The 230,686-nt window shown below is 62.4% G+C and carries 199 protein-coding genes, 7 tRNA genes, 3 rRNA genes, 1 other RNA gene and 5 pseudogenes (1 of these 215 cut by a window edge); 93 read left to right on the top strand and 122 right to left on the bottom strand.

The genetic code is table 11. From position 1 onward, the window contains the following. Positions 1-314: the 3' portion of a type 1 glutamine amidotransferase domain-containing protein gene (locus CLAM6_RS01330; RefSeq protein WP_043333235.1), read on the top strand. The gene continues 274 nt to the left of window position 1, outside the view; only the last 314 of its 588 coding nucleotides appear in the window; its start codon lies beyond the left edge, outside the window; the stop codon is at positions 312-314. Between the two features lie 390 nt (positions 315-704). Continuing rightward, a complete protein-coding gene (locus tag CLAM6_RS01325) occupies positions 705-1,118 on the top strand; it encodes a hypothetical protein (RefSeq protein ID WP_043333237.1) in 414 nt (137 codons plus the stop codon). A 133-nt stretch (positions 1,119-1,251) separates the two neighbouring features. Here the strand turns inward: CLAM6_RS01325 and CLAM6_RS01320 are convergent, their stop codons facing one another. Both CLAM6_RS01320 and CLAM6_RS01315 read right to left on the bottom strand, forming a co-directional pair. Further along, positions 1,252-2,718, bottom strand: coding sequence for an aminoacyl-histidine dipeptidase (locus CLAM6_RS01320; RefSeq protein WP_043333239.1), 1,467 nt, complete (start codon positions 2,716-2,718; stop codon positions 1,252-1,254). Between the two features lie 356 nt (positions 2,719-3,074). Further along, entirely contained in the window at positions 3,075-5,405 is a 2,331-nt protein-coding gene (locus tag CLAM6_RS01315) for a tRNA(Met) cytidine acetyltransferase TmcA (protein ID WP_242007727.1), read from the bottom strand. A 288-nt stretch (positions 5,406-5,693) separates the two neighbouring features. Between CLAM6_RS01315 and CLAM6_RS01310 the strand changes: the two genes are divergently transcribed. The 4 genes from CLAM6_RS01310 (at position 5,694) to CLAM6_RS01295 (ending at position 9,292) form a co-directional block, all read left to right on the top strand. Further along, entirely contained in the window at positions 5,694-6,254 is a 561-nt protein-coding gene (locus tag CLAM6_RS01310; RefSeq protein ID WP_052384496.1) for an iron transporter, read from the top strand. A gap of 176 nt (positions 6,255-6,430) precedes the next feature. Beyond that, entirely contained in the window at positions 6,431-6,835 is a 405-nt protein-coding gene (locus CLAM6_RS01305; RefSeq protein ID WP_225347486.1) for a cupredoxin domain-containing protein, read from the top strand. Between the two features lie 76 nt (positions 6,836-6,911). After that, the gene (locus CLAM6_RS01300; protein ID WP_043333240.1) at positions 6,912-7,772 is read left to right on the top strand and encodes an FTR1 family iron permease; all 861 of its coding nucleotides are present in this window, start codon (positions 6,912-6,914) and stop codon (positions 7,770-7,772) included. 41 nt (positions 7,773-7,813) lie between these two features. Next, complete coding sequence (locus CLAM6_RS01295) at positions 7,814-9,292, top strand: 4Fe-4S binding protein (RefSeq protein ID WP_084589353.1); 1,479 nt, start codon at positions 7,814-7,816, stop codon at positions 9,290-9,292. A 134-nt stretch (positions 9,293-9,426) separates the two neighbouring features. On the opposite strand, the gene CLAM6_RS01290 is transcribed toward CLAM6_RS01295, so the two are convergent. Next, positions 9,427-11,049 carry a DHA2 family efflux MFS transporter permease subunit gene (locus CLAM6_RS01290; RefSeq protein ID WP_084589354.1) on the bottom strand — a complete coding sequence of 541 codons (1,623 nt, stop codon included), beginning with the start codon at positions 11,047-11,049 and terminating at the stop codon, positions 9,427-9,429. 2 nt (positions 11,050-11,051) lie between these two features. Further along, complete coding sequence (locus CLAM6_RS01285; protein WP_064503265.1) at positions 11,052-12,179, bottom strand: HlyD family secretion protein; 1,128 nt, start codon at positions 12,177-12,179, stop codon at positions 11,052-11,054. A 244-nt stretch (positions 12,180-12,423) separates the two neighbouring features. Here CLAM6_RS01285 and CLAM6_RS01280 point away from each other — a divergent pair, with 244 nt between their 5' ends. Next, the gene (locus tag CLAM6_RS01280; protein WP_043333242.1) at positions 12,424-13,101 is read left to right on the top strand and encodes a TetR/AcrR family transcriptional regulator; all 678 of its coding nucleotides are present in this window, start codon (positions 12,424-12,426) and stop codon (positions 13,099-13,101) included. 158 nt (positions 13,102-13,259) lie between these two features. Here the strand turns inward: CLAM6_RS01280 and CLAM6_RS01275 are convergent, their stop codons facing one another. From CLAM6_RS01275 to CLAM6_RS01220, 12 genes are all read right to left on the bottom strand, one after another. Further along, positions 13,260-14,009, bottom strand: coding sequence for an ABC transporter permease (locus CLAM6_RS01275; RefSeq protein WP_052384497.1), 750 nt, complete (start codon positions 14,007-14,009; stop codon positions 13,260-13,262). Position 14,010: 1 nt separating this feature from the next. Further along, complete coding sequence (locus CLAM6_RS01270) at positions 14,011-14,730, bottom strand: ABC transporter permease (RefSeq protein ID WP_043333243.1); 720 nt, start codon at positions 14,728-14,730, stop codon at positions 14,011-14,013. 96 nt (positions 14,731-14,826) lie between these two features. Beyond that, positions 14,827-15,720 (bottom strand): transporter substrate-binding domain-containing protein, encoded by an 894-nt coding sequence (locus CLAM6_RS01265; RefSeq protein ID WP_225347485.1) that lies wholly within the window; start codon positions 15,718-15,720, stop codon positions 14,827-14,829. Positions 15,721-15,799: 79 nt separating this feature from the next. Then, positions 15,800-16,657, bottom strand: a complete 858-nt coding sequence (locus CLAM6_RS01260) for an amino acid ABC transporter ATP-binding protein (RefSeq protein WP_084589355.1) — start codon at positions 16,655-16,657, stop codon at positions 15,800-15,802. Positions 16,658-17,089: 432 nt separating this feature from the next. Then, complete coding sequence (locus tag CLAM6_RS01255) at positions 17,090-18,064, bottom strand: ABC transporter substrate-binding protein (RefSeq protein WP_084589356.1); 975 nt, start codon at positions 18,062-18,064, stop codon at positions 17,090-17,092. A 197-nt stretch (positions 18,065-18,261) separates the two neighbouring features. Next, positions 18,262-18,906: an HD domain-containing protein gene (locus CLAM6_RS01250; protein ID WP_052384498.1), complete on the bottom strand. Its 645-nt coding sequence runs from the start codon at positions 18,904-18,906 to the stop codon at positions 18,262-18,264. Continuing rightward, positions 18,903-20,057 (bottom strand): 2-trimethylaminoethylphosphonate dioxygenase, encoded by a 1,155-nt coding sequence (tmpA, locus tag CLAM6_RS01245; protein WP_404813656.1) that lies wholly within the window; start codon positions 20,055-20,057, stop codon positions 18,903-18,905. Before tmpA ends, CLAM6_RS01250 begins: the two co-directional genes overlap by 4 nt. Positions 20,058-20,289: 232 nt before the next feature. Continuing rightward, complete coding sequence (locus CLAM6_RS01240; RefSeq protein WP_043333244.1) at positions 20,290-20,913, bottom strand: hypothetical protein; 624 nt, start codon at positions 20,911-20,913, stop codon at positions 20,290-20,292. Positions 20,914-21,037: 124 nt separating this feature from the next. Then, positions 21,038-22,387 carry a TRAP transporter large permease gene (locus CLAM6_RS01235; RefSeq protein ID WP_043333245.1) on the bottom strand — a complete coding sequence of 450 codons (1,350 nt, stop codon included), beginning with the start codon at positions 22,385-22,387 and terminating at the stop codon, positions 21,038-21,040. After that, positions 22,377-23,108, bottom strand: coding sequence for a TRAP transporter small permease subunit (locus CLAM6_RS01230; protein ID WP_084589357.1), 732 nt, complete (start codon positions 23,106-23,108; stop codon positions 22,377-22,379). Before CLAM6_RS01230 ends, CLAM6_RS01235 begins: the two co-directional genes overlap by 11 nt. Continuing rightward, on the bottom strand, positions 23,105-24,241 hold the full coding sequence (locus CLAM6_RS01225) for a TRAP transporter substrate-binding protein (protein ID WP_084589358.1): 1,137 nt from the start codon (positions 24,239-24,241) through the stop codon (positions 23,105-23,107). Before CLAM6_RS01225 ends, CLAM6_RS01230 begins: the two co-directional genes overlap by 4 nt. Before the next feature lie 452 nt (positions 24,242-24,693). Continuing rightward, a complete protein-coding gene (locus tag CLAM6_RS01220; protein ID WP_225347484.1) occupies positions 24,694-26,244 on the bottom strand; it encodes a sigma-54 interaction domain-containing protein in 1,551 nt (516 codons plus the stop codon). Between the two features lie 249 nt (positions 26,245-26,493). On the opposite strand from CLAM6_RS01220, the gene CLAM6_RS01215 reads away from it, so the two are divergent. Continuing rightward, positions 26,494-27,690: a hypothetical protein gene (locus tag CLAM6_RS01215; protein WP_153635079.1), complete on the top strand. Its 1,197-nt coding sequence runs from the start codon at positions 26,494-26,496 to the stop codon at positions 27,688-27,690. A gap of 62 nt (positions 27,691-27,752) precedes the next feature. Here CLAM6_RS01215 and polA read toward each other — a convergent pair whose 3' ends face one another. Then, a complete protein-coding gene (polA, locus tag CLAM6_RS01210) occupies positions 27,753-30,641 on the bottom strand; it encodes a DNA polymerase I (protein WP_043333247.1) in 2,889 nt (962 codons plus the stop codon). A gap of 357 nt (positions 30,642-30,998) precedes the next feature. Here polA and CLAM6_RS01205 point away from each other — a divergent pair, with 357 nt between their 5' ends. The 3 genes from CLAM6_RS01205 (at position 30,999) to speA (ending at position 34,561) form a co-directional block, all read left to right on the top strand. Then, complete coding sequence (locus tag CLAM6_RS01205; RefSeq protein ID WP_082388170.1) at positions 30,999-31,328, top strand: DUF2782 domain-containing protein; 330 nt, start codon at positions 30,999-31,001, stop codon at positions 31,326-31,328. Positions 31,329-31,523: 195 nt separating this feature from the next. Further along, positions 31,524-32,486, top strand: coding sequence for a homoserine kinase (locus tag CLAM6_RS01200; RefSeq protein ID WP_043333248.1), 963 nt, complete (start codon positions 31,524-31,526; stop codon positions 32,484-32,486). Positions 32,487-32,662: 176 nt separating this feature from the next. After that, a complete protein-coding gene (speA, locus tag CLAM6_RS01195; protein ID WP_043333249.1) occupies positions 32,663-34,561 on the top strand; it encodes a biosynthetic arginine decarboxylase in 1,899 nt (632 codons plus the stop codon). Between the two features lie 241 nt (positions 34,562-34,802). Here speA and CLAM6_RS01190 read toward each other — a convergent pair whose 3' ends face one another. Both CLAM6_RS01190 and thpD read right to left on the bottom strand, forming a co-directional pair. Beyond that, on the bottom strand, positions 34,803-35,537 hold the full coding sequence (locus tag CLAM6_RS01190) for a fumarylacetoacetate hydrolase family protein (protein ID WP_043333250.1): 735 nt from the start codon (positions 35,535-35,537) through the stop codon (positions 34,803-34,805). 208 nt (positions 35,538-35,745) lie between these two features. Beyond that, the gene (gene thpD, locus CLAM6_RS01185; protein ID WP_318527669.1) at positions 35,746-36,852 is read right to left on the bottom strand and encodes an ectoine hydroxylase; all 1,107 of its coding nucleotides are present in this window, start codon (positions 36,850-36,852) and stop codon (positions 35,746-35,748) included. Between the two features lie 589 nt (positions 36,853-37,441). On the opposite strand from thpD, the gene CLAM6_RS01180 reads away from it, so the two are divergent. The 4 genes from CLAM6_RS01180 (at position 37,442) to CLAM6_RS01165 (ending at position 41,189) form a co-directional block, all read left to right on the top strand. Continuing rightward, the gene (locus CLAM6_RS01180) at positions 37,442-38,362 is read left to right on the top strand and encodes a CsgG/HfaB family protein (RefSeq protein ID WP_225347483.1); all 921 of its coding nucleotides are present in this window, start codon (positions 37,442-37,444) and stop codon (positions 38,360-38,362) included. A 25-nt stretch (positions 38,363-38,387) separates the two neighbouring features. Continuing rightward, positions 38,388-39,257: a hypothetical protein gene (locus CLAM6_RS01175; protein WP_043333251.1), complete on the top strand. Its 870-nt coding sequence runs from the start codon at positions 38,388-38,390 to the stop codon at positions 39,255-39,257. A gap of 116 nt (positions 39,258-39,373) precedes the next feature. Next, on the top strand, positions 39,374-39,757 hold the full coding sequence (locus tag CLAM6_RS01170; protein ID WP_043333252.1) for a hypothetical protein: 384 nt from the start codon (positions 39,374-39,376) through the stop codon (positions 39,755-39,757). A 154-nt stretch (positions 39,758-39,911) separates the two neighbouring features. Further along, positions 39,912-41,189: a sigma-54 interaction domain-containing protein gene (locus tag CLAM6_RS01165; protein ID WP_084589359.1), complete on the top strand. Its 1,278-nt coding sequence runs from the start codon at positions 39,912-39,914 to the stop codon at positions 41,187-41,189. 131 nt (positions 41,190-41,320) lie between these two features. Here CLAM6_RS01165 and CLAM6_RS01160 read toward each other — a convergent pair. The 9 genes from CLAM6_RS01160 to CLAM6_RS01120 all read right to left on the bottom strand — a co-directional run bounded on the left by CLAM6_RS01160 (position 41,321) and on the right by CLAM6_RS01120 (position 46,789). Further along, positions 41,321-41,395 (bottom strand) — tRNA-Gln (locus CLAM6_RS01160). A gap of 3 nt (positions 41,396-41,398) precedes the next feature. Continuing rightward, a tRNA-Phe gene (locus CLAM6_RS01155) sits at positions 41,399-41,474 on the bottom strand. A gap of 77 nt (positions 41,475-41,551) precedes the next feature. Then, a tRNA-Thr gene (locus CLAM6_RS01150) sits at positions 41,552-41,627 on the bottom strand. 49 nt (positions 41,628-41,676) lie between these two features. Beyond that, a tRNA-Gln gene (locus CLAM6_RS01145) sits at positions 41,677-41,751 on the bottom strand. Between the two features lie 5 nt (positions 41,752-41,756). After that, positions 41,757-41,832 (bottom strand) — tRNA-Phe (locus CLAM6_RS01140). Between the two features lie 104 nt (positions 41,833-41,936). Continuing rightward, a complete protein-coding gene (locus tag CLAM6_RS01135; protein ID WP_052384882.1) occupies positions 41,937-42,248 on the bottom strand; it encodes an oxidative damage protection protein in 312 nt (103 codons plus the stop codon). Between the two features lie 138 nt (positions 42,249-42,386). Beyond that, positions 42,387-43,559, bottom strand: a complete 1,173-nt coding sequence (gene mutY, locus CLAM6_RS01130; protein ID WP_084589635.1) for an A/G-specific adenine glycosylase — start codon at positions 43,557-43,559, stop codon at positions 42,387-42,389. A 110-nt stretch (positions 43,560-43,669) separates the two neighbouring features. Continuing rightward, complete coding sequence (locus CLAM6_RS01125; protein WP_043336713.1) at positions 43,670-46,063, bottom strand: AsmA family protein; 2,394 nt, start codon at positions 46,061-46,063, stop codon at positions 43,670-43,672. Positions 46,064-46,303: 240 nt separating this feature from the next. Then, positions 46,304-46,789 carry an acetyl-CoA sensor PanZ family protein gene (locus CLAM6_RS01120; protein ID WP_225347481.1) on the bottom strand — a complete coding sequence of 162 codons (486 nt, stop codon included), beginning with the start codon at positions 46,787-46,789 and terminating at the stop codon, positions 46,304-46,306. A gap of 260 nt (positions 46,790-47,049) precedes the next feature. Here CLAM6_RS01120 and hisB point away from each other — a divergent pair, with 260 nt between their 5' ends. The 4 genes from hisB to hisF all read left to right on the top strand — a co-directional run bounded on the left by hisB (position 47,050) and on the right by hisF (position 50,002). Beyond that, positions 47,050-47,643, top strand: coding sequence for an imidazoleglycerol-phosphate dehydratase HisB (gene hisB, locus CLAM6_RS01115; protein ID WP_043336716.1), 594 nt, complete (start codon positions 47,050-47,052; stop codon positions 47,641-47,643). Positions 47,644-47,713: 70 nt separating this feature from the next. Then, a complete protein-coding gene (gene hisH / locus CLAM6_RS01110) occupies positions 47,714-48,355 on the top strand; it encodes an imidazole glycerol phosphate synthase subunit HisH (protein WP_043336718.1) in 642 nt (213 codons plus the stop codon). Between the two features lie 115 nt (positions 48,356-48,470). Beyond that, on the top strand, positions 48,471-49,217 hold the full coding sequence (gene hisA, locus CLAM6_RS01105; protein ID WP_043336722.1) for a 1-(5-phosphoribosyl)-5-[(5-phosphoribosylamino)methylideneamino]imidazole-4-carboxamide isomerase: 747 nt from the start codon (positions 48,471-48,473) through the stop codon (positions 49,215-49,217). 11 nt (positions 49,218-49,228) lie between these two features. Then, positions 49,229-50,002, top strand: a complete 774-nt coding sequence (gene hisF / locus CLAM6_RS01100; protein WP_043336726.1) for an imidazole glycerol phosphate synthase subunit HisF — start codon at positions 49,229-49,231, stop codon at positions 50,000-50,002. 108 nt (positions 50,003-50,110) lie between these two features. Here hisF and CLAM6_RS01095 read toward each other — a convergent pair whose 3' ends face one another. The 3 genes from CLAM6_RS01095 to CLAM6_RS01085 form a co-directional block, all read right to left on the bottom strand. Further along, on the bottom strand, positions 50,111-50,959 hold the full coding sequence (locus tag CLAM6_RS01095; RefSeq protein WP_167333715.1) for a CHAD domain-containing protein: 849 nt from the start codon (positions 50,957-50,959) through the stop codon (positions 50,111-50,113). Positions 50,960-51,021: 62 nt separating this feature from the next. Continuing rightward, entirely contained in the window at positions 51,022-51,633 is a 612-nt protein-coding gene (locus tag CLAM6_RS01090; protein ID WP_043336733.1) for a YjaG family protein, read from the bottom strand. Positions 51,634-51,814: 181 nt separating this feature from the next. Further along, positions 51,815-52,108 (bottom strand): MGMT family protein, encoded by a 294-nt coding sequence (locus tag CLAM6_RS01085; protein ID WP_043336737.1) that lies wholly within the window; start codon positions 52,106-52,108, stop codon positions 51,815-51,817. 133 nt (positions 52,109-52,241) lie between these two features. On the opposite strand from CLAM6_RS01085, the gene CLAM6_RS01080 reads away from it, so the two are divergent. Further along, positions 52,242-52,991: a type 1 glutamine amidotransferase gene (locus tag CLAM6_RS01080; RefSeq protein WP_084589638.1), complete on the top strand. Its 750-nt coding sequence runs from the start codon at positions 52,242-52,244 to the stop codon at positions 52,989-52,991. Between the two features lie 26 nt (positions 52,992-53,017). Here CLAM6_RS01080 and mnmH read toward each other — a convergent pair whose 3' ends face one another. Both mnmH and CLAM6_RS01070 read right to left on the bottom strand, forming a co-directional pair. Further along, on the bottom strand, positions 53,018-54,124 hold the full coding sequence (mnmH, locus tag CLAM6_RS01075) for a tRNA 2-selenouridine(34) synthase MnmH (protein WP_043336739.1): 1,107 nt from the start codon (positions 54,122-54,124) through the stop codon (positions 53,018-53,020). A 118-nt stretch (positions 54,125-54,242) separates the two neighbouring features. Beyond that, entirely contained in the window at positions 54,243-56,114 is a 1,872-nt protein-coding gene (locus CLAM6_RS01070) for a SulP family inorganic anion transporter (RefSeq protein WP_153635077.1), read from the bottom strand. Between the two features lie 377 nt (positions 56,115-56,491). Between CLAM6_RS01070 and CLAM6_RS01065 the strand changes: the two genes are divergently transcribed. Further along, positions 56,492-57,136, top strand: coding sequence for a DUF1415 domain-containing protein (locus CLAM6_RS01065; protein ID WP_084589637.1), 645 nt, complete (start codon positions 56,492-56,494; stop codon positions 57,134-57,136). A gap of 147 nt (positions 57,137-57,283) precedes the next feature. Here CLAM6_RS01065 and radA read toward each other — a convergent pair whose 3' ends face one another. From radA to CLAM6_RS01050, 3 genes are all read right to left on the bottom strand, one after another. Next, on the bottom strand, positions 57,284-58,696 hold the full coding sequence (radA, locus tag CLAM6_RS01060) for a DNA repair protein RadA (RefSeq protein WP_043336740.1): 1,413 nt from the start codon (positions 58,694-58,696) through the stop codon (positions 57,284-57,286). Between the two features lie 141 nt (positions 58,697-58,837). After that, positions 58,838-59,305, bottom strand: a complete 468-nt coding sequence (locus tag CLAM6_RS01055) for a copper resistance protein NlpE N-terminal domain-containing protein (protein WP_043336742.1) — start codon at positions 59,303-59,305, stop codon at positions 58,838-58,840. Between the two features lie 179 nt (positions 59,306-59,484). Beyond that, positions 59,485-60,624 (bottom strand): alkene reductase, encoded by a 1,140-nt coding sequence (locus tag CLAM6_RS01050; RefSeq protein WP_043336747.1) that lies wholly within the window; start codon positions 60,622-60,624, stop codon positions 59,485-59,487. Positions 60,625-60,987: 363 nt separating this feature from the next. Here CLAM6_RS01050 and hisC point away from each other — a divergent pair, with 363 nt between their 5' ends. Then, on the top strand, positions 60,988-62,043 hold the full coding sequence (hisC, locus tag CLAM6_RS01045; RefSeq protein WP_043336763.1) for a histidinol-phosphate transaminase: 1,056 nt from the start codon (positions 60,988-60,990) through the stop codon (positions 62,041-62,043). A 167-nt stretch (positions 62,044-62,210) separates the two neighbouring features. After that, positions 62,211-62,654, top strand: coding sequence for an SMU1112c/YaeR family gloxylase I-like metalloprotein (gloA2, locus tag CLAM6_RS01040; protein ID WP_225347480.1), 444 nt, complete (start codon positions 62,211-62,213; stop codon positions 62,652-62,654). 229 nt (positions 62,655-62,883) lie between these two features. Here gloA2 and rrf read toward each other — a convergent pair. From rrf to tyrS, 4 genes are all read right to left on the bottom strand, one after another. Next, a 5S ribosomal RNA gene (gene rrf / locus CLAM6_RS01035) occupies positions 62,884-62,999 on the bottom strand. Between the two features lie 136 nt (positions 63,000-63,135). Then, positions 63,136-66,021, bottom strand: a 23S ribosomal RNA gene (locus tag CLAM6_RS01030). Between the two features lie 242 nt (positions 66,022-66,263). Continuing rightward, positions 66,264-67,804, bottom strand: a 16S ribosomal RNA gene (locus CLAM6_RS01025). The 16S, 23S and 5S rRNA genes sit together here, the layout of an rRNA operon. Before the next feature lie 578 nt (positions 67,805-68,382). Then, a complete protein-coding gene (gene tyrS / locus CLAM6_RS01020) occupies positions 68,383-69,591 on the bottom strand; it encodes a tyrosine--tRNA ligase (RefSeq protein WP_043333452.1) in 1,209 nt (402 codons plus the stop codon). A 155-nt stretch (positions 69,592-69,746) separates the two neighbouring features. Between tyrS and CLAM6_RS01015 the strand changes: the two genes are divergently transcribed. Then, positions 69,747-70,895, top strand: a complete 1,149-nt coding sequence (locus CLAM6_RS01015) for an anhydro-N-acetylmuramic acid kinase (protein ID WP_043333449.1) — start codon at positions 69,747-69,749, stop codon at positions 70,893-70,895. Positions 70,896-71,001: 106 nt separating this feature from the next. On the opposite strand, the gene CLAM6_RS01010 is transcribed toward CLAM6_RS01015, so the two are convergent. Then, the gene (locus CLAM6_RS01010) at positions 71,002-72,156 is read right to left on the bottom strand and encodes a PilT/PilU family type 4a pilus ATPase (RefSeq protein WP_043333447.1); all 1,155 of its coding nucleotides are present in this window, start codon (positions 72,154-72,156) and stop codon (positions 71,002-71,004) included. A gap of 139 nt (positions 72,157-72,295) precedes the next feature. Continuing rightward, positions 72,296-73,327, bottom strand: coding sequence for a type IV pilus twitching motility protein PilT (locus tag CLAM6_RS01005; RefSeq protein ID WP_153635076.1), 1,032 nt, complete (start codon positions 73,325-73,327; stop codon positions 72,296-72,298). 195 nt (positions 73,328-73,522) lie between these two features. Between CLAM6_RS01005 and CLAM6_RS01000 the strand changes: the two genes are divergently transcribed. The 6 genes from CLAM6_RS01000 to CLAM6_RS00975 all read left to right on the top strand — a co-directional run bounded on the left by CLAM6_RS01000 (position 73,523) and on the right by CLAM6_RS00975 (position 78,743). Next, positions 73,523-74,275, top strand: coding sequence for a YggS family pyridoxal phosphate-dependent enzyme (locus CLAM6_RS01000; protein WP_153635075.1), 753 nt, complete (start codon positions 73,523-73,525; stop codon positions 74,273-74,275). Between the two features lie 71 nt (positions 74,276-74,346). Beyond that, entirely contained in the window at positions 74,347-75,189 is an 843-nt protein-coding gene (proC, locus tag CLAM6_RS00995) for a pyrroline-5-carboxylate reductase (RefSeq protein ID WP_153635074.1), read from the top strand. A gap of 149 nt (positions 75,190-75,338) precedes the next feature. After that, entirely contained in the window at positions 75,339-75,920 is a 582-nt protein-coding gene (locus CLAM6_RS00990; protein ID WP_043333437.1) for a YggT family protein, read from the top strand. A 269-nt stretch (positions 75,921-76,189) separates the two neighbouring features. After that, the gene (gene metX / locus CLAM6_RS00985; RefSeq protein WP_153635073.1) at positions 76,190-77,383 is read left to right on the top strand and encodes a homoserine O-succinyltransferase MetX; all 1,194 of its coding nucleotides are present in this window, start codon (positions 76,190-76,192) and stop codon (positions 77,381-77,383) included. Further along, on the top strand, positions 77,376-77,990 hold the full coding sequence (gene metW / locus CLAM6_RS00980; protein WP_153635072.1) for a methionine biosynthesis protein MetW: 615 nt from the start codon (positions 77,376-77,378) through the stop codon (positions 77,988-77,990). The genes metX and metW overlap by 8 nt, the downstream gene beginning before the upstream one ends. 249 nt (positions 77,991-78,239) lie before the next feature. Further along, entirely contained in the window at positions 78,240-78,743 is a 504-nt protein-coding gene (locus CLAM6_RS00975; RefSeq protein ID WP_153635071.1) for an acyl-CoA thioesterase, read from the top strand. Positions 78,744-78,871: 128 nt separating this feature from the next. Here the strand turns inward: CLAM6_RS00975 and CLAM6_RS00970 are convergent, their stop codons facing one another. Beyond that, entirely contained in the window at positions 78,872-79,954 is a 1,083-nt protein-coding gene (locus CLAM6_RS00970) for a ChaN family lipoprotein (protein ID WP_153635070.1), read from the bottom strand. Positions 79,955-80,139: 185 nt separating this feature from the next. On the opposite strand from CLAM6_RS00970, the gene CLAM6_RS00965 reads away from it, so the two are divergent. Next, complete coding sequence (locus tag CLAM6_RS00965; protein WP_172978610.1) at positions 80,140-80,472, top strand: Rieske (2Fe-2S) protein; 333 nt, start codon at positions 80,140-80,142, stop codon at positions 80,470-80,472. Between the two features lie 58 nt (positions 80,473-80,530). Here the strand turns inward: CLAM6_RS00965 and sfsA are convergent, their stop codons facing one another. Next, positions 80,531-81,373, bottom strand: coding sequence for a DNA/RNA nuclease SfsA (gene sfsA, locus CLAM6_RS00960; protein WP_153636750.1), 843 nt, complete (start codon positions 81,371-81,373; stop codon positions 80,531-80,533). Continuing rightward, entirely contained in the window at positions 81,373-82,557 is a 1,185-nt protein-coding gene (locus tag CLAM6_RS00955) for an aminotransferase class I/II-fold pyridoxal phosphate-dependent enzyme (RefSeq protein WP_153635068.1), read from the bottom strand. Before CLAM6_RS00955 ends, sfsA begins: the two co-directional genes overlap by 1 nt. Positions 82,558-82,832: 275 nt before the next feature. Here CLAM6_RS00955 and dksA point away from each other — a divergent pair, with 275 nt between their 5' ends. The 10 genes from dksA to CLAM6_RS00900 all read left to right on the top strand — a co-directional run bounded on the left by dksA (position 82,833) and on the right by CLAM6_RS00900 (position 92,977). Further along, a complete protein-coding gene (gene dksA / locus CLAM6_RS00950) occupies positions 82,833-83,270 on the top strand; it encodes an RNA polymerase-binding protein DksA (protein WP_043333424.1) in 438 nt (145 codons plus the stop codon). A 134-nt stretch (positions 83,271-83,404) separates the two neighbouring features. Further along, entirely contained in the window at positions 83,405-84,340 is a 936-nt protein-coding gene (gene gluQRS / locus CLAM6_RS00945; RefSeq protein ID WP_153635067.1) for a tRNA glutamyl-Q(34) synthetase GluQRS, read from the top strand. Positions 84,341-84,492: 152 nt separating this feature from the next. Beyond that, positions 84,493-86,103 carry a sigma-54-dependent transcriptional regulator gene (locus CLAM6_RS00940; RefSeq protein ID WP_242007726.1) on the top strand — a complete coding sequence of 537 codons (1,611 nt, stop codon included), beginning with the start codon at positions 84,493-84,495 and terminating at the stop codon, positions 86,101-86,103. A 488-nt stretch (positions 86,104-86,591) separates the two neighbouring features. Then, positions 86,592-87,098 (top strand): hypothetical protein, encoded by a 507-nt coding sequence (locus CLAM6_RS00930; protein ID WP_152965404.1) that lies wholly within the window; start codon positions 86,592-86,594, stop codon positions 87,096-87,098. A gap of 129 nt (positions 87,099-87,227) precedes the next feature. Beyond that, complete coding sequence (gene pcnB / locus CLAM6_RS00925) at positions 87,228-88,628, top strand: polynucleotide adenylyltransferase PcnB (protein WP_043333418.1); 1,401 nt, start codon at positions 87,228-87,230, stop codon at positions 88,626-88,628. A 46-nt stretch (positions 88,629-88,674) separates the two neighbouring features. Further along, positions 88,675-89,172 (top strand): 2-amino-4-hydroxy-6-hydroxymethyldihydropteridine diphosphokinase, encoded by a 498-nt coding sequence (folK, locus tag CLAM6_RS00920; protein WP_054556450.1) that lies wholly within the window; start codon positions 88,675-88,677, stop codon positions 89,170-89,172. A 169-nt stretch (positions 89,173-89,341) separates the two neighbouring features. Continuing rightward, positions 89,342-90,133, top strand: a complete 792-nt coding sequence (gene panB / locus CLAM6_RS00915) for a 3-methyl-2-oxobutanoate hydroxymethyltransferase (RefSeq protein WP_153635066.1) — start codon at positions 89,342-89,344, stop codon at positions 90,131-90,133. After that, positions 90,133-90,987, top strand: a complete 855-nt coding sequence (panC, locus tag CLAM6_RS00910) for a pantoate--beta-alanine ligase (protein WP_153635065.1) — start codon at positions 90,133-90,135, stop codon at positions 90,985-90,987. The genes panB and panC overlap by 1 nt, the downstream gene beginning before the upstream one ends. Positions 90,988-91,109: 122 nt before the next feature. Then, positions 91,110-91,490: an aspartate 1-decarboxylase gene (gene panD, locus CLAM6_RS00905; protein WP_043333409.1), complete on the top strand. Its 381-nt coding sequence runs from the start codon at positions 91,110-91,112 to the stop codon at positions 91,488-91,490. 305 nt (positions 91,491-91,795) lie between these two features. Next, positions 91,796-92,977 carry an acetyl-CoA C-acetyltransferase gene (locus CLAM6_RS00900; protein WP_043333407.1) on the top strand — a complete coding sequence of 394 codons (1,182 nt, stop codon included), beginning with the start codon at positions 91,796-91,798 and terminating at the stop codon, positions 92,975-92,977. Positions 92,978-93,148: 171 nt separating this feature from the next. Here the strand turns inward: CLAM6_RS00900 and pnp are convergent, their stop codons facing one another. The 15 genes from pnp to rlmE all read right to left on the bottom strand — a co-directional run bounded on the left by pnp (position 93,149) and on the right by rlmE (position 109,357). Further along, positions 93,149-95,290, bottom strand: a complete 2,142-nt coding sequence (gene pnp / locus CLAM6_RS00895; RefSeq protein WP_153635064.1) for a polyribonucleotide nucleotidyltransferase — start codon at positions 95,288-95,290, stop codon at positions 93,149-93,151. Between the two features lie 248 nt (positions 95,291-95,538). Next, positions 95,539-95,808, bottom strand: a complete 270-nt coding sequence (gene rpsO, locus CLAM6_RS00890) for a 30S ribosomal protein S15 (protein WP_024952154.1) — start codon at positions 95,806-95,808, stop codon at positions 95,539-95,541. Between the two features lie 98 nt (positions 95,809-95,906). Beyond that, entirely contained in the window at positions 95,907-96,836 is a 930-nt protein-coding gene (truB, locus tag CLAM6_RS00885; protein ID WP_054556446.1) for a tRNA pseudouridine(55) synthase TruB, read from the bottom strand. Continuing rightward, complete coding sequence (gene rbfA, locus CLAM6_RS00880) at positions 96,836-97,261, bottom strand: 30S ribosome-binding factor RbfA (RefSeq protein ID WP_043333400.1); 426 nt, start codon at positions 97,259-97,261, stop codon at positions 96,836-96,838. Before rbfA ends, truB begins: the two co-directional genes overlap by 1 nt. Positions 97,262-97,288: 27 nt before the next feature. Continuing rightward, entirely contained in the window at positions 97,289-99,733 is a 2,445-nt protein-coding gene (infB, locus tag CLAM6_RS00875) for a translation initiation factor IF-2 (RefSeq protein WP_043333398.1), read from the bottom strand. Positions 99,734-99,761: 28 nt separating this feature from the next. After that, positions 99,762-101,255 (bottom strand): transcription termination factor NusA, encoded by a 1,494-nt coding sequence (gene nusA, locus CLAM6_RS00870; RefSeq protein WP_054556444.1) that lies wholly within the window; start codon positions 101,253-101,255, stop codon positions 99,762-99,764. Between the two features lie 76 nt (positions 101,256-101,331). Then, positions 101,332-101,790, bottom strand: a complete 459-nt coding sequence (rimP, locus tag CLAM6_RS00865) for a ribosome maturation factor RimP (protein WP_043333393.1) — start codon at positions 101,788-101,790, stop codon at positions 101,332-101,334. A 123-nt stretch (positions 101,791-101,913) separates the two neighbouring features. Next, a tRNA-Met gene (locus CLAM6_RS00860) sits at positions 101,914-101,990 on the bottom strand. A gap of 103 nt (positions 101,991-102,093) precedes the next feature. Beyond that, positions 102,094-102,180: transfer RNA gene (locus CLAM6_RS00855), tRNA-Leu, on the bottom strand. A gap of 62 nt (positions 102,181-102,242) precedes the next feature. Then, positions 102,243-102,629, bottom strand: a complete 387-nt coding sequence (gene secG / locus CLAM6_RS00850; protein ID WP_043333391.1) for a preprotein translocase subunit SecG — start codon at positions 102,627-102,629, stop codon at positions 102,243-102,245. A 5-nt stretch (positions 102,630-102,634) separates the two neighbouring features. Beyond that, positions 102,635-103,381, bottom strand: coding sequence for a triose-phosphate isomerase (tpiA, locus tag CLAM6_RS00845; protein WP_107335694.1), 747 nt, complete (start codon positions 103,379-103,381; stop codon positions 102,635-102,637). A 214-nt stretch (positions 103,382-103,595) separates the two neighbouring features. Then, entirely contained in the window at positions 103,596-104,945 is a 1,350-nt protein-coding gene (gene glmM, locus CLAM6_RS00840; protein ID WP_043333386.1) for a phosphoglucosamine mutase, read from the bottom strand. After that, the gene (gene folP / locus CLAM6_RS00835) at positions 104,942-105,835 is read right to left on the bottom strand and encodes a dihydropteroate synthase (RefSeq protein WP_441303502.1); all 894 of its coding nucleotides are present in this window, start codon (positions 105,833-105,835) and stop codon (positions 104,942-104,944) included. Before folP ends, glmM begins: the two co-directional genes overlap by 4 nt. A gap of 416 nt (positions 105,836-106,251) precedes the next feature. Further along, on the bottom strand, positions 106,252-108,252 hold the full coding sequence (gene ftsH / locus CLAM6_RS00830; RefSeq protein ID WP_054556443.1) for an ATP-dependent zinc metalloprotease FtsH: 2,001 nt from the start codon (positions 108,250-108,252) through the stop codon (positions 106,252-106,254). 481 nt (positions 108,253-108,733) lie between these two features. Further along, complete coding sequence (gene rlmE, locus CLAM6_RS00825) at positions 108,734-109,357, bottom strand: 23S rRNA (uridine(2552)-2'-O)-methyltransferase RlmE (protein WP_225347478.1); 624 nt, start codon at positions 109,355-109,357, stop codon at positions 108,734-108,736. 279 nt (positions 109,358-109,636) lie between these two features. On the opposite strand from rlmE, the gene yhbY reads away from it, so the two are divergent. Further along, positions 109,637-109,951, top strand: a complete 315-nt coding sequence (gene yhbY, locus CLAM6_RS00820) for a ribosome assembly RNA-binding protein YhbY (RefSeq protein WP_043333380.1) — start codon at positions 109,637-109,639, stop codon at positions 109,949-109,951. 106 nt (positions 109,952-110,057) lie between these two features. On the opposite strand, the gene CLAM6_RS00815 is transcribed toward yhbY, so the two are convergent. The 5 genes from CLAM6_RS00815 to dapB form a co-directional block, all read right to left on the bottom strand. Further along, positions 110,058-110,510 (bottom strand): hypothetical protein, encoded by a 453-nt coding sequence (locus CLAM6_RS00815; protein WP_043333377.1) that lies wholly within the window; start codon positions 110,508-110,510, stop codon positions 110,058-110,060. A 126-nt stretch (positions 110,511-110,636) separates the two neighbouring features. Then, on the bottom strand, positions 110,637-111,113 hold the full coding sequence (greA, locus tag CLAM6_RS00810) for a transcription elongation factor GreA (protein WP_043333374.1): 477 nt from the start codon (positions 111,111-111,113) through the stop codon (positions 110,637-110,639). After that, positions 111,110-114,340 (bottom strand): carbamoyl-phosphate synthase large subunit, encoded by a 3,231-nt coding sequence (carB, locus tag CLAM6_RS00805; protein ID WP_107335696.1) that lies wholly within the window; start codon positions 114,338-114,340, stop codon positions 111,110-111,112. Before carB ends, greA begins: the two co-directional genes overlap by 4 nt. A gap of 67 nt (positions 114,341-114,407) precedes the next feature. Next, positions 114,408-115,553 (bottom strand): glutamine-hydrolyzing carbamoyl-phosphate synthase small subunit, encoded by a 1,146-nt coding sequence (carA, locus tag CLAM6_RS00800; protein ID WP_192839084.1) that lies wholly within the window; start codon positions 115,551-115,553, stop codon positions 114,408-114,410. A gap of 601 nt (positions 115,554-116,154) precedes the next feature. Next, on the bottom strand, positions 116,155-116,961 hold the full coding sequence (gene dapB, locus CLAM6_RS00795) for a 4-hydroxy-tetrahydrodipicolinate reductase (protein ID WP_153635062.1): 807 nt from the start codon (positions 116,959-116,961) through the stop codon (positions 116,155-116,157). A gap of 211 nt (positions 116,962-117,172) precedes the next feature. Here dapB and CLAM6_RS00790 point away from each other — a divergent pair, with 211 nt between their 5' ends. Further along, positions 117,173-118,201, top strand: coding sequence for an esterase-like activity of phytase family protein (locus CLAM6_RS00790; protein WP_153635061.1), 1,029 nt, complete (start codon positions 117,173-117,175; stop codon positions 118,199-118,201). Between the two features lie 175 nt (positions 118,202-118,376). On the opposite strand, the gene dnaJ is transcribed toward CLAM6_RS00790, so the two are convergent. From dnaJ to grpE, 3 genes are all read right to left on the bottom strand, one after another. Beyond that, positions 118,377-119,528, bottom strand: a complete 1,152-nt coding sequence (dnaJ, locus tag CLAM6_RS00785; RefSeq protein WP_043333362.1) for a molecular chaperone DnaJ — start codon at positions 119,526-119,528, stop codon at positions 118,377-118,379. Positions 119,529-119,697: 169 nt separating this feature from the next. Continuing rightward, positions 119,698-121,620 carry a molecular chaperone DnaK gene (gene dnaK / locus CLAM6_RS00780; protein WP_043333360.1) on the bottom strand — a complete coding sequence of 641 codons (1,923 nt, stop codon included), beginning with the start codon at positions 121,618-121,620 and terminating at the stop codon, positions 119,698-119,700. 202 nt (positions 121,621-121,822) lie between these two features. After that, the gene (grpE, locus tag CLAM6_RS00775; protein WP_043333357.1) at positions 121,823-122,446 is read right to left on the bottom strand and encodes a nucleotide exchange factor GrpE; all 624 of its coding nucleotides are present in this window, start codon (positions 122,444-122,446) and stop codon (positions 121,823-121,825) included. A 377-nt stretch (positions 122,447-122,823) separates the two neighbouring features. On the opposite strand from grpE, the gene recN reads away from it, so the two are divergent. Further along, positions 122,824-124,494 (top strand): DNA repair protein RecN, encoded by a 1,671-nt coding sequence (gene recN, locus CLAM6_RS00770; RefSeq protein ID WP_153635060.1) that lies wholly within the window; start codon positions 122,824-122,826, stop codon positions 124,492-124,494. A gap of 206 nt (positions 124,495-124,700) precedes the next feature. Here recN and fur read toward each other — a convergent pair whose 3' ends face one another. Next, positions 124,701-125,123 carry a ferric iron uptake transcriptional regulator gene (gene fur / locus CLAM6_RS00765; RefSeq protein ID WP_043333352.1) on the bottom strand — a complete coding sequence of 141 codons (423 nt, stop codon included), beginning with the start codon at positions 125,121-125,123 and terminating at the stop codon, positions 124,701-124,703. Between the two features lie 78 nt (positions 125,124-125,201). Here fur and CLAM6_RS00760 point away from each other — a divergent pair, with 78 nt between their 5' ends. After that, entirely contained in the window at positions 125,202-125,630 is a 429-nt protein-coding gene (locus CLAM6_RS00760) for an outer membrane protein assembly factor BamE (protein ID WP_052384519.1), read from the top strand. A 92-nt stretch (positions 125,631-125,722) separates the two neighbouring features. On the opposite strand, the gene CLAM6_RS00755 is transcribed toward CLAM6_RS00760, so the two are convergent. Continuing rightward, positions 125,723-126,034, bottom strand: a complete 312-nt coding sequence (locus tag CLAM6_RS00755) for an RnfH family protein (protein WP_043333350.1) — start codon at positions 126,032-126,034, stop codon at positions 125,723-125,725. A gap of 87 nt (positions 126,035-126,121) precedes the next feature. Continuing rightward, a complete protein-coding gene (locus CLAM6_RS00750; protein WP_043333347.1) occupies positions 126,122-126,559 on the bottom strand; it encodes a type II toxin-antitoxin system RatA family toxin in 438 nt (145 codons plus the stop codon). 162 nt (positions 126,560-126,721) lie between these two features. On the opposite strand from CLAM6_RS00750, the gene smpB reads away from it, so the two are divergent. After that, a complete protein-coding gene (gene smpB / locus CLAM6_RS00745; RefSeq protein ID WP_043333345.1) occupies positions 126,722-127,198 on the top strand; it encodes an SsrA-binding protein SmpB in 477 nt (158 codons plus the stop codon). Positions 127,199-127,333: 135 nt separating this feature from the next. Further along, positions 127,334-127,688, top strand: a transfer-messenger RNA (tmRNA) gene (ssrA, locus tag CLAM6_RS00740). Between the two features lie 179 nt (positions 127,689-127,867). Here ssrA and CLAM6_RS00735 read toward each other — a convergent pair. The 4 genes from CLAM6_RS00735 to CLAM6_RS00720 all read right to left on the bottom strand — a co-directional run bounded on the left by CLAM6_RS00735 (position 127,868) and on the right by CLAM6_RS00720 (position 132,186). Next, complete coding sequence (locus CLAM6_RS00735; protein WP_054556486.1) at positions 127,868-128,725, bottom strand: ABC transporter ATP-binding protein; 858 nt, start codon at positions 128,723-128,725, stop codon at positions 127,868-127,870. 153 nt (positions 128,726-128,878) lie between these two features. Further along, a complete protein-coding gene (locus tag CLAM6_RS00730) occupies positions 128,879-129,937 on the bottom strand; it encodes a FecCD family ABC transporter permease (RefSeq protein WP_153635059.1) in 1,059 nt (352 codons plus the stop codon). Between the two features lie 138 nt (positions 129,938-130,075). Then, positions 130,076-131,044, bottom strand: coding sequence for a FecCD family ABC transporter permease (locus tag CLAM6_RS00725; protein WP_043333495.1), 969 nt, complete (start codon positions 131,042-131,044; stop codon positions 130,076-130,078). A gap of 176 nt (positions 131,045-131,220) precedes the next feature. Further along, on the bottom strand, positions 131,221-132,186 hold the full coding sequence (locus tag CLAM6_RS00720; protein WP_242007725.1) for an ABC transporter substrate-binding protein: 966 nt from the start codon (positions 132,184-132,186) through the stop codon (positions 131,221-131,223). 595 nt (positions 132,187-132,781) lie between these two features. On the opposite strand from CLAM6_RS00720, the gene CLAM6_RS00715 reads away from it, so the two are divergent. Beyond that, on the top strand, positions 132,782-135,166 hold the full coding sequence (locus CLAM6_RS00715; RefSeq protein WP_172978609.1) for a mechanosensitive ion channel domain-containing protein: 2,385 nt from the start codon (positions 132,782-132,784) through the stop codon (positions 135,164-135,166). A gap of 139 nt (positions 135,167-135,305) precedes the next feature. On the opposite strand, the gene CLAM6_RS00710 is transcribed toward CLAM6_RS00715, so the two are convergent. The 5 genes from CLAM6_RS00710 to hemC all read right to left on the bottom strand — a co-directional run bounded on the left by CLAM6_RS00710 (position 135,306) and on the right by hemC (position 141,026). Next, positions 135,306-135,890, bottom strand: coding sequence for a DUF2780 domain-containing protein (locus tag CLAM6_RS00710; protein WP_159055812.1), 585 nt, complete (start codon positions 135,888-135,890; stop codon positions 135,306-135,308). 531 nt (positions 135,891-136,421) lie between these two features. Beyond that, the gene (locus tag CLAM6_RS00705) at positions 136,422-137,645 is read right to left on the bottom strand and encodes a heme biosynthesis HemY N-terminal domain-containing protein (RefSeq protein WP_043333341.1); all 1,224 of its coding nucleotides are present in this window, start codon (positions 137,643-137,645) and stop codon (positions 136,422-136,424) included. Next, entirely contained in the window at positions 137,642-139,183 is a 1,542-nt protein-coding gene (locus CLAM6_RS00700) for a uroporphyrinogen-III C-methyltransferase (protein WP_242007724.1), read from the bottom strand. The genes CLAM6_RS00705 and CLAM6_RS00700 overlap by 4 nt, the downstream gene beginning before the upstream one ends. Beyond that, on the bottom strand, positions 139,184-140,068 hold the full coding sequence (locus CLAM6_RS00695) for a uroporphyrinogen-III synthase (protein ID WP_153635057.1): 885 nt from the start codon (positions 140,066-140,068) through the stop codon (positions 139,184-139,186). A gap of 10 nt (positions 140,069-140,078) precedes the next feature. Continuing rightward, a complete protein-coding gene (hemC, locus tag CLAM6_RS00690) occupies positions 140,079-141,026 on the bottom strand; it encodes a hydroxymethylbilane synthase (RefSeq protein ID WP_242007723.1) in 948 nt (315 codons plus the stop codon). Positions 141,027-141,301: 275 nt separating this feature from the next. Here hemC and argH point away from each other — a divergent pair, with 275 nt between their 5' ends. The 8 genes and pseudogenes from argH (at position 141,302) to CLAM6_RS00650 (ending at position 148,518) form a co-directional block, all read left to right on the top strand. Beyond that, a complete protein-coding gene (argH, locus tag CLAM6_RS00685; RefSeq protein WP_043333338.1) occupies positions 141,302-142,696 on the top strand; it encodes an argininosuccinate lyase in 1,395 nt (464 codons plus the stop codon). Positions 142,697-142,788: 92 nt separating this feature from the next. Then, positions 142,789-142,923 (top strand): annotated as a pseudogene (gene lptM / locus CLAM6_RS18175) (LPS translocon maturation chaperone LptM); the annotation flags it as partial. Positions 142,924-143,058: 135 nt separating this feature from the next. After that, positions 143,059-144,330: a diaminopimelate decarboxylase gene (gene lysA / locus CLAM6_RS00675; RefSeq protein ID WP_153635055.1), complete on the top strand. Its 1,272-nt coding sequence runs from the start codon at positions 143,059-143,061 to the stop codon at positions 144,328-144,330. Further along, on the top strand, positions 144,330-145,160 hold the full coding sequence (gene dapF / locus CLAM6_RS00670; protein ID WP_054556434.1) for a diaminopimelate epimerase: 831 nt from the start codon (positions 144,330-144,332) through the stop codon (positions 145,158-145,160). The genes lysA and dapF overlap by 1 nt, the downstream gene beginning before the upstream one ends. A gap of 80 nt (positions 145,161-145,240) precedes the next feature. Beyond that, positions 145,241-146,032: a DUF484 family protein gene (locus CLAM6_RS00665; RefSeq protein WP_107335709.1), complete on the top strand. Its 792-nt coding sequence runs from the start codon at positions 145,241-145,243 to the stop codon at positions 146,030-146,032. Beyond that, positions 146,029-147,123 carry a tyrosine recombinase XerC gene (locus tag CLAM6_RS00660; RefSeq protein WP_153635054.1) on the top strand — a complete coding sequence of 365 codons (1,095 nt, stop codon included), beginning with the start codon at positions 146,029-146,031 and terminating at the stop codon, positions 147,121-147,123. The genes CLAM6_RS00665 and CLAM6_RS00660 overlap by 4 nt, the downstream gene beginning before the upstream one ends. Beyond that, positions 147,120-147,839, top strand: a complete 720-nt coding sequence (locus CLAM6_RS00655; protein ID WP_172978608.1) for an HAD family hydrolase — start codon at positions 147,120-147,122, stop codon at positions 147,837-147,839. The genes CLAM6_RS00660 and CLAM6_RS00655 overlap by 4 nt, the downstream gene beginning before the upstream one ends. 268 nt (positions 147,840-148,107) lie before the next feature. Then, entirely contained in the window at positions 148,108-148,518 is a 411-nt protein-coding gene (locus tag CLAM6_RS00650; protein WP_153635053.1) for a hypothetical protein, read from the top strand. 143 nt (positions 148,519-148,661) lie between these two features. Here the strand turns inward: CLAM6_RS00650 and yihA are convergent, their stop codons facing one another. Further along, positions 148,662-149,351: a ribosome biogenesis GTP-binding protein YihA/YsxC gene (gene yihA, locus CLAM6_RS00645; RefSeq protein ID WP_054556430.1), complete on the bottom strand. Its 690-nt coding sequence runs from the start codon at positions 149,349-149,351 to the stop codon at positions 148,662-148,664. Positions 149,352-149,760: 409 nt separating this feature from the next. Between yihA and CLAM6_RS00640 the strand changes: the two genes are divergently transcribed. The 6 genes from CLAM6_RS00640 to CLAM6_RS00615 all read left to right on the top strand — a co-directional run bounded on the left by CLAM6_RS00640 (position 149,761) and on the right by CLAM6_RS00615 (position 156,111). After that, entirely contained in the window at positions 149,761-150,408 is a 648-nt protein-coding gene (locus tag CLAM6_RS00640; RefSeq protein ID WP_347237567.1) for a c-type cytochrome, read from the top strand. A 277-nt stretch (positions 150,409-150,685) separates the two neighbouring features. Continuing rightward, positions 150,686-151,330, top strand: coding sequence for a thiol:disulfide interchange protein DsbA/DsbL (locus CLAM6_RS00635; protein ID WP_153635052.1), 645 nt, complete (start codon positions 150,686-150,688; stop codon positions 151,328-151,330). Then, on the top strand, positions 151,330-152,160 hold the full coding sequence (locus CLAM6_RS00630; RefSeq protein WP_084589364.1) for an endonuclease/exonuclease/phosphatase family protein: 831 nt from the start codon (positions 151,330-151,332) through the stop codon (positions 152,158-152,160). Before CLAM6_RS00635 ends, CLAM6_RS00630 begins: the two co-directional genes overlap by 1 nt. 668 nt (positions 152,161-152,828) lie before the next feature. Next, entirely contained in the window at positions 152,829-153,398 is a 570-nt protein-coding gene (locus CLAM6_RS00625; protein ID WP_043333327.1) for a TRAP transporter small permease subunit, read from the top strand. Further along, complete coding sequence (locus CLAM6_RS00620; RefSeq protein ID WP_043333325.1) at positions 153,398-154,804, top strand: TRAP transporter large permease; 1,407 nt, start codon at positions 153,398-153,400, stop codon at positions 154,802-154,804. Before CLAM6_RS00625 ends, CLAM6_RS00620 begins: the two co-directional genes overlap by 1 nt. Before the next feature lie 260 nt (positions 154,805-155,064). After that, positions 155,065-156,111 carry a TRAP transporter substrate-binding protein gene (locus tag CLAM6_RS00615; RefSeq protein ID WP_225348088.1) on the top strand — a complete coding sequence of 349 codons (1,047 nt, stop codon included), beginning with the start codon at positions 155,065-155,067 and terminating at the stop codon, positions 156,109-156,111. Positions 156,112-156,210: 99 nt separating this feature from the next. Here CLAM6_RS00615 and dtd read toward each other — a convergent pair whose 3' ends face one another. The 3 genes from dtd to CLAM6_RS00600 form a co-directional block, all read right to left on the bottom strand. Beyond that, positions 156,211-156,660, bottom strand: a complete 450-nt coding sequence (gene dtd, locus CLAM6_RS00610) for a D-aminoacyl-tRNA deacylase (RefSeq protein WP_153635051.1) — start codon at positions 156,658-156,660, stop codon at positions 156,211-156,213. Positions 156,661-156,801: 141 nt separating this feature from the next. Then, on the bottom strand, positions 156,802-158,076 hold the full coding sequence (locus CLAM6_RS00605) for a TRAP transporter large permease (protein ID WP_054556427.1): 1,275 nt from the start codon (positions 158,074-158,076) through the stop codon (positions 156,802-156,804). Positions 158,077-158,154: 78 nt separating this feature from the next. After that, positions 158,155-158,817: a TRAP transporter small permease gene (locus CLAM6_RS00600; protein WP_172978607.1), complete on the bottom strand. Its 663-nt coding sequence runs from the start codon at positions 158,815-158,817 to the stop codon at positions 158,155-158,157. Between the two features lie 455 nt (positions 158,818-159,272). On the opposite strand from CLAM6_RS00600, the gene CLAM6_RS00595 reads away from it, so the two are divergent. Then, on the top strand, positions 159,273-160,364 hold the full coding sequence (locus tag CLAM6_RS00595; protein WP_242007722.1) for a TRAP transporter substrate-binding protein: 1,092 nt from the start codon (positions 159,273-159,275) through the stop codon (positions 160,362-160,364). Positions 160,365-160,577: 213 nt separating this feature from the next. Here CLAM6_RS00595 and CLAM6_RS00590 read toward each other — a convergent pair whose 3' ends face one another. Together CLAM6_RS00590 and thiD are read right to left on the bottom strand one after the other, a co-directional pair. Next, positions 160,578-161,255, bottom strand: a complete 678-nt coding sequence (locus tag CLAM6_RS00590) for a chalcone isomerase family protein (protein ID WP_153635049.1) — start codon at positions 161,253-161,255, stop codon at positions 160,578-160,580. A 92-nt stretch (positions 161,256-161,347) separates the two neighbouring features. Further along, positions 161,348-162,148 carry a bifunctional hydroxymethylpyrimidine kinase/phosphomethylpyrimidine kinase gene (thiD, locus tag CLAM6_RS00585; protein ID WP_043333319.1) on the bottom strand — a complete coding sequence of 267 codons (801 nt, stop codon included), beginning with the start codon at positions 162,146-162,148 and terminating at the stop codon, positions 161,348-161,350. A gap of 110 nt (positions 162,149-162,258) precedes the next feature. Here thiD and CLAM6_RS00580 point away from each other — a divergent pair, with 110 nt between their 5' ends. Further along, on the top strand, positions 162,259-162,723 hold the full coding sequence (locus CLAM6_RS00580; protein WP_431195333.1) for a YqaA family protein: 465 nt from the start codon (positions 162,259-162,261) through the stop codon (positions 162,721-162,723). Positions 162,724-163,119: 396 nt separating this feature from the next. Then, on the top strand, positions 163,120-164,352 hold the full coding sequence (locus tag CLAM6_RS00575; protein ID WP_153635048.1) for a patatin-like phospholipase family protein: 1,233 nt from the start codon (positions 163,120-163,122) through the stop codon (positions 164,350-164,352). A gap of 121 nt (positions 164,353-164,473) precedes the next feature. Here the strand turns inward: CLAM6_RS00575 and CLAM6_RS00570 are convergent, their stop codons facing one another. Together CLAM6_RS00570 and CLAM6_RS00565 are read right to left on the bottom strand one after the other, a co-directional pair. Further along, positions 164,474-165,238: a pseudouridine synthase gene (locus CLAM6_RS00570; RefSeq protein WP_153635047.1), complete on the bottom strand. Its 765-nt coding sequence runs from the start codon at positions 165,236-165,238 to the stop codon at positions 164,474-164,476. Between the two features lie 3 nt (positions 165,239-165,241). Continuing rightward, positions 165,242-167,176 carry an ATP-binding cassette domain-containing protein gene (locus CLAM6_RS00565; RefSeq protein WP_107335718.1) on the bottom strand — a complete coding sequence of 645 codons (1,935 nt, stop codon included), beginning with the start codon at positions 167,174-167,176 and terminating at the stop codon, positions 165,242-165,244. A gap of 183 nt (positions 167,177-167,359) precedes the next feature. Here CLAM6_RS00565 and CLAM6_RS00560 point away from each other — a divergent pair, with 183 nt between their 5' ends. Further along, positions 167,360-167,965, top strand: coding sequence for a TIGR02444 family protein (locus CLAM6_RS00560; RefSeq protein WP_172978606.1), 606 nt, complete (start codon positions 167,360-167,362; stop codon positions 167,963-167,965). A 139-nt stretch (positions 167,966-168,104) separates the two neighbouring features. Then, on the top strand, positions 168,105-168,812 hold the full coding sequence (locus CLAM6_RS00555) for an FKBP-type peptidyl-prolyl cis-trans isomerase (RefSeq protein ID WP_043333314.1): 708 nt from the start codon (positions 168,105-168,107) through the stop codon (positions 168,810-168,812). A gap of 538 nt (positions 168,813-169,350) precedes the next feature. Here the strand turns inward: CLAM6_RS00555 and CLAM6_RS00550 are convergent. Continuing rightward, entirely contained in the window at positions 169,351-170,067 is a 717-nt protein-coding gene (locus tag CLAM6_RS00550; protein WP_153635045.1) for an SCO family protein, read from the bottom strand. A gap of 64 nt (positions 170,068-170,131) precedes the next feature. Next, complete coding sequence (locus tag CLAM6_RS00545) at positions 170,132-170,725, bottom strand: hypothetical protein (RefSeq protein WP_052384509.1); 594 nt, start codon at positions 170,723-170,725, stop codon at positions 170,132-170,134. A 267-nt stretch (positions 170,726-170,992) separates the two neighbouring features. On the opposite strand from CLAM6_RS00545, the gene CLAM6_RS00540 reads away from it, so the two are divergent. Continuing rightward, positions 170,993-171,922, top strand: coding sequence for an AEC family transporter (locus CLAM6_RS00540; protein ID WP_153635044.1), 930 nt, complete (start codon positions 170,993-170,995; stop codon positions 171,920-171,922). A 279-nt stretch (positions 171,923-172,201) separates the two neighbouring features. Here CLAM6_RS00540 and CLAM6_RS00535 read toward each other — a convergent pair whose 3' ends face one another. The 4 genes from CLAM6_RS00535 to thiS all read right to left on the bottom strand — a co-directional run bounded on the left by CLAM6_RS00535 (position 172,202) and on the right by thiS (position 175,322). Then, positions 172,202-173,119, bottom strand: a complete 918-nt coding sequence (locus tag CLAM6_RS00535) for a putative RNA methyltransferase (RefSeq protein ID WP_242007721.1) — start codon at positions 173,117-173,119, stop codon at positions 172,202-172,204. A 189-nt stretch (positions 173,120-173,308) separates the two neighbouring features. After that, positions 173,309-174,148: a tRNA (guanosine(46)-N7)-methyltransferase TrmB gene (gene trmB / locus CLAM6_RS00530; RefSeq protein WP_082388702.1), complete on the bottom strand. Its 840-nt coding sequence runs from the start codon at positions 174,146-174,148 to the stop codon at positions 173,309-173,311. A gap of 60 nt (positions 174,149-174,208) precedes the next feature. Continuing rightward, a complete protein-coding gene (locus tag CLAM6_RS00525) occupies positions 174,209-175,042 on the bottom strand; it encodes a thiazole synthase (protein WP_052384900.1) in 834 nt (277 codons plus the stop codon). Positions 175,043-175,121: 79 nt separating this feature from the next. After that, positions 175,122-175,322 carry a sulfur carrier protein ThiS gene (thiS, locus tag CLAM6_RS00520; RefSeq protein WP_043336981.1) on the bottom strand — a complete coding sequence of 67 codons (201 nt, stop codon included), beginning with the start codon at positions 175,320-175,322 and terminating at the stop codon, positions 175,122-175,124. A 99-nt stretch (positions 175,323-175,421) separates the two neighbouring features. On the opposite strand from thiS, the gene CLAM6_RS00515 reads away from it, so the two are divergent. Then, on the top strand, positions 175,422-175,841 hold the full coding sequence (locus CLAM6_RS00515; protein ID WP_153635043.1) for a DUF423 domain-containing protein: 420 nt from the start codon (positions 175,422-175,424) through the stop codon (positions 175,839-175,841). Positions 175,842-175,879: 38 nt separating this feature from the next. Here the strand turns inward: CLAM6_RS00515 and CLAM6_RS00510 are convergent, their stop codons facing one another. Both CLAM6_RS00510 and CLAM6_RS00505 read right to left on the bottom strand, forming a co-directional pair. Next, positions 175,880-176,296 (bottom strand): PaaI family thioesterase, encoded by a 417-nt coding sequence (locus CLAM6_RS00510; protein ID WP_043336979.1) that lies wholly within the window; start codon positions 176,294-176,296, stop codon positions 175,880-175,882. 197 nt (positions 176,297-176,493) lie between these two features. Beyond that, on the bottom strand, positions 176,494-178,674 hold the full coding sequence (locus CLAM6_RS00505; RefSeq protein ID WP_153635042.1) for a malate synthase G: 2,181 nt from the start codon (positions 178,672-178,674) through the stop codon (positions 176,494-176,496). A gap of 408 nt (positions 178,675-179,082) precedes the next feature. Here CLAM6_RS00505 and CLAM6_RS00500 point away from each other — a divergent pair, with 408 nt between their 5' ends. The 4 genes from CLAM6_RS00500 (at position 179,083) to CLAM6_RS00485 (ending at position 182,947) form a co-directional block, all read left to right on the top strand. Then, positions 179,083-180,075, top strand: a complete 993-nt coding sequence (locus CLAM6_RS00500) for an alpha/beta hydrolase (protein WP_131431112.1) — start codon at positions 179,083-179,085, stop codon at positions 180,073-180,075. Next, complete coding sequence (locus CLAM6_RS00495; protein ID WP_153635041.1) at positions 180,072-180,599, top strand: hypothetical protein; 528 nt, start codon at positions 180,072-180,074, stop codon at positions 180,597-180,599. Before CLAM6_RS00500 ends, CLAM6_RS00495 begins: the two co-directional genes overlap by 4 nt. 86 nt (positions 180,600-180,685) lie before the next feature. Beyond that, on the top strand, positions 180,686-181,837 hold the full coding sequence (locus CLAM6_RS00490) for a pyridoxal phosphate-dependent aminotransferase (RefSeq protein WP_153635040.1): 1,152 nt from the start codon (positions 180,686-180,688) through the stop codon (positions 181,835-181,837). 24 nt (positions 181,838-181,861) lie between these two features. Then, positions 181,862-182,947, top strand: a complete 1,086-nt coding sequence (locus tag CLAM6_RS00485; RefSeq protein ID WP_153635039.1) for an Lnb N-terminal periplasmic domain-containing protein — start codon at positions 181,862-181,864, stop codon at positions 182,945-182,947. A gap of 42 nt (positions 182,948-182,989) precedes the next feature. Here CLAM6_RS00485 and CLAM6_RS00480 read toward each other — a convergent pair. After that, a pseudogene (locus tag CLAM6_RS00480) lies at positions 182,990-183,691 on the bottom strand (ATP-binding protein); the annotation flags it as partial. A 141-nt stretch (positions 183,692-183,832) separates the two neighbouring features. Here CLAM6_RS00480 and CLAM6_RS00475 point away from each other — a divergent pair. From CLAM6_RS00475 to CLAM6_RS00450, 6 genes and pseudogenes are all read left to right on the top strand, one after another. Beyond that, positions 183,833-184,513 (top strand): TnsA endonuclease N-terminal domain-containing protein, encoded by a 681-nt coding sequence (locus CLAM6_RS00475; protein ID WP_153635037.1) that lies wholly within the window; start codon positions 183,833-183,835, stop codon positions 184,511-184,513. Further along, positions 184,506-186,434, top strand: a complete 1,929-nt coding sequence (locus CLAM6_RS00470) for a Mu transposase C-terminal domain-containing protein (protein WP_153635036.1) — start codon at positions 184,506-184,508, stop codon at positions 186,432-186,434. Before CLAM6_RS00475 ends, CLAM6_RS00470 begins: the two co-directional genes overlap by 8 nt. Further along, on the top strand, positions 186,431-187,315 hold the full coding sequence (locus CLAM6_RS00465) for a TniB family NTP-binding protein (protein WP_141440362.1): 885 nt from the start codon (positions 186,431-186,433) through the stop codon (positions 187,313-187,315). Before CLAM6_RS00470 ends, CLAM6_RS00465 begins: the two co-directional genes overlap by 4 nt. Continuing rightward, positions 187,315-188,181: a TniQ family protein gene (locus CLAM6_RS18170; RefSeq protein ID WP_153635035.1), complete on the top strand. Its 867-nt coding sequence runs from the start codon at positions 187,315-187,317 to the stop codon at positions 188,179-188,181. The genes CLAM6_RS00465 and CLAM6_RS18170 overlap by 1 nt, the downstream gene beginning before the upstream one ends. Then, positions 188,147-189,288 (top strand): annotated as a pseudogene (locus CLAM6_RS00455) (IS3 family transposase). The gene CLAM6_RS18170 and the pseudogene CLAM6_RS00455 overlap by 35 nt, the downstream one beginning before the upstream one ends. An 871-nt stretch (positions 189,289-190,159) precedes the next feature. Next, positions 190,160-191,065: a hypothetical protein gene (locus CLAM6_RS00450; protein WP_153635033.1), complete on the top strand. Its 906-nt coding sequence runs from the start codon at positions 190,160-190,162 to the stop codon at positions 191,063-191,065. 116 nt (positions 191,066-191,181) lie between these two features. On the opposite strand, the gene CLAM6_RS00445 is transcribed toward CLAM6_RS00450, so the two are convergent. After that, positions 191,182-191,712, bottom strand: coding sequence for a L,D-transpeptidase (locus CLAM6_RS00445; protein ID WP_242007720.1), 531 nt, complete (start codon positions 191,710-191,712; stop codon positions 191,182-191,184). A 21-nt stretch (positions 191,713-191,733) separates the two neighbouring features. Between CLAM6_RS00445 and CLAM6_RS00440 the strand changes: the two genes are divergently transcribed. Further along, positions 191,734-192,908 (top strand): IS3 family transposase gene (locus CLAM6_RS00440; protein WP_242007794.1). Its coding sequence is split into 2 segments (ribosomal slippage): positions 191,734-191,989 and positions 191,989-192,908, totalling 1,176 coding nucleotides; the frame shifts between segments, so codons are not numbered across the junction. 9 nt (positions 192,909-192,917) lie between these two features. On the opposite strand, the pseudogene CLAM6_RS00435 reads toward CLAM6_RS00440, so the two are convergent. The 4 genes and pseudogenes from CLAM6_RS00435 to CLAM6_RS00420 form a co-directional block, all read right to left on the bottom strand. After that, positions 192,918-193,484: pseudogene (locus tag CLAM6_RS00435) on the bottom strand (L,D-transpeptidase family protein); the annotation flags it as partial. A 53-nt stretch (positions 193,485-193,537) separates the two neighbouring features. Further along, entirely contained in the window at positions 193,538-195,070 is a 1,533-nt protein-coding gene (gene lnt, locus CLAM6_RS00430; RefSeq protein WP_153635032.1) for an apolipoprotein N-acyltransferase, read from the bottom strand. A gap of 4 nt (positions 195,071-195,074) precedes the next feature. Next, positions 195,075-195,578 carry a signal peptidase II gene (gene lspA, locus CLAM6_RS00425; RefSeq protein ID WP_127062891.1) on the bottom strand — a complete coding sequence of 168 codons (504 nt, stop codon included), beginning with the start codon at positions 195,576-195,578 and terminating at the stop codon, positions 195,075-195,077. After that, a complete protein-coding gene (locus tag CLAM6_RS00420; protein WP_153635031.1) occupies positions 195,575-197,761 on the bottom strand; it encodes a heavy metal translocating P-type ATPase in 2,187 nt (728 codons plus the stop codon). Before CLAM6_RS00420 ends, lspA begins: the two co-directional genes overlap by 4 nt. 86 nt (positions 197,762-197,847) lie before the next feature. On the opposite strand from CLAM6_RS00420, the gene CLAM6_RS00415 reads away from it, so the two are divergent. Next, positions 197,848-198,306 (top strand): MerR family transcriptional regulator, encoded by a 459-nt coding sequence (locus tag CLAM6_RS00415; protein WP_127062889.1) that lies wholly within the window; start codon positions 197,848-197,850, stop codon positions 198,304-198,306. A 28-nt stretch (positions 198,307-198,334) separates the two neighbouring features. Here the strand turns inward: CLAM6_RS00415 and CLAM6_RS00410 are convergent, their stop codons facing one another. The 3 genes from CLAM6_RS00410 to CLAM6_RS00400 form a co-directional block, all read right to left on the bottom strand. Continuing rightward, a complete protein-coding gene (locus tag CLAM6_RS00410; protein ID WP_242007719.1) occupies positions 198,335-198,610 on the bottom strand; it encodes a ZIP family metal transporter in 276 nt (91 codons plus the stop codon). Positions 198,611-198,742: 132 nt separating this feature from the next. After that, the gene (locus CLAM6_RS00405) at positions 198,743-199,504 is read right to left on the bottom strand and encodes a ZIP family metal transporter (RefSeq protein WP_232774881.1); all 762 of its coding nucleotides are present in this window, start codon (positions 199,502-199,504) and stop codon (positions 198,743-198,745) included. A 141-nt stretch (positions 199,505-199,645) separates the two neighbouring features. Then, positions 199,646-200,542, bottom strand: coding sequence for a cation transporter (locus CLAM6_RS00400; protein WP_085920394.1), 897 nt, complete (start codon positions 200,540-200,542; stop codon positions 199,646-199,648). Positions 200,543-200,640: 98 nt separating this feature from the next. Here CLAM6_RS00400 and cadR point away from each other — a divergent pair, with 98 nt between their 5' ends. Continuing rightward, the gene (gene cadR / locus CLAM6_RS00395; protein WP_085920374.1) at positions 200,641-201,048 is read left to right on the top strand and encodes a Cd(II)/Pb(II)-responsive transcriptional regulator; all 408 of its coding nucleotides are present in this window, start codon (positions 200,641-200,643) and stop codon (positions 201,046-201,048) included. A gap of 93 nt (positions 201,049-201,141) precedes the next feature. Here cadR and CLAM6_RS00390 read toward each other — a convergent pair whose 3' ends face one another. The 3 genes from CLAM6_RS00390 to CLAM6_RS00380 form a co-directional block, all read right to left on the bottom strand. Further along, complete coding sequence (locus tag CLAM6_RS00390; RefSeq protein WP_153635030.1) at positions 201,142-202,131, bottom strand: M23 family metallopeptidase; 990 nt, start codon at positions 202,129-202,131, stop codon at positions 201,142-201,144. Then, positions 202,131-202,808, bottom strand: a complete 678-nt coding sequence (locus CLAM6_RS00385) for a DsbA family protein (RefSeq protein ID WP_022521292.1) — start codon at positions 202,806-202,808, stop codon at positions 202,131-202,133. The genes CLAM6_RS00390 and CLAM6_RS00385 overlap by 1 nt, the downstream gene beginning before the upstream one ends. Before the next feature lie 113 nt (positions 202,809-202,921). Further along, positions 202,922-203,836, bottom strand: a complete 915-nt coding sequence (locus tag CLAM6_RS00380; RefSeq protein ID WP_083007650.1) for a cation diffusion facilitator family transporter — start codon at positions 203,834-203,836, stop codon at positions 202,922-202,924. 204 nt (positions 203,837-204,040) lie between these two features. Between CLAM6_RS00380 and CLAM6_RS00375 the strand changes: the two genes are divergently transcribed. From CLAM6_RS00375 to CLAM6_RS00365, 3 genes are all read left to right on the top strand, one after another. Next, entirely contained in the window at positions 204,041-204,718 is a 678-nt protein-coding gene (locus tag CLAM6_RS00375) for a bile acid:sodium symporter family protein (protein WP_242007718.1), read from the top strand. Positions 204,719-204,775: 57 nt separating this feature from the next. Beyond that, a protein-coding gene (locus CLAM6_RS00370) for an IS3 family transposase (RefSeq protein ID WP_242007794.1) occupies positions 204,776-205,950 on the top strand; the annotation gives its coding sequence in 2 pieces (ribosomal slippage) (positions 204,776-205,031 and positions 205,031-205,950; 1,176 coding nt in all). A gap of 69 nt (positions 205,951-206,019) precedes the next feature. After that, positions 206,020-206,220: a hypothetical protein gene (locus CLAM6_RS00365; RefSeq protein WP_242007717.1), complete on the top strand. Its 201-nt coding sequence runs from the start codon at positions 206,020-206,022 to the stop codon at positions 206,218-206,220. A 110-nt stretch (positions 206,221-206,330) separates the two neighbouring features. Here CLAM6_RS00365 and CLAM6_RS00360 read toward each other — a convergent pair whose 3' ends face one another. Together CLAM6_RS00360 and CLAM6_RS00355 are read right to left on the bottom strand one after the other, a co-directional pair. Further along, entirely contained in the window at positions 206,331-208,100 is a 1,770-nt protein-coding gene (locus CLAM6_RS00360) for a hypothetical protein (RefSeq protein ID WP_153635029.1), read from the bottom strand. An 80-nt stretch (positions 208,101-208,180) separates the two neighbouring features. Continuing rightward, positions 208,181-209,026 (bottom strand): annotated as a pseudogene (locus tag CLAM6_RS00355) (YifB family Mg chelatase-like AAA ATPase); the annotation flags it as partial. A gap of 1,168 nt (positions 209,027-210,194) precedes the next feature. Between CLAM6_RS00355 and CLAM6_RS00350 the strand changes: the two are divergent. After that, complete coding sequence (locus tag CLAM6_RS00350) at positions 210,195-210,473, top strand: CBU_0592 family membrane protein (RefSeq protein ID WP_197738695.1); 279 nt, start codon at positions 210,195-210,197, stop codon at positions 210,471-210,473. A 94-nt stretch (positions 210,474-210,567) separates the two neighbouring features. Here the strand turns inward: CLAM6_RS00350 and CLAM6_RS00345 are convergent, their stop codons facing one another. Beyond that, on the bottom strand, positions 210,568-210,942 hold the full coding sequence (locus CLAM6_RS00345) for an accessory factor UbiK family protein (RefSeq protein WP_153635027.1): 375 nt from the start codon (positions 210,940-210,942) through the stop codon (positions 210,568-210,570). Positions 210,943-211,379: 437 nt separating this feature from the next. On the opposite strand from CLAM6_RS00345, the gene CLAM6_RS00340 reads away from it, so the two are divergent. From CLAM6_RS00340 to glnK, 3 genes are all read left to right on the top strand, one after another. After that, the gene (locus CLAM6_RS00340; RefSeq protein ID WP_043331582.1) at positions 211,380-211,718 is read left to right on the top strand and encodes a P-II family nitrogen regulator; all 339 of its coding nucleotides are present in this window, start codon (positions 211,380-211,382) and stop codon (positions 211,716-211,718) included. A gap of 31 nt (positions 211,719-211,749) precedes the next feature. Beyond that, complete coding sequence (locus CLAM6_RS00335; RefSeq protein WP_043331583.1) at positions 211,750-212,997, top strand: ammonium transporter; 1,248 nt, start codon at positions 211,750-211,752, stop codon at positions 212,995-212,997. Between the two features lie 149 nt (positions 212,998-213,146). After that, positions 213,147-213,485 carry a P-II family nitrogen regulator gene (gene glnK, locus CLAM6_RS00330; RefSeq protein ID WP_024951507.1) on the top strand — a complete coding sequence of 113 codons (339 nt, stop codon included), beginning with the start codon at positions 213,147-213,149 and terminating at the stop codon, positions 213,483-213,485. Positions 213,486-213,614: 129 nt separating this feature from the next. Here glnK and CLAM6_RS00325 read toward each other — a convergent pair whose 3' ends face one another. Beyond that, complete coding sequence (locus CLAM6_RS00325; RefSeq protein ID WP_043331585.1) at positions 213,615-214,391, bottom strand: ferredoxin--NADP reductase; 777 nt, start codon at positions 214,389-214,391, stop codon at positions 213,615-213,617. Positions 214,392-214,677: 286 nt separating this feature from the next. On the opposite strand from CLAM6_RS00325, the gene CLAM6_RS00320 reads away from it, so the two are divergent. After that, a complete protein-coding gene (locus tag CLAM6_RS00320; protein ID WP_107335730.1) occupies positions 214,678-215,625 on the top strand; it encodes a LysR family transcriptional regulator in 948 nt (315 codons plus the stop codon). A gap of 146 nt (positions 215,626-215,771) precedes the next feature. On the opposite strand, the gene CLAM6_RS00315 is transcribed toward CLAM6_RS00320, so the two are convergent. Further along, positions 215,772-216,200: a host attachment protein gene (locus CLAM6_RS00315; protein ID WP_043331587.1), complete on the bottom strand. Its 429-nt coding sequence runs from the start codon at positions 216,198-216,200 to the stop codon at positions 215,772-215,774. 256 nt (positions 216,201-216,456) lie between these two features. Further along, complete coding sequence (locus CLAM6_RS17860; protein WP_242007716.1) at positions 216,457-218,400, bottom strand: methyl-accepting chemotaxis protein; 1,944 nt, start codon at positions 218,398-218,400, stop codon at positions 216,457-216,459. A 335-nt stretch (positions 218,401-218,735) separates the two neighbouring features. Between CLAM6_RS17860 and CLAM6_RS00305 the strand changes: the two genes are divergently transcribed. Further along, a complete protein-coding gene (locus CLAM6_RS00305) occupies positions 218,736-219,284 on the top strand; it encodes a hypothetical protein (RefSeq protein WP_153635025.1) in 549 nt (182 codons plus the stop codon). Between the two features lie 144 nt (positions 219,285-219,428). Here CLAM6_RS00305 and CLAM6_RS00300 read toward each other — a convergent pair whose 3' ends face one another. From CLAM6_RS00300 to hemE, 7 genes are all read right to left on the bottom strand, one after another. Then, a complete protein-coding gene (locus CLAM6_RS00300) occupies positions 219,429-220,157 on the bottom strand; it encodes an amino acid ABC transporter ATP-binding protein (protein ID WP_043331784.1) in 729 nt (242 codons plus the stop codon). A gap of 78 nt (positions 220,158-220,235) precedes the next feature. Beyond that, positions 220,236-221,360 (bottom strand): amino acid ABC transporter permease, encoded by a 1,125-nt coding sequence (locus CLAM6_RS00295; RefSeq protein ID WP_043331588.1) that lies wholly within the window; start codon positions 221,358-221,360, stop codon positions 220,236-220,238. A 10-nt stretch (positions 221,361-221,370) separates the two neighbouring features. Then, positions 221,371-222,561, bottom strand: a complete 1,191-nt coding sequence (locus tag CLAM6_RS00290) for an amino acid ABC transporter permease (RefSeq protein ID WP_043331589.1) — start codon at positions 222,559-222,561, stop codon at positions 221,371-221,373. A 227-nt stretch (positions 222,562-222,788) separates the two neighbouring features. Then, on the bottom strand, positions 222,789-223,814 hold the full coding sequence (locus CLAM6_RS00285) for an amino acid ABC transporter substrate-binding protein (protein WP_153635024.1): 1,026 nt from the start codon (positions 223,812-223,814) through the stop codon (positions 222,789-222,791). A gap of 430 nt (positions 223,815-224,244) precedes the next feature. After that, on the bottom strand, positions 224,245-225,108 hold the full coding sequence (gene speE / locus CLAM6_RS00280) for a polyamine aminopropyltransferase (protein WP_153635023.1): 864 nt from the start codon (positions 225,106-225,108) through the stop codon (positions 224,245-224,247). A gap of 287 nt (positions 225,109-225,395) precedes the next feature. Then, positions 225,396-225,782, bottom strand: a complete 387-nt coding sequence (locus CLAM6_RS00275; RefSeq protein WP_153635022.1) for a VanZ family protein — start codon at positions 225,780-225,782, stop codon at positions 225,396-225,398. 109 nt (positions 225,783-225,891) lie between these two features. Next, positions 225,892-226,989: a uroporphyrinogen decarboxylase gene (hemE, locus tag CLAM6_RS00270; RefSeq protein WP_043331592.1), complete on the bottom strand. Its 1,098-nt coding sequence runs from the start codon at positions 226,987-226,989 to the stop codon at positions 225,892-225,894. A gap of 324 nt (positions 226,990-227,313) precedes the next feature. Here hemE and ribA point away from each other — a divergent pair, with 324 nt between their 5' ends. After that, positions 227,314-227,949: a GTP cyclohydrolase II gene (ribA, locus tag CLAM6_RS00265; RefSeq protein WP_043331593.1), complete on the top strand. Its 636-nt coding sequence runs from the start codon at positions 227,314-227,316 to the stop codon at positions 227,947-227,949. A gap of 135 nt (positions 227,950-228,084) precedes the next feature. Beyond that, on the top strand, positions 228,085-228,894 hold the full coding sequence (gene trhA / locus CLAM6_RS00260; protein ID WP_153635021.1) for a PAQR family membrane homeostasis protein TrhA: 810 nt from the start codon (positions 228,085-228,087) through the stop codon (positions 228,892-228,894). A 197-nt stretch (positions 228,895-229,091) separates the two neighbouring features. On the opposite strand, the gene CLAM6_RS00255 is transcribed toward trhA, so the two are convergent. Further along, entirely contained in the window at positions 229,092-230,387 is a 1,296-nt protein-coding gene (locus CLAM6_RS00255) for a DUF4172 domain-containing protein (protein WP_153635020.1), read from the bottom strand. Between the last annotated feature and the right edge of the window lie 299 nt (positions 230,388-230,686).

Genomic DNA, 230,686 nt, shown 5'->3' with positions numbered 1-230,686 from the left:
ATCCGGATACCCTGCGTCAGGACGAGAGCGCACTGAGCTTCGTGCGCAGCTTCTTCCAGGCTCACAAGCCGGTCGCCGCCATCTGTCACGCGCCGTGGATCCTGATCGATGCCGGCGTCGTCGAAGGCCGTCAGATGACCTCCTTCCCCTCCGTCGCACAGGACCTGAAGAACGCCGGTGCCGAGTGGCAGGACAGCGAAGTGGTGTGTGACAGCGCGCTGGTCACCAGCCGCAAGCCAGCAGATCTCGATGCGTTCAACGCCAAGCTGCTCGAGGAACTGGCCGAAGGCAAGCACCAGCATCAGCACGCCTGAGGTCGCAAGCCAGAGAGACGCAGGCTAGACAGCCGCAAGCTCTGAAGCTTGAACAGACAGACGCCCCTGCCACTTCGGCAGGGGCGTTTTCGTTGTCTCAAGGGCGCGATCCGGTGCCTTGGTGGCAGAAGTGAAGTGTCCTTGCAGCACTGGCTGAACCCCTCATCTCCGAGGTTCGTTGGCCATTCTGCAGCCGTGCGTTATAGAACCTCATTGCGAGCAACCACTTACGCCACAGGCAACGCAATCTGGACAACTCAGTTCCACAACAACACGACAAGCGACGCACGGAGACATTAGCGAACGCCTTTCGTAAAAGGCGCTGCGACACGATATTCTGACGACAAGGATCCTCTTGGGTGACTGACCGACCATACGGGAGACCGCCCCATGCATATCTCTACCTTGAACACATCTCTTACGTCTCTGCTGCCTTCCCTGCTGCTGGGACTGACGCTGATGCTCGCCACGCCGACGCTGGTCGCCGCGGATGATCGCCATCGCGCGCAGGGCCAGCACAGCGAGCGCCACAGCACGCCGCACAGTCGCCACGAGGCGATCAAGCGCCGCCATCTCAGGATGTTCGACGAACCGCGCGTGGAGCGCCATCACTCGCGCCAGCATTCTGGCCATGACATCCGCCGCCATGTCCCCAAGCGCCGCTACCATCAGCATGGGCGTCTTGAGCACGACCGCTACCGCCCGTACTACTACCAGAACCATGACTCCGGTCGGCATGGCATCCGCCGCTACCATAACGGCGTGAGCATCGGCATTCCGGCGATCCGCATCAATATCAACTGAGCTTGCGCACTCTCATCAGGCCACGCCAGCGCCTGATGCCCAGAGATAACGACGCCCAGAGATGACGACGCCCCCGCAGGCTGACCTGCGGGGGCGTCGTTCGTCTACGTGACGAGTCTTGCCTGAGAGTTGATCAAGCGGCCTTGGCAGGCTCGGCAAGTTCCGTGATCAGGCCCTTGAGCACCTGCCAGAATTCACCGACCGACTCGACCTCGACCCGCTCGCTGGGCGAGTGGGCACCGCGAATCAGCGGCCCGAAAGAGATCATCTCGAGCTGGGGATACTTGGCCCCCAGGATGCCGCACTCGAGTCCGGCATGGATGACCTTGATCTCCGGCACGCGGCCAGTGACGCGCTCGTGCAGGCTGCAGAAGCGCGCCAGCAGCTGCGCATCCGGCGCCGGCTGCCAGCCCGGATAGGCATTCTCGGCTGTGGTGGTCGCGCCGATCAGCGCAAAGAGCCCACGAATGCGTTGCTCCATCATGGTCACGGCATCATCGCGCAGTGAGCGCACCAGCGCGCAGAGATGGAAACGCCCCTCGCGCAGCTGCACCACGCCGAGGTTGTTGGAGGTTTCCACCACGCCTTCCACCGCCGCGCTCATGCGCTCGACCCCGTAGGGCGCGGCATCCAGCACCGCGACCAGCCGCTGGGTGTCCTCGACGGACAGCGCATTCTCGGCATTGCCGCGGGTCACGCTGAGCGAGACATCCGGGTCCGTCTCGCGCAGCTCGTCGCGAATCTGGGCCTCGAAGTCCGCGAGGCGCTGGCGTGCGGCGGCGACGCGCTCGTCATAGATCACCACGCCGACCGTGGCCTCACGCGGCAGGGCATTGCGCAGCGTACCGCCAGACCAGCTGACCAGACGCGGCTTGAACTCGGCCAGCGCGACCAGCGCGCGTGACATCAGGCGATTGGCATTGCCGCGACCACGATGGATATCGAGCCCGGAATGGCCGCCGACCAGGCCGCCGATGGTCAGCTCCAGCTCCGCTTCGGCATCCTTCAGGGACGAGGTGGCAAACTCGTGGGCGACATTGATGTCCGCGCCACCGGCACAGCCGATATAGACCTGTCCGCGGTCTTCCGAATCCAGGTTGAGCAGGTAGCGCCCTTCCAGCCAGTTCTCGGCCAGATTCAGCGCGCCACCCATCGAGGTTTCCTCCTCGAGGGTGAACAGCGCTTCCAGCGGACCGTGCACGAGGCTGTCATCTTCGAGAACGGCCAGCGCCGCCGCGACGCCGAGACCGTTGTCGGCCCCCAGAGTGGTGCCGCGCGCCTTGAGCCAGCCATCTTCCAGATAGGTGTCGAGGGAATCACGGGTGAAGTCGTGATCACTGTCGCTGGCCGCCTGGGCGACCATGTCGAGATGGCCCTGCAGCACGATGCCCGCTGCGCTCTCGTGGCCGGGCGTGGCGGGCTTGCGCAGACGCAGGTTGCCAAAAGCGTCGCGATCATGGGCGAGACCACGCGCTTCGGCCCAGTCGATCAGATAGGCCACCAGCGCGGCTTCATGCCCGGACGGGCGCGGGATATTGCACAGAGTGCGGAAATGACGCCAGAGGATGGCGGGGTCCAACGTATCGATATGCTCATTCATGGCGAAGATTCCTGTTCTTGTCATCAATGAGCATACGGAACAGCGGACGGGCGTGGCTAGTGGTTGTCGACACCTATCGATCAGCGACTTCGAATATGCAAGGATGGCAATCACGACCCTGCTGACAGCTGCATGCCATTCCCCACCTTCATCGGAGCCCTTATGCCTCGTCGACTACTGCTGCTGACCGCCATCTCCGCCACTGCCGGCCTGCTGATGCTGAGTGGCTGCTCGCCGATTCCTGACATGCCCGGCCCGATCGGCATTCCGGGCCTCTGAGCCGCGGCCGGCCGCTCTGCTCTTGTCAGACAGGCTTGACCGATGCTCATGTCAGATGAGCTTGTCAGACGGCCTTGTCATTCGCTCTGTTCGATCAGGCGCCCGGCGGCCGCTCGGCACCAGCGATCGCGCGCCTTGCGGCCCACGATGCCCTGCCCCTCGGCCCAGCTGATGAAGGCAGGCGCATCCTGTCCGCCGAGCGCCAGCACCAGCCCGTGACGTGACGCCTCATCGAGTCGTGCAGGCCCACAGGCCTCGAGTGCTGTCTCGAGCCACGGCCGCACCAGCGCCAGCCCCCCGCCACCACGGCGATACCAGTCCAGTCGCTGCGCGCATGCGGCTGGCGTCAGCGTGGCCAGGTCATTCTCACTTCCTCGCTGCCACAGTCTGTCGGCCAAGGCGGGCGGCAAGCCGTGCAGCTCATGCTTCAGCAGGCTGGGCAGCAGGCGCTGGAAGTCCTGCTGCAGCGCGCCGAGCAAGGCATCCTGCGCCAACTGCCCGCGCGGCGCAGATTTTCCACTCCCGCTTTCGCCGATGGCCTTGCCCATCATCACTGCGTGCTCGCCACTGGCGGCATCGCGCTTGAGGCCCATGCGCAGCGGCACGAAACCCTGCGCCAGCCAGAAGGCGACCAGATCGGCCTCGGCCCCGAAGCTGGTGCCGAGTCGCGTGACGCCTGCCGCCAGCGCCTGCTGCTCCAGCGCCTGGAGCAAGCGCGCGCCCTGACCACGCCGCCACAGCGCGGGATGCACCGCGATACGCAGCACCCGCCACCAGCGGGCCTCGGCGGCGCCCTGGTGGCCTGCATGCGCCGCCAGTGACTGTGCCAGCAGATGCCCGCGCGGACGCCGCTTGCCGCACCAGATATCATGCGCCAGGGGCGTCGGGAAGCCGCCCTCCTCGACAGCGGCCACCACCCCCAGCCAGGCATCACGCCCTGTCGTGACGTCTCGCTGACGAATCGCCATCAGCGTGAGCCCCGGCGTGTCGAGCAGCTGGCGCAGGTCCGCCGGTGTGGTGCGGTAATGCGCCTGCACCAGCAGGCCGAACAGCTGCCGCAACGCCGCCTCATCACGCGCCAATGCATCACGCTCCAGTACGACAATGTCGCAGCCCTCCAGCCACTGCTGAGCATTCTTCGCGCATGGCTCAGGCAGCTCAGGCGGCTGCGCCGAGAGCAGCAGCAAATCATCGGTCAACGCCTCCAGCGGGTCGCCGGGCGCCCAGCGCACGGGCGTCGTCATCTCCAGCGCCTGCCAGCCGGGACACTGACGCTCGAGATGATGGCGAAACCGCAGCTGGAAGCCGCGCCCGGTGCCTTCATAGCCATGCACGGTGGTGGCGAAGGCGATGCGCGGGAAATGCGCCAGATAGCCCTTCAGCAATGGCGTGGGGATGGCGGCGGCTTCATCGACGAACAACCGTGGCAGCGCCTCATCGTGACAGGCAAGGCGAGCCGCCTCGATGGCATCCGGCGCCAGAAAGCGCAGTTCGCTGCCAGAAGCCGTGTCGTCCCCCGCCTGCCCAGCCGACAAGCGAAAGACATTGCCCTCGCGCTGCCCCTGGGGCATCAGGACCGCCAGGCGTTCGAAGATCGCGCTGACCGCCGCAGGGCGCGGCGCCGTCAGCCAGACATCCTCCCCCGCCGCCAGACAGCGCGCCGCCGCGATGCCCAGCGCGCCACTCTTGCCACGCCCGCGATCGGCGCTGATCACCACGGGCCGCGCAGGTGCCAGAGCCTCCAGCGCAGCCACGCTGGCGGCCTGGTCCTGCGTCAGGCAATCGCTGTCGGCGATGGCGTCTGCTCGCGCCGCCTGATTGCCGCCATCCAGCGATGGCGCAGGCAAGTGTCCGCCCTGTGGCCAGTGCAGCACACTGGCATGCGATGAGAGGCGCCGCGCCAGCCGCGCCAGATAGCGTGCCGTCAGCTGCTGCCGCTCGAAGGGCCAGTGAGCCAGCCGCGCATGATCGCCATCCGGCACTGGCGCAGGGTCTGCCGCGGCCCAGGCGGCAGGCGTCATCAGTACCAGCAGGCCCCCCGCCTTCAGGGTGCCGGCCACGGCGCCGAAGGCATCGGGGTCGAAGCCAGTCGCCGGCTGCGCTGCATCGAATATGACCAGTGACTGCTCACCGCCCAGCTGGGTGGCGGCCTTGGCCATCGCCAGCGTACGCACCGGCGTCGCGCCCGCTGTCGACAAGGCTTCACCTGTGCCCAGCCACAGCGGAGCAGGCTCACGCGCTGGCCACCGCTCACAGATCGCCTGCGCGGCGCCAGTGGGGTCATCGCCGCTGATCCACAGGCAGGCACGCTGACGCCGCGCGAGCAGATGTTGATGCAGCGTTCGGCACCACGCCTCGAGGGCAGGCAGATCAATGCGAGAAGGAGAATCTGAAGGAGGAGTCGTCATGTCGCGCAGCATGCCGCATGGCAGCGCGCCAGACCAGATGGCGCGAGAAAGTCGCGAGGCAGCCGTAAAGTAGTCGTGAGAAAACCGCGACCTGCTCGGCGCTGCCGCCAGGCCTGCCACCCGCCCCTGTTACTTGTGAAGAATCTCGTGCTTACTTGAGAAGAAGCTCATGCTCATACAACGCCCCGTTGCAAGATGAGCAACGCAAGCGGCGCAGGGATGAGAATGGTTATATTTAGGCTTATCGGGATAATGAAGCTCCACTTCCCATCATTGCGAGTCCCCCCGATGCCACAGCGTCACTCCCTCACCACTGCTCTGCCCCGCGCGCTCAAGCCTTGCCTGCTCGCCCTGAGCCTGGCGGCAACATTCGTGGCGGGTCAGGCCTCAGCACTGGAATACCCGATCGGCACGCCGGTCAAGGAAGGCGGCATGGAAATCGCTGCGGTCTACCTGCAGCCGGTGGTGATGGCCCCGACCGGCAAGCTGCCTGCCAATCAGGCCGATATCCACCTGGAAGCCGATATCCACGCGCTGATGGAAAACGACAACGGCTTCGCGCCGGGCGACTGGATTCCCTATCTCGGCATTCACTACACCCTGACCAAACAGGGTGGCGAGGCGCCGATCGAAGGCGAGCTGGTGCCGATGATCGCCAATGACGGCACCCACTACGGCAAGAACGTCAAACTGGATGGCCCGGGCAAGTACCACCTGACCTTCGAGATCCAGCATCCGGACATGCCGCGTCATATCGACAAGGAAACCGGCGTGGCCGAGTGGCCGCAGACCATCACCACCGACTACGACTTCGTCTATGCCGGCGTCGGCAAGAAAGGCGGCTACTGAGCGCCGCTCTGCCCTGCTGCATGACCCTGAATGTCTGCATCCCGTGAGGCGGCCATTGCCGCTTGCTCCTTCGATGGCCGCCTGTGCTGACCTGCACTCGCGGCCATTGGTCGCTCTACCACCAGCGCCTTGTGCTGGTGTCAGTGTGCGCTTTCCCTCATCGTCCGGAGTGTCCCATGCGCCTGACCTCTTTCTTGCCCTCCCTCTTGCCCTCTCGCCTGCCCCGTCGAGCAAGCGCCCTGCTGCCCGCGCTCGTCATGTTGCTCGTCGCCCTTTTGCTCGTGGCCCTGCTGCCTCGGCCGGCGGCCGCCAGCGACATGCCGTCCTACGACCTGACCCTCGACAACGGCAAGCTCATTCCTGAGGTCCTTGAGGTGAAGGCCGGCGAGAAATTCGTCATCCAGCTGCACAACGCGGGCAATACGCCGGCCGAATTCGAGAGCAACTCCCTGCGCAAGGAGAAGGTGCTGGCACCGGGCGTGAAGTCGTTCGTCGTCATCCATCCGCTGCGCGCGGGGAGCTATGACTTCTTCGATGATTTCCACCTGCCGGACGCGCGTGGCAAGGTCGTCGCCGAATAAGCTCGGCCACCCTGTGCCAATGACGCCTTTTTCGTCATCGATGGCGCGCACCGAACGTCAGTAGAAGAGAGTCCGCATGTTTGATCAGATCCTGTTTATCGTCTGGCGTGAAAGCGTCGAAGCCATTCTCGTCATCGGCATCATGCACGCCTGGCTGGTGCAGTCCGGCACCCGCGCGGGCCTGCGCTACCTGTGGGGCGGGGTCGTCGCCGGCCTGGTGCTGGCCGGCCTGATGGGGGCGGCGCTGATGGGCGCCAACACCTGGCTGACCGGCACCGCGCAGGAGGTCTTCCAGGCCGTACTGGTACTGACCGCCTGCCTGTTGATCACCCAGATGGTGCTGTGGATGCGCACCAAGGGCCGCACGCTCAAGGCAGAACTCGAGAGCGGCCTGGCCAGCGCCGTCTCCTCCGGCAGCTACTGGGGCGTGGCGACGCTGGTCGCCATCGCCGTGGCGCGCGAAGGCGCGGAAACCGTCGTCTTCCTCTACGGCATGGGCGCCGCCAGCCTGCAGTCCGGCGGCATCGCCAGCTTCGCGCTCGCCGCAGGCCTCGGCTTCGCCCTCGCGGTGGCGACCTTCATGGCGCTGCAGCTCGGTTCACGCTTGTTCTCGTGGAAGCTGTTCTTCCGCGTGACCGAAATCCTGCTGTTGCTGCTGGCGGCGTCACTTTTGATGTCGGGCCTCGAACAGCTGATCGGCCTCGGCTATCTGCCGGCAGGCCTCGACCCGCTGTGGGATTCCAGCTGGCTGCTCGATGATGGCAGCGGCCTCGGCGGACTGCTGGCGACCTTCGCCGGCTATCGCGCCTGGCCTGCCACGACGATGGTGGTCGGCTATCTCGGCTACTGGGTCATCGTCGCAAGCCTCATGAAGCGTCAGCGCAAGAGGGAGCGCGTCGACCAGCGCCGTCAGCTCACTGCCCGCGCGCGCAGCTGAGTCTTGTTCACGCGATCTGCCAGTCAGGAGAAACGATAGTCATGGCCAATTGCGGCTCCAGCCCCCACGGTGACATCGCCAACCTCATCGCCAGTGATGGCGGCACCCCGCCGGGCCGTCAGGCCACGCGCATCGCGCGCTTCGGACAGGCGATGCAGCAGCGGCGTGGTCTGATCCAGCTGGTGCAATGGCTGGTGGTCGGCATCTATGCCTTTCTGCTGGTGGTGCCTGCGTTGCTGCCACTGCCGGATTACCAGGCGCATATCCTCACCAATCTGACGGTGTTCGCCGAGTTCGTGTTCTGGGGGCTGTGGTGGCCCTTCGTGCTGATCAGCATGGTGCTGATGGGCCGCGTGTGGTGCGGTGTCTTCTGCCCCGAAGGCACCCTGACCGAAGCCGCCAGTCGCATCGGCCTCGGTCGCCCGATTCCCGGCTGGATGCGCTGGGGCGGCTGGCCCTTCGTGGCCTTCCTCGGCACCACGCTGTATGGCCAGCTGGCCAGCGTCTATCAGTACCCGCTGGGCGCACTGGTGGTACTGGGGGGCTCGACGGTGGCCGCGATCATCGTCGGGCTGATCTACGGCAAGGGCACCCGCGTCTGGTGCCGTCAGCTGTGTCCGGTGAATGGCGTCTTCAATCTGCTGGCGCGCCTGTCACCGACCCACTTCCGTACCGACCAGGCCCGCTGGAACGCCCACAATCAGGCTGTCCGTCAGGGCAACGCCGTGCGCATGCACGCCCCTGACTGCGCGCCGCTGATTCCGCTCAAGCAGCTCGACAGTGCCGGTGACTGCCATGTCTGCGGACGCTGCAGCGGCTACAAGGACGCGATGCAGCTGGAGTGGCGTGCGCCGGGCGTGGAGCTGGTCGAGCCGCCGCAGCCGGTGCGCTTCACCCACTACTCGGTGCTGGTGTTCGGCCTGCTCGGCATCGCCATCGGCGCCTTCAGCTGGAGCGCCAGCCCGTGGTTCGTCGCCCTCAAGCAGCAGCTGGCCTTCTGGCTGATCGATCACGATCTGATGTGGCCGCTGACCACCACCCTGCCGACCTGGATTCTGACCAACTACCCCGAGCACAACGATGTCTTCAACCTGCTCGATGGCAGCCTGATCACGCTGTGGATCGTGGTCGGTGGCGGCCTGCTGGGCGCGCTCACCAGCCTGCCGCTGCTGCTGGGCAACTGGCTGATGGGTGGCAAGGCGACGCTGTCACGCCTGTGGCACCTCTCGCTGAGTCTGATTCCGCTGGGCGGGCTGGGCGTGTTTCTCGGCCTCTCCGCCACCACCATGACGCTGCTGCGCGGCGATGGCATCAATCTCACCTGGGCCAATGATCTGCGCGCCACCCTGCTGGCACTGGCCTGTCTGTGGGGGCTGCGGCTGGCCTGGCGCATCACCGGCGAGCAGCGCAACGGCGGCCTGCTCGCCGGCAACGCTGCACGGCTGATCGGTACCGCGAGTGTCGCGCTGGCCTGCCTGCCCGCACTGGGCATCTGGTATCTGATGTTCTGGGGCTGGTGACGCCCTGCTGGCTGAATGCTGACTGACAGAGGCTCAATGCCTGAAAGACAAAGACCCGCCGATTGGCGGGTCTTTGTCTTTCAGCGACATGCGGCGTTTTCTCAAAGTACGCTCAAGGAGCCTTCAAGGCGCCATCAGTGCGCTGGGCTCTGTTCGCCACTTTCGCTGGCATCCGCCTTGCTGGCCGGGTCTTGCGGGCGACGGAACAGGAAGGCCGCCACGCTGCCGACTACATAGACCGCGCCCAGCCACAGGAAGATATTGTCGAAGGCCAGCACCTCGGCCTGGATGCTGATGCGCTGGGCGATCATCTGCACACCGGCCTGCCACGGATCAGCCAGCCCCGCGAAGGTCGACTGATAGCTTGCCAGCTGATCGATCACCACCTGGCGGCTCTGGTCGATGGCCCCGATCATCTGGTTCCAGTGATAGTCCTCACGCAGCTCGCGGATGGTATCGATCAGCGCCAGTCCCACCGCGCCGCCCAGGTTGCGCATCACGTTGAACAGGCCACTGCCGTTGCCTATCTCGTGGGGCGCCAGACGCCCCATCGCCAGCCGGGAGACCGACAGCAGCACCATGATCTGGCCCGCGCCGCGGATCACCTGCGGCCAGAAGAAGTCATCGAAGCCCGAGTCCGAGGTCAGGTGCACGTTCATGCCGGTGCCGAGGCCGGTCAGCACCAGGCCGATGCACAGCATCAGGCGCAGATCGATGCGGTCGGAAAGCTTGCCCGCCACCGGCGCCATCAGGAACATCACCACGCCGCTGACGAACATCACCTGCCCGATCTGCACGCTGGAGAAGCCGGAAATCGAACCGAGAAACAGCGGCACCAGATAGACCAGCCCGTAGAGCACCACGCCGATCCAGAAGCCGATGATCGCCCCCAGCGCGAAGTTGCGGTCCCTGAACGCCCGCAGGTCGACGATGGGGTTGCTGGTCGTCAGCACGCGCCAGAAGAAGCCGACCGCCGCCACCGCGCACACCACGCTCCAGAACAGGATCAGCGAACTGGCGAACCAGTCATCGCCGGGCCCCTCCTCGAGCACGAATTCGAGACTGCCGAGAAAGACCGCCATCAGCGCCAGCCCCAGCGTATCCAGACGACTGAGCAGACCGCGGTCGCCGCTGTCGATCTCCAGATTGCGCCACACCAGCGCCGCCACGATGATGCCCGGCACCAGATTGACCAGAAACAGCCAATGCCAGCTCATGTATTCGGTGATGTAGCCGCCGACGGACGGCCCGATGGAGGGCGCCATGGTCGCCACCAGGCCGATCACCGCCTGGATGCTGCCCATCATGCGGCGCGGGAAGATCGAGAAACTGGCCGCCTGGGTCAGCGGAATCATCGCCCCGCCCATGAAGCCCTGGACCGCACGCAGCACGATCAGGGCTTCCAGCGAGGTCGAGAGCGCACAGCCCAGGCTCGCCAGCGTGAAGCCCAGCGCCGAGACGGTCAGCACCAGCCGCGTCGAGAAGATGCGCGCCAGCATGCCGGAGAGCGGAATCATCACGATCTCGGCGATCAGGTAGCTGGTCTGCACCCAGGAGATCTGGTCCTGACTGGCGGCCAGGCCCGCCTGCAGCTCGTTGAGCGAGCTGGACACGATCTGGATATCCAGAATCGCCATGAACATGCCGAACACCGCGGCCACGAAGCCGATCTGCTGGCGGCGCGTCGGCATGTCACTGGCGCTGCCCGCGGGGGGCTGGCTCGGGGATTGAGCCGAGGACTGAGTCGTCTCGGCCATGCTTACTGCGCTCCGCGATCAGCGCTGGCGACCTGCGCGGCATCGGGCGCGATGACGTCCCTGGAGAGGCTATCGACGGCATAGGAGCCGGTGTCCGAAAGCTCTCGTGTATCGACGCTGGGGATGACCGACAGGCCGGCGCGCAGACGCGGCAGCGCATCCGCTGGGCCGGTCAGGCGAATGCGCACCGGCACACGCTGGACGATCTTGTTGAAGTTGCCGGTGGCGTTGTCGGTCGGCAGCAGGCTGAACTCGGTGCCGGTCGCCGGCGCCAGGCTATCCACCACGCCCTCAAACTCGATGTCCGGGTAGGCGTCCACCTCGAGACTGACCGGCTGGCCGACGCGCATGCGCTCGGTCTGGGTTTCCTTGTAGTTGGCCACCACATAGGCGCTCTTCACCGGCACCAGCTGCATCAGGGTCAACGAGGCGCTGGCCATGGTGCCCACCTCGACACTGCGATTGCCGACCACGCCATCCTGCGGCGCGTAGATCGAGGTCTTCTCCAGCTGGTGGCGCGCGTAGGCGAGATCCGCCGCCGCTGACACCACCTGGGCACGCGCCGATTCCAGCTGCGCCTTGTAGACCTCAAGCTGCTGCTGGGCAGACACCAGCGCGGCCTGCTTCTGGGCAACGCTCGCCTCGGCGGTTCGCATGGTCACCTGGTCATCTTCATAGGACTGACGCGAGGCGTAGCTGCGGCTCTCCAGACTTCTGGAGCGCTTGAGATGCAGCGCCGCCTGATCGCGTTCGGCCCTGGCCGAGGCCAGCGATGCCTTGGCCTCGTCGATCTTGGCGCCTTGCAGGTCCAGCTGACGCTCGGCCTGGACTTCCCCGGTGCGGGCGTTGTCCAGCGCGGCACTGGCCTGGTCCAGATTGGCCCTGGCATCTTCGTCATCCAGCTGCACCAGCAACTGCCCCTTCTTCACCGGCTGGTTGTCGTGCACCAGCATGCGCGTCACCCGCGCGGTGATCTCGGAGCGCACCGCGACGCTGTCGGTACGCACATAGGCGTTGTCGGTCTCCTGCATGAAGCGCCCGACCTGCCACCATTCGACCCCCATCACTCCGCCAGCGATCACGCCCGCCACCACGATGAGTGCCACGACACCCTTGCCTGCCTTGTTCATTCGGCGACTCTCTCTTGCTGCCTGTCGGTGACAGGCGTGTAATCTGTCTGACGCTGCGGATGAGGCGGCCACGGCGCTTGCGAGCGCTCAGGCCACGGCTGTCATCTTGCATCGCCACAAAGTGTAATGAATACTACACTTCCTTGAGGCAGCCCCGACAGTTTCGACAGACAGCGTCTCTCGTTCGCAATATCGCAACCTTGCCTGTTTCAGGCGGTTTCCGGATCACAGACAGGACACTCACATGACTGATTCGCCCTCATCAGAGACCGCCCCTGACTCGGGAAGCACCACGACCCGCGCCTCACCGCGCGGGGAAGCACGCCGCAAACGCCAGCTGGAAGTCGCGCGCGAACATTTCCTCGAACACGGCTTCGCCGCGACCAGCATCAATGAGATCGCCCGGCAGGCAGGCGGATCACTGGCAACGCTGTATCGTAATTTCGGCAACAAGGACGGCCTGTTTCTGGCCGTGATGCAGCAGGAGGCGCAGACGGTGTGGTCGGTGATGGACCACGAAGCCAACGAGACACGCAGTGTCGAGGAAGCGCTGGAAGACTTCGGCATGGCGATGCTGGCGCTGGCCCTCGCGCCCGAACTGATCCGCCTGTTCCGTGGCCTCGCCTTCGAGAGCGGCCGCAACCCGCAGCTCGGCAAGCTGTTCCTCGACAACGGCCCCAAGCTGACCCGACAACGCCTGGCAGACTACCTGTCGCGTCAGGTCGCCCAGGGCCACCTGCCGTCCACCGGCCTCGGCCAGGAACCACTGGCCGCCGCCAACCTGCTCACCGGCATGCTGCTCAACCCGCTGCATGTCGACGCCCTGCTCGGCTGCCCACCCGACACCGAAAGCCCGGAACAACTCCGCCCACATGTCAGACGCTGTGTGCGCGTCTTTCTTGCTGGCTTCGGAGCAAGTTGAAGAGCTGGCAGGTTTCGGTGCCAGTTAGAAAGCTTGCTGGCTTCGGAGCTTGATCATCGGCCCACTGACACAAAGACGCCGAGTCGACTGACTCGGCGTCTTTGTGTGCAAGAGAGATTATCTGCGGGAAGTGAGCGATGGCCGCCAGGCGAGTGGCCTCAGGCGGGCCTTGGCTGGCGCAGGCGCGACAGCCACCCGCCGCTGCGTGCCTGGGCGCGTACGCCGGGGAAGTTGAGTTCGACCTGGCGCAGGCACAGGGTCAGCAGGATGGTCAGCACGAGGTAGATGGCGCCGATGAACAGCAGCGGCTCGTAGGTGAGGAAGTTCTCGTCGCGGATGATATTGGCGACCTGCAGCAGGTCCATCATGGCGATCGTCGAGACCAGCGGCACCGACTTGAGCAGCAGGATCATCTCGCCGGTCAGGGTCGGCAGACATAGCTGAATGGCGCGCGGCAGCCACAGACGCGTGAAGACCTGGAACGGCCCCATGCCGAAGGCGCGCCCCGCTTCCCGCTCGCCCGGCGGCACGCTGAGCAGTGCCCCGCGCAGGACTTCACCGGTATAGGCGCCCACCGAGAGGGTGAAGGTCAGGGTGGCGTAGAAGAACGGATCACGCAGGATGCCCCAGAACATGCTCTCGCGAATGCCGGGAATGCCTTCCAGCAGCCGGCCGATGCCGTAATAGAAGAAGAACAGCTGCACCAGCAGGGGCGTGCCGCGCATCACGATGGAGACGCCGCTGGCCAGCCAGGCGAGAGGCCTGGGACCCTTGATGCGCGCCATCGCCATGCCGACCGCCAGCGTGAAGCCGAGCACGGCCGACACCACCAGCAGCACCAGGGTGTTGATCAACCCTGTCCACAGCGATTCCTGATAATAGGGGTCCGATAACCAGCTGAAATCCATGTCACGCCTCCTGGGCTGAAATATCGGGTTCGCCGCGGCGCACGTAGCGCTCCAGACGACTGAACGCGGCGCTCGAGGTCAGGGTCATCAGCAGATAGAGCAGCCCCGCCACGCTGTAGAACAGGAAATAGGCGCGCGAACTGGCGGCCGCCTGCTGCACGGTGAAGAACAGCTCGCTGAAGCCGATGACGCTGATCAGGGCGGTGTCCTTGATCAGGATCAGCCACAGGTTGGACATGCCCGGCAGTGCGTTGGGCAACATGCCCGGCAGCGTGATGTAGCGAAAGCGCGCCATGGGCGAGAAGCCGTAGGCATCGGCCGCTTCCAGCTGGCCCTTGGGAATGGCCAGGATGGCGCCGCGAAAGACTTCGGTCATGTAGGCGCCCTGCACGAAGGCCAGTACGCCGACGGCGGTGACGAAGCCGCTGATCTCGACCTTGCCAGCGACACCCAGCGCGTTCATCAGGGCAGTGAGCGCCTGGGAGCCGCCGTAATACAGCAGGATGATCAGCAGCAATTCCGGCACCGCACGCACGGCCGTCGAATAGCTGGTGGCCAGCGCGCGCAGCGGCGCCCAGGGGCTGAGTCGTGACGCCGCTCCCACCAGCCCGAGCAGCAAGCCGATGGCGTAGGCGGCGAAGGCGATCTGCAGGGTGGTGACGGCGCCGGCGAGTATCGGGGCCGCCCAATCGGCGAGCCCTTCCTGGGCGAACTGGGACATGATCAGCGTCCTTCTCGTATCAGTAGGAAATGGCGGATGCGATACGCGAGGCGTGCTGACCGGGCGACCTCAGCCGGCCGGCCAGCACGCGCAGGATCAGCCCAGGCAGACGTCGGTATCGAAGTACTTGTTCGAGAGCGCCGTGCAGGTGCCGTTCGCATAGACCTGGTGGATGGCGCCATCGAGCGCCTCTTTCAGCGCGCCATCTTCCTTGCGTACCCCGACACCGGCACCGATGCCGTAGGCCTCGTGCTGCGGCGTGGTCGCCTTGATCTCGAAGTTGCTGGCCTCGTCACGCTTGACCAGTGCGCTCATGGCGATCTCGTCGGCCAGGATCACGTCCACGCGCCCGGACAGCAGGTCACTGTTGACCTGCTCCTGCTGGTCATACAGGCGCACATCGACGCCAGTGCTGCGCAGTGCTCGACGCGCGAAGTTGGCGTGGGTGGTCGCCGCCTGGGTGCCGAGAATCTTGCCGTCGAGGCCGTCCGGAATCTCGAGTTCGAGATCCTTGGCGGCCACGTAGGCGCCGGGCGAGTTGTAGTAGGGGATGCTGAAGTCGATGACCTTCTCGCGGGCCTTGGTGATGGTCATCGAATTCATGATCATGTCGATGCGACCGGCCTTCAGTGAGGGGATGATGCCGCTCCAGCCGGTCGGGGTGATCTCGCATTCACGCTGCATGGCGTCACAGATCGCCTCGGCCAGCTCCACTTCAAAACCGGTCCACTCGCCGCTGGCGGAGGTGTAAGTAAAGGGCGGGTAAGGTTCCGCGGAGATACCGATCTTGAGGGTGTCGGCGGCATGCACCTGAGCGGCGCCCAGCGTCAGTCCACCCACCGCCAGTCCCCCCATCATCAGGGCGCCTGCCAGCTTGCGCAGCGCAGAGGTGGGGGCAGAGGTGGAAGTGGAAGCAGAGGCAGAACGCGTTCCGCGCGTGGTCAGTGAAGGTGTCTTGGCAGCGAATCCAGCGTCGTTCATCAAGGTCATCAGGCCATCTCCTGGCTGTTGTTGTGGGTCCATCTACGTCATGGCGGGGAGGTCCATGCCGGGGTGATGCAAGCAGGGCTCAGGCGGCCGGTGCGATGAAGCGGCGGCAGCGCTCGTGCTCGGTCTGCTCGAAGACCTCCGCCGGGCTTCCGGCCACGCCTACCCTGCCCTCATCGAGGAACACGATCTGATCGGAGACTTCTCTGGCGAAGGCCATCTCGTGGGTCACCATCAGCATGGTGCGGCCCTCATCGGCGAGGCTGCGGATGACGCCGAGCACTTCACTGACCCGCTCCGGGTCCAGCGCCGAGGTCGGCTCATCGAAGAGCAGCACGCGCGGCTCCATCGCCAGCGCACGCGCGATCGCGACCCGCTGCTGCTGGCCGCCGGAGAGAAAGGCCGGATAGCTGTCGGCGCGTTCCAGCATGCCGACACGTTCCAGATAGTGCTCCGCGATGCGCGTCGCCTCGCGGCGTGACATGCCCTTCACGCGCATCGGTGCCTCGGCGACATTGCCGAGCACGGTCAGGTGCGGCCACAGATTGAACTGCTGGAAGACCATGGTGACCTTGGAGCGCAGGCGCTGGATCTGACGACGATCCAGCCCGATGAGGCCACCACGGCTGTCGCGGTCGAAGCGCACATGCTCATCGGCGATCGACAGCTCGCCCCGATCGGGGCGCTCGAGCAGGTTCATGCAGCGCAGCAAGGTGCTCTTGCCGGAGCCACTGGCGCCGATGATGGTGGTGACGGTGCCTTCCTTCACGCGCAGGGACACGTCGTGCAGCACCGCCAGATCACCGTAGTGCTTGACGATATTGCTGGCTTCGACGACGACCCGATTCGAGGCAGCGCGCGCGGGTCTTGCCTGGCCGTCCGGGCGCGCCTGCTGAGGCTGGGAGATGCCGTCACTGTCTGCATTCTTCGAGCGGGTCATGGGAGATACGTTCGAGGGCGAGATAGTCATGAGCGACTCACAAGTGGGTGGCTGTGGCTGGCGTGAAATGGGCGATCGTGCAGCCGCTAGCGGCGTGACGCACCCTGCTGGTGCGGCGTGATGCTGCCGGGCCTGACGGACGATGCGCGGATGACGCCTGTCTTGCCGCTGCGGGCCGCGGCGGGCTGCGCAATCGGCGATCGAGCTGCAATCAAGCGAACGATTATTGATACACTTGTATAGCAAGAGGCGTTCCACATTGCGACTTTCCACGCCAGAGGCATGGCAAGCAGGGTCGTGGTTCACGGATTGCGCGTCCTGGACGCGACGAGGCCTGGGCGCTGCGAGGCTTGGGCAATACGAGGCCATGGGCGGGAGCCATCCCTCGGCGCCCGCCCACGCCGTCAAGGCGGCAGCAAGGCTAGGTCAGCCTCACAGGCTGGCCTTCACGGCGGCCAGGGCATCCTCGCCATCGCGTGTGGTCACGTCGGCGAGAAATTCCGCCAGCCGGTCTGGATTGGCGGCCAGCCAGTCGTGCGCCACCTCATCGAGGTCACGCTCCTTCAGGCTGTAATCGAGGATGAAGCCGCTCTGCTCTTCGGAGCTGAAGACCAGCTGATCGAGGAAGCGGGCGAGGTTGGGATTGGCTTCGGCATAGGCGGTACGCACGACGGTCTTGACGTCACTGGCGCCATTGTCGGGGCCGAACACCGACTCCGGGTCTGCCAGGATATGGGTGTCGAATTCCGGCACCATCCAGTGCGGTGTCCAGCCGTAGAAGGCGATCCAGCGTTGTTCGCGCTGGGCGGCACGTACCTCGCTGAGCATGCCGGGCGTCGAGGACTCCATCGCATCCCAGTCGCCCAGGCCATAGACATCATTGTCGATGGCGCCATTGAGCATGTCACTGATGGTGGAACCGCTTTCGATGGAGTAGACGGTCTCGTCGAATTTCTCGGCGTGGGCGGCAAGGTCTGCGGCGCTGTGGATGCCGGCCTCGTAGACATAGCCCGGCACCGCGAAGCCCATGCGGGCGCCGGTGACGTTGTTGCCGAGATCGGTGATCGCACCGGCGGCCATGGCCGCGTCATAACTGTCTTTCTGGGCAGGCAGCCAGCCCGCGAGGAAGGCGTCGCTGTCGCCAGTGGTCAGGGTGTTGTAGCCGACGGTGGAGCTGACTTCCTGTCGCTCCACGTCGTAACCCAGCGGGGCGAGAATCTGGGCGACGATCTCGCTCTTGACGGTGACGCCGGGCCACGGCGGCACGATCAGCGTCAGCTCGTCATCCTTGTCCTGGGCCGAGGCTGCCAGGCTAGCCGTGCCGAGCAGCAGGGTCACGAGGGCAAGCAGACCACGGCGGACGCCGTGCTTCGTCGTAGGTGTCAGGGGGTACGGGGTGGTGGTCATCGTGTCTTTCCTTGTCGGTTCCGGTCGCGCCGGGCCTTGTTGTTGTCGGGGCTGAAAGGCTTCGTATATGGCGGTCGTCGTGCGTGTCCATCGCTCACGGCGCTGTCGTTGTCGTTGACGGTGCTTGTGTCTTCTCCGCCCTGCTGCGTCGCAAGCAATTGATTCGTTGGAGCTTTACCCTCCGGAGGAGTGCGCCTTCAGCGAGCACTGGCCTGCCTGGCCATGCCCTTCTCAAGTTCTGGCTCCATTTTTGTCTCAAGTTCTGGCTCCGGCACCAGATCCGGCAAGCCGCCGAAGGGCGCGCGCGCCATCACGCGCTCCAGCATCGGGATGAAATGCTCCAGCGGCAGGGTGTCATATTCGGGGTCGAAGCTGGTCTGGTCCCACTCGTCACAGAAGCGCACGGTGCGCTCATAGGCGGGATGCCCGGCATGTGCCTCGCGGGCGTGGCGGTCCTGACCGAAGAATTCGCGGTAGTGATAGCCCTGGAACAGCTCGTGATGACGAATCATCCAGGTGTTCAGCGGGTCGATGAACGGCTCGAGGATACCGGCGGCGATCTCGGCATGATTGGCCGGTGCCAGGTCATCGCCGATGTCATGCAGCAGCGCGCAGACCACCATCTCCTCATCGGCGCCGGCGCGCAGCGCGCGGGTGGCGGTCTGCAGGCAGTGTTCGTAGCGATCGACCGGATAGCCGTGGTGATCGCCCTTGAGACGCCCCAGATGTTCAAGCACACGCCGGCAGGCATCAGACTGATATTCCCGGAAGCGCGCATCGATCAGCGCCCACTCGGCATGCGTGCTTTCCTCGAAACTGCGGAAGCGGGCCTGCTCGCTCATGCGCTGGCCTCCTCATTGGCGAACTGACCGTCGCGCTGACCGGCGAGCTGATCGGCCAGCAGCAGACGGCGGCTGGCGGTGGAGTCACGATCCACATAGCCCTGGCGCATATGACGGATGCCGCCCTCCAGCTGGAAGGCGCTGCGGCCATGGAACAGCCGGTAGTTGTCCATGATCAGCATCTGGCCCGGTGCCAGCTTGAGATGCAACGTGAAGTCGTCACCGGAGATCAGGCGGTAGAACGCTTGGCGGGCAGCGTAGTAGCGAAGCAGCGTCGCGCCGGGCAGCGCCGGCACCCGCTCGGTGCGGTTGGAGAAACGTACCCGGGCGACCTGACCACGGCTGTCCAGCTCGATCAGCGGGCCTTCGCTTTCCAGGCGTGTGGTGGCGTCGTGATAACGGAAGCCGGGGCTGACTTCTGTCAGGCAGGCGAAGGCCTCGGGGTCTTCACGCCGCAGGCGCTCTGCCGCACTGAAGCCATCCACCAGCATGCTGTCGCCGCCCTGGGCCGCGTTGCGCAGACAGTGCAGCCAGATATAGCCCGGAATCGGGTCGCGGTAGGGATTGTCGGTATGCGGCTCCAGCCCGCGCTGGGTCATCGTGAGGTCATAGGCATTGGCGACGGATTTCACGTCGGCGATACCGCCCCAGTTGGTGCGCCGCAGCGGCCCGATACGGTGGATCAGCCCCTGCATGCCGTCCTCCGTGTCCGGCACGCCGCTGACCCGCACGAAGCCGAAGCGCTGCAACTGCTCGAGCATGTCCAGCAAGGCCGCGTCATCGTCCAGTGCTGCGGCGAAGTCGGCCTCGGGCAGCTGGGCGAGACTCCCCTGCCAGAAGGTCATGCCCTGATAGGCCTCACACGGCTGACACTCCGCCAGCAGGGACGCCAGCGAGAAGCTTGCCGCATGGCCGTCACTGAAGGCCAGTGACAGCGTGTCGCCATCCAGCTGCGCCTGAGTCAGGCTCAAGTCCAGCGGCAGGTCCGCCGCCTCGATCAGGCGCTGACCGGTGAGGGAGTCGAGCGTCGTTTCATCGGGACTCCGCTCACGCAGCCAGAGCGCCTCGAGGGTCAGATCGCCCTCGGCGTGGCTCAGATGCAGTTGTTGTCCATGGTCTTTCAGGCTGACGGAATGCGGTCTGCTGGGCACTCGATGATCTCCACGGCTGAGGGAGCGGCACTGTTGTCTTACTGGTCAGGTACCTGCTCGCGGATGCTGGTGCGACGCTGAGTCTCCTTCTACCTTAATCACTTCAGCCAGAGCGGATTGATATAATTGGACGTATATTTGATCAAATTGGCCATATGTCAGACCAGCAGACGACGACAAGCGGCCGTGGCAATGCCACGGCCGCTTGTGTTGTAAAACGTCTGTCGGGAGATCAGTCGCTCAGGTGCAGCACCTGACCATTGAGGGAGCGCCCGGCGCCACCGGCAAGAAAGCGCGCGCATTCCGCCACGGCGTCCGGTCGGCTGCCCTCTGGGCACAGCAGATTGGCGCGTACCTTGTCCGGCGCGCGTGACGCCAGCCGCTGGATCAGCTCACTCAGCGCCGCCTGCGCCATGGCAGTGCCGTGATGCTCCTGCGAGGATAGCTGCGAGGGCAGCGATGAGGACGGCTGCGAAGGCAGCGGTGGTGCCACGGCCAGCAGGCGTCCGCCGTGGCGCAACATGCGCGCACAGGCCGCCTTGAGCAAGGCGCCGGGGCCGGCGACCTGCGCGACCAGACAGGCTTCCAGCGACTGCCCGGCCATGGCCTGCGGCGGCATGCAGACCAGCACATCGAGGCGCCCGAGACGCGCCACCAGTGTCTCGAAGCAGCCTTCGCCGACCACCTGGCCGAAGCGGTCCGACTGCTCACCGCCCAGTGCATCCAGCACGCGTTCGAGGTCCGCCGGCGCGGTGCCCATCAGGGCGATGATGGCGCCATCTTCCAGGAAGGTGCGCGCCATGGCCTCCAGCCACTCCCCCTGCCCCGCGATCAATACCCTGCGTCGTGGCAGCATCTCATTCTCCCTGATAGAACCCCCGAAGGGTCGCCCCTGCGTGCCTCATGCCGCGCTGCGCTGCGCTGCTCTGCCCTCTGCTTACCCGGGCATCACCTCCCTGTGATGCCCCAAGTGGCGTGCGTCAGGGCATCAGCCCCGGCAGCCACAGCACCAGCGCCGGGAACATCATGCACAGGATCAGACCCGCCAGCTGCAAGCCGACGAAGGGCAGAATCGAGCGATAGATGGTGCCAATGGACACCTGCCCGGCGGTGATGCCCTTGAGGTAGAACAACGCATAGCCGAAGGGTGGCGTCAGGAAACTCGTCTGCAGATTGATGGCGACCAGAATCGCGAACCACACCAGCAGCCCCTGACCGGAAAGCCCGAGCCCGAAGTCCAGCGCCTCGACCACCGGCGCCACCAGCGGCAGCACCACGAAGCTGATCTCGATCCACTCGAGGAAGAAGCCGAGCACGAAGATCAGCCCCATCAGCAGCAACAGCAGGCCATAGGGGCCAAGGCCGGTGCCGGTGATGACATCCTCGATCAGGTAGTCACCGCCGAGGCGCTTGAAGACCACCGAGAAGCAGGTCGCGCCGATGACGACGAACAGGATCATCGCGCTGGTGCGCGAGGTATCGCGCAGCGTGTTGCGCAGGGTGGAGAAGGACAGTCCGCCCATCACCAGCGCCAGCAGCAGGCTACCACCCGCGCCGATGGCCGCAGCCTCGGTGGGCGTGGCGATACCGGTCATGATCGACCCCAGCACCGCGACGATCAGCACCATCGGGCCGAGCAGGTCACGCAGCAGTGCCAGCGGCAGCGGTGTCTTGTCGGTGCCGAGCAGCGACTGGTCCGGCAGCGGTGCCCAGTCCGGGCGCAGCTTGGCGGTGATCAGCAGATAGGCGACGTAGAGCGCGCCGAGCATCAGCCCCGGAATCAGCGCCGCCTTGAACAGCGCCCCCACCGAGATCTGCAGGATGGAACCCATCAGCACCAGCATGATCGAGGGCGGAATCAGGATGCCCAGGGTGCCGGAGGCCGCGATGACCCCGCAGGCCATCTCGGCCTTGTAGCCCTGCCCCAGCATCACCGGCAGCGCCAGCAGGCCCAGCATGACCACCGAGGCACCGATGATGCCGGTACTGGCGGCCATCACCACGCCCAGCAATGCCACCGAGACGGCCAGACCGCCATGCACGCGACCGAACAGCCGCTGCAGTGTCATCAACAGATTGCGCGCCACGCCGGAGCTTTCCAGCATCAGCCCCATGAACACGAACAGCGGAATCGCGATCAGCAGCCAGTTCTCGATCACGCCGCCGAAGATGCGCGAGCCGACGGTGCCGAGAAACGGCAGCGGGATGTCGCCGATGAAGGCGAACAGGATGCCCAGCCCGCCGAGCAGAAAGGCCACCGGGTAGCCGGAGAAGATACCGATCAGAAGTGCCACCACCATGGTGATGGGCAAGGCGTATTCAGCGAGCATTGTCATGGCTCCCGTCTGCATGATTCTGGGGTGCCGTGGCGTCGGTGGTCGCGTGCGCAGCATTCTGCTGATCCGCAAGGCCGGCCAGACTGGCAATCTCGTGGTCTTTCAGGCGCTCAGGGGTGCGCGCCGGGTCGAACAGGCAGGCCAGATTCTCGAAGATCTGCCCCAGCGCACCGAGGGCGAGGAACACCAGCCCCGTCGGCAGCATCGCCTTGATCAGGTAACGGTCCACCAGACCGCCATAGTTGGACTTCTCGCCGGACATGTAGGACATGGTGACGAAGTGCTTGGACAGCCAGGCGATCAGCAGACAGAAGGGAATCAGCATGATGATGTGGCCGAGGATATCGACCACGGCGCGTCCGCGCGGCGAGAGGCGCTGATAGAACAGGTCGACCCGCACATGCGTATCGCTGTGCAGGGCGTAGGTGCCACCGAAGAGCGTCAGCAGTCCGAACAGGTGCCACTGCAACTCGGTGACGGAATTGATGGTGATCGCGGTGCCGAACAGCAGCACGTCGGGCGACCCCCAGTTGGCGATTTCATTGATGCCCAGGGCGTTGAGCGTGACGGTGGTGAGCACGGCCAGGATGATCGCCAGACCCAACCAGCTGGTCAGGCGACCCACCCACAGCCCCAGGCCGACCAGTGGTCGACCCAGGGCGTCACACACCGCCCCGCCCTGTGCCCGCCAGGGCGCAAGGCGGGGGTCGGTCATTGGGCGCTACCCTCGTCAGCGTTGTCTGCCTGCTTCATGGCCATCGGCTGCGGCATGGCCTGCAGCTCGTACCATTCGTCGATCAGTGCAGCGTGCTTCATCAGCGAATCGTAGGCCTTGGCGAAGTCAGGATTGGTCTGCTTCTCTTCGGCCAGCACTTCACCCCAGGCTTCCTGCAGCGCGGTCATCACCGGCTCCGGGAAGCGCTTGACCTCGACACCTTTCTCCTCGAGCTCGTGGATCGCACGCACCTGAGCCGGCGGCGCTTCGGCCATTGCCCACTGCAGGGTCGCGCGGCAGGCCGTCTGGAACTGCGCCTTGCGCTCATCGCTGTAGCTGTCCCATACCTGCTGGTTGATCAGCAGCGAGAACCAGCTAGCGCTCTGGTGCCAACCCGGGAAGTAGTAGTACTTGGCGACTTCATTAAAGCCCATCGCCTGATCGACCTGCGGCACCGAGAACTCGGTGGCATCGACACGGCCACGCTCCAGCGCGAGGTAGATCTCGCTGCCCGGCACCAGCTGGGTCGAGGCGCCCAGCTTGTTGAGCACCTTGGCGCCAAGGCCGGAGATACGCATCGACAGGCCCTTGAAGTCCTCCGGCGAGTTGATTTCCTTGTTGTACCAGCCGCCGGTTTCCTGCGGCGAGATGAAGCACGGCAGCACCTTCACGCCGTAGGGGTCGTAGGCGGCCTGCACAAGCTCGGTACCCTCACCGGCCCACATCCACGACATGAAGGCTTCCGGGCTCGGGCCGAACGGCAGTGCGCCGTAGAGGTTGGTGATCGGCACCGTGCCGGCCCAGTAGCCCATCCAGTCCCACCCGGCCTGCACCGCACCGGAGGAGACGGAGTTGAAGACTTCGAAGGCCGGTACCAGGTCGCCCGGCTCGTGCACGCGCAGGCCGACTTCGCCGCCGGTCGCGCTCTTGAGTTCCTCGGACAGGCGCACGGCACCGGCGCCAAGGAAGTTCTTGGTCGAGAAGGTACTGGCGACGTCGAGCTGTTTCGGCCCTTCCGCCTGGGCTGGCTCGGCGGCCAGCAAGGTCGTGGTGGCCACGGCCGCCGCAATGGCAGCTCCGAGGCGCAGGCGGCGGGTCGGCGTCGATTGATACGGCGTGGCGTGTTGCGACATGGTGCGGCTCCCTGATTTGTTGTTGTGCTCGCTGGTCGTACGGCTTGTGGCTTGCTGGACATGAGCCACGTTGCAAGATGACGCTTACGTCAACTTACCCGATGACAACGCAAGCGGCTGACCACGCCACAACAACGTCAATGATTTCAGAGAGCTACGAGGGCAAGGCCCGCGCGAGCCGACTCACCGCGCCCTGCGCGGCAGTATCGGCTTACGACAGCGTCCGGAAAGCCGGACACTCCGGTCACCGAGGCTGCGACCAAGGTCGCGCGCTGACATGAATTCTGTCTACGACTCCAGTCGAATATGCCGATAGAGGAATACAGACCCCATGCGGGTATGCACGCCGTGGGCTGGCGAGAAATGCGAAGCGTCCGGAGTTCCGGACACTGACCGAGATTCCGGACGCTTCGTATCACTTATTTGTCGCGGGAGGGTGAAATGCCTATCGATCAGGGCGTTTCGGCCAACAGGCCATGCCGATTGAGCTTCTCGTAGAGCGAGGACTTGGCGATGCCTAGCTGCCGAGCGGCGCGGGTGCGATTGCCCTCGGCGGCGCGCAGCGCGTCCTCGATCAATTGGCGCTCCGCCTGAGCCATCGCCTCACGCAGCGTGGCCGGCGTGGTGTGCAACTCCCGGGCGCTTGTGGACGACTCTGGCGCTGAAGCGGGTGTGGACAAGTCGCTTTGATGGGTAGCGGCGTGCCGCGCATCGCCATGCCGGGCATCGCCATGCCGGGCACCGATGGCATCCGGCAGATCGGTCGGTTGGATATGGCTGCCGCCCAGATAGAAGGCGGCTTCGAGCACGTTTTCCAGCTCGCGCACGTTACCCGGCCAGTGATGCGCACACAGGCGCTCGAGGGCGGCTTCGGAGAGAATCGGCGGGCGGCGACCACTGCGTCGCGCCAGACGTGACAGCAGGTGCGTGGCCAGGGTCGGCAGGTCGTCGCGGCGCTCGCGCAGCGGCGGCACCTTCAGGGGCACCACGTTGATGCGATAGAAGAGGTCTTCGCGGAATTCGCCGCTCTCGACCAGCGCTTCCAGCGGGCGGTGAGTCGCGGCGATGACACGGACATCGACGCTGACCAGACGGGTCGCGCCGACTGCCTCGACCTCGCGATCCTGCAGCACGCGCAGCAGCTTGGCCTGCATCGCCAACGGCATGTCACCGACCTCATCGAGAAACAGCGTGCCGCCATCCGCGAGCTGGAACTTGCCGGGCTTGCCGCCACGCTTGGCGCCGGTGAAGGCGCCTTCTTCATAGCCGAACAGCTCCGCTTCCAGCAGCGCTTCGGGAATCGCCGCGCAGTTGAGCTTGATGAAGGGGCCCTTGGCACGCGCAGAGCTGCGGTGCAGCGCATGGGCATAGAGCTCCTTGCCGGTGCCGGACTCGCCACGGATCAACACCGAAGCACCGCCGGGGGCGATCTTGCGTACCTTGCAGGCCAGCTCCCGCATGGCGGGCGAATCGCCGATGATGTCACTCAGCTGCCAGCGCGCGCCGGTGGGGGTTTCCAGCGCCTGACGGTAATAGTCCACTTCCGCTTCCAGCGCCTGAACCTGGGCATTCACCTGCCGCCACTCCCAGGTGTCGTGATAGAGCACCGAGCCGATGGCACCGATCAGTTCGCCATCGCGGAAGATGGGGTAACGGTGGGCAATCATGTGGTGGCCACGAATCAGCTGCAGCTGGGCCAGCTCCGCGCGTCCGCTCTCCAGCACCTCGTGCATGCGGGTGTTCTCGATCACCTCGCTGACATCGCGCCCCAGCACCTCGCTGGCCTCGACGCCGAGAAACTCGGCATAGGGCGCATTCAGAAACTGGATACCGCCCTGGGCATCCACCACCACGACCCACTCCTCCACCGCATCCATCGCGGCACGCAGCAACTCGCGGCGCGCCCGCTCCAGATGAATCGAGGTGGCAGGTAGATCATCACGCAGCGGGGCAGCCTTCTCCTCCCCGACCACCGCACCTGACACAGGCATCTGCTGAGCCATCACCGCTCTCCCTTGGCGTGTCCGGTCATCGTGGGCAGCCGTATCCCTCTGCCACCACACCCTCCGGATCTGATTGTTGTGCGCCGCGCCATCACGCAGCCAGTGTCCGGAAAACCGGACGCCACCCACAGCATCGGCCTACCGATGCCAAGGATCAACGTAGCCAGTGGTCGTAGATGAAAACAAAAACTGATAATAATTTATGTTATACAATCACTAAGAGACATTAATGATAAAAGGATCTACATAATGGATAATCTAGTATTTGGAAATGGACTCAATACTATCCATAATGCTTGCGTAGGTAACAACGGGATGCCTGGCATCATGCATTTTGCACGAGGCTATTCTACTTCGGCCAACGCACTAATAGAACTATACCTATCAGATGATAGTGGAAAATATCATCAAGACGAAATGATATATCCAATTTGCTTTAACATGAGACACTCTATCGAACTTAGAATAAAAAACGAGCTATTACTTCTTCAACAGCTATCTAGTCTCAAAAATCAAGAGTCATCATTAGAGAATATAATGGGCCATGATATAAATGAAATATGGGAAACTTTTAAAACAAAATCAGCGTCTATAGATAAAAGATATTATGAGCTCATCACTCTTCTTGACCAATATATTAAAGACATAGGGAAGATTGACGCTAAAGGTCAAACATTTCGATATCCTGAAAGCAATAACAAGATAAGACATTTGACTGAAGTCAGGATAATAAATATTGAAAGACTTAATCACGTATTCACTTACATAGAAGAAAGAATGGAAGAACTCAACATGCTTAGTGAAAACCTTATAGAAGAATACAGCAAAGGATCTTTTACGCAAAAACTATCTAGGCAAGACATAATGCATATCTCTGAGTGTTTACTTTCAAGAGATCAATGGAAAGAAGATGTTTTTACGCTACAAAAAGAAAAATTAAGGGCAGAATATTCGCTAAGTAACCGAGAATTTATTCAGTGTATAAACATTATACGAGAGCATTATGAGTTTTCATTAAATATAAATATGGATCTTGATTTACTAGGGGTGACTGAAGAATCACTTGATGCATATTATTCATCTTGGCAAGAAATCAACATGGATTATGGCAATACGCCGAAACAAAGCAAAGAAATGATTAAAATCTACATGCCGAGTCTCGATGATCTAATAAAATACGATAAATTAAAGACAAAAGCATGGAGTGATAATCAGCATCTCGTTACCGTTGAGTACGTTTCAGGCTTACGAGCACTTTATGATTTTGGATATAACCTCAAGTATAGCGAAGACTACATAAGAAAATACAAATCAAATGTCAAAGAATTAAACGCGAGACAAAAAACAGAAAAGGGCGTATTAAAAGAAGAGTTTTTGGATATACTCACAAAAATCAACGGGTTACACAATATAAGAAAATCCATTAATTTCCTAAAGCCCTATTAAAAATTTTACAAGTGCTTCTCCTCTTCAGAAGAAGCACTTTTTAGAGAATAAGCTAATCGTTATTAATGCGCTTCTTCCCAGTTGTCGCCTTGCTCGACTTCGACGAGCAGCGGGACATCGAGGGAGGCGGCATTCTGCATGCGCTGCGCGACGTCTTTCATGAAGGCGTCGACCTGCGCTTCGGCGACTTCGAAGACGAGTTCATCGTGTACCTGCATGACCATCATGGCGTCGTATCTGTCGACACCGTCGCTGCCCGCCAGCCAGGCATCCACGTCGATCATGGCGCGCTTGATGATGTCGGCGGCGCTGCCTTGCATCGGGGCGTTGATGGCGGTGCGTTCGGCAGCGCTGCGACGCGCGTGATTGCGTGAGCCGATTTCCGGCAGGTAGAGGCGACGGCCGAAGATGGTCTCGACGTAGCCCTGCTCGGCGGCGAGCTGACGCGTGTCTTCCATGTAGGTGGCGACACCCGGATAACGCTCGAAGTAGCGCTCGATGTAGGTCTTGGCCTGGCCGGGTTCGATATCCAGCTGGCGCGAGAGGCCCCAGGCGGACATGCCGTAGATCAGCCCGAAGTTGATGGCCTTGGCACTGCGGCGCTGGTCACTGGTGACACGCGCTTCCTCGGTGCCGAAGACTTCAGCGGCGGTGGCGGCGTGCACGTCGCGGTTATCGGCGAAGGCCGAAAGCAGACCCTTGTCACCGGAGAGGTGCGCCATGATGCGCAGCTCGATCTGCGAGTAATCCGCCGCGACGATACGATAGCCGGGGCGCGCGATGAAGGCCTGACGGATACGACGCCCCTCGTCACTGCGTACCGGGATGTTCTGCAGGTTCGGATCAGACGACGACAGACGCCCCGTGGCGGTGACGGCCTGATGGTAGCTGGTGTGCAGGCGACGCGTGGTCGGGTTGACCAGCTGCGGCAGCTTGTCGGTGTAGGTGCTCTTGAGCTTGGTCATGCCGCGATGGCGCATGATCAGCTTGGGCAGCGGGTAGTCCAGCGCCAGCTCCTCAAGCACCGCTTCGGCGGTGGACGGCGCGCCCTTGGGCGTCTTCTTCTTGACCGGCAGCTTCTGCTCCTCGAAGAGGATCTCGCCCAGCTGCTTGGGCGAAGAGAGGTTGAATTCGCGGCCCGCAAGCTCGAAGGCCTGCTTCTCGATGTCGTGGATCTGCTCGGTCAGCTCGCGGGTCTGGACGTGCAGGCGCTCGGGGTCGATCGCGACGCCGTTGCGCTCGATGCGTGCCAACACCGGAATCAGCGGATATTCGAACTGACGCAGCACTTCATCCAGACGTCCCAGCTTCTCGATGCGCGGCATCAGCAGCGCGGCGAGGCGCAGGGTGATGTCGACATCCTCGCAGGCATACGGCATCGCCTCTTCCAGCGCGATCTGATCAAACGTCAGCTGCTTGGCGCCCTTGCCGGCGATGTCGGTGAAGCTGATGGTGCTCTCGCCCAGATACTTGAGCGCCAGCGAGTCCATGTCGTGACGGGTCGCGGTGGAATTGAGCACGTAGGACATCAGCATGGTGTCGGCCAGCGGGCCGGCCACCGCGATGTCATAGCGCGCCAGCACCTCGATGTCGTACTTGAGGTTCTGGCCGATCTTGGTGATGGCGGTATCGGCGAGAATCGGCGTCAGCGCTTCCAGCACGGCCTGGCGCTGCAGCTGCGCGGGGGCATCCAGATAGCTGTGAGCGACGGGAATGTAGACGGCCTCGCCGACTTCCAGCGCCATGCCGATACCGACGATCTCGGCTTCCATGTAGTTGAGGCTGGTGGTCTCGAGATCGAAGCACAGCGAGTTGGCGTTGCGCACGCGCTCGAGCCACGCATCCAGCTCGGCCTGCTCGGTGATGGCGCGGTAGTTGCGCTCCTCACGCGGCGGCAGCGCATCGGGCATCTCATCGCCCTCTTCCGCCGCTTCCAGATCAGGCGTTGGCGCAGCGGCGGTCTTGCCCTTGCCTGAGGCCTTTTCAGCGACCGGCGCGATGCTGTCACCGAACAGGTCACTGCCGGCGACTCCGCTGTCCTTCTCATCGGCATGCGGCGTGGCCGCCATGTCACCGCCTTCCAGCAGCTCCTTCAGCCAGGCGCGGAATTCCATCTCCTTGTAGAGCTCGACCAGCGCGGCGGTGTCCGGCGCGGCGATCGCGAGGTCATCCAGGCCATATTCCAGCTCGCAGTCCAGCTTGATGGTGGCGAGACGGTAGGAGAGATAGGCATCTTCGCGATGCGCTTCCATCTTCTTGGCCAGGGTCTTGGCGCCACGGAAGCTGAGCGTCTTGATGCGATCGAGATCGCCGTAGATGGTGTCGAGGCCGCCTTCCATGCCTTGCAGCAGGCCCAGCGCGGTCTTCTCGCCCACGCCCGGCACGCCGGGAATGTTGTCGACCTTGTCGCCCATCAGCGCGAGGAAATCGATGATCAGGTTCGGCGGAATGCCGAACTTCTCGGTGACGCCGTCCACGTCCAGCGTCTCGTTCTTCATGGTGTTGACCAGGGTGATGTGCTCGTTCACCAGCTGGGCCATGTCCTTGTCGCCGGTGGAGATGACGGCGTCACGCCCGGCCTCGGTCGCCATGCGCGCCAGGGTGCCGATGACGTCATCGGCCTCGACGCCTTCCACGCACAGCAGGGGCAGGCCAAGGGCACGCACGCAGGCATGCAGCGGCTCGACCTGCAGGCGCAGGTCATCCGGCATCGGCGGGCGCTGGGCCTTGTACTCCGGGTACATGTCGTCGCGGAAGGTCTTGCCCTTGGCATCGAAGACCACCGCCATGGGGCTGTCCGGGTACTGGCGAATCAGGCTCTTGAGCATGTTGATCACGCCCTTCACCGCGCCGGTGGGCAGGCCCTTGGAGGTGGTCAGCGGCGGCAGAGCATGAAAGGCACGATAGAGATAGGAAGATCCATCGACGAGAACGATCGGCGTGGCGGCCATGAGCAGTCGCATCCGTAGGCTGAAGGGTGAGCTTGGGGCAAGCAGAGTCGGGGCCGAAAACCTCTCGGCAGCTATGGCTGTCATGATACGCAAGGGCTGCGGCGAGGCACAGTCGCCACCCTCGGCGCGTGTGTCTTCTGCGCCCGGCATTGATGGCGGGAAGTCGTGCACACTGCCGGCAAGGGACGTAAACTGCGCCCATCAGGCAAGGTTTCAGGCCAGCGCCGATTCGCTTGTCTTCTGCACGGGTACGCACCGGGTGCTTGCTCGCAGGCACCCTGCTTGCAGGCCCCTTGCTCACAGAACTTTTGCACGCGGAACCTGATACAGGCTGCGCTTGTGTAAAGGAGGATTGTCATGCGCTCGACTGCTTCCATTGCTCCGCATTCCCTGCTGCGCCTGCCCACGCTGCTGGCCACCGGGCTGCTGCTGGCCGTCACCGCCCTGAGTGCGCCGCTGGCTGTCGCCGAGAGCGAGGCCCCCAAGCCGCAGATCACCAGCCGTCAGCAGGATGACCGCCAGCTGCGCGAATACCGCGTCAATGGCCATCTGTATGCCATCGAGATCATCCCCAAGGGCGGCGCGCCCTTCTTCCTGCTCGACAGTGACGGCAACGGCAACTTCATCAAGTCCAGCGTCACCAGTGCCAGCCAGCTCAAGGTACCCGGCTGGGCACTGAAAAAGTGATAAGCTCGGCATCTGGTTCACGCGACAGCTGAACCAGCAGCGACAGGCGTCACGCCCGCGGCACATCTCTTGCCCCCGGGCGTGGCGGCATCCTTCCTGCATACCTACAACAACTCCTGTCAGCGCATTGCCGCCGTTTCGCTCCGGCGGCGCGCCACTGGCGGGGCGGACACATTTCGGCGAGAAGAGTCACCCATGGCAGTCTTTACCCCCCTGAGCGACGCTCAGGTCGCAGAATTTCTGGCAGAGTACGACGCAGGCACGCTGACATCGCTTGAGGATGTCGCGCACGGCACCGAGAACTCGACCTTCTTCGTCACCACCGATCGCCGCGAGATGGTGCTGACCCTGTTCGAGCAGGGCGAGCATGCGGAACTGCCCTTCTTCGTCGAGCTGCTCGACTTCCTCGCCAGCCACAAGCTGCCGGTGCCGGGCCCGTTGCACGACCGCGACGGCCAGGCGCTCAAGGTGCTGGCAGGCAAGCCGGCGCTGCTGTTCCCGCGTATGCCGGGCAACTGGCCGGTCTCGCCCAACGTGCCCCAGTGCCGCGAGATCGGCGCGGCGCTGGGGCGCATGCATGCCGTCTCGCAGCACTTCACCGGCCACCGCCCCAACACCCGCGACCTGCACTGGATCAAGCCGATGCACCACAAGGTGCTGGCGTATCTGAGCCCGGAAGACCAGGCGCTGATGGCCGACGAGATCGATGTCTGCGAAGACGTTTTCAGCGGTGTCGAGCTGCCGCAGGGCGCGCTGCATGGCGACCTGTTCCGCGACAACACCCTGTTCGACGGCGACCGCCTCGGCGGCATCATCGACTTCTACAACGGCTGCACCGGCGACCTGATCTTCGATCTGTCGATTCTGGTCAATGACTGGTGCTCCAATGACGATGGCCGTCTGGACCAGGCGCGTTATGACGCCCTGCTCAGTGCCTATCTGGCCGAGCGCCCGATGAACGCCGACGAACGCCGCCTGTGGCCGAGCATGCTGCGCATGACCGCGCTGCGCTATTGGCTGTCACGCCTGCTGGTGGTCTACGTGGACCCGCCCGCCCACAGCCTGACGCCGAAGGACCCGGCACAGTACCGCCAGCTGCTGGGTCGGCGTATCGAGGAAGGCGCTCTGCCGCTGCCCGAGGCCACGCAACCGGCCTGATCGGTACCTTCCGTACTGACCGAGTCGTCAAAGCAATTGCCTGCTGGCCCCCAGCAGGCATAATGCGCCCTCTGAGCGCCCGCATTCCTGCGGGCGTCATTGTCTTCTCCGACGCTGCCCACACCTGTTGAGCACCGCCGGGCTTGCCTTCACGCCGTCCATCTCCGGAGACCGCGATGACCTCCTTTGCAGCCGAAGCACGCCGCACCTACAACATCGACCAGTGGGGCAGCGGCTATTTCGACGTGGGCCAGGATGGCCTGACACTGGTGCGCCCGCATGGCGAGCCGGGCACGCCTGCGCTGCCGCTGATCTCGCTGATCGACAAGGCGCGCGCCCAGGGCCTGCGCCTGCCGCTGCTGGTTCGCTTCGCCGATATCCTGCATGACCGCGTCGAGCAGCTGTGCGCCGCCTTCGATGCCGCCATCAGCTCGCGCGGCTATGGCGCCAGCTACACCGCCGTCTACCCGATCAAGGTCAATCAGCAGCGTCGCGTGGTCGAGGAACTGCTGGCGACCAGCGAGCGCTCACGCGGGCGTGTCGGGCTGGAAGCCGGCAGCAAGCCGGAACTGCTCGCCGTGCTGGCGCTGTCGGACAGCGGCCCGTCGGTGATCGTCTGCAATGGCTACAAGGACCGCGAATACGTGCGTCTGGCGCTGATGGGCGAGAAGCTCGGCCACCGCGTGCATCTGGTGGTCGAGAAGGCCAGCGAGCTGGAACTGGTGCTGGAAGAGGCCAGGCGCCTCGGCGTGCGTCCGCGCATTGGCCTGCGCGCGCGCCTGGCCACCATCGGCAAGGGCAACTGGCAGAACACCGGCGGCGAGAAGTCCAAGTTCGGCCTGACCGCCAGTCAGATCGTCGCGCTGGTCGAGCGTCTGCGCGAGGTGGATGCGCTGGACTGCCTCAAGCTGGTCCACTTCCATCTTGGCTCCCAGATCGCGGACATCAGCGATATCCAGCGCGGTCTGGCCGAGTGCGCACGCTTCTATCAGGGCCTGCACGAAGCTGGCGCCGGCGTGGAAATCGTCGATGTCGGTGGCGGCCTGGGCGTGGACTATGAAGGCACGCGCTCGGAAAGCGCCTGCTCGCTCAACTACTCGATGCGCGAGTATGCCGACTACGTGGTCGGGGCGTTCCATGCAGTCTGTGAGGCGAACGACCTGCCTCACCCGCATATCATCTCTGAATCCGGCCGCGCGCTGACCGCCCACCACGCGGTGCTGGTGACGGACGTGATCGGCGAGGAGCGCGTGAACCTGCCGCTGCCCGCACCGCGTGAGGATGACACCCAGATCGCCGCGCTGTGGACCCAGGCCGCGCGTCTGGAGGGACAGCTTGAGCCACGTGAGCTGGTCGAGATCTACCACGCGGTGGTGCATGCCCAGCATCAGGTGCAGGAGCGCTTCGTGATGGGTCTGGCGAGCATCGCCATCCGTGCCGAGGCCGAAGCCATCTATACCAACGTGTGCCGCAGCCTCGCCGGACGTCTCGATGCCCGTCAGCGCTCGCACCGCGCGGTGCTGGATGAGCTGAACGAGAAGCTGGCCGACAAGCTGTTCGTCAACTTCTCGCTGTTCCAATCGCTGCCGGACATCTGGGGCATCGAGCAGATCTTCCCGATTTTGCCGCTGACCGGCCTCGACCGCGCGCCGACCCGGCGTGGCGTGATTCAGGACATCACCTGCGACAGCGATGGCCGCATCGACACCTATGTGGATGATCAGGGCCTGGACGCCACCCTGCCGCTGCCGGAATGGCATGCCGATGAAGAGAAGCTGCTCGGCTTCTTCATGGTCGGCGCCTATCAGGAAATCCTCGGCGACCTGCATAACCTGTTCGGCGATACCGATTCCGTGGATGCCAGCCTCGACGACGATGGCCAGTGGCAGCTTTCCCATGCGATTCAGGGAGATAGCGTGGCGCAGGTGCTGCGTTACGTGAACTTCGACCCGGAGCAGCTGGCCGCACGCCTCGCGCGTCAGCTCAAGTCATCCAATCTGAATGCGCTGGAACAGGCAGATCTGCTCGAAGACCTGAAGGCCGGTCTCGACGGCTATACCTACCTGGAGAGCTGAAACGCTGCCGAGGCTCGGGCCCTGGCTCAATGAACCGAGTTTGGAAGGATCAGGTTCGGAAGGATTGGCCCGGATAGCAAAAGTAAAAGCCCAGACAGCAAAAGCCCCTGCCGGTGACCCGGCAGGGGCTTTTTTTAACCCGCTCAGGGCTGATTTCAACTCGCTCAGAGCTGCTGTCTACTCGCTCAGGGCTGTTCAGAGCCAGCTCAAGTTCAGGTTCTGGCTGGAACAGACCCAGACGTCATGCCACTCCGCGCGTGCGTGTCTCGACACGCAGCAGCTCACCGCTGCCATCCGGGGCATCCAGCGCCAGTGCCAGCGCCTGATCCGGATTCAGCTCGCCGACGCCTTCCGGCGTGCCGGTCAGCACCACATCGCCGGGCAACAGGGTGAAGCTGTGGCTGATCTCACTGAGCAGGCGAGCAATCGGGAACAGCATAAGGCTGGTATCCGCCTGCTGGCGCTGCTCGCCATCGATGGCAAAGCGATAGTGCAGCGCCTGGAAATCCACATCGTGCAGCTCGCCATCGGCATCACGCCAACGCGGCCCTTCCAGCGCCACGAAAGAAGACAACGGGCAGCTGCCATCGAAGGCCTTGGCCAGCTCCCACGGCTGGCCCTTGGCCTTGAGCTTGCTCTGGCGCTCACGCAGGGTCAGGTCCAGTGCCAGGCCCATGCCGGCCAGTGCTTCCAGCGCCTCTGCTTCACTGGCTTCACACAGCGGCTTGCCGATCAGCAGTGCCAGTTCGGCCTCGTAGTGGTACTGGCCGCGACGCCGAGAGATCGCCAATGGCTTGTCCATCGGCGTCACGCTGGTGGCGGGCTTGATGAACAGCAACGGCTCGCTGGGCACTTCATTGCCGAGCTCCGCGGCGTGGGCTGCGTAATTGCGGCCGACACAGACCACCTTGCCGAGGTCATGAGCGAAGACGCGACCATCGCTGAAACGCGGGGTGAAACGCTGAGCAAGCGGCATGCAGAACTCCTGTCGGGGCGTGATGGAGGATCAATGAAAGACGATCAATGAGAGATATCGCAATGATACGTCGCCCCGACAGCCTGCCACTACCACACCAACGTCCGAGATTTCGCCGCCTGAGCGCAACCCGGCGTTGTGCAGTTCAGTCCACTGCCACCTTCAAAGCTCAGCTTTCAAGCTCGGTCTTCCACTTCAGTCTTCAACTTCAGTCTTCAAGTTCATCCCAGCCACCATCGAGACGGTGCGCGAGAAATTCCGGGCGCGGACGCGCGGCGGCAAAGGGTGCCTGCATCGCATTGTCGACGCGGTTGTAGACGAAGAAGGCGTTGCTGCGCGGGTCCGGCGACATGTTGGCGTTGGAGCCATGCAGCGTATTGCAGTCGAACATCAACAGACCACCGGCGGCACCGGTCGGTGCTTCGATACCACGTTCAGCGATCAGCTCGCTCAGTGCTTCGCGCGAGGGCACACCGACCTTCTGGGTCTGCAGGGATGACTTGTGGTTGTCATCCGGCGTCTCGCCCAGGCAGTGCACGAAGACTTCATGCGAGCCGGGGATCAGCATCAGCGGGCCATTGAAGTGGTGATTGTCGGTCAGGATGATCGAGGCGCTGACCGCGCGCATCTCCGGCATGCCATCCTCGGCGTGCCAGGTCTCGAAGTCCGAGTGCCAGTTGAAGCCCTTGCCCTCGAAGCCCGGCTTGTAATTGATGCGCGACTGATGGAGATAGACATCGCCGCCGAGAATCTGGCTCGCACGGCTGGTCAGGCGCGGATCTTCCGCCAGCTTTCTGAAGCGCTCAGACAGGAAATGCACGGCGAAGATGGAACGAATCTCGCGGCTCTTGGGCTCGGTGATGGTGAAATCACGACCCTGCCACTCTTCGTTGTCGAGCAGCGCTGCCAGCTCGTTCTTCAGCGCCTCGACTTCCTCCGGCGCCAGGAATTCCGGCTCGAACAGGAAGCCGTCCTTCTTGAAGCGCTTGAGCTGGTCGGCACCCAGCGGCCCCTCATCGGCACGCGAGTGCACGACGGGCTCGCGGCGCTTCTGCCACAGATGCTCCGGCGGCTGGCTCAGACGCGTCGGATAGGCGTCTCGCGAGTGATCGGACCCTCGGTCGCTGCCCGACTTGTCGAGATAGGCTTCCGGCGCCTGATCACGGTCGGCATTGGTCTGACGGGCGTCCAGCTGCTGATTGGAGGCTTCTGCAGCGGCGCTGACGTTGCCACCATCGGTCTGCTCATGTTGGCGTTGCTTGGACGAAAGAGCAGAAGTGGCGTTGTACGAGGTCATATGGCGTGAAGCTGTCATCATGCTCTCCTTAAGGCATCAATGTCCTGCATTGAGGAAAGTGGAATCTGGCGTTCTAGCATGCGGCTTGCCCGCACTGTCCCACCTATGGGCCATGCAACAGACTTCAACCCCGAGATTCATGAAATAAGCACAGAGATCTGATCCGCAAGAACGTTAAAAGACCATCCAATCTCACACCACACCCGCCATCACCCTTCTCAAGAAAACATGAGGCTGCCTGTGCCTCGCGGATGACAAATTCCCTCAGTCATCCCCTCTCGCCAATCCCGACTCATCCTGTTGCCGCGAATTCTCATCTTCCGTGAGATAACCGGCTTAATCAGCGACTCATCACTGGCACCACGCCCGTGGTATTTCCCCTCACTTCGCTTCGCCATTTGCAAAACGCATCGCACGCAACATTGCGCATTAATGCGTAAGTGTCTGTGAAATATTGTGAAATTGTTTGGCACGCTTCGTGCCCCTTAGAAAACACGGCAGAACAACTGATAGAGACATATCAGAGAGAAAATAACGGCGCAGGATCATGCGTCACACCAGGGGAACTTCCAGCATGTTTAAGCCACGGATATGCATGGCCGCTTGCATGGCCACAGTGCTGGGGGGCTGCGCCGCTGTCGAACCGAAATTCGACAATGTCGAACCGGTCGTAGGGCCACCAGTCACCTCCAACAATACGCCATATAGCGAATGCCTCGTATCACTCAGTCGAATTCAGGGAGCCACCAACCTGCCTGTGATTGCAGTGGGTCAGGTGACGGACAAGACCGGTCAACGCAGTTACTCCACCGTGACAGAGAGTGCTGCCGTGACCCAGGGCGTATCAGAGATGCTGATAAGTGCTCTCTACAAGACTCGCAAGGTACATCTTACCGAGCGTCTCGATGTACGAGTCCCGCTGGCAGAGCAGCAGCTTTTCGAGAATAAGGCCATGGCCTACTCGCCGCGCAAACTGGCAGTTCTCCCTTCGCATTTCGTAGTTCTCGGCGCACTGACAGAGCTCAATTACAACATTTCAAGTGGTGGAGCTCGCCTGTTCGTCAGCGGAATCGGGGCCGGACTGCGCACTGCAGTCATCAACGTCGGCCTGGATCTGCGCATGGTCGATATCCGCACTTTCCGCACCGTCTATGTCACCAGCCTGCAGAAGCAGGTGGTGGGTTATGAAGTCGAAGCCGGTATCTACCGCTTCTTCGGCAATCAGTTGGTCGAGTTTGACTCCGGCGCAGTACGCAATGAACCACTGCAGCTGGGCGTGAGATCAGTCGTGGAGATGGGCGCGTATCAGCTTCTGACTGAAGGCCTGGGGCTTCCTGTACCTGCGGGACAGGAATGCGAGCTTCACCCGGGACAGCATGTTGCAGCGAAAGACGGCAACACGCAGCAAGTGGCCGCAGCCAATTCGGCATCAGGCAGTACCGCAGCAGTCGCAACACCGTTGAGAGAAGCACCCGCAACAGAGGCACCTGCAACAGAAACATCGGCAGCATCCAGCGCAGCACAATAAGTCAACATTCATGAGGAACATGACAATGACTACCTATAATAAGCTCGCAGTCGCCATCGGTCTCGTAAGTGGTGTGATGATGGCAAGCCAAGCGCAAGCCTTCAATAACGTGGATTGGAATTGGGATGGGTATGTCAATACTGATGTCAATATTGATGTCTATATTGACCCGAAAATCAAAGATCCAGGCGGCCTGGTGATGGTCGAAAGTCTGCAAAAGCAGATCGGTGACGTCAGCTCCGAAGCCATCGTCAGTGATGTCAGCTACGGTGCAGGTGAAGCAGGTGACCCTTCCATCGAACTAGTTGATAGCCTCAGTGCAGGCAGCAGCGCGTCATCCGCTGCGAATGCACACAGCTGGAATCATCATTCAGCAGCCAATGCGAGTGCAGATGCAGTTGCAAACGCTAACGCTGATGTCGATGTCTATATCAGCTATGCCGGCTCCACGCCTAATCCTGACATTACTCGCCTAGAGTCGCTTGAGAATGCCGCTACTTCGGTGGGCAACAATGTCTCGGTGGATAGTGATGCCATGGTCAACCTACACAATGAGCAGTTCTTGGCGGGTTCTGGTGGCTATTTCTTCTACCCGGGCACTGCTGAAGTCGAATCATTGGCCAAGGTCGACAACATTCTCAACCTGAGCGTGGACAATGCCGCGACCTCCGTAGGCAACAATATGTCGGTCACTCTGGATAGCACTGATATCGATAGCGCCCTGATTGCCGACAATACCCAGATGAGCTTCGCCAACATCAGCTCGACTGCCAAAGTCAGCAACATCACGCTGGATCTGCCGCCGACAGGCAGCTTCGAAGGCCCGGTCATCAATAATGCCGCGACCTCCGTGGGTAACAACATGTCCATCAGCGTCGGCCCCGTGACTCCGTAACCCCTCTGCAGGCAACCAACACACGCGGGGCAACCCGCGTGTGTTTCAGCACCTGCTGACATCAGACGTCTCACGCATCAGACACTGCATCTTTCACAGACCGAAAGGAGCAAGACATGAATGCTTTCACACGTATCAGCCTGGGAGTCGTGGGCGCGGGGTTCCTGCTGGCCGGTAGCGCCAGCGCCAACTCGTTGATGGGCCCCTTCCCCTACGACTTTCCGGCACGTAGCGCCGAATCCGCCCTGATTCTCTACGAGAGCAAGAAGGCCGGCAGCCTGGGGGAAGGGTCCGATACCAATATCGGGGAATACACCCTCAATACCGGCAGCAGTACCTCGATCGGCAACTGGCAACAGATCGAACAGACACTGAGTGATGGTTCCACCGGCACCATCGACAGCACTGCGGATCAATCCGCGGATGGCAGCTCTCAGACGTCGTCGACTGACTTTACCATTACCCACAACAACGAAGATGAAGAGGAAGACGCCCAGTGATGCACTGCTCGGGACAGTCATCCGCGGGAAGACAGACCGTCAGATACCAGAACTCACCCTTTCAGCGTGAGTAGAGAGTTGGTTAGCCAGGCGAGCGTCGAGACTGAGAAGTCTGCCACTCAGGGGGAGCGGAAAAAACGCACTAAAAACCGCCATGATCATCTCGCACAAGTCATTAACCTCTATATGGGTACTCGATAAACCCCCAAGACGAACACTCAACGCTGGAGAATCCAGACTCTCCGGTGAGGCTGTCACCAGAAGCAGCCCGACAATTATTCTTTCGCAGCCCGCTCGCACGAAGCGCAGGCAATGCAGAAAGACCAGCAGCAAGGGAACAACACTCATGACCGCACTGAAAGCTCATCAGGCTGCATCATCGGCTACTGCATTGAATCTGGCTGACGATATCTCCACTACCTCGCGGGTAAGGGAACTACCGGTAAAGCGACCTCGCGGTTTTGGGGAGTTTATCGGAGACTCATCGGCCATGCAGACGCTCTATCGCACTCTCATCCAGGTCGCCCACTCGGACGCTCCCATCTTCATCACCGGCGAAAGCGGCAGCGGCAAGGAATTGTGTGCCACTGCCATTCACCGCCATAGCCCGGTACGTGACGGCCCGTTCATCGCCGTCAATTGTGCCGCCATTCCGGCAGAGCTGCTGGAGTCGCAATTGTTCGGACATGTGCGCGGGGCTTTCACGGGGGCCGTGAGCGCCCAGCAGGGGCTCGCCGTGGCGGCAGATGGGGGGACGCTGTTTCTCGATGAGATCGCGGAGCTGCCGCTACCCTTGCAGAGCAAGCTGCTGCGCTTCCTGCAGACAGGACAGGTAATGCCGGTGGGTGCCACGCGCACGGTAGAGGTCAATTGCCGCATCGTGTGCGCCACGCATCAGAACCCGCGGGTACTGGTCGATACTCACCGCTTCCGGGAAGACCTCTTCTATCGTCTGCACGTCATCCCGCTGAAGGTGCCGCCGCTGCGCGAGCGCGGTCAGGATATCCTGGAAATCGCCACCGGGCTGTTGGGGCGCATGGCAGGCCACGAGGGCAAGCGCTTCACACGACTCAGTGCATGCGCCGAGCGTCAGTTGCTGGCCCATGACTGGCCCGGCAATGTGCGGGAGCTGGAAAACACGCTGCGGCGCGCCATCATCCTCAACGATGGTGAGGTGCTGACGGCCGACATGCTGGACCTGCCCTCCAGCACGGCGCATCGCCCGTCGGTCAGCCACAGCGCGCCGGAGGGCAGCGAGACCACGTTGCGCCCGTTGTGGATGGTCGAACGCGAGGCGATCGAGAGCGTCATCAGCGCCTGTGATGGCAGTATCCCCCGCGCTGCGGCGATACTGGAGATCGCCCCCTCCACCATCTATCGCAAGCGCCTGAGCTGGCTGGCGATGCACCCGGACGAGCCCACCTCGCACTGAGATGAGCGCCGGCCCACGGCATGCCCCGTCGCCCTCCAGACCTTTACTCCAGACGCAAAAAAGCCACCCCGAAGGGTGGCTTTTCTGTTGGCTGCCGAATTCATCCTGCGACTTCATCAGCTAGCCAGAATTGGCTGGGGTACCAGGACTCGAACCTGGGAATGCCGATACCAAAAACCGGTGCCTTACCACTTGGCTATACCCCAATTTGGTGGCCAGAGACGGAATCGAACCGCCGACACGGGGATTTTCAATCCCCTGCTCTACCAACTGAGCTATCTGGCCAACCTGAAGACACAAAAAAAGCCGCCAAGGCGACCTCTATATCGTGTGTTCTTCGCTCATCTACAGAAGCCTGAAGATGGTGCCGGCTAAAGGAGTCGAACCCTCGACCTACTGATTACAAGTCAGTTGCTCTACCAACTGAGCTAAGCCGGCACAAAGAACTCATGATATGAGTCTTCTTACTACGTTACTGCATGTCAGCTGGCTGGGGTACCAGGACTCGAACCTGGGAATGCCGATACCAAAAACCGGTGCCTTACCACTTGGCTATACCCCAACACTTGGTGGCCAGAGACGGAATCGAACCGCCGACACGGGGATTTTCAATCCCCTGCTCTACCAACTGAGCTATCTGGCCCTTGCCAACGAGGACGTATTAAATAGAAAACCTTTCCCGACGTCAACCCTTGCTTATCAAGAATTTGGCGTCGTAATTCGCCTTCCGCCGTCCTCGCCGGCCACTCAGACTTCGTAGCCCTGTCCGCCCTGCGATTCGCCCTTGGCGGCGGCGTCCGTCGGCACGAAACCTTCGGCCTGGTCCGTCTCCTGGTTGTTGAAGAAGCGATCCATCTGCTCCATCAGATAGCGACGGCTGTCGGCATCCATCATGTTGAGGTGCTTCTCGTTGATCAGACGCGTCTGCAGCGCCTGCCACTCTTCCCATGCCTGCTTCGAGACGTTGGACCAGATGTCCTGGCCCTTCTCGCCCGGCAGCGGCGGAAAATCGAGACCCGGCAGGTCCTGGTCATACTTGCGGCAATGTACGGTGCGCATGGGTAACTCCGTAAGAGAACTGGATGTCAGTGCGGATGAGCGTCGAGCCTTCGCCAGACGCCTTTACTGTTGCCTCATTCTCGCACGCTTGAGCCGCTTTGCCCCAGACGTGCTGCCGATGCCGACGCCGACAAGGCCTCACAGGCCGAACAGATCATCCGTGCAGCGCGCCAGCAGCGCCTTGACCGGCGCCGGCAGGCCCACGGCGTCCGGCGCGGCAGGGTCGACGAAGCGGCGGTCGGCGGCTGACTCGTTGACGCTCTCGGCCGGTACAGCTGACGCAAGCCCTGCCTCCCCCAGCTGTACCGGCTGTGGCGTGATGGTCAGCCGGAAGTGGCTGAAGACATGCTCGAAACTTGCCAGTGGCGCCTCCAGATGGGCGCCGCGGGCTTCGCGGGCGACCCATTCCCGCGCGGCCTCGCGATCCTCGACCAGTGGCGGCGCCCACAGGCCGCCCCAGATGCCCGTCGGCGGACGGCGTTCCAGCAGGATCTTCCCCGCCTCATCACTGACCAGCAACATCAGCGTCTGACGCGTCGGTATGGTCTTCTTGGGCTTGCTCTCGGGGAAGCGCTTCTCTTCGCCACGCGCATGCGCCACGCAGACCTCCTCGAAGGGGCAACGCGCGCAATCGGGCTTGCTGCCGCGCGTGCACAGGGTGGCTCCGAGATCCATCATCGCCTGGGTCCAGTCCGCCAGCCGCACCTGCGGCGTGTAGCGCTCCGCCAGCGTCCACAGCTTGCGCTCCACCGCCGGACGTCCCGGCCAGCCCTCCACGGCATGCAGGCGTGCCAGCACGCGCTTGACGTTGCCATCGAGGATCGGCGCCCGCTGTCCGGTGCTGATGCTGATGATCGCCCCGGCGGTCGAACGCCCGATGCCCGGCAAGGCCGACAGTGCCTCGACACTCTCGACCGGGAAGGCACCGTCGTGCTCATTCACGACATGCTGCGCGGCCTTGTGCAGATTGCGCGCCCGCGCGTAGTAGCCAAGGCCCGTCCACAGGTGCAGCACGTCATCGATGTCCGCCGCCGCCAGCGCCGCGACATCCGGGAAGCGCTCCATGAAGCGGGCATAGTACGGCAACACCGTCGCGACCTGGGTCTGCTGGAGCATGATCTCCGAGACCCAGACGCGATACGGCGTGGTGTTCTCCTGCCAGGGCAGATGCTTGCGGCCATGCTCATCGAACCAGTCGAACACGCGCGCCTGAAACGCCTCGGGGCTCAGGGCGATGTCTTCAAAGCCGGGTGTGGCGTGGCTCTCGGGAGCTGTCACGTCTGGCGTGGCAGCAGTGTCAGGTCGCGCCATCAAAACTTCCTCTGCTCGCGCCATGGTCGACGCCATGGCCTGGGCTCAAACGGCAGCACGCCAGCCCCGAGGAGCTGGCGTGCCGGTCTTGCTGCGAAAGGAGCGCGTGATCAGTTGAACAGCCCCTGAATCGCGCCCTTCAGCTTGTCGCTGGCGCCTTCGCCCAGCTTGTCGTCGATCTTCTTGCGGGTATCTTCGTCGAGCTTCTCATCCAGCTTCTCGCTGACCTTCTCGCCCGCCTTGCGCTTGGCTTCATCCTTGGCCAGTTCCGCTGCGGCACTCTGGAAGCCTTTCTGATCGAAGCCACACCACTCGCCCGGCTCACCGCTCAGGTTGCCCTGACACTGCACCGGGAAGCGCAGCTTGATCAGACGCGGATTGACCTCACAGGCCGCGTCATCCGCGCCCTCGATGAAGCGCGCCGCCACGTTGTAGTCGAAGGCCTCGGTCGGCAGGTTGAGCTGGCCCTTGCCGTCCAGCGCGATGCCCGGGATCGCCAGGGCGAGATCCTGATTGCTGATCACGCCATTGGTGACCGTGAAGCTGCCCTGAGCGCGCTCCAGCGGCGTATTGGCCTTCCATTCACGTGAGGAGGTCTTGCCACTCAGCGTCGCCACGGCAGTGCACATCTCCCTGGAGATATTGACGTCGAGCACCTCGCCATTGCGAATCTCGAAGTTGCCCTTGCCGTTCAGATTGCGCTTGATGCTGTCGATCTGATTGGTGCTGGTGGTGTAGTCACCATTGAGCGTCAGGCGACCGCGCAGGATGTCCTTCTGCTCCGGCGCCAGCGCCTTGAGGAACGGCGCGATATCCAGATTGGTCAGCTTCTCGCCGAAGCTCATGCTCAGCGGTGTCTTGCGGCTGTCGATGCGTGCATTGGCCGCCAGCGAGCCGCCATAGAGGCTGGCCGTCAGGCTATCGAGCTGCTGTACGCCCGGCTGACCGGACAGCTTGGCGGTCACCTTGCTCATCTCGAGACCCGAGGCGATCAGTGTGCCGATATCCAGCTGCCCCTGAAGACCCAGCGTCTTGAGCAATGCCACCGGCAGCAGCTCCGCGTCACCATCGGCCGCATAGACCGGCGCGATCACGCCCGCCGTGAGCGCTTCCCCCAGGCTTGCCGTCTTCTCGTCTGCGCCCGCCGGTGCCAGGTAGTCATCGAGATTGAGCGCGTCGACATCCAGATCGAAGGTGATCTGCGAGGCATCGAAGGACGAGCCGAGGCGCCCGTTGATGGTGGTGTCATCCAGCGCCATCACCAGGTTGGTCAGCTGCACCTGCGACATGTCGCCCTTGAACGGGCTGGAGAAGGCCAGCGAGGTCAGCGCGCTGCTCTTGGCAGTCTGCGGCGCTTCCATGCCGACACGCGTCATCCACGCCTTGGGCGACAGCGGTGCCAGCTTGAACTGGCCGGAATAGCTGAGCGCATCGCCGGTGATGTCCTTGGCCTTGAGCGCCCCGCTGAGGCGCAGGTCACTGCCGGAGGTCAGCAGCAGGTTCTCGAGATTCGCCGTGCCCGCCGCCAGGTCCGCTTCGGCACCGAAGGTGGCTTTCAGCGGCAGGGCCTTGTCACCCAGCGCGGCCTGATGGAGCGTCGCGTCCAGCTCGGCGCCATCGGCCAGATACAGCTGCTTGTCGGTGTCCAGCGTCAGGGTATCGATGTCCAGCGCCACGCTCTGATCCTTGTCACCCAGCGACGGCATGCGCGTGGTGGTATCCAGGCTCACGCCGGACAGCACATGACGGCCGCCCTGCAGGTCCAGCGCCACCTTGCCATCGAGGCTGACGGTGCTCTGAAGCTCCGGCTCACGCCCATCGGCCACGAACGACAGCTCGACCGGGAAGGCCTTGTCGGGGCTGACGTTGGAGGACGTCAACGCCACATCGTTGAGCGTCATGTCGAGTCCGCTGGCCGCGTCCTGATAGGCGATCTGACCATTGGTGACCTGCACCGAGGCGATATCGAGATTGACCGCCATGCTGCCGGCGCCATTCTGCACCGACGGCGTCGTGTCATCCGCCAGCGCCACACCGGCGCTCTTGGCCGGCGGCAGCGCTTCATCCGCCGCGCCACTGTCGGCGGCCGTCGCCGCATGCTCGAGCAGGCTTTCCCAGTTGCCACGCCCCTGTGCATCACGCTCGAGCGCCAGCTTGAGGCCGTCGAGGAAGACGCCTTCGACTTCGACCTCACCGCTCAGCAGTGGCGTGAAGGACACGCCGACTTCCGCGCGGGTAAAGGAGGCAAACGGTGACTGGTCACGTTCCTGCTCCGGCAGCCAGGCTTCGGCGTCCTCGACACTGACGCCGAGACGCGGATAGAAGGACCAGTCCAGCGGGCCGTTCAGGGCCAGTTCCAGCCCCGCCTGGTCCTTGACCGCCTTGACCAGTCGCGGCTTGAGATCATTCGGATCGAGGAAGGTGGTGACATAGATCACCCCTGCCACGACCACCAACGCCAGTACTCCGACGATGGCCAGCAAGGCTCTGAACAGTGCTTTCATCTGCGTCCTCCCTTTGACACGATGAGAATTGCTACGGTGCCCTCACTCCAGAGGGCAGCACATGGAATGGCGCTGGGGACTCGTGGCATCAGGCGATGCCTTTTCTCCCGCTCATCATCTAGCTCGAGCGCTGCGCGCCATCCTCCCGCACAGCGAGACAGCCTCAAGACAGAAATGATGATGACACAGCCGGTGGACAGGTCGCGTTGACGTCAGTTCCGCATCCGGCAACGACCGGGTTCACTCCTGCGCCAGCACGAAGCCGTCGCGGGCGGGGTCTCGCACATAGCCCAGACGTGATACCAGCAGCTCGTCGGCCAGGGTCAATCCCTGACTCGGCACGACCAGCAGACGCTGGGCACTGGCCGCTTCCAGTGACAGCAGCGCCATCAGGCGCGTACCGACACCGCGTCGACGCGTGCTCTTGCGCACGCAGCAATGGCTGATCTTCCAGGCATCGCCTTCATCCTCGCAGAGTAGCGCGCCGATATGACGATCGTTGAAGAAGGCGCTGCAGAAGCGGTGTCCCGCGGCGAGATTGGCCTGAATGAAGTCATCCGGGGCGAGCGGGAGACGCTCACTGGGGGCTTCGTGATAGATACGCGACAGATCGATACGGACTTGCTCATCGGTTTGCCAGCGTGCGTGATCGATCATCTGAAGAGTGACCGGCATGGTGAGATCCTCGCCCGCGATATGAATGCCCGCCATTGTAGCGGATGCCATTGTCCTTTCTCTATAATGACGGGTCGGGCAGGCACAAAGACGACGCGCCTGCCGCCGATCAAGCGCCCCGCCGACGGCTCTCTGCCGTCGTCAATGCCCTGATCACGATTTCGATTGCGACATCACATGACAATAACCACATGATGCGCACTTCCCGGCCGGACTGGACACACGCCTCTCTTACCAAAGGCCCCAGACTGCGCCCAGACCCCATCGACCCCGAAGCCGCTGATGGCGTCACCGACCGCTGGAGAGACATCATGGTAGAGCGTATCGCCGAAGTTCATCGCAACACCTCGGAAACCAAGATCCGGGTCCGCATCAATCTGGACGGTGAAGGCAAGCTGAGCGCCAACACTGGCGTGCCCTTCCTCGAACACATGATGGACCAGATCGCCCGTCACGGCGTGATCGACATCGAGGTCGACTGCGATGGCGACCTGCATATCGATGACCACCACACCGTCGAGGACATCGGCATCACCCTGGGTCAGGCCTTCGCGCAGGCGCTGGGCAACAAGGCCGGCATTCGCCGTTACGGCCATGCCTACGTGCCGCTGGATGAAGCCCTGTCTCGCGTGGTGATCGACTTCTCCGGTCGTCCGGGCCTGTTCATGCAGTGCGAGTTCACCCGCGGCAACATCGGTCGCTTCGATACCCAGCTGTTCTGGGAATTCTTCCAGGGCTTCGTCAATCACGCTGGCGCCACCCTGCATATCGACAACCTCAAGGGCTTCAATGCCCACCACCAGGCCGAGACCATCTTCAAGGCCTTCGGTCGTGCCGTGCGCATGGCAGTGGAAGAGGACGAGCGCATGGGAGGCCGTATCGCCTCCACCAAGGGCTCGCTGTAAACGAATGATCCGGGCGCCAGACGCCTGACATCCAGCGCCGGAGCCTGCCTCCGGCCTTCGGGAGAAAGACATGACGATTGCCGTCATCGACTATGGCATGGGCAACCTGCACTCCGTCGCCAAGGCGCTTGAGCACGTGGCCGACGAGAATGTCGTGATCACCAGCGACCCGCGCGCCATCCGCGGTGCCACTCGCGTGGTGCTGCCCGGTCAGGGCGCCATCCGTGACTGCATGGGCGAGCTTGAACGCGCCGAGCTGCGCGGTCTGGTCGGCGAGCTGCTGAGCAACCACAGCAAGCCGCTGCTGGGCGTGTGCGTCGGTCAGCAGATGCTGATGGAGCGCAGCGAAGAGAACGGTGGCATCGATTGCCTCGCCTACTTCAAGGGCGACGTGAAACGCTTCGATGACCAGCAGCTGGACGAGCACGGCCAGCGCCTCAAGGTGCCGCACATGGGCTGGAACCATGTCGCGCACACCCAGGGCCACGCGCTGTGGGAGGGCATCGAGGACAACTCGCGCTTCTACTTCGTGCACAGCTTCTATGTGTCGGCCAGCGAGCGCTCCAAGGTCTACGGTGCCACGCGCTACGCCGGTGCCGAGGCGCACGTCGCCATCGGTGAGGGCAGCCTGTTCGCGGTGCAGTTCCACCCGGAGAAGAGCGCGGCCGCCGGCCTCAAGCTGCTCGAGAATTTCGTCCGCTGGCAGCCCTGAAGGCTCGCCCGCGTGACCCTCGGCGTCTGTCTCGCGTGACGGACGCCGATACATCCGCCTTCGATATACCGACGACAATACAGGCGTGCCCAGACACGCCGAGAGGACACCCGACATGCTGGTAATCCCCGCGATCGATCTCAAGGACGGTCAGTGCGTACGCCTGAAGCAAGGCCGCATGGAAGACTCCACCAACTACGGCGATGACCCGCTGGCCATGGCCGCGCGCTGGGTCGAGGCCGGTGGCCGTCGTCTGCATCTGGTCGATCTCAACGGTGCCTTCGAAGGCAAGCCGGTCAATGGCGACGCCGTGACACGCATCGCCCGCGCCTACCCGGAGCTGCCGATCCAGATCGGTGGTGGCATCCGTGATGCCGCGACCATCGAGCACTATCTGGAAGCCGGCGTCGGTCAGGTCATCATCGGCACCAAGGCCGTGAAGGAACCGGCCTTCGTCGCCGAGATGTGCCGCGCCTTCCCGGGCCGCATCATCGTCGGTCTCGATGCGCGTGACGGCTTCGTGGCCACCGATGGCTGGGCTGAAGTCTCCACCATCAAGGCCACCGAGCTGGCCAAGCGCTTCGCCAACGACGGCGTGTCCTCCATCGTCTACACCGACATCGCCCGCGACGGCATGATGCAGGGCGTCAACATCGAAGCCACCGTGGCACTGGCCCGCGAAGGCGGTATCCCGGTGATCGCGTCCGGCGGCGTGACCAACCTGGATGACATCCGTGGCCTGGCCGAAGTGGCCGATCAGGGCATCCTCGGTGCCATCACCGGCCGCGCCATCTATGAAGGCAGCCTGGACATCGCCGAAGCGCAGGCGCTGTCCGACTCCATCACCGGCCGCAAGGCCTGAGGGGAGCGATCATGGCACTCGCCAAACGCATCATCCCGTGTCTGGACGTCGACGCCGGTCGTGTCGTGAAGGGCGTCAACTTCGTCGGTATCCGCGATGCCGGTGACCCGGTCGAGGTCGCCAAGCGCTACAACGAGCAAGGCGCCGACGAGATCACCTTCCTCGACATCACCGCCAGCGTCGACAACCGTGGCACCACGGTCGACATGGTGTCGCGCATCGCCGGTGAGGTGTTCATCCCGCTGACGGTGGGTGGCGGCATCCGCACCTGTGAAGACATTCGCACCATGCTGAACGCCGGCGCGGACAAGGTCTCGATCAACACCGCGGCCGTGTTCAACCCGGACTTCGTGCGTGAAGCCGCGGAACGCTTCGGCAGCCAGTGCATCGTGGTCGCCATCGACGCCAAGCGCGTCAGCCAGGACGGCGAGACACCGCGCTGGGAGATCTTCACCCACGGTGGCCGCAAGCCGACCGGACTCGACGCCGTCGAGTGGGCGAAGAAGATGGTCGAGCTGGGCGCCGGTGAACTGCTGCTGACCAGCATGGACCGCGATGGCACCAAGGCCGGTTTCGATCTCGGTGTGACACGCGCCATCTCCGACGCCGTCAGCGTGCCGGTGATCGCCTCCGGCGGTGTCGGCACCCTCGACCATCTGGTGGATGGCGTGCTCGAAGGCGGTGCGGATGCGGTGCTGGCCGCCAGCATCTTCCACTTCGCCGAGTACACGATCCCCCAGGCCAAGGCGCATATGGCCGCACGCGGTATCGAGATGCGCCTGTAAGCGCAGCCGCAGGTAGTTCAGGCAGAAACGCGAACGCCGCCATTTCCTCAGGGAATGGCGGCGTTCGTGTCTGCAGAGACGCAACTTCGGTTCAGGCGAGAACAGCGCTCAGACGTAGCCCAGCTTCTTCAGTGGCTTGAGCGCCTGCGCGAGACGCTGGTCGGCAAGCGTCATGATGTCCGCGACCAGATGCTTCTCGGCGGCGGGCAGCATCACGCGCTCCCCGACCCACAGCGCCAGCTCCGCCAGGTCATGTTGATTGCCCAGCCGCGCGGCCGCCTTGTCGAGCAGTTCCGGCTCGCGGCGCCGTCCGTGACTCGGTGACTCGAGCTCCCGCGCGGCTGCCTCACCCAGCGCCTCGTGCGCCAGTGCCAGCTGGAACATGCGGTACTTGACCCACTTGCGCAGCCGGTGAGACGTCTCGATCTCACGCTTGTTGGCCACCTGCGCCGCAAGCTTGCTGATGCGATGACGGCTGAATTCCAGCCCGATGTTGAGCTCCTCCACCGTCAGCAGTGCCGCCTGCCAGGCCGCCCGCTCTTCGCTCAGCAGCGTCTCGAGCGGCGCGTGATCCAGCTCGCCTTCGGGCTCGCTCAGCGCGGCACTGGTCAGCCCCGGACGCAGCGCATCCAGCAGGCGCTGACTGCGCTCATCCACCCAGGCGTAGGCGCGACCATGCGTCTTGCGCAGCATGTGCGCCTCGCGCGGCCCGGCCAATGCCTTGGCGACGGCGCGCGGACGCGCCTGATGCTCACTCACCGCCGACTTGCCCAGCGACTCGCGCCGCAGTTGCCACCAGCCGCGCAGCTGCTTGCAGTCGACGCGCAGCGCATGCACATCCGCCGCGCTCAGCGTCGGCTGCGCGAGACGCTCACGCATGGCGTCCAGACGCGTCTGAATCACGCCATTCAGCGCTGCGTTCATCGGAGAAGAATCCTGCTGACGGCTGTCGCTCATCTGTCTCTCCAACAACGGCTGGCCAGTCATCACTGGCACCAGGATGGCCCGAATCGGGCCGCTCAGTCCTGCAAGGATAGCCCGAGATTGCTGACATCTTCATTGCGGCCCAATTGCTTGAGCGCGCGCCAGTCATCGCGGGACAGCTGCGGGGCTTCGACGCTCTCCAGCACGGCGTCCTGGAAGTCACGCTCATCGATCATCAACGGATGTTCGCGAATCATGGCTTCCAGCGCTTCCTGCTCGATGCCCTCGCCGGCCTGCAGGTCGATCAGCGCGCGCACGCCATCGGCGGACAGACGGCTGATCTTGAGCGCGGCTTCCGGCTCTTCGCTGATCAGCACATCGATGCAGGCGGTCAGCGCCATCACGGCCTCCAGTGCGCGGCGCGCGCCGAAGCTGTCATCGTCCTCGGCGGGCTCGAAGGCGGTGACCTTCTCGGCCTGCAGCGAGAAATCGATCTTGGCATCGCGCACGCGCAGCTGCTCCCAGACGAGATCCAGCAGCTTGCGCAGCTCACGCGTGGTGTCCAGCGCGCTGGCCGTGCCATTGGCTTCGGCGTAGAAGCCGGCATTGGGCAGGAGTCGCTCGGTCAGCGCTGCCATGAAGGCAGTACGGCGCACGGGGGCCAGCGCATCAAGGCGCGCACGGAAACCGGATACAGGCTGAGTCATGACGGCTCTATTCTCACTTCACTATTCAATATGCGGCGTTCGCGCTGGCGTATTGGCTCCGCCAGCCGCGATGTCACCGGAGGTCGCTATAGGGTATGCGATAGGATAGGCGAAAGGGTAGCGCCCGCGCGTGGCCGGATGAACGCGACCCTGCTCGAGCGCTGCCGTGCCGGGGCATGCCTCAGGGCCACAGGCACTCCGTCGGCACGCGGCCGGCACCATCGAACAGGATGCCTTCGCTGCGCAGCTTTTCCCGCTGGCGCACTGCCCCGCCGTGCTCGGTGACCTTGAGCGAGGCATTGATCACGCGATGCCACGGCAACTGATGGCCATCCGGCAGGTGACGCATCGCCGAGCCGACCATGCGCGCGCTGGCGCCATCGGTCATCTTGGCGATACGCCCGTAGGTGGTGATGCGCCCTTCGGGAATCTGCGCCACCACGGTGTAGATCTGTTCGAGCAGTTCGGCCCGCATGCGGTTCTCTCCTTGTCGTGTCGCGGCTGGTTCGCCTGGGTGCAGGTACTGAGATTTAGGTTCTGAGATGCAGGTACAGAGATGTCGACACTGGGGACTTTACGCTGACATGGCGCTCACGCATGATGAAGCCATGCATCTTTACTTCATACATCAGGGGCAACTCCCTGACACTGAACCAGATTCAGCCGCCGATACCGCAACGCTAGCGCATGACTGGCAGAGTCCGCTACGCCTCAAGGACTGGCTTTCCGGCATGGGGCACAGCTTCAACACCAGCTTCCCGCTGGCAGGAGAAGCGTTGCCGGGCATCGATGACTTTCATGCGCTGGTGGTGCTGGATGGTCCGCAACGCCTGTCGAGCGCCGCACAACCACCCTCGCCCGCCGAACAGCAGTCGCTGCGCCTGCAGCGCAAGTTGATTCGGCGCACGCTTAACAGCAATCGCCCGCTGCTGGGGATTGGCCTGGGGGCGCGACTGATCGCCGAGCAGATGGGGGCGATCGTCTCGTCCGCCGTGGTGCCGCAGCGTCGCTGGGCCACGCTGACGCGCAGCAACGAGTGCCCGCTGGGGCTACCCGCCGAGTTCGAGGCCTTGATGTGGCATGAGGAGATCTGCGGACTGCCGGAAGACTGCGAGCTGCTGGCCAGCAGCGAGCATACGCCAGTGGCCGGCTTCAGCTGGGATGAGGGTCGCGTGGTGGCGCTCAACTTCCATCCGCACATGGATGCGGCGGCCACGCAGGACCGCCTTGCCCACCATCCCGCGCCCCTGGAGGGCAATGGCGTGCAGTCACGCGAGGCGTTGCTGGAGGACCCGAAGCGCTTTGATCGTCAGGCGGCCCTGCTGGACCGCCTGCTGGTGGACTGGCTGAATGCGTGAGCGCTGACCGGCGCTCGTGAGGGATATCAGCGCTGCCAGCGGTGATTGGCGCTCCACTCACGCGCGAAGGCAAGGCTGTTGTCCCAGTCGCCGACGTGCAGGAAGGTACGCTCGTGCTTCTCGAGCTGATAGCGGTACATCGGGTCGTAATACTCGCTGAGCAGCGGCGCCAGCCAGCCTTCATGGGCAATGGGGTTGCCGCGCTTGTGCTCCTGGAAGGCGATGTCCTGCATGCGCACCAGACGAGCAAGGCGTGCACTGCCCAGGCGCTTGCGCAGACGCAGCAGCGCCTGACGCAGCTGGCGCTGCATCAGGGTCCAGCCGAGAAAGTCACCATAGTGGCGACTGTAGGTGGACCACAGCCCCTCGATATAGTCCTTCTGAATCTGCACGACTCGCCAATCCAGCGGCATTTCGACGCGGATCAACGGTGCCTGCTCCATCGCGCGCCAGGTGGCGAGCGGAATGTTGACGCTGCCGATGAAGCGCGACTCGTCCTCCATGATGGTCGGCGCTTCATCCTCAAGCGTGAGCATCTCGGCGGCGATGCGGTGCTCGAAGTCGATCTGGCTCGGCGCCGGGAAGGGATGGCGGCCGAAGGCCGAACCCTTGTGGCGCGCACAGCCTTCCAGGTCGATGCCATTGTCCAGCGCATGGATCAGCTCGGTCTTGGCGCAGCCGGTCAGCCCGCCGATCAACAGCATCGGGGCCTGCTCGGCACGCTCATCGATATGCTGACAGAGCTGCTGACGCATGGCCTTCCAGCCGCCCTCGATGCGCGGACGCTCGATCCCCGCTTCCTGCAACCACTGCTGACTGAGCTGGGAACGCATGCCGCCGCGGAAGCAATAGAGAATCGCGTCAGGGTGCCGCTCGACGTGCTCGACCCAGGCGCGGATACGTGCGCGCTTGATCCCGCCGCTGACCAGTTGATGGCCAAGATGTACCGCCGATTCCGGGCCGACCTGCTTGTACTGCACCCCGACGCGATGACGCTCCTCATCATCCATCAGCGGCAGATTGACGGCACCCGGCAAGGCACCAGCGGCGAATTCGACCGGCGCGCGCACATCGATCAACGGACGGCCGTCGCGAATCAGGTCGCAGCTGGCCGCCACGGTGGGCAAACTCATGGGCATCTCTCGGCAGACAGAACAGGATTGAGGCAATGGGCGGCAACTGGCTGACTGGCCGCACCATCAAGGGGCCATATTCTAGCGCAAGCGTGCAGCCGCCCCCAGCCTTGTGCTTTCACGCCAACGGTGGCGTCAGGCGCACCCCCTGCCCCGGCCCGATCCCGGCCGGGCCGAACAGCTGACAATCTGGGCAGGCAGCGGGTTGATCACCGTGGGCACGATGCGCCTCGGCGACCGAGTCGCGCAGCGAGGCAATCGCCGCCTCGGCGGTATGGAAGTAGTTCTCACGCCCCATGCGCTCGAGGAAGCCACCGCGCTCCATCACTTCCAGCGCGTACATGCGAAAGCCGCACATGCTGAGACTGCCGCCGGCATCGCGCAGGCGACGTTGCTCGATCTCGAGCATCTCGGCACCCGCGATATCGATGAAGTTGCAGCCGGTGCCCAACAGAATGACGTGCTTGCCGGTATAGCGCGCCAGCTTGCGCTGGACGTGGTCGACCGCCCCGAAGAACAGCGAACCATCCACACGCAGAATCACCACTTCCCGGCACTGGGCCAGCTGATAACGCTCGGCATTGCGCACGCCAAGCTCCGGGTGCTCCGGGTCTGGCGCCATCTCGACCAGACGGGGCCGTGAGGTGCGGTTCAGATACAGCACCAGCGAGACCAGCACCCCGGCGAAGATGGCGAACTCCAGCGGCAACAGCAGAGTAGCGAGGAAGGTGATCACCAGCACCACCGCCTCTTCGCGGCTGACGGCCAGAATCTGACGGATATGACCGACTTCGATCAGGTTGGCGGCGATCACCATGATCAGGCCTGCCATCGCAGGCAACGGCAGCCACGCGGTCACGTCAGGCACCAGCAGCAGTACCGCCAGCACGATCAGCGCCGCCACCACCACCGACAGCGGGGTGCGGGCGCCGGCATCATAGTTGGCGCCGGAGCGCGTGAAGGAGCCGGAACCGGCAAAGCACGAGAAGAAACTGCCCGCCAGATTCGACAAGCCCTGGCCGATGAACTCCTGGTTGCCGTCGATACGCTGATGCGAGCGCACGCCGATGGCACGCGCGATGGAGACTGCCTCGATCAAGCCGAGCACCGCCAGCGCGAAGGCCGCCCCGCCCAGCGAGCGCAGGGTGTCAAAGCCCAGCGGCGGCAGGGAAAACGGCGGCAGGCTGCCGGACAGGGCGCCGACCATCGGGATACCTGCCGCGCTGCCGCCGAGCAATGCCGCGACACCACAACCGACGGCCATCGCCACCAGCATCCACGGCAGTTTGCGATTCAGCCGCCGAACCAGCACGGCCGTGAGCAAGGTGCTGAGTCCCGTGATCAACGTGGCCCACGAGGTATCGCCCAGATGCCCGAGCAGCGCCCACCAGGTGCCGAGAAAGCTCGAGGCATCGCCAAGCGCGATGCCGAACAGGTGCTTGAGCTGACTGGTGGCGATCAAGACCCCGGCGCCGGCGGTGAAGCCGATCACCACCGTGTGTGAGATGAAATTGACCAGCGCTCCCATGCGCATCAGCCCCAACGACAGCTGGATGATGCCGACCATGCAGGTCAGCGCCAGCACCAGCGGCAGGTATTCGGGACTGCCCGGCGCGGCCAGGGTCGAGACGGTGCCGAACACCACCATCGAGATCGCCGCGGCCGGGCCACTGACCATATGCCGCGAACTGCCGAACAGACCGGCGATGATCGCCACCACGATGGCGGCATACAGCCCATGCGCCGGTGGCAGGCCGGCGATCAACGCATAGGCCACCCCCTGGGGCAGCACCAGCACCGCGCCACTCAGGCCCGCGATCAGGTCAGAACGCGCATCCCCGGGCGACAGCTGACGCATCCAGCCGAGAAAGGGCAACAGTCGCGACAGGCGATAGGCCGCGGCACTGGTGTGCTCGGGCCCCTCTGCCGTCTCGGTAGATTCGGGAGATTCGGGGGGCGGCGAGGAAGGAGGCGGAGTATCAGCGGACAAGAAGTATCTCCGTGGCGAGGCAGGAAAGAAGTCGTCAGCCGGTAGCCGCAATGCCCCTGAACGTACTCGGGACAGGCTTGAAACCAGCGGTGATAAGTCTATCGCTGAAATCACTAATGAAACAGGGCCGCCACATGCTCGACAGCGACCTGTGACCTTGCGGTCCTTTCCCTAGAAAGAGATATGTTGAAGAGAGACGATGAAGAGACATGATCACGGAACACAGAGACGAGACACGATAACGAGACACGATAACGAGACACGATAACGAGACACGATAACGAGACACGAAGAGAGACGAGAAGACACGGCGCTGGCCATGCCGCGCCCGAGCAGTGACAATACCCGTTCCTGACACCGCTGCGGACCCTGACGCCATGACCACCGACGCTACGCCGACCGATACCACGACTCCCGAGACGGCGGGTGGCTATACCCCGCCGCTGGATGCCAGCGAAGCCGAGGCCATCGACGCCACGCGCCAGTGGGTCGAGACGCACATCATCGCCGACAATCTGTGCCCGTTTGCCGCGCGCGAGATGGCACGCAACAGCATCCAGTATGCCGTGGTGCCCGGAGCAGGGCTCGAGCGCAGCCTGCAGGCACTCGGCGACGAGCTGCTGAACCTGGACGCCAATCGCGACGCCGAGACGACGCTGGTGATCTTCAAGGACGGCTTCCGCGACTTCGATACCTACCTCGAGCTGCTCGACTACGCCGAGGCGCTGCTCGAGATGCAGGACTACGAAGGCATCTATCAGCTGGCCAGCTTCCACCCGGAATACGTGTTCGAGGATACCGAGGAAGACGACGCGGCCAACTACACCAACCGCTCGCCCTACCCGATGCTGCACCTGCTGCGCGAAAGCTCGGTCGAAGCCGCCATCAATGCCTACGCAGGCGATGTCGAAGAGGTGCCGGGGCGCAATGAAGAACTGATGCGCGAGCGCGGTGTCGAGCTCCTGGTCTCACGCCTCAAGGCCTGTGCTCACGCTGCCCGTCAGGCTGACAAGCAGGACTGACAAGCAGGACTGACAAGCAGGACTGAGCTTCGTGCTCGGAGAAAACTCCATACGAACAAGGCCAGCCGCGAGGCTGGCCTTGTTCGTTGTATGCTACATCACACCACGATGTCCCCGTGCGGCAGGCTCACGCGGTAGGCGCAGATGTCACAGGGCTTCCAGCGCCTGGGACAGCTTGTCGACCGCCACGATGGTCATGCCCTTGGGCGGATTCTTGGGGGCATTGCCCTTGGGCACGATAGCGCGCGTAAAGCCATGCTTGGCGGCCTCGACGATGCGCTCCTGGCCACTCGGCACCGGACGGATCTCGCCGGACAGCCCCACCTCGCCGAACACCACCAGCTCGCGCGGCAGCGGACGGTTCTGCAGGCTGGAGACCACCGCACACAGCACCGCGAGGTCGGCGCTGGTCTCGAGCACCTTGACCCCGCCGACCACATTCAGGAAGACATCTTGATCGCCTGTGAACAGGCCGCCATGCTTGTTGAGCACTGCCAGCAGCATCGACAGGCGATTGCCGTCCAGACCGACGGCGACACGGCGTGGATTGCCCAGCGGCGAGTCATCCAGCAAGGCCTGCACTTCGATCAGGATCGGTCGCGTGCCCTCCCACACCACCATCACCAGACTGCCGGAGGATTGCTCCTCGCTGCGCGACAGGAAGATCGCGCTGGGGTTCTTCACCTCCTTCAAGCCCAGCTCGACCATGGCGAACACGCCCAGCTCGTTGACCGCGCCGAAGCGGTTCTTCTGGCCACGCAGCGTGCGGAAGCGCGAATCACCATCGCCCTCCAGCAGCAGGGAGGCGTCGATCATGTGCTCCAGCACCTTGGGTCCGGCCAGTGAGCCGTCCTTGGTCACGTGGCCGACCAGCAGCAGCACGGTATTGGTTCGCTTGGCGAAGCGGGTCAGCGCGGCGGCAGACTCACGCACCTGCGAGACACCCCCCGGCGCGGATGACAGATCCTCCAGATGCATGGTCTGGATGGAGTCGATGATCAGCACCTCGGGCTTCTCGCGCTCGGCGGTGGCCAGAATCGTCTCGACGCTGGTCTCGGCCAGCATCTTGAGCCCCTGGGTCGGCAGCTGCAGACGATGGGCGCGCATCGCCACCTGCGACAGCGATTCCTCGCCAGTGACATAGAGTGAGCGCTTGTGCTGGGCGAGCTTGCAGGCGGTCTGCAGCAGCAGCGTCGACTTGCCGGCCCCCGGGTGGCCACCGAGCAACACGGCGGAACCCGGCACCAGCCCGCCACCCAGCACGCGGTCGAACTCGCCGAAGGTCGAGGAGAAGCGCGGCACTTCGGCCAGCGAGACATTGGAAAGATCGGTCACGTTGTCGCTGAGCGTGCCGGCGTAGCCGCCCCGCCCATTGCTGGCGCTACGCGCGGCACCACCGGCGACGGCTCCCGCAGCGGGGGCGGCGCCGGGCAATACCGTGGCGCCGACGCGGATTTCCTGCAGGGTGTTCCACTCGCGGCAGCCGCTGCACTGGCCCTGCCACTTCGAGAATTCGCTACCGCATTCGGTACATACGAAGGCGCTCTTTGCTTTCGCCATCAGACAATCCTGTCGGGAAGAAATGATTCTCGGCGCCGCGGCGGAGTGTCGTCAGCCGTGGATTTCCAACGGCCAGACACAAGGAAGGCGGCTTGCGCCGCCTTCCTTGTGCTCACGATCGCCTTGTGGCGCACGGCACGCTTACTGGCGCTTGAGGCGCAGTGTCTCACCGTTCTGGAAGCGACGCTTCTGCGGGTCGACCAGCTCCAGGGTCTGGGCATCCAGACGCAGGAAGTAGTAGGTCTGGCCTTCGCCGTCCGGCGTCAGCTCATAGACGGTCGCGTTCGGGTCCGTCACGGTGCCGGACAGCACGTCCCACTGGCCTTCGTAATGCTCTGGATCCGGCTGCTGCGGATGATCACGATAGGTGGCATCGAGACTGAAGGTACGCTCATCCTGGGCTGCCTCTTCGGCACCCTTGAGGCGTACATCGAGGTCAATGCCCGTGCAACGACGACACGGCAGGGTGCCCTTGTAGACGGCAACCTGCTCGCTGGCTGTCTCGGTGGCGCTGTTGTCAGCGGCACCGTCATTGGTCTGGGCCGTTGATGCGCACCCGGCGAGACCGACCATCAGCGCGGCTCCCACCATCAGAGTCCTGATCTGCATTGAATCCTCCTTAAGGCGATGACTCGATAGCAGCATCAGCGCTATCGACGGCGAGCGGTCTACCCGCTTTGGCAGGCAGCCCGCTCACAAGCTTCCATGCTCAAGAATAGCGGGTATCCGCCCCGAGAGGCCACCCCCGATGGCGTTTATCGAACACCATTCGCTAAATCGTGTCGGCCTCAGCCGCGGCGATCATGGCCATTGTCGAGAAACGGATAGTCGGTGTAACCCTTGGCGCCACCACCGTAGAAGGTGTCCGGGTCCTGTTCGTTGAGTTCAGCGCCGAGGCGAATGCGCTCGACCAGGTCCGGGTTGGCGATATACGGGCGCCCGATGGCGACGGCATCCGCGATGCCCTCATCGATGATGCGTGCCGCGCTCTCACCGTCGTAATGGCCGCAGAAGATCAGCGCGCCCGTGACGCGCTCGCGCAGGGCACGACGGAAGTCATCGCTGAACTTGATATCGCCACCGGCCCAGTCCGGCTCGTTGACGTGCACATAGGCGATGCCACGTCTGGAGAGCTGCTCGGCCATGTAGAAGGCCATTTCTTCCGGCTCGTCATCGGTCAGACCGAAGATCTCGATGAAGGGCGTCAGGCGGATGCCGGTACGCTCAGGGCCGAAGACTTCGGCGACGGCATCGACGACTTCCAGCGTCAGACGCGCACGGTTCTCGACCGAGCCACCGTACTGGTCAGTGCGCTGATTGGTGCCGGTGGCCATGAACTGGTTGAGCAGATAGGCGTTGGCGGCGTGCACCTCGATCATGTCGAAGCCGGCACGCTTGGCACGCACGGCGGCCTGACGATAGTCCTCGATCAGCTGGGGGATCTCGTCCGTCTCCAGGGCGCGCGGCGTACCGGTGGGGTGACGTCCGCTGGTGCCGTCCTCGAACTCGACAAAGCACTGGGCGCCTTCACCACGCAGGGCGCTCGGCGCGACCGGCTGCTGGCCGTCCGGCTGCACCATCTCATGCGAGACACGCCCGACGTGCCACAGCTGCAGCGCCATGCGTCCGCCCTTGGCGTGCACCGCCTGGACGACGCCCTTCCAGCCCGCTTCCTGCTCATCGGTCCAGATGCCCGGCGTGTAGACATAGCCACGTGCGGTGGGCGAGATGTTGGTCGCCTCGCTGATGATCAGGCCGGCACCGGCACGCTGACCGTAATAGGCCTGCTGAAGCTCACCGGGCACGCTGTCGGGGGTACGAGCACGTGTCAGCGGTGCCATCAGGATGCGGTTGGGCAGGGTCAGATCACCGAGCTTGACCGGATCGAGCAGGGTGTCAGCGTACGGGGCATTGGTGTTGGCAGTCATCGGGACTCCTTGAATTGCAGGACTTCACCCAGCGTCCTCACCGTGCAAGGTCGCACGAGCTGGGCAAGCATGCCTATGACATGCGGCACACCACGCGCTGCTTCAAGCACGCACATCGCACGAGAATAATGCTGGCATGGCAACAATGGGCGAGGCCCGCCGTGCGGCCACTCCTGGGCTTCTTTCAACACCCCCCTCGATAGACCTTCGCAACAGACCTTCGCAACAGCCTCCAATCACCGCTCCAATGCCCCTCATGACTCACTCAGAGCGCATGCCGGTGCTTGTACCGCGACGATCCAGCGGGCAACATGAAAAGCATCCATGACACGGGTCATGCACTGTCACCAGCGGCGAGAAATCATGAGCAAGTACTGGAGCCCCCAGGTCCACGACCTGACCCCCTACGTCCCCGGCGAACAACCGCGTGAGCAGCTGATCAAGCTGAACACCAACGAGAACCCCTACCCGCCGGCGCCCGCCGTGGAGCAGACGCTGCGCGAGTTCAATGCCTCTGATCTGCGCCGCTACCCGGACCCGAGCTCCAGCTCGCTGCGCGCCGCCCTGGCCGATACCTTCCATGTGGCCGCCGAGGAAGTCTTCGTCGGCAATGGCTCCGATGAGGTGCTGGCGCTGGCCTTCCAGGCATTCTTCCGTCAGGACAAGCCGCTGCTGCTGCCCACCATCAGCTACAGCTTCTACCCGGTCTACTGCCGCATGTATGGCATCGAGTCGCGCAGCATCGCGCTGACCGACAACTGGGAAGTCGACCTGGAAGCCTTCGGCAACGACAATGGCGGCATCATCTTCGCCAACCCCAACGCCCCGACAGGGCATGGCCATGGCCGCAAGGCGATTGCCGCGCTGCTGGAGCGCAATCCGCGGAGCGTGGTACTGGTCGACGAGGCCTACGTGGACTTCGGTGGCGAAAGCGCCATCCCGCTGATTCATCAGTATCCGAATCTGGTCGTGACGGGCACTTTCTCGAAGTCGCGCAGCCTGGCGGGCATTCGTCTTGGCTATGCCGTGGCCTCGCGTGAGCTGATCGAGGGTCTGGAGCGCGTCAAGGACTCCTTCAACTCCTACCCCATCGATCGCCTGGCCGAACAGGTCGGCGTCGCCGCGCTCAGTGATCCCGACTATTTCGATGAGTGCCGCACACGCGTCATCACCACGCGCGAGCAGACGCGCGATCGCATGGCCGCGCTGGGCTTCGAGATCCTGCCCTCGCAGACCAACTTCGTGCTGGCGACTCACCCGACCCACGATGCCGGCAAGCTGTTCATCGGCCTGCGCGAACAGGGCATCCTGGTGCGCCACTTCAACACCGACGCACTGCGTGACTATCTGCGCATCAGCATCGGTACCGATGCCGAAATGGACAGCCTGATCGAAGCCCTGGAAACCCTGTGTCGCTGAGATAGCGCACGGTCTGGCCAGTGATTGCTCCAATCAAAGAAGGCGCCCAGTGGGCGCCTTCTTTGATCAGGATGTCACTCAGGTGCTCGCCGCACGGCCCATCCACACAGCTCATCACACAGCCCGTCGTACCGTTCATCGCACCGAACACTCTGCAGGAGCACAACATGACAACGGACAGTCTCTCCATGGCTTCAGACGCTACCCCGACACCCCGCCTGCCTCTGACGCGGGTGCATCACGTGGCGCTGATCACCGCTGATTACCCTCGCGCCAGGCGCTTCTATCTCGAGGTCATGGATGCGCAGGTGATCAACGAGGCCTATCGTGAGGCCCGCGACAGCTACAAGCTCGACCTGCTCCTGCCGGGCGGTATCCAGCTGGAGCTGTTCTCCTTCCCCTCGCCGCCTGAGCGCCCCAGCTATCCGGAAGCCTGTGGGCTTCGTCACCTGGCGCTGGCGACGGAAGACATCGATACCTGTGTCGAGCTGCTGATCGCGCGTGGCGCCACGCCAGAGCCGATACGTGTCGATGAATACACCGGCGCCCGCTTCACCTTCCTGGCAGACCCTGACGGTACGCCCATCGAACTCTACGAAGTCTCGCCCTGATGTGATGGCGCACTGAAACTTCACTGGCCCTGAAGATAAAAGGCCCCGAAGACAAAGGCCCCTGTCGAGATATCGACAGGGGCCTTCTTGTGTCATGTGCACGTTGCTTGGGCAAAGCTCTTTTCTTTCGCCCACAGCTGATTCGCATGCAGGACTCTCTGCACCACTTTTCTTGAGCACAAAGAGAACCGCCCCTGCAGCATGGCTACAGGGGCGGTTCGGGATAAGTGCCTGACGATGACCTACTCTCACATGGAGAAACTCCACACTACCATCGGCGCTAAGCGGTTTCACTTCCGAGTTCGGCATGGGATCGGGTGGTTCACGCTCGCTATGGTCGTCAGGCGAAACGGTGGCATCTTGCGATGCCTGAGTCCCGAGGCTTGTGGCCTCGCGACTCGCAATATGAATCATGCTGACCGATATGTCTCGATCCTGTCGTAATCCCGGCGTTTGCCGAAGCAAACCCCTTGGGTGTTATATGGTCAAGCCTCACGGGCAATTAGTACTGGTTAGCTCAACACATTGCTGTGCTTCCACACCCAGCCTATCAACCTTGTAGTCTTCAAGGGCCCTTCAGGAGGCGCAAGGCCTCAGGGAAGTCTCATCTTGAAGGGGGCTTCCCGCTTAGATGCTTTCAGCGGTTATCCCGTCCGAACGTAGCTACCGGGCAATGCCATTGGCATGACAACCCGAACACCAGAGGTTCGTCCACTCCGGTCCTCTCGTACTAGGAGCAGCTCTTCTCAAACTTCCGACGCCCACGGCAGATAGGGACCGAACTGTCTCACGACGTTCTAAACCCAGCTCGCGTACCACTTTAAATGGCGAACAGCCATACCCTTGGGACCGACTTCAGCCCCAGGATGTGATGAGCCGACATCGAGGTGCCAAACACCGCCGTCGATGTGAACTCTTGGGCGGTATCAGCCTGTTATCCCCGGAGTACCTTTTATCCGTTGAGCGATGGCCCTTCCATACAGAACCACCGGATCACTAGAACCTACTTTCGTACCTGCTCGACGTGTCTGTCTCGCAGTCAAGCACCCTTATGCTCTTGCACTCAATGCACGATTTCCAACCGTGCTGAGGGTACCTTCGTGCTCCTCCGTTACTCTTTAGGAGGAGACCGCCCCAGTCAAACTACCCACCATACACTGTCCTCGATCCGGATAACGGACCTGAGTTAGAACGCCAATGATGTCAGGCTGGTATTTCAAGGTTGGCTCCACCGCATCTGGCGACGTGGTTTCAAAGCCTCCCAGCTATCCTACACAGACAACATCAGCATCCAGTGTAAAGCTATAGTAAAGGTTCACGGGGTCTTTCCGTCTAGCCGCGGGTACACAGCATCTTCACTGCGATTTCAATTTCACTGAGTCTCGGGTGGAGACAGCGTGGCCATCATTACGCCATTCGTGCAGGTCGGAACTTACCCGACAAGGAATTTCGCTACCTTAGGACCGTTATAGTTACGGCCGCCGTTTACCGGGGCTTCGATCAAGAGCTTCGCGTGAGCTAACCCCATCAATTAACCTTCCGGCACCGGGCAGGCGTCACACCCTATACGTCCGCTTGCGCGTTTGCAGAGTGCTGTGTTTTTAATAAACAGTTGCAGCCACCTGGTATCTTCGACCGGTAAGAGCTTACGAAGCAAGTCCTTCACTCGAACCGGTGCACCTTCTCCCGAAGTTACGGTGCCATTTTGCCTAGTTCCTTCACCCGAGTTCTCTCAAGCGCCTTGGTATTCTCTACCTGACCACCTGTGTCGGTTTGGGGTACGGTCGCATGTGATCTGAAGCTTAGAGGCTTTTCCTGGAAGCGTGGCATCGATGACTTCCTGACCGTGGTCAGTTCGTCTCGCATCTCGACCTCAGAGGAACCGGATTTGCCTGATTCCTCGGCCTACATGCTTTCACCAGGACAACCAACGCCTGGCTCACCTAGCCTTCTTCGTCCCCCCATCGCAACCACATCCGGTACGGGAATATTAACCCGTTTCCCATCGACTACGCGTTTCCGCCTCGCCTTAGGGGCCGACTCACTCTGCTCCGATTAACGTAGAACAGAAAACCTTGGTCTTCCGGCGGGGGAGTTTTTCACTCCCCTTATCGTTACTCATGTCAGCATTCGCACTCGTGATACCTCCAGCAGACTTCTCAATCCACCTTCATTGGCTTACACGACGCTCCTCTACCGCTCATCCAGAGGATGAACCCGTAGCTTCGGTACCTGATTTAGCCCCGTTATATCTTCCGCGCAGGCCGACTCGACTAGTGAGCTATTACGCTTTCTTTAAAGGATGGCTGCTTCTAAGCCAACCTCCTAGCTGTCTGAGCCTTCCCACATCGTTTCCCACTTAATCAGGATTTTGGGACCTTAGCTGACGGTCTGGGTTGTTTCCCTTTTCACAACGGACGTTAGCACCCGCTGTGTGTCTCCCACGCTGCACTCACTGGTATTCGGAGTTTGCCTCGGGTTGGTAAGTCGGGATGACCCCCTAGCCGAAACAGTGCTCTACCCCCAGCGGTGATACGTGAGGCGCTACCTAAATAGCTTTCGAGGAGAACCAGCTATCTCCGGGCTTGATTAGCCTTTCACTCCGATCCACAGCTCATCCCAGCATTTTTCAACATACTTGGGTTCGGGCCTCCAATTGATGTTACTCAATCTTCACCCTGGCCATGGATAGATCGCCCGGTTTCGGGTCTATACCCTGCGACTGGTCGCCCAGTTAAGACTCGGTTTCCCTACGCCTCCCCTATACGGTTAAGCTCGCCACAGAATATAAGTCGCTGACCCATTATACAAAAGGTACGCGGTCACACCACGAAGGTGCTCCCACTGCTTGTACGCATACGGTTTCAGGATCTATTTCACTCCCCTCGCCGGGGTTCTTTTCGCCTTTCCCTCACGGTACTGGTTCACTATCGGTCAGCCAGGAGTATTTAGCCTTGGAGGATGGTCCCCCCATGTTCAGTCAAGGTTTCTCGTGCCCCGACCTACTCGATTTCACGTGACTCAGACTTCGACTACGGGACTATCACCCTGTATCGTCAAGCTTCCCAGCTTGTTCGTCTGTCAGTTGTCACGCTTAAGGGCTGGTCCCCGTTCGCTCGCCGCTACTTGGGGAATCTCGGTTGATTTCTTTTCCTCCGGGTACTTAGATGTTTCAGTTCCCCGGGTTTGCCTCTATAGGTTATGTATTGGCCTATAGATACTCACCTGATGGTGAGTGGGTTTCCCCATTCGGAAATCGTTGGGTCGCAGGGTATTTGCCACCTCGCCAACGCTTATCGCAGGCTATCACGTCCTTCATCGCCTCTGGCTGCCAAGGCATCCACCGTATGCGCTTAATCGCTTGACCATATAACCCCAAGGGGTCTGTCAAGGATTACGAATCTGTCGGACCTCTCCGACATATCGTTTGATAGACATGCGCTTGGCGCACATATCTATCGTCAGCATGATTCACATTGTTAAAGAGCGGCTGTTCAGAGAACAGTGAGAAGCGCGCTCTGATGAGCACGCTTGCCACTGCCGGCTAAGCCAGCAATAAGATCAGGTAATTCGTTGTGAGCACTTGCCGCGAGCAGTAGACAGTGTCGATAAGGAGGTGATCCAGCCCCAGGTTCCCCTAGGGCTACCTTGTTACGACTTCACCCCAGTCATGAACCACACCGTGGTGATCGCCCTCCCGAAGGTTAGGCTAACCACTTCTGGTGCAGTCCACTCCCATGGTGTGACGGGCGGTGTGTACAAGGCCCGGGAACGTATTCACCGTGGCATTCTGATCCACGATTACTAGCGATTCCGACTTCATGGAGTCGAGTTGCAGACTCCAATCCGGACTGAGGCAAGCTTTATGGGATTGGCTCCACTTCGCAGTATTGCAACCCTTTGTACTTGCCATTGTAGCACGTGTGTAGCCCTACCCGTAAGGGCCATGATGACTTGACGTCGTCCCCACCTTCCTCCGGTTTGTCACCGGCAGTCTCCTTAGAGTTCCCGACATTACTCGCTGGCAAATAAGGATAGGGGTTGCGCTCGTTACGGGACTTAACCCAACATTTCACAACACGAGCTGACGACAGCCATGCAGCACCTGTCTCAGAGTTCCCGAAGGCACCAATCCATCTCTGGAAAGTCCTCTGGATGTCAAGGGTAGGTAAGGTTCTTCGCGTTGCATCGAATTAAACCACATGCTCCACCGCTTGTGCGGGCCCCCGTCAATTCATTTGAGTTTTAACCTTGCGGCCGTACTCCCCAGGCGGTCAACTTATTGCGTTAGCTGCGCCACTAAGTCCTCAAGGGACCCAACGGCTAGTTGACATCGTTTACGGCGTGGACTACCAGGGTATCTAATCCTGTTTGCTACCCACGCTTTCGCACCTCAGTGTCAGTGTCAGTCCAGAAGGCCGCCTTCGCCACTGGTATTCCTCCCGATCTCTACGCATTTCACCGCTACACCGGGAATTCTACCTTCCTCTCCTGCACTCTAGCCAAGCAGTTCCAGATGCCGTTCCCAGGTTGAGCCCGGGGCTTTCACACCTGGCTGACTTAGCCACCTACGCGCGCTTTACGCCCAGTAATTCCGATTAACGCTTGCACCCTCCGTATTACCGCGGCTGCTGGCACGGAGTTAGCCGGTGCTTCTTCTGCGAGTGATGTCTTTCCTCGGGAGTATTAATCCCAAGGCGTTCTTCCTCGCTGAAAGTGCTTTACAACCCGAAGGCCTTCTTCACACACGCGGCATGGCTGGATCAGGCTTTCGCCCATTGTCCAATATTCCCCACTGCTGCCTCCCGTAGGAGTCTGGGCCGTGTCTCAGTCCCAGTGTGGCTGATCATCCTCTCAGACCAGCTACGGATCGTCGCCTTGGTGAGCCATTACCTCACCAACAAGCTAATCCGACATGGGCTCATCCGATAGCGCAAGGTCCGAAGATCCCCTGCTTTCTCCCGTAGGACGTATGCGGTATTAGCCTGAGTTTCCCCAGGTTGTCCCCCACTATCGGGCAGATTCCCATGCATTACTCACCCGTCCGCCGCTCGACGCCTCCTAGCAAGCTAGGATCGTTTCCGCTCGACTTGCATGTGTTAAGCCTGCCGCCAGCGTTCAATCTGAGCCATGATCAAACTCTTCAGTTGAAAGCTTGATAGTCTGTTAAGCAGACCAAACTTGGTTCAGAGTCAAACTTCTCGTGAGAGGCTTGCTCCGATATTTGGTGACCTTGTCACCACTCATCGGCAAGCGCTCACACGAATTACCTGATCAAATTTTTAAAGAGCGTCGCTGTTAAGCGAGGAGGCATATTCTACCCGGAACGCTTGAGAAGTCAAGCACTTGATAATGAGTCAGCCGACTGCCTCTAAGCATCATCAAGCGGTGAGGAGCGTTGCTCGATCACCTGTTCCGTAAGGAGTGCGGCGTATCCTAGCGAATCGCGCCAGATTGTCAAGCGATGATTCCCGAAGCGGACTTCAAAAACCTCAAGCAAAACAATTACCTGCAAACCTCTTTCACCGCTGGTGACGCCATGCGTCCCCGGCAGCGGATGCGTACTTTACGCACGAACTGGCGTAAGGGCAAGGGCTTTCTTGAGAGAATCTCGCCGCGGTGATGTCAGGCGCTCAAAACCCGTTCGGCCCCACCAGACATGGTGGGGCCGAACGGGAGGCGACATACGCCAGCGTCTTCTCAATACCTTTCAGTATCCCTCAGTACCTCAGCGCGTCACGGTCACTCGTGCGTAACGCTTCTTGCCGGCCTGGATGACGATGGCAGTATCGAAAGGTGCCATATAGGAAGGCTCGACCACTTCGCCATCCACTTTCACGCGACCATTCTTGAGCATGTCCTTGGCCTGGGCACTGTTGTTGGCCAGGCCCGCACGATTGATGACCGCCGCGATCGGCGCCACCTCGGCGCCTTCCAGGCTGACGGTGACATCCGGCATGTCCGCCGGCAACTCGCCGTCGGCCAGCTGATTGCCGCTGGAGAGGTGCGCCGTCGCCGCCGCTTCTTCATCGTGGAAGCGTGCCACCAGCTCGCGCGCCAGCTCCATCTTGATATCACGCGGGTTGGCACCGTCGTCGATGCTGGCCATCAGCGCCTTCACTTCATCGAGAGGACGCAGCGACAGCAGCTCGAAGTAACGCCACATCAGCGAATCCGGCATGGAGACGATCTTGTTGAACATCTCGCCCGGGCGGTCGTTGATGCCGATGTAGTTGCCCAGCGACTTGGACATCTTCTGCACGCCATCCAGGCCCTCAAGGATCGGCATGGTGATCACGACCTGCGGCTCCTGGCCGCGCTGGCGCTGCAGCTCACGCCCCATCAGCAGATTGAACTTCTGATCGGTACCGCCAAGCTCGATGTCCGCTTCCAGTGCCACGGAGTCATACCCCTGGATCAGCGGGTAGAGGAACTCGTGGATGGAGATCGGCTGATTGCCGGTATAGCGCTTGTCGAAATCGTCACGCTCGAGCATGCGCGCGACCGTACTGGAGGCCGCCAGCTCGATCATGTCACCCGCGGTGAGCTTGTTGATCCATTCGGAGTTGAAGGCGATGCGCGTCTTCTCCTTGTCGAGGATCTTGAAGACCTGCTCCTGATACGTCAGGGCGTTGGCCTTCACATCCTCTTCGGTCAGCGGCTTGCGCGTCACGCTCTTGCCGGTGGGGTCGCCGATGCGGCCGGTGAAATCACCGATCAGGAAGATGATCTCGTGACCGAGGTCCTGCAGCTGGCGCAGCTTGTTGATCAGCACCGTATGACCGAGGTGCAGGTCCGGCGCCGTCGGATCAAAGCCTGCCTTGACCTTGAGCTTGCGCCCGGACTCGAGCTTCTTGATCAGCTCTTCCTCGACCAGCACCTCATCGGTACCGCGCTTGATGATCTCCAGCGCTTCCACTACTGACTTGTCGCTCATCCTGCCCTCTCTGACCGTTGCTGCTCCCCTCGTAACGGGGCATGTTGGCCGAGAATGTTAGCATGACGAGCATGGCATGCACCCCCTGCCGCAGAGCGGCGTGCTCACAAGCTTCCCCCCCCTGTTGCACGCCCCCAATGATCGGGAGACCCCCAATGGCGCTCTACCTTGGCTTGATGACCGGCACCAGCCTGGACGGACTCGATATCGCCTTGCTCGATATCACCCCCTCCTCGCCAGACCACGAACGGATTCGCTTCATTGATGGGCTCGATCTGCCGCTGCCCGAGACACTGCGGACTCGTCTCTGGCAGCTGATGCATTGTGATGAGGCATGCTTCGCCGACCTCGCCGCCGCCGAGAAGGCGTTGGCCGAACTGGCCGCCAGCGCAGTGACGCGCTTGCTGACCCGCCAGCAGCTGAGTGCAGACGATGTCACGGCGATTGGCAGCCATGGCCAGACCATCGAGCATCGCCCCTACGGTTTCAGCGACCGGCCATGCCACACGCCCTACACCCTGCAGCTCGACAACCCCAGCCTGCTGGCCGAGCTGTGCGGCATTCCCGTCGTCGCTGACTTCCGGCGCCGTGATCTGGCCGCTGGCGGTCAGGCGGCCCCGCTGGCGCCTGCCTTCCACGCTGCTCTTTTCAGTCAGCCAGACCAATGGCATGGGCTGCTCAATCTGGGCGGCATCGCCAATCTGACGCTACTTCCCCCTCAGAATTCCACGGCTGACGTCATCGGCTTCGACACCGGCCCCGCCAACTGCCTGCTGGATGCCTGGCATGCGCGTCATCGTGGCACCGCGGTGGATCAGGACGGCCAATGGGCCGCCAGCGGCAAGGTGATTCCTGACTTGCTCGAGAGATTGCTGTCGGCCGATTACTTCCGCCGCCCCCTTCCCAAGAGCACTGGCCGCGAAGACTTCCATCTCGACTGGTTGGCACAGCACCTGACCGGCGACGAGGCACCGGCCGACGTGCAGGCCACGCTCCTGAGCCTGACTGTCGAGAGCATCGTGCAGGCACTGGAGCAGACCGGCGTGTCACTGGCCGCGCTGACTCCCTGTGGTGGCGGGGCACGCAATGGCGCCCTGCTCACGCAGCTGGAGCAGCGCCTGGCGCAAGGCGAGCAAGCGACGCCCCTCGTGTCCTGCGCTGACATGGGCTGGAACGCAGACCTGCTCGAAGCCAGCGCCTTTGCCTGGCTCGCGGCGCGCAGAGTACTGGAGCGCCCCGGCAACCTGCCCAGCGTGACCGGCGCGAGCGGCCCGAGAGTGCTGGGCGGCCTCTACGCTCGCTGATCCTCATCGAATACGAAAAAGCCGCCCTTTTCCTCAGAAGAAGGGCGGCTCTTGATTGGCCGATCACTATGCTAGCGTCACCGACAGCTGGCATCACCGACACGCCTCAGTCGTCATCCCCTTGCAGCGAGAAGCGACTGGCGGCATTCAGGACATCCAGCTGGGCTTCCTGGGCGCTGTCGGAATCACCGAACTTGATCATCAGGCGCAGGTCATTGGCGGAATCGGCATGCGCCAATGCCACTTCCTCGGTGATCAAGCCCTGCTGATGCAAGGCGTACAGCGATTGATCGAAAGTCATCATGCCCTGCTGCTGCGAGCGCTTCATGACGTCCTTGATCTCGACCACCGCGCCCTTGCGGATCAGGTCGACGATCAGCGGCGAACGCAGCATCACCTCAATGGCCGGCACGCGCTGGGTGGTGTTGCCACTCTTGTGAGGCAACAGCTGCTGGGCCACGATGCCCTTGAGGTTCAGCGACAGATCCATCCACACCTGTTCATGACGCTCCTCCGGGAAGAAGTGGATGATGCGGTCCAGCGCCTGGTTGGCATTGTTGGCATGCAACGTCGCAAGACACAGGTGACCGGTCTCGGCGAAGGTCAGCGCGTGCTCCATGGTCTCACGCGAGCGGATCTCACCGATCATGATCACGTCCGGCGCCTGACGCAGCGTATTGCGCAGTGCCACCTCGAAGGACTCGGTATCGATCCCCACTTCACGCTGCGTCACGATGGAGCGCTGGTGGGGGTGGATATACTCAATCGGGTCTTCGATGCAGATGATATGCCCGCTCGAGGTCTGGTTGCGGTGCTGGATCATCGCCGCCAGCGAGGTCGACTTGCCGGCGCCGGTACCGCCGACGAAGATCACCAGACCACGCTTGGTCTCGGAAAGCCCCTTGATGATCTCCGGCAGCCGCAACTCTTCCAGGCTGGGAATCGACAGCTGGATGCGGCGAATCACCATGCCCATCTGGCTGCGCTGGTAGAAGGCGCTAATCCTGAAACGTCCGACTCCCGGCAAGCTATGCGCGAAGTTGGCCTCGCGCTCTTCCTCGAAGCGCTCTCGCTGCATGTCACTCATCGGTGCGAGCACCAGCTCTCTCACCTGATCGACACTCAGCTTCTTGTCACCCAGCGCCACCATGCGGCCATTGACCTTCATCTGCGGCGGTGTGCCGGTGGAGATGAACAGGTCCGAGCTGCCCTTGCTGACCATCAACTGCAGAAGTTCATGCAGCCATTCATGAGGAGTCATGAGTTGTATCCCGATATGCGCCTTGAGAGTCGCGCCCAAGGCCTCGCGCTGAAATGCCGTCCCATGAACCTGGAAAGTTGACGTGTTCCGGCCCCTGCCCCACCTACCTGCAACGTGATTGTCGGTACTCCTGGCGAATTCAGTTCAACAAGCCCTTGGCTTTCGCCTGAGCATCTTCATTGGTCACCAGCCCTTCCGCCAACAGACGCGTCAGCGCTGCATCCAGTGTCTGCATGCCCAGGGCGCCACCGGTCTGGATGGAGGAATACATCTGCGCCACCTTGTCCTCGCGGATCAGGTTACGAATGGCAGGCGTCGCGATCATGATCTCGTGAGCCGCCACTCGGCCACCGCCGATCTTCTTGAGCAGTGTCTGGGCGATGACGCCCTGCAGGGACTCGGACAGCATCGAGCGCACCATCGACTTCTCCTCGCCGGGGAAGACGTCGATGATACGGTCGACGGTCTTGGTCGCGGAGGTGGTGTGCAGGGTGCCGAACACCAGGTGGCCCGTCTCGGCCGCGGTCAGCGCCAGGCGGATGGTCTCGAGATCTCGCAGCTCGCCGACCAGAATGACATCCGGGTCTTCACGCAGCGCCGAACGCAGCGCGGGCGCGAAGCCGTGGGTATCACGGTGCACTTCACGCTGGTTGACCAGACATCGCTTGGACTGGTGCACGAATTCCACCGGGTCCTCGATGGTGAGGATGTGGTCGTACTTGTTCTCGTTGATGTAATCGACCATCGCCGCCAGCGTGGTGGATTTACCGGAGCCGGTCGGCCCGGTGACAAGAATCAGGCCGCGCGGCAGCATGCACATCTTGCGGAAGGCTTCACCGAGCCCCAGATCCTCCATCGTCAGCACTTCCGAGGGGATGGTACGGAAGACGGCCCCCGCGCCACGCCCCTGATGGAAGGCGTTGACACGAAAGCGCGAGACACCCGGCACCTCGAAGGAGAAATCGGTCTCGAGGAATTCCTCGAAGTCACGGCGCTGCTTGTCGTTCATGATCTCGTAGATCAGCGCGCGCACCTGCTTGTCATCCATTGACGGCACGTTGATGCGCCGCACATCACCGTCGACACGAATCATCGGTGGCAAACCAGCGGACAGGTGAAGATCCGACGCGTTCTGTTTTGCCGAAAAAGCCAGCAGTTCGGTAATATCCATGCAGTTCCCTCGCGAAGACCGAAGCTCTTGTACCAACGAGTCTTGTGTACTCTGGTGAAAGTGTGAAGTGGCTCTTCAGTAGATAGTGCGATGGGCACCATGTCACCAGGCCTGTCACGCTCATGCTATTGATGACACGCCTGATACCGTGCCAGCCATCGCCAGGTAGTTCCGCAAATTCTGGAGCCGAGCCGCATGACCGCAGTCCCCGACGACGAAGCTTGTGTTACCCAGTGTATCCTAGAGGCCCGCGCGCGGCTGGAAAAGGCATTGCAGACAAGTAAACGCAACGCTGATTCGGCGCAAGTGCTGGCCGTCAGCAAGACCAAACCCGCCACGCTGGTGCGCGCAGCCTGGCAATCCGGCCAGCGGGCCTTTGGCGAGAACTACCTGCAGGAAGCGCTGGACAAGCAGCAGGCGCTGTCGGACCTCACCGATATCGAATGGCATTTCATCGGCCCCATCCAGTCCAACAAGACGCGCGCCATTGCCGAGCACTTCGCCTGGGTGCATACCGTGGAACGCGAGAAGATCGCACGCCGCCTGAGTGAGCAGCGCCCCGATGAGCTTGGCGCGCTCGATGTCTGCCTGCAGGTCAATATCTCCGGCGAAACCTCCAAGGCTGGCGTGGCACCGCAGGAACTGCTGGCGCTGGCCGAGACGGTGATCGCGCTGCCCGGACTGCGTCTGCGCGGCCTGATGGCGATTCCGGCCCCCTGCGCCGCCGATGCCAGTGAGACCGAGCGCCGTGCGCCCTTCCGCCAGCTGCGCGAGCTGCTGGAGCAACTGCAGACGCGCTTCCCTGCCGCCAGCTACCCGCAGGCTCGGCTCGATACGCTCTCGATGGGCATGAGCGCGGATCTTGAGGCCGCCGTCGCTGAAGGTGCGACGCTGGTACGCCTCGGCACTGCCATCTTCGGCACACGTGACTATTCCCACGTCCACTGAGCCCAACGCTCGCTGATGCAAGGCTCTCGAGCTTGCCGCCAGCCCTCCCACTGAATGATCAGGAGCACCGCATGACGCACCAGAGCACCGCTACACCGCGCACCATCGCCTTCATCGGCGCCGGCAACATGGCCAGCGCCATCTTCGGCGGCATGGTCGATGCCGGCTATCCCGCGGACCGCATCATCGCCACGGCCCGCTCGCGCGAGACACTCGATGCCCTCGAGCAGCGCTACGGCGTGAGCACGACCCAGGACAACGCCTATGCCGTCTCGCAAGCCGATGTGGTGGTGCTGGGCGTCAAGCCGCAGATGATGCATGACGTCTGCCAGGCACTGACCCCTGCGGTGCAGAACCGCAAGCCGCTGATCGTCTCGGTCGCGGCCGGCATCACCTGCGACAGCCTCGAGCGCTGGCTGGGCGGCGACCTCGCCATCATCCGCTGCATGCCCAATACGCCGTCACTGGTCGGTGTCGGTGCCAGCGGCCTCTATGCCACCGCCCAGGTGACGGAGGAGCAACGCGGCTTGATGGATGAGATGCTGACTGCGCTCGGTATCGTCGAGTGGGTCGAGGAAGAAGGTCTGCTGGAAGCCGTCACCGGCATTTCCGGTTCCGGCCCGGCCTACTTCTTCCTGTTCATCGAGTCACTCGAAGCGGCAGGTATCGAGCTGGGACTGAACGCCGAGACCGCGCGCCGCCTGGCGATCCAGACCGCCCGCGGTGCCGCCGAGATGGCCTTCTCCAGCGAGCATGAGCCTGCCGAGCTGCGCCGCCGCGTGTGCTCGCCGAATGGCACCACGGAGCGCGCCATCAACAGCTTCGAGGAGGATGGCCTGCGCGAGATCGTCGAGCGCGCCGCCAAGGCCTCCAGCGTGCGCGCCGCCGAGCTTGCCCGCGAGCTGGATCGCTGACAGCCTCTGCTCCACTGACAACTCCTGCAGGCCGCTGGCAGCCCGGGTCACAACAGGCCATCATGCGCTGTTCATCTGTTGTTGGCATGCTAGCGGCATGACGCGTGCACTATCGCGCGCCCACTTCTCACCGTCTTAAGGAAAGCCCCATGGGTGCTATGGGTAATATCGGACTTCAGCTGGTCACCATCCTGCTGCAACTGTTTGTCTACATCCTGATGCTGCGCTTCCTGCTGCAGCTGTCCCGCGCGGACTTCTACAACCCGGTCACCCAGTCAGTGGTCAAGGCGACCAACCCGCTGGTGGCCCCGTTGCAGGGCATTCTGCGCCCGCTGGGTCGCTTCGACATCGCCACCCTGGCCGCGGCCTTCATCGTCGTCAGTCTGGTGCTGGTCGCGATCGGCGCCCTGTTCGGTGGCGGCATGCTGCCGGTCGGCTTCATCGCGCTGACGGCACTGGGCACCATTCTCGACAGCATCATCAACATCTACTTCTTCGCCCTGATCGCGATGATCATCCTGTCGTGGGTCGCACCGCAGGCCAACCACCCGGGCGCCATCCTGGTCCACCAGCTGGTCGATCCGATCATGAAGCCGGTGCGCAAGGTGATCCCGTCGATCGGCATGCTCGATCTGTCTCCGATCTTCGTGTTCATCGCGCTCAATCTGGTCGGCAGCCTGATCAACCAGACCCTGCCGTCACTGGGCATGCTGCGCAGCGCCTTCAGTTAAGCCGGCGCTCCGCCAGCAAGATTGGCTCGCATGCGCCCAGCGCGCAGGCCGACGAGATCAGCGCCCGCCACGGACTCCCGTGGCGGGCGCTCTTGCATCGCGCGTCACTGGATCACGCGTGCGCACGCTGTGCTAGAGTGAGCCCTCGGCCGAAGCCAGAACCACGGTGCACGAGACGCCCACAAGGCGCATCACCGCGGCTTCGCGCCCCGGACACGGGCCTTGCCCCGAACACTCTGCTGGACATGATGCTGGAAACCTTCACCACGATGCCTGATTCCCTGCCCCCGGATTCGGTCGGTCTCGTCACGCCTCAGACTGCCCACTTCAATACCCCGCTGGAGCTGGCCTGCGGCAGACGCCTCGAGCAGTACTCGCTGGTCTACGAGACCTACGGCGAGCTGAACGCGGACGCCAGCAACGCCATCCTGATCTGTCATGCCCTCACCGGCCACCATCATGCGGCCGGCTATCATGCCATGAGCGACCGCAAGCCTGGCTGGTGGGACGACTACATCGGCCCCGGCAAGCCCATTGATACCTCGCGCTTCTTCGTCATCGCGCTGAACAACATCGGCGGCTGCCACGGCAGTACCGGCCCGACCTCGATCAACCCGGAGACGGGCGAGCAATGGGGGCCTGACTTCCCATTGGTGACCGTGCCGGACTGGGTCGAGAGCCAGAAACGCCTCGCCGAGTCTCTCGGCATCACCCGCTTCGCGGCGGTGGTCGGTGGCTCGCTGGGTGGCATGCAGGCGCTGCAGTGGGTGATGGATCACCCTGATCGCGTCGGTCACGTCGCCATCATCGCCTGCACGCCGAAACTCTCGGCGCAGAACATCGCCTTCAATGAAGTCGCGCGTCAGGCGATTCGCTCTGACCCGGAATTCCATGACGGCTGGTACTCGCGTGTCGATGCCGTGCCCAAGCGCGGCCTCAAACTGGCGCGCATGGTCGGTCACATCACCTATCTTTCCGAGCATTCGATGGGCACCAAGTTCGGGCGTGATCTGCGTCAGGACCGCCTCAACTTCGGTTACGACGTCGACTTCCAGGTCGAGAGCTATCTGCGCCACCAGGGCGATACCTTCTCCACCGCCTTCGATGCCAATACCTACCTGCTGATGACCAAGGCGCTCGACTACTTCGATCCTGCCGCCACGGCAGGCGATGACCTGTCCGCGGCCATGGCGCCGATCAGCTGCCCGGTACTGGTAGTCAGCTTCACCACCGACTGGCGCTTCGCGCCGTCACGCTCTCGCGAGCTGGTCAATGCCATGATCCATGCCGGCAAGTCGGTCAGCTACGCCAACATCGACTCGCCACACGGCCATGATGCCTTCCTGCTGCCGGGCGAACGCTACGAAACGGTGCTGGGCAACTTCCTGACTCGCGCTTACGACCACGCCTGTGGCGCGCAAGCCACGCAAAAGCCGAGCACCAAGGAGACCAGCCATGCGTAACGACCTCGCCCAGATTCATGACTGGATTCCCGAAGGCGCGCGCGTGCTGGACCTCGCCTGCGGTGACGGCACCCTGCTGGCCTCCCTCAAGGAGACCAAGCAGGTCTTCGGCTATGGCCTGGAGATCGACCCCGACAACATCAGCGCCTGTGTCGCCCGTGGCGTGAACGTCATCGAGCAGAATGTCGATGACGGCCTGGCCAACTTCGCCGATGACACCTTCGATCGCGTGGTGATGTCCCAGGCATTGCAGGTACTGCGTCGCCCGGACCGTGCGCTGGAGGAGATGATGCGCGTCTCGCGTGAGGCCATCATCACCTTCCCCAACTTCGCCTACTGGCGTCACCGCCTGCACCTGGGCATGAAGGGGCGCATGCCGGTCTCCAAGTCGCTGCCTCACGCCTGGTACGACACGCCGAACATCCACCTGTCGACCTTCGCGGACTTCGAGCGCCTGTGTCGCGCCCAGGGCCTCAAGATCATCGATCGCGCGGTCGGCAATGGCGATCACGAGCCACACCCGGCGGCGACCTGGTGGCCGAACCTGTTCGGGGAAGTGGCCATCTTCCGCGTCTGTCGCGACAACTGCCCGCCCGACCAGCGCTGAGTTCAGGCACCCTACAGCAGTCGCCACAGACCAAGCGCCAGGCACCGCAAGAAGACGGCCGACAGGACACTCCTGTCGGCCGTTTCGCGTCATGACGCCAGCAATTCTTCCGCGCCGCGATAGCGCTGCGCTATCCGGACCATGCACAGACAGTCGCAACTAAAGTCTATATACTTTCGGGGTAAACGCAGCTGAGGATCACGGCTCGCACTTCCGGTGAGGTGCGCCGGCATCCCGAGGAGAGAGTGCATGAACTTCCATACCCGCAAGTGGGTCAAGCCTGAAGATCTCAACCCCAACGGCACCCTGTTCGGTGGACGCCTGCTGGCCTGGATCGATGAAGAAGCGGCCATCTACGCCATCGTCCAACTGGGCACCTCGCGCGTGGTCACCAAGTTCATGTCGGAGATCAATTTCGTCTCCAGCGCGCGTCAGGGCGACATCATCGAACTGGGCATCACCGCCAGCGCCTTCGGTCGCACCTCGATCTCGCTGTGCGTCGAGATCCGCAACAAGATCACCCGCGAGCGCATCCTGACCATCGACCGCATCGTGCTGGTCAGTGTCGATGCCGACTTCAAGCCGGTGCCCCACGGCCGCACGCGCATCACCTATATCGAAGACCGCTTCCGTGAGCAGGCCGGCAGCAACGATAGCCATAAAGACGGCCACAACGACAGTCACAAAGACGAAACGCCGCAGAAGGCACCGCGTCGGCGTGCCGATAGCGCGTCGGATCTCAAGAACGCCTGATCGCATCACTGTTCAGGTCGCACCAACGAAAAAGGCACCTCCGAGAGGTGCCTTTTTCATGCCGGCAATTCAGGCCGCAGTTATGTTGCTGATGTCCGGGGGCTGACTAAGCAGGGCCTGACTGACCGCTAGCTGACGGTCGTCTGCATCGTCTCACGCAGGCCTTCACAGGCATCCGCGACTGGCGCCGTCGCCGGCGTGAACCACACCAGATCATAGGCCGGCGCCGCACCGGCGCTTTCGGGCAGATAATCGGTGAGATGTGTCAGCGGTTGGCCCGCGTCATCCCAGGCCACCGGCATCAGCGCCACGGACAGCGTGCTGCCATCCAGCCAGCGCGGCACGCCGATATCGCGACGGGCATGACCGGAGCCACACACCAGCAGGCTGGTGGCGCCGTCGGCCGCCATGCCCTCCAGGCGTTCTGCCATCTGCTGATCCCGCGCCAGCTGCGCACGCAGCATCGCATCCAGGCGCTCTGCACCCAGCAGGCCGCAATGGCCTTCATCCAGCGCCTCACGCTGCAGGCGCAGTACCGCTTCCGGGAGCGCCAACGGCGACTGTCCCGGTGCCATGCTGGCCTCCAGCTGTGCCGCCGACAGGCTGGCAGAGGCGAGCGGCGCGCCACTGTCCAGTGCTCCGCGCAGCAGAGGGGCGTAGTCGGTGAAGGGCCAGCGCGCATTCCAGGCCAGCAGCTGCTGAAGCTCGTCATCCGGCAATCCCGCGACCGCAAGCGAGGTGCGGTTGGCCAGCGACAAGGCGGCATCCTGGGTCGTGTCCAGCATCTCCAGCGCCACACCGCCCAGCTGACGCCGCGCGACCAGCGCATCGATCAACCAGCGTTCCAGCTGGTGATGGTCCGGATTGTCGTGATGCTCGCCCAGCAGCACCATCGAGTGCGCCTGACTCCAATCGACCAGCGCCGCTGGCGACAGACGACGGTTGCCCTCCGCGACCAGAATGCTGCCCAGCAGCGGATGGGACGCCTTGGGATCATGCCAGGCCGGCAGCGGTGGCAACGGCCCGTTGGCTGGCTGAGCGGCCTGTGCGAGCGGGCTTCTCAGTGCCGTGCCCAGCACGGAAAGCCCGCCCGCCGAGGCGACCATGCCGGCCAGCAACTGGCGACGGCTCACCCCGGCCGTGCGCTCAGGCGTCTCGGATTCGTTGCTGGAGCGGAAGCTGGAAGTGATCGAGCGGCGAAATAGCGACATGAAGATGACCCGGCATGGAATGAAGCGGCAAGACACGGTAAAAGACCACAAGAGAGCGTGCCAACGCTGCCATGATACCCGATGCGAGCCCCCTCATGTCCGAAAGGCCACCAACACTCCCCCAAGGGCCCTCATCCAGGCTGTGCTTGAGACTGCCGCTGCCACCACTGCCCGTCGGCTGCAGCATGACACTGACACTCGATGATGGCCGACCGGCCTTGCTGGTGATGCAACCCGACGGCCCGCGCGCCTTCCTCGACCGCTGCCCGCACCAGGGCAGCCGAATGCTGACCGAAGACGAGACTGGCGATCCCTACATGGACGCGACCGGCGGCTTGATCCTCTGCCACCGCCATCAGGCCTGTTTCGAACCGCATCACGGCACCTGCATCAGCGGACCCTGCGTCGGCCAACGCTTGACCGCGTTGGACGTTGAGCTGGTGCACAACGACGCCTCACCAGCACAGCTGCTGCTGTGGGAGGCCGCAGGCAGCGGTGGAGAAATGAGGGAGAGATGATAGAGAGATTATAGAGAGAGACGAGCGCTGACTGACAGGCTGAGCGCCAGCGACCTGATCAGCCAGCAAAGCGCGCGTCATGCAGTGGCAGCGCGCGCGTCAGACCCAGTCTTGCTCGCCACAGTGGCTGACCCGCATCTGAAAGAGACTCCTCGAGCGTGATCTGCATGCCCAGCGCCAGCACTTCGACACCGGCGGCCTGCGCCTGGGCAAAGGCCTGTGCATAGGCCGGGTCGAGATGCGCCGCCGGTGCGACATCCTCGATCCCGTCATGGGCGACACAGGACACCAGCACGCAGCGGTGGCCTGCTGCGACCAGCGCCGCGAGGCTGGCCAGATGACGCTGTGCACGCGTACTCACCGAGTCCGGGAAATAGCCGTGACCGTCGGATTCACGCAGCGTCAGTTGCTTGACTTCCAGATAGATCGAGGCCGCGCCCTCCTCGCTCGGCCACATCTGGAAATCGAGCCGTGAGCGCTCCGGGATGTCATTGCCCGGCAGCAGGACCTCGACACGCGACTCGCGCTTGAGGCGCGCAAAGTCGGCGAGCCCCATGTCGCGCAGCACGCTGACGCTGGCCTGCTGCAGCGCCGCCTCGACATGGGCATTGGCACGTCCGGTATGCACCGCCACCAAGGCCTCACGCCGACCGTCAGCGCCGGGCGAGTCCAGAGGCAGGCGAATCAGCTCCCAGGTCCAGGCGAGCTTGCGCTTGGGGTTGTCGGACGGCGATAGCCATACCTCACAGCCTTCGACGCACACCGCGCGCATCGAGCCGGTATTCGGGCAATGCGCCGTCACCACTTCACCGGCCCGCTCACCCTCGAGCAGCTCCACCTCGGCGAAGAAGCGCTTGTAGCGACGGATCAGACGACCACGATACAGCCCCTCAAGCTCCATCAAGCCGACACTCCCGCCTGAGTGGCACGCCGCTCAAGGAAGCGCTCCATGCGGGCCAGGGCCTCGCGCAGACGCGCCTCATCGGCGGTGAAGGCGATACGCACATGGCGACGCCCTTCGGCCAGCGCGAAGTCCGTGCCCGGCGTGATGGCGACATTCTCTTCTTCCAGCAGTGCGCGGCAGAAGGCCTCGCTGTCATCACTCAGATGCGAGATATCCAGCCAGACGTAGAAGGCGCCCTGCGGCGGCACCGACGGCGCCAGCCCCAGGCGTTCGAGCCCGGCCAGCAGCACGCCACGGCGGGCTTCGAGCACCTGCCGACGACGCTCGAGCTCTGCTTCGCATTCCGGCGTGAAGGCCGCCAGCGCCGCATGCTGGGCAGGCGTCGAGGCAGCCAGGAAGACATTCTGCGCCAGGCGTGACAATGGCTCGACCGCGGCTTCCGGCGCCACCAGCCAGCCCAGTCGCCAGCCCGTCATGCCGAAGTATTTCGAGAAGCTGTTGATGACGAAGGCATCGGGGCACTCCGCCAGTGCGGTGTGCGCAGGCACGCCATAGGTCAGCCCCTGATAGATCTCATCCACCAGCAGGTGCGCATCACGCGTCTGGCACAGCTCGCCCAGCGCCTTCAATTCCTCGGGCGACAGCACGTGTCCGGTGGGGTTGGAGGGCGATGCCACCATCACGGCCCGCGTGTTCTCGCGCCAGAAATCATCGGCAAGTTCGGCGGTCAGCTGCCAGCCACTCTCGGCATTGACGGGCACCACATCCAGCTGGGCATCCACCAGGCCCATGAAGTGGCGATTGCAGGGGTAGGTCGGGTCGGCCATCAACACGCTGTCGCCACGTTCGGCGCACAGCAATGTGGCCAGCAGCAAGGCACCGGAGGCGCCGGGCGTGATGATGATACGGGAGGGAGACACCGTGACGCCGTGGCGGCGCTGATAGTCTGCCGCGATGGCCTCGCGCAGGGCCGGCAGGCCGCAGGCAGGGGTGTAGCGCGTCTGACCGGCCGCCAGCGCCGCCTGCCCGGCGGCGATCACCAGCGCGGGGGTCGGGAAGTCGGGCTCGCCCACTTCCAGATGAATGACGTCATGGCCCGCGGCCTCGCGTGCCTGGGCGGCTTCCAGCAGCGTCATCACGCGAAAGGCAGCGACGGATTCAAGGCGGCGGGCAAACGGCATGACAACACTCCTCAGGATGGGAGCTTCATTCTAGGCGCCTGCCAAGGCCCATTCCCAGCCCCTTCGTGCAGGAAAATCGGTGTTTGCCGGTACACGCCGGACCACTGCCCGCTACAAACTATCGTCGGAGATCGGTTGCAAACTTGTCATTTTTACGCTAAATAAGCTGATCTTCTCGCGAGGGCAGCAGTCAGGACAGCCCCCTCGCCGTGGCCAAGGAGGCAGTGCAACAGACTGTCGACGGCCCAAGTCACCTTGCGGAATGAGGCGGTCCCATGCCCTTAGCTGAAACCAAGCCGGAAGCGCTTAAGAAATTCACCCCGTATGAGCCGGCAGCGGGTGAAGAGTACATGAACGAGAAGCAGCTAGCGCACTTCCGTCAGATCCTGCTGGACTGGAAACAGGAGCTGATGGAAGAGGTCGATCGCACCGTGCGTCACTTGCAGGAAGATGCCAACAACTACGCGGACCCTGCAGACCGTGCCACTCAGGAAGAAGGCTTCAGCCTCGAACTGAGAACACGTGATCGCGAGCGCAAGCTGTTGAAGAAGATCAACGAGACCATCGAGAACATCGATGAAGACGACTACGGCTTCTGCGAAGCCTGCGGCGTCGAGATCGGCATTCGTCGTCTGGAAGCACGTCCGACCGCTACCCAGTGTGTCGACTGCAAGACGCTGGCCGAGTTGAAGGAAAAGCAGCTGGGCCGCTAAGCCCTGCTGTCGATGAAGCGACGTCAGGCCGTCGCCCTCATCCCCCATACGGGCACCCTCCTCGGAGCGGTGCCCGTATGCGTTCAGGCCCTGCTGCCTGCGAATTCCCCACCACGAAGGATGACGGAGCCCACATGCCTACCGCCTACCGTGGCCGCTTTGCCCCTACCCCTTCCGGCCCGCTGCATGCGGGCTCACTGCTGGCCGCCGTCGCCAGCTATCTCGATGCCCGCCATCACGGCGGCGAGTGGCTGGTGCGTATCGAGGATATCGACCCACCGCGCTGCCCCGCCGGGAGCGCCGATACCATCCTGCGCCAGCTGGATGCCTTCGGCCTGCAGCGCGATGGCGAGCTCCGCTATCAGAGCCAGCGTCACACCGCCTACGCCGAGGCACTCGAGCAACTGAAGGCCAGTGGTATCGCCTACCCGTGTGACTGCTCGCGCAAGCAGTGGCGCGAGCACGCCATCTACCCCGGCTGGTGCCGAGAGCGAGCCGAACCGCCCGCGGGCGAGCATGCCTGGCGGCTGGATGTGCGTGCGGCAGAGCGCTTCGGCGGCGCCCGGGCCATAGCTGGCTGGCAGGACCGCCTGCAGGGCGCGGTCCAGCTGGATCTCGCCGCGCTCGGCGATGTGGTGCTCAAGCGACGCGATGGCCTGTGGGCCTATCAGCTGGCTGTGGTGGTGGATGACGCCGAGCAGGGCATCACCGATGTCGTGCGCGGGCTCGATCTGCTCGACAACAGCCCCTGGCAACGTCTGCTGCAGGCCGCGCTCGACCTGCCGATGCCGCGCCTGACGCACCTGCCGCTGATCACGGCCGACAATGGCCAGAAGCTCTCCAAGCAGAATCTGGCACCGGCCCTGCCGGAAGACGCCAGCGCGATTCGAACGCTGCTGCACCATACCCTGACGCTGCTCGGTCAGGCGCCGCCGCCCGAACTGGCGACCGCCAGCCCCGCTGAACAACTCGCCCACGCCACTCCTCGCTGGTCACTCACAGCGGTCGGCACCGCGCCGTCACTCAGTGCGGCCACTACTCCAATGGCAAGGACCGCTGAGGGCAGCTGAGGGAAGTTGAGGGAAGCTGAGACCAGGCACGCCATGCACTCGGGACGCCTGACAACAGCCACGATTGTCGGATTGCCTCCCCTGTGGGAACAGGACAGACTCGGGCGACAGTCATTCCCTCATGCACACCCTCAGGCGAGCGACATCACCCCATGGCCCGGATTCTGATCGTCGAAAAGGAAGGTGCTTCGCGCAACACGCTGCAGCATCTGCTGGAGCGCGAGGGTCACGACGTGGTGCAGGCCAGCGGCCTGGAGGATGCCCGTCTGCAGCACCCTGCCGACTTCGCGCTGGTGATCTGTGACAGTGAACTGGCCGGAGAGCATGCCGACCCGATCCTGCGTGCCAGCCGGCCAACTCCCGTGCTGCTGCTGGCCGACAACCCCAGCCTGCACGCCGCCATCGGCTGTCTGAAGGCAGGGGCAGCCGACTATCTGCCCAAGCCGTTCGATCAGCAGGCCTTCGCGCGCAGCGTGCGCGATGCGCTGTCGCTGCCACGCCAGGGGGCGCCGAGTGCCGCGCCCCCTCCGCCCCAGGCGCATGCTGGCACGGCCAACAAGCCGGTGGAGATGATTGGCCACTGTCGCGCCATGCAACAGGTCTATACCCGCATCCGCAAGGTTGCGCCCGCCGATGTCACCGTGCTGGTGCTCGGTGAGTCCGGCACCGGCAAGGAGCTGGTCGCGCGCGCCATTCACCGTCAGAGCGAACGCCATCAGGCGCCGCTGATCTGCGTCAACTGCGCCGCCATTCCCGAGACATTGATCGAGTCCGAGCTGTTCGGCCATGAAAAAGGCGCTTTCACCGGCGCCACCAGCTCGCGCACCGGTCTGATCGAAGCCGCCGACGGCGGCACACTGTTCCTGGATGAGATCGGCGAACTGCCGCTGGATGCCCAGGCACGTCTGCTGCGGGTGCTGCAGGAGGGCGAGATTCGCCGCGTGGGGGCCATCGAGACGCGCTACGTCGACATCCGCCTCATCGCCGCGACCCATCGCAACCTGCATCAGCTGTCGGCCAGCGGCGAGTTCCGCCTCGACCTCTACTACCGCTTGAACGTGATGGAGATCGACCTGCCGCCCCTGCGTGAGCGTGGCGATGACGTACTGGAACTGGCCGAGCACCTGCTGGCCGGCATCGCCCGCAAGCATGGCCGTGACGGCATGCGGCTCTCTCAGCGGGCGCGTCAGGAAATCCATCACTACGCCTGGCCCGGCAATGTCCGTGAGCTGGAAAACGCCCTCGAGCGTGGCGTCATCCTGGCGGAGCGCCGCATCATCGCCCCGGAAGACCTCGGCCTGCGCACGCCCTCAGGGCAGCCGCTTCAGGCAGCGCCCACCGCAACGGCAGACCCGGTGCCTCCATCCACTGCTCAGGCACCTAAGACAGCGGGTAAAGGGGCGGCGAAAGGAGCAATGAAAGGGTCGATGAAAGGCACAGTGAAAGGCGCCGCCAGGGACGCAAGTCCCGAGACGGCCTCAGCGCCTGTGACAGGTCAGCCCGCGGCCGGCCAACAGGACAAGGGCCAGCCACCGCCTGCGGACACCCCACGCAGCGGCCTCTCGGTGGTCGGCGATGCCGGTGAAGAGGAAGATCTTTCGCTGGAGGACTACTTCCAGCACTTCGTGCTCGAGCATCAGGACCACATGAGCGAGACCGAGCTCGCACGCCGCCTCGGCATCAGCCGCAAGAACCTCTGGGAGCGACGCCAGCGCCTGGGCATTCCACGCCGCAAGGGCCGCCGCAGCTCTCCCGCAAACTGATGTCGGCGCAATGAAGCTGGAGCGACGCTGGAGCACTGACGCTGGCGCACAGAAGTCACTGCGCTGAAGTTACTGCGCTGAAGTTACTGCGCTGAAGTTACTGCACCATGCAGGTGCCCTTCCGAGCGAGCAACCCGCCTGCGGCGCCACCTTGCCTGCCAGAGATCCCCGCATCATCGAGGGCATCGCTAGACTTTAGTGTCGAAAGACTCGCAAAAAACCCAGCTCAATCATTAGCTTGCAAGGCACTTCGTTAGACCTTCGCACCAATTGTTACCATCGACCCCAAATCATGACCCCATCCAGCGCACCGATGGGCACGTCAGGTAACACCTCGCACCTCTCTACACCTCACGTCTCAGCGACCTATGTCTAAATGACTGAATTGCTGGTTTTTTTTAAGCTGTGGCACATCCGATGCAATAACACGGTCAAGAAAAAGAACAACCGGAAATACGAAGCGCGCCCAACAACAACAAGAACGCGCAATGCTTCGAAAACCCTCGACACCAACAAGAACAATACCCGTCGAGCGCGTGACATTGATGATGAACCGCATGCCTCACTACATGAGTGGTGACAGGCAAGAGCCAAAACAAGAACAAACGGCCGCAGTTCATCATCCGCCGATCCAACAACAACAAGATATCGGCAGTCCGGAATCTACTGACCAGGACGCGACGAATCCGGCCTCGAGCACCAACAAGAACAACAGGCTCGACCCCGGATCACCCCCGAAACAACAACAACTCGCGGGGGGAGGCTACTCAGCCGTCGGTGAATGGAAGATTGTTTTGAATACGAGATGGTCACCGAACAGACAGCCAGACAACAACAACATGATCTGCAACACGAAGGATCTGTCTGCATTGATTTGTGACTGTGGTGCGTATTCAGGGCGATGCGCCATCACGAAAAAGAACATCCGCTCAAGGATGCGTGTACCCTACCTGCAAGGGAGACCGAGTGATCGGTCTCCCTTTTTCCTTGTCTGAGAGGTGATTTTCGCCTCGTCAGACGCCTTGAAGTGCAGAGTCGGCCCCTGGATGGCAGACCGGCGCTTTGCCAAGGTATCTGCCCTCGGCTACACTGGGCGGCCTGCCACGCACGAGTCGAATCGCTGCATGCTCAAAGGATTTACCCGCTTTCTACAACGCCCCGGTGACCGCTTGAAGACGCTTTTCAATGCAACTGACGCGCCCGCGGCCCCATTGCCCAGCCTGCGTGTGATACCGCGGGATGAGCATCCCGTGTCCCGCCGCCAGCTCAGCGAGAATGCGCTGAAGGTACTCTATCGCCTGCAAAGCGGTGGATATCAGGCCTATCTGGTCGGTGGCTGTATCCGTGATGCCCTGCTCGGACAACGCCCCAAGGACTTCGACGTGGCCACCAACGCCACGCCGGAACAGGTCCGCGAGCTGTTCCGCAATGCCCGCATCATCGGCCGTCGTTTCCGTATCGTGCACGTGCGCTTCGGTCGTGAGGTGATCGAGGTCACCACCTTCCGCGGCAAGCCGGCCGATAGCACGCCCAGCCAGCATACCCAGCAGTCGGAAGACGGCATGCTGCTGCGTGACAACGTCTTCGGCTCCATCGAGGAGGACGCGCTGCGCCGCGACTTCACGATCAATGCCCTCTATTACGACGTGTCCGACTTCACGATCCACGACTGGGCCAATGGTGTACGCGATATCGAAGCGCGCATGATTCGCCTGATCGGCGATCCGGAAACACGCTATCGCGAAGACCCGGTGCGCATGCTGCGTGCCGTCCGCTTCGCCGGCAAGCTGGACTTCGACATCGAGGAGGCCACGGCCGAACCGATGTACGAACTGGCCCCGCTGCTGCTGCAGATTCCGCCGGCGCGCATGTTCGAGGAAGTGCTCAAGCTGTTCATGTCCGGCTATGCACTGGAAACCTTCCATCTCCTGCGTGAGTTTGGTCTGTTCCAGATGCTGTTCCCCGAGACGGAAGAGAGCTTCGCGCATTATCACTGGTCCATGCCGCTGATCGAGAAGGCGCTGGCCAGCACGGACGACCGCATCCGCGAAGACAAGCCGGTCACGCCGGCCTTCCTGTATGCCGCCCTGCTGTGGCCGGGCGTCAAGGCGCGTACCGACCAGCTGATCGCCAGTGGCATGCCCGATATTCCGGCAGCCCACCAGGCGGCTCAGCAGGCGATCGCTCGCCAGCTCAACCATACCTCGATCCCGAAGCGCTTCAGCATTCCGATGCGCGAGATCTGGGACATGCAGGCCAAGTTGCCGCGTCGCCGTGGCAAACGCGCCTTCCAGACCCGCGAGCATCCGCGCTTCCGCGCCGCCTACGACTTCCTGCTGCTGCGCGAATTCGCCGGTGAAGTGAAGCCGGGGCTGGGCAAGTGGTGGACCGACTTCCAGGAAGTCGATGCTCGCACCCAGGTCACGATGATCGAAGGTGTCTCCGATGAAGGCCCCGCCGGCAGCAAGCCGGTCGGCACCAAGCGTCGCGGCAAGCGTCGGCGCAATGGTCGCGGCCAGGGCTGAGCAGTGGCTCGTCTGAGCCACTGCCGTCTCCACGCAGGAACTCCGCATGATTTCGACAGCCTTGATTGGCCTCGGTGCCAATCTTGACGATCCGCGCGCTCAACTGGAGCGCGCGCTTGAGGCTCTCGACCGGCTGCCGCTGACCCGCTGCACGCGACATTCTCGCCTGTATGCCAGCAAGCCGGTCGGCCCGCAGGACCAGCCCGACTTCGTCAATGCCGTCGCCGAGCTATCGACCCGCCTGTCTCCCCTCGCCCTGCTCGATCAACTGCAAGCCCTGGAACAGCAGCATCGCCGCGTGCGGCTGCGTCACTGGGGGCCCCGCACGCTGGACCTGGACCTGCTGCTCTTCAATGACAGCAGGATCTCGACGCCGCGTCTCGTCGTGCCCCATCGCGAAATGCTCAAACGTGGTTTCGTGATGCGTCCGTTGGCTGACCTGCTGGGCCCGCAGCGCCTCAGCGTGCTGGGCGAGGAGAATCTCGAAATACTGGCGTCTCGAGTTGAGGGCGATGACTTGCTCCCCCTCGGACCTCAGGAGTAGAGTTTCGCCATCTTGTTACCGTCGTGCCCACTTTGGCCTGTGCGGTAACACTTTCTGGTAACACCGGCCCGTGTCGCCCGCAGTCCGCCCTCGGCGGCCTTCTCGCGATCGCGGCTGCTCGACGCCACGGGCAGCCGCGTCATACGCGCCGCAACGAGTAAGCGTCCCGATGAAAAACGTCACCCTGAGCACCCTGCGCCGCCTCAAGGCCGATGGTGAGACGTTCAGTTGCCTCACCGCCTACGATGCCACCTTTGCTCATCTTGCCAGCGATGCCGGCATTGAAGTGCTGCTGGTCGGCGACTCTCTCGGCATGGTCCTGCAGGGCCATACCAGCACCCTGCCCGTCACCATCGATGACATCTGCTACCACACCGCCGCCGTGGCACGTGGCAAGCAAGGCAGCCTGCTGATGGCCGACCTGCCCTTCATGAGCAATGCCAGCACCGACATCCTGCTCGATCATGCGGCGCGTCTGATGCGTGCCGGCGCCGAGATGGTCAAGGTCGAAGGCGAAGCCTGGCTGGCCGATGCCGTCACCGCGCTCGTCCAGCGTGGCGTGCCGGTCTGCGTGCACATGGGCCTGACGCCACAGCACGTGCATGCCTTCGGCGGCTACAAGGTACAGGGTCGCGACGAGGCACGCGCCGAACAGATCATCGCCGATGCGCGCACGCTGGAAGCCGCGGGTGCCGCGATCATCCTGCTCGAATGCGTGCCGTCCGAGCTGGCCGCGCGCATTCGTGATGCCGTCGAGGTGCCGGTGATCGGCATCGGTGCCGGCGTGGACGTCGATGGCCAGATTCTGGTCATGCACGACATGCTCGACCTGACGCCCGGCCGCAAGCCGCGCTTCGTCAAGAATTTCATGAGCGATGCCGGCAACGTGCAGGAGGCCTTCGCCGCCTACCACCAGGCGGTCAAGACGCGCAGCTTCCCGGCGCCGGAGCACGGCTTCTGATGAAAACCGTCTCCCAGATCAACGTCCTGCGCGAGCAACTCGCCCAGGCGCGCCGCGATGGCCTGCGTATCGCGCTGGTGCCGACCATGGGCAACCTGCATGCCGGCCACCTGTCGCTGGTCCGTGAAGCGCGCCGCCACGCCGACATGGTCGTCGCGAGCATCTTCGTCAACCCGCTGCAGTTCGGCCCCGGCGAAGACCTCGACAGCTATCCGCGCACCCTCGAGGCCGACCAGAATGCGCTGGCCGCAGAAGGATGTGACCTGCTGTTCGCCCCCTCGACGGCGGAACTCTACCCCGCGGGCCGCGACGGACTGTGCAACGTGCAGGTGCCGGGCGTTTCCGAAGGCCTGTGCGGCGGCAACCGTCCGGGTCACTTCGATGGCGTCGCCACCGTCGTCAGCATCCTGTTCAATCTGGTGCGCCCTGAAGTCGCCTGTTTCGGCGAGAAGGACTTCCAGCAGCTGGCTGTGATCCGCAAGCTCAACCGCGACCTGCACTTCGGCATCGAGATCATCGGCGTGCCCATCGTGCGTGCCGAGGATGGGCTGGCACTGTCATCACGCAACGGCTACCTGAGTGAGCAGGAGCGCGCCATCGCGCCGCGTCTCAAGCAGTGCCTCGATGCCCTGAAGGCTCGCCTTGAGCAGGGCGTGGCGCGTGATGTGGCGCTGCGCGAGGCACTGGCCGCCATCAGCGAGAGCGGCTTCAAGCCGGACTATCTCGAGCTGCGCCGCGCGGCTGACCTGGGGGCGGTCGAGGATGACACGCGCGAGGCGGTGATTCTGGTCGCCGCACACCTGGGCCGTACGCGCCTGCTCGATAACCTGAAGGTCGCCTTGCCGGTGGCCTGATGCCTGATTAGACTGCGCCGCCTTGCACCCTGGCGTGGCACTGTCCGCCACGCCATACGCGCCATGGCCCTGGTCCCAGGGCCTTGATCTGCGCCCGGCGGCGCTCAACTGGAGACATCCTGATGCAAGCCATCATGCTCAAGGCCAAGCTGCACATGGCCCGCGTGACTCACGCCGTCCTCAACTACGAGGGCTCCTGCGCCATCGATGGCGACCTGCTCGACATGGCAGGCATTCGTGAGTATGAACAGATCCAGATCTACAACGTGGACAACGGCAAGCGCTTCACCACCTATGCCATTCGCGGCGAAGAAGGCTCGAAGATCATCTCGGTGAACGGCGCCGCAGCCCACCAGGCCGATGTCGGCGACCGCGTGATCATCTGCGCCTTCGCCCACTACGCCGAGAGCGAACTGGACGCGCACAAGCCCTCCATGGTCTATCTGATGGAAGGCAACGAGGTCAGCCATACGGCCAACGCCATCCCGGTCCAGATGGCCTGAGCCCCCCTTGCTGCCTGCCGCTCCGCGCCCTGAGGGCTGATGCCTTCAGGCCTTGAGCCTGCCGCGAGCGCCCCAACACGACGCCAGCCCTGCCTGCCAGAGCGCTGGCGTCGTGCCGTCTGGACAGGCGATACGTATGGCTAAAGGCTGACACTGGAGATGCCCTTTGGCGATTGCCGCACCGCACAAAACTGCCTTATGCTGGAATCTCACCTCAGCAGGACTGCGCCTCGCCCGCTTGATGGCATGGCCATAGTCGCAGCCAATTGACTCAGACAGTCTCGCAAGAGAACAGGAGCGTTCAGATGCAGGATGTGGTGATCGTAGCAGCCCGTCGTACCGCCGTAGGCGCCTTCGGTGGCAGCCTGGCTGGCATTTCCGCCGCGGATCTCGGCGCACATGTCATCAAGGATATCCTCGCCAGCACGGGTGTCAGTGGCGATCAGGTCGATGAAGTGCTTCTGGGCCAGGTGCTGACAGCAGGATGCGGTCAGAACCCGGCACGTCAGGCGGTCATCAAGGCAGGCTTGCCGGAAGGCGTGCCCGCCATGACCATCAACAAGGTCTGCGGGTCTGGCCTCAAGGCGCTGCACCTGGCCACCCAGGCCATCCGTTGCGGCGATGCCGAGCTGATTCTGGCCGGCGGTCAGGAAAACATGTCCCTGTCTCCGCACGTGCTGCCCAACTCGCGTGACGGCAAGCGCATGGGCGACTGGAAGGCGATCGACTCCATGGTCCACGACGGTCTGTGGGATGCCTTCAATGATATCCACATGGGCATCACCGCCGAGAATCTGGCCGAGAAATACGAGATCACCCGTGAAGCCCAGGACGCCTTCGCGGCCGCCTCTCAGCAGAAGGCCTGCGCAGCCATCGAAGCTGGCCGCTTCAAGGGCCAGATCGTCCCGGTCGAGATCCCGCAGCGCAAGGGCGACCCGATCGTCTTCGATACCGACGAGAACCCGCGCGCCGGCACCACGGCCGAGAAGCTCGGCGGCATGCGTCCGGCCTTCAAGAAGGACGGCACCGTCACCGCCGGCAATGCCTCGGCGCTCAACGACGGCGCTGCCGTGGTCATGCTGTGTTCCGCTGACAAGGCCCGCGAGCTGGGCCTGACGCCGCTGGCGACCATCAAGGCCTACTCCAACGCGGGTGTTGATCCGAAGATCATGGGCATCGGCCCGGCGCCGGCGACTCGCCTATGCCTCAAGAAGGCCGGCTGGAGCCTGGAAGACCTCGACCTGATCGAAGCCAACGAAGCCTTCGCCGCCCAGGCCCTGTCGGTCAACAAGGAGCTGGGCTGGGATGTCGACAAGGTCAACGTCAATGGCGGCGCTATTGCCCTCGGCCACCCGATCGGCGCCTCCGGTTGCCGTGTGCTGGTCTCGCTGGTGCACGAGATGATCGAACGTGATGCCAAGAAGGGTCTGGCGACCCTGTGCATCGGTGGCGGTCAGGGTGTCGCGCTGGCCATCGAGCGCAGCTGATCGCTCACATATCTGAACCCCCGCCTGAACCCTCCCTGCTCGCGCAATCTTGAGCAGGGAGATATGCAAAAGCCCCCGCCAGGTCACTGGCGGGGGCTTTTTCTTGCCCGGAGGATTCGCCCCTCATGCAGAGCAGGCAAGACCGGGGCGGGGACGCTCCGCGACGATCGGTCAGTCCTGGGCGGCGGCCTCTTCAGCCTGAGCAGCGGCAAAGGCCGCCTTCTCTTCTTCGCTGATCTCTTTCAGCGACAGCTTGACGCGATTGCGGTTGTCGATATCGAGCACCTTGACCACCACCTCATCGCCTTCGTTGAGGTAGTCACGTACGTCATTGACCCGCTCCTCGACGATCTGCGAGATGTGCAGCAGGCCATCGGTGCCCGGCATGAAGGTGATGAAGGCACCGAAGTCGGCGATGCGCGCCACCTTGCCGGCATAGAGCTTGCCGATCTCGGCCTCGGCAATGATGCCCTCGACGTATTTGGCAGCCGCCTGTGCCTGCGCCTTGTGCTCGGCATAGATGCGCACGCTGCCATCATCATCGAGATCGACATTGGCGCCAGTCTCTTCACAGATCTTGCGGATGGTGGAGCCGCCCTTGCCGATCACGTCACGCACCTTGTTGGGCGCGATCTTGAGGGACAGCATCGCCGGGGCATTGTCCGAGACTTCCTGGCGACTGGCGGCCAGCACCTCATTCATCTGCGCGAGGATGGTCAGGCGTGCCTCGAGGGCCTGTTCCAGCGCCTGCTCAAGAATCTCCTCGTCGATCCCCTCGATCTTGATGTCCATCTGCAGCGCGGTAACGCCTTCGGCGGTCCCCGCGACCTTGAAGTCCATGTCGCCGAGGTGATCCTCATCGCCGAGGATATCGGTCAGTATCGCGACGCCATTGGCGTCCTTGACCAGCCCCATGGCGATACCCGCGACCGGTGCCTTGAGCGGCACACCGGCGTCCATCAGCGCAAGCGAGGCCCCACACACGGACGCCATCGAGCTCGAGCCGTTGGATTCGGTGATCTCGGAGACGACACGGATCGCGTAGGGGAAGGCCTGCAGCGACGGCAGCATGGATTCGATGCCACGACGCGCCAGACGCCCATGGCCGATCTCACGCCGCTTGGGCGCGCCGATGAAGCCCGTCTCGCCGACGCAGTAGGGCGGGAAGTTGTAGTGCAGCATGAAGCGGTCCTGCTTCTCGCCGGACAGCCCTTCGATCAGCTGTGAGTCGCGCGTGGTCCCCAGGGTGGCAGTGGCGATCGCCTGGGTCTCGCCGCGGGTGAACAGCGCCGAACCATGCGCCTTGGGCAACACGCCCACCGCCATGTCCAGCGGTCGCACGGTGCGGGTATCACGACCATCGATACGCGGCTCACCGGCGATCACGCGCTGGCGCACGATACGCTTCTCGAGCGCCGCGAAGGCCGTGGCGACGGCCTCGACACTGAAGCGCGCATCATCCTCGGCGCCTAGCAGGTCGATGGCCTGCGCCTTGAGCGCCGACAGGCTGTCCTGACGCGCCATCTTGTCACTCAGGCGATAGGCATCACCGATCCGGGTGGCGAAGCTCTGCTCCAGCGCCTCGACCAGCACGCGGTCGAGCTTCTGCGGCACCCACGCCCACTTGGGACGATTGACCTTGGCGGCGAACGTCTCGATCCCCGTGATGGCCTTCTGCATCTCGTGATGGCCATAGAGCACGGCGCCAAGCATCTCGTCTTCCAGCAGCTCCTGGGCTTCGGACTCGACCATCAACACGGCCTTCTCGGTGCCCGCCACCACCATGTCCAGCTCGGAATGCGCCAGTTCGCTGTAGCCGGGATTCAGGAAGTAGCCGCGCTGCTCGCTGAAGCCGACGCGCGCCGCGCCCACGGGGCCCGCGAAGGGCACACCGGAGATGCAAAGCGCTGCAGAGGTGCCGAGCAGTGCCGCGATGTCGGGGTCGACATTGCGCTCCGCCGACATCACCGTGCAGACCACCTGCACCTCATTCATGAAGCCTTCGGGAAACAGCGGGCGCATCGGACGGTCGATCAAGCGTGAGGTCAGGGTTTCCTTCTCGGTGGGACGCCCTTCGCGCTTGAGGAAGCCGCCGGGGATACGCCCCGCCGCGTAGGCCTTCTCCTGATAATGGACCGACAACGGGAAGAAGGACTGGCCGGGTTTCGGCGACGCCTTGGCCACCACGGTGCACAACACCGAGGTATTGCCCATGGTCACCATCACGCTACCGGTCGCCTGACGCGCGATGCGGCCGGTCTCGAGGGTGATGGTGTCATTACCGTACTGGAAGCTGTGCGTTACCGGGTTCACGGCGCATGTCCTTTAATCTGATAGTCATCGATGCCAGGCGCTCATGGTAAAGCGCGCCACAGGCAATGAAAAGCGGGTTGATCCCACGCGACAAGCGGGCTGCAGCGCGGGTCGAGCCTCTGATCTGAAGCCCGGATCACCTCGGTATCAGGCACAAAAAAACCGACACCGCCCGCAGGCAGTGTCGGTTTTCCTGTGCCCACCGGGGGCCCGCCATGCACCGAAGTGCATGGCGGCAACATCGCTGATTAGCGACGCAGACCCAGACGCTGGATCAGAGCGGTGTAACGCTCGAAGTCCTTGCGCTTGAGGTAGTCAAGCAGCTTGCGGCGCTGGTTGACCATGCGGATCAGACCACGACGGGAGTGGTGATCCTGCTTGTTGGCCTTGAAGTGACCCTGCAGGCCATCAATGTTGGCGCTCAGCAGAGCAACCTGAACTTCCGGGGAACCGGTGTCGTTCTCGCCACGGCCGAATTCGGTAACGATCTCAGCCTTCTTCTCAGCGGTAAGTGCCATCTGTCTCTCCAGTAAGCAATATGCTTGATAGATTAGAAATGTCGAAGACCACGCATATTTGCAGTCTTCATGCGGCTTGCGGCGAGGCCGCAATCAGCTCACCCAGCCGCCGCCTCGACGGCAGAACTGAGCAGTCGGCGAGGAGCGATGACGCCCTCCGCCGCAATCCGGACCAGCCCGAGCAACTGCTGGTCCTGATACACACGAGCCAGGGAGTCCACTTCCAGCGACCCTGTCGTCGTTTCAGCCTGTTGACCACGCAATATCATCCGCGCCATCTCGGCAGTGATGTCGAGACGCGGGAGATGATCGAGCAGGATGTCGACAGGTAACAGAACGCCTTCACGTGCCTGCTGGTCAGCCAGCGCCTCGAGGCGCTCGAAATCCAGCATGGCATCACCCGTGAACGGGCCCGTCTTGAGACGACGCAGTGCCGTGAGGTGGGCTCCACAGCCCAGCGCCTCGCCGATATCCTCGGCCAGACTGCGTATGTAGGTACCCTTGCTGACCGCCACTTCGATCTCGATGCCATCGGAGTGCCGCGCAAGAAGCGCCATATTGTAGATGGTAACGCGACGGACTGCACGCTCGATTTCAATCCCCTGGCGCGCCAGCTCGTAGAGCGGACGTCCCTGGTGCTTGAGCGCGGAGTACATCGGCGGTACCTGATCTATCTCGCCACGGAACCTGTCCAGCACCGCGTCCAGCTCGGCCTGCGCAATCTCGGGAATCTCCCGCTCGCGAATCACCGTGCCTTCCGCATCACCGGTATCGGTGACCTGGCCAAACTTGATCCGTGCCCGATAGACCTTGTCTGCCTCGAGAAGATGCGAGGAGAACTTGGTCGCTTCCCCGAAGCAGACCGGCAACAAGCCGGTCGCCATCGGGTCGAGCGTGCCGGTATGACCGGCCTTCTGCGCCTGGTAGAGGCGACGAGCCTTCTGAAGCGCATAGTTGCTGGACATGCCCTTGGGCTTGTCCAGCAACAGAACGCCATCGATCGGCAAGCCGCGACGACGACGCGCCATCAGGCGTCCGGCGTGGTGCCCGGGGCACCATCTTCGCTGTCGTCATCACCGCGTTCAGCACTGCGCTTGCGATCGTCAGCGACCGCATCGTTGATCAGTGAGGACAGGTGATGGCCACGAACGACGCTTTCATCGTAATGAAAACGCAGTTCCGGCACGTGGCGCAGCTGAATGGTGCGCGCCAGCTGGGAGCGCAGGAAACCTGCCGCGCGCTTGAGCACGGCGAGGTTTTCCTTGATGCGTTCCGGGCTGTCGTCACCCAGCAGGGTCACGTAGACATCGGAGTAGGACAGGTCGCGGCTGACCTTGGCGGCGCTGACCGTCAGCATGCCAAGGCGCGGGTCCTTGACCTCGCGCTGAATCAACAGCGCGAGCTCTTGCTGGATCTGGTCCGCCACGCGGTCAGTACGGCTGTATTCACGCATCCGTGATCTCTCCTTGCAGGGGCGCTATCAGAGCGTGCGCTCGACCTGGATCTGGTCGAACACCTCGATCTTGTCGCCAACCTGCACGTCGTTGTAGTTCTTGACGCCGATACCACATTCCATGCCGTTGCGGACTTCGTTGACGTCATCCTTGAAGCGACGCAGGGATTCCAGCTCGCCTTCATAGATGACCACGTTGTCACGCAGCACGCGGATGCGCTTGGAGCGGTACATGTTGCCTTCGACGACCATACAACCGGCGATCGCGCCGATCTTCGGTGCCTTGAAGACATCGCGCACTTCGGCAACACCGACGATCTGCTCGCGGAATTCCGGTGCCAGCATGCCAGTCATGGCCAGCTTGACCTCGTCGATCAGCTGGTAGATGACGCTGTAGTAGCGCAGATCCAGACCTTCACGCTCGACGATCTCACGCGCGGAGGCGTCAGCACGGACGTTGAAGCCGACCAGGATCGCCTCGGAAGCGAGTGCCAGGTTGGCATCGGTACCGGTGATACCACCGACACCGGAAGAGACCACGGCCACCTTGACTTCTTCGGTGGAGAGTTCTTCCAGCGCGCCACGGATGGCTTCCAGAGAACCCTGCACGTCGGCCTTGAGGACGACGTTGACCTTGGCGACTTCGTCCTGACCCATCTGGGAGAACATGTTCTCCAGCTTGGCCTTCTGCTGACGTGCCAGGCGCACTTCGCGGTACTTGCCCTGACGGAAGTTGGCGACTTCACGTGCCTTCTTCTCGTCCGGGACCACGGTGAACTCTTCACCGGCGTCCGGCGTGCCACCCAGGCCCTGGATCTCGACCGGCATGGCCGGACCCACGGAATCGACCTGCTTGCCGAGTTCGTTGATCAGCGCACGCACACGACCGTAATGCAGGCCGGCGAGGACGATATCGCCCTTCTTCAGCGTACCGTTCTGGACCAGCACGGTCGCGACCGGGCCACGGCCCTTGTCGAGACGGGACTCGACCACGACGCCTTTACCCGGCGCGGACGGCACGGCCTGAAGTTCGAGAACTTCGGAGACCAGCAGGACACCTTCGAGCAGCGCGTCGATGTTTTCGCCGGTCTTGGCGGAAACGTGGACGAACTGGGTATCACCACCCCATTCCTCGGAGATGACACCGTGCTGGGACAGCTCATTCTTGACGCGGTCCGGATCAGCACCTGGCTTGTCGATCTTGTTCACCGCCACGACCATCGGGACACCCGCGGCCTTGGAGTGCTCGACAGCCTCGATGGTCTGCGGCATCACGCCATCATCGGCAGCCACCACCAGGATGACGACGTCGGTCGCCTTGGCACCACGAGCACGCATGGCGGTGAACGCCGCGTGGCCCGGGGTATCCAGGAAGGTGATGTCACCGTTGTCGTGTTCGACGTGGTAGGCACCGATGTGCTGGGTGATACCACCCGCTTCACCTGTGGCGACCTTGGTGCGGCGGATGTAATCCAGCAGCGAGGTCTTGCCGTGGTCGACGTGACCCATGACGGTAACGACCGGCGCGCGGGTGATCTGCTCACCTTCGTAGGAGATGCCTTCGAGAACGGCTGTCTCGAGTGCGTCATCCTTGATCAGCTTGGGCGTGTGGCCCATTTCCTCGACCACGATGGTCGCGGTTTCCTGATCGATCGTCTGGTTGATGGTGACCGCAGCGCCCATGTTGAACATGGTCTTGATCACTTCAGACGCCTTGACGGCCATCTTGTCGGCGAGGTCTGCCACTGAGATGGACTCAGGGATGGAGACTTCACGGACGAAGGTCTGGACCGGCTTCGGCGGCTGACGGTTGGCATCACGGCCACCACGACGACCACCGCGACGCTCGGCGCGCTTGACCTTCTTGGCCCCGCCACGCTTGCGTTCACTACGGTCTTCACGGGCTTCGCGACGATCACGTGATTCATCACGCGGCGCAGCCTTGGCGCGACGCGGTGCATCACCACGCGGCTCCTTCGGCGGCGCATTGACTTCCGGCGCAGCGTCGGCGGCCGGTGCAGCGGCAGCAGCCGGTGCACTCTGACGCGGACGCTCTTCGCGACGGTTGTCATTGCCACGACGCTCTTCGCGCTGCGGTGCCGCAGCCGGCTTGTCCGCAACGGCAGCTGCCGGTGCAGCAGCAGCCGGCGCTTCTGCAGCCTGCTCTTCGCCCTCTTTGACGTAGGTACGCTTCTTGCGCACCTGCACCTCGATGGACTTGCCGCGACCGCTACCCGTGTTGATGCGAGACTTGGTCTTGCGGGTCAGGGTAATGCGGTTCTTGGGCGCTGCCGGAGCGGCGCCACCACCGTGGCTCTTGGTGAGGTGATCAAGCAGCTTCTGCTTGTCGACCTCAGAGACGGCGTCGTTCTCTGACTTGTGCTTCAAACCCGCTTCATGCATCTGTTCCAGTAGGCGGGCTGACTCGCGGCCCACCTTCTTGGCGAATTCTTTGACTGTCATTTCTGACATGTACGACCCTCCTGAGCCCGTGACCTAGTTACTGTTCGCTTGCGAACCAGGGCGCGCGGGCGGTCATGATCAACGCCGCTGCTCGCTCTTCGTCGACGCCTTCGATGTCTTTCAGATCATCGATGGCCTGCTCAGCAAGGTCTTCCATGGTGACGATACCCTTGCTGGCCAGGATGTATGCCAGATGACTCTCCATGCCTTCCATGTTGAGCAGGTCTTCGGCCGGCTGTGCGCCGTCCAGTTGCTCTTCAGTGGCGATGGCGAGATTCAGCAGTTCATCCTTGGCCCGAGCGCGCAGCTCCTCGACCAGATCCTGGTCAAAGCCCTCGACCTCGAGCATTTCCTCGAGCGGGACATAGGCGATTTCCTCGAGTGAGGTGAAGCCCTCGTCCACCAGGACACGGGCTAGATCCTCTTCAATCTCGAGATGAGTGATGAAATATTCGACGAAACTGTCGATTTCCTGCTCGCGCTTGCCCTCGGCTTCCGCCTCGGTCATGACGTTGAGCTGCCAACCGGTCAGCTCACTGGCCAGACGAACGTTCTGACCGCTGCGACCGATGGCCTGAGCCAGGTTGTCCGCAGCGACAGCGACATCCATGGAATGGGTGTCTTCGTCGACCAGAATGGAACCGACATCTGCCGGCGCCATGGCGTTGATGACGAGCTGGGCAGGATTGTCATCCCACAGGATGATATCCACGCGTTCGTTACGCAGTTCATTGGACACGGCCTGCACGCGTGAACCACGCATGCCGACACAGGCACCGATCGGATCGATGCGCTTGTCGTTGCTCTTGACCGCGATCTTGGCGCGCGAGCCCGGATCACGGGCAGCACCCTTGATCTCGATCAGCTGCTCGGCGATTTCCGGGACTTCGATCTTGAACAGCTCGATGATCAGCTCAGGACGCGTACGCGACAGGATCAGCTGAGAACCACGAGCATCCGCGTCGACTTTCCACAGCAGGGCACGAACCCGCTCGTTCAAGCGGTAGCGCTCGCCGTGAATCATCTCACCGCGCGGCAGGAAGCCTTCGGCGTTGTCGCCCAGATCGATGATGAGGCCATCACGTGTCGTCTTCTTGACGATACCCGCGACCAGCTCACCTTCACGCTCGGCGTAAAGGCGCACCACTTCCGCACGCTCGGCCTCGCGCACCTTCTGCACGATGACCTGCTTGGCGGTCTGTGCAGCGATGCGACCGAACGCTTCGGATTCGATCTGCTTCTCGACCACGGCACCCAGCGCCAGCGGCTCTTCGCGCTGTTCGGCGATGCTGGCCTTGATCTCGTAGTCCGGCGTCTCGAACTCGTCGTCTTCGACGACGGTCCAGCGACGGTAGGTCGCGTAATCACCGGTGACACGATCGATCTTGACGCGGATATCCGCCTCTTCCTGATCGAAACGCTTGCGTGACGCCGAAGCCAATGCCGCTTCGACGGCTTCGAAAATCACATCCCGCGGCACGCCTTTCTCGTTGGAGATGGCGTCAACGACCAGCAGAATCTCTTTGCTCATGACTTTGCCTCGCCAGAAACCTGTCCTTGCGCATCGACCCGGGCTCGCAACGCGAGCGGTGTGCCGACAACGTCAGTTATTTGAACTGCGGCACAATGCGTGCCTGGTCGATGCTTTCAATGGGAAAGCAGTATTCTTCTTCATCGACCCGGATCACGACATCACCGTCTTCGGTGCCAGTCACCAGCCCCTGGAACTTGCGCTGGCCATCGAAGGCCTGGCGAAGTCGCAGTGCCACCACGTGACCGATGTAGCGCTCGTACTGGTCAAGCGTGAACAACGGACGATCCATGCCTGGAGACGAGACTTCAAGCTGGAACTGACCGGTAATGGGGTCTTCGACATCCAGTACGGCACCCACCTGACGACTGACGTTTGCGCAGTTGTCCACGGTAATGCCATCGGGATGGTCGATATAGATCACCAGACGGGACTGCTTGCCTTGGGAGAGATAGTCGATACCCCAGAGCTCGAAGCCCAGAGCAGAGACGACTGGATCGATAAGCGCGTTAAGCGCAGCGTCCTTGGTTGACACAGACGAGGCTCCTACAGCAGTTGCATCAGGCACCTGACCGGGAGTAGAGAAGAGAGCTAGGTGGCTGATTGGCACTGGTGCTAACAAAAAGCCCCTTCATAGGAAGGGGCCTTTCAAGAAACTTGGTAGCGGGGACCGGATTTGAACCGATGACCTTCGGGTTATGAGCCCGACGAGCTACCAGACTGCTCCACCCCGCAACAATAGTCGGACGATGGTAATGTCACCGAAAAAGGAGGTCAAGGAATGACGTCTTTCCAAGGTGGCAGAGTTGCGTCCAGACTGCCAATCGATCTAACAAGATGGTGCCGAAGGGGGGACTTGAACCCCCACGACCATAAGGTCACTACCCCCTCAAGATAGCGTGTCTACCAATTCCACCACTTCGGCACGGGGGCGGGTATCGCCTGAGACGTTACCCGGAAGAATTCAAAGTTAACGCCTTGAATTCCTTAGAGTGCTGGTTGGTCTGCGTTGCCGCTTTCCTCAAGCACTGGCGACGTATTCTCCACACTTTCCTCGGAGTCGTCAAGTGATGGCAGTGAATTTTTCTGCTGCTCGATCACGCTGGCATTCGGAATGCCCGCTTCGACTGACGGCTGGTTGGCGTTGGACGCGAACCAGGCCAGTGTCAGAGAGGTCGCGAAGAAGCCCGCGGCCAGAACACCCGTGAAGCGCGCGAGGAAGTTGCCGCTACCGCTGGACCCGAAAACGGTCTGGGAAGCACCACCGCCACCAAAGGCAGCGCCAGCTTCGGCACCCTTGCCCTGCTGGAGAAGGACGAGCACGATCAGCGCGACCGCGAGTACCACATGGACCATCAGAACGGCTACTTGCATGAGATTCAACCTGCAGACTGGCAAATGGCTAGGAATTCGTCGATCTGGAGCGAGGCACCGCCCACGAGACCGCCGTCGATATCCGGCTGCGCAAGCAGCTCGGCGGCGTTGGCAGCTTTCATGCTGCCGCCGTACAACAATTGCATTGCCTCGGCGAGCGAGGCAGACCACTCGGCCAGGCGCGCGCGAATGGCCGCATGGACCTCCTGCGCCTGTTGGGGCGAGGCGGTGCGCCCGGTACCGATGGCCCAGACGGGCTCATAGGCGACGACCAGACGTGTGCGCGCATCAGCGGAGAGCGCGGAGAACACCGCCTCCAGCTGTCCCAGCACGACACGCTCCGTGTCACCGGCTTCACGCTCCTCGAGCGTCTCACCGACGCACAGCACCGGTGTGAGGCCAGCGGCAAGCGCCGCCTCGACACGCGCCAGTACCGCCGCATCGTCTTCAGCATACAGGCTTCGACGCTCCGAGTGACCGACCAGCACCATCGTGGCACCGACATCCTTGAGCATCTGACCCGCCACTTCGCCGGTAAAGGCACCCTCGCTCGCCGGGTTCAGCGTCTGCCCCGCCAGCGCCACGCTCACAGGCATGCTCGCGCGAGCGGCGCTCAGATAAGGGAAAGGCACTGCCAGCGCCACCTGAATGCCCTGCGGCAGCTCAGCCGCCTGCAGGCCCCGAGCAAACTCATCGACCAGGGCAAGATCACCATTCATCTTCCAGTTTCCGGCAATCAGCGGTGTACGCATGTGCTTCTCCCTTGTGAGCAGTGCGAGGATGGTAATGGAGCCGCCCTTGACTGACAACCTTCGCGACCCCTGTCAAGCCCCGTGATCCGGCACGATCAGGCTCGGGGCAACTGCCAGAACGACAACAGGCGCACTCGGCGCCTGTTGTCGTTCTGTGCAACCCGACCACTCAGCGACGTGCACCGTCGCCCCGGCGAGCTGCCTTGTCAGCGCATCACGCCGACATGCTGGATTCGACCGTCGCGGCGATCTGGCCTGCCAGCGCATCGACATCGAAGTGCGGACGCCCTTCGACCATGACGCGAATCAGCGGTTCCGTGCCGCTGGGACGCAGCAGCACGCGCCCTTCGTTGCCCAGCGTCTGCTCCACTTCGACCACCGCGGCCTGGACGGCATCCGCCGCCATCAGTGCCTTGTTGTCACAACCCGGCGCCAGACGCACATTGATCAGCGCCTGCGGGGCCTTTTCGAAGCCGACCAGCAACTCGCTGAGCGAGCACTCTTCACGCGCCATGATCGCCAGCACCTGCAGCGCCGAGACGATGCCATCACCGGTGCTCTGGATATGGCTGCAGACGATGTGACCGGAGGATTCGCCGCCCAGCTGCCAGCCATTGGCTTCCAGACGCTCGATGACGTAGCGGTCACCGACCTTGGCACGCTCGAAGGGAATTCCCAGGCCTTCCAGTGCTGCCGCCAGGCCGAAGTTGGACATCAGGGTGCCGACGACACCACCGCCCAGCACGCCGCGCTCGTGACGGTCACGCGCGATCATGTAGAGGATGTCGTCGCCATCGATGACACGGCCATCGGCATCGACCAGGATCAGGCGGTCACCATCCCCATCGAAGGCCACGCCCAGATCGGCGCCCTGCTCGATGACGGCCGCGCGCAGCGCCTGCGGGTGCGTGGAGCCGACGCCCTGATTGATGTTGAGGCCATCCGGCTCACCGCCGATGACGCTGACCTTGGCACCCAGCTCACGGAAGACGTTCGGCGCGATGTGATAGGTCGCGCCATGCGCGCAATCCAGCACCACCTTCATGCCGTGCAGGCCCAGGCGACCCGGCAGCGTGGACTTGCAGAATTCGATATAGCGACCGGCCGCATCCTGGATGCGTGACGCCTTGCCCAGGCTGTCCGGGCCGACGATCACGATGTCACGGTCCAGCTCGGCTTCGATCTCGGCTTCCAGCGCATCATCCAGCTTGGTGCCGGCAGCGGAGAAGAACTTGATGCCGTTGTCCGGATAGGCGTTGTGGGAGGCCGAGATGACGATGCCGGCATCAGCGCGGAAGGTGCGCGTCAGATAGGCGATCCCCGGCGTCGGCATCGGGCCGAGCAGGGACACATCGACGCCCGCTGCCGAAAGGCCGGACTCGAGCGCGGATTCGAACATGTAGCCCGAGATGCGCGTGTCCTTGCCGATCAATACCTTGCCGCGGCCGTGACGGGCGAATACGCGGCCTGCCGCCCAGCCCAGCTTGAGCATGAAGTCTGGCGTGATGGGGAATTCCCCGACCGTGCCGCGAATACCATCCGTACCAAAATAACGTCGACTCATCGTATCGTGCCTTCCTTTAGCACGGCCCATGCCATGTCGACAGCGTCGACAGTCGGGGCCACGTCGTGAACGCGAAACAGTCTGGCCCCGTCACGAACGGCCAATGCCGTCAGTGCCAGGTTACCAGCCAAGCGATCCTCTACCGCGCGCCCGAGGGCATTGCCGATCATGCTCTTGCGTGACGTGCCGATCAGCAGCGGGAGGTTGAATTCATGCAACTGCGCCATGCGGTGATACAGGCGCAGATTGTCTTGCAGTGACTTGCCGAAGCCAAAGCCGGGGTCCAGCAGCAGTCGCTCACGCGCGATGCCCGCCGCCTCACAGGCCGCGATACGCGCCGCCAGGAACGTCCGGACTTCCTGCTCGATGGACTGAGCATAATGCGTATCCTGCTGCATGGTGTCCGGCTCGCCGCGCATGTGCATCAGACAGACGGGCAGCCCGCTGTCAGCGGCGGCCTCGAGCGCGCCGTCTCGATTCAGCGCACGCACGTCATTGATCATACCGGCCCCCAGCCGTGCGGTTTCGCGCATGACTTGCGGGTTGCTGGTATCGATGCTCACCAAGGCGCCCAGCTCGCTCACCAGCCGCTCCACCACCGGGCAGACCCGCTCAAGCTCTTCTTCGGTGCTGACCGGCGTCGCCCCGGGTCGCGTCGACTCACCGCCGACATCGATCATCGCGGCACCATCGGCCAGCATCTGCTCGGCATTGCGCAGCGCGGCGTCCAGGGTCGCGCTGCGGCCGCCATCCGAGAAGGAGTCCGGCGTCACGTTGAGAATCCCCATCACCCGCGGACGCGAGAGATCAAGATGGTGTCCAGCGCACTCCAGTGACATCAGATGGCCCACTCGAGGCTCGAGAGGCGTACTCAAGGCAGAATTCGTCATGGCATTCCATACAGGCGAGAGAGGCGCGAAGGTGGCTTCGCAGCCCGGTCAGAAATGATTGGGCACCACTTTAAAGAGCCAGCCCATGGTGCGCAAGGCGTGGAATGGCCACCACACGGGGCGTCAGCAGATGGCAACGCCATTGGCTCAGACCTTTCACCCCACGCTCATCATGGCGCTGACAATGCCCGTGCAGAGACATGAGTCGACACCGTCACGCCACGGCGTAGGCCACTCATCAGCAATACCTTAACTTCACCAGCGTCATTGCTGCAGTGGTACAGGCCACCACTGCTGCAGACAAGAAAACGCCCGACTGGCAAGCCAGTCAGGCGTTTTTCCTTTCAGAGGCTTCAGACATCGCATGCGATATCGGGCGCCCCTTATGCCTAGATCGGGCCTAGATCAGGCCTACATCAATGGCCGCTCGGGCCTCCCAGCGGATCAGACGGGCGACGGCGATTGCTGTCGTCATCTTCACTGCCATCAGCGTCATCATCCGCCTTGGGAGCTTCCGGCGCTTCCGCCTTCGGAGTGTCGGCAACCGGGGCCACCAGGCCACCGTCACCGCCGCTCGCCGGGCCACCCCAGTCCTTCGGCGGACGCGGAGCACGACCCGCCATGATGTCCGCCAGCTGCTCGGCATCGATGGTCTCGTAGGTCATCAGCGCTTCGGTCATCGCATCCAGCTTGTCGCGATTCTCTTCCAGGATCTGCTGCGCCTTGGCGTAGCACTCGTCGATGATACGACGCACTTCCTTGTCGAGACGCGAGGTGGTGTCGCCAGACTTCAGCTTGCCGCCACCCTGACCCGGGCCACCGAGGAACTGATGGGACTCGTCCTCGTCGTACATGATCGGGCCCATCTCACTGGAGAGACCCCACTTGGCGACCATGTTGTGGGCAAGCTCGGTAGCACGCTTGATGTCGTTGGACGCGCCGGTGGTGACACCGTTCGGGCCCAGCGTCATCTCTTCGGCGATACGACCGCCGAACAGCGAGCAGATCTGACTGATGATCTGCTGACGCGAGTAGCTGTAGCGATCCTCTTCCGGCAGGAACATCGTCACACCCAGCGCACGACCGCGCGGAATGATCGACACCTTGTAGACCGGGTCATGCTCGGGCATCACCAGGCCGATGATGGCGTGGCCAGACTCGTGATAGGCCGTGTTGCGCTTCTCCTTCTCGGACATGACCATCGATTTGCGCTCGGCGCCCATCATGATCTTGTCCTTGGCCAGCTCCAGCTCTTCCATGCCGACCAGACGCTTGTTGCGACGCGCGGCGAACAGGGCGGCTTCATTGACCAGGTTGGCCAGGTCCGCACCGGAGAAGCCCGGCGTACCACGTGCAATGTTGACCGGTACGACGTCATCGCCCATCGGCACCTTGCGCAGGTGAACGCCGAGGATGTGCTCGCGACCACGGATGTCCGGCAGCGCGACGGTCACCTGACGGTCGAAGCGGCCCGGGCGCAGCAGCGCGGGGTCAAGCACGTCAGGACGGTTGGTCGCGGCGATGACGATGATGCCGTCGTTCGCCTCGAAGCCATCCATCTCGACCAGCAGCTGGTTCAGCGTCTGCTCACGCTCATCGTGACCACCGCCCATGCCGGAGCCACGGTGACGGCCGACGGCGTCGATCTCATCGATGAAGATGATGCACGGTGCCTGCTTCTTGGCCTGCTCGAACATGTCACGCACACGGGAGGCACCGACACCGACGAACATCTCGACGAAGTCAGAACCGGAGATGCTGAAGAACGGCACCTTGGCTTCACCGGCGATCGCCTTGGCGAGCAGGGTCTTGCCGGTACCCGGCGGGCCTACCATCAGGACGCCACGCGGAATCTGACCGCCAAGACGCTGGAACTTGCTGGGGTCCTTGAGGAAGTCGACAAGTTCCTCGACCTCTTCCTTCGCTTCGTCACAGCCTGCGACATCGCTGAAGGTGGTCTTGATCTGGTCCTGGCTCAGCAGCTTGGCCTTGGACTTGCCGAAGCTCATCGGACCACCCTTGCCGGCACCGCCACCCTGCATCTGGCGCATGAAGAACATGAAGATGGCCAGAATGATCAGAATCGGGAAGCTGGCAATCAACAGGCGTGTCCACAGCGACTGCTGCTCAGGCTTCTTGCCGATGACCTCCACCTTGTTGGCAAGCAGGTCATCCATCAGCTTGGGATCGGACGCCGCCGGCCGGATGGTGGTGAAGCTGGAGCCATCGGCCCGCTCACCCTCAATGGTGTAACCATCGATGGTCACACTCTTGATCCGGTCGTTCTGCACCTGCTGGACGAACTGTGAATAGTTCATCGCCTGCGGCGAGGTATCGACGCTGAAGTTGTTGAACACCGTCAGCAGCACTGCTGCGATGATCAACCAGAGAATCAGGTTCTTCGCCATGTCGTTCAAGGGGACACCCTCATTGCATGAATCTGTCTTGGCATGCCGTGAATACTCCGACTGCCGTCTTGTGGTGGCCTGCCATGCTATCTGATCGTGCCTGCGGGGTATCAAGTTAGCGCAACGCGCCACTTCGCCTACCGAGTCACTCAAAGCTTGCCGTGCATCGTGCTACTTGCCTGCCAGCATCGGTAAGGCATTGAAACCCACCGAACTGTCACTGGCCCATCGTACTCAAGACCCAATGATATCGACACTACACCAGATGGGGGCTGGCAACCATTGCTTAAAGCCCGACAATGGACTATTGCGCCGATAGACAGCCTGCATCAGCCAGCGCCGCGACTCGCCCGGACACATTGGCGCCAGTCTGGACGAGCATCGCATGGCTCGCCTTAACCCGCGATGAAGCATGCGACCAGCAACGTGGAAATCTCGCCACCGCGAGTCGATACCTGCCGCGTGCAGCGGCATGCAAGGACACTGATCATCAACCCTTGAAGCCCTGCCCCAGCAGATAGACTTCGCGTGAGCGTGCACGCGACGCTTCCGGCTTGCGGGTCACGACCTTCTTGAAGCTGCCACGCATGTCCTTCAGATAGGCATCGAAGCCCTCGCCCTGGAAGACCTTGACCAGGAAATTGCCGCCCGGCTTGAGGGTCTGGCGCGCCAGATCCAGCGCCAGCTCGACCAGATACATGCCGGCAGGCTGATCGATCGCGCTCATGCCGCTCATGTTGGGCGCCATGTCGGAGATCACGAGGTCCACCGGGCGGTCACCCAGGGTGGCCAGAATCTGGTTCAGCACGGCCTCTTCGGTGAAGTCGCCCTGAATGAAATCGACACCGGCCAGGGCGTCCATCTCGAGAATGTCGGAGGCGATGACCACGCCTTCCATGCCGACGCGGTCCGCGGCGATCTGGCTCCAGCCACCGGGGGCTGCGCCGAGGTCGATGACGGTGGCGCCCGGCTTGAGCAGGCGGTCCTTGTCATCGATTTCAATCAGTTTGTAGCTGGCACGGGAACGATAACCGTCGGCCCAGCTGCGCTGGACATAGGCGTCATCAAAGTGTTCCTTCATCCAGCCAGCACTGCTCTTGCTGGGGTGAGCCACGTTGTCACCTGGAATGTCGGGGAAAATCGAATACTGGCGGGAGATAGCGCGGGGGATAACGACGACACGAAAGGCGTGGCAAGCTTGCGCACGGGTCGTGTCATGAGCGTCGTCATGGAGTAGAATGGCGGGTCCTGCGCGCGGTTCCGCCCGTGGGCACAGACATTGCCTGCGCAACAGACGGGTTCACACCCCTGGATTTCAAGCCCTGGAGTCGACCCTGTCTTTCGCTACGCTCCCCGCTCCCATCGGACGCCAACAGGGAAACTTTACGATACCATGAGCTTGTCACAGTCACAAAAGAAAGCATTTCGCAGCATCGGGCACCATCTTGACCCGATCGTCACCGTCTCGGAAAACGGCCTTTCCGAAGGCGTCGTGACCGAACTGGAGCGCGCACTGCACGATCACGAACTGATCAAGCTGAAGCTGGCGATCAACGATCGCGAAGCGCGCGGCGAGGTGGCTCGCCACCTGTGCAGCGAAACCGGCGCGACCCTGATCCAGAGCATCGGCAAGATCGCTCTGCTGTATCGCCGCAACCCGCAGGCCAAGCCGAAGCTGTCGAACGTACAGCGCTTCAGCGAGAAGTAAGCCGCCGGGCCCAGGCCTGACGAGGCTCACCTCGCACGCCACGCCTGCCGCAGACAGAAACGCCGCCCTCATCGAGGGCGGCGTTTCTGTTTTCTGTTGCTGACAATCACGACCTGACGCGCTGATTCAGCTCGAAGGTGATGTCGTCCAGCGCCCGCTGGGTGACCTGATGACGCTTGAGTGTAGTCTTTCTGGACTCCCCATCACCGTTGCCGGCATCGCGATACTTGATGACCAGCGTCTTCTTGTCGAAGGTGAAATCCTCGATCAGCTCATAATCGATCTTGCGACACCCCATGAGTGGTGACGGCCGCAGATAAAGCGCCTGATCACCGAAGTGCGCCAGCGGCATCACCAGGTGGAAAACTCCCCTCGCCAACAGGGCACTCCCGAGGACCAATGATGGCGTCAACAGCGCCGAGTCCCCGGTGTACCGATAGGCAAACGACTGGGAGACCACATATGCCACCCCGAACAGCATGAACCCGAGCACCATGAAGATGGCCACCATGGAGGTTGCCATGATGCGCTTTTCCGGCTGACTTCCCTGTACTTCCATTACTCCCTCCCTGAAGGGTTTCGTGCCCGCAGGCCAAAAAAACAGCCCTGCCGGGGTTACCGGCAGGGCTGTCACGGCATCAGGATCTGACGAATCAGAGGCGATGCACTTCAGATGTGACGTGCTTCAGATGTGATGCACTTCGGAGATTTCATACTCCACATCGCCACCCGGGGTACGCACGACCACGACATCCCCTTCTTCCTTGCCGATCAGCGCACGCGCGATCGGAGAGGTGACGGAGATCTTGCCGTCCTTGATGCTGGCTTCATCTTCGCCAACGATGCGATAGCGCACTTCGCTATCGTCATCGAGGTTCATCAGGTCGACCGTGGTGCCGAAGATCACCTTGCCAGTTTTCGGCAACTTGGTGACGTCGATCACCTGGGACATGGAGAGCTTGGACTCGATCTCCTGGATACGACCCTCGATGAAACCCTGCTGTTCACGCGCGGCGTGGTACTCGGCATTCTCCTTGAGATCGCCGTGCTCACGGGCTTCCGCGATGTCAGCGATGACCCGGGGACGCTCAGTGCCCTTTAGGTGCTCGAGCTCCTTGCGAAGGCGGTCTTCGCCTTCGACGGTCATCGGACTTCTACTCATATCATGACTCCTGCATGCATATCCTGGAGACGACGGACCTTGACGTCGTTGCCGTAGGCAAGCGCCATGCACACGGCATTGGCACCCGCCAGCGTCGTGGCATAGGGCACCTTGTGCGCCAGCGCCGTGCGACGGATCACGGACGAGTCATTGATGGCCTGACGTCCCTCTGTGGTGTTGACGATATAGGCGATCTCGCCGTTCTTGATCATGTCGACGATATGCGGCCGCCCTTCGAACACCTTGTTGACGGGTTCAACCTCGAGGCCGGCAGCGGCAATCACCTCTGCCGTGCCACGGGTAGCACAAAGCGTAAAGCCTAATGTTACCAGAGAGCGGGCTACCTCGATAACGCCCGCCTTGTCGAACTCACGCACGGACAGGAAGGCCTTGCGATCGCCAGTCAGGGTCGGGATGGCTTCACCGGCACCCAGCTGCGCCTTGTAGAAGGCTTCCGCGAAGGTATCGCCGGAGCCCATCACTTCGCCGGTGGACTTCATTTCCGGCGACAGGATCGGGTCGACCCCCGGGAACTTGGCGAACGGCAGCACCGCTTCCTTCACACTGTAGAAGGTCGGCACGATTTCCTGGGTGAAACCGATCTCTTCCAGGGTCTGGCCGGCCATGCAGCGTGCGGCGATCTGCGCCAGCGACTGGCCGATGCACTTGGAGACGAACGGCACGGTACGTGAAGCGCGCGGGTTGACCTCGATGACGTAGATCACGCCATCCTGCCAGGCCAGCTGCACGTTCATCAGGCCGACGACGTTGAGTTCCAGCGCCATGCGCTTGACCTGCTCGCGCATCTCTTCCTGGACGTCTGCCGGCAGCGAGTACGGCGGCAGTGCGCACGCGGAGTCACCGGAATGGATACCGGCCTGCTCGATGTGCTGCATGATGGCGCCGATCACGACCTGCTTGCCGTCGGACACCGCGTCGATGTCGACCTCGATGGCCGCGTTCAGGAAGTGGTCCAGCAACACCGGCGAGTCATTGGAGACCTTGACCGCGTGGGTCATGTAGTTCTCGAGCTCGGCGGCCGAGTAGACGATTTCCATCGCGCGGCCGCCCAGCACGTAGCTCGGGCGCACCACCAGCGGATAACCGATGACCTCGGCCTTGACGAAGGCTTCCTCGAAGCTGCGCGCGGTGGCGTTTTCCGGCTGGATCAGACCGAGCTTCTCGATCATCTGCTGGAAACGCTCGCGGTCTTCGGCGCGGTCGATGGCGTCCGGCGTGGTACCGATGATCGGCACACCGGCGGCTTCGAGCTCACGCGCCAGCTTCAACGGCGTCTGGCCACCGAACTGGACGATGACACCGACCGGCTGTTCCTTGTCGGCGATCTCCAGCACGTCTTCCAGGGTGACCGGCTCGAAGTAGAGGCGATCGGAAGTGTCGTAGTCGGTGGACACGGTTTCCGGGTTGCAGTTGACCATGATGGTCTCGTAGCCGTCCGCGCGCATGGCGAGGGAGGCGTGGACACAGCAGTAGTCGAACTCGATGCCCTGACCGATACGGTTCGGACCGCCACCCAGCACCATGATCTTCTTCTTGTCGCTGACTTCCGCCTCGCACTCTTCCTCATAGGTGGAGTACATGTAGGCGGTGTCGGACGCGAATTCGGCGGCACAGGTGTCGACGCGCTTGTAGACCGGACGGATGCCCTGCTTCTGGCGGTGCTTGCGGAAGGCCTTCTCGGACACGCCCATCAGACGCGCCAGGCGCGCATCGCTGAAGCCCTTGCGCTTGAGACGGAACAGACGATCAGCGTCCATCTCGCCCAGCGAGCTTGCGGCTACTGCGCCTTCCTGAGCGATCAGGTCGGCCAGCTGCACCAGGTACCAGCGGTCGATGTTGGTGAGGCGGAAGATCTCTTCGATATCGAGACCGGCACGCATGGCATCGGCGATGTAGAAGATACGCTCGGCACCGGCGGCCTGCAGCTCGCCCTTGATACGCGCCATGTTCTCGTCGCTGAAGTTCTCGACGATCGGGTCGAGGCCGTCAACGCCAGTCTCCATGCCACGCAGCGCCTTCTGCAGGGATTCCTGGAAGGTACGGCCGATGGCCATGACTTCGCCGACCGACTTCATCTGCGTGGTCAGGCGGTCATTGGCCTGCGGGAACTTCTCGAAGGTGAAGCGCGGAATCTTGGTGACGACGTAATCGATGGACGGCTCGAAGGACGCCGGCGTCTTGCCACCGGTGATGTCGTTCTGCAGCTCGTCCAGGGTGTAGCCGACGGCCAGCTTGGCGGCGATCTTGGCGATCGGGAAGCCGGTCGCCTTGGAAGCCAGCGCCGAGGAACGCGACACGCGCGGGTTCATCTCGATCACGACCATGCGGCCAGTGTCCGGGCAGATGCCGAACTGGACGTTGGAACCGCCGGTCTCGACGCCGATCTCGCGCAGAACGGCCAGCGATGCATCACGCATCAGCTGGTATTCCTTGTCGGTCAGGGTCTGGGCCGGGGCGACGGTGATGGAGTCGCCGGTGTGCACGCCCATCGGGTCGAAGTTCTCGATGGCGCAGACGATGATGCAGTTGTCGTTCTTGTCACGAACGACCTCCATCTCGTATTCCTTCCAGCCCAGCAGCGATTCGTCGATCAACAGCTCGCGGGTCGGCGACAGCTCGAAGCCGCGATGGCAGATCTCTTCGAATTCTTCACGGTTGTACGCCACGCCGCCGCCGGAACCGCCCATGGTGAAGCTGGGACGGATGATGGACGGGAAGCCCAGCTCGGCCTGGATTTCCCAGGCTTCTTCCATGGAGTGCGCGACCTTGGCCTTCGGGCACGCCAGACCGATCTTCTTCATCGCCTTGTCGAAGCGATCACGGTCTTCGGCCTTGTCGATGGTGTCGGCGTTGGCACCGATCATCTCGACACCGTACTGCTCGAGCACGCCTTCGCGCTCCAGCGCCAGCGCACAGTTCAGTGCGGTCTGGCCGCCCATGGTCGGTAGGATGGCGTCCGGGCGTTCCTTCTCGATGATGCGCGCCACGGTTTCCCAGGTGATCGGCTCGATGTAGGTCGCATCGGCCATCACCGGGTCGGTCATGATGGTTGCCGGGTTGGAGTTGACCAGGATGACCCGGTAACCCTCTTCACGCAGGGCCTTGCAGGCCTGTGCGCCGGAATAGTCGAACTCGCACGCCTGGCCGATGACGATGGGGCCGGCGCCGATGATCAGGATGCTGTTTAGGTCTGTACGTTTCGGCATGTCTCTTCCCGCAATGATCTGGTGACTGAACTCAACGATGGATCAGGCCCTCGGGCCTGCGCTCGGCTCAGCGTCGCGCGCGCATCATCTCGATGAAACGATCGAACAGCGGGGCGACGTCCTGCGGGCCGGGACTGGCTTCCGGGTGACCCTGGAAGCTGAAGGCCGGGCGGTCGGTGCGCTCGATGCCCTGCAGGCTACCGTCAAACAGCGACTTGTGGGTCGCGCGCAGGCTGCTCGGCATGCCCGCTTCATCCACTGCGAAGCCATGGTTCTGGCTGGTGATCATCACCACACCGCTGTCGAGGTCCTGCACCGGGTGGTTGGCACCATGGTGACCGTGGCCCATCTTGACCGTGGTCGCGCCGGAGGCCAGTGCCAGCAGCTGGTGACCCAGGCAGATGCCGAAGACCGGCGTGTCGGTCTCGAGCACTTCACGAATCGCGGTGATGGCGTAGTCGCAGGGCTCGGGGTCGCCCGGGCCGTTGGACAGGAAGACGCCATCCGGATTGAGCGCCAGCACCTCGGCGGCAGGCGTCTGCGCCGGCACGACGGTCAGGCGGCAGCCGCGGGAGGCCAGCATGCGCAGGATGTTGTGCTTGACGCCGTAGTCGTAGGCGACCACGTGGAAGGGACGCTCGGACTCACGGGTATCGGCGTAGCCTTCGCCCAGTGTCCATTCGCCTTCGTGCCACTCGAACTGCTCGCTGCAGGAGGCTTCCTTGGCCAGGTCCATGCCCTTCAGACCCGGGAAGGCGCGTGCCGCTTCCAGCGCGCGTTCGACGGCGTCATCACCCTGGGCATCTTCACCGGCGAGGATGGCACCGTTCAGGGAGCCCTTCTCGCGCAGGATGCGCGTCAGGCGACGCGTGTCGATGTCAGCGATGCCGACGACGTTCTCGTCGCGCAGATACTGATCGAGGGAGCGAGTGGAACGGAAGTTGCTGGCCAGCAGCGGGAGGTCGCGGATGACCAGGCCGGCGGCTGCGACGCTGTCGGACTCGGTGTCCTCGTCGTTGATGCCGGTATTGCCGATGTGCGGATACGTCAGAGTGACGATCTGTCGGGTGTAGGAGGGATCGGTCAGGATTTCCTGGTAGCCGGTCATGGCAGTGTTGAACACTACCTCGCCGCTGGTCTGCCCATCAGCACCGATGGCGCTGCCGTGAAATACACTGCCGTCTTCCAAGGCCAGTATCGCGGGTTTGATCAACGCAACGTCCTCCCCATAGTGTCCACTTTCCTGCCCGGAATCCGCGGTCGAACACCGGACATGCTGCTTGATTATCGTACTCGGCATTCGCCGAGCCTGTGTCCCGCTGCCGACTTCTGCCAGGTGCCTGTCACTGGACAGACGCGCGCCAGAAGCGGCAAATTCAGGTTGCAAAAAAGCGGGACGAAACCGAAAAATCAGGTTTCATCCCGCTTGTTATCATTCTTCGGAATGCTGCTGGCCCGAGCGCTGCCAAAACGGCAACCAATAGGGCGGCCAAGAACGTGGCCAAATTGGGTAGAGATTACCGGAATCCTTGAGTGCTGACCACCCCGCGCATGCCCCGCCAACAGGCGACAAGGCCCACGATACGGTCGTTTCGTCGCCGCGGCCAGCTTGCTGAAACCCTTGGCCGAGCCGGGACACTGCACAGCGCTTGTAAAGCGACGCAGTCCAGCGGCGCAAGGCGGCCAGAATGACTCACGCGTGCGCCGCATCCTGCCCACCGAGACAGCTTTCAAGAAATTCTCCTGAATGTCGCCAGACTGTCATCTCAGCGCCAGGCTCTCCATTCCGCTCCCCACTTTGCTCTCTACTTCGCTCACTTGAGCCCCAGCACATCCTGCATGTCATAGCGGCCGACTTCGCGCCCTGACAGCCATTCGGCCGCGCGTGCCGCGCCCTTGGCGAAGGTCATGCGGCTCGACGCCTTGTGGGTGATCTCGATGCGCTCGCCTTCGGTGGCGAACATCACGGTGTGCTCACCGACGATGTCACCGGCACGCACGGTGGCGAAGCCGATTTCCTTGTCGGTACGCGGGCCGCACTGACCTTCACGCGCGAAGACACCATGGGTGGCGAGATCACGTCCGATGGAATGTGCCACGGCCTCGCCCATCGCCAGCGCCGTACCGGAGGGAGCATCGACCTTGTGGCGGTGGTGCGCCTCGATGATCTCGATGTCGTAGCCGGCATCGCCCAGGGCACGCGCGGCGGTTTCCAGCAGCTTGAGGGTCAGGTTGACGCCGGAGCTCATGTTGGCCGCGAACACGAAGGGCACGCTGTCACGGTAGCCATCCAGCTGCTCGAGCTGCTCCGGCGTGAAACCGGTCGTGCCAATCACCATGCGCTTGCCGTGCTCGGCGCACAGCGCCAGGTTGGCCAGCGTCACCTGCGGTGCGGTGAAATCGATCACCACATCGAAGTCATCCACCACGGCAGCCAGACTGTCGCTGGCGACCACGCCCAGACGACTCTGACCGGCCAGCTCACCGATGTCGACGCCCGCCAGGGAGCTGCCGGATTCGACGATGCCCGCCGCCAGCGTCAGACCTTCCACTGCACCGACGGCCTCGACCAACGTGCGTCCCATGCGTCCGGCGACGCCCATGATTGCGATACGGGTCATGCTGACTCCTGCCTGTTGTGGGTCTTGAGGGTGACAGCCCGCGAGCATGCCCCGAGCGTGCCACCTATGCTGTTGCCACGAGTATATCAGCCACCTGCAGCGTTGGCTGACGTCATGTATTTGTGTCGGTTACGCGCTAGAGTAGCCTCGTACCAGGTTGTCTCCTGTTGATCGTCATTTTTCTCATCACCGCTCAGTCTCCGGAGTCAGCATGCCTGCACGCCAATCCCCCGCCTCGCGCCGCTGGCGCATGCTCCAGACCCTCTCTGTCACCACGGCGCTCGCCGGCCTGTTGAGCGCCTGCGGCGTTCACCCGCGCCCCTACACGCTGGCATCGCCGGAACAGAAGAGCGAGTTCCCGGAAATCCAGTGGTGCGGCACGCTCAGGCTGCCGGGCAAATGGCTGGATGACACCCCCGTAGGTGGCCTGTCGGACATCGGCTGGGACCAGGACGAGTCACTGCTGTATGCCGTGTCGGACCGCGGCTGGCTGCATCGCCTGCGGCTCGCCTTCCGTCACGGTGAGCTGGTCGGGGCCAAGGCGCTCAACACCTACACCCTACGCGACGAGACCGATGTCTCGCTGCGCGGCGCCCTCAGTGATGCCGAGGGCCTGCAGCTGCTGCGCGCGAACAATGACCGCCGCGGCGACTCCCGCCTGGTGATCAGCTTCGAGCAGCAGCCACGCGTCGAGCACTTCCTGCCCAGCGGCCTGGCCGTCAGCGAGCCCTTCACCCCGATGGGCGCGCGTGGCGCGGCGCCCAACAACGGCATGGAAGCCCTGACCCTGCACCCGGAATACGGCATGCTCGCCGGACTGGAAGCCACGCCGGAGGGCATGAGCGAGGGCATGACGCGCATCTTCAGCCTCGACGACAAGCACGAGTGGAGCTACCCGTTGGCCAGCGACACCGGCTCGAGCCTGACCGCGATGGAGATGCTGCCCGACGGTGACATGCTGATGCTAGAGCGCGCCTTCTCACCGCCCTTCCCGCTGGTGATCAGCCTGCGCCGCGCGCATCTCGGCGAGCCCGGCACCCAGGCCGAGGTGCGCACCCTGGCACGCCTGTCGAGCGGCGATGGCTGGTCGCTGGACAACTTCGAAGGGCTGACGCATCTGGAAGGCAATCGCTTCCTGATGATCTCGGATGACAACTTCAGCAGCTTCCAGACCACGCTGCTGAGCTGCTTTGCCGTCATCGAGCCCGAGGCCTTCACGGCTGAATCGGCGCCGGAGTAGCCATGCCCCGGGCTGTGCTACTGGACTGAGCTACCAGAATGAGTCACCGGACTGAATTGCCTGGCTGAGCCACCGAGCCTGAAACGCGAGAGCCCCGCACTCGACAAGTCGAGTGCGGGGCTCTCTGGCATGAAGGCCATCCACGGGACTGGCCCGCAGACGGCAAGGCGAATGCCTAGGGCTTCATGTCTTCGAAGAACTTCTTCACGCCATCGAAGAAGCTGTTCTCCTTCGGTGAATGGCTCTTGCCGGTATCACCAAGGCTCTGCTGGAACTGACGCAGCAGCTCCTTCTGCTCTTCATTCAGGCTGACCGGAGTCTCGATGACCACCTTGCACAGCAGGTCCCCGGCGGGGCCGCCGCGCACCGGCTTGACGCCCTTGCCGCGCAGACGGAACAGCTTGCCGGTCTGGGTCTCGGCCGGAATCTTAAGCACGACACGTCCGTCGAGGGTCGGCACGTTGAGCTCACCGCCCAGCGCCGCATCGACAAAGCTGATCGGCACTTCACACTGCAGGTGACGACCATCGCGCTTGAAGATCTCGTGCTCGCGCAGGTTGACCTGCACATACAGATCACCTGATGGCCCGCCATTGACACCACCCTCGCCTTCGCCGTTCAGGCGGATGCGGTCGCCGGTGTCGACGCCCGGCGGAATCTTGACCGAGAGGGTCTTGGATTCCTGGACGCGACCTTCGCCGTGACACTTGCGACACGGCACGCTGATCTTCTCGCCACGACCGTGGCAGGTCGGACACGCCTGCTCGACCGCGAAGAAGCCCTGCTGCATGCGCACCTTGCCCATGCCATTGCAGGTCGGGCAGGTTTCCTTGCTGGAACCCGGCTCGGCACCATCGCCATCGCAGTGGCCACAGGCCGCCAGACGCGGCACGCGGATATCGACCGTGGTACCGGCAACTGCCGATTCCAGATCGAGATCCAGGTTGTAACGCAGGTCGCTACCGCGCTGCGGAGCGTTCGGGTTGCGACGACCACCGCCGCCACCGAAGATGTCACCGAAGACATCGCCGAACACATCGCCGAAGCCGCCGGCACCACCACCGCCAAAGCCGCCGCCACCGAAGCCACCGCCGCCCTGACCATCGACACCGGCATGACCGAACTGGTCATAGGCGGCGCGCTTGTCAGCATCGGACAGCACTTCGTAGGCTTCAGAGACTTCACGGAACTTCTCGGCCGAAGTTTCATCATCCGGGTTGCGGTCCGGGTGATGCTTCTGGGCCAGGCGTCGGTACGCCTTCTTGATGTCCTTGGTGTCGGCGCCACGCTCGACACCAAGCACTTCGTAATAATCACGCTTGGACATGGATCAGGTCCGCCTGGATTGCTGGCAGCCTGAGGCTGCCGGTCTGTTCTGGAATGCCGGTTGTCACCGGTGGCTCGCGGCTAGCGCAAGGCGCCACCGATGCAAACGACAACGCGGGACACCTTCACAAGGCTCCCGCGCTGTCATCAGACGTCGTTCAAGAAATCCCTCAGGACTTCTTGTCGTCGTTGACTTCCTCGTACTCGGCGTCAACCACGTCGTCGTCCTGCTTCTTGCCAGCCTGACCTTCGGCAGCCTGCTCACCCTGGGCGCCCTGCTCGGCGTAGAGCTTCTGCGCCAGGTTGCCGGACGCTTCGGTCAGTGCATCCAGCTTGGCCTGGATCGCATCCTTGTCGTCGCCTTTCAGGGCTTCTTCCAGCTCGGAAATGGCCGTCTCGATGGCTTCCTTCTCGCTGGCTTCGGCCTTGTCACCGGCTTCGGTCAGGGTCTTCTTGGTCGCGTGAATCATGCCGTCGGCCTGATTGCGCAGCTGGACCATTTCCTCGAACTTCTTGTCTTCGTCGGCGTTGGCTTCCGCGTCACGCACCATCTGTTCGATCTCGTCGTCGGACAGGCCGCCGGAAGACTTGATGACGATGGACTGTTCCTTGCCGGTCGCCTTGTCCTTGGCGGACACGTTCAGGATACCGTTGGCATCCAGATCGAAGGCGACTTCGATCTGCGGCACACCGCGCGGTGCCGGCGGAATGTCGGCCAGGTCGAAGCGACCCAGAGACTTGTTCTGCGCGGCCTGCTTGCGCTCACCCTGCAGGACGTGGATGGTCACCGCGCCCTGGTTGTCGTCAGCGGTGGAGAACACCTGGGACTTCTTGGTCGGGATGGTGGTGTTCTTCTCGATCAGCGGCGTCAGCACGCCACCCATGGTCTCGATACCGAGGGTCAGCGGCGTCACGTCCAGCAGCAGCACGTCCTTGACGTCGCCGCCCAGCACGCCGCCCTGGATGCCGGCGCCGACGGCGACCGCTTCATCCGGGTTGACGTCCTTGCGGGCTTCCTTGCCGAAGAACTCGGCCACCTTGGACTGCACCAGCGGCATGCGGGTCTGACCACCGACCAGGATGACGTCGTCGATCTCGGAGGCGGACAGGCCGGCGTCGGACAGCGCGGTCTGGCACGGCTTCAAGGAGCGTGCGACCAGGTCGTCGACCAGAGACTCGAGCTTGGAACGGGTCACCTTGACGTTCAGGTGCTTCGGACCGGTGTTGTCAGCCGTGATGTACGGCAGGTTCACGTCGGTCTGCTGAGCGCTGGACAGCTCGATCTTGGCCTTCTCGGCGGCTTCCTTCAGACGCTGCATGGCGAGGTTGTCGCCGGACAGATCGATACCGCTGTCTGCCTTGAACTGGTCAACCAGGTAGTTGATCAGGTGCATGTCGAAATCTTCACCACCCAGGAAGGTGTCGCCGTTGGTGGCGAGCACTTCGAACTGGGTCTCACCGTCGACGTCGGCGACTTCGATGATGGAGATATCGAAGGTACCGCCGCCCAGGTCGTAGACCGCGATGGTCTTGTCACCACGAGACTTGTCCATGCCGTAGGCGAGGGCTGCGGCAGTCGGCTCGTTGATGATGCGCTTGACGTCGAGACCCGCGATGCGGCCGGCGTCCTTGGTCGCCTGACGCTGGGAATCGTTGAAGTAGGCCGGCACGGTGATGACGGCTTCGGTGACTTCTTCACCGAGGTAGTCTTCCGCGGTCTTCTTCATCTTCTTGAGGATTTCCGCACTGATCTGCGGCGGTGCCATCTTCTTGTCTTTCACCTGCACCCAGGCGTCGCCGTTATCAGCTTCGACAATCTTGTACGGCACCATCTTGATGTCTTTCTGAACCACATCATCCTTGAACTTGCGACCGATCAGGCGCTTGACCGCGAAGAGGGTGTTCTCCGGGTTGGTCACTGCCTGACGCTTGGCCGACTGGCCGACCAGAATCTCGTTGTCGTCGGTGTAAGCGATGATGGACGGTGTGGTGCGACCGCCTTCAGCGTTTTCGATGACCTTGGTTTTCTCGCCGTCGAGCACTGCCACACAGGAGTTGGTAGTACCCAAGTCAATACCGATGATGCGTCCCATAATCGTATACCTCGAATCTGTTGCTAGCCTGAAAGATAAGTCTGGATGTCGGCACCTTGTGTCGGTGCCTGAACTTGTTTCTCTAGATGGGGTCGCGTGTCAGGGTTTCAAGACCCGGCCGGGCAAATTTTCCCGGCCGGATCGCCCTGAGCCCCCACAGGGCGCGATCCAACGCCTATCGGGCGTCGGGAGCGCGCAGGCCTCAGGAGGCCTTGCTGACTGCCACCATCGCCGGACGCACCAGGCGGCCATTGAGGGTGTAACCCTTCTGCATCACGTCGATGACGCTGTTCGGCTCCGCGTCCGGGGACGGCACCATGGCGACAGCCTGATGGTATTCCGGATCGAAGGGCTCGCCGTGCGGATCCAGCTGCTCGACGCCTGACTTGTTCAGGGCATCCAGCTGCATTTTCAAGGTCATCTCGATGCCTTCGACGTGGGTCTTGGCCGCTTCGTCACCCGACATGGATTCCAGCGCCTTCTCGAGGGAATCCACCACCGGCAGCATTTCCTTGACGAACTTCTCCAGCGCGAACTTGCGCGCCTTCTCGGCGTCCTGCTCGGCACGACGGCGCGCGTTCTGCGCATCGGCAGCCGCACGCAGCGCCTGGTCCTTGGCTTCCTTGACGGCCTGCTCAAGCTCTTCGACCTGAGCGGCCAGCATCTCGGCTTCCGGGTTGTCCACCAGAGAGCCTTCGGCGCCGGTATCGTCGGCATCCAGTACGTTGTCGATCACTTCACCTTCCGGCGTTTCCGGCTGCGGCTCGGCATCGCGAGCGGCACGCTGAAGCTCTTCATCCATCGGGGTCTGCGGGTCCTGAGCCATGCTGATCTCCTGCGGGCCGGCGTCTATGCGCCATTGCCCTGATTCGTGGCCTGCTGAGCTTGTCGCGAAGCATCACGCGTACTGGCTGACAGACAGGCCATGAGTTGCCTTGAGAGGCAGCAAGGCCAGGCCATTGCTGCCGACTGAAAGTGTCAGTGCCTCTATATGGGGACAGCACATCGCTTCTCAAGCCTTGCCGCAGGCTTTTCTCCCCACTGAGCCCGGCATGGATTGAAGGCCACCCGAACGTGCTGTATAAAAAGCCATGTTCACTGTATAAACATACTGTATGGCGACACCGTAGCCCGCCCATCGAGTCCGGGTCCGCTGATGTTCCCCCCAGCACGGCGTACGTCAAAGCCCCCTCGGAGGTAGTCATGCTGCTGCAACTCGCCATCCAAGATTTTGCCATCGTCGAAACGCTGGAACTCGATTTCCGCCGCGGCATGACCGCCATCACCGGCGAGACCGGTGCCGGCAAGTCCATCCTGCTCGGCGCCCTTGGCCTGTGCCTGGGCGAGCGTGCTGATGCCGGCAGCGTGCGCCATGGCGCCGACCGCGCCGACCTCATCGCGCGTTTCGATATCAGTGAGCTTGGCGACGCCCGTCAGTGGCTGGATGAGCGCGAACTGGGCAGCGACGACTGCCTGCTGCGTCGCGTCATCACCGCCAGCGGCCGCTCCAAGGCCTGGATCAACGGCACGCCCTGCACCATCGCCGACCTGCGCGAGCTGGGCGAGCACCTGATCGACATCCACTCCCAGCACGCCCATCACTCCCTGCTCAAGGAAGAGACGCATCTGCGTCAGCTCGACGAATATGCGGGCCTGGAGACTCAGGCTGCCCAGTTGCGCGAGGACTTCCGTCACTGGCAGGAGGCGCATCGTCGCCTCAAGCGCATGAGCAATGATGGCGATGAGGTGCGTGCACGTCGACAGCTGCTGCGCTATCAGGTCGAGGAGCTCGATGAACTGGCGCTGTGCGAAGGGGAGCTGGAAGCCCTGGAACAGGAGCAGGAAACGCTGGCCAATGCCGAGCAGATTCTGGCCGAGGCGCAGTCCGCCGCCGAGTGCTGTGATCACGACGAAGAAGGTGCGCTGTCACGCCTCAACCAGGCCCTGGCACGTCTGGCGCATCTGCCGGGCAACGAGCATGGCTCACTGGCCAGTGCGCTGGGCATGCTCGAGGAAGCGCGCATCCAGATAGAAGAAGCGGCGCGTGAACTGCATCGCTTCGTGGAAGTCACCGAACTCGATCCCGAGCGTCTGGCCTTCGTCGATGAGCGCCTGAGCCGCATTCACCAGATCGCACGCAAGCATCATGTGATGCCGGACGAGCTGCATGGCCTTCATCAGCGCCTGAGCGAAGAACTCGACGGCCTGGGTGGCGATGAGGAGGCCATCGAAGCCTTGCGCGAAGAAGTGGCTCAGCGTCGCGAGGCCTGGAAGGGGCTGGCGAGTGAGGTGAGCGCCAAACGCGCCATCGCCGCCCCGCAACTGGCCAGCGACATCCAGGACCAGCTGGCCTTCCTCGGCATGGGCAAGGCCACCTTCGAGGTCGCCATCGAGGCGCGGGAGCGCCCGCAGCCGGAAGGTATGGAGCGTATCCACTTCCGCATCAGCGCCAACCCGGGCCAGCCGCCACGTGCGCTGGCCAAGGTCGCCTCCGGCGGCGAACTCTCGCGCGTATCACTGGCGATCCAGGTCGTGGCCGCCAGTCGCTCGACCATTCCAAGCTTGGTCTTCGATGAAGTCGATGTCGGCATCTCCGGCGCGACCGCCGAGATCGTCGGCCAGCTGCTGCGTCGACTGGGTGACAAGGGCCAGGTGCTGACCGTCACTCACCTGCCGCAGGTCGCCGCACAGGCGCATCAGCACCTGCATATAGAGAAGCAGGCCGAGAAGGACACGACCCGCACGCATATGGCGCTGCTGGATGAAAGCGGCCGCGTGCGCGAGCTGGCACGCATGCTGGGCGGCATTCATCTCTCCGAGCAGACCCTCGCCCATGCCCGCGAGATGCTCGGCGCTGCCGACAGCCGCCACTGAGCGCTGTCGTCAAAGTCGCCGTCGCCGTTCATGCACTGCCAGCGACGTCCATTCGTCCAATGACGCTCCTCAACAAGACGAACGCCAGAGTCATGGATCGAGGAAACATGAACGCCAGATACACGAACGGCCGCCCCTGAGGGCGGCCGTTCGTGTATCTGGCCGGAGAAGGCTCTCCGGCCACGTCATCCCTGACGCAACCCGCGTCAGCTATCGCTCTTGTCGCCCTTGGGGCGCACGTAGAGCACTAGCGCATGCTCGACCAGCTCATAGCCGTGCTCCTCGACGATCTCGCGCTGACGGCGCTCGATCTCGGGATCACAGAACTCTATGATCTCGCCGCTGTCCAGACATACCATGTGGTCATGGTGTTCTTCCTGGGACAGTTCGAAGACGGCGTGACCGCCATCGAAGTTGTGACGCATCACCAGTCCCGCTGTTTCAAACTGGGTGAGCACACGATAAACCGTCGCCAGACCGACATCTTCGCCAGCCTCAAGCAACGCCTTGTACACGTCCTCGGCACTCAGGTGTCGATCCGTCGATTTCTCGAGGATCTGCAGGATCTTGACTCGCGGTAGGGTTACCTTGAGTCCCGCCTTGCGCAGTTCATGGTTCTGATCGGCCATGCTGGGGTACTCTTCGCAGTCGCTTGATGTATCAGGTATGATCGGCCAAGGCAAAACGATAGGGAATCTTCAGGGCAAATGCAAAACTTGATCAAAACAGTCGCCTTTTGCAGCGCCCTGTCGCTGCTCACCGGGTGCAGCTACTTCAGCGTCTACAAGCGCGACCTTCCTCAGGGCAACCTGATCAAGCCGGAAATGGTCGAGCAATTGAAGCCGGGCATGAGCCGCGAACAGGTCATCTACGTGATGGGCTCACCGCTGCTGACCGCCCCCTTCAGTGAGGATAGCTGGGACTACGTCTATCGCCTCAAGAAAGCGGATGGCGAAATCATCAACAAGCGCGTGACGTTGACCTTCGCAGGCGATTCACTCTCCAACATCGACAAGAGCGGCGACATCGACCAGGAAACCGTCATCGTGCCGGACCTGGACATCGATCCTCGCGCGGCACAGCCTAACCGTGCTGAACCCAAGGCAGGCGCAGCCGACCTGCCTGAAGAGCGCTGATCACTGTCCTCTTCACTCAGTGACAAGCCAGAACAACAGCGGGGCACCTTGAAAGGTGCCCCGCTGTTTTTGATTCTCGCCTGTATCTCGTCTTACTGAGCGGCGCGAGCGGCCTTGTCGGCGCGCCGCTTGCGTGCAAGCTTGGGGTCGGTGATCAAGGCGCGATAGACCTCGACTCGATCCCCGGCGTCCAGCACATGCTCATCGGGCTTGCGCAGCGCCTTGCCGAAGATGCCCAGGTCCGCCTCGAGAAACACCTCGGCGGCAATCGTCGGAAAGTGCTGCTCCAGACGTGCCATGCGCACGGCCTCGCGCGCCGTGGTGCCGGGGGCGACCGCCAGCGAGACGATCTTCTGCTTGTCGGGCAGCGCATAGGCCACCTCGACCGTGATTCTGTCTGTCATGTCTGCTCCTTTGCTCTCGCCACCTTTATATACCACCTGTGCGATATATCACCTGCGCGGCGTTTCACCCTGGCCAACGGCCAGGTGTCAGCGCTGGGTATAGATCTGGTCAGCGCGGCGCGTGAAGGCCTCGACCATCTGAGCGGCGACCTGACTGAACAGCTTGCCGAACGCCATGCCCAGCAGGCGGTTGCTGAACTCGAAGTCCATCTCGAGCGAGACCTTGCAGGCGTCTTCGCCCAGCGGCGTGAACAGCCAGGTCCCCTGCAGACGCTTGAAGGGGCCATCGACCAGGTTCAGCTCTATCCGCTCGGGGGCATACAGGTCATTGCGCGTGACGAAGCTCTGCTGCATGCCTGCCTTGGACAGGGTAAGCCTGCCCTTGAGATGGTCCTCATCACGTTCCAGCAATTCCGCGTTGCTGCAGCCGGACAGGAATTCGGGATAACGCTCGAAATCATTGACCAGATCGAACATTGCCCGGGCCGAATGCCGCACCAGGGCAGACCGGTTGACCGTAGGCATCTAGCTCTCCGCTGACTTGGATACGCAGCATGCGTATCATGAACAATGGGCCGGCGCATGAAGTGCCGTCTGGCCTTGAATGGTAACACGCCTCCCCCCATCCAGAAGGATGTGCCATATCCACACTGGATGACGGCAGGCGCACACGACAAATGAGGCAACATGGGCAAGAAAAAGAAACCCGAACAGGGCGGCAATCTGATCGCCCAGAACAAGAAGGCACGCCACGAGTACCACATCGAGGAAACCTTCGAAGCGGGTCTGGTACTGGCAGGCTGGGAAGTGAAGGCGCTGCGCGCAGGCAAGGGCCAGCTGACCGATACCTATATCGTGATCAAGAATGCCGAAGCCTGGCTGCTGGGCTGCCACATCCACCCGTTGGAAACCGCCAACACCCACGCGGTGGCGGACCCGCAGCGCACGCGCAAGCTGCTGTTGCACAAGAAGCAGATCGCACGCATCTTCTCGCGCACCCAGGACAAGGGCCACACCTGTGTGCCGGTCAAGCTGTACTGGAAGAATGCGATCGTGAAGTGCGAGATCGCGCTGGTGGAAGGCAAGAAGCTGCACGACAAGCGCGCCACCGAGAAAGACCGTGACTGGAACCGTCAGAAAGCCCGTATCCTGCGCGACCGCTGAGGGCAGCGTGAGGGAGCTCACGCCAGCAAGCTACTGTCAGGTCAGAAATTTTCCTGAACGCTTGAACTGGCGTAGCACAGTCCCCACCTGTTATGATGAAGACGTAGCAACGCAGTAAAGTGGTAACACTGTTATGGGGGCGTTCTGGCATTCGACGCTGGTGGCAAACCCTGAGGTGCATGCCGAGATCGTAACGTATCTCGTAAATAAAACGTTGCAAATATATAGTCGCAAACGACGACAACTACGCTCTAGCTGCATAAGCTGCTCATGATACCGTTGCGCCTGTTCAAGGTGGATTGAGAACGAGCCCGTATAAACAGGATCGTCTTGGCCGACGTCTCTAAGGTCGAGATTAAAACTCAGAGAATCGCATTGCTGTAGCCTGTTCATTGGCGGCAGTCGTGTTAAATCAAATAATGAAACTAAGCATGTAGAGCCGAAGGCGGAGTGCCGGCGGACACGGGTTCGACTCCCGTCGCCTCCACCATATCCGTGACAGAAAGGCCTCCCTTCGGGGAGGCCTTTCTGTTTGTGGGCGATCTGTTCTGGCTGGGGCTTTCCTGTCAGAGGCAGAGCGCTCTCTCAAGTCACCCTCTTCAGGCCTTCCCAAGGCCCGGCAGCGGCCACGCAGGCGCCACAGCGCCCGTCATGACCACAGCCTCGGGTTCAGGTCGCGCTGCCGCTCAGGCGCTCGCTGGTGCGGCGTACACCGATCAGCAGCGGCGTGCCGGTGTCGGGATCGGGGATCAGGCGGCACTCGACCCCATAGAGCTTGCGCACCAGCTCCGGCGTCACCACCTCGGCGGGCGCACCCTCGGCGATCACGCGACCTGCGTGCATGGCCACGATGTGGTCGGCATAGCGGCAGGCGCTGGCCAGGTCATGCACCACCATCACGATGGTCTTGCCCTCTTCATGGGCCAGACGCTGGATCAGCTCGAAGACCTCGATCTGGTGGCCGAGGTCCAGCGCCGAGGTCGGCTCATCCAGCAGCAGCAAGGGTGTCTGCTGTGCCAGCGCCATGGCGATCCAGGCACGCTGACGCTGCCCACCGGACATCGAGGCCAGCTCACGGTCCGCCAGGCTCTCGATATCGGCGGCGGCCATCGCCTCGGCCACCAGCCGCTGATCTTCCTCTGACCACTGACTCAGCGCGCCCTGATAGGGCTGACGACCGAAACGCACCAGCTCATGCACCGTCACCCCCTCGGGCGAGTGTGTCTCCTGAGGCAGCAGCGCGATGCGCTGGGCCACTTCGCGCCGCTTGTAGGCGTGAATGTCCTTGCCTTCCAGCAGCACCGCGCCTGACTCAGGCAACTGCAGGCGAGCCAGCCCTGCCAGCAGTGTCGACTTGCCACAGCCGTTGGGCCCGACGATCGCCGTCACCTTGCCGTCGGGCAGCCCCAGGGTCAGCGAATCGATCACGGTGACATGGCGCTGGCGCGCGCCATAGCCCAGCGACAGCTCGTTCGCTCGCAGGGTATCGGTGGTGGCCGCGGCGTGGCGATCGGCCGGGGAATTCATCGCTCGCGGATCAAGCATCGTCTCAGCGCTCATGGCGCACTCTCCTGAAACATCATCGGCCGCTGGAACATCATCAGCCGCTGAAACATGTCGTGCGACGCTGAGCGGCAAGGGCTGGCCCTGGGCCGCTCAGCAGGACAATAGGGGCAACGGCTAGCGCGGGCTGCGCAGCAGTATCCACAGCAGATAAGGGCTGCCGACCACGGCCATCACGATACCTACCGGGATTTCCAGCGGTGACAGCAGGGTGCGACCGGCGAGGTCGGCCAGCACCATCACCAGCGCACCGGCCAGCGCCGAGGCCAGTAGCGGCACGCCCTTGTGGCGCGACAGGTAGCGTGCGATCTCGGGCCCCACCAGCGCCACCATGCCTACCGGCCCGGCCACCGCGACGGCCGCCGCCGTCAGTACGACCGACAGCCACAGCGTGATCAGGCGTACACGCGAGACCGGCTGTCCCAGCCCGGTCGCGACGCGGTCGGTGAAGCGCAGCGTATTCAGCCCGCGCCCCAGCCAGAGCGCGATCGGCACGCCGATCAGCAAGACCAGCCCCAGCCAGGTGAGCGAATCGGCGTCACGCGCATTGAGGCTGCCGACCGTCCACGGATAGGCGCTGTTGGCGGCATCGATGGAGACTCTTGCCAGCATCAGCTGCGTGCCGGCACCGAACAGCGCCCCGACCCCGATACCGGCGACCAGGAAGCGATAACCGCGTGTGCCGATGCCGCCGGAGAGCCCGAAGGCCAGCGCAGTGGCGATCACGGCACCGCTCAGCGCCATCACCGGCGGCGCCAGCGAGATGCCCATCCCGACCACGGAGGCCACCGCGAAGGCGGTCGCGCCATTGTCGATGCCGATGATGCCGGGTGTCGCCAGACGATTGCCGGCCAGGGTCTGCATCAGACAGCCCGCCAGCGAGAAGGCAGCGCCCGTGGCGATGCCGGCCAGCAGACGCGGCAGGCGCAGTTCCTGCACCACGAAGACGGTGGCGAACTCGCCGTGCCCGAAGGCCGCCTTGAAGGCATCCCACGGCCCAAGGCCGGCACTGCCCAGCATCAGCGAGGCGACACTGGCCATCAGCAGCGCCAGCAGCAGTATTCCGGCCGCCAGCAATGGCGCACGCAACAGCAACAGGGACAGCTTGCCATGTCGCCACCAGAGCGTGCCGGTAGGGGCCGAGCGGAGGGGATCAAGCGGTGAAGGTCTAGACATCATCGATTCCAAACAAGGCCCTGTCAGGACAACGCCTGACAGGGCCGGTCGATTCAAGCAATGAGGCGATGGCGCCGGCATGCGCGCCAGCCTGGCCTCCATCATCGTTCACGCCGCAAGCGCCAGAGGCACCAACTACTACAGGGTGGGCAGACGGCGAGCACGCACCACGGCAATCAGCACGGGCGCGCCCATCAGGGTCGTCAGCACCCCCAGCGGCAGCTCCGAGGGCGGCACGACCAGCCGCGAGACCACATCGGCGCTCAGCAGCATGGTCACGCCCAGCGGCAGGCACAGCCACAGCGTGCGCCGCACATCGGCGCCGCACAGCGCTCGCGCCACATAGGGCACGGCGAGGCCGACGAAGGCCACCGGCCCGGCCAGTGCCGTCGCGGCACCGACCAGCAGCGCCACCACCAGGATCGCGACCTTGCGCACGCGCTTGGGATGGTGGCCCAGGCCACTGGCGACCTGCTCACCCAGCACCATCGCGGAGAGCGGCCGCGCCAGCCACAGCGTCAGCAGCACCGCGAGCAGGATACTGGGCAGGCTGCTGTAAAGCGCCTCCAGCGAGCGCCCGGCCAGACTGCCGATCACCCAGAAGCGGATCTCGTCGGCCGCGCGCTGGTCGATCAGCAAGGCCAGAGACGTCAGCGCCACCAGCAGGCTCGACAGCGCCGCGCCGGCCAGCACCAGGCGCACCGGGTCCTGACGTGCGCCGCTCATCCGCACGGTGCTCATCACGAACAGACAGCCCAGCAGCGCACCACTCTGCGCCACCATCACGTGCATGCCGGTCGCTTCCATCCCCAGCAACAACGCCACGGCCACGGCAAAGGAGGCCCCGGCACTCACGCCCAGCAAGCCCGGCTCCGCCAGCGGGTTGCGTGCCACCACCTGCATCAGGGCGCCGCCACAGGCGAGCATCATGCCGACCACCATGCCGATCAGGGTACGCGGCGCGCGCAGCTCAAGCACCACGAAGCGCGCCTGATCACTGCCCTGTCCGGCCAGCACCTGCAGCGCCTGCCAGGGGCCGACATCGCCAGCCCCCCACAGCAGGCTGGCCAGACAGGTCAGCAGGGCACTCAGGCAGGCCAGCGGCATCACCCGACGCAACGCAAGACGCCCGGAGACCTTGTGGGTCATCCGGGCGGCATGTGCGCGTGGCCTGCGGACCTGTGGAGAGGTCTCTTCAGCCTGCATACCACCTCCCGCGTCGCTGTTGCGGGAGGTCCCCTGCCTGCGCAGGGGTCAAACGTCGTGCACCGACATGACTGCGACTAGCCATCATCGCGCGCCCGGTCGATATCCTTCAGCAGTGCTTCCGCGGCCAACGGGCCACTGGCGCTGGTCCACAGCTGGCCATTCACGCCGACCAGGCTGTCGCGGTCCGCTGTCTCGAGACGCTGGAAGGCCGGCTCTGCCGCCAGGGCGTCGACCGCGGCATCAGAGGAATCGTCCATGGTGGCGAGGAAGATGGTCTGCGCATCGATGCGTGCCATGTTCTCGTCGCTGAGCGGATCGGAATGCGGGCGACCCGGCTTGACCAGATCACCGCCGACCAGCTCATAGCCGCTGGCCGCCATCAGGCCGGTCGCGAACAGCTGGTCGGACATCGCCATCAGGCCACCCGGCATGCGACGCACCAGGCTGGCGGTTTCCGGGGTGGTCATCTCGGACTTCAGACGCGCGGCGTGCGCGTCGATGGCGGCCAGACGTGTCTCGAGTTCCGCTTCGGCCGTCTCGCCCAGCGCCTCGGCATAGACACGACTCTGCTCCTTCCAGCCCTGCTGGCTCAGCGCCGAAGCGCTCGGCACGACGGTCGGCGCCAGACGCGACATCAGCTGGTACTGGGTCTTGTCGAGGCCCGGCGGCGCCAGGATCAGGTCCGGCTTGAGCGCGACGATCGCCTCGAGATTGAATTCACGCGGCGTACCGATGATCTTGATGTCCGGCACCTGCGACTGGATATAGCTCGCCACGCCATCACCGCCACGCGTGGTCACGGTGCCCAGCGGCGTCACCTGACTGGCGACGGCCACATCCAGCGCGCCTTCGTACAGGGTGACGACACGCTGCGGCGTGCCCTCGATGTCCAGCTCACCGTAGGCCGTCTCGACACTGCGTGCCTCGGCAGACAGGGAAGCCCCCATCAGCGCTACCGCCAAGGTCGCCATCAGGCCCTGTTTTAACCATGCAGGCCGGGTCATGCCACGAGCAGTAAAAGCAGTCGACGAGACGGTCATGCAGTACTCCGAAATGAAGGAAATGATCTCGCACTCAAGCGAAGGCAGGCGTGATCCTGCGCAGGACGATACCGCAAGGTGACCCCTGTGCGCATGACTATCACACTCGAGCAACGAATAATAATCAATCGCAACAATACCGGCTCATCCTGTGACTCACCACACCAGTTCATGCAACGCGACATTGCAACATCCTGCGTGGCAGCAGGTCCCGCCTCTCCCCCGAGCAGCGCCTGAAGACCTTGAAGGTTGGCGGCACCTGCCGCAGGCTGTGCGCAAGAATGTCTCTGGCGGAGTCCCCGCAGGGGTTGGGATAGCACCAAGTGCCCCGATAACTGAGGGATGGGCTCTCGCTCGGCGTGCGCGCAGGACGCGCGTGACGCCCCTTCAACATCTACCTGACAGATCCTCGCGTTATTGATGGGACGCTTGCGAGCCTCTGATGCACCTGGGGAGCCTGCTCTCACTCTCTACCCCGACGCCTCACACACTCACCGACATGGAGAAGCCATCTGTGGCGATTCCGACACCCCCGCACTCCCCTCCCGCCCTTGCTGCCTCGCGCCAACCGGACTCATGGCGACCTGCCTGGCTGATGTCCGCCCTGATGATGCTGTTGATGGTGTTGAGCCTCGGGTTCAGCAGCCTGTCCCATGCCGCCCCGGCCGAGGACGGCAGCGGCGATGGCGCGACATCCTCCTATGAGAGCCTGGCCACGCTGCTGGAAGACCCCAGTCAGCGCGAGGCCCTGATCGAAGGCCTGCGACAGCTGGACAGCAAGGCGAGTGAACAAGCCGTCGAGGTGGCGGGGGAAGACGTCACCCTGAGCGAGGACTCGCCGTCACTGTCGCGTCAGCTGGCGGCCATCAGCCAGGACCTGGTCGCGGATCTCTCCGCCACGCTGGACCGCATGCTGGGCACCCTTGATGGCCTGGCCAACGAGGACGCCGACGAGATCGACTGGAGTCGCTTCACCAGCGAGGCCGTAAGCCTCGGGCTGGTCGTCATCTCGACCATCGCGCTGTTCCTCGTGCTGCGCAGACTCGCCAAGCCGCTGTTCTCGCGCGTCAGCCAGTGGTCACTGGATGGCCAGCACCGCAGCCCCCTGCTGCGCACCCTGCTGGCGGTACTGGTCGCGGCGGTGGTGGACATCGCGGTCATCGGTCTCGCCTTCCTCGGCGGCTATCTGCTCGCCATCTTCGCCTATGGCGAACAGGGCGTGATCGGTCAGCGCGAGTCGATGTTCCTGAACGCCTATCTGGTGATCGAGCTGTTCAAGGCCTTGATGCGCATGCTGTTCTCCTCCGGTTACAAGGGGCTGCGTCTGTTGCCGATGCCGGATGAGGTGGCGCGCTACTGGAATCGCTCCCTGGCCATGCTGGCCGGCTTCATCGGCTACGGCATCCTGGTCGTGGTGCCGATGATCAACAACAACCTGGCACCGGCCGTTGGCAGCTTCGTCAATCTGCTGATCATGGCCATTACCCTCGTCTGGGCCATCGTGGTGATCTCGCGCAATCGCATCATTCTGCGTGACCGCCTGCTCACTCAAGCCCGCGAGGCGCACAACGCGCTCATCGCCGTGTGTCTGCGCATGCTGGCGCGCACCTGGCACCTGATCGCGCTGGCCTACTTCGCCACCCTGTTCATCATCTCGCAGACGACGCCTGAAGAGGCGCTGCCGTTCATGATGGGGGCGACGCTCAAGACGCTGCTCGCCATTGGCGGCGGTGCTCTGCTGTCGCGCGTGGTGACGCAGCTGATCGGCAAGCGCATCCAGATCTCCGACAAGCTGCGTGGTCAGCTGCCGCTGCTCGAGAAGCGCCTCAACTCCTACATCCCCACCGCGCTGCGCATCATGCGCGCCATCATCCTGATCGTGGTGGTCGGCATGGTGCTGAATGCCTGGCACATCGTGGCGCTCGGCGAGTGGCTGGCAACCGATGCCGGTGCCCTGCTGCTGTCGCGCATCTTCCATGTGCTGTTCATTCTCGCCTTCGCCATCGCGGTCTGGGTCGGCATCGCCAGCCTGATCGAGCACAAGCTCAATCCGGACACCGGCAAGGGCAAGCCGTCCTCGCGGGTGGAAACCCTGCTGGCGCTGTTCCGCAATGCCATCGCCATCGCGATGATCGTCTTCACCGCGATGATCGTGCTGTCCGAGATCGGCATCGACATCGCGCCGCTGCTGGCCGGTGCCGGGGTACTGGGTCTGGCGATCGGCTTCGGCGCCCAGAAGATGGTGCAGGACATCATCACCGGGGTGTTCATCCAGCTGGAGAACGCCATCAACACCGGCGATGTGGTCTCTGCCGGTGGCGTGACCGGTACCGCGGAACGCCTGACCATCCGCTCGGTGGGCATCCGCGACCTGTCCGGCACCTTCCATATCGTGCCGTTCTCGTCGGTGGATACCGTCTCCAACTACATGCGTGACTTCGCCTACCATGTCGGCGAATACGGCATCTCCTATCGCGAGAATGTCGACCACGCCATCGTGCACCTGCGTGCGGCCTTCGATGAGCTCGAGGCAGGCAGCTATGGTCCGGAGATTCTCGAGCCGGTCACCATCGCTGGCGTCTCGGCCCTGGCCGACAGCTCGGTCAATATCCGCGTGATGATCAAGACCAGCCCGGGCAACCAGTGGGCCATCGGTCGCGAGTACAACAAGCTCGTGAAGCAGCACTTCGACGCCGCTGGCATCGAGATCCCGTTCCCGCACATGACCATGTACTTCGGTCAGGACAAGGACGGTGGCGCGCCGCCGGCCAACGTGCGCACCATGCAGGCGCCGTTCGTGATCGATGGCTCGGCCGCCGGTCAGCCGAAGACTCCCGAGCAGCGCGAGGCAGCCGCCAAGGTCGCCAAACGTCGCGAGGAGAATCCGCTGACGCGTCATGCCACCGAAGACGGGGAAGTCGTGGATGCCGAGGAACAGCGCATCCGTCAGACCACCCAGCCGGATGCCGACGGCGACTGATCAAGCGCCTGCACTATCCCGACACGGCTGCCTGCGCAGGCAGCCGTCCTGAAACGAAAACGCCCCCGAGCCAGTGGCTCGGGGGCGTTTTCATGTGCGGGCATAAAACACTGCCTCACACCTCATGCAAGGGACTGGCTCAGGAGCCGGTGCCCCACATGCTGGACAGCGAGCTCAGCAGCGTCGAGCTGACGCCTTCGCCGCCCATGTAGCTGAGCAGCACCGGCGCGAACTGGGAGACCATGCTGCTGTCCATGCCCAGCGCGGAGAAGGCGCTGTCCAGAGACGCGCTGTCATCGACATTGCCGACGGTGCTGGCCAATGCCGTGGCATTGTCGTTGCCGCTCAGGCTCGCCAGGCTGGAGAGCGTGGACAGCGAGCTGCTGCTGGTCAGGCTGGACAGCTGCGGCACGTCGGTGGACAGCTCGGAGGTCGCGCTGGTGCCAAGCTGGGACTGGGCCAGGGCCAGCATGGCAGCAGAGCCACCCAGCGCCTGAGTGGAGGACACACCCAGCTGGGAAGTCAGGCTGGACATCAGGTCGGCTGCCGGCAGGGACTGGCCTGTCTGGCTGCTCAGCATACTGCTGGCGAGGCTCATCATGGAGCTGGACGAGCTGGAGGAGCTGGCGGCGTTGCTGGAAGAGCTGTTACCGGTAGCGGCACAACCGGCCAGTGACACGGCCAGTACAGAGGCGCCCATCAGGGCCAGGGACTTATGCAACATGCAGACTCCATCATCGCTTGGGGAAACGGACCGCACTCGGCCCGTAGATGCACCACGTGCATGGGCGCATCCGACACGCAGAATCATCGCACGGAGGAATCGCTTCCAGCCAGCGCCACACACTCACGCTCTGGCCGTGAAGGCCCGGACGCATCGTTGCCGGATCAGCAACGAGAAATCCGGCACCGGCCATGCCCACGCCAGCATGCACCCGCCGACATCCCACGGTGGCGTGCTGACAGGGCGAAAGCCTGGGCGAGAATGCCCTCAGCGCCCGTCATACGGGCAAAAAGAAGGGCATCCCGTCACACAGCGTGTGAACGTGGATACCCCGGAGAGAAACCTGCATCACCGGCCGACAGCGCGACCGGTGCAATTGGGCAATACCTTTCATCAAACAAGGAAACATCGTGCAAGCCGCCGAGTGTCTTGTCCGCCAGCCTTCATGACGCCTGTCGTGCCTTAGTTGGCACTCGGGGGTTCACTCGACGGCTGGCGCTCGACGGTTGACTGACACTCGGCGGCCGCCCCTCAGGCGTTGTCCTTGCTCGGCTGCGGCAGGGCCGGCAGTGAGCGATCCAGCAGCTCGACACTCTGACGGTAGTAGAGCTGACTCTTGTTGTGCTCGCCCAGGTTGGCGAACAGACGCGCGAGTTCAGCACACACCGTACCGCTCGGACGCTGGCGCTGGCTAGCCTCGAAGTACTCCTGAGCCTTGCCCCAGCTGGCGTTGCGCAGTGCCAGACGGCCCAGCGACAGCAGCAGGTCCGGATCATTCGGACGCTCCTGCAGCCACTTCTCGGCATACACCAGCTGACGCGGTGCATCCACGTCCAGCAGGCCGTAACGCAGCACCAGACGCGAATCCCAGCACTCCTTGAGGGAGTGACGCAGCAGACGCTCGGCCAGACCTTCCTGGCCACCGGCAATCAGCGCCTCGGCGTAGAGCGCGACCAGATTCACATCGGTGCGCAGGTGGTCCGGCATGTCGGCCCACAGGTTGCGCACGCGCTCGATGTCTTCCGGATTGCGCGCGGCCTGCTGGATCAGCGCCACATAGGCACGCTGTTCCAGCTCCTTCTTCTCCTCGGGGGAGATGAGGTCCTGCTTGTCGAGACGCGGCATCAGACGACGCAGACCATCCCAGTCATTGACCGCCAGATAGGCCTGCTTGAGCAGCTTGAGCACCTGCGGGTGCTCGCCCAGCTGCTTGTCGAGACGCGTCAGGGTCGCCAGCGCCTGCTCATGCTGCTGGCGGTCCAGCATCAGCTGTGCCTGCACCAGACCCACGGCACTCTCGGAGCCCTGGGTGGACTCGTGCGCCCGCTTGAGCAGCGTGTCCGCCTGCTCGAAACGTCCCTGATAGTGCGCGGCCAGGGCGGCGGACAGGTAGTTGACCAGCGGCGTGCTGGAATCTTCCGCCGAGTGAGTCAGCGACTTCTCGGCCCGCTTCCAGCGGCCTTCGGCCAGCGCCACCAGACCCCGTACGGTCTTGCGCGTGGCATTGCGGTGACGCGTACGGCTGTTCCACACCTTGAGGCGGGAGAACGGATGCGCGAAGCGCGACAGCAGGCGCAGACCGAAGTGCAGCACCACGAAGCCCGCGAACAGCAGGATCAAGCCGAACCAGAAGGAGGTCTGGACCGAGGTATCGCCGACGCGAATCAGCCAGTAGCCCGGGAAGGCCTGCATCAGTTGCCCGAACAGGGCACCGATGGCCAGCCCGATGATGATCAGCAGTATCAGGACTCTCATGCGTTGCCACCCCCTTGCTGGGCGCGACGCTCGATCAGCTCACGCAGCTTGCTCAGAGAGGCGGAGATGTCAGGCAGCTCCGGACGGATGGTCTTGCTCTTGAGCTCTTCCAGCTTGGCGACGGCATTCTGCACGCCATCGGTCTTGGTGTCGTAGTAGCCATTGACCAGCGTGATGGCCTTGTCGATGGCGGCCTGGTAGAGCTTCGGCTCCTCCTTGAGCAGCGCCAGCTGCGCCTGCTCCAGCACCAGACGCACGTTCTGACGCAGGTAGGATTCCTGCTCCGGCGTGATCAGGGCTTCCAGTGCCTCGTCATGACGACGCACGGTGACCAGGTCCTTCAGCTCGTTGCCGAAGCGGGCCAGCTGCTGCTGCCAACCGCCTGTCGGCGCTGCGTCGTTCTCGACCTTGGCGGCGATCTCGGCCACGTCCTGCTTGAGCGGCAGACGCGCCAGCTGTTCCTGCTCGGCGAGCAGCGCCAGATAGATACCGCTGCGATCGACGCGCGGCACGCTGTCCAGGCTGGCCAGCTCGGACTGGATGGCCTTGCGCACCGGCAGCAGCGCAGGGTTGTTGGCCGCCGCGATACGCGCATCGGCGTTCTCGAGCAGCGCATCGGCACCGTTCACGTCACGCTCCAGCTGCAGACGCTGGTTGGCGAGGCGCAGCAGGTACTCGGCTTCCGCATAGTGCCAGTCACGCGCGTCGGTCTGCTGGGACTTGCTGAGCTCCTCGAGCACCTTGTTGAGGGCCTGCTCGGTGTCCTGGCTCTCGCTGGACAGGCGCTTGTCGAGCTCGCTGACGCGGGATTCATTCTTCTCCAGCGTGCTCGACAGGCCATCGACCTTGCTGGAGACCTGGCCGACCTGCTGGGTCACGCTCTCGCTGACCTGCTTGTCGAGGCCCTGGGCATCCGGCAGCGCATTCAGACGCTGCCAGCCGAACCACGCCAGCACCGCGACCACGATGGCCAGCACGATGACGAGAATCAGCGCGATGCTGCCGGCCTTGCTCTTCTTGCCCTGCGGCTCGCCGGGCGGCGGCGTGCCACCCAGGCCTGCACCACCAGCGCTGGCCGTCTTGCCAGCCGGCGTGGAGGGCTTGCCGGGAGTCGCCTTGCCAGCACTCGGCTTGGCGGCAGACGCCTCCTTGGCGGGTTCGCTACGCTCCGGAAGCGGCGATTTTGCGCCGGAAGGCGTCGATGCGTTGTCGTCTGAAGTCTGGCTCACGGGCGTGGACTCACTGGCAGTGGAGGATGAGGTTGAAGAGGAGGAGCTGCCCTGCCCCTTGCCACGCCCACGACGATTGCGCCCACCTCGCGAGCGGCGCTCGCGCGGGGCATCAGCCGTGTCGGATGACGAGGAAGAGGACGAACGGGAGGCCTCGGCGCCAGGGCGGCCAGAGGCAGTGTCATCGGCGGAAACGCCGGAAGCGGAAGAAGCATCTGATGCGCGAGCGGCAGCATCCTTGTCGCCCGGCTTGCCGGGCGTCATGCCGGCAGAGCCGTTATCTTCCTGATCGTGTTCTCGGTTGCTCATCTACGCTTGCCCTTTTCCGGATTCTTGGGAATCGATGGCCTCACGCGGACCAGGCGCAGTGGCGCCGGTCACTGCATGGCGAGTCTTGCTGATGGGGGCGCAGGCGCGAAGTACTGCCTGCGTCAGGGCCCCGGGTGAAGCGTCCTCGGCGACCGTCACGCGCTCGAAACCATGAGCGTGTGCCAGTGTAGCCAAACGGTGGCTCGACACGATTAGCGGTTGGTGCAAGGCCTGCGGCGTCACCGATGCCATCACCGTCTCGAGCAGTTCATTGCTGGTCACCACCATTGCATCATACGCGCCCGCCGCCAGACGGCCAGCCTGTTGCGGCGACAAAGCCAACGGAAGGCGTCGATAAAGTGCCAGACGCGTGACCTGAGCACCCCGTGCCACCAGCGTCTCTTCCAGCAGCGGACGCCCGCCTTCACCAGCCACCAGCAACCAGCGCTGACCCGCAAGCACCCTGAGCGACGGCAGCGACAGCAAGGCTTCGCTGGTGGTGCCGACCGGCGCATCGCGCTCGGCATGCTCACTGCGCGTGGCGCGCGGCGGAACACGCACCGGCACCCCCAGCCGCGAATGCAGCACTTCGGCCGTGGCCGCGCCGACGGCATAGAAGCTGACGCCTTCGGGCAGCTGTGGCCACCACTCCTCCAGCCAATCGGCCAGATAGCCGGCGGCCTGGGGCGAGATCACGATCACGCCGCGATACAGATCGACATCGATGATCGCCTGGCGCGCGGCGGGTTCCAGCGGCAAGGCCTCGAGCGCCATCAACTTGAGGCACTCCACCTCGCAGCCGGCCTCACTCAGCATCGCATCGAGAACCGCTCCGCGCGAGCCCGGCCGCGTCGTCAACACCTCAAGACGCGACGCCTTTGCCATCGCTGACACCTCAGCCACGAGCGTCGCCGTAGACCGCCGCCAGAATCTCGCCGGCCCCCTGGGAGAGCAGGTCTTCGGCAACGGCGACGCCCAGCGCCTCCGGCGCATCGGACGGGCCACGCGCTTCGGCGCGCAGGATGACCGTCCCGTCGGGGTTGCCGACCAGCGCGCGCAGCCACAGCTGGCTGCCTCCTTCCTCGAGCACGGCATAGCCGCCGATCGGCACCTGACAGCCACCTTCCAGGTGCGTGTTCATGGCGCGCTCGGCCAGCACGCAACGGCTGGAGTCTTCATGGGCCAGCGGCTCGAGCAGCGCAAGAATCTCCTCGTCCTGCAGGTTGCACTCGATGCCGAGCGCACCCTGACCACAGGCTGGCAGGCAGGTCTCGGCGTCCATCTCGGCGGTGATGCGCGCATCCAGCTCGAGGCGCTGCAGGCCGGAGGTGGCCAGGATGATGGCGTCGAACTCGCCGGCATCCAGCTTGCCAAGACGCGTCTGGACATTGCCACGCAGGCTCAGCACTTCCAGGTCCGGGCGTGCCGCCTTGGCCTGCAGACCACGACGCAGGCTGGAGGTGCCCAGGCGCGCGCCCTGCGGCAGGGCATCGAAGTTGGCACAGGAGTTGGACACGAAGGCGTCGGTCGGGGCGTGACGCTCGAGAATCACCGCCAGTCCCAGCGACTCCGGGAAGTGCATCGGCACGTCCTTCATGGAGTGCACGGCGATATCGGCGCGCCCGTCGAGCATCGCCTCTTCCAGCTCCTTCACGAACAGCCCCTTGCCGCCGATCTTGGCCAGCGGGGTATCGAGAATCTTGTCACCACGCGTCGACATCGGCACCAGCTCGACGCTCAAGCCAGGATGCAGGGACTCGAGTCGCGCCTTGACGTGTTCGGCCTGCCACAGGGCGAGCAGGCTCTTGCGGGTCGCGATACGCAGAATCTCACGGCGGGGCACGGCATTCTCCTTGCTGGCGCGCAATGCACGCCATCTGGTTCGAAGTTGTTGAGCAAACATGACTGACGAACAGCGCTGCCCTCTGATGACACTTATCATAAAGCCAGTCACCTCAGGGGGAAAATCCGTGGCACGCTTTCCTGCGATCCGCCGGACTGGCCGCGGCCCCTCGCCCACGCGCAGGAGTCTGGTACACTCCAAGGTCAACGATACCGGCTGCGCGACCGTGCACCGGACGCCGAACTCTGGACACGTCACCACAATTCGAGATCCCGATGAGCGAATCTACCAATCAGTCCTGGGGCGGCCGCTTCAGCGAGCCGACCGATGCCTTCGTGGCACGTTTCACCGCCTCCGTCGATTTTGATCAGCGCATGGCGCAGCACGACATCCAGGGCTCCATCGCCCACGCCACCATGCTGGCTGGTGTCGGCGTGCTGAGCGAAGAAGAACGCGACGTCATCATCGCGGGACTGAAGGAAATCAGTGAAGAGATCGCGCGGGGCGAATTCGAGTGGTCCGTGGCACTGGAAGACGTGCACATGAACATCGAGGCACGCCTGACCGCCAAGATCGGCATCACCGGCAAGAAGCTGCACACCGGCCGCTCACGCAACGACCAGGTCGCCACCGACATCCGCCTCTATCTGCGTGACGAGATCGACGCCATCGACGCCGAACTGACGCGTCTGCGCGAAGGCATGCTGGGGCTGGCCGAGCAGGAAGCCGACACCATCATGCCGGGCTTCACTCACCTGCAGAGCGCCCAGCCGGTCACCTTCGGCCACCACCTGCTGGCCTGGCAGGAAATGGTCGCCCGCGACCAGGACCGCCTGCGTGACTGCCGCGTGCGCATGAACGTGCTGCCGCTGGGCGCCGCGGCGCTGGCCGGCACCACCTTCCCCATCGACCGTCACGTCACCAGCGAGCTGCTCGGCTTCGACCGTCCGACCGAGAACAGCCTCGATTCGGTCAGCGACCGTGACTTCGCCATCGAATTCACCAGCTTCGCCAGCCTGCTGATGATGCACCTGTCACGCATGAGCGAAGAGCTGGTGCTGTGGACCAGCGCTCAGTTCGACTTCATCGACCTGCCGGACCGCTTCTGCACCGGCTCCTCCATCATGCCGCAGAAGAAGAACCCGGACGTGCCGGAGCTGGTGCGCGGCAAGACCGGCCGTGTCTATGGCCACCTGATGAGCCTGCTGACCCTGATGAAGTCCCAGCCGCTGGCGTACAACAAGGACAATCAGGAAGACAAGGAGCCGCTGTTCGATACCATCGATACCGTGCGCGGCAGCCTGCGTGCCTTCGCCGACATGATTCCGGCGATCCGCGCCAAGTCCGACAACATGTACGCCTCGGCCAGCAAGGGCTTCGCCACCGCGACCGACCTGGCGGATTACCTGGTGCGCAAGGGTGTCGCCTTCCGTGATGCCCACGAGATCGTCGGCAAGTCCGTCGCCTTCGGCATCGAGCAGCAACGCGACCTGTCCGAAATGACCCTGGCAGAGCTCCAGCAGTTCTCCGACACCATCGAGCAGGACGTCTTCGACGTGCTGACGCTGGAAGGCTCCGTCGCGGCACGCAATCACATCGGTGGCACCGCGCCGAACCAGGTCCGCGCTGCCGTGCAGCGTGCGCGTGACGCCCTGGCCTCGCGCGCCTGATCATCCTCTTTCGGGCCTGGTCGCCACCCATGGCAACCGGGCCCGCATCGCTCTATCGCTTGCTGCCAGGAGGCCGCCCGATGCGTCATCTGATGAGCCAGTCCGCCCGTCATACCCTTCGCACCCTCGCGGCGCTGCTGCTGGGTGCTGGCCTGCTGGCCGGCTGCGGCCAGAAAGGCCCGCTTTATCTTCCGGCGGACGCCGATGCCGGTGGTCAGCGTGCCGAAGCTCCCGCGCCGGCAGCTGACGCCTCCGAGACAGAGAGCACCGCCGCTGCCGAGACTTCCGGCAGCGACGCCTGAGCCCCCTTATTCATCTCCGGCGGGTGATGCCCGCCGGCGCGACATCTTGCAGGCCGGATCATGGATCACTTCGTTTATCAGGATGGCGTGCTGCACGCCGAAGACGTCTCGCTCGCCACGCTGGCCGAGCAGTTCGGCACGCCGTGCTACGTCTACAGCCGTGCCACGCTCGAGCGCCACTTCAAGGCCTATCAGGATGCGCTGGGCGACCACCCGCATCTCATCTGCTATGCCGTGAAGGCCAATTCCAACCTGGCGGTGCTCAATGTGCTGGCACGTCTGGGCGCCGGCTTCGACATCGTCTCCGCCGGTGAGCTGGAGCGCGTCATCAAGGCCGGCGGCGACCCCGCCAAGGTGGTGTTCTCCGGCGTCGCCAAGCAGGCCGGCGAGATGGAGCGTGCGCTGGAGCTGGGCATCAAGTGCTTCAACGTCGAGTCGCTGCCGGAGCTTGAGCGCCTCAACGCCGTCGCGGGCCGTCTCGGACGCGTCGCACCGGTGTCGCTGCGCATCAATCCCGACGTCGATGCCGGCACTCACCCGTACATCTCCACTGGCCTCAAGGCCAACAAGTTCGGCATTCCGGTCGAACAGGCGCTGGAGGTCTACGAGATCGCCAACGCCATGGAGCACGTGCAGGTGGTCGGTGCCGACTGCCATATCGGCTCCCAGCTGACCGAGCTGGCGCCCTTCCTCGATTCCCTCGAACGCCTGCTGGTCCTGCTGGATCGCCTGCGGGAACGCGGCATCGTCATCGAGCACCTCGATCTCGGCGGCGGCCTCGGCGTGCCCTACCAGAACGAGACCCCGCCGGAGCCCTTCGCCTACGCCAGCGCTCTGCTGGAGCGTCTGGCCCGCTATGAGCACGGCAGCGAGATGACGCTGCTGTTCGAACCGGGCCGCTCCATCGCCGCCAACGCCGGCGTGCTGCTGACCCGTGTCGAATACCTCAAGCCCGGTGAAGAGAAGAACTTCGCCATCATCGATGCCGGCATGAATGACCTGATCCGCCCGTCGCTGTATCAGGCGTGGCAGAACATCGTCACCGTCGACACGCGCGAGGCGCGCAAGTCCGCCAGCTACGATGTGGTCGGCCCGGTTTGCGAGACCGGTGACTTCCTCGGCAAGGACCGCGAACTGGCCATCGCACCGGGCGACCTGCTCGCCGTGCGCTCTTCCGGTGCCTACGGCTTCGTGATGGCCTCGAGCTACAACAGCCGCTGCCGTCCTGCCGAGGTGATGGTCGATGGTCCCGAGATGCACCTGGTGCGTCGTCGCGAGCGCCTCGAAGAACTGTGGACCGGTGAGCAACTGCTGCCGGAAGGTGATGCCTGATGCTGGTGAACTTCACCAAGATGCACGGACTGGGCAATGACTTCATGGTCATTGACCTGATCTCGCAGCGCAGTCGCCTGCGCGATGCCGATATCCGCCGTCTGGCGGACCGCAACTTCGGCATCGGCTTCGACCAGCTGCTGGTGGTCGAGCCGCCCCGCGACCCGGACATGGACTTCCGCTATCGCATCTACAATGCCGATGGCAGTGAAGTCGAGAACTGCGGCAACGGGGCGCGCTGCTTCGCGCGCTTCGTGCGTGAACAGCGCCTGACCACCAAGCGCGAGATTCGCGTCGAGACGGCCGGCGGCCCGCTGACCCTGGTCGTCGCCGAGGATGGCCGTGTGCGCGTCGACATGGGCGCGCCGCGCTTCGCTCCCGCCGCGCTGCCCTTCGAGGCCGAGGCCGACCTGCCGGTGCACACCCTGGATGTCGACGGCGAGACGCTGGAAATCGGCGTCGTCTCGATGGGCAACCCCCACGCGGTGCTGCTGGTCGACAGTGTCGCACAGGCCCCGGTGCTGACGCTGGGCCCGCGGATCGAGGCGCATCCGCGCTTCGCCAAGCGCGTCAATGCCGGCTTCCTCGAGGTCGTCTCGCCGCACGAAGCGCGCCTGCGTGTCTTCGAGCGCGGCGTCGGCGAGACGCTGGCCTGTGGCACCGGCGCCTGTGCGGCGGTCGCGTCCGGCATTCGCCGTGGCCTGCTGGCAAGCCCGGTCAATGTCACACTGCCCGGCGGCACCCTGAGCATCGAATGGGCTGGCGACGGCCAGCCGGTATTCATGACCGGCCCCGCCGAAACCGTCTTCGAAGGCCGCATCATCCTGTAGATCGCCAGCCCCAGCCGAGGGACGCTGCCGGAAACATGGCCGACAGCGCCCCGCTGCCAACCGTCCGCAAGGAGTCCCACATGGCCGAGTCACCCGTGTCACGTCGCCCGCGCACGCTGGACCCGGATCGGGTCGCCGAATGGCTGGCCACGCATCCTGATTTCTTCGAGGGGCGTGAAGGGTTGCTGCAACGCATGCGGGTGCCACACCCGGAAGCGCGCGGCGGCAGCATCTCGTTGCTGGAGCGGCTGGTACATGACCTGCGCGGGCGGACCGATCAGGCAGAAGAGCGCCTCGAGGAGTTGTTGACCGCCGCGCGCGACAACGAGAGTCGCTATCAGCGTCTGCGTCAGCTGGTGCTGGATCTGCTCGATGCCGAGTCCGATGATGCGCTGGCCGAAACGCTGGCCACGCGTCTCAGCGAGCTGTTCGACATCGCGGCCGTCTGCCTGTGGCAGCGCGACGCCGGTGCCTCGGCACAGCCACCGCGCCAGGCGCTCGACGATGCGCGCGGCGAGCAGTTCGAGCGTCTGCTCGAGGGGCGCGCCAGCCGCTGCCTGGCCATGCCGCGCACGCGCTGGGAGGCCCTGCTGCCCGACCATCAGTGGCCACTCGGCGCCGACTGCGCAGACCTCGTCGATGCCAGCCAGGCCGATGCCACGCGCGGTTCCGCCGTCATCGTGCGCCTGACCCGTGGCGAGTGCCTGGGCTATCTGGTGGTGGCGAGTGCCGATGCCGAGCAGTTCCGAGCCGGTCTCGACACCCTGTTTCCCGAATACCTCGGCGACGTGCTGGCCCGCTGCCTGGGCCGCGATGGCCCGGGCCAGGCGCCACTGCGCTCCTCGAGCCGTGACGACCAGGCCAGCCGATGAGCCGGCTCGAGTCGGTCCGCGGCGCCTCGGTCGTCGACACATCCACCGACGACGCCTCAGCGAGCAACACCGAGCGTGTTGCCGCCGAGCAGGCGCTGTCCGCGACCTGTCGGGAATTTCTGGCCGAGCTTGCCCTCGACAGCAGCCACGCGACCGTCAGCGCCTACGCGCGTGATCTGCAGGCGTTGACCACCTTCATGCTGCGTCCAGCGGCGGACAGCAGCGCCGCTGGGGCAAAGGATGCGCCGCCCCTGCCGCAGGATTGGCAGGCGCTGGACGTGCCGACGCTCAGGCGTTTTCTGGGTGCCGAGCGCAGTCGTGGCCTCGCGCCACGCTCATTGGCACGGCGGCGCGCGGCGATCAGCCGTTTCTGTGGCTGGTTGGTCGAACAGGATGTGCTGCCACACAACCCGGCGGGGCTGGTGCAGACACCACGCCTGCCGGACCACCTGCCACGCCCGGTGGATATCGACAGTCTGGCGCGCTTTCTCGACTGCCCACATGACGGCTCCCCGCTGGCGATCCGCGATCAGGCAATGCTGGAACTGCTCTACGGCGCGGGCTTGCGTCTCTCGGAGCTGGTCAGCCTCGACCTCGACATGCTGGAAACCCGCCGCCTGCGCGTACGCGGCAAGGGCGACAAGCCCCGCCAGCTGCCGATCGGCTCACGCGCCCGCCAGGCGCTGGATGCCTGGCTGGTGGTGCGTGGTCAGCTCGCCGCCCGGGACGAGCCGGCATTGTTCGTCGGCCAGCAGGGGCGTCGCCTCGGTCAGCGTGGCGTGCAGCTCAGGCTGGTGACGCAGGCGAAAGAACGCGGCCTGCCCGAGCATCTGCACCCGCACCGCCTGCGCCACTCCTTCGCCAGCCATCTGCTCGAATCCAGCGGCGACCTGCGCGCCGTGCAGGAACTGCTGGGGCACGCTCACCTCTCGACCACCCAGGTCTACACGCGCCTCGACTGGCAGCAACTGGCCAGCGCCTATGATCAGGCCCACCCTCGCGCCCGCCGCCAGCGCGGATCAGCGACGGTAACATCAGACACCGACGTCGCCTCCCCTATTGATGCTCCACTCAAGGATGACACCCTGTGACGCCTGCCAATGCGCCTCGCCTGACGGCCTTGACCTTCGATCTCGATGACACCCTGTGGGCCAATCGCGCGGTGATGGAGCGCGCCGAGGCCGAGCATTACGCCTGGCTGGATGGCGAGATCGGGCATGCCAACGACTTCCCCCTCGAGGAATACACGCGTCGCCGCATGGCGCTGGGGCTGGAGCACCCGCTGCGCCGTGGTGATTTCACCTGGCTGCGCCGCGAGGCCATGCACGCCATGCTGCGCGATGCCGGGCATGATGATGAGCAGGCGGGCCACTGGTCACGCGCCGCCATCGAGCGCTTCCTGGCGCTGCGCCACGAATTGACGCCCTTCCCGGAAGCCAGCGAGCTGCTCGACTCCCTCGCCCGCGATTACCGCCTTGGTGCCATCACCAATGGCAATGTCGACCTGGCTCGCCTCGCGCTGGATCATCATTTCGAGTTCAGCATCGCCGCCGGCGAATGGCTGGCACCCAAGCCGGATGCGCGCCCCTTCCTCGCCGCCATGGCACGCCTGGGCAGCCGCCCCTCCACCACCCTGCATGTCGGTGACTCATGGAAGGAAGATGCCTTGCCTGCCGCGCGACTGGGCATGCAGGCCGCCTGGATCGACGTCAAGGGCCAGGGCGCCCCGGGGCCCGTCCCGTCAGGTGTGCATGTCATCTCGCATGTCCGCGAACTGCCGGCGCTGATTGCACGCCTGAATGACTGAGTGACGGAATGAGTGAGTGACGGTGCAAGTGGCGGAATGACTGAGTGTGGGAGTGAGTGAGCGGCCCACGGCTGAGGCTCAAGGTGTGGCGCGCCTGATGCGCCTGGGGTGCCCGATGGCTGAGTGAATTAAAACTTGTACAAAAATGACGCCTCTACCATATTTCATGTACAAGTTTCTCAGCGTCGTCGATATTGAACCCGGTCTGGGGTTCCCGAGTCTGCGCTGGGAGATGCCTGCCACCTCGACCTCAAAAGGAGAGGCCAGCATGAGCACCCACTCACTCCCGCGCTACCGTGTGTCATCATCCTCTCCCCAGAGGCCGCCCTTACATGGTGAAGGCGAGCAGCGCGCGCCGATCATGACGCCCTCGCGTCAGACCAGCCGCGCCCTGCTGAAAGGCGTGGCCATCGTGCTGGCATCCGCGTTGCTGGTCATCATGGCGGTCTACAGTGGGCGTGCCAGCCTCGCGACGTCGCAATCCGGCGTGCAGGAAGCGCCGGCGGCCTCACCACAGGAGGCCATGCGCAGCCTGCTCGTCCCCAGCGAGGCCGTGACGATGCCGGAAGTCGTCGAGCCCGCAGCAAAGGTCCCGCATATTCTCTCGGCGCCCAGGGAGACGAGCTCCCTGACCCGCCTTGACCCCATCAGCAGCGCGCCGCGCAGCCTGTTCATGTGATTGGCCCTTGGGGAAGGGCAACAATGCAGATGTGAGTGACAACGCGCCTGTCGTAACGCAAACGGCCACCCCGAGGGGTGGCCGTTTCGTCATGCAAGGTGGCGTGGTTCGAGGATTCGCCCCAAATCGCCTTACACCTTCAGTCAGTCGTCGAAGGGGTCCTGCGGTGCCTCATCGCCTGCCATCTCTTCCACGCCGTCCATCACCGACGGGTCCGCCAGCCACTCGTCGAGCTTGGCATGCACCTGCTCGACACCGGAGTACTTCAGCGACGAGAACAGCTGCACGGTGACCAGGTCTTCCCACTCCTTGAGCGCGTGACGCACTTTCTGCAGGCTTGCCGCAGCAGGCCCGCGCTTCAGCTTGTCCGCCTTGGTCAGCAGGATATGCACCGGCATCTTGGCCTCATCGGCCCAGCCCAGCATCATCTGGTCGAATTCGGACAGCGGATGGCGCACATCCATCAGCAGCACCAGGCCCCGCAGCGACTGGCGGTTGCGCAGGTAGTTGGACAGATGGGACTGCCACTCGCGCTTCACCTTGTCCGGCACCTTGGCATAGCCATAGCCGGGCAGGTCGACCAGATGGCGGCCCGTTTCACCGATGGTGAAATAGTTGATCAGCTGGGTGCGGCCGGGGGTCTTGGAGGTACGGGCCAACGCCTTCTGCGAGGTCAGCGCATTGATGGCGCTGGACTTGCCGGCATTGGAGCGACCCGCGAAGGCCACTTCGGCACCCACGTCCGTCGGGCACTGGGCCAGAGTCGCGGCACTGATCAGGAAGCGCGCCTGACGATAATGGAGCTTGGGGGTCGAAGGAGCTGATTCGGCCATGGGAGTTCTGAATACCTGTTGAAGGCGGACGTCTCGCCCGCGCGACATCACGAGAGAGCAGAAGAAACGACCGGTGTAACGAAAAGAGTGCCGCATGCCCTGTCATCGGCGCTGCAACTTGCCGGCGACAGCGGGAAGATGCACTGGATTACTGCGATGACACGACTGGCGACTGGCACGCTCACGCGCCCTGAGGGGATTCGCTATACTGCCTGCAAGGTCAGCATGGCGATCATGAGGCCTAGTGTACCACCCTGCTCTCACGGGCTGCGAGAGTGGGGTGCACTTCTCACCGCGCGCAGCACGGCGCGGGCACCGGGGAAATGACAGAGGCCACCATCCACGCCGGATGATACAAGCCCCGAACGGGCCTCTTCGTGAAACAGGGACCAGTGAAATGGATGAGCTGATGAGACCAAGGCAGACCCCCGTGCGCCCCTTGCGCCTGCTGCTGGCAGTTGCTGCCACGACGCTGGCCGCCACCTTGCCGACGGGGGCCACCGCCGAGTCGCTGGTCGGCGATGCCGCGGCAGGCAAGGCCAAGGCTGCCGTCTGTGCTGCCTGTCATGGCGCCCAGGGCATCTCGCCGACGCCGGCCTTCCCCCATCTTGCTGGCCAGCAGGCCCACTACCTGCGCAAGCAGACGGCCGACATCCGGGATGGCCGCCGCTCGGTGCCGCAGATGGCCGGTATCGCCGACAACCTGAGCGATCAGGACATCGCCGATATCGCGGCCCATTACGCCGCGCAGCCTGCCAATCGCGGCCAGGCCGAGCCAGAGGCGGCCCGTGCAGGCGAGGTGCTGTATCGGGCCGGCTCGCTCGAACGCGGCATCGCGGCCTGCACAGCCTGTCATGGCCCGCGTGGTGAAGGCATCGACTCGGCAGGTTATCCGGCGCTGGCCGGGCAATTCCCCGCCTATACCGTGACGGCACTCAAGGCCTTCCGCGACGGCAGCCGCGACAACGACCCGAACGCCATCATGAGCAGCATCGCCGCGCGCATGAGTGACAGCGACATGCAGCAGGTGGCCGAATATCTCCACGGCCTGCGCTGAGGCATCCGTTCAGACGAATGTCGCGTATGACTGACTTGATGATGACCGGCACCAGCACGCCGTTCACGGGGCGTGTTCGAGCGACGCCTTGTATGGCGCGTGATCGAACAGCGTTCATCCAACGGTCAACCTTGTCACGCTAGGCTGGCTCGACAGTGATCCGCCGTGTCCCGCCCGGCAGTCTCGACAGCAGTGGTGGCTGACACGCATACTCGATGCATCACTAATGTTGCCGGGTATCATGCCCGGGCATGCCTCAATCCGATGGAGATGTTCCATGAAGTGGAAACCCCTACTGACTCTGGTGGCGGGCCTTGGCCTGTCAGCAAGCGTGTTCGCCGCTGAAGCTGGCAAGGACTATCAGGTACTCGACGAGCCGGTGAAGACCGACGCGCCGGCGGGCAATGTCGAAGTGGTCGAAGCGTTCTGGTATGGCTGCCCGCACTGCTACAAGCTGGAATCCAGCCTCGAGCCGTGGGTCGATGAGCTGCCGAGTGACGTGACCTTCAACCGTCTGCCGGCCACCATGGGGCAGGACTGGGTCAAGCACGCCTATGCCTTCTATGCCGCCAAGGACCTGGGCATCCTCGACGAGACCCACAAGGCCTTCTTCGATGCCATCCATCAGGACCACCAGCGTCTGACCGACCCGGATGATATCGCCAAGTTCTACAGCGACTACGGCGTCAGCGAAGAAGACGCCAGGAAGTCGCTGACCTCCTTCGGCGTGAAGAGCCAGGTCAATCAGGCCCACGCCCAGATGCGCGCCTACAAGATCATGGGCGTACCGGCACTGATCGTGGATGGCCGCTATGTCATCTCGCCGAGCACGGCTGGCTCGCTGCAGAACATGCTCAAGATCACCGACGAGCTGGTCGAGCAGGTGCGTGAAGAGAAAGCCGGCAGCAAGGACGCCGCTTGATGGCAGCGGCTGCTGACCCAGTGGCCGCCAGCGCCGCGGGAGGTGCCGGACTCGACGAGACGGCACCTCCCCTGCGTCTGCTGACCTTCAACATGCAGGTCGGCATCCATACCGCGGCGTGGCATCACTATGTCACCCGCGGTTGGCAGCATGTGCTGCCACACCCGATGCGTCGCAAGCGTCTGGAGCTGATCGCCGCCGCCATCACGCCCTACGATATCGTCGGTCTGCAGGAAGTCGACGGTGGCAGTTTCCGCTCCGGCAACGTCAATCAGGTCGATTCACTGGCCGAGACGGCCGAATTCCCGCATCGCTATCAGCAGCTCAACCGCAACCTGGGCCGCCTGGCTCAGCACAGCAACGGCCTGCTGTCGCGCCTGCCGATCCGCCATCTCGAGGAGCACAGTCTGCCCGGGACGCTGCCGGGACGCGGGGCCATCCATGCCCGCTTCGGCGAGGGCGAACACGCCCTGCATGTCTTCGTGACCCACCTGGCACTCGGCGCCCGTATCCAGCATCGTCAGCTGCAGTATCTCGGCGAGCTGATCGCGCCCCTCAAGCATGTCATCGTGATGGGCGACCTCAATTGCACGCTGGCCCAGCTTCGTCAGCACAAGGCGTTCAGCGAGGCGCTCGACTCCCGACCCAGCAAGGCCATCAACAGCTACCCGGCCTGGCAGCCACGCCGTGGGCTCGACCATATCCTGGTCTCCTCGACGCTGCGCTTGAGCCACCCGACCACGCTGTCGCACCTGTTCTCCGACCATCTGCCGCTTGCGGTAGAAGTCCATCTGCCAGCCGCATGCCGCAAGGCAATCGGGCTCGCCTGACGCCTGTCTCTCTTGCATAGGCATCTCTGACGCCTGCCCCTCGGATATCGATCCCCCCGGATATCGCCCCCTCTACTGCCTGGCTCTCCCACCTGGCTTTCCCGCCTGGCTCTCCCGACCCAGGCTTCCCTCAGCTACGGCTTGCCGGCAGCTGTCTGCGCCATGATGCTCCCCCCTGCCGCCGCGTCTGCGGCGCATCGCTTGCGGACTGTTGGATGCGCATGACGCGATCTGCCGCGCCCTTACTTGTCCGTTTCCTTGCCTGCCTGCCGGTATTTATTCGCCTATCTCACTGTAAGCAAAGACAAAAACCGCCTGTCAGACCAATGATCCATTTGTTGTTGCGGCACCGCTCGCTACTCTTTGTCTGCCAATGACGTGGATTAATCGTTGACTTAGCGATGACTGATGGCATGCCGCATCCGAGCAACGTCACTTACAGGGATGAAGCGTGGAATAGCGTTGTTCAAAGCGATGCCATCACGGCTTGCTGGACACCGCGACTGACCACAACATGAGCAACATCTGAATTGGCGACCTTGCCAGCAATCGCTTGCAACACAACTGCTTGCAACACAAGCGCTTGGCAAAGACACAGCAGACGCTGTCGGCAAAGCAACAACAACACCAACAATCATCACCTGCTACCCGCAGGCCAAGGGGACTCCATGTCTGCCAATGCCTCTACCCCCGGCTGGCTCACAGGGCTCGACCGCATGACCGAGGGGCTGGGACGCTGCGTGTCCTGGCTGGTCGTCATCATGATGCTGGTCGAATTCACCATCGTGATGCTGCGCTACGCCTTCAACATCAACAGCATCCCCATGCAGGAATCCGTGATGTACATGCACGCGGCCGTCTTCCTGCTCGCCGCCAGCTATACGCTCAAGCACGACGGCCATGTGCGGGTGGATATCTTCTATCAGCGCATGTCGCACCGCGGGAAGTCGTGGGTCGATCTCGGCGGCACCCTGTTCCTGCTGTTCCCGGTGATGACCTTCATCCTGCTCTCCAGCCTCGGTTACGTGGGCGATTCCTGGGGCATCAAGGAAGCCTCGCCCGAATCCGGCGGCCTGCCGGGCGTCTACCTGCTCAAGACCCTGATTCCGGCCATCGCCATCCTGATGATGCTGCAAGGCGTGGCGGAAGCCGGCCGCCACCTGCTATTCCTGATGGGCCGCCTGCCCTCTCCGCATGCGAGCGATGACACCCCTGACCACGATGAGGAGCTGGTGTAATGCTCGAGATCATGCCACTGCTGCTGTTCGTGTGTATCTGTATCGTCTTGATGCTGGGCTATCCGGTGGCGCTGTCACTGGCCGGTACCGCGCTTGCCTTCGCCGGACTCGGCATGGGGCTGGATGCGCTGGGCATTACCCAGGGCGTATTCGATGCCAGCTTCCTGTCCGCGATGCCCAACCGCCTCTACGGCACCATGACCAACCAGACCCTGCTGGCCGTGCCATTGTTCGTGTTGATGGGCGTGCTGCTGGAGAAGTCCAAGGTCGCCGAGACGCTGCTCGACGCCATGGCGCTGATGTTCGGCTCGCTGCGTGGCGGGCTGGGGATTTCCGTGACCATCGTCGGCATGCTGCTGGCCGCCTCCACCGGTATCGTCGGCGCGACCGTCGTCACCATGGGCCTGCTGTCACTGCCGACCATGCTCAAGCGCGGTTATGACCCGTCACTGGCCACCGGCGCCATCTGTGCCACCGGCACCCTGGGGCAGATCATCCCGCCGTCCATCGCGCTGGTTCTGCTGGGCGACGTGCTGTCTTCCGCCTATCAGCAGGCGCAACTGTCGATGGGCATCTGGAGCCCGAAGACCGTCTCGGTGGGTGACCTGTTCATCGGCGCGCTGATTCCGGGCCTGATCCTGGTACTCGCCTATATCGTCTACATCGCCATGGTCGCCTGGCTGAAGCCGGAGAAGGCGCCGGCCGTCGATCGTGATGCGCTGATGGAAGAGCTGGGGCATACCGGCAGCATCTTCTGGCTGCTGATGAAGGGGCTGGTGCCACCGATCGTGCTGATCGTCTGTGTGCTCGGCTCGATTCTCGGCGGTCTCGCGACCCCGACCGAAGCCTCGGCCGTAGGTGCCTTCGGTGCGCTGATGCTGGCCCTCGCCAACCGCAAGCTGAGCCTGAAGACCCTGACGGAAGTGGTGCGCTCCACCACCAATGTCACCTCGATGGTGTTCCTGATCCTGATCGGTGCCGCGCTGTTCTCGCTGGTGTTCCGCGGCTTCGGCGGCGAAGAGGTCGTCACCGAGATCTTCGAGAACATGCCCGGCGGCGTCATCGGTGCCACCCTGGTGGTGATGCTGGTGATCTTCCTGCTCGGCTTCATCCTCGACTTCATCGAGATCACCTTCGTGGTGGTGCCGATCGTCGGCCCGGTGCTGCTGGCCATGGGCCTCGACCCGATCTGGCTGGGCATCATGATCGCCATCAACCTGCAGACTTCCTTCCTGACACCACCATTCGGGTTCGCGCTGTTCTACCTGCGCGGCGTGGCCCCCAAGGAAGTCAGCACCAAGCAGATCTACAAGGGCGTCATCCCGTTCATCCTGATCCAGCTGTGCATGCTGGGAGCACTCGCCGCCTTCCCGGGCTTGGCCACCTGGCTGCCGGCCCAGTTCTAGACGACGACTAACGGGCCAGAACCAAGAGCAGGACAAGAAACAGAACAAGGACAGAGCAGCAACTGAATTGGCGGGGCCTGCCCCGCCAGCTGATGGGAGAGCCGCCAGTCGGCTCATGCAGATGCATCATATCCGGGGGTCGTTCGCGGCCCACCTCTTGCCCAGCGCCAGTTCATGACCGGTGCACAACAACAATCGGGCACTTCAAGGAGCATGCCATGCAACTCAACAAACTCGCCTTCGGCATCGCCGTCGGCACCATGACCGCCATGGGCACCCTGCCGGCCGTTGCCAATGCCGCCGATACCTTCACCTGGAAGATGGTCACCTCGTGGCCGAAGAACTTCCCGGGGGTGGGCCAGGGGCCGGAACGCCTCGCACGTCTGGTCGATGAGATGTCCGATGGGCGTCTCAAGATCAAGGTCTATGGCGCAGGCCAGCTGGTACCGGGCTTCGAGGTCCTCGACTCCGTATCTTCCGGTACCGCGCAGATCGGTCACTCGGCTTCCTACTACTGGAAGGGCAAGGCGCCGGAAGCCCAGTTCTTCGCCGCCGTGCCCTTCGGCATGACCGCGCAGGAAATGAACGCCTGGCTGCATTACGGCGGCGGTCTGGAGCTGTGGAACGAGGTCTACGACAAGTTCGGCGTCGAAGTCATGGCGGGCGGCGCCTCGGGCGTGCAGATGGGCGGCTGGTTCAACAAGGAGATCAACTCGGTCGCCGACCTCGATGGTCTGAAGATGCGCATGCCGGGTCTGGGTGGCGATGTCATGCAGCAGATGGGCGTGGCGACGGTCAGCATGCCCGGCGGCGAGATCTTCACCTCGCTGCAGTCCGGTGCCATCGATGCCACCGAGTGGATCGGCCCGTACAACGACCTGGCCTTCGGTCTCTATCAGGCCGCCAAGTATTACTACTATCCGGGCTGGCACGAGCCGACCGTCACCTTCGAAGCCATCGTCAATGACGACGCCATGGCCGAGCTGCCCAAGGACCTGCAGGCCATCCTGCGTTCCGCGGTACGTGACGTGAACCAGGACATGCTCGACGAGTACACCGCGCGCAACAACGACGCCCTCGAGACACTGCTCAACGAGCACAAGGTCGAGCTGCGCCGCTACCCACAGGACGTGCTCGACAAGGCACGTGAACTGTCCGGCGAAGTGGTCAAGAAACTCGGCGACTCCAACGATCTGGCCGGCCGCATCTACGAGTCCTACACCACCTTCGAAGGCAAGGTCGAGAAGTGGCATGAGGTCTCTGAGCAGGCCTACCTGAACGCACGTAACCCAGAAGGCGTGCAGTAAGACTGCGTTACCTGCGCCGCGCTCCCGTGAGACGGCGCAGTCCCGTCATCCAATGCTTGCAGCCGCCCTCTCGGGGGCGGCTTTTTTGGGCCTGCGCGATCAGCTCTCGATCAGGAAGGTCACCGGCCCGTCATTGAGCAGCGAGACCTGCATGTTGGCGCCGAAGCGCCCGGTCTCGATTCCCACCCCGAGTTCCCGCCCGCGCTCACGCGCCTTGTCGACCAGATAGGTAAACAGCCGCTCGCCCTCCGCCGGTGGCGCCGCCGAGGAGAAGCTGGGGCGCATGCCGCTGCCGGTGTCCGCCGCCAGCGTGAACTGCGAGACCAGCAGCAGATTGCCGCCCGCCTGCTGGACGTTGAGGTTCATCTTGTCGTTCTCGTCAGCGAAGACCCGGTAATGCAGCAGCTTGTGCAGCAGCTTGTCGGCACGCGCCTCATCATCGCCCTTCTCGACGCCCACCAGTACCAGCAGACCGCCCCCGATGGCGCCGACGCTCTCGCCCTCGACCACGACTTCCGCCCGTGTGACGCGCTGGATCAATGCTCGCATGCCGCTTGCTCCTTCAAGAGATGGATGATGTTTCATGACATTGGGTGTTCGGGAGCATACCAGACGCGAACGCCCCGCAGACTGAGCCTGCGGGGCGCGAAAGGTGTTACTCGATTGGGCGAGCTGCCAGTTGGCGAGCTGCTAGTTGGCGAGGCTGGGCAGGAACAGCGCGATCTGCGGGAACAGCATCAGCAGCACCGTCGCCAGCAACAGCAGGGCAATGAAGGGCGGCGTCCCTCGGATGACCTCCATGTACGGTTTTCGGAATACCGCCACCGCCGTGAAGATGTCGCAGCCGAAGGGCGGGGTCGCCGAACCTATCGCCGCCTGCAGGGTGACCAGGGTGCCGACCAGCACCGGGTCCAGCCCGGCGGCATCGACTGCCGGCGCAAACACCGGCGCCAGAATCAGGATCACCACGATGGGATCCACGAACATGCAGCCGACGAAGTAGGCCGCCGCGATCACCGCCAACAGCGCCAGCGCATGTTCCGACAGGTAGGGGATGTAGCCGCCGAGGATGGCATCCGGAATCTTGGCGAAGGAGATCATCCATGAGAAGCCCGCGCCCGCCGCCACCAGAATGAACACCACCGCGGTGATCAGCCCCGTGGAGAAGGCCACACTGGGCAGGTCCTTCAGGGTCACGCCGCGATAGATCAGCATCTCGAGAATCAGTGCGTAGATCACCGAGACCGTGGCGGCCTCCGTCGGCGAGAACATGCCCGAGTAGATGCCGCCGATGATGATCACCGGGAAGCCCGCCGGCAGGCTGGCGCGCTTCAAGGCCTTGAGGCGTGCGGGCCAGTCCGCCTTGGGCTGCGGGGCGATGCCCAGCTTCCACGACTTCCACATGCAGTAGAGCGAGAACAGCACCAGGATCATCAGCCCCGGGCCGATACCGGCGATGAACAGGTCACCCACCGAGGTACCGGTCGCGACCCCATAGATGATCATGCCGATGGAGGGCGGAATCAGCAGCGCGATATCGGAGGCATTGATGATCAACGCGATGGTGAACTTGTCACTGTAACCGGCTTCCAGCAGCCGCGGGCGCAGCGGGCGCCCCATCGCCACCACCGTGGCCTGGGTGGAGCCGGACACCGCGCCGAACAGGGTGCAGCCCAACGCGGTGGTCACCGGCAGGCCACCGCGCCAGTGGCCGACGAAGCGCTCGACCAGATCCAGCAGGCGCTGGGCAGTGGAGCCCTTGAGCATGATATCGGCCGCCAGAATGAACATCGGCACCGCCGTCAGCACCACCGGCTGCAGACCGCCGATCATCTGCTGGATCACCAGCTCCGGCTTGAGGAAGGGAAAATCGCTGAACAACAAGAAAAAGGTGCCGACGCTCAATGGCACCATCATGGGCACCCCAAGCAACAGCAGCCCCACCATCACGAGCAGAATCCACATCGCAGCTTCCGTCCTTGGGTCAATGAAGTGTGATCAATCGTCTATCGAGACATCGAGAAGACATTCCAGCCACAGTGGCTAGAGCGCGCCGCTGCCGTCGACTTCCTCGTTCTCGTCCATCTCCGCCGTACGCCATGACAACCAGGCGCCCTGCGCCAGCAGGTTGCGCAGGATCGCCATCAGGTACTGGAGCGCCCCGAGCGCCAGTCCCAGCGGGACCACGGCATAGAGCGCCGCCAGCGACCAGCGCAGCGACGGCGTGACACGCCCGGACTTGGCCAGGCTCTGCAGATAATCCACCGCCAGCCAGGCGAGGTAGGCCAGCAAGGCACAGGTGATGACCTGTCCGGCGATCAGCAGCACCTTGCGCAACCACGGCGGCATGAAGTCCAGCAGCGCCGTCACGCGGATATGGCGCCCGGCGCGCGCGCCGTAACTGATGCCGAGGAAGGTCAGCCACAGCTGCAGGATCTGCATCAGCTCTTCGGTGAACGGCAGGCTGTAGTTGAAGACGTTGCGCCCGATGACGTTGGCGATGCTGGCCGTCGCCATGCCCAGCACGCACAGGGCGATCAACCAGCGCTCGACATGCGCCAGGCCCTGGTCACCACGTTCGAACCAGGCGGCCAGACGGCGCAGCGGCGCAGGCAGATGTGCGAGGGGGTCCTGAGCGCAATTCGTCTCGGCCGGGGCGGGGCGGGCCTCGTCAGCGGAGGGAGACTTGGAGGGGGGCGAGTTCATGAAGCGGCTTCCTGTTGATGTGGCATCCTGCCAGATAGGCTTTCTACCAGACGTCATGAGCGCAGTGGTTTGCGCCAGACAGCCTGCATTTGCCAGTACGATCCATTGAAATTTTCCGCGGCGCCGCCGTGATTTTCACTTTGGCTACTCTTGTTCTAGCTTTATTAGCGGCGTTTGAAATCAGTATGCGGCCGACGCGCGGCATGTCGGTCTGGCGCCGAAGGCCGATCGTGAAGACCGAGCGCGAAGCTCTGGCGAGCGACGGACAGATCCTCGAGTACCAGAGACTCATGCGCACAGGCTCAGCTTATTCATAATAAATTCTAATCATACTATCCAATTTGGTAATTTTTTTATTATATTAAGAATGGCAATATTATCTAAATGATGCAAGTTGCACGCCGGGTATGCCCAGAGCCGCCCGACGCTGATGGAAATCACACAAGGAGAACAAGATGACGATGCAATGGAACCCGTCACCCGAGCAGAATCGCGAGACGTCCAGGACTCCTGTTCCCCTTTCTCGTCTCGCCGCGTTCATCAAGGGAGGCGCCCTCGCGTCCGGCCTGGGCATGGCGGCGCTGGCCTCCGCGGGCGTGCAGGCGGACACCTGGCGTTTCGCGCTGGAGGAGGTCTCCGGCAGTGTGCAGGATGCCTACGCCCAGGAATTCAAGAAGCGTATCGAAGAGGCCTCCGGTGGTGACATCGATGTCGAGATCTACCCCTACGGTGCACTGGGTACCTCCTCACAGCTCACCGAACTGGTGCAGAGCGATGCCATCCAGCTGACCTTTGCCTCACCGGGTCACCTGGCCTCGGTGATCCCGGAGTCGGGCGTCTTCACGCTGCACTTCCTGTTCTCCGACGACAACGCCGTCAATGAAGAGGTACTCGGCAACTCCAAGGCCATCGACATGCTGTCCGAGGCCTACACCGAGCAGAACCTCCAGCTGCTGGGCGTGATTCCGGAAGGCTGGATGGTGTGGACCGGCAACCGCGACATCAAGACACCCGAGGACATGGAAGGCTTCAAGATCCGCACCATGACCTCGCCGATTCTGGTCGAGAGCTATCGCGGCTACGGTGCCAACCCGACGCCGATGCCCTATTCCGAGGTCTACTCCGGCCTGCAGCTGGGCCAGATCGACGGCCAGGTGAACCCGGTGTTCGCCATCCAGGAAATGAGCTTCTACGAAGTTCAGGACTACATGATCCAGGCCAAGCAGGCGCAGTTCATCACCACGCTGGTGGCCTCCAGTGACTTCTATTCCGATCTGGATGACGAGCAGCAGCAGATGCTCGACAAGGTCACCAACGAGATGCGCCCGTACATCTTCGAGAAGCAGGAGGAGTACAACGCCGACCGTCTGGAGAAGATCAATGAAGATAGCGACATCGAGATCATCACGCTGACCGATGAGCAGCGCGAAGCCTTCCGCCCGGTCGGCGAGAAGGGCTGGAAAGTCTATCGTGAGCAATCCGGTGAGCGTGGCAGCAAGATCCTCGACACCCTGCAGGCCGACATCAAGGCTGCCGAAGGCAAGTAAGCCCAGGCAAGCGCGTCAGCCCCGCCAGGTAGATAGCAAGGATCGAAAGAGTGATGGAAAGATAGAAAGTTAGAATGTTAGAAAGACGAGCATGAAAAAACGCCCCTGCCGGGACTCCCGGCAGGGGCGTTTTTCGTGGTGTCTCGATAGAGGCGCGAGAGGCGCAAGACGATGGCGATACCGCGACAGATAGGCTTAGATGGAGAGCGCGCGCTACTGCCCCAGCAGCTGGGTACGGAAATCCTGCTGGGCCGGTTCATCGCCAAGCCAGATCGCGAACAGGCCGTTGGCCAGCGCCAGTGAATCGCTTTCGAAGATGACCTGCCCGTTCAGCACCAGCGACAGCGTGCCGCTGCCGCCACCGGCGGACAGCCATTGCAGCGCATAGCGATCCCCCGGCACGACGTCCTGATAGGCACGATTGAAGCGCGTCAATTCAGGCTCGATCGCCGCGAAATCCGCCGCTGACAGATTCTTGCGCACGCCCTTGGTGGTCGCCTTGGCGAAGTCCTCGGCATCGATGGCATGGAAGTACTCCAGCACCAGGCGACGCGAGACATCCTTGAGCGGCGCCGGGCGCGGGCGACGTGCATCCTGATAATAGGCGCCGACATAGGCGTCCCACAGCAGGTAAGTGAAGAGCCCACTGCCGATCAGCGTCAGCGGCTGGCCGGACTGCGTGGTCACCTGATCCGCGAAGGTCACCCCCTTGATCTCGACGGCGAGCGCCGCCGGGCTGGTGGTGGCAAGCAGCGCCCCCATCACGCCCGCGGCCAGCCAGCGCGGCGCACTCACCACCGGCAGGCTGACGGCATGACAGGCGGCGTTCAGGCTGCAAGCGGCGCCACGGACAGCTGACACGGACAAGCGATACAGCGGCGATATAGGCATGGCATCTACTCGTTGGCTGGCAGTGATAAAGGGGAGCTTGCGGGGTTCATCACTCCTGCAGACCGGGTTTCACAGGCCTGGCTCTGGCTGGCTTACCACAGGGCGTGGAAATGATGCACCGGCCCACGGCCCTTGCCGACGTTGAGCTGGTCGGAGGCGCGCAGCGCGCCCAGCAGCCATTCGCGCGCCTCGACCACCGCCTGCGGCAACGGCAGACCGTTCGCCAGTCGCGCCGTGATGGCGGAAGACATCGAGCAGCCGGTGCCGTGCAGATTGTCGGTCTCGATACGCGGCGCGCACAGCCATTGCTCGCCGGCATCGCTGACCAGCAGGTCATCGCAGGCCTGCCCCTCAAGCGCACCGCCCTTGATCAACACCGCCTTCGCGCCTCTGGCACGCAGCTCGCGGGCGACCTCGGGCATGTCGGAGCGCCCGATCAGGCGCCGCTCACCCAGCAGCACCGCGGCTTCATGCAGGTTGGGCGTGATGATGTCGGCCAGCGGCACCAGGTGCTCGGCCACCGACTGGATGGCAGCATCATTGACCAGCGCATCGCCACTCTTGGCGACCAGCACCGGGTCGAGCACGACCCAGCGCGGGCGACGCTGCTGAAGGCGGTCGGCTAGCATTTCCACCACCAGCGGATCGGCCACCATGCCGATCTTGGCGGCGCGGATATCGAGATCATCCAGCACGGCGTCCAGCTGTGCGGCGATGAATTCCCGCGAGACCGCCTCCACGCTGCGCACACCGCAGGTATTCTGCGCCGTCAGCGCCGTGATCACGCTGGCCCCGTAGGCGCCCAGCGCAGAGAATGTCTTGAGGTCCGCCTGAATGCCGGCTCCCCCGGAGGGGTCTGAGCCCGCTATCGTCAGGACGCACGGAATATGCATGCAGGAAGCTCCCGAAATATGGCTTTGACGTGCCAACAGCATACCCGAGCTGAGGAGGGAAGAAAGCCACCCCCAGCGCCCTGCCACCGTGAAAAACAGAAGAAAGTGATATGAATGAAGTGGCCCTACTGTCATTGCCGGCATTGTCCTCGCTCGCCGTGATCTCGCTGGCCAGCGCCACCCTGCTGCCCGGCGGATCGGAGGCGGCCTTCGCGGGGCTGTGGTGCCAGGGGCACGCGCCCTGGGCGCTATGGATCGCGGCGACGCTGGGCAACACGCTCGGCAGCCTGATCAACGTCGCCCTGGGGCGTGGCGCCCGTCGTCTGCGCACACGGCGCTGGTTTCCGGTCTCGCGGCGCGCATTGGCGCGCGGCACCCTGTGGTATCGCCGCTTCGGCGCCTGGAGCCTGCTGCTGAGCTGGGCCCCGCTGATCGGCGACCCGCTGACGGTGCTGGCAGGTATCTTCCGGCTGGCGTGGTGGAAAAGCATCGTCCTGATCGTGATCGCCAAGGGCGGACGCTATGCGCTGTTGCTGCTGGCAGCCGACCTGTGGCTGACGCCCTGGTGCCAATGACCGCCGCACGGCTGCTGCCCCTGCCCCTGCCCCTGCCCCTGCTCCTGCTCCTGCTCCTGCTCCTGCTCCTGCTCCTGTTCCTGACCTCACCCTCGTCTTGGTCCCTGCTGCCTCAGTCAGTCACTTGAATGAGATCGCAGACACGCAAGGCGAGGATGCGTGCTATGCTGACAAGCGCTATGCTGCACTGCACAATAAAAGCACTTTCATTGCTTTTCACCAGTGCCTCATTGCCTTGATCAGGTGCTTCGCTGCCCTTGATATGCACCTCGTCACCCTTTCGCCGCCTCCACGAGCCCACGCCTCCCCCATCACATGGCGTCACGCTCGCGACGGTCCCCCTGACCTCGGGCATTCCCCGGCGGAGTGCTGCACTGCTAGAGAGGAGAAGGTTTCATGCGTGATACATCCTGCGACTTCTGCGCCGATGCGCTCAATATTCTGGTACTGCAAGGCGGTGGCGCGCTTGGCGCCTACCAGATCGGCATCTTCGAGGCGCTGGCCGAAGCCGGCATCCAGCCCGACTGGGTGGTCGGCACCTCGGTCGGCGCCATCAATGGTGCCCTGATCGCCGGCAATCCGGAGGGCGAGCGCCTCAAGGCCCTCGAGTCATTCTGGTATGGCATCGCTCAACCCGCTACCAGCATGGGCCCCGCCTTTCATCCGTGGGAGCGCAGTGTCGCGCGTACCTCCGCCATGCTGTGGGGCATTCCGGGCTTCTTCCGCCCGCGCCCACTGTGGACGGTACCGATCTGGCAGAGCTTCTTTGGCGAGCCGCCCAGCCTCTACGACACCGAGCCGCTGGGCGACACGCTCAACCGGCTGGTGGACTTCGAGCGCCTCGATGCCCGCCACCCGGAGAACGTTCGCCTGTCGGTCGGGGCGGTGAATATCGGCAGCGGCGCACTGCGCTACTTCGATTCCTCGCATGAAGCGCTGGACCACCGCCATATTCTGGCCAGCGGCGCCCTGCCACCGGCCTTCCCGCCGGTGTGGGTCGATGGCGAAGCCTATTGGGATGGTGGCCTGTACTCCAATACGCCCGTCAGCTGGGTGCTGTCGGAGCGTCCGCATGGCGAGACGGTGGTCAACTGCTACGTGATCGACCTGTGGAGTGCCGATGGCAAGGTGCCGGAGACATTGCAGGAGGCGCAGCTGCGCGAGAAGGATATCCAGTATTCCAGCCGTGCCGGCGAGCACCTCAATCTGCTGGAGGAGAATCAGGCGCTGCGCATGGGGATCGAGAATCTCGCCGACCATCTGCCGGAGGAGCTGCGCCAGTCGCCGAAGATCCAGCGCATCCTCGCCATGACCCAGCAGCCCTCGATCAACGTGGTGCGTCTGCTGGCCTCGGCGCGCCCGGGCGAGACCTCACTGAAGGATATCGACTTCTCGCGCGCGACCATCGACTCGCGTCGCGACAGTGGCTATCAGGACATGCAGGAAGTACTGAGCCGCTGCAGCCAGTTTGCGCCGCTGCCGGAGGATATCGGGGTCATCGTGCGCAACTTCACGCGCAACGCCGAGGGCGAGCTGGTCAGCCTGTCGACGCCTGATGCCAGCCCCGTCGACGATGACCAGGCGAGCATCACGGCAGAGGACCTGCCCAGTCAGGCGACCGGCAGCTGAGCAGCGCTGACGACGATTCAGAACGATCTATCCACACCCCATCGCAGCCGTCACGCACTGGCGGCGCGCCAGGCGGGTGTGGATAACCCGGTGTCGGCAAGACGCCACCCGCCGGGTGGCCTCACCCGCGAGGCTGCGCGGCCCCCAGCCGTGAACACTCCTCGCGGGTAAGCTCGCGCCACTCCCCCGGCGCCAGCCCTTCGAGACTCAAGCCCGCCACCGACTCACGGTGCAGCCACACCACGCGATTGCCCAGGCTACGCCACAGTCGCTTGACGTGGTGATGGCGTCCCTCGTGCAGCGTCAGGCGTGGCTGGTCCGCGGTGAGAAACGCAAGCTTTGCCGGCAGTGTCGGGCGCGGATCATGTTCGAGCAGCACCCCCTGACGAACCTGTGTGATGGCACTTTCCTGTTCGGCCTCCGACAGGGGCCGCTCCAGCCCCATGCGATAGCGCTTGGCGGGCCCCTCGAGCCCGGCATCGCTGATGCGCGCCGAGACTTCGCCGTCGTTGGTCAGCAGCAGGGCACCGGTCGTCGCACGGTCGAGACGCCCGACATGGTGGATCTCGGCCAGCCAGCCGCTGTCCTCGCCGCGTGCATTCAGCGTGTCACGCAGCACATCGATCACGGTGGGGTGTTCTGGGTCATGACAGGCCGTCACGACCCCGGCGGGCTTGTTGAGCAGGATATGACGCGGACGCCGCGCGATCTGCAGGCAGACGGTCGCGTCAGGCGCTGACAGGTGGATGTCATCGAAGGGGCCGACCTCATGCAGCGGGTCGCTGATCGTCGCGCCGTTGACCCGCACGCGCCCCGCTGCCAGCGCCGAGAGCGCATGACGACGGTTGAGCTGTGGCTGACGTGTCAGCCAGCGGTCCAGCCGCATGGCCTAGTCCGCCGCCTTGAGCTGGGCTTCCATCTCTTCCAGCGCTTCCTGAGCCTCGAACCATTCGGCTTCGGCCTCATCGAGGCGACTCTTGATCTCGCCCTGGCTGGCCAGCAATTTGGTCAGCTCCGCCTTGCGGTCCGCCTCGTAGAGCGTGGCATCGCCCAGCGCTTCCTCGATCTTGTCCAGCTCGCCCTGCGCCTTGCTCATCTTCTGCTCGGCCTTGTCGCTGACCTTCTTGAGCGGACGCAGCTTCTCGCGCAGTTCAGCCGCCTGACGGCGCGCTTCCTTGCGGTCCGGCGTGCGCGTGCTGTCTGTCCCCGCATCAGCATCCTTCTGGGCGCGCGCTTCCCGCCGCTCGCCCTCGACCCGCGCCTTGAGCCAGGCACGGTAGTCATCCAGGTCACCATCGAAGGGCGTCACGCGACCATCGGCGATGCACCAGAATTCATCGACGCAGGCACGCAGCAGGTGGCGGTCGTGGGAGACCAGAATCACGGTGCCCTCGAAGGTCGCCAGTGCATCGGTGAGCGCCTCGCGCATGTCGAGGTCCAGGTGGTTGGTCGGCTCATCCAGCAGCAGTAGATTGGGCTTCTGCCACGCGATCAGCGACAGCGCCAGACGCGCCTTCTCGCCACCGGAGAACGACTCCACCGTGGCGTAGACCTCATCGCCGTGGAAGCCGAAGCTGCCGAGGAAGGTGCGTATCTCCAGCTCACCCGCCGACGGTGACAGGCGCAGCACATGATTGAAGGGCGTCGAGGACAGGTCGAGCCCGTCCACCTGATGCTGGGCGAAGTAGCCGATGGCCAGATGCTCGCCGGCGGTCCGCTGGCCCTCGACCAGCGCAAGCTCGCCGGTGAGCGCCTTGATCAGCGTCGACTTGCCCGCGCCGTTGGGGCCGAGCAGACCGATGCGCTGCCCCGGCAGCAGCGAGAAGCGCACCCCGGAGAGCTGCGGCGGCTGACCGGGATAGCCGATCACCGCGCGGTCCAGCCCCAGCAGCGGATGCGAGATCTTGTCGGAGCACGGGATGGTGAAGTGGAACGGGGAATCGGCCTTGACCGCCGCCGTCTCTTCCATGCGCTCCAGCATCTTCATGCGACTCTGGGCCTGACGCGCCTTGGTGGCCTTGGCCTTGAAGCGACGCACGAAATCCTCGATCTCGGCGCGCCGTGCCATGGTCTTCTCGTGCTCGACCTGCTCACGCACCAGGCGCTCGGAGCGCGTGCGCTCGAAGCGGCTGTAGTTGCCCTTGTAGACCACCAGCTTGCGGCGATCGAAGTGGATGATGTGATCACACACCGCATCGAGGAAGTCGCGGTCGTGGGAGATCAGCAGCAGCGCGCCGGGATAACGCGCCAGCCATTGCTCCAGCCACAGCAGCGCATCGAGATCCAGGTGGTTGGTCGGCTCATCCAGCAGCAGCAGGTCGGACGGCGTGAACAGGGTGCGCGCCAGATTGGCACGCATGCGCCAGCCACCCGAGAAGGCCGCCAGCGGCTGACTGAGCTGCGCCTGGCTGAAGCCGAGACCGACCAACAGCTGCTCGGCACGTGCCCGCGCGGTGTAGCCATCGAGGGTGTCGAAATGGGCGTGCAGCTCGGCCTGACGTTGGTGCTCGCCGCTCTCTTCGGCGGCCGCCAGGGCGCGCTCGGTCTCGCGCAGCGCGTGGTCCCCGTCCATGACGTAGTCGACGATCGGACGCTCCAGCGCATCGATTTCCTGCGCCATGTGCGCGACACGCACGCCACCGGCCAGCGATACCGTGCCGCTGTCGGGCGTCAGCTCGCCGAGGATCAGGCCGAACAGGCTCGACTTGCCGGCGCCATTGGGACCGACGATACCGGCCTTGTGACCGGCATGCAGCGTCAGGTCCGCTTCGTCGATCAGCGGTGCTCCGCCGCGTTGCAGGGCGAGCTGGCGCAGTGCAATCATGACAACCTCGATCAGAAAGTACGGGGGACGTCGGGCTCCCGTTCACCGCCACCGACACGAGCGCTACGACTCAGCAAGCTGCTGGGCGCGACTCGTGAAGAGACATCATCGGTGGCACGTGAAGAGACATCATCCGCGACACACGAAGAGACATCATCCGTGACACACGAAGAGGCCGACTTGATGGGCGCATATTCTATCGGATTGTGGGACTACGCGCTGTCTCTGTATGCCCTGCCCGGCGAGGTCGGCTCTGCGGGCAACCCTCAGCCGACGCCGGACATGATGAGTACCTGCCTGCTGCTGCAGGACGAGGCAGGCCTCGATGTCTGCGAGCTGCTGTGGATTCACTGGCTGTCCGCCCACGGCATCGCCCTCGCCGCCTCGCCCACTCGCCTGCTGGAAGACGTGCGCGACTGGCAGGGCTGGATGACCGGCATGTTGCGCGAGCGCCGCCGCCAGCTGAAGCAGGAGCTGACGACGCTGCCCGCGACCCAGGCCCCGGCAGCGGTGCAACGCATGGAACGCCTCTATCAACAGCTCAAGGCCTGCGAGCTTTCCGCCGAGCAGGAGACCCTCGCCCAGCTGGAAGAGCTGAGCCCTGCGCTGTCGTCAGCCGAAGGCGCGACCGGCCTGCGGGCGCCCTTCGCGCATGTCGCGGACCCGCTGCAGGCCTTTCAGCAATCGCTGGCCTTGCTGAGCGGCAAGACGACGCTCGCCGTGGGGGATCACCCGTCGGCACGTGCCCTGCGCAGGCTGGCACTGGCCCGCGTGCCCGCCGGCGCCTGACAACGCCAGCGAGATGCGGAACTTGTACGCGGCTGGTAGAGTCGGAGTAACACTAGTGCCCGAGGCAGGCCATGCCGCCTCGGTGCCAATTGCGTGTTTCGGGCCCGTCTCAGGCCCATTCCATCCTGAAGGAGTTTTCATGAAACAGCTGGTCAGTGCCGTCGCGCTCGGCGCCCTCCTGGTCACCCCGTTCAGCTTTGCCGCCGATGACAGCCTCGCAGACGAGCAGGCACAGCTAAGCTATGGCATCGGTGCAACTCTGGGCAAGAGCCTCTCCCAGGACATCACCGATCTGGATCTCGACGCCTTCACTCAAGCCGTGCGTGATGTCTACGCCAAGGGCGACATGAAGATGAGCGACCAGGAAATCGCGGATTCGCTTTCCCGCTTCCAGCAGAAGAAGATGGAAGAGCAGAAGAAGATGGTCGAGCAGGAAGCGACCGACAACAAGGCAGAGGGTGACAAGTTCCTCGCCGACAACGCCAAGAAGGACGGCGTGAAGACGCTGGATTCCGGCCTGCAGTACAAGGTGCTGGAATCCGGTGACGGCGCGACCCCGTCCGCTGAAGATACCGTCAAGGTGAACTACGAAGGCAAGCTGCTGGACGGCACCGTCTTCGACAGCTCCTACCAGCGTGGCGAGCCGGTCAGCTTCAAGGTCAACCAGGTCATCAAGGGTTGGCAGGAAGCACTGCAGGAAATGAGCGTCGGCGACACCTGGATGCTCTACGTCCCGGCTGAGCTTGCCTACGGCAAGGCTGGCACCGGCGGCCCGATCGGCCCGAACGAGACGCTGACCTTCAAGGTCGAGCTGCTCGACGTGACCAAGGCCGACGCCAAGCAGTAATGGCGGCGTGAGCCTCCCCTGCTGGCAACCGGCAAGCACTGCTGCCGGTAGCAACGAAAGAGCCGCCCATCGGGCGGCTCTTTGCGTTTCTGGCAAGGCCGAATGAGGGCCAGCGGCAAGCTCATCCAAGCGCATGCTGCGCACAGGACAACGGTGCATGCCATCACTACGGCAATGGCTGATGTCCGCTGATTCTCCCCTCCAGAAGGCCCGGTGCGGACGCCGCCAGCCTGTGGATAAATCTGTGGGGAAGCTATTGACTACAGGTTGACAACCGGCCTTTCCGGTGCCTGTCGCGGCAGTGATGCTGGTTGAACGCAAAGCAACCACTGACTTGATATTTTTAGTCGATATCGCGTAACAGTTTGTTTTTACTAGCCTTTATAAACCAGCACTTGACGGCACTGCGTTGCGTGTTCGAGGCGTCATGATTATCCACAAAATTTTCCTTGAGCGCTTGCCAACTTGTGGACAATGTGTATTTCACCTCTGAGAAAGGCCTCAAGACGCGGCGCATTCAGCGGGTGCCGCGCAGCGCTCAATCAGCGGTCGCGCTCAGGACACGAGTCACGCCAGCGCGAACACCGGCCGGCCCCGGCGTGAATGGAATGCGATCGTAGATGCGCCCCTGGGCAGAGACGAGATAGAGCGCGGCGCCATGATCGATGGTGTAACCCAGCGCGGAGTCCTGTGCCTCGACACGCCGATAGCTGACGCCATAGCGCCGCGCCACATCGGCGAGTGCCGCCTGACTGCCGGTGATGCCCTGAAAGCGCGGCCCGAAGTGCCCGGTGTATTCGGCCAGCCGAGCAGGGGTGTCGCGCTCGGGGTCCAGCGACACCATCACCGGCACCACGCGCGCCGCCGCCTGGGGTGGCAGTTCAGACATCACCTGACGCAGCGCCGCCAGCGTCATCGGGCAGACATCCGGGCACTGGGTATAGCCGAAGTAGAGCGCGACGACCGGCGTGGCCTGCGCGTCTGCGGCCTCGCCCATCGTGACCTCCGCGAGCGTGAAGTCACCCTGCTGTGATTCGAGCTGGATGGGGCCGCCCAGACTGGCCCAGGCCTGCATTCCCGCGACCGGCGCCAGATCCTGCTGCGCCTGCTGCCAGGCGACACCGGCACCGACCACGGCCGCCAGGCCGACGGCACCCAGCAGCCACCAGCGTCTGGCGACGCCCTTGTCCAGCTGATGGCTCTCTTGTCGGCGAGTGCCTGCCTGCCCGTCCTGTGACTTTCGCTCTGCGCCCATCCCTGCCTCCCGGTGCCTTCATGCCTGAAACGACGTCCCTGCCGGCCGGGCTCAGCGCCAGCGGCTAGCTGCCCTGATGCGTCGGGCGGGTATCACTGCGAAACAATTGATCGACCGAGCTTTCGAGCTGCTCCGCCGTGGTGGCCTGCGGGTGGCTATCGAAATCGAACCAGCTGCCCAGCCGGCCACGCTCGGTGGTCACGATCACCTGCGCGCGCCACGCCATGGTCGCGCTGCTGCAGAACCCCAGCTGCCCTTCCCCCTGCCAATGCTGGCGCTCGAGGCTCTGGGCATCGGTGGTGTTCAGCACGCTGCGCTTCACGCCCATGTCCATGTGGCGGCCGATGAAGTCCACCTCGACCCCCTCCGGTGAGACGCCTTCCGTCATCACGCGAATGCCCAGCGGCGTCAGCGGACTGATATCGCCCTCCAGCGCCAGGGTAATACGCCCGAAGCGGCCCAGCTCGGCAGTACAGGGGGCATGATTGAGCTCACAGGACTGATTGGGCGCAAACCAGGTCACCTTGCCGTTGCTGCCGTCGCGTACCAGGTAATAGTCGATCAGGTAATACAGCGAGACCACGATGGTGATCAGCGTGACGATGATCAGCAGATTGAGCAGCCGCGGGCGGGCATTGTCTTCTTCTACGCGATACATGGCAGTTCCGGCAACGGTCCGGCAGCGCATCGACAGGCAAGGCGCCCCGAATGGGAAAGAAAGTGACGTGATGGGAATGGTCTGCGCTCAGTCACGACATGACGCCAGCACGTGACCGGCGAACAAGACCTGAGTCCAAGTGCAGCGCTGAGCGAGTCATGACAAGCTTACCAGCCCGCCTCACCGCGGCAGCAGGCGAGACATCATGTCACGCGCACGCCACATCGCTCTCAAGGCATTCGCACTCAGCCCCGACAAGGAGTCAGCATGGCAAGTGTACAGCAGGCGCTCGGCCCCCTCTTCCTGTTGATCCTCACGGGGGCATTGCTCGGGTGGAAGCGCTTCCCCGGCGAAGGCTTCTGGAGTGAGCTGGAACGTCTGATCTATTACGTGCTGTTCCCCGCCATGCTGGTGTCCACGCTGGCGCGTGCCGACATGGCCAGCGTGCCGGTCGTGGCGCTGGCCAGCGTGATGCTGGGCGCGATGCTGCTGTTCGCCGCCGCGCTATGGCTGAGCTGGCGTCACGCGCCGGATTGGCTGAGCCGTCATATGGGCGACGCCGCCTCCTTTACCTCGCTCTTCCAGGGCAGCATCCGCTTCAACAGCTACGTCGGTGTGGCCGGGGCAGCAGCGCTGCATGGCAGTGCCGGGGCGACCGTCGCGGCCGTGGCGCTGGCGCTGATGGTGCCGGCCGCCAACCTGCTGTGCGTGATGGCCTTCATCGGGGCTGGCACCCTGGGCGAAGGCGGGCTGCTGCGCTCGCTCAAGGCGCTGACCCGCAATCCGCTGGTGCTGGCGTGTCTGGCCGGTACGGCGCTCAACCTGAGCGGCATCGGCTTGCCGGGCTGGAGTGGTGATGCCATCAGCCTGCTGGGGCGCGCCGCCTTGCCGCTCGGCCTGGTCGCGGTGGGCGTGGCGCTGCGCCCGCGTGTGCTGGTGAGCAGTGGCAGCGTGGCGTGGCTGGCGAGCCTGCTGAAGCTGCTGGCGATGCCGGCACTGGTGGTCGTGCTCTGCCGGTGGTTCGGCCTCGAGGGAGTAGCGCGTGATGTGGCGATTCTGTTCGCGGCGCTGCCCACCGCGACCTCCGCCTATATTCTGGCCCGCCAGCTGGGCGGCAATGCCGAACTGATGGCGGCGTTGATCACCGCCCAGACGCTGCTGGCGATGCTGACCCTGCCCCTGTGGCTGGCGTCCTGATCTCTTGTCGACCTGAGCTCCTGTCGAGCTGTCGAGCTGTCGACCGCACATTCGAAACGCGACGTTAGAACCCACAGTGCGCGTAGCGCACAACAAAAAGGGCATCCCCAGATGAGGATGCCCAAGACCGTGACTAGCTTGATGAGGAGAAACACCGTAGCGGGGGCCTGACTCCGCCGCTACGGCTGGGCTTGCGCCCTGCGATGTCTGCCCGGACACCGCACAGACAAGATAATCATTCTCATTTGCTTTTGCAAGGCAAATGCGAAGAATTTCTATTTAAGCTTTATCTTGTGCATCCTCGAGCGAGAACACCCTCAGCTCCGCATGCAGCTCGACCTCCAACGCCGTCATGGCTTCCGCACGCGCCAGGCCATCACGCTCGGCGCGATACAGATGCGGCGTCATGGTCAGCAGGTCCCGAATCTGCTCATTGCTGGTCAATGACAGCCCCGCATGTAGATGCTCGACCTCGCCGCTGATGGCGAAGCCAGCGGACTCGGCAGCGCTCAGTCCGGCCTCGCCACGCGCGGGCTTCAGCTCACGGTAGAGAATCCTGCGCAACGCCAGCAGATGCTCGGCCCCCGCTTCCAGCAACACGACGTGGCCACCGGGCTTGAGGACTCGCGCGAATTCCTGCCAGACAGGGAAGCCGAAGGCGCAGATGACGACATCCACACACGCATCTTCCAGCGGCAGGGCAGCGTTGGTGCCCACCAGCCAGGCGGCATCACGTGACTGCTTCGCCGCGGCCAGCACCGCGTGCTTGGAGATATCCAGCCCCGCCGCCGACAGCGAGAGATTCTGCTTACCGGCAGCGCACGCCAGCTGTCGCAGATAGAAGCCTTCGCCGCAGCCGGCATCCAGCACGGCCAGCGGCGCCTGAGACGTCTGGGCCGCCGCCAATGCCAGCACACGGCTAGCCAGGGCCGCCGCCAACGGCTGATAGCCGCCGAGGGCGAACAGGCGCTGACGGGCGCTCACCATCGCCTTGCTGTCGCCGGGGTCCAGACTGCGCTTGCGCTGCACCGGCAGCAGATTGACATGCCCCTGGCGTGCGATATCGAAGCGATGCCCGTCGGCACAGCACCAGCTCTGGCCGTCACGTACCAGCGGCTGGGCATCCAGCGGACAGGTCAGGGCCGTCAGCGGGGTCATGGTCGGGCGATCAGCCGAATCGGCGGTAAGCGTCGTCATGGTCAGCAACTCTCGGGACGAGGAAAGAAAGGGACAGCAAACACGGCAAGCGGCACAGACCGCCACGCAGGCAAATGGCCTTGGCACGCAGAACCGCGCCATGGCGATGGGCCTCACACGCAAGCGGCCACCCGAAGGCGGCCGCGATGCAGCGTCATGAAGACGCCGCCACTGCGCACGAGGCGCTGATCAGTCCTGCTTGACGAAGATCAGGTCCCACACGCCGTGGCCGAGACGCTCGCCGCGCTGTTCGAACTTGGTCAGCGGACGGAAGTCCGGACGCGGCACGTAGGGCGCGGTTTCCGCCGGAGCGGTGTTGGCAAAGCCCGGTGCTTCGGCCATCTCTTCCGCCATCGCTTCAGCGTAGTTGGCCCAGTCGGTGGCCATGTGGAAGTGGCCGCCCGGCTTGAGCACACGACGCACCAGCTCGACGAAGGCCGGCTGAACGATACGACGCTTGTGGTGCTTCTTCTTCGGCCACGGGTCCGGGAAGAACAGCTGGAAGGTGTCGGCGCAACCGGCCGGCACGCAATCCGCCAGCACTTCCAGCGCGTCGTGACGATAGACACGCAGGTTGGTCAGGCCCAGCTTGTCGACATCATCCAGCAGCTTGCCGACGCCCGGCGCGTGCACTTCGATGCCGATGAAGTCGGTGTCCGGGTTGGCCTGTGCCTGTTCACACAGTGACTTGCCCATGCCGAAGCCGACTTCGATCACCAGCGGCGCCCGACGCCCGAACAGCGCTTCGAGATCCAGCTCGCCCTGCTCGTGACGCAGGCCAAGGCGCGGGAAGACCTCTTCGAGCCCACGGGTCTGGGCCTGGGTCATGCGGCCACCACGAATCACGTAGCTCTTGATGCCACGCTTGCGGGCGACGGCTTCATCGGCAACGGAAGGGGTCGCTGGCGCGCTTTCGGTCTGCACGCTCTCGGGCTGCGCGCTCTCGTTCTGCACACTTTCTTGCTGCGCGTCGTCAGCGGGAGCAGAAGTGGACGTGTCGTCCTGCGGCTTGGAAGTCTCGTCAGTCATGGGGTCGTCTTGGTCTTTGCATGAACGATGCGCGAGCATCGGATTCGAATGTTTCAGGGCTCAGCCGGTGATCAGGCCAGCGCCCGGTGAAGAAGCACGTGCCGTCAGGCGAGTCGGCATGCGGCCGGCCAAGAAGGCGCCACGGCCGGAAATCACGGCCTGACGCATGGCATCTGCCATCAACAGCGGCTGGCGCGCGTGGGCGATGGCGCTGTTCATCAGCACGCCATCACAGCCCAGCTCCATGGCGAAGGCGGCTTCTGACGCCGTACCCAGACCAGCATCGACCAGCACCGGCACATTGGCGCGCTCGATGATCAGCGATAGGGTGTGCGGGTTGAGAATGCCGAGGCCGGAGCCGATCAGCGAGCCCAGCGGCATGATGGCGCAGCAGCCGATTTCCTCTAGCTGGCGCGCGACGATGGGGTCGTCGGAGGTATACACCATCACGTCGAAGCCATCGGCGACCAGCTCTTCAGCGGCCTTGAGCGTCTCGACGATATTGGGATACAGCGTGTCCTGATCGCCCAGCACTTCCAGCTTGACCAGGTTGTGGCCATCCAGCAGTTCACGGGCCAGCTTGCAGGTACGCACCGCGTCACGCGCGTTGTAGCAGCCGGCGGTGTTGGGCAGGAAGGTATAGCGATCCGGTGACAGCACGTCGAGCAGGTTCGGCTCGTCAGCGTTCTGGCCCAGGTTGGTACGGCGGACCGCAAAGGTGACCACTTCCGCCCCGGACGTCTCGATGGCGGAGCGTGTCTCGTCCATGTCCTTGTACTTGCCGGTACCGACCAGCAGGCGCGAGGAGAACTCGCGACCGGCGACGATCAACGGGCTGTCGCCGGCGACCTGGGTGACGGGGTTGTTCAATGTCGGGGCAGAACTGTCTGTCATGATGACCTCATCGAGCTGGACGTGAACGCGCTGAGCGCGAGCGAGTAGTGAAAAGTGTCAATCCTGGAAACAGGACGGATCAGCCACCACCGATGGCATGGACGATCTCGATGCGGTCACCGGCATGCAGACGGGTGTCGGCGTGCGCGCTACGTGGCACGATGTCTTCATTGCGTTCCACTGCCAGTCGGCGGCCCTGGAGACCGAGACTCTCGACCAGAGCGGCAATCGTCGTGTCGTCCGTCACCACGTGGTCTTCACCGTTGAGCTGTATCTGCATGCTGTCCTCCCGCGAAAAGAGGCCGCTATTGTAGCGGCTTTACGTGGACAGGCGTAGGCACATCGTGCCGCGCCACCTGCCCTCAAGGAATTATTGTCTATGCGTCACAACGACTCCCACTCCCGCCACTGGTGGCTGGCCATGGGACTGGCCGGCATGTCCACCGTCGCGCTGGGTGCCTTCGCCAGTCATGGCCTGCCCGGCACCCTGAGCGCGGACATGCTGCGCGTGTTCGAGACCGGCGTCCGCTATCAGATGTGGCACGTGCTGGCGGCGGTCGGGGTACTCGCCTGGCGCTCGGTGCAGCCGCTGCGCGGCCAGATGCTGACGCTGGGGCTGTGGGCCGCCGGCATCCTGATGTTCTCGGGGTCGCTGTATGCCCTGGCGACCACGGCGCGCACCCAGCTGGGCATCATCACGCCCATCGGCGGCCTGCTGCTGATCGCCGGCTGGCTGAGCCTGGCCGTCACCGGCTGGCGTCAGCGCGGCAGCGAAGAGAAGGATATCAACAAGCTGTAGCGGGCTGGCCCAAGGCGTGGCCCACGACCGTCCCGAGGTCAGTCATCGCTGTCCGGCAAGGTATAGGTCGCGGTCACGATGGCGACCGGGTCGGTGTCACCGTGGCTGAAAAGCTCGATCTCGCCGACGGCCAGTCGCCGACCCAGCTTGCGGATACGCGCGGTGGCCATCAGATCGCGGTCGCCGCGCGCGCGACGCAGGAAGTGGATGCTGAGGTCACTGGTGACGGCCATTGGCTCCGGGCCGATCTCGCCGAGAATCGCGACATACAGGCAGACATCCGCCAGCGCCATCATCGTCGGCCCGGACACGCAGCTGCCGGGACGCAGATGCTCGTCCTCGATGGCCAACCCCATGGTCGCCCAGCGATCGCCGACGGCCTCGATGGTACCCAGACGCTGGGGGAAGACTTCATCGAGGAAATCCTCGATGGCGGCGGCGCTCATCACGGGCATGACATTCTCCTCGACACACTGGGTCCGATCGCGCGGTTACGCGGTTCCTGGGGCAAGGCTAGCGGTAAATACGGCCTCGGGAAACATGCGCCTGGCAAAATAGTCGCCGAGCAATTCCTGCTCGGCGACAGACGACAACGGCGACCCAGGGTCGCCGTTGTCGTGTTCAGTGTTTCCTGCCGTCAGCCGCCCTGCGATCAGCGCGCCTGCTGCTTTTTCTCGAGGCGACGGCGATGCAGGACCGGCTCGGTGTAGCCACTCGGCTGCACGCGACCCTGGAAGACCAGCTCGCAGGCGGCCTGGAAGGCGATGGAGCCCTCGAGGTCATCCGTCATCGCCTGATAGCTGGGGTCCGCGGCATTCTGGCGGTCCACCACGCCGGCCATGCGCTCCAGCGTGGCCTGCACCTGGGCGCTGTCGACGATGCCGTGATGCAGCCAGTTGGCGATGTGCTGGCTGGAGATGCGCAGCGTAGCGCGGTCTTCCATCAGGCCGACATCGTGGATGTCCGGCACCTTGGAGCAGCCGGTGCCGTGATCGATCCAGCGCACCACATAGCCGAGAATCCCCTGGGCATTGTTGTCCAGCTCGGCCTGGATTTCCTCGGCACTCCACTGGGGGTCGAGTTCCAGCGGGATGGTCAGCAGGTCATCGAGGCTGGCACGCGGACGGCTGAGCAGATCATGCTGCACGTCCTTCACCGAGACCTGGTGATAGTGCAGCGCATGCAGCACGGCGGCGGTCGGTGACGGCACCCAGGCGGTGTTGGCACCGGCGCGCGGGTGGCCGATCTTCTGCTCGAGCATCGCGGCCATCAGGTCGGGCATGGCCCACATGCCCTTGCCGATCTGGGCACGACCCCGCAGGCCACATTCCAGGCCGACATCCACGTTCCATTTCTCGTAGGCCTGAATCCAGGCGGCGCCCTTCATGTCGCCCTTGCGCAGCATCGGCCCTGCTTCCATCGAGGTGTGCATCTCGTCACCGGTGCGGTCCAGGAAGCCTGTGTTGATGAAGGCCACGCGGGAACTGGCGGCCGCGATGCAGGCCTTGAGGTTGACGGTGGTGCGGCGCTCCTCATCCATGATGCCCATCTTGAGCGTGGAGTCCGGCAGCCCCAACAGCTGCTCGACCCGCGCGAACAGCTCATCGGCGAAGGCAACTTCCTCGGGGCCATGCATCTTGGGCTTGACGATGTAGACGGAGCCGGTGCGCGAGTTGCAGATGCCGCCGCGGTCCTGCTTGTCGCCCTTGAGGTCGCGCAGCGCGATCAGGCTGGTGAAGATGGCATCCATGATGCCTTCCGGCGCTTCGCTGCCGTCCTCGAGCAGGATAGCCGGATTGGTCATCAGATGGCCGACGTTGCGAATCAGCATCAGCGAGCGACCATGCAGCACGCGCGTGGTGCCATCGGCGCCGGTGTATTCGCGGTCCGCATTCAGCTTGCGCGTCATGCTGCGGCCATTCTTCTCCAGCGTCTCGGTCAGGTCGCCCTTCATCAGGCCCAGCCAGTTGCGATAGACCGTCACCTTGTCTTCGGCATCGACGGCGGCCACCGAGTCCTCGCAGTCCATGATGGTGGAGAGCGCGGCCTCCATGATCAGGTCACTGACATTGGCGGGATCGGTCTTGCCGATGGGGTGCTCGGCATCGATCACAAGCTCGGCGTGCAGGCCGTTGTGGGCGAAGATGATCGCGCTCGGCGCGCTTTCATCGCCGCGATAGCCGAGGAAGCGTTCCGGCGACTTGAGGCTGAGGTCACGTCCTCCGGCACGCACCAGCAGATGACCATCACGAATCGTGTAGCCTTCGCTGTCGTGGTGACTGCCGCCGGCCAGCGGCGCGATGGTATCCAGCACCTGGCGCGCATAGGCGACGACCTTGGCCCCGCGCGCCGGGTTGTAGTCCTTGCCACGCTCGGCGCCATCTTCCTCGCTGATCGCGTCGGTGCCGTAGAGCGCATCATAGAGGGAGCCCCAGCGCGCATTGGCGGCATTCAGGGCGTAGCGGGCATTCATCACCGGCACCACCAGCTGCGGGCCGGCCTGCTGGCAGATCTCGCTATCCACGAAGGCGGTGCTGGCTTCGACCGTATTCGGCTCCGGCAGCAGATAGCCGATCCTGTGCAGAAACGCCTTGTAGGCCTCGAGGTCTACCTTGCCCGGATGCTCGCGGTGCCAGGCGTCGATCTCGCCCTGCAGCTGCTCGCGGGTCGCCAGCAGTTCGCGGTTGCGCGGCGCCAGCTCGTGCAGCAATGAATCGACACCCGCCCAGAAGGTCTCCGGCGCGATCCCTGTGCCCGGCAGCGCTTCCTGCTCGATGAAGCGGTGCAGGCTGGCGTCGATGGCCAGGCGCTGAAGTTGAATACGGTCGGTCATGCGTTTGCTCTCCCTGAAAACGAATCGCTGGAAACCCTCAACGGCTGACAACACTGCAAGCAGTGGTGTTCAAAAGGATTTTCGCCAGACGGCACTCACTGGTGGGGCGCTTGACGCGTCTGCATACGCGCGACTGCCCGACCAGCGTGAGCCATCGAGGCGCCGGGCAGGAAGACGCTGTCACCTGCCGGGCGGGGACGAATCCCATCACCATACCCGATGGCGAGGCCGGCGAAAGGACTGCTATGACCAATGAACAAGCTCATGGAGCCCGATTACCCGCCCAGCGTTGATTCCGCGTCGCTGTTGTTGCTCGGCGACAGGCGGGGAAAACAGTGAAGAAACACTGTTCTTTGTGTAGCTCGCAGCCGCGCCAGCCGCTAGCATGGCAGCATTATGGAGATGACCATGCCCGATTTCAGTGAACTGCTCGACCACGGCCCCTTTATCCGCCTGCCTGACATGCTGCCGGGCCAGACGTCCAGTCCACTGGAGCGTTACCTGGGCCATTATGGTCTTGATGCGTTGCGCAGCGAGGACATCGCCGTGCATGCCGGCCATCTGGAGGCCGGGGGCTTTCGCCTGTGGGCCCAGCTGTGGACACCGCGCAAGCCGCGCGGCACCGTCTTCGTGGTCCACGGCTACTTCGATCACCTCGCCCTCTATCGTCATCTGCTGGCGCACCTGCTGCGCAACGGCTGGCAGGTCGCCTTGTGGGACCTGCCGGGCCATGGCCTGTCATCCGGCGAGCCCGCCTCCATCGATGACTTCGGCGACTATGTCGGCTGCCTGCAGGCCTTCCAGGATTACCTGGAAGACCACAGCCTGGCGCCGCACCCGTGGTTCGGCATCGGCCAGAGCACCGGCGGCTCGGTGCTGGCCACCGACGCCCTGATGCGCGGCGATGAATCGCGCTGGCAGGGAATCGCCCTGCTCGCACCACTGGTACGGCCATGGGGCTGGTCGCAGTCACGCTGGCTGCACAGCATGGCGCGCCCCTTCATCGATTCCATTCCGCGCAAGTACCGCGCGAATACCAATGATGTGGCCTTCTACGAGTTTCTCAGCACCAATGATCCGCTGCAGGCCGATCGCCTCGCGGTGAAGTGGGTGACGGCGATGCGGGAGTGGATTCCCCGTCTGCGCGCCCTGCCTCCCTGCTCACTGCCGACCCTGATCCTGCAGGGCGAGCAGGACACCACCGTCGATTGGCAATGGAATCTCGGCGTGTTGGCCAGCAAGTTCCCCAATGCGCGCATCTACCGCCATCCCGAGGCCCAGCACCATCTGGTCAATGAAGCCGAGCCGATTCGCCAGGAGCTGTTTGCCGAGCTGGACGCCTTCCTCGATGCCCTGTCGCAGCGCCCGTCAGACCTGCCGCAGCAGGGGCGCACGGCATGATGGCCATGCATCGCCTGCGCATGCTGGCCGCGACCCTGCTACTCTCCACGCTGGCGGGCTGCATGAGCCTGGACCAGGTGCCGCGTGCCGAACGCGACCCCATCTATGGTCTCGGCCAGAGCGCGGCGCGCCTGATCGCCGAGCAGTCCTGGACACCCCCGCTCGAGCAACAGGTATTGCTGCTCGCGCCGCCCGAGGTGGATGCCACGCTGCAGGCCAACCCGGGCGCGCTGAACGAGGCGCTGACCCGCGCACTGCTGGCGCTCAAGAACGGGCCTCAGGTGCTCAACTGGAGCACTGACCGCCCCGCCGTCGATAGCCGCCAGTGGCGTCTCGAGACCACTCTCGAGGCCAGCGGCGCCGCACTGACCCTGTCAGACCGCACGCTGCAGCCGTATCAGCTGCAGCTGACACTGGTCCGCAGCGCCAGTGCCGAGCGCAATGAGACGCGCACCTTCACCCTGAGCGGTGCCTTCGACCAGGCGGCCCTCGAGTCGCTGGCGCGCAATCACCCCGCGCCCTGAGCAGTGAGCCCTGAGCCCTGCTGCGCCGGGGCCCACCCGCCACCCCTGATTCACCCTTTACCGTTTTCTGCTTTTCCGGAGCCAACATGACCACCGCCAGTCCCCGTCGCTTTCTTGCCCACCTCTATCAGGACGGGCCGCATAACCCGTTCCCCGGCATCAAGGCGCTGGAACGCAGACTGGGACACGCGCTGCCATATCAGTATGGCTCCAACGAAGGGCTCGACATGCCGCACCACACGCTGGGCGGCGCGCTGGGCACTGCCCTGGCCGACCTGAGTCGCAGCTATGCCGACGCCGATGCCTGGCAACTGCGCCAGCAACTGGCTGAGCGTCTGGGAGTCGCGTACGAGAACCTGCTGGTCGACGCCGGTGCCGACAGCCTGCTGGCACTGGTGATGCGCGCCACCGTCTGTGCGGGCGAGCGCGTGATCACCAGCGCCGGCACCTATCCGACCCTGGCGTACTTCGCCCGCGGGCTGGGTGCCGAGGTCATCGAGGTGCCCTACAGCGAGAGCTTCGCCACGGCCGATGACGCCTCATCGTCGCGACTGGCACCGGACCTCGCGGCGCTGCTCGCCGCGGCAAGGCAGCATGAGGCCCGCGTCGTCTATCTCGCCAACCCCGATAACCCCAGCGGCCACCTGCATTCTGACGCCGATGTGCGCGCTCTGCGCGACGCCCTGCCGGAGAACTGCAGCCTGCTGCTGGACGAGGCCTATCACGACTTCCGCCCGGACGCCGCCCACGCCGACCATGCGCCGATGGCGCGCACCTTCCGCCTGCGTACCTTCTCCAAGGCCTATGGGCTGGCGGGCCTGCGTCTCGGCTTCATGATCGCCGAGCCTGACGATGTCGCCATGTTGACCAAGGTGCGGATTCACTTCGCGGTCAGCGCCCCGGCTATGGCGGCAGGTGAGCTGCTGCTGGCGCACCCTGAAGAGGCGGCAGCGCACGTCGCCGGCGTGATCGACTGTCGCGATCGCCTCGCCGAGCACCTGCGCTCGCTGGGCGCGGAAGTGCTGCCCAGCGCGACCAACTTCCTCTGCGTGCGCCTCAAGAGCGCCGAGCTGGCAGCGCAGGTGCAGCAGCAACTGATGGCTCAGGGCGTGCTGATCACTCGCTCCCCGCATCCTTCGCTTGGCCACATCCTGCGCATCTCGACACTCGAGGACAGTCTGGTGCCGGGCCGTCTCGCGCGTCTCGAGCAGGCCATCGCCGAAGAGCGCCGTTCATGAACGATTTATCGTGAGGGCCTCGCGATGACCCTGGTCAGCCTCGCGGCCCGCGCCTTGAGCAGCCTCGCCGTGGTGGGCGCGAGCCTCTGGCTGGTGCCCGCACTGTGGTTCCGCCTGCCGGGACCGGAAGGGCTGCGCACCACCATGGCTGCTCTCGCAGCGGTGTTGGGCCTCGTGTGCGTGATTGTCTTGTGGTGGCCGCAGGCCAGCACGATTCGCTGGCGCCTGATGGGCAGCTACCTGATGCTGCTGGTCGCAAGCCTTGCCTGGTGGTCTAGCATCACGCCACGGGCGGACCGCGACTGGGCACCGGAGGTGGCGCATCTGGTCGAGGGGCAGGTGGTCACGCCAGCACGGGACGAGGCATCGCCGGCAAGCGCCAGGGCCGAGGCTGCCACGCAGGGTGAAGTGCTGCATCTCGAGCAGGTACGCAACTTCGTGTGGCACAGCGCCGAGGATTACACGCCGCGCTGGGAAAGCCGCGACTATCCGCTGGAGGAGCTGACCTCGGTGGACCTGCTGACCAGTCACTGGATGGGCCCGCGGATCGCCCATACGCTGGTCAGCTTCGGCTTTGCCGATGGTCGCTATCTGGCCTTCTCGGTGGAGATCCGCAAGGAGCGCACCGAGCAGTTCTCGACCCTCGGCGGCATGTTCAAGCAGTACGAACTGGCGGTGATCGCCGCCGACGAACGCGACATCATCCGCGTGCGCAGCAACATGCGCGGCGAACAGGTACACCTCTATCGGGTGCAGATGCCGCGCGAGATGATCCGCGAGCTGTTGCTGGCCTACGTCGACGAAGCCGAGACATTGCGCACTCAGCCACGCTTCTACAACACCGCCACCAGCAACTGCACCACCCTCGTCTACGCGATGATGACGCGCCTGACCGACGGCCTGCCACTGGACTACCGTCTGCTGCTCTCCGGCTATCTGCCGGAATATGTCGCGGACCAGGACGCCCTGAGTGACGCTGCGCCCTTCGCGGAACTCAAGGCCAGCAGCCTGATCAATCCCGCCGCCATCGCCGCTGACGATCACCCAGATGGTGATTTCTCCAAGCTGATTCGCGAGGGTATCCCCGGCGCGGACCAACCGTCCTTTTGAGCATCACGGCCTGATGGCCGCACAGCCATCACCCGACTTCCCTCAAGCAGTGTCACGCTGTGAGCCGGCACCCGGGCGTGCCGGGTCTCTGCCCATCATGCGGTCCAGCTGGCGATAGCCGATGGCCTCCATCAGCTGCGGCCGCTGCACACCGTCCTGGTCGATCAGATCACTCAGTGTCAGCGCGACACGCAGCACCCGGTGATAGGCGCGCGCCGAGAGATTGAGGCGTGACAGCACGCCGGCCAGCCACTGGCGCTCGCCGTCTTCCAGCTGACAGGCGGCTTCCAGCGCGTGGGTATCCAGATGAGCATTCAGGCCGCCGCGTGCCAATTGGCGCGCGCGAGCGGCCAGCACTCGTTCGCGCACGCCGGCCGAGGCCTCGCCGGGGGTGGCGGATGTCAGCTCCTCGGCGGGCAGGCCCGGCACCTCGACCTGCAGGTCGATGCGGTCCAGCAACGGGCCGGACAGACGCGCCTGATAGCGCTGGATCTGCGCTGGGGTGCAGCTGCAATTGCGGCGGCTGTCGCCAAGATAGCCGCAGGGGCAGGGGTTCATCGCCGCCACCAGCTGGAAGCGCGCCGGGAAACGGCGTTGATGGCTGGCGCGTGAGATCAGGATACGGCCACTCTCCAGCGGCTCGCGCATCACTTCCAGCACGCCACGGTCGAACTCCGCCAGCTCATCCAGAAACAGCACGCCATGATGCGCCAGCGACACCTCGCCCGGGCGCGGCTTGGAGCCACTGTCATTTTCAGCAATTAATGCGACCCTCAGCACGTAATATCGGGCTATTATGGTAGTCTATGCAGGATTGAATGCGACAGAATTAATAGCAATTGCTGCGACAGGCCACGTTTTATTCAACATTTGGTGCGACTGCTCATGCCACTGCCTACATCTGTTCGTAAAATCGGCCCTACCCGACGAAGTGTGTCTGGCTACTATGCCTTTCGCGGGGAGGAGTCTATTGCGTTCGAGTCGACGCTCGAACGTGATTTCCTCATAAAGGCTGACTTTGATGTGAGCGTCCTTGGTGTGATATCCCAGCCGTGCGAGATCTCGTTTCATCATCCAGTGACCGGTAGGCGTTACACCTACACGCCGGATTATTTAGTTTATTACCGTCTCGGTAACCGTCATTACAAGGACTACCCGAAACCTCTCCTGGTGGAAGTCAAACCACGGGAAAAGTGGCAAGAACATTGGCGTGAATGGTCGCCTAAATGGAAGGCGGCTATGCGGCATGCCAGCAACGAGGGATGGTCGTTTAGCATTCATGATGAGAGCCGCATTCGTGATAAGACCCTGGACAACATCACTTTCTTGGCGCGTTACAAACGAATGGTGTTTCCCTCTGTTGAAAGCCAGGCAGTGCTCAATACGGTGAGGGAGATGGGGGTAGCGACCTTGGATTACCTGCTGTCTCGGCACTTCATGGGTGACGTTTATCGGGCAGAGGGAATTGCACACTTATGGCACCTGCTGGCGACTCGGCAGCTAGATTGCGATATGGCTCAATCCTTTAGCCCTCTATCAGAGGTGTGGGTACCCGATTATGAATAATCATCGTGACAACACAGCTGAACCCAGTAGCGGCGTCGCCCAAACACGCCAGCACTTGCAGATCACGGTGGGCGAGCAGGTTCAGAAAGATGGCACCGTTTACCGAATTTCTCAGGTGCTCGATTTTGAGACGGTCATTGGTATTGCCGTTGAGTCCGGGCGTAGTTGTCCGCTTCGCATCAGTGAATTAACGCCTCTCAATAGCGGGTCTGCTCCGCCTGAGCAGGATATGTCCGAGATTGGGGATGCTGATTGGCGGGAGGCCGAGCATCGTTTTTCCATCATTAAGCCCTTGGTGGATCGCCATACCGTAGGGCGAGATGCAGCGGAGGAACGTGCTAAACAAACGGGAGTGGATACGGCCACGATCTACCGCTGGCTGAAGCGGTACAGGGCAACGGGCTCGGTACTCGCCTTGATTCCTCAAAAGCCAGGGTGGAAGAAGGGGAAGTCGCGTATACCCGCGCATGCTGAGGCGGTGATTCAGGAAGTCATCAAAGACGTGTATTTGACGCTGCAGCGTCCCTCAGCACAAAAGGCGGTACAGGAGGTCATGCGTCGCTGCCACGAGCGGCGCATTGATCCGCCGAGCCCTGGTACCGTTCGTGCTCGTCTGCGTGACATCCCAGAGCGCGACCGATTGCGTGGCCATGGCTTTAGAGAAAAAGCGATTAATAAGTTTCAGCCGGCTGCCGGGAAGTTTCCCAATGCGGATTATCCGTTAGCCGTCATGCAGATTGACCACACGCCTGCCGATATTATTTTGGTTGATGACGTGCATCGCAAACCGATTGGCCGTCCATGGATTACGTTGGCCATGGACGTGTGTACTCGCATAGTCACGGGATATTACTTGTCGTTTGACCCGCCCTCTGAAACATCCGTTGGCATGTGTGTGGCTCACTCCATGCTTCCTAAAGATGAGTGGTTGCTGCTGCATAACGTGGAGGCTGAGTGGCCAGTATGGGGCACACCCGCCACGATTCATGTCGATAACGGCCCAGATTTTCGCTCAGAGACGTTTCGGCGCTCTTGCCTAGCCTACGGGATCAATCTTGAGTTTCGGCCTGTTAAGCAGCCACGTTACGGGGGGCATATTGAGCGGGTGCTAGGGTCTCTTCTCAAAGAAATCCATAACCTGCCTGGGACGACCTTCTCCTCCATTAAAGAGAAAGAAGGGTACGATCCAGAGAAACACGCGGCCATGACGAAAAGCGAGTTTGAAGAGTGGCTCGTAACGTTGATTTGTAAGGTTTACCACCAGCGCCTTCATTCTGGGATTGGTATGTCACCGATGAGGAAATGGGAAATCGGTGTGTTTGGCAATGCTGACGTGCAGGGAGTGGGCTTAGCACCACGACCTGCTGATAGACTTTCTGTATTGCTCGACTTTTTGCCCAGCTTTCAGCGCACGATCCAGACCTTTGGTGTGACCATCGATGGCATGAACTATTACGACGAGGCGTTAAGGCCATGGATCAATGCTAAAGATCCAGACACACCAAGCAAGAAACGCACTTTTGTATTCCGGCGCGACCCTCGCGACATTAGCGTTATTTGGTTCAAAGACCCGGAACTAGGGCACTATTTTCGCATTCCCTTTGCCAACCTTGCCCTCCCCTCGATGAGTGTTTGGGAGTATGCCCAGGCTAAAGCGCGACTTCGGCAGGAAGGAAGAAACTCGGTCAATGAGACTGAAATTCTACGCGCTATTAGTGAACTGCGAACCCATGTGGAGGAGTCGCAAGAACGCACCAAGCGAAGTCGCCGTCAGGCACAACGACGTAAAGAGCATGAGAAGAAGGTGACGCCTGCAGATCCCCTTTTACATGCTCCCTCAACCGCGGCCCCCCAAGAGTCACCCGCTCAGGGAGATGGTCTCTTATCGGGTGATATCGATGTGAACTGGGACATAGCATGAGCACACACCTTCATCCTGATCTTCGTCATGTCTTGGGGCTGTCCGCTAAAGAGCGAATGGAGTTTATGGATCAACCGCGATGGTTGGGGTATCCATTGGCCAATCGTGTCATTGAGGTCATGCGTGGGCTGATGGAGAAGCCTAGTCGCCCTCGTATGCCTAACCTTTTGCTCGTGGGTGACTCCAACAACGGAAAGACAACCATCGTTCAACGGTTTCGTAAACAGTACGGTGAAGGCTACGTGAATGAAGACGTAGAACCGGTGAAACCCGTGATCGTCACTCAAGCCCCACCGAGTGCCGATGAGAAAAGTCTGTATATCGCAGTGTTAGAGAGCTTTTGGGCTCCCTATCGGCCTTCAGACCCGGTACCTAAGCTACGCTACCAAGTGATTCATCAACTGCGGGCTTGCCATACCCGTTTGTTGATCATTGATGAGTTCCACTCACTGTTAACCGGTGGTGCCGTCAAGCAGCGCGAAACGATGAATGCCATTAAGCTCCTATGCAACGAGTTGATGATTCCCATCGTGGGTGTTGGTACGCAAGATGCTGTGCGTGTGCTGCATTCAGACCCGCAGCATGCGAGTCGCTTTGATGTGGTCGCGTTACCCAAGTGGGAGCTCAATCAGGAGTTTCAGAAGCTGCTCGCTGGCTTTGAGAAGATATTACCGCTCAAACATCCTTCCCAACTGCATGAGCCACAATTGGCGACCCAGCTTCACGCGATCTCTGGCGGCAATTTTGGCGACCTGCACCGGCTGCTGATTGAGTGTGCCAATGCCGCTATTTTGTCCGGGGCTGAGCGTATCGATGAGAAAATTATTCAGAGTAAATCATGGGTGCGACCTACCCGTGGCATTAGGGAGGTGATGCTGTAATGCCCTGGGCGCTGAGTGTGCCTCTGTTGTCTGAAGAGTCGCTTTCTTCATGGCTGGTACGGGCGGCGTTGAGACAGGGGTGTGATCCTTTGTCGCTCACCGGGGCTATCTGGCCAACATGGCGTATATGGACAAGGGATATTGATAGGGAAATTCCCCTCGTAAGAATGCGCCCATTAGTCAATGCATCGGGGATATCGTCCGCTGAGTTTCAGAAAGCTGGGGTGCGTGACGATTGTGAGAAAGTGGCCGGTTACTCATTACCGGAAACGCGGACTTGGCCCTGGTTGTTGGCACTCGGCAGCCGAAATCGAACCCGCCATGGAGGACAACAGGTATGCACGTTGTGCTTGGCAGAGGACTCAACCCCTTACTTGCGCCGACACTGGCGATTCGCTTGGCACACTGGGTGCCGCTTTCATGGGGTGCAGCTGATAGATGAATGCCCAGCATGCAAGGCCCCTATAGAGCCCCATCGCCTGTCAGCGGAAGATCAACATTTAGCTCAGTGCAGTCGGTGCCATGACGATTTTAGAAAGGTGGTATGCACGTTGCATTTAGCAGAAGCGTTCAGTGTTCAAGTGATGGCAGATCGTGCTTTAAAAAGCAGCAACGTGACGTTTAGGGAGGCCCCTATCGCACCCGCCGATTGGTTTTCTATGGTGGCCTTCTTTATTGGCGTTGTTCGGCGTGCAAGTCGGCGGCCTGCGTCCCCCCTGGCCGATGCGCTTCTGTCATTGGGCATTTCGGTTACGGATAGTCGAATGCTGAAGTGGTCCAATTGGAGCGGACACCCCGATAAGCCTCATAATAGAGGCGATGGAGGTGTTCATGACCAAGAAGACTCGACGTCGGTATTCCGATGAATTCAAGGCCGATGCGGTGAGCCTGGTGAGCGATCAGGGATATACCGTATCCGAGGCAGCTCGGCGCCTGGGAGTTGACCGTAGCTTGTTGGACCGTTGGTGCCGCAAGCAACGTCAACAGACTTCAGGCGCCTCGAGCCAACACGCGGATGATCGCGACGACGAGATCAAGATGCTCCGCGAAGAGGTTCGTAAGCTTCAGATTGAAAAGGATATTTTAAAAAAGGCGGCGGCCTTCTTCGCCAAAGAATCGAGCTGAGATATCAGTTCATCGAATCGGAGAAGGCCGCCTATCCAGTGGCCTTGCTGTGTCGGGTCATGCAGGTCAGCCGGAGTGGTTTCTATGACTGGCGACGGCGTGGCCCAGATGATCATCGCCAGGCCCTTCACCGTGAGGTCAGAGAGATCCACCGCCGGAAGCGAGGCAGCTACGGCAGCCGCCGCATCGCCAAAGAGCTGCAACGTCGTGGCTACGAGGTTGGCCGTTACCAGGCCCGGAGTCTGATGCGGGAAGCCGGCGTAGAAGCAAAGCAGCGGCGCCGCTGGCGTCATACGACCGACAGTGAGCACAGCCTCCCGGTGGCGCCCAACCTGCTCAACCGTCAGTTTTTGGTGTCGGAACCGAACCGGGCCTGGGTGGCCGATATCACGGCGATCTGGACGTTGGAAGGGTGGCTCTACTTGGCGGCAGTGCTCGATCTCCACGACCGGCAACTTGTTGGTTGGGCGATGGCAGACCACATGCGCACACAGTTGGTTCTGGACGCCTTGGAGATGGCCGTAGGGCGCCGGCAACCCAAGAGCAGATTGATCCACCACAGCGACCGCGGCAGCCAGTACGCGTCACATGACTACCGATCCACGCTGGATCGGCACGGGTTCCAGACCTCCATGAGCCGCAAGGGAAACTGCTGGGACAATGCTGTTATGGAGCGGTTCTTCGGCTCACTGAAAAGCGAGTGGCTGGCTGACCAGCGATATGGAACCCGCCAAGCAGCACGGCGAGATGTGATCGAATATATCGAGATGGAGTACAACAGCTGCCGACTCCACTCGACCTTAGGCTACCGAACGCCGAGGGATATTGAACTGGCTGCTGCGGCTTAAAAATGTGTCCGCTCTCACTTGACCAGAACATGCCTTTGTCTGGGCTGGCGTTTGAACTGTTGCCTGTCAGCGAGCGTAGTGCTTTATTGGCGTCGGTGGAGCGTTTGCTCAGTATAGGCGTTGAGGAAACGTTCAGTGCGTTGGTCGCGTTCAATGTGAAAACGAGCGCGCTTCATGACCACCGAAAGTCACCCCCCGTTGTGTTGTTGCCGCTGCTATTACGGTTATCTCACCACCCTCATGGGCCGCATCGTCACCGCGTTCCACCGGCTCATCGCCCCATGTCGGAACGCGCTGTTAGAGCCTCATGGGCGCGTTTAAAACGCAGAATGAAAGCGGAGCCAACCTTTTGAAGCAACACCAAACGGTAGACTGTGATGAGTGTGGCCAGGAAGTCTCCAAATTGTGGCGACGCCATAAGGGCCATGGTTACTGCTCAACTTGCTATGCTCGTGTGTTTAAGCGGCGGATGTGCCCACGATGTGGTGAGTTAGCCCGTCTGCCAAAGAATGACCTAGAAGCCGTCTGTCGCCAGTGTGACGTTGACAAACCGTGTGCGCGATGTGGAAAAGCCAGTTCAGACTACAACATCGGCAAGGTCACTCCCTACGGCCCTGTCTGTATCGCTTGCGCTCCCTATTTCAGAGAGCCAGAGCCCTGCGAGGCGTGTGGAGAATCCTCTCAACGTCTTACCCGGGTGAAGCGTATGGGGCATGATCATCGCTTATGTCCACGCTGTGCGACGGCAGATCACGGTACCTGTTCCGCGTGTCGTCGACATCGCTTATTGGTCATGACATCCAGCGGTGACGCATTGTGCAAAGCCTGTTATGAGCAAGGTGAGATTGCCTGTCCATCGTGTGGCCATCCTATGCCTGCAGGTCGAGGCGATGTCTGTGAGCCCTGCTACTGGACACGAACATGCCGCAAGCGGATCTCCATTGGCCAAGCCGGTATCACCACCAACGTACTAAGTAAGGCATTTGGGGAATTTGGTGAATGGCTGATTCGTGCCACGGGGCCGCATAAGGCTGCCCTCAAGATCAATCATTTCTTCTCGTTCTTCCTTGAGATCGACCAGGCATGGTCACGGATACCGAGCTATTCGGAGCTACTTCATCACTTCGGGGCTGAGGGGTTGCGGCGTGTAAGACTTCCTATGCGATGGCTGCATGAAGAGCAAGGGGTAGAGACGGATCACCAAGCAAAGAAGATCGACTCAGAGAAACGACGTATCAAAGCGTGTCTAAGGTCTATGCCGTCCGCTTCTATATCAGAAAAAGCGCTGCATGCTTATTGGCAGCAATTGGAAACCCGTATAGAGGCGGGCAAAACGTCCCACACCTCCGCACGACTTGCACTAAGAGCGGCAGCCGCATTGCTACTCGCTACTGACCGGGAGGGGCAGCGACTGCCTCAACAGGGCGATGTGGACAACTATTTGCAGGCGGTGCCTGGACAAGCAGCCTCGGTGACGGGGTTTACTAATTTCTTGAATCGCCAACATGCCACCACGTTGGCTCCTCGGGTGGATGTAAAACGGGCAAGAAAGCGGCGAAAAGAAACACTAGCCCGCACCCTGATGACGATGGCCCGGTGTGCTGATCAAGGAGAGGCCTGGAGGGAGGCATGGATCGTTGCTGCCATGGAGTATTTCCATGACACAAAAGTAACGCAGAAAATGCTTCGACAACTGACCGTAGAGCGGACGACAGACGGGATACAGGTGGTAATGAGTGACGTTACCTACTGGCTGCCTCTGGATATTGAGTGCTAAGACACTGATAGCGCGCAGTCACTTGGAGGGCTCCGCGCGAATGTCGCCCCGCCGTTTGGACGGGGCTATGGCTCTCTACCTATATGCCAGGGCTCAACGGTGTGCCAGAAGGCGTGTCATGACCGTTGAGATGACGTCAGATCCTGGTCTTCATAAATGCCCTTGATAGACTTCTCTTCTGGGCTGTGGCGCTGTGGTTCCTGTTCCTGATTTGGATGTAGGGGGGTTATAAGCCCGTTAGAGAGTGACAGGACATCGCTGAGCTGCTCGTAATCGAGGTTTACGTTATCGACATTGTATTGGTTTAGGCGTGTCATGGTCTCTGTGAGTGCGGTCATACTGTGCTCTTCTGCTCCAAGCGGCGGAAAGGCTTGAATCAGCGGCTGACCGCCTTCCCAACCTATCTTAATCGGCTGATTGATGATGTTGACTTGGGTGCCGGGTGGAATGCGGTCAAATATAGATTCAATGTCTTTGGGTAACATGCGGATACAGCCTCGGCTTGCGCGCATGCCAATGCCATCGGGCTGGTTGGTGCCGTGAATCAAATAGCCATCGAAGCCTAGGATGATGGCATGGTCTCCTAGCGGGTTATTGTAGTGGCACAGTGAATCTGGCCACCTGACTTTGAGTGTATGATGGCTCACAGAGACAATCAGGTGCAGATGATGACGAAGAAGAGAACGTTTAGCCCGGAATTTCGCTTGGAAGCGGCCCAGCTCGTGGTCGACCAGGGCTACACGCTGAAGGCGGCGTGTGAGGCTATGGGAGTTGGCAAATCCACCATGGAGTATTGGGTTCGCAGGCTTCGCGCTGAGCGAGCAGGCAAGGCGTCGCTGAAAGGTGAGGCTCTGACGCCGGAACAGCGTGAGATCCAGGAACTGAAGCGCAAGCTGCGGCGAGTGGAAGAAGAGAAGGCAATATTAAAAAAGGCTACCGCTCTCTTGATGTCGGACTCCCTGAGCAATTCTCGATAATCGAGCGACTTGAAGAGAGCTACGCGGTGCAGCACTTGTGTCAGGTGTTTGGGGTGCATCGCAGTAGCTACCGGGCTTGGCGTAGTCGGGATAGAAGACCTTGTGAGACTGAGCAGAAGCTGCTGGATCAGGTTGTCGAGGCGCATACCATCAGTAACGGCTCTGCCGGCGCTCGCAGCATTGCAAAAATGGTCACGCAGGCAGGAATACAGTTGAGTCGTTATCGGGCCAGCAGGCGGATGAAGCAGCTGGGGCTGATGAGCTCGCAGCCGCCGAGGCACGCCTACAAGAAGGCTGATCAGCCACACCTGGATATACCGAATGTTCTTGATCGGGAGTTCGATGTAAAGAAGCCCAATCAGGTATGGACCGGCGACATTACCTATATTTGGACAGGGGCACGCTGGGCTTATCTGGCAGTGGTCATCGACTTGTATGCTCGTAAACCCGTGGGGTGGGCATTGTCCCTATCGCCGAACACGGAGCTGGTAAAGAAAGCGCTGACCATGGCCTACGAATCGCGTGGAGAGCCACGGAATATCCTGTTTCATTCGGATCAGGGTTGCCAGTACACCAGCCGGGCATTCCGGCAGATGCTCTGGCGCTACCGAATGACACTGAGTCTCAGTCGCCGTGGCAATTGCTGGGACAATGCCCCAACAGAGCGCTTCTTCAGAAGCCTGAAAACGGAATGGATACCAGAGATCGGCTATCCCGATGTTGCTGCGGCGAAGCGATCTGTCACTGATTATATGATCGGTTACTACAGCAGCCTGCGGCCGCACAAGCATAACGATGGGATACCGCCGAATTTGGCAGAAAAGAACTACTGGAATGCTCAAAGCTCGGTGGCCAAAAGCACTTGACCACTACATATCGGGGCCGGGTGGCACAACGCTGGGCGCGGTTTCACCGCGTGCTTCTGCTTCGCGTTTTACCGACTCAGGCGGGTACCACGCGGGGTTTTTAATGTTCATGGTGGTCTCGGTCACGCCTAAAGGAGTATCAAACCCTTCGCGACCAATGCCAATAGGATAGGTCTCAACACGCGGTGTCTTACCGTTTTTGACATCTGGGTAGTAGTAAAGCCGCAGCTCGGCGATATTGATAACGATCCCAGTACGCTCCACATTCGGCAGAATAAAACGTCCCGGAATAGTCACTTCCGTGCCCACCCCTGGAACCCAGATGCTAACCTCTGGGTTTGCACGGATCATCTCCAAATAGCCAAGGTTGTGACGCCTGGCAATATCTATCAAGGTATCGTCGTAATCCTTTACGATAAAGGTGTCAGCCTCTCCGATAATATTACCTTCCTCTGGTAGCGGGTAATGCCCCTTGGGCCATTCTGTCTCCTGGGCCGTGGAAGGTTGTGTCGCCATGGCAACAGTGGGCCATACCAGAAATGAAATCACCACACTCACGATGAAGCCGATCTGCATTGGCCATGGGAGGAATCTCTTAAGTATTACTGCGTTCTTTGCCAGGAGCATCGCTAGGTTCCTTTTTCATCTAATGCGTCGTTTTTTGATCGAGATAAGTTCAGTTTTAACCCGAGCAGCGTCAGTAAGGCAGCGAGTATCCAAGCGGGGCCACTACCGGTGCATGTGAAAGGAGTTAGGCCCTGCATCGGGGTCACCTCGCCAGTTAAACTGGCCTGTTCAAACTGTGGGGCACGGGCTGTGACGTGACCTTGTGAATCGATGATGGCCGTCACGCCATTACTGGTAGCTCGAAGTAGGTGACGACCATTTTCAAGGGCACGTAGACGCGCCATTTGAAGATGTTGGTGTGGGCCAATGGAACGCCCAAACCACGTATCGTTGGAAACCGTTAATAGCAGCTCGGCATTACGCGCTTGTTGGGCGACGTGGTCGGCGAAAATGATCTCGTAACAGATGGCAGTGCCAATGGCAGTGCCAGCCACGTGTAACGGAGCCTGTTCGTCTGACCCTGGGGTCAGGCGAGGTACTGGCAAGTCGAAAAAAGCAAGGGTGCCAGCGAGGAGACTTTGGAATGGCAAATACTCGCCAAAGGGCACCAAGTGCGCCTTCTGGTATTCGCCCTGCACATCATTTAGCCCTATGACGCTGTTATAAGAGCGCCCTTCACTGTCGCGTTGCAAAATGCCGGTCAACAAGGCGGTGTCAGGCCCCAGATCGGACGCTACTTGCTCAAGTATTTGCTGTGCTTCCTGCTCAAGCATGGGAAGGGCTGCCTCGGGCCAAACGATGAGATCGATATCCCTTGCTTGCTCCCGTGTCATCGCCATGTAGATACTGATCGCCTCGCGCTGCCCTTGGGCAGTCCACTTAATGCGCTGGTCAAGATTCCCTTGCAGCAATGCCACCCGGATGGGCTTGCCAGCCGGGGTTGTCCATTGGGCTGGCAATAGGAATGGAACGATCCACAAGGCGGCCATTGGGACAAGGAAACTCCAGCGGCGACGCAGTACCTCTACCCCTAACGTACCTGTCAGCGCGGTCATGAGTGACAGCAAGTACACACCACCAACGGGCGCCCATGGGGCTAGTGGAGAATCAATCTGAGAGGTGCCCAGCAATAACCAGGGAAAGCCGGTGAGCAACCAGGTGCGTAGCCATTCGCTCACCACCCACATACCGGCAAAGCTAAGACAGGCTAACCGTGGCCCCGTGATGCGCCGATAGAGCCCAAAGGGGATTGCAAAGAAGAGCGCCAGGGCGCTGACAAAAAGAGTGGTGAGGAGCATCGCCACCAAGGCCCCGGTGCCACTGAAATCGTGAATAGCAACGAAGACCCACGATGTGCCAGAACCGAACAGGCCTACCCCATAGCACCACCCACGCAGGGTGGCCATGGCGGGCGTTAGCGACTGTATCTTCCAATAGACCAGTGCCACGGCCACTGGGCCAAGCCACCATAGGGAAAAGGGGGCGGCACTCAAGGTGGTCAGTACCCCAGCGGCGAGCGCTACAACGCAATCGACTATTGGTGAGGAGCGCCCAGCAAAAAGCGTATATTCTTTATCTTTATCGACCACATCCATAGCGTTACTCAGAGCGCTTAAAAGCAGGACTTTCACGCCATAATGCCACTGCGAACATCAATACACCTGCAAACAGAGCGATATCGGCCATGTTAAAGGCGGGCCAATGCCATTCGCCCCAGTAAATGTCCAGATAGTCGACGACGTACCCTCGCGCTAAGCGATCAACGGTATTACCGAGCGCGCCGCCAAGAATCAGGCTGTACGCACAGGCCTCCAAGCGCGACAGGGGTTTGCATAGCTGCACAACCAATACGACGACCACCACCAACGCTAAACCAAGAAAGAGGTAGCGCTGCCAACCCCCTGCTTCTGCGAGAAAGCTGAAAGCGGCTCCTGTGTTCCCGGTATAAACCCAGTTAAAAAACGGCGTTAGCGGAATGACTTGGCCAAACGACATCTGGGCGTGCACGATTTCTTTGACCAGTTGATCGGCTAGAGCCAACACGCAAGCAAATGTGAACCATGGCCAACGTCGTGAAGGGCTGTCGTGTTGCGCTGTGCTCATGACGTTGTTTTTCCTTGTGACAGGCCTGTCAATGCGGTACTGGGCGAAAAGCGATAACCCAGCAGTCGCATGGCGTTCAACGTCACAAGGACGGTAGCACCGGTATCGGCCATCACCGCAATCCACATACCGGTAATACCCAGCGCTGTGGTGACCAGGAAAATGGCTTTTAAGCCAAGGGCGAGAACAACGTTGGTTTTCACATTGCGCAGCGTGGCACGAGAGAGGTCTATCAGCTCAGCGATGCCGGTAACGCGGTTCTTGAGCAAGGCTGCATCGGCGGTTTCCAACGCCACATCCGTGCCGCCCCCCATCGCGATACCCACATCGGCTGCCGCGAGTGCCGGTGCATCGTTGATGCCATCGCCTACTTTACCGATGGGGCCACGGCCTGCCGCTTGCCAGTCTCGAACATACGCTGCCTTGTCTTCAGGCATTAGTTCGCCGTACGCTTCAATGCCTAAGCGACCCCCCGTGGCAGCGACGGTGCGGGCATTGTCACCGCTGAGCATGACCGCCTGTACGCCTAAACGGGATAGCGCCGCTAGGCCTTCAATGGCATCTTCGCGTGGCTCATCGCGAACCGCGATCAAGCCCAACAAACGCTCGCCTTCGACGAGGAGAGCGAGGCTCTTACCGGCTTCTTCTAACGCGATAATCCGAGCACTGAGACTTTCCTCAAGGATGACTTGCTCGTGAAGGTGACGAGGCGTCATTAAGCTCAGCTCGCGACCCTCCACCCGGCCTGAGACACCGCGCCCCGCCAAAGCACGACTGCCAGTGACGGTGGGGAGGTTTAGGCCTGACTGTCGGGCATGCTCAACGATAGCCATGGCGATAGGGTGACTGGAATCTCGCTCTATCGCAGCGGCGAGCCGCAATACGCTGTTATCGTCTTCCTCAGCGATCCAAGACTCCACATCTGTGACTCTTGGGGTACCCGCAGTGAGGGTGCCCGTTTTATCTAATGCCACCAAGCGAAGCTTACCTAACTGTTCAAGAACGGCTCCCCCTTTGATCAGTAGGCCGCGCCGAGCGCCCGCCGAGAGGCCTGCGGCGATGGCGGCTGGGGTGGAAATGACTAACGCGCAGGGGCATGCGATTAACAGCAATGCTAACGCACGGTAAATCGACTCCGACCATGCCATGGTCGATACCAGCGGTGGCACTATCGCCATCAGGAGGGCGAGTAAGACGACGGCGGGCATATAGTAATACGCAAAACGATCAATAAAGCGTGCTATCGGTGCCTTGGCGGCCTGTGCTTCTTCAACCAGGCGAATAACGCGTGCGATCGTATTGTCATCAGCGCCTCGTGTTACCTCCACCTCCAGGGCGGCATCAAGATTCACTGTGCCAGCAAAAATGTCATCACCAGGCGCTCGCGAACGGGGGATGGACTCGCCGTTAACCGGCGACTCGTCAATGTCGGAGGTGCCCACCAGGATGCGTCCATCGCAGGGAACGCGATCACCGGGCCGCACCAGCACACGCTGACCGGGTTTAAGTGACTCCGCCGAGACGTCACGCAGATGGCCGTTGTCCATCAGCCTCGCCGTTGAGGGTGTTAAATTTGCCAAGGCTGAGATACTGCGGCGCGCCCGAGAAGCAGCTACCCCTTCGAGTAGCTCACCTACGGCGAACAAGAACACGACCATCGCAGCTTCAGCGGCAGCATTGATGGCCAATGCGCCAAGCGCAGCGATGCACATCAGCATCTCGATGGTAAAGGGGTTGCGCATCTTGAGGGCACCCCAGGCACTCTGCGCAATGGGCATTAAGCCGACCAGCGTAGCCAGAATGAAAGGCACATTGCCCAGCGCAGGCCATGCTAAACGAAGCGCGAAGGCCACGATCAGCAGATTTCCTGTGATAATGACCAAGCGCCCTTTAGCGGTTTGCCACCAAGGGGATGCAGAGCCAGATGCGTGTGTTTGGCCATCATGGGAAGCCACTTGATAGCCTAGTTCGTTCAGGATGCCCTCAATGGTCTTTCGCGAGGGGGCCCCGTGATCGTGGTGATGAATCTTCACCGATCCCGTGACCGAGCTTGCCGTGACTTCCTCAATGCCGTCCAGCCGCTCTAGCGCCGACACGACCTTGCGCTCACAACCGCCGCAGTCCATGCCTTCAACACGCAGCGTCAAAAAGGTAGGCGCTGTCGCCTGCGTTGATGTTTTCATGGTGCCTCTTCTCCCAATGGGCTATGGTTTCGCAGTGTAAACCTTGTAGCAACTATAGCTTCAAGCCCTGCGTAAGGAGTTTTACCATGTCGATGATGGGGCAAAGTATCAGCATTGGTGAGTTAGCACGACGAGCCGATTGCAAACCTGAAACGGTTCGCTATTACGAGCGTATTGGGCTGTTGCGCGATGCGACACGAACCGGTGGGGGGCAGCGCCGCTATGGAGACGACGCTGTGCGGCGCTTGACCTTTATTCGTCATGCCCGAGACTTTGGCTTTTCGGTAGAGTCAGTGCGAGAGCTTTTGGCCATGTCAGATCAACCTGACATGCCTTGCCAAGAAGTCGATGCCATCGCCACGCATCACCTAAAGAAAGTGGAATCCCGCCTTCAACGACTGTCCGCACTGCGTGAGGAGCTTCAACGGATGGTCACACAGTGTGCCGGTGGCAAAGTGGAAAGCTGCCGAATCATTGAGGTCATCAGTGATCATCAGCTCTGTATCACTGAAAAATCGCACGGAGGGGCTCACGACTTGGGTTAGAACTAACGCTACGCCCCACGCCCACTGGTTAGCCCAGAGAAACATCCAAAAACAGCATGAGTACCAATCCGATGGAGAGGCCCAGCGTGGCCTTTTTTTGGTGCCCGCTCCGATGAGTTTCGGGAATAATCTCATGACTAATCACATACAGCATCGCTCCCGCCGCAAAGGCCAAACCCCAGGGAAGTAGCGCTTGTGACATGCTGATGACTCCAGCGCCTAATAAGCCACCCAACGGTTCAACAAGCCCCGTAAGGGCGGCAATCGTCCATGACCGCCAACGTGAATAGCCCACGCTTGGCATTCTTGCACATCAACCCATTCGGCGGGATTGACCTGGGGGGAAAGTGAATATTTCTGTCCACGACTAGGTGCACCGTAAACAGGGGCTGCTTCGTGGGCCAGCACGACAGGGGCTTTATTGGAGAGCTGTACATTAGCCTTGTGACACAACCCCTTCCAAGCCTGCCGATACCAGAACGAACAGGACAAAGCCGCCTATGAAGGCCAGCGGCGAGACGTGGGTATCTTCTCCGCTCTCATGAGCCTCGGATATCATGTCCTCGATGGCAGCGACCGTGAGAAGGCCTGCCGTGAACGTCAATGCCGCTAGCTTGAACGCTTCCGGTAGGTCCCTGAGCACGAAATAAGCGAAGATGGCTGCCGAGAGTACGGGAACCGCCAAGGAGGCAGAGATCAGCAAGCGCTTGCTGCGGGGAATTCCTTTGTCTTTCATGTTGGCGATCATCGCGAACCCCTCAGGGCCATCCGCGAGCACCTGCCCCGCCGCCAGTATTATCGCGACCGACGGTGAGACCGCCGACCCCGCCCCGATCAGGAGGCCATCGCTGAACAGGTCGATGGACACGGCGATATAGATCATCCAGACACTCGTCTGACTGCCTTCTTTCTGCTGACCTTGCCGCTTCTGGAGACTCTCAACGAGCTTCTCAAGGCCTACGTAAACAATGCCACCCAGCGCGAAAGCGAGGGCGATTAGCCAGGCTGAAAGGCTCTCCAGCACACGTGGCATGATTTCCACCGCCACCACCGCAATGACGAGGCCGGCAGCACCGTGAAGGGCGTAATTGAGACGGCGCCCTGTCGTTCGGGAGGCCTCCGCAGCAAGCCCGCCGCTGAAGTTTCCCAACGCGGGCAACAGCGCCAAGCCGAGTACCAGCCAAATACTATCCATCATCTTCCTTCCTTGGTAGATTCCTAGATACGCTGCCTTACTAGTTCCGGACCTCACGCTACTCGTAGTCGTTCAGGCCTAGCGCACTTGTACAGCCACTTCGATTAAGTGTCCCAGGCATCGATAGCTGCATACCGTGCAGCCTTATGCCTTGAGCGCTAGGATGCGCCGGGCGCCGTTGAGGACGATCAGGCCCACGATGGTACCGATAATCAGGTCAGGGTAGCTAGACCCCGTCCAGGCGACCAAGGCACCGGCGGTGATGACGCCCATATTGATCAACACATCATTGGCCGAGAATATCCAGCTTGCCTTCATATGCGCGCCGCCCTCGCGGTGCTTGTATATCAACAGCAGACAACCGGTATTGGCGATCAACGCGACGAAGGCGATGGCCATCATCATCAGTGATTCGGGCTCACTGCCGAATACAAAGCGTCGCACCACCTCGACGAGCACGCCGATAGCCAAAATCAGTTGCAGTACCCCAGCCAGATGCGCGGCACGTACCTGCATCTTCGCACTGTGCCCTACGGCATAGAGGGCCAGGCCATAGACAGCTGCATCGGCAAACATGTCCAGGGAATCAGCGATCAAGCCGGTAGACTGGGCGATCAGGCCAGCAGTCATTTCCACCACGAACATGAGCGCATTGATGCCGAGCAACACGCGCAGGGTGCCAGACTCCTGCGTCGCAGAAGCCGCCGAGCTCTCAGCGGCCCTAATTGTCTCTGGGTCGGCAATGACAGTTTCCTGAAGAGAAGCACCTAGCCCCAAGGTTGCCAGTTTCGCGGTAATGGGCTCAGCCTCACCATCATGCAAGACCTCCAACCGGCGGTTCGACAAGTCAAATGACAGCGTTTGAATCTCATCAAAGCCATTCAGCGCCAAGCGGATCATCCGTTCTTCTGAAGGACAATCCATCTTCGGCACGGCATACACACTGACATACTTCCCTGACGCTTCGGAGAAGACCGGCATATCGGTATCCGTTGCAGACGTTGCGTCGCAGCCACATGGGCCTCCACAGGTTTTACGCACGGTACGGCTCCAGTTAGCCAACATAGTTTGTCATCATTTAAAACTATATAGTCACTATAAGGTCAATAGGACAGATGATCCGTTAAGGAGTAAGCCTGATGCGCATTGGTCAGTTAGCCCAGATAGCGGGTATCGACACGCAGACGATCCGCTTCTATGAAAAACAGGGCCTGTTGCCGCTGCCAGACCGCCAGCAGAATGGTTACCGCATTTATAACGAGAAGCATGGTGAGCGGCTTGCCTTTATCCGTCACTGTCGAATCCTTGATCTGTCACTGACAGAGATTCGCGAGCTACAACGCTATCAGGACGACCCTCACCAGCCGTGTACTGCCGTCAACGCAATGCTGGATGAGCACATCTCTCATGTGCAATCGCAGATAACCGCTCTGCAAACGCTTGAGAAACATCTCATTTCACTGCGAGCATGTTGCAATGATGATCGAGAAATTGAAGCGTGTGGCGTTCTTGCCGGAATTAGCGAAGGAAATATGTACTCACAGTAGGCTCAAGCATCAACCAGATATTCCGATGAGAGGTCGGTTTGCCTCACTCTCATGCAAAGGTGACACCCACCATTTAATCCACTTATCTAAATTTTATTGCTCGTTAAGTGAAATCAGAACGTAAATAGAAGCCGTACCGATAGCTTGTTCTAAGCGATCTCTTGCCTCGTAAAGTGACGCTTGATATTCACTTTGAGTCGGCTGTTCGCCTAGCATGATGCGTTGACCTTGACCAAGGGGATCAACAGGCTGGTTATTGACTCTCACTTCGTAATGCAGGTTGGAGCCCGTGGCGACCCCGGACGAACCTACCTCTCCGAGCGACTCTCCCGCGTTGACTAAATCCCCAACCACTAGCTGTGGGGAGATTCGGCTAAGGTGTGTGTAGCGACTAATGGCCCCTGTGTCGTGCTCCACCTCGATCACCTGCCCATATCCCCCTTGGCGACCCATAAAGGATACGCGCCCAGGTGCGGTGGCAATGACCGGCGTTCCTGTCGGCGCAGCCAAGTCAATTCCATTATGAGGACGCATCCCTCCATACACAGGATGTCGCCGATTCCCAAAGCGAGACGTTAAGCGGGCACTAAGCACGGGCAACCGCAACGTGCCTAGCAGGGTGTCGCTTTTGAAAAGAGCTACGTCCCCCTTTTGGGTGACCGGCCAAACGACCTCCAAGGGCTCTGCCTGATCAGGCAGAGCTGCATAACTGAGGCGTGGTGGCCCAACACGGGTGCCGTCCTGGCGTCGATCTTCCTCCCACACTAATTGAATACGTTCACTGCCAGAAAACTCCAGCGGCGCTGCGATAAACTCGCTGAGCAGTATTTCCAGTTTACTGGCGAAACGCGTAGGGACACCTTCTGCTGCTAAAGCCTCGTAGAGGGTGGTATCAATGATGACATCACGCCCAAAGGTTAGGGTATCAACGCTATCAAGCGGTAATGTGCCTTCTTGCTCGCTAGTCGCTTGTAACCTGACAGGGCTAAGTTCAGACGGCGGCAACGAAAGATGCGTTTGCCAATTGGCTTCGGCTAGCAAGGGGTAAAAGCCCACCAAGCCTAGTAACCACCAGCGCTGCATCACTGGCCATCCTCTTCCCCAGAGATCTCCGCTACTTCACTCTCGACGGCATCAATCAGCTCTTGCATACCAAAGGGGTCTAAAGGCTCGCCATTGACAAAAAAGGTGGGTGTTTGGCGAATCTGATTGGCTCTGACATCCGCCATGTCTTGGTCAATCACCGCCTGCACCTCAGCAGAAGTCAGTTGCTCTTCGGCAGCCGCTAAATCAAGGCCCCCTTGGCTCGCGATATCGAGGATAGCGGATTCATCAAAACTGCCATGTGAAGCCCATTGATCCTGGCGAGCCAGCAGCCTCTCCAGTACCGGTTCAAAGACGCCCTGACGACGAGCAACTTCTAATACCCGAATGGCCTTATCAGATACGTCGCCGTGGAAAGGAGTGTAGCGCACGATGAGCCGCACTTTTTCTGGGTAGGTTTCCAGAATACTTTTTGTCAGTGGGTAGAAGGCACGGCAGGCTTCGCAAGCCGGATCGAAGAATTCCACAATCGTCACCGGCGCGTCTTCTCGTCCCAAGATGGGGGAGTGTGAACGCACCAAGGAGTCCTCGGCCTGGACACCGCTCTCTTTTGCTGCCTGAGCTTGCATGTCTAAGAGGGCAGGCTTCGATACGGCGACGATTGCAGCGGTCAGCATTAACGTACCAGCTAATATAAAAGACGCTTTTTTGAACATGTTTCTCTCTCTGTCTCAACGATGGGGTGGAAAAGTAGGGTTGAAAAATAAGCCAATCGCTATGGGAGTAAGTCGCTCGCTACCTACCTGAGCCGGGAGTCGGCCTCGGTCTGTCACTCGTGCCCATATAGATTGGCATTTTGATGCGCGTGATCACTATGCTCAAACTCTAGGCTGGAATGAGCAATACTGAAGCGCATTTTAAGCTGCTCCTTGATCTCTGCTTTGACGGATTCAAGCTGCTGCCAGCCGGTTTCTGTCAGAACCACGTGGCAGTCAAGGGCTGCCATGTTTTCCTGCATCTGCCATAGATGCACATGGTGAATATCCTGGACTCCCTCGATATTTCGGACGGTCTCAACGACTGCCTGCCCGTCAATGTCCGGGGGAGATCCCAGCATTAGCGTACGGATAGGGCCACCAATTTCAGAGAAGGCAAGGTAAAGAATATATAGCGCAATCCCTATCGTGATGGCGGGGTCTACCCAGCGCATGTCGTACAGTAAAATAAGCGAACCACCGATAATCACAGCGATGGAGGCAAACGCATCCGATAAGTTATGCAGAAAAAGGGCGCGGATATTGACACTCTCTTTTTGCATTGACCACGTGAGCACGGCGGTAAGGGCATCGACGACAAGCGCGACGCCACCAATAATCACGATTGTCCATCCCTCTATCTCAGGGGGATCGATCATCCGCATAGCGCCTTCGTAAATCAGGTAGACGCCGACGATAATGAGGGTGGTGTAATTGATGAGTGCTGCCACTATCTCGATGCGGCCATAGCCAAAGGTCATATGCGCATCGGCAGGCCGTCTGGCGATTTTACGAGCAGCAAAGGCAATGACTAACGCTGCCATGTCAGAAAAGTTATGTAACGCATCAGCGATCAGCGATAGGCTCCCCGCCATAATGCCACCGACAATTTGAGCGATGGTTAAGAGCCCATTGGCCCAAATGGAGATGCTGACGCGCCGGTCGCCAGAGGCAGGATCAATGTGGGGATGATCATGATGATGTCCCATCTGTTACCCTCTCTCGAATTATCTGTTCTTGGTACTATAAAACCTCTAGCAACTAAAGCTTCAACCCTTGAGCATTGTCTATTTGCACCCCTGGATTGGGAAGAGCGTCCCTTGCTCCCAAGCAAGTCATGGCGTGCTGGGCCGAAGTGATCATGTTTTAGGTACGGAGCTCAATCCACTTCAACCGGTAACGTCCAATCCACCATGAGTAGATTCATTTATTTTGTCGAGGCGCACCTTGTCTGGTTTGTGATGTTCGTCGCGGGGGTAGGCTTACTCTTTCCGGCCACCGGAATAATACTTGAGTTCGCGATTGGGCCATTACTGGCATTACTGATGTTGATCATCAGCCTCACATTCGATGCGCATGCAGTGCGCATCGTGTTCCGTAAGCCGTCACGGCAGTTGTTGGCATTGGGGCTGGTCTATGGGCCGATGTCGATTGCCGGGTGGCTAACGGGCCGTCTATTTTTTGGAAGCGGCCCGCTGGCTGCTGGCCAAACCTTGCTCGGCACTCTGCCGACGGATGTGTCCTCTCCTCTTTTGGTACTGATGGCGAAAGGCAATGTGGCGCTTGCCGCTGTTTTCAACGCAGTCAACACTGCGTTATGTCCGTTTATTGTTCCCTTCCTGTTTTTATGGCTCACTGGCCTCCAGTTAGACGTACCGCTGGGCTCAATTATTCTTGAATTAACACTGATTGTGCTTGTTCCTACCGTGATTGGGGTCAGCTTGCGGACAAAGTTCTCGACTTTCTTTGCACGGCATGATTCAGCGTATGCAGGGATAGGGTCAATTTTGTATCTGCTGATCCTACTCGCTGTGGTCGGGCCGAATGCCGCCACGATCATTGGCTATGGTGGGTATGTAGTGGCACAGTGAATCTGGCCACCTGACTTTGAGTGTATGATGGCTCACAGAGACAATCAGGTGCAGATGATGACGAAGAAGAGAACGTTTAGCCCGGAATTTCGCTTGGAAGCGGCCCAGCTCGTGGTCGACCAGGGCTACACGCTGAAGGCGGCGTGTGAGGCTATGGGAGTTGGCAAATCCACCATGGAGTATTGGGTTCGCAGGCTTCGCGCTGAGCGAGCAGGCAAGGCGTCGCTGAAAGGTGAGGCTCTGACGCCGGAACAGCGTGAGATCCAGGAACTGAAGCGCAAGCTGCGGCGAGTGGAAGAAGAGAAGGCAATATTAAAAAAGGCTACCGCTCTCTTGATGTCGGACTCCCTGAGCAATTCTCGATAATCGAGCGACTTGAAGAGAGCTACGCGGTGCAGCACTTGTGTCAGGTGTTTGGGGTGCATCGCAGTAGCTACCGGGCTTGGCGTAGTCGGGATAGAAGACCTTGTGAGACTGAGCAGAAGCTGCTGGATCAGGTTGTCGAGGCGCATACCATCAGTAACGGCTCTGCCGGCGCTCGCAGCATTGCAAAAATGGTCACGCAGGCAGGAATACAGTTGAGTCGTTATCGGGCCAGCAGGCGGATGAAGCAGCTGGGGCTGATGAGCTCGCAGCCGCCGAGGCACGCCTACAAGAAGGCTGATCAGCCACACCTGGATATACCGAATGTTCTTGATCGGGAGTTCGATGTAAAGAAGCCCAATCAGGTATGGACCGGCGACATTACCTATATTTGGACAGGGGCACGCTGGGCTTATCTGGCAGTGGTCATCGACTTGTATGCTCGTAAACCCGTGGGGTGGGCATTGTCCCTATCGCCGAACACGGAGCTGGTAAAGAAAGCGCTGACCATGGCCTACGAATCGCGTGGAGAGCCACGGAATATCCTGTTTCATTCGGATCAGGGTTGCCAGTACACCAGCCGGGCATTCCGGCAGATGCTCTGGCGCTACCGAATGACACTGAGTCTCAGTCGCCGTGGCAATTGCTGGGACAATGCCCCAACAGAGCGCTTCTTCAGAAGCCTGAAAACGGAATGGATACCAGAGATCGGCTATCCCGATGTTGCTGCGGCGAAGCGATCTGTCACTGATTATATGATCGGTTACTACAGCAGCCTGCGGCCGCACAAGCATAACGATGGGATACCGCCGAATTTGGCAGAAAAGAACTACTGGAATGCTCAAAGCTCGGTGGCCAAAAGCACTTGACCACTACAGTATGCGTTTGTGATTGCGGGGGCGGCCCTGTGCCTCAATTTGATTGGGTACCTGGTAGGTATGTCCTCACGGTTACTCACTTCTGATCGCAAAGAGGTGATTACCTATCTTTTCACGGTCAGTAAAAAGGAATTCAGCATCGCCGCAGCGTTTGTCGCTGCTTCCGGTTTGCCATCAGAAATCGCGATTCCAGCCGCTTTTTTTGCCGTGATTCAAATGATCACTTCGCCCATCGCAGCGAAGATCCTCGCCCGCCACTGAAGGGATGGCCGTATCGGCTCTCCGTCAGAAGAGCAACCTGCACACGGGGTGTACAGGTTGCTCTTACCGACAAAACAGACACCGCTACTCATAAAGGTGGCAAATAGTACCTATGCTAAGTCACTGCGACCAATACTGACCTTGCTAAAAGCATTTAACACAGAGGCTTCACAGGGTATCTGTTCCTTTTTGGATTTAGGGTGCTTGAACGTATCGGCGAATCCTGGGCAGTGACGAACTAGTTTTTGGACAACACCTTCTACGTGCCGCACGTTAGACAGCACTTGGCGTAACCACTGCTCGAAGCTGCCTTGGTGGCTCAGCGTGAAGACCAAACCTTTATAGGAAGGAGGCTTGGATGCCTCCTCGCTACCGCCAGCTCTGGGTTTTGGAGGGCGTCGTTGAATCTCCATGAGATAGAGTGTTTGATCTAACAAATGCACCCTAATGACGAGCACCCCGCGAGGTACCTTGGTCTGAGTATCAATGTAAACCCAATTGGCGACTGTCGTTTTCACCTCCTCGTCTATTTCGAAAGGTTCGAGGCTGATCAACCGAGGGTCGGGGGAAGTGCTAAAGCCGTCTTCAAAGGTAAACCAGCTAACGCCACGAATCGTTGCGGGATAGGCCGATTGTAAATAGAGAAGCGCATTCCACATATCACGTAGAAAGCCCTGTGATTCCAGTGTAATAGGAGCATGAATAGAGGCCTGTCCGACCCCTTTTCCTGATCCATGTGGCTCCCCAGTGGAGAAAATGGTTTCGTCACCCGGAACGGGGACGCCTCGTGTATCGGGCACATTTTTTCGAGTATATCGTTTATCCAAGACGGCGCGAGGCTTACCTAAAATAACGAATTCGTCCTCAGTAAGGTCTAGCCAGGAAGAACCGTGGTCGGGCTCGTCATCATCCGTCAGGTCAATGACATCGGGGATGTCTTGAAGCTGATGATAGGGGAACTGAGAGGGGGCATCGTCGCCATCGGTGGCTGGTACTGTCGTTGATTTCTCTCTTTCGCGGTGGATCGTGGCACCATCGGGCTGCATACAGCCTAATATCTGCAAGCCTAGGAATGTGTTGCCACCATCAATTGGAACGCCAGAAACAGAGATTTCCCCGCTGCCTTGAAACCATGGAGTGACTTTTAAAAGCATCTTATCTTGGGGGAAGCTGGCTTCAGTCTGCGCATAAATATCTCTGGCAGCTTGTTCGGCATAGGGGTCGTACAGCATGTGCGCGAGCAAAATCGCATCGTGCCTATGAACACGATATGTAAATCTGACCGGCCAGGTACCTGGCGATGGGGGCGCATTAAGCGGTCGATAAAGCCGTTCTTTGACCTCCTCCCAACAGTAAGTGGCGAGCACACGCTTGATTTCAGATGATCGACCGTAAACGCGTGCAAAAAATTCGGTGCAAGGGATGAGCAGATGTTTGCCACCTGGGAGGTCAAATTCAATCAGGTACGATTTGTGTTTTCTGTCCAGCGGTAAATAGCTTGCCTCATGAAAGGAGGTATAGAGGCTGCGCCCTGCTTTGTGTAAGTCGTCTAAGGAGACAATCCGCCAGCCGCCCGGAGAGAACGAAACAGGGAATGTTTTCTCCTCAAATGCGATGCGGGAGTTGCTCACGCCCTTTTCCCAGACGGAGCCGATTCTCAATAGCCCGACATGCGTTAAGACCGTCGTTCGCTTAATCACATCTCCTAATTTGTTCTCCTGATCAATAGGTCTTAAAAATACATAAATTTTAGGGACGCTTTGTGAGCGGATATTTTTGAAGATAGGCCCGTACCACCAAACGACCAAGCGCTCAGTTTCGTCTTTAAGGGTGCCATCTTGAAAGCTAAAGGTTCTGCATTGTTTGAGAGAAACGGTCACAAGGGCGTGCTCTATGTAAACTCAACATAGAGATTGTCGCAGTAATTATTGTTTAGTCGCAACGATTGTTGAAAATGACAGCCACCGCCCACCAGCGCGACCCCACTGGCCGTGTGGTGCGGAGCACGAAAAGGCCGCTGACCCCAGCGCTCCATGATCGGCAGACCACATACCGAGCGCACCGCCGCGACTTCCAGCGCCTCCCCTTCGCCCAGTGGCGGCAAGATGCCGGACAGGCGACTGGCCAGCATCGTCTTGCCGGTGCCCGGCGGACCAGCAAATAGCAGATTGTGGCCGCCGGCCGCGGCGATCTCCAATGCCCTGCGTGCCTGATGCTGGCCACGCACCTCGCTCAGGTCCGGCTCCGGCAGGCGCGCCTGGGGAATGATCGAGCACACATGCGGCGTGAGGCGCTCGCGCCCCAGCAGGTGAGCCACCAGTTCCAGCAGATGACCCACCGCCAGTACTTCCAGCTCCTCGGCGAGCGCCGCCTCGTCGGCATTGCCGCGCGGCACCACCAGCGTCCGCCCCGCCTTGCGACAGCAGGGTGCGGCTGGCAGCACGCCGGTCACGGCACGGATGCTGCCATCCAGCGCCAGCTCGCCAAGGCACTCCATCGCTGCCACGGCCTCTTCCGGTATCTGCCCGGAGGCAACCAGAATCCCCAGCGCAATGGGCAGATCGAAGCGCCCGCCTTCCTTGGGGAGGTCCGCTGGCGCCAGATTGAGGGTGATACGGCGCGCCGGAAACTCGAAGCCGGCATTGAGCAGCGCACTGCGCACCCGCTCGCGACTCTCCTTCACCGCCGCTTCCGGCAAGCCGACGATGGACAGCCCCGGCAAGCCGTTGGAAAGGTGTACCTCCACCTGAACTTCCGGTGCCTCGAGACCAAGTGACGCGCGCGTGCGCAACATTGCCAATGACATGAGCCTTCCCTGCGTGATGCCGCCTCTCAGTTGCACGGCGCAATCGGAGCAGGCACTGGCCTGCCATGAGCGCGAAGGCACACACCGCTGCCAACCCTCCCAGCATGGCAAACCTCATACTCCCCAGAAGGCGAGCGCCTCAACGCTCGGGCGCTCGACAATTTCCGCAAGGCTTCGCACACCCCCCACGACACTGCCATGCGTCACCTGAAAATGCGTGTTCAGGTGACGGTTATCGCGCCTATAACGTAAATTCCCTTACGCCCCAGGCTCCCGCAATTACTGAATACGTAACAAACAGACAGGCTGTGGATAATATTACATAATCATCACTTGTGGACATTTTTTGAGCGCTCAAAACTTCATCATTCAAGGCACTGATGCCATCGATGATCAAGCAAGCCAACGTCGGACCAGGACACCCACAGCCCGACCTCAACTCACAAGCACCAACCAACAGAAATTAAACTCAATAACTGCAGGCAGAATGCTTGGACGATCGACTCAGTCGAGTGATGAAAGCCATGTCAGAGATCAGATTGAGCCAGAGGAGCTCATGAGGCGCCTGTCAGGGAGAGATCAGCGAGGCGCATGCGCTGCGCTCGAGGAATTTGCACGAGCATCGGGTCGTTGATACTCGGGGATTGGCGCCTGAGGACCTGGCGCATGGGTGATGGCTTACTGCTGCCTGGTGATTGAGAGCGTCTGGTGCCCTGCAGCTGCGGCTGCCATTTCAGCTTCACCCGCCGCAACGCGCCCGGGTGCTGACGCTGCGGATCTCTCGCCGGCATGACGCTTATGCTGCCAGCATTGCCGACAAACGCTCGCGGCGAATTAAAAGTAGCGGTTTTGGCAGCACTTTCCACGCAAAAGCGCCTGTTTTGGCGTATTTCAGCGCCACCAGGCGCCATACAGGCATGGCGTGGGGCCGACTCGAGACCTGCCTGCACCAATAAAGTGCTCATACAGGGGCGATAGCGTCCTCGAGAGAGCCACAAGAGTGCCGCCAGACGGGGACTGCTGTATATTTGATCGGTTGTCCCGGCCTCGCCGGGATGACCGCCAAGCTGTCTCACGGAACGCCGCCGATACGCGGCAGAGAATCGTCCAACCCACGGAAAGGGCCAGCCATTCAGGACGACTTCGGCTTGTTTCAGGAGCACTACCCATGCAAGACATGCTTGCCCCGCTGGCATCCCTGGCGGATGTGATCGGCATGCTAGGCACCACTCTGGTCGTCGGCGCCTTCTTCCTGCTGCAGATCGGCAGACTCGATGCCCGCAGCCTGACCTACAACCTGATGAATCTGAGCGGGGCGATCCTGCTGTTGATCAGCCTGTGCATCAATTTCAACCTCGCCAGCTTCGTGATCGAGATCTTCTGGATCATCGCCTCACTGGTAGGTCTGGTGCGCTGGATGCTGGGCACTCGCCCCCAGACTGCCTGAGGCCGCCCCTCAGAATCAGCGGCGCCCATGACGCAAAAAACCGCCACGCCCCGAAAGGGCGTGGCGGTTTTGGTTCAGCCGTCACCTGAGGGGATCAGGCGTCGCGCTGGCGCTCGATTTCCGCGGCGTGACTGGCGGCTTCACGCTTCGCTACCGCGACTTCCCCCTCGTCATCCACTGGCGTGGCGGGCTCGGCAGCCGGTGCATTGGCCGCTACCAGCCCCTGCTTCTCCAGCAGTGCCTCAAGGGCGATGACCTGCTTTTCCAGCGACTCGACGCGGCTGCGCGTACGCGTCAGCACATCCATCATGATGTCGAAGTCTTCACGCGAGACCAGTTCCATGCGGTCGAAGGCACCGCGCATCACCCCTTGCACGGACTTCTGCAGCTCTTCCGGGCCATGCGAGGCATCCTGCAGGCGCTCACCGATCTGCTGGGCCATACGCCCGATGACGTCATTCTTGAACATGCTGCACCTCAGCCGTTGCGGGCCGGCGGCCGCGTCGTGCGGACTGCCGGTCAGAAAATGATGACACCCCTGTACATGGGGCCGTCGTGTCCTGCTGCAAGGATACGCAACCCTGGAGTCGGGTGCATGCCCCGCATCGTCCTGCACCAGACAATCCTCATCGGCAGGCACACACCTGCACCACATTAGCACTTGCCCCCACACCCAAAGGCGCAGAAACAGCACCATTACGGTGCATGCCAGGTGACCTTCGGATTCAGCCATCTTTGCACAGGCCGAAAGGCTATCAGCCATCCTGCGATAACCAGATGAGTTACAAGGATTTTCAGTCGCATGGCACATCTCGTGCGATGCACTTGTCAGGAACAGGCCGCCAGCTCATCTGACTGGCCATGCTTAACAAGAATGATCATTCCGGTAGCGAACGGGGGCAGCACATGAAACTGATCACCGCCATCATCAAACCCTTCAAGTTGGACGACGTGCGAGAAGCACTGGCCGACAACGGCGTGCAGGGGATTACCGTCACCGAAGTGAAGGGCTTCGGACGTCAGAAGGGGCACACCGAGCTGTATCGCGGTGCCGAGTACGTCGTCGACTTCCTTCCCAAGGTCAAGATTGAAGTGGCTGTCGATGACAGCAGTGTGGAATCGGTACTGGACGCCATCACCCAGGCGGCCAACAGCGGCAAGATCGGCGACGGCAAGCTGTTCGTCACTCCGCTGGACGATGTCATCCGTATCCGCACCGGTGAACGCGGCGCCGACGCTGTCTGAGCCCCGCGCACAATAACAAGGAGAACCCCGCATGAACGAGATCATCGAGGTCAAGTACGCACTTGATACCTTCTACTTCCTGGTCTGTGGCGCCCTGGTGCTATGGATGGCAGCCGGCTTTGCCATGCTCGAGGCCGGTCTGGTCCGCGCCAAGAACACCACCGAGATCCTGACCAAGAACGTGGCGCTGTTCGCCATCGCCTGCACCATGTACATGGTCGTCGGGTATCACATCATGTACTCGAGCGCCGAAGGCGGCTTCCTGCCGAGCCTGGGCTTCCTGATCGGTGCCGAGAATACCGCTGAGGAAGCGCTCGCTTCCGGTGGCGACATCTACTACAGCGCCCGTTCCGACTTCTTCTTCCAGGTCGTGTTCGTGGCTACCGCCATGTCCATCGTCTCCGGTGCGGTCGCCGAGCGCATGAAGCTGTGGGCCTTCCTGGCCTTCGCCGTGGTCATGACCGGCGTCATCTACCCGGTGCAGGGTTACTGGACCTGGGGTGGCGGCTTCCTGAGCGCAGCGGGCTTCAGCGACTTCGCCGGTTCCGGCATCGTGCACATGGCCGGCGCTTCCGCCGCACTGGCAGGCGTGCTGCTGCTGGGTGCTCGCAAGGGCAAGTACGGCAAGAATGGCGAGATCAATGCCATCCCGGGCGCCAACCTGCCGCTGGCCACGCTGGGTACCTTCATCCTGTGGCTGGGATGGCTGGGCTTCAACGGCGGCTCCGAGCTGGTGCTGTCCAACATCGATGAGGCCAACGCGGTCGCTCAGGTCTTCGTCAACACCAATGCCGCCGCCTGTGGTGGTGTCATCGCCGCGCTGATCCTCGCACGTCTGTGGTTCCGCAAGGCTGACCTGACCATGGCCCTCAACGGCGCACTGGCTGGCCTGGTCGCCATCACTGCGGGTCCGCTGGCACCGAGCGTCGGTGCTGCCACCCTGATCGGTGCCGTCGGCGGTCTGCTGGTCGTGTTCTCCATCGTCGGTCTCGACAAGCTGAAGATCGATGATCCGGTCGGCGCCATCTCCGTGCACGGTGTGGTCGGTCTCTGGGGTCTGCTGGCCGTGCCGCTGACCAATGACGATGCCACCTTCTCCGCACAGCTGCTGGGCGCCGCCTCCATCTTCGCCTGGGTGTTCATCGCAAGCTTCGTGGTGTGGCTGATCATCAAGGCCATCATGGGGATTCGCGTCAGCGAGGAAGAAGAGTACGAAGGTGTGGATCTGGCCGAATGTGGTATGGAGGCCTATCCGGAATTCACCTCCAGCCGCAAGTAAGCCTGGACGCGACAGCACCTGCAGCATCAAGACTCCCGCCACCTGGCGGGAGTCTTTTTTCCTGACTGGATAAGCGGTGTATGCTTGAGTCAGAGACCGGCGTGACGAGCAGGCCTCGTTACCCGCACCATCACCCAAGGAGAGACACGATGAAACTGGTCACTGCCATCATCAAGCCATTCAAGCTCGACGACGTGCGCGAATCCCTGTCGGAGATTGGCGTGCAGGGTATCACCGTGACCGAGGTCAAGGGATTCGGCCGCCAGAAGGGCCACACCGAGCTGTATCGGGGTGCCGAGTACGTGGTCGACTTCCTTCCCAAGGTGAAGCTGGAAGTCGCGGTGGATGACGCCATGATCGATTCCGTGATCGAGGCGATCACCAATGTCGCCAATACCGGCAAGATCGGCGACGGCAAGATCTTCGTCTCGCCGCTGGAGCAGGTCATTCGCATCCGTACCGGCGAGACCGGCAAGGACGCCGTCTGAGCCTCTGGCGCAAGCCCCTGGCACTGACGTGCTGCCCCGACGGGTGACATGAGCACAAAAAAACCGCAGGCCATCGGCCTGCGGTTTTTTTCGTTTCAGCACTTGTCGCTCATGCGTGATGCTCGCGGATCACTTCTCGACAAAGGCACGCTCGATCACGTAGTCACCCGGCACGCCCATCTTCGGCGAGATGGCGAAGCCACGCGCATCCAGCATGGCGCTGATGTCGTCGAGCATCGCCGGGCTGCCGCAGATCATGGCGCGGTCGCGCTTCGGGTCCAGCGGCGGCAGGCCGATATCCTCGAACAGCTTGCCGTTCTCGACCAGATCCGTGATGCGGCCCTGGTTGCGGAACTCCTCGCGCGTCACGGTCGGGTAGTAGATCAGCTTCTCGGCGATCTCTTCGCCCAGATACTCGTGCTTGGGCAGCTCTTCCGCGATCATGTCGGCATAGGCCAGCTCGGAGACATGGCGCACGCCGTGCATCAGGATGATCTTGTCATAGCGCTCATAGGTTTCCGGGTCCTGGATGACGCTCAGGAACGGCGCCAGGCCAGTGCCGGTGGAGAACAGGTAAAGGTTCTCGCCCGGCAGCAGGTCGTCCAGTACCAGCGTGCCTGTCGGCTTGCGAGAGACCATGATCTGATCGCCCGGCTGCAGGTGCTGCAGGCGTGAGGTCAGCGGGCCATCCTGCACCTTGATGGAGAAGAACTCGAGGTGCTCCTCGTAGTTCGGGCTGGCGATCGAGTAGGCACGCATCAGCGGCTTGCCTTCGACTTCCAGGCCGATCATCACGAACTGGCCGTTCTTGAAGCGCAGGCTGTCTTCACGCTGAGTGCGGAAGCTGAACAGCGAATCGTTCCAGTGATGGACGTCGATGACTTCGGTTGTGGTCAGACTGCTCACCTGATGGCCTCCCGGGGCGTGGCCCCTCGAATTCGATATTCTTTATTGGCATAAACAAATAACAGCTTATGATCCAATGAACTATGCAGCGATTGTAGTCACTGCAGGGTTATGCGTTAAATGGTTTATCTGGATATAGGTTATCTAGTTTACCAATATTGGTTGCGAATGAATCGCATTTCAACCTCGATCGTGCAGGGTCCGCCCGCTCTGACGGCGAATCCTGCGTTGCGTTCACTTTCGCCTCCTCATCTCTGCCCCTTCACTGCATGCCCCGGGAGGTCGAATGCGCTACAGCCTTCGCCAGCTGGCCGTCTTCGTGGCGGTCGCGCGGCATGACAATGTCTCGCTGGCCGCCGACAGTCTGGCCATGTCGCAATCAGCGGCCAGCACGGCACTGGCCGAGCTGGAGCGTCAGTTCGATTGCCGGCTGTTCGATCGCCATGGCAAGCGCCTGCGGCTCAATGGCCTGGGGCGTGAGCTGCTGCCCAAGGCGATCGCGCTGCTGGACCAGGCCGAGGAGCTGGAGCAGCTGCTCGGTCAGCAGGACGCCACCGGCTCGCTGGAGATCGGCGCAACGCTGACCATCGGCAACTATCTGGCGCCTCAGATCATCGGTGACTTTCTGCATCATCACCCCGCCAGCCGCGTCGAGCTGCACGTGCACAACACCCATCAGCTGATCGACAAGCTGGTGCACTTCGAACTGGACATCGGGCTGGTGGAAGGCGAGGTGGAGCACCCGCTGCTGGAGGCGACCCACTGGGTCAGTGATCGACTGAGCATCTTCTGTGCGCCGTCACACCCGCTGGCACAGGGTGAGGTCACGCTTGAGCGCCTGCTGGCGGCTCGCTGGATCATGCGCGAGCGTGGCTCCGGCACACGCGGCACCTTCGAGCAGGCATTGCGCCCACATCTGGACGGGCCTTCGACCAGCGTCTCCCAGCGCCTCGACATCATGCTGGAGCTGGAACACACCGAAGCCATCAAGCGTGCCGTGGAAGCGGGGCTCGGCATCGGCTGCATCTCGCGCCTCGCGCTGAGAGATGCATTTCGGCGCGGCAGCCTCGTCGAGCTGCCCACTCCATGGCTGGAGCTGACGCGCGCCTATCGCTTCGTCCACCATCGTGATCGCTTCATCACCCAGGCGATGCGCGAATTCGTCGCCGGTTGCCGCAACCTGAGCGGCAGCGCCTCACGCAGTGACGAGATCATCCTGCCGCAGGTACCGTAATTCGCACATGCACGGCCTTCAGCAACCGAGCCTGATGGCACTACCTCCTCACGTCATGAGGCTCACAAGAATAGCGAGCACTCACACACAGACGCCGCCAGCGTTTCCGCTGGCGGCGTCCTGGTCTCTGGATGACGGGGGTGTGATCAGTGGGTCAGGCCGGTGAAACGTGCCTTGATCTCATCAGCGCTCTCGTGGGAGAGGTCCTTGTCGACGGTTTCCGTCACCAGCTTGGCGACCGGCTTGTCGAGCTTGTCGCGCAGCGCCCCCAGGAACTTGGGCGCGGCGGCGATGATCAGCTGATCGAACTTGCCGTCATTGGCCGTCTGCTTGAGGTATTGCGCGACTTCCTTGGCGAAGAAGTCCTGATGCTTGTCAGAGGTCGCGCCATCATCGCCAGTCTGATGCAGGCTGCCGTGCCCGCCGCTGGATTCACCCTTGCCACCGGTTCTCAGGTCACCGGTATGCTGGCGGCTTTCAGGATGTACGAGGCTTTCCACTTCGGTGACCTTGCCAGCGGCACGGGCAAAGATACGTGCACGTGCGGCGTCGGCAGCAACGATGTAAGTAACCATTTACACACTCCCTGTCTCTCGTGAGGCGTCGTTGATGAAGAATGACGATCATCGCTTCGCTTTCAATTGACTACATGCTGGCACCCTTGCGCACATTCAACCCTTGCCGCTCATTTCCCGCACACCACCCCGCCAGCCCGACGCCTGAAGGTCGACAGGAAAGCAGATAACCCAAAAACGCCAGGGCCGCCCCGAAGGGCGGCCCTGGCGTTTGGTGCGTGTCACTGGCGACTGACAGGCTCGCATGCTGGCGGCCTTACCAGGCTTGCCAATCCAGCTCCTCCGATGCGACGGGTCTGACAGCGCGGGGACTGGAGCCCTGTGCGGACAGGGTGCCTGCGCTGCGCGGCGCCATTGCGGGCGGCTGTGCAGGGCCATCCAGACGGAAGCGGCCCACCATCTCGGCCAGACGCGCCGACTGCTCGGAGAGCGCATCCGCTGCCGCGGCGGATTCCTCGACCAGCGCCGCATTCTGCTGTGTCACCTGGTCCAGCTCGGCCACGGCGCTGGAGACCTGTCCGACACCGTGATTCTGCTCCTGGGTGGCATGGCTGATCTCGCCGATCACCTCACTGACACGCATGACGCTGGCGACGATCTCGTTCATGGTGCTGCCGGCCACCCTGACCTGTTCGGCACCATTGCGCGTGCGCTCGTTGGCGGAGCTGATCAGCGTGGCAATTTCCCGCGAGGCCTCGGAAGAGCGCTGGGCGAGGGTACGTACCTCACCGGCCACCACCGCGAAGCCACGTCCCTGCTCGCCGGCGCGTGCCGCCTCGACGGAGGCATTCAATGCCAGCAGGTTGGTCTGGAAGGCGATGGAGTCCATGACACTGACGATCTCGGTGATCTTGCGCGAGTCGTCATCGATGCCCTGCATGGTGGTGACGACCTCTCCGATCACCTCGCCGCCGCGACGCGCGACCTCACTGGCCGACTTGGCCAGCCCGTCAGCTTCATGTGCGGAGTCCGCGGACTGGGCGACGGTGCCGGAAATCTGCTCCATCGAGGCCGAGGTTTCCTGCAGATTGGCCGCCGCCTGCTCGGTACGTGACGACAGATCCTGACTGCCCTGGCTGATCTCGGCGGCGGCGGTCTGCACCGCGCCACTGGCGAGACGAATCTCGCTGAGCACGCCATTGAGGGTCGAGACGAAGCGATTGAAGGCATTGCCGATCTCGGCGACTTCATCACGCCCGCTGACCTGAATGCGCCGCGTGAGATCGCCCTCGCCTGCAGCGATATCCACCAGCGCATCACGCACCAGCGCCAGGCCGCGCAGACTGCGGCTGGCGATCCACGACATCACGGCGGCCGCCCCCAGCAACACCAGCAGCGTCATGGCCAGCGTGGTCCACAGCTGGGCATAAAGCGGTGCATCCGAGTCGGCCACATCCAGGGCCAGCGCCAGACGCCAGCCGGTGTCTCCCAGCCCTGCCGAATCCAGCTCGGCACTGAACATGCGGTAGTCACGCTGCTGGATATCGACCTCCAGTGCCGACTGGCCGGCGGCCACCAGGCGATTGCTGCTGGCCAGGGTCTCGGGCGTCAGCGCCGATGCGAGTGCACTCATCGGCTTGAGCACCAGGGCATCATCCGGGTGGGCGATCAGCGTGCCGGTATCATCGATCAGGAAGGCGAAGCTGTTGGGCGTCGGCGAGAGTTCGGCAACCGTTCGGGTGATGAACGCCAGCGGCAGATCACCACTGACCACGGCGACCAGCCGTGAGCCGCGATAGACCGGCGCCGCCACACTGATTTCCAGTTCGCCACTGGTGGCACCGACATAGGGCGCCGTGATGACGGGCTTGCCGGTCGCCACCGCCGCCTGATACCAGCCACGTTGGCGCGGGTCATAACCTGCCCGCCCCGGGCGCCCATCGAAGTAACGGAAGCGACCATCCGGGAAGCCGACATAGGTCTTGCTGAAGTCGCCCTGCTTCATCGCCTGGGTCAAGGCGGCATCGGGGAAGTTCTCGAGGCTACTGGCCGCGATGCCGCTCACCGCGTTGATATGCACGCTGAACCACTGGCTCAGCTGGGCGGCGTTCGATCTCAGCAACTGTTGCTGGTAGTCGCTCTCATCGGCATGCGTATTGCGGAACGTGGTCCAGGCATTCAGGCTGCTGACGACCACCAGCGCCACCAGCACTATCGCCACACAGGCTAACGTGATGCGCGCACGTAACGAGGCAAACATCGCCACTCCTTGGTTCAAATCCATCGGGAAGGGGGCCGGGGGCGCCAGCGCAGAGCGCGTCGGTCTGCCCCTCGGTGGCAAGGCATGCAGGCATGCGGTGTACCGGCGTCATCATCGGTACGTGCCGCCCTCTTTATCGGCATGCCCGGCCTTTCCTTTACCCCGCCAGCCACATGCAACGCTCCTCCATCGTTGCCGGAACCGACACTGGCGTCGCGACTCCCGGACATGACGTCGATGGCGAAGTGCGTGCTAACATCCGCCCAACGCGGGGTGCCGCCTGCCCGTCTGCCACCGCTCCCCTCATCCTGTGGTCTTTTCTCGGAGAAGTTTCGATGCGCAATCTGCTCCTGATGCGCCGCCCGCTGCCCCGGCGCGTGCTGGTCACCGCTCACCTGATGCTGCAGCTGGGATTGCTGGCGGCTGCCAGCGGCTGGACGCTGCAGCACTTGACACCCATCGGGCCTGACAACTCGCTGGTCGCGCAGTGGCCGGTACTGGCGCAAGGTGTCGGCGGCTTCCTGCTGGCCTTCGTGATGACGCGCCTGCTGTTCGAGTTGCTGATGGCGCCGCATCACCTGCTGAGCATTCGCGGGGGCAATCACACCCTGGATGCCGCGGCGCTTGTGACGCGCTCCATCTCGCGCCGCCCGGCGGTGCACGACAATGACGACAGCTGGGTCGGCAAGCCGCGCAGCGTCACCTGGCCGCGCGAAGGCGAAGAAGCCCCCGCTGCCACGGCGGCGGCGGCGACATCTGCCGATACACCTGCCGCTGCATCGCCCAAGGCCGCGGCCAAGCCGCAGGAGCCAAGCCTGGGCAGCGATGAAGAGCTGCCAGATACCCACAGCAGCGAAGTACGCCGCACCGAGCCCAGCCTCTAAACGAGCCTCTTTATCCAGAGGAGCGAGATGATAGTGAGCGCCCGCTTATTGCCTTGCGACTCACACACGAAAACGCCCCGCATGATGGAAATCACGCGGGGCGTTGTCTTTTTACGGCTTACAGCATCCGATCAGTCCGTGGCCTCAATGCCCCAGAATCTGGCTGAGGAACAGCTGGGTCCGCTCGGACTGCGGATTGTTGAAGAACGGCTCCGGCGCGTTCTCTTCGATGATCTGGCCCTGATCCATGAAGATGACGCGGTCGGCGACGGTCTTGGCGAAGCCCATCTCGTGGGTCACGCACAGCATGGTCATGCCTTCATTGGCCAGTTCGACCATGACATCCAGCACTTCCTTGATCATCTCCGGGTCCAGCGCCGAGGTCGGCTCATCGAACAGCATCACCTCCGGACTCAGACACAGCGAGCGCGCGATCGCGACACGCTGCTGCTGGCCGCCGGAAAGCTGACCGGGGAACTTGTGGGCCTGATCGGCAATGCGCACGCGCTCCAGGTACTTCATGGCTTCCGCTTCCGCCTCGCGGCGCGGCCGCTTCTGCACCCAGATCGGCGCCAGACAGCAGTTCTCCAGCACCGTCAGATGCGGGAACAGGTTGAAGTGCTGGAACACCATGCCGACGTTGCGACGGATCGCCTCGATCTGCTTGATGTCCTGGGTCAGCGGCATGCCATTGACCACGATATCGCCTTCCTGATGCTCCTCGAGATGATTGATGCAGCGGATCATCGTCGACTTGCCGGAGCCCGAAGGGCCACAGATGACGATACGTTCGCCCTTGCGCACGCTCAGGTTGATGTCACGCAGCACGTGGAAGTCGCCGTACCACTTGTTGAGACCCTTGAGCTCGATCATCGGGCGCTCATCGGCGCCGGTGTTGCCCTGCGAGGCGGATGTTGTCGTTGTCATGATGAAGATTCCTTGGCGCCGTGATCAGCGCTTCTTGTGACCGGTATGCAGCAGGCGCTCGAGATACTGGCTGTAGCGCGACATGCTGAAGCAGAAGACCCAGAAGACCAGCGCCACGAAGGCGTAGCCCTCGATGGAGTAGCCCAGCCATTTGGGGTCGGCGAGACCGGCCTGCACGATGGCGAGCAGATCGAAGAGCCCGATGATCAGTACCAGCGAGGTGTCCTTGAACAGGGCGATGAAGGTGTTCACGATGCCGGGAATCATCAGCTTGAGCGCCTGGGGCAGCACGATCAGCCCCATGTTGCGCCAGTAGCCCAGCCCCAGCGCCATGCCGGCCTCGGTCTGTCCCTTCGGGATCGCCTGCAGGCCACCACGCACCACTTCCGCCATGTAGGCACTCTGGAACAGGGTGATGCCGATCAGCGCGCGCACCAGCTTGTCGAGATTGACCTCGCCAGGCACGAACAGCGGCAGCATCACCGAGGCCATGAACAGCACCGTGATGAGCGGCACACCGCGCCAGAACTCGATGAACACCACACAGATGCTCTTCACGATCGGCATCTCGGAGCGACGCCCCAGCGCCAGCAGGATCCCCAGCGGCAGTGCCGCCACGATACCCACCACCGCCAGCACCAGTGTCAGCATCAGACCGCCCCACTCGTGGGTACCGACGATCTCGAGGCCGAAGCTGCCGCCATGCAGCAGGAAGTAGGCGATGAAGGGGAACACCGCCAGGCTGACGATGGCGACCCAGCCCTTGGCCGGCAGCTTCGGAATCGCCAGCCAGGCGATCAGGGCCGCAAAGACGGCGAAGACGATATCGACCCGCCAGGTTTCCTCGCTCGGGTAGAAGCCGTAGATGAACTGATCGAGACGCGCACTGATGAAGACCCAGCAGGCGCCCTCCCCCGTGCAGTCCTCTCGTGAGGTGCCGCTCCAGCTGGCATCGATCAGCGCCCACTGCAGGCTGGGCACCACCAGCAGATAGACCAGATACAGCGCGAACAGCGTGAACAACGTATTGATCGGTCCGGCGAACAGATTGCTGCGCAACCAGGCCACCGCGCCGATGCTGTCGCTCGGCGCCGGACGGGAATCGATCATCTTCTCGGTGACCCGTGACAGGGTCTTTTCAATCGACATGGGCAGACCCTCAGCGCTCGACCAACGCCATGCGGGCGTTGAACCAGTTCATGAACATGGAGACCAGCAGACTGATGGTCAGATAGACCAGCATCGTCATGGCGATCACCTCGATGGCCTGACCGGTCTGGTTGAGCGTGGTACCCGCGAAGACCGAGACCAGATCGGGATAGCCGATGGCCGTGGCCAGTGACGAATTCTTGATCAGGTTCAGGTACTGGCTGGTCAGCGGTGGAATGATGACGCGCAGCGCCTGCGGCACCACCACCAGACGCAGTGTCATGCCACCGGACAGCGACAGCGCCCGTGACGCTTCGGTCTGGCCGTGCGGTACCGCTTCGATGCCGGAACGCACGATCTCGGCGATGAAGGCTGCGGTGTAGACCGACAGCGCGACCCACAGGGCGAGGAACTCGGGGACGACCGTGATGCCGCCACGGAAGTTGAAGCCCTTGAGCTCCGGCAGCTCCCAGCTCAGCGGCATGCCCATCGCGAAGTAGGCCAGCAGCGGCGCCACGATGATCAGACCGAGCGAGATCCAGCCTGCCGGCAGGCGCTGACCGGTACGGGCCTGACGCTGGCGGTTCCAGTAGCTGAAGATGCCGCTGGCGACGACGGCCAGCACGAACACCGCAATCACCACCGAGAAACCGCTGGAGGTGATGGGGGCCGGCACGAACAGACCGCGAACATTGAGGAAGAACGCCTCGCCCAGCGACAGCGAGCCACGCGGACTCGGCAGGGTTCTCAGGACGGCGAAATACCAGAAGAAGATCTGCAGCAGCAGCGGGATGTTGCGGAAGACTTCGATATAGACCGCCGCCAGCCGTGAGATCAGCCAGTTGGGGGACAGACGCGCGACCCCCATGACAAAGCCGATCACGGTCGCGGCGATGACACCCAGCGCGGATATCAACAAGGTATTGAGCAGGCCGACGATGAAGGTATCGCCATAGGTGGATTGCTCGGAATAGTCGATCAGGCTCTGCAGGATGCCAAAGCCTGCGGTGTTGTCCAGAAAGGCAAAGCCGGTGGTGATGCCACGGCTTTCGAGGTTGGTCAGGGTATTGCTGACGATGATCGCCAACACACCGAACACGCCTGCCAGCATCAATAGCTGGAAGATCAGTGCCCGCTTGGCCGGGTCACGCCAGAATGGCGGCTTGACCGTGGCCGGCGGGCGAGAAGCAGGTTGTGTCATACAGGCAATCTCCGCCGGAAAGCTATGCGATTTCCGCCTGCCGTCCTATCGAACGGCAGATCAGTTATCTCTCGGCACTCGATGAAAGGGTCACGAGGAACAGGCTGGGCCCCACATGACGCTGGCCAGAGGAAGTGGAGCAAGACGCTCACTTCCCCTGGCCAGCGTCCTTGCTCAGCCTGTCATGAGGGGCAAGGCCCACCCGAAGTACAGGGCGAGCCCGCGCATCAGCGAACCGGCGGGGCGTACTGGACGCCGCCATCGGTCCACAGTGCGTTCAAGCCGCGCTCGATCCCCAGTGCGGAACCGGTACCGACGTTGCGCTCGAACATCTGACCGTAGTTACCGACCTGCTTGATGACCTGATAGGCCCAGTCAGCCGGCAGCCCCATGGCTTCCCCGTAGTTGCCATCAGCACCGACCAGGCGCGCGACGTTCGGGTTGGTGTCCGACTTCTTCTCTTCGATGTTGTCGGAGCTCAGCCCCATCTCTTCGGCGTTGATCTGGGCGAACAGGGTCCATTTGACGATGTTGAACCACTGGTCATCGCCCTGACGGACGACGGGGCCCAGCGGTTCCTTGGAGATGACTTCCGGCAGTACCATCGCGGATGCCGGATCGGAGAGCTTGATACGCAGCGCGTAGAGCTGGGATTGGTCGGAGGTCAGGACGTCACAACGACCGGCTTCGAAGCCCTTGACGGTCTGGTCAGAGGTATCGAAGACGACCGGCTCGAAGGACATGTCGTTCAGGCGGAAATAGTCCGCCAGGTTGAGCTCGGTGGTGGTGCCGGACTGGATGCAGACGGCTGCCCCGTCCAGCTCCTTGGCACTGGAGACGCCCAGGTCCTTGCTGACCATGAAGCCCTGGCCGTCGTAATAGTTCACGCCAGCGAAGTTGAGGCCCAGTGAGGTGTCACGGGTCGCCGTCCAGGTGGTGTTGCGGGACAGGACATCAATCTCGCCGGACTGCAGCGCGGTGAAACGCTCCTTGGCCGTCAGCGGTACATAGCGCACCTTGCTGGCATCGCCCAGCACGGCTGCCGCGACGCCGCGGCAGACGTCGACATCGAGGCCCTGCCAGTTACCGGCGTCATCCGGTGCCGAGAAGCCCGGCAAGCCGGTGCTGACGCCACACTGGACAAAGCCCTTTTCCTTGACGCTATCCAGGGTCGCGGCACTGGCGCCTGTCGCCATGGAGGCGGCCAGGACAGCGGCGCTAGCGATCAGCAGTGGCTTCTTGTTGTTATGCATCGTGATTCCCTCGCGAAAGTCTGGAGTCCGCTCGATCAGCCTCGAGTCAGAAGTGGTGCAATGCATTGCATGGCACCTACCGACAATAGCAAGCCGCGTTCCAATTTCCGCCTATCGCGTGATCCGCTGCGTTCAACGCTGAAAAAAGCGCTAAAACCCAGTGATATAGGCCAAAGCCTCGGGGTGGGGCGGCGGATCATTCCGCGCGATTGCCGCGCAGTTAGGCTCATGGCGAGACCAGTTCGCCTCATATCGGTGCAAAATAAAAACGGCCGTTTCATTGCGAAACGGCCGTTGGCGGTGCAGCGATGTGGCGCGAGTGGCAGATTGCGACCAATGTCTCGGTCTGCCTGACTCAACGCTTGTTCATCCCATCAGGCACGTTTTCGTGCCTGATGGGACTCCCTTGCCACCGCAAGGTGCATGCAGATCACTTCTCCAGCAGGCGCTGCATGAAGGGCGGCAGCACCAGGGCGGCGCGATGGCCTTCGACGGTATAGAAGTCACGCGCGAAGGTGGCGGCAGCGGCATCTTCCTCGCGGAAGGACTTCACGTCACAGCTCTTGCCCGCCAGGGTGCAGCTCCACCAGCCGGACGGATACACCGGCTGCGGGAACGGCAGGGTCGCGACGCTATCAAAGCCCGCTTCGCCCATGTCGTTGCGCAGGTCCTTGATGATGGAATCGGTGTGATAGAGCGGGGACTCGCTCTGCTGCACCATCAGGCCGCCCTGCTTGAGGATACGATGGCAGCGCTTGAGGAAGTCGGTCTTGAACAGACCTTCCGCCGGGCCGACCGGGTCGGTGGAATCGACGATCAGCACGTCGATGCTCTCGTCCGGGCAGTTGTCGACCCACTTGACACCATCCTCGAACAGCAGCTCGGCACGCGGGTCGTCATTGGACTCGACCAGCGCCGGGAAGAATTGCTCGGAGGCACGCGTGACCGCCGGATCGATATCGATCTGGGTGACCTTCTCCACGCCCGGGTGCTTGAGCACCTCACGCAGGGTGCCGCAATCGCCACCGCCGATGATGACGACACGCTTGGGGTCTGCATGAGCGAACAGCGCCGGGTGCGACATCATCTCGTGATAGAGGAAGTTGTCACGGTCAGTCAGCATCACGCAGCCGTCCAGCACCATCAGGTTGCCGTAGGTCTCGGTGGCATAGACTTCGAGGTGCTGATAAGGGGTCTGCTCGTCATGCAGCTTGTGGCTGACCTTGAGCGAGAAGGCGCTGCCGTGGCGATCGAAGATTTCGGTAAACCAGGAGCCATCGAGACGTTCGGTCATGGGGGACCCTCGCATTGGATATCACAGACGGGATATCAAGGTATGGATAGAGACGGCACGATGGCCATCGGAAATTGCGCCAATCAGCACTGCGCCAGCGTCAGGCCGGCAGTTCACGGCCCGCATGACGACCACGCGGCGTGATGTCGTGATACGCGACATGCCGGGCAAGCGCCAACATGGCGCAGGCGCTGCACCATAGCCAAAGACGGCCGGAGTGGAAAGTGTTGATGCATGACAATTTCAGACAGGCCGCATATCGATGACACGCGGCCCGGGGGAGAGGCTCAACGAGAGGCCGGCCCGAGGCGGACCAGATGGAGAATCAGCCTGACGCACTGAAACACTCCCAGCCCGATGAGGATGCCGGCGAGGTCCGCCAGCGCATCCAGCACCTCAGCGCCGCGATAGGGAATCGCCAGCTGCAGACATTCGATGGCGACGCCCAGCAGCAGCAGGACCGGCAGGATGATCAAGCTGGTCAAGCCCGCCAGCCGTGTCGTCAGCGCCAGCAACGCGAAGGCGGAGAAATGCTGCAGCTTGTCCCAGGGGAAGGACTGCTCCGGATGCGGCACGCCCGGGGAGAGCGTGCCGAACAGGATCAGCAACAGGCATAGCAGCGCCACGAAGGCCCAACCGCGGCGCGGAATGAGACGCTGCTCGACCGGCGTCATGCTGACACCCCCGCTGCCCGGCACCCTTCTGCTTGCTGCACTGCTACTTGCCACCTTCTATAGGCAGCAACAGGGGTGGCAGCAGAGAAGACCATGACGGGCTCTCCCATCAGCCGCGGGCGACCGGTGTCGCATTGGCGGCGTCATCCTGATGGTAGGCCGGGCTCAGCTCGTGCAGCGCGTCCATCAGGGCATTGACGTTGCCCGGGTCGGTGAACTGGCTGATGCCGTGACCGAGGTTGAAGATGTGGCCCGGGCCCTGGCCGTAGCTGTCGAGGATACGCCCGACTTCGGCACGAATGGCGGCCGGCGTACCGAACAGCGCATTCGGGTCCAGGTTGCCCTGCAGAGCCACACGATGGCCGACACGCTCACGCGCATTGGACATCTCGGTGGTCCAGTCGAGGCCGACGGCATCACAGCCGGTGGCGGCGATGTGTTCGAGCCACTGGCCACCATTCTTGGTGAACAGGATCACCGGCACACGGTTGCCTTCGCTGTCCGGCTTGAGGCCAGCGACGATCTGTTCCATGTAACGCAGCGAGAACTCGAGATAGGCCGGCGTGGACAGGGTGCCGCCCCAAGTATCGAAGATCTGCACCGCCTGAGCACCCGCGGCAATCTGGGCGTTCAGGTAGTCGGTGACGGCCTGCGCCAGGGTGTCGAGCAACTGATGCATGGCTTCCGGATTGGAATACATCAGGCCCTTCACATGACGGAAGTCCTTGCTGGAACCGCCCTCGACCATATAGGTGGCCAGTGTCCACGGGCTACCGGAGAAACCGATCAGCGGCACGCGGCCGTTCAGCTCACGGCGGATGGTGGACACGGCACGCATGACGTAATCGAGATCACGCTCGACATTCGGCACGCTCAGCGCCGCGATTTCCTCGGCAGTCCGCACTGTCTTGCGGAATTTCGGGCCTTCGCCAGTCTCGAAGTAAAGGCCCAGCCCCATGGCATCCGGGATGGTCAGGATGTCGGAGAATAGGATGGCGGCATCCAGCGGGAAGCGCTCCAGCGGCTGCAGCGTCACCTCGCAGGCACGCGCGGTGTCCATGCACAGGTCCATGAAGCCACCGGCCTGACCGCGGACTTCGCGATATTCCGGCAGATAGCGGCCAGCCTGGCGCATCATCCAGACGGGAGTACGGTCGACCGGCTGACGGGCCAGCGCGCGCAGGAAGCGATCATTCTTCAAGGTCATCGGAATCACACATCAGCTCGGGGAATGTCTCGGCATTCTATCAGAGCCTGAGAAAAATCCCGCCCATCGTGGTGATGCAACAAATGCATTGGCAAATCGCCCCGCCTTTATAGTTCCTTTGCTGGCGTCATCCGACCATTGTGGTGGTGGCGGCAACAACGCTTTTCCATACAGAGCGATGAGTCATCGGCCACAGACTGGTAAACTCGCCACATGACTGCATGCTGGCCGCCGGTATCTCGAGCGACTCATCGAGACATTGCCGGACCACCGCATGCCCGCGCTTTTTCAGCCCGGCGATTGTCCGGGCGTTCGAGGTGAACAGTGACCATTCGATTCATCGCCGCCTCGCGGCTGCCAACGCCCTGGGCGACCTTCACCATGCACGGTTTCGAGGATGAGACCACCGGCAAGGACCACATCGCCCTGACCCTGGGCGACATCGATGACGGCGCGCCGGTGCTGGGCCGCGTGCATTCCGAGTGCCTGACCGGCGACGCCCTCTTCTCGATGCGCTGTGACTGCGGCTATCAGCTGCAGGAAGCACTCAAGCGCATTGCCGCCGAAGGCCGCGGCGTGCTGCTCTATCTGCGTCAGGAAGGCCGCGGCATCGGTCTGCTCAACAAGATTCGCGCCTATGAGCTACAGGATGGCGGCGCCGATACCGTCGAAGCCAATGAGCGCCTCGGCTTCGGGGCTGACATGCGCCGCTACGATATCTGTGTGCCGATGCTGGAGCATCTTGGCGTCAGCACTCTCAAGCTGATGACCAACAACCCGCGCAAGGTCGATGCCCTGACGCGTGATGGCGTCACCATCAGTGAGCGCCAGCCGATCACCACCGGCCTGAATCCGCACAACGAGCACTATCTCTCGACCAAGGCGGGCAAGCTGGGCCACATGATGGCACTGGACGATTTCACCCAGGCAAGCGACGTGGATATCGAGCGCAGCGAGTAGCCACGCAAAGGGGGAGCCTGATTGGCTCCCCTTCCTTTATATAGGCAAATTGACTGGCTGGCGCAGCGAGCGTGACATGACGACATCACCCGCCAGGGAGTAGGCTGGAGTCGAACCCGCGCCGGAGACATCGCCATGCGCAAGGACTCAACGGCTGCATCATCACAGCCTTCTTCATCGCAACCTCAGTCATCACAGCCTTCGTCAACACGGCTCGCCTCGACACCTCCTCAGGCATCCCCCTCTTCCAGCGCATCGCCTGCCGATGACGCGGATTCACGCGACACCTCCGCGACGCCTGCTCTCTATACCCGGCTGGAGGAATGGCTGCACAGCGCCAGCCACGGCATCGGCGCCGTCATGGGCCTCGTCGGCATGATCGTGCTGATCGTGATGGCCAGCCTCGCTGCCGAAGTCGACCCCTGGAAGATCGTCAGCGTCAGCCTCTACGGCCTGACCCTGGTGGTGCTGTATGCGGCTTCGACGCTCTATCACGGTATCCGTCATCCACGCCTGAAATATGCCTTCCAGCTGCTGGATCACTGCGCCATCTATCTGCTGATCGCCGGCACCTATACGCCCTTCCTGCTGGTCAATCTTCGCGGCCCGACTGGCTGGACGCTGTTCGCCATCATCTGGTCGCTCGCACTGGGCGGCATCTTCCTCAAGCTGCGCTGGCCTGAACGCTTCAGCGCCCTGCGCGTGAGCGTCTATCTGCTGATGGGCTGGTTGATCGTGTTCGCCTCGCCGATGCTGGTCGAGAAGCTCTCCGAGACGGGGCTCATTCTGCTGGTCGCCGGCGGCATCACCTATACCCTGGGCGTGATCTTCTTTCTGATGACGCGCCTGCGCTATCACCACGCCATCTGGCACCTGTTCGTGCTTGGCGGCAGTACCTGCCACTTCTTCGCCATCTATACCGCAGTGCTGCCGTATTCCGTATGACGTGATCGGGGCCGCCACGCTAGCCGGCGCTCTTGAGCACACCGGCTTGAGGACACGGCACTGAGCACACCGGCAAGCCACCTCAAAAAAGCGGGAAGGGTCGTCATGACCCTTCCCGCTTTTTTTCGCGATTTTTTGACGCTTCAGGGCTCATCCCTCACAGCGCTGTTTTCTTGAGGAGCTATTTTCCTGTGGCGCTATCTTCCTGCGGGGCTATCTCCCTTAGGGGAAAAGACCGGCAAGCGATACCGGGTACCGCGCCCGACACCGTAGCTTTCCAGTACCTGCTTGGCGGTCAGGTCGGCGAGATCGCGGGCGGCGGTAGGGTCGGAGGTATCGACCAGGGCACGGTATTCGGCGCGCCCCACGCCCTCTTCGTCATCTCGCTCCAACAATGTCAGTACCAGCTCGCGCTGGCGGGCATTCAGCGGCGTACGCGCGTGCTCCAGCCACAGTCGCTCGGCACGCTGGACGCGCTGGTAATGGAAGGCCGTCCGACGACCGGCGTCGCGCAGACGCAAAAGCCACCACTCGGCCCAGACATTCATGTCACCGGGCGCTGCATCCTCCACCTCACCATTGAGCGCGCGGTCCAGCTGCGGCGGCAGCTGATGGCCGCTGGCCGAGGTCTGGGGCTTGCCGAGATAACGCTGCTCCAGCTCGCGCAATTCGTCCTGATGCTCGAGCACCACCGAGAACAGCGCCTGGCGGCGCCAGCAGAGTTGCTCCAGCGCTTCCGACTCCCAGCGCTCGGCGGCCTTGCCGACAAACTCGCCCTGCTGCTGCAACGCGGCCAGGGCATCGATTCGTGTCAGCCAGCGCATCAGCAGCAAGCGCCCGATCAAGCCGTTGCCCAAGGCCAGCGGTGCGAGCGCCTGCCAGTGCGCATGCAGCTGCAGGGCATTCAACACCCCTGAGTTATCCACATCCGGTTCTTCCGTCGCCAGACGCTGCCAGAAGACATCCAGCTCCCGGTCCAACGCATCGGGGTTCTCCGCCGGAGCGCGATAACGCAAGCGCTTGAGACCGTAACGACCGCTGACCGCCTCGTAGCGCGCCTCGCGCCATGCCCCGAGTGGCTGACCACTGCTGCGCGGCAGGAAAGGCCCCAGACGCCGATGCCACTCGAGCACCTGTTGGCGGGTCAGCGGCTGGAATGCCGTGCGCACGACTTCCAGCGTCACATCCACGAAGACGTCGACACCAGGCGCCGGCCCGCGCGGTGACTCCTGATGGCCGGACTCCAGCCCCAGCGCCTGATACAGCGCATCACGCAACGCCGCCCGCCCGAGCACCACGCCGGACAGCTGGGCACTGGCTTCCATCTCTTCGCTGAGGAGCGTCGCCTCGAGACGCAGGCGTTGTCGGGGATAGAGATTCTGCCCCTGAGCGACCAGCGGCGACATCACCGCCTGGGTCGCCGCCAACTGCCCCATCAAGGGCATGACCTCCAACCGCCCCCGTGGCCAGTCAGGCTGCTGCCAGATCCACATAAGTTGTTATTCCCATTGATATTTTCACCAACATCTTATCAAAAAGATCCGCAATAAACCACATATCGAATCATTGAGTGATGCGCAAAATAGGAAAGATGCGATCATCGCTCCCGATTTGATCAATATCATGTCATGAAAATCTAATAAACCTCTCAACCCCATGATTTTCATCGGATATGTCGCCACTCACAACGCATGAGTGCTTCCCTCGACCTCATCAAGATCAACACTTGACCATCATTACGAAAACAACCAATTACCGAATCATGAACAGATACGCAAAAGACTCAAAAGCG

Source organism: Cobetia sp. AM6 (genome assembly GCF_009617955.1).
GTDB lineage: Bacteria > Pseudomonadota > Gammaproteobacteria > Pseudomonadales > Halomonadaceae > Cobetia > Cobetia amphilecti.
Note: the sequence above shows the minus strand (reverse complement) of the source record. Positions and strands in the feature narration are given on the sequence as shown.

Bases quoted from the DNA above. Each gene is read 5' to 3' on its own strand.
- CLAM6_RS00335 (WP_043331583.1), top strand. From the start codon at position 211,750: ATGAACGAGATCATCGAGGTCAAGTACGCACTTGATACCTTCTACTTC.
- CLAM6_RS00975 (WP_153635071.1), top strand. From the start codon at position 78,240: ATGAACTTCCATACCCGCAAGTGGGTCAAGCCTGAAGATCTCAACCCC.
- CLAM6_RS00650 (WP_153635053.1), top strand. From the start codon at position 148,108: ATGAGCACCCACTCACTCCCGCGCTACCGTGTGTCATCATCCTCTCCC.
- CLAM6_RS01175 (WP_043333251.1), top strand. From the start codon at position 38,388: ATGACTACCTATAATAAGCTCGCAGTCGCCATCGGTCTCGTAAGTGGT.
- CLAM6_RS00735 (WP_054556486.1), bottom strand. From the start codon at position 128,725: ATGAATTCCCCGGCCGATCGCCACGCCGCGGCCACCACCGATACCCTG.
- CLAM6_RS00605 (WP_054556427.1), bottom strand. From the start codon at position 158,076: ATGTGGATTCTGCTCGTGATGGTGGGGCTGCTGTTGCTTGGGGTGCCC.
- CLAM6_RS00570 (WP_153635047.1), bottom strand. From the start codon at position 165,238: ATGCGGCTGGACCGCTGGCTGACACGTCAGCCACAGCTCAACCGTCGT.
- carB (WP_107335696.1), bottom strand. From the start codon at position 114,340: ATGCCGAAACGTACAGACCTAAACAGCATCCTGATCATCGGCGCCGGC.
- thiS (WP_043336981.1), bottom strand. From the start codon at position 175,322: ATGCAGATACAGCTCAACGGTGAAGACCACGTGGTGACGGACGACACG.
- yihA (WP_054556430.1), bottom strand. From the start codon at position 149,351: ATGGCCGAATCAGCTCCTTCGACCCCCAAGCTCCATTATCGTCAGGCG.
- CLAM6_RS00550 (WP_153635045.1), bottom strand. From the start codon at position 170,067: ATGGGCGCAGAGCGAAAGTCACAGGACGGGCAGGCAGGCACTCGCCGA.
- CLAM6_RS01065 (WP_084589637.1), top strand. From the start codon at position 56,492: ATGACCACCGACGCTACGCCGACCGATACCACGACTCCCGAGACGGCG.
- CLAM6_RS00390 (WP_153635030.1), bottom strand. From the start codon at position 202,131: ATGCAGCGCTGGTGGTTACTAGGCTTGGTGGGCTTTTACCCCTTGCTA.
- CLAM6_RS00600 (WP_172978607.1), bottom strand. From the start codon at position 158,817: ATGAACTCGCCCCCCTCCAAGTCTCCCTCCGCTGACGAGGCCCGCCCC.
- CLAM6_RS00715 (WP_172978609.1), top strand. From the start codon at position 132,782: ATGTCCGCCCTGATGATGCTGTTGATGGTGTTGAGCCTCGGGTTCAGC.
- dksA (WP_043333424.1), top strand. From the start codon at position 82,833: ATGCCCTTAGCTGAAACCAAGCCGGAAGCGCTTAAGAAATTCACCCCG.
- thpD (WP_318527669.1), bottom strand. From the start codon at position 36,852: ATGACAGCTTCACGCCATATGACCTCGTACAACGCCACTTCTGCTCTT.
- proC (WP_153635074.1), top strand. From the start codon at position 74,347: ATGACGCACCAGAGCACCGCTACACCGCGCACCATCGCCTTCATCGGC.
- CLAM6_RS00635 (WP_153635052.1), top strand. From the start codon at position 150,686: ATGAAGTGGAAACCCCTACTGACTCTGGTGGCGGGCCTTGGCCTGTCA.
- CLAM6_RS00495 (WP_153635041.1), top strand. From the start codon at position 180,072: ATGATGGCCATGCATCGCCTGCGCATGCTGGCCGCGACCCTGCTACTC.
- CLAM6_RS00595 (WP_242007722.1), top strand. From the start codon at position 159,273: ATGACGATGCAATGGAACCCGTCACCCGAGCAGAATCGCGAGACGTCC.
- CLAM6_RS00465 (WP_141440362.1), top strand. From the start codon at position 186,431: ATGAGCACACACCTTCATCCTGATCTTCGTCATGTCTTGGGGCTGTCC.
- gluQRS (WP_153635067.1), top strand. From the start codon at position 83,405: ATGCCTACCGCCTACCGTGGCCGCTTTGCCCCTACCCCTTCCGGCCCG.
- radA (WP_043336740.1), bottom strand. From the start codon at position 58,696: ATGGCGAAAGCAAAGAGCGCCTTCGTATGTACCGAATGCGGTAGCGAA.
- CLAM6_RS01090 (WP_043336733.1), bottom strand. From the start codon at position 51,633: ATGACTCAGCCTGTATCCGGTTTCCGTGCGCGCCTTGATGCGCTGGCC.
- CLAM6_RS01215 (WP_153635079.1), top strand. From the start codon at position 26,494: ATGGATAATCTAGTATTTGGAAATGGACTCAATACTATCCATAATGCT.
- panC (WP_153635065.1), top strand. From the start codon at position 90,133: ATGAAAACCGTCTCCCAGATCAACGTCCTGCGCGAGCAACTCGCCCAG.
- CLAM6_RS00900 (WP_043333407.1), top strand. From the start codon at position 91,796: ATGCAGGATGTGGTGATCGTAGCAGCCCGTCGTACCGCCGTAGGCGCC.
- CLAM6_RS00345 (WP_153635027.1), bottom strand. From the start codon at position 210,942: ATGTTCAAGAATGACGTCATCGGGCGTATGGCCCAGCAGATCGGTGAG.
- secG (WP_043333391.1), bottom strand. From the start codon at position 102,629: ATGCAAGTAGCCGTTCTGATGGTCCATGTGGTACTCGCGGTCGCGCTG.
- trmB (WP_082388702.1), bottom strand. From the start codon at position 174,148: ATGACTGACGAGACTTCCAAGCCGCAGGACGACACGTCCACTTCTGCT.
- greA (WP_043333374.1), bottom strand. From the start codon at position 111,113: ATGAGTAGAAGTCCGATGACCGTCGAAGGCGAAGACCGCCTTCGCAAG.
- dnaJ (WP_043333362.1), bottom strand. From the start codon at position 119,528: ATGTCCAAGCGTGATTATTACGAAGTGCTTGGTGTCGAGCGTGGCGCC.
- yhbY (WP_043333380.1), top strand. From the start codon at position 109,637: ATGAGCTTGTCACAGTCACAAAAGAAAGCATTTCGCAGCATCGGGCAC.
- CLAM6_RS00470 (WP_153635036.1), top strand. From the start codon at position 184,506: ATGAATAATCATCGTGACAACACAGCTGAACCCAGTAGCGGCGTCGCC.
- dnaK (WP_043333360.1), bottom strand. From the start codon at position 121,620: ATGGGACGCATCATCGGTATTGACTTGGGTACTACCAACTCCTGTGTG.
- CLAM6_RS01205 (WP_082388170.1), top strand. From the start codon at position 30,999: ATGCGCTCGACTGCTTCCATTGCTCCGCATTCCCTGCTGCGCCTGCCC.
- CLAM6_RS00990 (WP_043333437.1), top strand. From the start codon at position 75,339: ATGGGTGCTATGGGTAATATCGGACTTCAGCTGGTCACCATCCTGCTG.
- hisA (WP_043336722.1), top strand. From the start codon at position 48,471: ATGCTGGTAATCCCCGCGATCGATCTCAAGGACGGTCAGTGCGTACGC.
- CLAM6_RS00540 (WP_153635044.1), top strand. From the start codon at position 170,993: ATGGCAAGTGTACAGCAGGCGCTCGGCCCCCTCTTCCTGTTGATCCTC.
- CLAM6_RS00275 (WP_153635022.1), bottom strand. From the start codon at position 225,782: ATGACGCCGGTCGAGCAGCGTCTCATTCCGCGCCGCGGTTGGGCCTTC.
- dapF (WP_054556434.1), top strand. From the start codon at position 144,330: ATGCTGGTGAACTTCACCAAGATGCACGGACTGGGCAATGACTTCATG.
- thiD (WP_043333319.1), bottom strand. From the start codon at position 162,148: ATGCATATTCCGTGCGTCCTGACGATAGCGGGCTCAGACCCCTCCGGG.
- CLAM6_RS00695 (WP_153635057.1), bottom strand. From the start codon at position 140,068: ATGGCAAAGGCGTCGCGTCTTGAGGTGTTGACGACGCGGCCGGGCTCG.
- CLAM6_RS01285 (WP_064503265.1), bottom strand. From the start codon at position 12,179: ATGAACAAGGCAGGCAAGGGTGTCGTGGCACTCATCGTGGTGGCGGGC.
- CLAM6_RS01240 (WP_043333244.1), bottom strand. From the start codon at position 20,913: ATGCTGCCACGACGCAGGGTATTGATCGCGGGGCAGGGGGAGTGGCTG.
- hisC (WP_043336763.1), top strand. From the start codon at position 60,988: ATGAGCAAGTACTGGAGCCCCCAGGTCCACGACCTGACCCCCTACGTC.
- CLAM6_RS00730 (WP_153635059.1), bottom strand. From the start codon at position 129,937: ATGTCTAGACCTTCACCGCTTGATCCCCTCCGCTCGGCCCCTACCGGC.
- CLAM6_RS00485 (WP_153635039.1), top strand. From the start codon at position 181,862: ATGACCCTGGTCAGCCTCGCGGCCCGCGCCTTGAGCAGCCTCGCCGTG.
- CLAM6_RS00380 (WP_083007650.1), bottom strand. From the start codon at position 203,836: ATGGGACATCATCATGATCATCCCCACATTGATCCTGCCTCTGGCGAC.
- CLAM6_RS00580 (WP_431195333.1), top strand. From the start codon at position 162,259: ATGAATGAAGTGGCCCTACTGTCATTGCCGGCATTGTCCTCGCTCGCC.
- CLAM6_RS17860 (WP_242007716.1), bottom strand. From the start codon at position 218,400: ATGTTTGCCTCGTTACGTGCGCGCATCACGTTAGCCTGTGTGGCGATA.
- CLAM6_RS01085 (WP_043336737.1), bottom strand. From the start codon at position 52,108: ATGCGGGCCGAACTGCTCGAACAGATCTACACCGTGGTGGCGCAGATT.
- CLAM6_RS01120 (WP_225347481.1), bottom strand. From the start codon at position 46,789: ATGGCATCCGCTACAATGGCGGGCATTCATATCGCGGGCGAGGATCTC.
- CLAM6_RS00285 (WP_153635024.1), bottom strand. From the start codon at position 223,814: ATGCATAACAACAAGAAGCCACTGCTGATCGCTAGCGCCGCTGTCCTG.
- fur (WP_043333352.1), bottom strand. From the start codon at position 125,123: ATGGCCGATCAGAACCATGAACTGCGCAAGGCGGGACTCAAGGTAACC.
- CLAM6_RS01295 (WP_084589353.1), top strand. From the start codon at position 7,814: ATGGCCAATTGCGGCTCCAGCCCCCACGGTGACATCGCCAACCTCATC.
- CLAM6_RS01315 (WP_242007727.1), bottom strand. From the start codon at position 5,405: ATGACGACTCCTCCTTCAGATTCTCCTTCTCGCATTGATCTGCCTGCC.
- lspA (WP_127062891.1), bottom strand. From the start codon at position 195,578: ATGAGCACAGCGCAACACGACAGCCCTTCACGACGTTGGCCATGGTTC.
- glnK (WP_024951507.1), top strand. From the start codon at position 213,147: ATGAAACTGGTCACTGCCATCATCAAGCCATTCAAGCTCGACGACGTG.
- CLAM6_RS00365 (WP_242007717.1), top strand. From the start codon at position 206,020: ATGTCCTCACGGTTACTCACTTCTGATCGCAAAGAGGTGATTACCTAT.
- CLAM6_RS01010 (WP_043333447.1), bottom strand. From the start codon at position 72,156: ATGACTCCTCATGAATGGCTGCATGAACTTCTGCAGTTGATGGTCAGC.
- folP (WP_441303502.1), bottom strand. From the start codon at position 105,835: ATGACGAATTCTGCCTTGAGTACGCCTCTCGAGCCTCGAGTGGGCCAT.
- hisH (WP_043336718.1), top strand. From the start codon at position 47,714: ATGACGATTGCCGTCATCGACTATGGCATGGGCAACCTGCACTCCGTC.
- CLAM6_RS00290 (WP_043331589.1), bottom strand. From the start codon at position 222,561: ATGACACAACCTGCTTCTCGCCCGCCGGCCACGGTCAAGCCGCCATTC.
- pcnB (WP_043333418.1), top strand. From the start codon at position 87,228: ATGCTCAAAGGATTTACCCGCTTTCTACAACGCCCCGGTGACCGCTTG.
- CLAM6_RS01290 (WP_084589354.1), bottom strand. From the start codon at position 11,049: ATGGCCGAGACGACTCAGTCCTCGGCTCAATCCCCGAGCCAGCCCCCC.
- argH (WP_043333338.1), top strand. From the start codon at position 141,302: ATGAGCGAATCTACCAATCAGTCCTGGGGCGGCCGCTTCAGCGAGCCG.
- hemE (WP_043331592.1), bottom strand. From the start codon at position 226,989: ATGACCTTGAAGAATGATCGCTTCCTGCGCGCGCTGGCCCGTCAGCCG.
- CLAM6_RS01000 (WP_153635075.1), top strand. From the start codon at position 73,523: ATGACCGCAGTCCCCGACGACGAAGCTTGTGTTACCCAGTGTATCCTA.
- CLAM6_RS00700 (WP_242007724.1), bottom strand. From the start codon at position 139,183: ATGAGCAACCGAGAACACGATCAGGAAGATAACGGCTCTGCCGGCATG.
- CLAM6_RS00420 (WP_153635031.1), bottom strand. From the start codon at position 197,761: ATGAAAACATCAACGCAGGCGACAGCGCCTACCTTTTTGACGCTGCGT.
- CLAM6_RS00255 (WP_153635020.1), bottom strand. From the start codon at position 230,387: ATGTGGATCTGGCAGCAGCCTGACTGGCCACGGGGGCGGTTGGAGGTC.
- CLAM6_RS00410 (WP_242007719.1), bottom strand. From the start codon at position 198,610: ATGCCAAGCGTGGGCTATTCACGTTGGCGGTCATGGACGATTGCCGCC.
- CLAM6_RS01125 (WP_043336713.1), bottom strand. From the start codon at position 46,063: ATGAAAGCACTGTTCAGAGCCTTGCTGGCCATCGTCGGAGTACTGGCG.
- CLAM6_RS01300 (WP_043333240.1), top strand. From the start codon at position 6,912: ATGTTTGATCAGATCCTGTTTATCGTCTGGCGTGAAAGCGTCGAAGCC.
- CLAM6_RS00640 (WP_347237567.1), top strand. From the start codon at position 149,761: ATGAGACCAAGGCAGACCCCCGTGCGCCCCTTGCGCCTGCTGCTGGCA.
- CLAM6_RS01180 (WP_225347483.1), top strand. From the start codon at position 37,442: ATGGCCACAGTGCTGGGGGGCTGCGCCGCTGTCGAACCGAAATTCGAC.
- lysA (WP_153635055.1), top strand. From the start codon at position 143,059: ATGGATCACTTCGTTTATCAGGATGGCGTGCTGCACGCCGAAGACGTC.
- CLAM6_RS00710 (WP_159055812.1), bottom strand. From the start codon at position 135,890: ATGTTGCATAAGTCCCTGGCCCTGATGGGCGCCTCTGTACTGGCCGTG.
- CLAM6_RS00515 (WP_153635043.1), top strand. From the start codon at position 175,422: ATGCGTCACAACGACTCCCACTCCCGCCACTGGTGGCTGGCCATGGGA.
- folK (WP_054556450.1), top strand. From the start codon at position 88,675: ATGATTTCGACAGCCTTGATTGGCCTCGGTGCCAATCTTGACGATCCG.
- rbfA (WP_043333400.1), bottom strand. From the start codon at position 97,261: ATGCGTGAATACAGCCGTACTGACCGCGTGGCGGACCAGATCCAGCAA.
- CLAM6_RS00555 (WP_043333314.1), top strand. From the start codon at position 168,105: ATGAAACAGCTGGTCAGTGCCGTCGCGCTCGGCGCCCTCCTGGTCACC.
- CLAM6_RS00475 (WP_153635037.1), top strand. From the start codon at position 183,833: ATGCCACTGCCTACATCTGTTCGTAAAATCGGCCCTACCCGACGAAGT.
- CLAM6_RS00625 (WP_043333327.1), top strand. From the start codon at position 152,829: ATGTCTGCCAATGCCTCTACCCCCGGCTGGCTCACAGGGCTCGACCGC.
- CLAM6_RS00405 (WP_232774881.1), bottom strand. From the start codon at position 199,504: ATGATGGATAGTATTTGGCTGGTACTCGGCTTGGCGCTGTTGCCCGCG.
- lnt (WP_153635032.1), bottom strand. From the start codon at position 195,070: ATGGATGTGGTCGATAAAGATAAAGAATATACGCTTTTTGCTGGGCGC.
- CLAM6_RS01225 (WP_084589358.1), bottom strand. From the start codon at position 24,241: ATGTCGCAACACGCCACGCCGTATCAATCGACGCCGACCCGCCGCCTG.
- CLAM6_RS01270 (WP_043333243.1), bottom strand. From the start codon at position 14,730: ATGTCCCAGTTCGCCCAGGAAGGGCTCGCCGATTGGGCGGCCCCGATA.
- sfsA (WP_153636750.1), bottom strand. From the start codon at position 81,373: ATGGAGCTTGAGGGGCTGTATCGTGGTCGTCTGATCCGTCGCTACAAG.
- CLAM6_RS01095 (WP_167333715.1), bottom strand. From the start codon at position 50,959: ATGAGCGACAGCCGTCAGCAGGATTCTTCTCCGATGAACGCAGCGCTG.
- CLAM6_RS00500 (WP_131431112.1), top strand. From the start codon at position 179,083: ATGCCCGATTTCAGTGAACTGCTCGACCACGGCCCCTTTATCCGCCTG.
- CLAM6_RS01200 (WP_043333248.1), top strand. From the start codon at position 31,524: ATGGCAGTCTTTACCCCCCTGAGCGACGCTCAGGTCGCAGAATTTCTG.
- rpsO (WP_024952154.1), bottom strand. From the start codon at position 95,808: ATGGCACTTACCGCTGAGAAGAAGGCTGAGATCGTTACCGAATTCGGC.
- CLAM6_RS00315 (WP_043331587.1), bottom strand. From the start codon at position 216,200: ATGGTTACTTACATCGTTGCTGCCGACGCCGCACGTGCACGTATCTTT.
- CLAM6_RS00545 (WP_052384509.1), bottom strand. From the start codon at position 170,725: ATGTATCGCGTAGAAGAAGACAATGCCCGCCCGCGGCTGCTCAATCTG.
- CLAM6_RS00930 (WP_152965404.1), top strand. From the start codon at position 86,592: ATGCTTCGAAAACCCTCGACACCAACAAGAACAATACCCGTCGAGCGC.
- CLAM6_RS01280 (WP_043333242.1), top strand. From the start codon at position 12,424: ATGACTGATTCGCCCTCATCAGAGACCGCCCCTGACTCGGGAAGCACC.
- CLAM6_RS01325 (WP_043333237.1), top strand. From the start codon at position 705: ATGCATATCTCTACCTTGAACACATCTCTTACGTCTCTGCTGCCTTCC.
- CLAM6_RS00505 (WP_153635042.1), bottom strand. From the start codon at position 178,674: ATGACCGACCGTATTCAACTTCAGCGCCTGGCCATCGACGCCAGCCTG.
- CLAM6_RS00295 (WP_043331588.1), bottom strand. From the start codon at position 221,360: ATGTCGATTGAAAAGACCCTGTCACGGGTCACCGAGAAGATGATCGAT.
- CLAM6_RS01005 (WP_153635076.1), bottom strand. From the start codon at position 73,327: ATGGATATTACCGAACTGCTGGCTTTTTCGGCAAAACAGAACGCGTCG.
- CLAM6_RS00565 (WP_107335718.1), bottom strand. From the start codon at position 167,176: ATGATTGCACTGCGCCAGCTCGCCCTGCAACGCGGCGGAGCACCGCTG.
- CLAM6_RS01310 (WP_052384496.1), top strand. From the start codon at position 5,694: ATGCCACAGCGTCACTCCCTCACCACTGCTCTGCCCCGCGCGCTCAAG.
- CLAM6_RS01320 (WP_043333239.1), bottom strand. From the start codon at position 2,718: ATGAATGAGCATATCGATACGTTGGACCCCGCCATCCTCTGGCGTCAT.
- CLAM6_RS00525 (WP_052384900.1), bottom strand. From the start codon at position 175,042: ATGACAGACAGTTCTGCCCCGACATTGAACAACCCCGTCACCCAGGTC.
- CLAM6_RS00450 (WP_153635033.1), top strand. From the start codon at position 190,160: ATGCCTGCAGGTCGAGGCGATGTCTGTGAGCCCTGCTACTGGACACGA.
- grpE (WP_043333357.1), bottom strand. From the start codon at position 122,446: ATGGCTCAGGACCCGCAGACCCCGATGGATGAAGAGCTTCAGCGTGCC.
- CLAM6_RS01235 (WP_043333245.1), bottom strand. From the start codon at position 22,387: ATGCTCGCTGAATACGCCTTGCCCATCACCATGGTGGTGGCACTTCTG.
- CLAM6_RS00490 (WP_153635040.1), top strand. From the start codon at position 180,686: ATGACCACCGCCAGTCCCCGTCGCTTTCTTGCCCACCTCTATCAGGAC.
- panB (WP_153635066.1), top strand. From the start codon at position 89,342: ATGAAAAACGTCACCCTGAGCACCCTGCGCCGCCTCAAGGCCGATGGT.
- gloA2 (WP_225347480.1), top strand. From the start codon at position 62,211: ATGACAACGGACAGTCTCTCCATGGCTTCAGACGCTACCCCGACACCC.
- CLAM6_RS00705 (WP_043333341.1), bottom strand. From the start codon at position 137,645: ATGAGAGTCCTGATACTGCTGATCATCATCGGGCTGGCCATCGGTGCC.
- metW (WP_153635072.1), top strand. From the start codon at position 77,376: ATGCGTAACGACCTCGCCCAGATTCATGACTGGATTCCCGAAGGCGCG.
- speA (WP_043333249.1), top strand. From the start codon at position 32,663: ATGACCTCCTTTGCAGCCGAAGCACGCCGCACCTACAACATCGACCAG.
- CLAM6_RS01135 (WP_052384882.1), bottom strand. From the start codon at position 42,248: ATGCGCACCGTACATTGCCGCAAGTATGACCAGGACCTGCCGGGTCTC.
- CLAM6_RS01165 (WP_084589359.1), top strand. From the start codon at position 39,912: ATGATCATCTCGCACAAGTCATTAACCTCTATATGGGTACTCGATAAA.
- mnmH (WP_043336739.1), bottom strand. From the start codon at position 54,124: ATGAGTTTGCCCACCGTGGCGGCCAGCTGCGACCTGATTCGCGACGGC.
- CLAM6_RS00340 (WP_043331582.1), top strand. From the start codon at position 211,380: ATGAAACTGATCACCGCCATCATCAAACCCTTCAAGTTGGACGACGTG.
- CLAM6_RS00940 (WP_242007726.1), top strand. From the start codon at position 84,493: ATGGCCCGGATTCTGATCGTCGAAAAGGAAGGTGCTTCGCGCAACACG.
- CLAM6_RS00305 (WP_153635025.1), top strand. From the start codon at position 218,736: ATGCGCAATCTGCTCCTGATGCGCCGCCCGCTGCCCCGGCGCGTGCTG.
- CLAM6_RS01055 (WP_043336742.1), bottom strand. From the start codon at position 59,305: ATGCAGATCAGGACTCTGATGGTGGGAGCCGCGCTGATGGTCGGTCTC.
- mutY (WP_084589635.1), bottom strand. From the start codon at position 43,559: ATGGCGCGACCTGACACTGCTGCCACGCCAGACGTGACAGCTCCCGAG.
- recN (WP_153635060.1), top strand. From the start codon at position 122,824: ATGCTGCTGCAACTCGCCATCCAAGATTTTGCCATCGTCGAAACGCTG.
- CLAM6_RS18170 (WP_153635035.1), top strand. From the start codon at position 187,315: ATGCCCTGGGCGCTGAGTGTGCCTCTGTTGTCTGAAGAGTCGCTTTCT.
- CLAM6_RS00790 (WP_153635061.1), top strand. From the start codon at position 117,173: ATGCCTGCACGCCAATCCCCCGCCTCGCGCCGCTGGCGCATGCTCCAG.
- CLAM6_RS00375 (WP_242007718.1), top strand. From the start codon at position 204,041: ATGAGTAGATTCATTTATTTTGTCGAGGCGCACCTTGTCTGGTTTGTG.
- CLAM6_RS00760 (WP_052384519.1), top strand. From the start codon at position 125,202: ATGCAAAACTTGATCAAAACAGTCGCCTTTTGCAGCGCCCTGTCGCTG.
- CLAM6_RS00350 (WP_197738695.1), top strand. From the start codon at position 210,195: ATGCAAGACATGCTTGCCCCGCTGGCATCCCTGGCGGATGTGATCGGC.
- CLAM6_RS00535 (WP_242007721.1), bottom strand. From the start codon at position 173,119: ATGACGACGCTTACCGCCGATTCGGCTGATCGCCCGACCATGACCCCG.
- CLAM6_RS00630 (WP_084589364.1), top strand. From the start codon at position 151,330: ATGGCAGCGGCTGCTGACCCAGTGGCCGCCAGCGCCGCGGGAGGTGCC.
- CLAM6_RS00815 (WP_043333377.1), bottom strand. From the start codon at position 110,510: ATGGAAGTACAGGGAAGTCAGCCGGAAAAGCGCATCATGGCAACCTCC.
- CLAM6_RS01080 (WP_084589638.1), top strand. From the start codon at position 52,242: ATGCATCTTTACTTCATACATCAGGGGCAACTCCCTGACACTGAACCA.
- smpB (WP_043333345.1), top strand. From the start codon at position 126,722: ATGGGCAAGAAAAAGAAACCCGAACAGGGCGGCAATCTGATCGCCCAG.
- glmM (WP_043333386.1), bottom strand. From the start codon at position 104,945: ATGAGTCGACGTTATTTTGGTACGGATGGTATTCGCGGCACGGTCGGG.
- cadR (WP_085920374.1), top strand. From the start codon at position 200,641: ATGCGCATTGGTCAGTTAGCCCAGATAGCGGGTATCGACACGCAGACG.
- CLAM6_RS00615 (WP_225348088.1), top strand. From the start codon at position 155,065: ATGACCGCCATGGGCACCCTGCCGGCCGTTGCCAATGCCGCCGATACC.
- CLAM6_RS00725 (WP_043333495.1), bottom strand. From the start codon at position 131,044: ATGCCGCTGGCCTGCCTGAGTGCCCTGCTGACCTGTCTGGCCAGCCTG.
- CLAM6_RS00590 (WP_153635049.1), bottom strand. From the start codon at position 161,255: ATGCCTATATCGCCGCTGTATCGCTTGTCCGTGTCAGCTGTCCGTGGC.
- CLAM6_RS01050 (WP_043336747.1), bottom strand. From the start codon at position 60,624: ATGACTGCCAACACCAATGCCCCGTACGCTGACACCCTGCTCGATCCG.
- CLAM6_RS00970 (WP_153635070.1), bottom strand. From the start codon at position 79,954: ATGTCGCTATTTCGCCGCTCGATCACTTCCAGCTTCCGCTCCAGCAAC.
- CLAM6_RS01305 (WP_225347486.1), top strand. From the start codon at position 6,431: ATGCGCCTGACCTCTTTCTTGCCCTCCCTCTTGCCCTCTCGCCTGCCC.
- CLAM6_RS01275 (WP_052384497.1), bottom strand. From the start codon at position 14,009: ATGGATTTCAGCTGGTTATCGGACCCCTATTATCAGGAATCGCTGTGG.
- CLAM6_RS01190 (WP_043333250.1), bottom strand. From the start codon at position 35,537: ATGCCGCTTGCTCAGCGTTTCACCCCGCGTTTCAGCGATGGTCGCGTC.
- nusA (WP_054556444.1), bottom strand. From the start codon at position 101,255: ATGAGCAAAGAGATTCTGCTGGTCGTTGACGCCATCTCCAACGAGAAA.
- CLAM6_RS00720 (WP_242007725.1), bottom strand. From the start codon at position 132,186: ATGACCGTCTCGTCGACTGCTTTTACTGCTCGTGGCATGACCCGGCCT.
- CLAM6_RS01220 (WP_225347484.1), bottom strand. From the start codon at position 26,244: ATGGCTCAGCAGATGCCTGTGTCAGGTGCGGTGGTCGGGGAGGAGAAG.
- CLAM6_RS00620 (WP_043333325.1), top strand. From the start codon at position 153,398: ATGCTCGAGATCATGCCACTGCTGCTGTTCGTGTGTATCTGTATCGTC.
- CLAM6_RS00750 (WP_043333347.1), bottom strand. From the start codon at position 126,559: ATGCCTACGGTCAACCGGTCTGCCCTGGTGCGGCATTCGGCCCGGGCA.
- polA (WP_043333247.1), bottom strand. From the start codon at position 30,641: ATGGCCGCCACGCCGATCGTTCTCGTCGATGGATCTTCCTATCTCTAT.
- CLAM6_RS00510 (WP_043336979.1), bottom strand. From the start codon at position 176,296: ATGCCCGTGATGAGCGCCGCCGCCATCGAGGATTTCCTCGATGAAGTC.
- hisB (WP_043336716.1), top strand. From the start codon at position 47,050: ATGGTAGAGCGTATCGCCGAAGTTCATCGCAACACCTCGGAAACCAAG.
- CLAM6_RS00965 (WP_172978610.1), top strand. From the start codon at position 80,140: ATGACACTGACACTCGATGATGGCCGACCGGCCTTGCTGGTGATGCAA.
- dtd (WP_153635051.1), bottom strand. From the start codon at position 156,660: ATGCGAGCATTGATCCAGCGCGTCACACGGGCGGAAGTCGTGGTCGAG.
- CLAM6_RS01170 (WP_043333252.1), top strand. From the start codon at position 39,374: ATGAATGCTTTCACACGTATCAGCCTGGGAGTCGTGGGCGCGGGGTTC.
- CLAM6_RS00755 (WP_043333350.1), bottom strand. From the start codon at position 126,034: ATGACAGACAGAATCACGGTCGAGGTGGCCTATGCGCTGCCCGACAAG.
- metX (WP_153635073.1), top strand. From the start codon at position 76,190: ATGCCTGATTCCCTGCCCCCGGATTCGGTCGGTCTCGTCACGCCTCAG.
- CLAM6_RS00560 (WP_172978606.1), top strand. From the start codon at position 167,360: ATGGGCGCATATTCTATCGGATTGTGGGACTACGCGCTGTCTCTGTAT.
- CLAM6_RS00575 (WP_153635048.1), top strand. From the start codon at position 163,120: ATGCGTGATACATCCTGCGACTTCTGCGCCGATGCGCTCAATATTCTG.
- CLAM6_RS00415 (WP_127062889.1), top strand. From the start codon at position 197,848: ATGTCGATGATGGGGCAAAGTATCAGCATTGGTGAGTTAGCACGACGA.
- panD (WP_043333409.1), top strand. From the start codon at position 91,110: ATGCAAGCCATCATGCTCAAGGCCAAGCTGCACATGGCCCGCGTGACT.
- CLAM6_RS00660 (WP_153635054.1), top strand. From the start codon at position 146,029: ATGAGCCGGCTCGAGTCGGTCCGCGGCGCCTCGGTCGTCGACACATCC.
- CLAM6_RS01230 (WP_084589357.1), bottom strand. From the start codon at position 23,108: ATGACCGACCCCCGCCTTGCGCCCTGGCGGGCACAGGGCGGGGCGGTG.
- truB (WP_054556446.1), bottom strand. From the start codon at position 96,836: ATGGCGCGTCGTCGTCGCGGCTTGCCGATCGATGGCGTTCTGTTGCTG.
- CLAM6_RS01260 (WP_084589355.1), bottom strand. From the start codon at position 16,657: ATGACCCGCTCGAAGAATGCAGACAGTGACGGCATCTCCCAGCCTCAG.
- CLAM6_RS01265 (WP_225347485.1), bottom strand. From the start codon at position 15,720: ATGACCTTGATGAACGACGCTGGATTCGCTGCCAAGACACCTTCACTG.
- CLAM6_RS01255 (WP_084589356.1), bottom strand. From the start codon at position 18,064: ATGACCACCACCCCGTACCCCCTGACACCTACGACGAAGCACGGCGTC.
- CLAM6_RS01015 (WP_043333449.1), top strand. From the start codon at position 69,747: ATGGCGCTCTACCTTGGCTTGATGACCGGCACCAGCCTGGACGGACTC.
- CLAM6_RS00385 (WP_022521292.1), bottom strand. From the start codon at position 202,808: ATGTTCAAAAAAGCGTCTTTTATATTAGCTGGTACGTTAATGCTGACC.
- dapB (WP_153635062.1), bottom strand. From the start codon at position 116,961: ATGACCCGTATCGCAATCATGGGCGTCGCCGGACGCATGGGACGCACG.
- hisF (WP_043336726.1), top strand. From the start codon at position 49,229: ATGGCACTCGCCAAACGCATCATCCCGTGTCTGGACGTCGACGCCGGT.
- trhA (WP_153635021.1), top strand. From the start codon at position 228,085: ATGCGCAAGGACTCAACGGCTGCATCATCACAGCCTTCTTCATCGCAA.
- tyrS (WP_043333452.1), bottom strand. From the start codon at position 69,591: ATGAGCGACAAGTCAGTAGTGGAAGCGCTGGAGATCATCAAGCGCGGT.
- CLAM6_RS00955 (WP_153635068.1), bottom strand. From the start codon at position 82,557: ATGCCGTTTGCCCGCCGCCTTGAATCCGTCGCTGCCTTTCGCGTGATG.
- infB (WP_043333398.1), bottom strand. From the start codon at position 99,733: ATGTCAGAAATGACAGTCAAAGAATTCGCCAAGAAGGTGGGCCGCGAG.
- tpiA (WP_107335694.1), bottom strand. From the start codon at position 103,381: ATGCGTACACCGCTGATTGCCGGAAACTGGAAGATGAATGGTGATCTT.
- CLAM6_RS00300 (WP_043331784.1), bottom strand. From the start codon at position 220,157: ATGATCGAGCTCAAGGGTCTCAACAAGTGGTACGGCGACTTCCACGTG.
- speE (WP_153635023.1), bottom strand. From the start codon at position 225,108: ATGACCGAACGTCTCGATGGCTCCTGGTTTACCGAAATCTTCGATCGC.
- CLAM6_RS01250 (WP_052384498.1), bottom strand. From the start codon at position 18,906: ATGAGCGAGCAGGCCCGCTTCCGCAGTTTCGAGGAAAGCACGCATGCC.
- CLAM6_RS00320 (WP_107335730.1), top strand. From the start codon at position 214,678: ATGCGCTACAGCCTTCGCCAGCTGGCCGTCTTCGTGGCGGTCGCGCGG.
- CLAM6_RS00665 (WP_107335709.1), top strand. From the start codon at position 145,241: ATGGCCGAGTCACCCGTGTCACGTCGCCCGCGCACGCTGGACCCGGAT.